The sequence below is a fragment of the Mesorhizobium sp. B1-1-7 genome (genome assembly GCF_006442705.1).
GTDB lineage: Bacteria > Pseudomonadota > Alphaproteobacteria > Rhizobiales > Rhizobiaceae > Mesorhizobium > Mesorhizobium opportunistum.
The window spans coordinates 1-226,437 of record NZ_VFWQ01000008.1 but is presented as its reverse complement, the minus strand read 5'-3'; the positions used below and the strand labels follow the sequence as shown (position 1 = coordinate 226,437).

The 226,437-nt window shown below is 64.1% G+C and carries 207 protein-coding genes, 1 pseudogene and 1 riboswitch (1 of these 209 only partly in view); of the genes and pseudogenes, 108 read left to right on the top strand and 100 right to left on the bottom strand.

Going from position 1 to position 226,437, the window contains the following annotated elements; translation table 11 throughout:
* Positions 1-225, bottom strand: the beginning of a protein-coding gene (locus FJ978_RS15810; RefSeq protein WP_140572847.1) for an NAD-dependent succinate-semialdehyde dehydrogenase. It extends 1,269 nt beyond the left edge of the window; only the first 225 of its 1,494 coding nucleotides appear in the window; it begins with the start codon at positions 223-225; the stop codon falls past the left edge of the window.
* 129 nt (positions 226-354) lie between these two features.
* Complete coding sequence (locus FJ978_RS15805; RefSeq protein WP_140572846.1) at positions 355-846, bottom strand: Lrp/AsnC family transcriptional regulator; 492 nt, start codon at positions 844-846, stop codon at positions 355-357.
* Between the two features lie 83 nt (positions 847-929).
* Here FJ978_RS15805 and FJ978_RS15800 point away from each other — a divergent pair, with 83 nt between their 5' ends.
* The 14 genes from FJ978_RS15800 to FJ978_RS15735 all read left to right on the top strand — a co-directional run bounded on the left by FJ978_RS15800 (position 930) and on the right by FJ978_RS15735 (position 16,556).
* On the top strand, positions 930-2,315 hold the full coding sequence (locus FJ978_RS15800; RefSeq protein ID WP_140572845.1) for a PLP-dependent aminotransferase family protein: 1,386 nt from the start codon (positions 930-932) through the stop codon (positions 2,313-2,315).
* Positions 2,316-2,496: 181 nt separating this feature from the next.
* On the top strand, positions 2,497-3,288 hold the full coding sequence (gene ehuA / locus FJ978_RS15795; protein ID WP_140572844.1) for an ectoine/hydroxyectoine ABC transporter ATP-binding protein EhuA: 792 nt from the start codon (positions 2,497-2,499) through the stop codon (positions 3,286-3,288).
* A 103-nt stretch (positions 3,289-3,391) separates the two neighbouring features.
* Positions 3,392-4,243, top strand: coding sequence for an ectoine/hydroxyectoine ABC transporter substrate-binding protein EhuB (ehuB, locus tag FJ978_RS15790; RefSeq protein ID WP_013896968.1), 852 nt, complete (start codon positions 3,392-3,394; stop codon positions 4,241-4,243).
* A gap of 226 nt (positions 4,244-4,469) precedes the next feature.
* Positions 4,470-5,129, top strand: coding sequence for an ectoine/hydroxyectoine ABC transporter permease subunit EhuC (gene ehuC / locus FJ978_RS15785; protein WP_140572843.1), 660 nt, complete (start codon positions 4,470-4,472; stop codon positions 5,127-5,129).
* A 16-nt stretch (positions 5,130-5,145) separates the two neighbouring features.
* Positions 5,146-5,805 carry an ectoine/hydroxyectoine ABC transporter permease subunit EhuD gene (gene ehuD, locus FJ978_RS15780; RefSeq protein ID WP_013896966.1) on the top strand — a complete coding sequence of 220 codons (660 nt, stop codon included), beginning with the start codon at positions 5,146-5,148 and terminating at the stop codon, positions 5,803-5,805.
* A gap of 4 nt (positions 5,806-5,809) precedes the next feature.
* Positions 5,810-6,589: an ectoine utilization protein EutA gene (gene eutA / locus FJ978_RS15775; RefSeq protein WP_140572842.1), complete on the top strand. Its 780-nt coding sequence runs from the start codon at positions 5,810-5,812 to the stop codon at positions 6,587-6,589.
* 5 nt (positions 6,590-6,594) lie between these two features.
* A complete protein-coding gene (eutB, locus tag FJ978_RS15770; RefSeq protein ID WP_140572841.1) occupies positions 6,595-7,581 on the top strand; it encodes a hydroxyectoine utilization dehydratase EutB in 987 nt (328 codons plus the stop codon).
* Positions 7,578-8,570: an ectoine utilization protein EutC gene (gene eutC, locus FJ978_RS15765; protein ID WP_140572840.1), complete on the top strand. Its 993-nt coding sequence runs from the start codon at positions 7,578-7,580 to the stop codon at positions 8,568-8,570. The genes eutB and eutC overlap by 4 nt, the downstream gene beginning before the upstream one ends.
* Positions 8,571-8,708: 138 nt before the next feature.
* Positions 8,709-9,887 carry an ectoine hydrolase DoeA gene (doeA, locus tag FJ978_RS15760; protein ID WP_140572839.1) on the top strand — a complete coding sequence of 393 codons (1,179 nt, stop codon included), beginning with the start codon at positions 8,709-8,711 and terminating at the stop codon, positions 9,885-9,887.
* Positions 9,888-9,892: 5 nt separating this feature from the next.
* Complete coding sequence (doeB, locus tag FJ978_RS15755) at positions 9,893-10,894, top strand: N(2)-acetyl-L-2,4-diaminobutanoate deacetylase DoeB (protein WP_140572838.1); 1,002 nt, start codon at positions 9,893-9,895, stop codon at positions 10,892-10,894.
* Between the two features lie 287 nt (positions 10,895-11,181).
* The gene (locus FJ978_RS15750) at positions 11,182-12,300 is read left to right on the top strand and encodes an acyltransferase (protein ID WP_140572837.1); all 1,119 of its coding nucleotides are present in this window, start codon (positions 11,182-11,184) and stop codon (positions 12,298-12,300) included.
* A 127-nt stretch (positions 12,301-12,427) separates the two neighbouring features.
* Positions 12,428-13,108, top strand: coding sequence for a GntR family transcriptional regulator (locus FJ978_RS15745; protein ID WP_246678144.1), 681 nt, complete (start codon positions 12,428-12,430; stop codon positions 13,106-13,108).
* A 98-nt stretch (positions 13,109-13,206) separates the two neighbouring features.
* Complete coding sequence (locus tag FJ978_RS15740) at positions 13,207-14,001, top strand: DeoR/GlpR family DNA-binding transcription regulator (protein WP_140572836.1); 795 nt, start codon at positions 13,207-13,209, stop codon at positions 13,999-14,001.
* Between the two features lie 77 nt (positions 14,002-14,078).
* Positions 14,079-16,556 carry an FAD-dependent oxidoreductase gene (locus tag FJ978_RS15735; RefSeq protein WP_140572835.1) on the top strand — a complete coding sequence of 826 codons (2,478 nt, stop codon included), beginning with the start codon at positions 14,079-14,081 and terminating at the stop codon, positions 16,554-16,556.
* Here FJ978_RS15735 and FJ978_RS15730 read toward each other — a convergent pair.
* Positions 16,553-17,422, bottom strand: coding sequence for a LysR substrate-binding domain-containing protein (locus tag FJ978_RS15730; RefSeq protein ID WP_013896956.1), 870 nt, complete (start codon positions 17,420-17,422; stop codon positions 16,553-16,555). The two genes, FJ978_RS15735 and FJ978_RS15730, sit on opposite strands and share 4 nt — an antisense overlap.
* Before the next feature lie 268 nt (positions 17,423-17,690).
* Here FJ978_RS15730 and FJ978_RS15725 point away from each other — a divergent pair, with 268 nt between their 5' ends.
* The 9 genes from FJ978_RS15725 (at position 17,691) to FJ978_RS15685 (ending at position 28,415) form a co-directional block, all read left to right on the top strand.
* Positions 17,691-18,890 (top strand): 2-aminoethylphosphonate--pyruvate transaminase, encoded by a 1,200-nt coding sequence (locus FJ978_RS15725; protein WP_140572834.1) that lies wholly within the window; start codon positions 17,691-17,693, stop codon positions 18,888-18,890.
* Positions 18,891-18,914: 24 nt separating this feature from the next.
* Entirely contained in the window at positions 18,915-20,171 is a 1,257-nt protein-coding gene (phnA, locus tag FJ978_RS15720; RefSeq protein ID WP_140572833.1) for a phosphonoacetate hydrolase, read from the top strand.
* A gap of 232 nt (positions 20,172-20,403) precedes the next feature.
* Positions 20,404-21,861, top strand: coding sequence for a phosphonoacetaldehyde dehydrogenase (gene phnY, locus FJ978_RS15715; protein ID WP_140572832.1), 1,458 nt, complete (start codon positions 20,404-20,406; stop codon positions 21,859-21,861).
* A gap of 73 nt (positions 21,862-21,934) precedes the next feature.
* Positions 21,935-23,290 carry an aspartate aminotransferase family protein gene (locus FJ978_RS15710; protein WP_140572831.1) on the top strand — a complete coding sequence of 452 codons (1,356 nt, stop codon included), beginning with the start codon at positions 21,935-21,937 and terminating at the stop codon, positions 23,288-23,290.
* 2 nt (positions 23,291-23,292) lie between these two features.
* On the top strand, positions 23,293-24,303 hold the full coding sequence (locus FJ978_RS15705; protein ID WP_140572830.1) for a C-terminal binding protein: 1,011 nt from the start codon (positions 23,293-23,295) through the stop codon (positions 24,301-24,303).
* A gap of 252 nt (positions 24,304-24,555) precedes the next feature.
* Positions 24,556-25,587: a 2-aminoethylphosphonate ABC transporter substrate-binding protein gene (locus FJ978_RS15700; protein ID WP_140572829.1), complete on the top strand. Its 1,032-nt coding sequence runs from the start codon at positions 24,556-24,558 to the stop codon at positions 25,585-25,587.
* Positions 25,588-25,619: 32 nt separating this feature from the next.
* Entirely contained in the window at positions 25,620-26,765 is a 1,146-nt protein-coding gene (locus tag FJ978_RS15695; protein ID WP_013896949.1) for an ATP-binding cassette domain-containing protein, read from the top strand.
* Positions 26,758-27,615, top strand: a complete 858-nt coding sequence (locus tag FJ978_RS15690; RefSeq protein WP_013896948.1) for a 2-aminoethylphosphonate ABC transporter permease subunit — start codon at positions 26,758-26,760, stop codon at positions 27,613-27,615. Before FJ978_RS15695 ends, FJ978_RS15690 begins: the two co-directional genes overlap by 8 nt.
* A gap of 2 nt (positions 27,616-27,617) precedes the next feature.
* Complete coding sequence (locus tag FJ978_RS15685; protein ID WP_140572828.1) at positions 27,618-28,415, top strand: ABC transporter permease subunit; 798 nt, start codon at positions 27,618-27,620, stop codon at positions 28,413-28,415.
* A 15-nt stretch (positions 28,416-28,430) separates the two neighbouring features.
* Here FJ978_RS15685 and FJ978_RS15680 read toward each other — a convergent pair whose 3' ends face one another.
* The 8 genes from FJ978_RS15680 to FJ978_RS15645 form a co-directional block, all read right to left on the bottom strand.
* Positions 28,431-28,886 (bottom strand): MaoC/PaaZ C-terminal domain-containing protein, encoded by a 456-nt coding sequence (locus FJ978_RS15680; RefSeq protein WP_181180417.1) that lies wholly within the window; start codon positions 28,884-28,886, stop codon positions 28,431-28,433.
* On the bottom strand, positions 28,883-29,959 hold the full coding sequence (locus tag FJ978_RS15675; RefSeq protein WP_140572826.1) for a Gfo/Idh/MocA family oxidoreductase: 1,077 nt from the start codon (positions 29,957-29,959) through the stop codon (positions 28,883-28,885). Before FJ978_RS15675 ends, FJ978_RS15680 begins: the two co-directional genes overlap by 4 nt.
* A complete protein-coding gene (locus FJ978_RS15670) occupies positions 29,952-30,281 on the bottom strand; it encodes an L-rhamnose mutarotase (RefSeq protein WP_140572825.1) in 330 nt (109 codons plus the stop codon). The genes FJ978_RS15675 and FJ978_RS15670 overlap by 8 nt, the downstream gene beginning before the upstream one ends.
* Positions 30,282-30,291: 10 nt before the next feature.
* Positions 30,292-31,404, bottom strand: coding sequence for a mandelate racemase/muconate lactonizing enzyme family protein (locus tag FJ978_RS15665; RefSeq protein ID WP_140572824.1), 1,113 nt, complete (start codon positions 31,402-31,404; stop codon positions 30,292-30,294).
* Positions 31,405-31,407: 3 nt separating this feature from the next.
* Positions 31,408-32,505, bottom strand: a complete 1,098-nt coding sequence (gene ugpC / locus FJ978_RS15660; protein WP_140572823.1) for a sn-glycerol-3-phosphate ABC transporter ATP-binding protein UgpC — start codon at positions 32,503-32,505, stop codon at positions 31,408-31,410.
* 4 nt (positions 32,506-32,509) lie between these two features.
* Positions 32,510-33,376, bottom strand: a complete 867-nt coding sequence (locus FJ978_RS15655; RefSeq protein WP_023764706.1) for a carbohydrate ABC transporter permease — start codon at positions 33,374-33,376, stop codon at positions 32,510-32,512.
* A gap of 2 nt (positions 33,377-33,378) precedes the next feature.
* The gene (locus tag FJ978_RS15650; RefSeq protein ID WP_023764707.1) at positions 33,379-34,275 is read right to left on the bottom strand and encodes a sugar ABC transporter permease; all 897 of its coding nucleotides are present in this window, start codon (positions 34,273-34,275) and stop codon (positions 33,379-33,381) included.
* A 148-nt stretch (positions 34,276-34,423) separates the two neighbouring features.
* Positions 34,424-35,743: a sugar ABC transporter substrate-binding protein gene (locus FJ978_RS15645; protein WP_140572822.1), complete on the bottom strand. Its 1,320-nt coding sequence runs from the start codon at positions 35,741-35,743 to the stop codon at positions 34,424-34,426.
* Positions 35,744-35,911: 168 nt separating this feature from the next.
* Between FJ978_RS15645 and FJ978_RS15640 the strand changes: the two genes are divergently transcribed.
* Both FJ978_RS15640 and FJ978_RS15635 read left to right on the top strand, forming a co-directional pair.
* Entirely contained in the window at positions 35,912-36,697 is a 786-nt protein-coding gene (locus FJ978_RS15640) for an IclR family transcriptional regulator (protein ID WP_140572821.1), read from the top strand.
* A gap of 66 nt (positions 36,698-36,763) precedes the next feature.
* Complete coding sequence (locus tag FJ978_RS15635) at positions 36,764-37,603, top strand: amidohydrolase (RefSeq protein WP_140572820.1); 840 nt, start codon at positions 36,764-36,766, stop codon at positions 37,601-37,603.
* 10 nt (positions 37,604-37,613) lie between these two features.
* On the opposite strand, the gene FJ978_RS15630 is transcribed toward FJ978_RS15635, so the two are convergent.
* The 8 genes from FJ978_RS15630 to FJ978_RS15595 form a co-directional block, all read right to left on the bottom strand.
* Positions 37,614-38,585, bottom strand: a complete 972-nt coding sequence (locus FJ978_RS15630) for an ABC transporter permease (RefSeq protein WP_140572819.1) — start codon at positions 38,583-38,585, stop codon at positions 37,614-37,616.
* 1 nt (position 38,586) lies between these two features.
* Complete coding sequence (locus tag FJ978_RS15625) at positions 38,587-39,537, bottom strand: ABC transporter permease (protein WP_140572818.1); 951 nt, start codon at positions 39,535-39,537, stop codon at positions 38,587-38,589.
* Positions 39,534-40,274 carry an ATP-binding cassette domain-containing protein gene (locus FJ978_RS15620; RefSeq protein WP_140572817.1) on the bottom strand — a complete coding sequence of 247 codons (741 nt, stop codon included), beginning with the start codon at positions 40,272-40,274 and terminating at the stop codon, positions 39,534-39,536. The genes FJ978_RS15625 and FJ978_RS15620 overlap by 4 nt, the downstream gene beginning before the upstream one ends.
* Complete coding sequence (locus FJ978_RS15615) at positions 40,267-41,004, bottom strand: ATP-binding cassette domain-containing protein (protein WP_140572816.1); 738 nt, start codon at positions 41,002-41,004, stop codon at positions 40,267-40,269. Before FJ978_RS15615 ends, FJ978_RS15620 begins: the two co-directional genes overlap by 8 nt.
* Positions 41,005-41,092: 88 nt before the next feature.
* Positions 41,093-42,280 carry an ABC transporter substrate-binding protein gene (locus FJ978_RS15610; protein WP_140572815.1) on the bottom strand — a complete coding sequence of 396 codons (1,188 nt, stop codon included), beginning with the start codon at positions 42,278-42,280 and terminating at the stop codon, positions 41,093-41,095.
* 24 nt (positions 42,281-42,304) lie between these two features.
* Positions 42,305-43,450 (bottom strand): ABC transporter substrate-binding protein, encoded by a 1,146-nt coding sequence (locus FJ978_RS15605; RefSeq protein ID WP_140572931.1) that lies wholly within the window; start codon positions 43,448-43,450, stop codon positions 42,305-42,307.
* Positions 43,451-43,482: 32 nt separating this feature from the next.
* Positions 43,483-44,643, bottom strand: a complete 1,161-nt coding sequence (locus FJ978_RS15600; RefSeq protein ID WP_140572814.1) for a CaiB/BaiF CoA-transferase family protein — start codon at positions 44,641-44,643, stop codon at positions 43,483-43,485.
* A gap of 2 nt (positions 44,644-44,645) precedes the next feature.
* Positions 44,646-45,197 carry a MaoC family dehydratase gene (locus FJ978_RS15595; RefSeq protein ID WP_140572813.1) on the bottom strand — a complete coding sequence of 184 codons (552 nt, stop codon included), beginning with the start codon at positions 45,195-45,197 and terminating at the stop codon, positions 44,646-44,648.
* Between the two features lie 200 nt (positions 45,198-45,397).
* On the opposite strand from FJ978_RS15595, the gene FJ978_RS15590 reads away from it, so the two are divergent.
* Positions 45,398-46,495: a lactonase family protein gene (locus FJ978_RS15590; RefSeq protein WP_140572812.1), complete on the top strand. Its 1,098-nt coding sequence runs from the start codon at positions 45,398-45,400 to the stop codon at positions 46,493-46,495.
* A 47-nt stretch (positions 46,496-46,542) separates the two neighbouring features.
* Here FJ978_RS15590 and FJ978_RS15585 read toward each other — a convergent pair whose 3' ends face one another.
* From FJ978_RS15585 to FJ978_RS15575, 3 genes are all read right to left on the bottom strand, one after another.
* A complete protein-coding gene (locus FJ978_RS15585; protein WP_140572811.1) occupies positions 46,543-47,523 on the bottom strand; it encodes a Tim44 domain-containing protein in 981 nt (326 codons plus the stop codon).
* A gap of 72 nt (positions 47,524-47,595) precedes the next feature.
* A complete protein-coding gene (locus FJ978_RS15580) occupies positions 47,596-47,889 on the bottom strand; it encodes a zf-TFIIB domain-containing protein (RefSeq protein WP_140572810.1) in 294 nt (97 codons plus the stop codon).
* Between the two features lie 197 nt (positions 47,890-48,086).
* Entirely contained in the window at positions 48,087-49,076 is a 990-nt protein-coding gene (locus FJ978_RS15575) for a zinc-dependent alcohol dehydrogenase family protein (protein ID WP_140572809.1), read from the bottom strand.
* Between the two features lie 102 nt (positions 49,077-49,178).
* Between FJ978_RS15575 and FJ978_RS15570 the strand changes: the two genes are divergently transcribed.
* Positions 49,179-50,081: a LysR family transcriptional regulator gene (locus tag FJ978_RS15570; RefSeq protein WP_140572808.1), complete on the top strand. Its 903-nt coding sequence runs from the start codon at positions 49,179-49,181 to the stop codon at positions 50,079-50,081.
* 115 nt (positions 50,082-50,196) lie between these two features.
* Positions 50,197-51,843 carry an acetolactate synthase large subunit gene (locus tag FJ978_RS15565; protein WP_140572807.1) on the top strand — a complete coding sequence of 549 codons (1,647 nt, stop codon included), beginning with the start codon at positions 50,197-50,199 and terminating at the stop codon, positions 51,841-51,843.
* 48 nt (positions 51,844-51,891) lie between these two features.
* On the opposite strand, the gene FJ978_RS15560 is transcribed toward FJ978_RS15565, so the two are convergent.
* The 8 genes from FJ978_RS15560 to FJ978_RS15525 all read right to left on the bottom strand — a co-directional run bounded on the left by FJ978_RS15560 (position 51,892) and on the right by FJ978_RS15525 (position 60,959).
* Positions 51,892-53,061 (bottom strand): substrate-binding protein, encoded by a 1,170-nt coding sequence (locus FJ978_RS15560; RefSeq protein ID WP_140572806.1) that lies wholly within the window; start codon positions 53,059-53,061, stop codon positions 51,892-51,894.
* Positions 53,062-53,143: 82 nt separating this feature from the next.
* Positions 53,144-53,845 carry an ABC transporter ATP-binding protein gene (locus FJ978_RS15555; protein ID WP_140572805.1) on the bottom strand — a complete coding sequence of 234 codons (702 nt, stop codon included), beginning with the start codon at positions 53,843-53,845 and terminating at the stop codon, positions 53,144-53,146.
* Positions 53,846-53,847: 2 nt separating this feature from the next.
* Positions 53,848-54,552, bottom strand: a complete 705-nt coding sequence (locus FJ978_RS15550; RefSeq protein WP_140572804.1) for an ATP-binding cassette domain-containing protein — start codon at positions 54,550-54,552, stop codon at positions 53,848-53,850.
* Positions 54,549-55,535, bottom strand: coding sequence for a branched-chain amino acid ABC transporter permease (locus tag FJ978_RS15545; protein WP_140572803.1), 987 nt, complete (start codon positions 55,533-55,535; stop codon positions 54,549-54,551). The genes FJ978_RS15550 and FJ978_RS15545 overlap by 4 nt, the downstream gene beginning before the upstream one ends.
* Positions 55,532-56,431, bottom strand: coding sequence for an urea ABC transporter permease subunit UrtB (urtB, locus tag FJ978_RS15540; protein ID WP_246678143.1), 900 nt, complete (start codon positions 56,429-56,431; stop codon positions 55,532-55,534). The genes FJ978_RS15545 and urtB overlap by 4 nt, the downstream gene beginning before the upstream one ends.
* Positions 56,394-57,515 (bottom strand): class II histone deacetylase, encoded by a 1,122-nt coding sequence (locus FJ978_RS15535; RefSeq protein WP_140572802.1) that lies wholly within the window; start codon positions 57,513-57,515, stop codon positions 56,394-56,396. Before FJ978_RS15535 ends, urtB begins: the two co-directional genes overlap by 38 nt.
* An 85-nt stretch (positions 57,516-57,600) precedes the next feature.
* Positions 57,601-60,315, bottom strand: a complete 2,715-nt coding sequence (locus FJ978_RS15530; protein ID WP_140572801.1) for a LuxR C-terminal-related transcriptional regulator — start codon at positions 60,313-60,315, stop codon at positions 57,601-57,603.
* A complete protein-coding gene (locus FJ978_RS15525) occupies positions 60,312-60,959 on the bottom strand; it encodes a GNAT family N-acetyltransferase (protein WP_181180408.1) in 648 nt (215 codons plus the stop codon). The genes FJ978_RS15530 and FJ978_RS15525 overlap by 4 nt, the downstream gene beginning before the upstream one ends.
* Before the next feature lie 176 nt (positions 60,960-61,135).
* On the opposite strand from FJ978_RS15525, the gene FJ978_RS15520 reads away from it, so the two are divergent.
* The 4 genes from FJ978_RS15520 to FJ978_RS15505 are packed head-to-tail and all read left to right on the top strand — an operon-like array spanning position 61,136 to position 65,476.
* On the top strand, positions 61,136-62,437 hold the full coding sequence (locus FJ978_RS15520) for an ArgE/DapE family deacylase (protein ID WP_181180407.1): 1,302 nt from the start codon (positions 61,136-61,138) through the stop codon (positions 62,435-62,437).
* Positions 62,434-63,492: a phosphotransferase gene (locus tag FJ978_RS15515; protein WP_140572799.1), complete on the top strand. Its 1,059-nt coding sequence runs from the start codon at positions 62,434-62,436 to the stop codon at positions 63,490-63,492. The genes FJ978_RS15520 and FJ978_RS15515 overlap by 4 nt, the downstream gene beginning before the upstream one ends.
* The gene (locus FJ978_RS15510; RefSeq protein ID WP_181180406.1) at positions 63,493-64,809 is read left to right on the top strand and encodes an aspartate aminotransferase family protein; all 1,317 of its coding nucleotides are present in this window, start codon (positions 63,493-63,495) and stop codon (positions 64,807-64,809) included.
* A 10-nt stretch (positions 64,810-64,819) separates the two neighbouring features.
* A complete protein-coding gene (locus FJ978_RS15505; protein WP_140572797.1) occupies positions 64,820-65,476 on the top strand; it encodes a GntR family transcriptional regulator in 657 nt (218 codons plus the stop codon).
* Positions 65,477-65,503: 27 nt separating this feature from the next.
* On the opposite strand, the gene FJ978_RS15500 is transcribed toward FJ978_RS15505, so the two are convergent.
* From FJ978_RS15500 to FJ978_RS15480, 5 genes are read right to left on the bottom strand one after another with little or no spacing between them, the layout of a single operon-like run.
* Positions 65,504-66,808 (bottom strand): FAD-dependent oxidoreductase, encoded by a 1,305-nt coding sequence (locus tag FJ978_RS15500; protein WP_140572796.1) that lies wholly within the window; start codon positions 66,806-66,808, stop codon positions 65,504-65,506.
* The gene (locus tag FJ978_RS15495; RefSeq protein WP_181180416.1) at positions 66,805-67,788 is read right to left on the bottom strand and encodes a branched-chain amino acid ABC transporter permease; all 984 of its coding nucleotides are present in this window, start codon (positions 67,786-67,788) and stop codon (positions 66,805-66,807) included. Before FJ978_RS15495 ends, FJ978_RS15500 begins: the two co-directional genes overlap by 4 nt.
* Positions 67,785-68,693, bottom strand: a complete 909-nt coding sequence (locus tag FJ978_RS15490) for a branched-chain amino acid ABC transporter permease (RefSeq protein ID WP_140572794.1) — start codon at positions 68,691-68,693, stop codon at positions 67,785-67,787. The genes FJ978_RS15495 and FJ978_RS15490 overlap by 4 nt, the downstream gene beginning before the upstream one ends.
* On the bottom strand, positions 68,690-69,436 hold the full coding sequence (locus FJ978_RS15485; RefSeq protein WP_140572793.1) for an ABC transporter ATP-binding protein: 747 nt from the start codon (positions 69,434-69,436) through the stop codon (positions 68,690-68,692). The genes FJ978_RS15490 and FJ978_RS15485 overlap by 4 nt, the downstream gene beginning before the upstream one ends.
* A complete protein-coding gene (locus tag FJ978_RS15480) occupies positions 69,433-70,227 on the bottom strand; it encodes an ABC transporter ATP-binding protein (protein ID WP_140572792.1) in 795 nt (264 codons plus the stop codon). Before FJ978_RS15480 ends, FJ978_RS15485 begins: the two co-directional genes overlap by 4 nt.
* 127 nt (positions 70,228-70,354) lie before the next feature.
* Here FJ978_RS15480 and FJ978_RS15475 point away from each other — a divergent pair, with 127 nt between their 5' ends.
* The 7 genes from FJ978_RS15475 to FJ978_RS15445 all read left to right on the top strand — a co-directional run bounded on the left by FJ978_RS15475 (position 70,355) and on the right by FJ978_RS15445 (position 76,334).
* The gene (locus FJ978_RS15475; protein ID WP_013896907.1) at positions 70,355-71,086 is read left to right on the top strand and encodes a GntR family transcriptional regulator; all 732 of its coding nucleotides are present in this window, start codon (positions 70,355-70,357) and stop codon (positions 71,084-71,086) included.
* Positions 71,083-71,565, top strand: a complete 483-nt coding sequence (locus FJ978_RS15470; RefSeq protein WP_140572791.1) for a DUF3830 family protein — start codon at positions 71,083-71,085, stop codon at positions 71,563-71,565. The genes FJ978_RS15475 and FJ978_RS15470 overlap by 4 nt, the downstream gene beginning before the upstream one ends.
* Position 71,566: 1 nt before the next feature.
* Positions 71,567-71,920: a TIGR04076 family protein gene (locus tag FJ978_RS15465; RefSeq protein WP_023777083.1), complete on the top strand. Its 354-nt coding sequence runs from the start codon at positions 71,567-71,569 to the stop codon at positions 71,918-71,920.
* Positions 71,917-72,972 (top strand): aldo/keto reductase, encoded by a 1,056-nt coding sequence (locus tag FJ978_RS15460; RefSeq protein ID WP_140572790.1) that lies wholly within the window; start codon positions 71,917-71,919, stop codon positions 72,970-72,972. Before FJ978_RS15465 ends, FJ978_RS15460 begins: the two co-directional genes overlap by 4 nt.
* Positions 72,969-73,400 (top strand): DUF4440 domain-containing protein, encoded by a 432-nt coding sequence (locus tag FJ978_RS15455; protein ID WP_140572789.1) that lies wholly within the window; start codon positions 72,969-72,971, stop codon positions 73,398-73,400. The genes FJ978_RS15460 and FJ978_RS15455 overlap by 4 nt, the downstream gene beginning before the upstream one ends.
* Before the next feature lie 60 nt (positions 73,401-73,460).
* Entirely contained in the window at positions 73,461-74,720 is a 1,260-nt protein-coding gene (locus FJ978_RS15450; RefSeq protein ID WP_140572788.1) for an ABC transporter substrate-binding protein, read from the top strand.
* 213 nt (positions 74,721-74,933) lie between these two features.
* Positions 74,934-76,334, top strand: a complete 1,401-nt coding sequence (locus tag FJ978_RS15445; protein WP_140572787.1) for an FAD-binding oxidoreductase — start codon at positions 74,934-74,936, stop codon at positions 76,332-76,334.
* Positions 76,335-76,413: 79 nt separating this feature from the next.
* On the opposite strand, the gene pcaQ is transcribed toward FJ978_RS15445, so the two are convergent.
* Positions 76,414-77,331 carry a pca operon transcription factor PcaQ gene (gene pcaQ, locus FJ978_RS15440; RefSeq protein WP_140572786.1) on the bottom strand — a complete coding sequence of 306 codons (918 nt, stop codon included), beginning with the start codon at positions 77,329-77,331 and terminating at the stop codon, positions 76,414-76,416.
* A 92-nt stretch (positions 77,332-77,423) separates the two neighbouring features.
* Between pcaQ and pcaD the strand changes: the two genes are divergently transcribed.
* Genes pcaD through pobA form a run of 6 tightly spaced genes read left to right on the top strand, consistent with a single transcriptional unit; the run spans position 77,424 to position 82,236 of the window.
* The gene (gene pcaD / locus FJ978_RS15435; RefSeq protein ID WP_140572785.1) at positions 77,424-78,233 is read left to right on the top strand and encodes a 3-oxoadipate enol-lactonase; all 810 of its coding nucleotides are present in this window, start codon (positions 77,424-77,426) and stop codon (positions 78,231-78,233) included.
* Entirely contained in the window at positions 78,226-78,633 is a 408-nt protein-coding gene (gene pcaC / locus FJ978_RS15430; protein ID WP_140572784.1) for a 4-carboxymuconolactone decarboxylase, read from the top strand. Before pcaD ends, pcaC begins: the two co-directional genes overlap by 8 nt.
* The gene (gene pcaH / locus FJ978_RS15425) at positions 78,623-79,378 is read left to right on the top strand and encodes a protocatechuate 3,4-dioxygenase subunit beta (protein ID WP_140572783.1); all 756 of its coding nucleotides are present in this window, start codon (positions 78,623-78,625) and stop codon (positions 79,376-79,378) included. Before pcaC ends, pcaH begins: the two co-directional genes overlap by 11 nt.
* Positions 79,378-79,992, top strand: coding sequence for a protocatechuate 3,4-dioxygenase subunit alpha (gene pcaG / locus FJ978_RS15420; protein WP_140572782.1), 615 nt, complete (start codon positions 79,378-79,380; stop codon positions 79,990-79,992). Before pcaH ends, pcaG begins: the two co-directional genes overlap by 1 nt.
* 19 nt (positions 79,993-80,011) lie before the next feature.
* Complete coding sequence (locus FJ978_RS15415) at positions 80,012-81,064, top strand: 3-carboxy-cis,cis-muconate cycloisomerase (protein ID WP_140572781.1); 1,053 nt, start codon at positions 80,012-80,014, stop codon at positions 81,062-81,064.
* Entirely contained in the window at positions 81,064-82,236 is a 1,173-nt protein-coding gene (pobA, locus tag FJ978_RS15410) for a 4-hydroxybenzoate 3-monooxygenase (protein ID WP_140572780.1), read from the top strand. The genes FJ978_RS15415 and pobA overlap by 1 nt, the downstream gene beginning before the upstream one ends.
* Positions 82,237-82,324: 88 nt before the next feature.
* Here pobA and FJ978_RS15405 read toward each other — a convergent pair whose 3' ends face one another.
* Positions 82,325-82,996 carry an FCD domain-containing protein gene (locus tag FJ978_RS15405; RefSeq protein ID WP_013896893.1) on the bottom strand — a complete coding sequence of 224 codons (672 nt, stop codon included), beginning with the start codon at positions 82,994-82,996 and terminating at the stop codon, positions 82,325-82,327.
* A gap of 223 nt (positions 82,997-83,219) precedes the next feature.
* On the opposite strand from FJ978_RS15405, the gene FJ978_RS15400 reads away from it, so the two are divergent.
* The 11 genes from FJ978_RS15400 (at position 83,220) to FJ978_RS15345 (ending at position 97,187) form a co-directional block, all read left to right on the top strand.
* A complete protein-coding gene (locus tag FJ978_RS15400) occupies positions 83,220-84,098 on the top strand; it encodes a fumarylacetoacetate hydrolase family protein (RefSeq protein ID WP_140572779.1) in 879 nt (292 codons plus the stop codon).
* Positions 84,095-84,874, top strand: coding sequence for an alpha/beta fold hydrolase (locus FJ978_RS15395; protein ID WP_140572778.1), 780 nt, complete (start codon positions 84,095-84,097; stop codon positions 84,872-84,874). Before FJ978_RS15400 ends, FJ978_RS15395 begins: the two co-directional genes overlap by 4 nt.
* Positions 84,875-84,926: 52 nt before the next feature.
* A complete protein-coding gene (locus tag FJ978_RS15390) occupies positions 84,927-86,255 on the top strand; it encodes an amidohydrolase family protein (protein ID WP_013896890.1) in 1,329 nt (442 codons plus the stop codon).
* 44 nt (positions 86,256-86,299) lie between these two features.
* Positions 86,300-87,301 (top strand): branched-chain amino acid ABC transporter permease, encoded by a 1,002-nt coding sequence (locus FJ978_RS15385; protein ID WP_181180415.1) that lies wholly within the window; start codon positions 86,300-86,302, stop codon positions 87,299-87,301.
* Positions 87,298-88,323: a branched-chain amino acid ABC transporter permease gene (locus FJ978_RS15380; RefSeq protein ID WP_140572776.1), complete on the top strand. Its 1,026-nt coding sequence runs from the start codon at positions 87,298-87,300 to the stop codon at positions 88,321-88,323. The genes FJ978_RS15385 and FJ978_RS15380 overlap by 4 nt, the downstream gene beginning before the upstream one ends.
* A 52-nt stretch (positions 88,324-88,375) precedes the next feature.
* Positions 88,376-89,623: an ABC transporter substrate-binding protein gene (locus FJ978_RS15375; RefSeq protein WP_013896887.1), complete on the top strand. Its 1,248-nt coding sequence runs from the start codon at positions 88,376-88,378 to the stop codon at positions 89,621-89,623.
* Between the two features lie 22 nt (positions 89,624-89,645).
* Positions 89,646-90,431, top strand: a complete 786-nt coding sequence (locus FJ978_RS15370; RefSeq protein WP_013896886.1) for an ABC transporter ATP-binding protein — start codon at positions 89,646-89,648, stop codon at positions 90,429-90,431.
* Positions 90,424-92,649 (top strand): ABC transporter permease, encoded by a 2,226-nt coding sequence (locus tag FJ978_RS15365; RefSeq protein ID WP_140572775.1) that lies wholly within the window; start codon positions 90,424-90,426, stop codon positions 92,647-92,649. The genes FJ978_RS15370 and FJ978_RS15365 overlap by 8 nt, the downstream gene beginning before the upstream one ends.
* An 83-nt stretch (positions 92,650-92,732) precedes the next feature.
* The gene (locus FJ978_RS15360; protein ID WP_140572774.1) at positions 92,733-94,919 is read left to right on the top strand and encodes a flotillin domain-containing protein; all 2,187 of its coding nucleotides are present in this window, start codon (positions 92,733-92,735) and stop codon (positions 94,917-94,919) included.
* A gap of 306 nt (positions 94,920-95,225) precedes the next feature.
* Positions 95,226-95,663 carry an SRPBCC family protein gene (locus FJ978_RS15350; protein WP_140572772.1) on the top strand — a complete coding sequence of 146 codons (438 nt, stop codon included), beginning with the start codon at positions 95,226-95,228 and terminating at the stop codon, positions 95,661-95,663.
* Positions 95,664-95,672: 9 nt separating this feature from the next.
* Positions 95,673-97,187, top strand: a complete 1,515-nt coding sequence (locus tag FJ978_RS15345; protein WP_140572771.1) for an SRPBCC family protein — start codon at positions 95,673-95,675, stop codon at positions 97,185-97,187.
* Positions 97,188-97,196: 9 nt separating this feature from the next.
* Here FJ978_RS15345 and FJ978_RS15340 read toward each other — a convergent pair whose 3' ends face one another.
* Complete coding sequence (locus FJ978_RS15340) at positions 97,197-98,477, bottom strand: D-tagatose-bisphosphate aldolase, class II, non-catalytic subunit (protein WP_140572770.1); 1,281 nt, start codon at positions 98,475-98,477, stop codon at positions 97,197-97,199.
* Positions 98,474-99,427 carry a sugar kinase gene (locus FJ978_RS15335; RefSeq protein WP_140572769.1) on the bottom strand — a complete coding sequence of 318 codons (954 nt, stop codon included), beginning with the start codon at positions 99,425-99,427 and terminating at the stop codon, positions 98,474-98,476. The genes FJ978_RS15340 and FJ978_RS15335 overlap by 4 nt, the downstream gene beginning before the upstream one ends.
* 253 nt (positions 99,428-99,680) lie before the next feature.
* Between FJ978_RS15335 and FJ978_RS15330 the strand changes: the two genes are divergently transcribed.
* Positions 99,681-100,715: a LacI family DNA-binding transcriptional regulator gene (locus FJ978_RS15330; protein ID WP_013896879.1), complete on the top strand. Its 1,035-nt coding sequence runs from the start codon at positions 99,681-99,683 to the stop codon at positions 100,713-100,715.
* On the opposite strand, the gene FJ978_RS15325 is transcribed toward FJ978_RS15330, so the two are convergent.
* From FJ978_RS15325 to FJ978_RS15315, 3 genes are all read right to left on the bottom strand, one after another.
* The gene (locus FJ978_RS15325; RefSeq protein WP_140572768.1) at positions 100,703-101,653 is read right to left on the bottom strand and encodes an alpha/beta hydrolase; all 951 of its coding nucleotides are present in this window, start codon (positions 101,651-101,653) and stop codon (positions 100,703-100,705) included. The genes FJ978_RS15330 and FJ978_RS15325 overlap by 13 nt on opposite strands.
* A gap of 103 nt (positions 101,654-101,756) precedes the next feature.
* A complete protein-coding gene (locus FJ978_RS15320; RefSeq protein ID WP_140572767.1) occupies positions 101,757-102,905 on the bottom strand; it encodes a Gfo/Idh/MocA family oxidoreductase in 1,149 nt (382 codons plus the stop codon).
* A 260-nt stretch (positions 102,906-103,165) separates the two neighbouring features.
* A complete protein-coding gene (locus FJ978_RS15315) occupies positions 103,166-103,927 on the bottom strand; it encodes a DeoR/GlpR family DNA-binding transcription regulator (protein ID WP_023764767.1) in 762 nt (253 codons plus the stop codon).
* A gap of 162 nt (positions 103,928-104,089) precedes the next feature.
* Here FJ978_RS15315 and FJ978_RS15310 point away from each other — a divergent pair, with 162 nt between their 5' ends.
* The 12 genes from FJ978_RS15310 to FJ978_RS15255 all read left to right on the top strand — a co-directional run bounded on the left by FJ978_RS15310 (position 104,090) and on the right by FJ978_RS15255 (position 115,716).
* Entirely contained in the window at positions 104,090-104,890 is an 801-nt protein-coding gene (locus tag FJ978_RS15310) for a class I fructose-bisphosphate aldolase (protein ID WP_140572927.1), read from the top strand.
* 3 nt (positions 104,891-104,893) lie between these two features.
* Positions 104,894-105,844: a PfkB family carbohydrate kinase gene (locus FJ978_RS15305; RefSeq protein WP_140572766.1), complete on the top strand. Its 951-nt coding sequence runs from the start codon at positions 104,894-104,896 to the stop codon at positions 105,842-105,844.
* Positions 105,845-105,932: 88 nt separating this feature from the next.
* Positions 105,933-107,078, top strand: a complete 1,146-nt coding sequence (locus FJ978_RS15300; protein ID WP_140572926.1) for an ABC transporter ATP-binding protein — start codon at positions 105,933-105,935, stop codon at positions 107,076-107,078.
* Between the two features lie 111 nt (positions 107,079-107,189).
* A complete protein-coding gene (locus tag FJ978_RS15295; protein WP_140572765.1) occupies positions 107,190-108,437 on the top strand; it encodes a sugar ABC transporter substrate-binding protein in 1,248 nt (415 codons plus the stop codon).
* A 138-nt stretch (positions 108,438-108,575) separates the two neighbouring features.
* A complete protein-coding gene (locus FJ978_RS15290; RefSeq protein WP_013896871.1) occupies positions 108,576-109,472 on the top strand; it encodes a sugar ABC transporter permease in 897 nt (298 codons plus the stop codon).
* Positions 109,473-109,477: 5 nt separating this feature from the next.
* Positions 109,478-110,320 carry a carbohydrate ABC transporter permease gene (locus FJ978_RS15285; RefSeq protein WP_023808790.1) on the top strand — a complete coding sequence of 281 codons (843 nt, stop codon included), beginning with the start codon at positions 109,478-109,480 and terminating at the stop codon, positions 110,318-110,320.
* Positions 110,321-110,420: 100 nt separating this feature from the next.
* Complete coding sequence (locus FJ978_RS15280; protein ID WP_140572764.1) at positions 110,421-111,242, top strand: sugar phosphate isomerase/epimerase; 822 nt, start codon at positions 110,421-110,423, stop codon at positions 111,240-111,242.
* Positions 111,243-111,253: 11 nt separating this feature from the next.
* Complete coding sequence (locus FJ978_RS15275) at positions 111,254-112,330, top strand: Gfo/Idh/MocA family oxidoreductase (RefSeq protein ID WP_140572763.1); 1,077 nt, start codon at positions 111,254-111,256, stop codon at positions 112,328-112,330.
* On the top strand, positions 112,330-113,148 hold the full coding sequence (locus FJ978_RS15270) for a sugar phosphate isomerase/epimerase (protein ID WP_140572762.1): 819 nt from the start codon (positions 112,330-112,332) through the stop codon (positions 113,146-113,148). The genes FJ978_RS15275 and FJ978_RS15270 overlap by 1 nt, the downstream gene beginning before the upstream one ends.
* Positions 113,148-113,981 (top strand): alpha/beta hydrolase, encoded by an 834-nt coding sequence (locus tag FJ978_RS15265; protein ID WP_140572761.1) that lies wholly within the window; start codon positions 113,148-113,150, stop codon positions 113,979-113,981. Before FJ978_RS15270 ends, FJ978_RS15265 begins: the two co-directional genes overlap by 1 nt.
* Positions 113,978-114,700, top strand: a complete 723-nt coding sequence (locus FJ978_RS15260) for a ribulose-phosphate 3-epimerase (protein ID WP_013896865.1) — start codon at positions 113,978-113,980, stop codon at positions 114,698-114,700. Before FJ978_RS15265 ends, FJ978_RS15260 begins: the two co-directional genes overlap by 4 nt.
* The gene (locus tag FJ978_RS15255) at positions 114,697-115,716 is read left to right on the top strand and encodes an ROK family protein (RefSeq protein ID WP_140572760.1); all 1,020 of its coding nucleotides are present in this window, start codon (positions 114,697-114,699) and stop codon (positions 115,714-115,716) included. The genes FJ978_RS15260 and FJ978_RS15255 overlap by 4 nt, the downstream gene beginning before the upstream one ends.
* A 116-nt stretch (positions 115,717-115,832) precedes the next feature.
* On the opposite strand, the gene FJ978_RS15250 is transcribed toward FJ978_RS15255, so the two are convergent.
* Entirely contained in the window at positions 115,833-117,161 is a 1,329-nt protein-coding gene (locus tag FJ978_RS15250; RefSeq protein WP_013896863.1) for a dicarboxylate/amino acid:cation symporter, read from the bottom strand.
* A 242-nt stretch (positions 117,162-117,403) separates the two neighbouring features.
* Between FJ978_RS15250 and FJ978_RS15245 the strand changes: the two genes are divergently transcribed.
* From FJ978_RS15245 to FJ978_RS15235, 3 genes are all read left to right on the top strand, one after another.
* Complete coding sequence (locus tag FJ978_RS15245) at positions 117,404-119,305, top strand: sensor histidine kinase (RefSeq protein WP_246678141.1); 1,902 nt, start codon at positions 117,404-117,406, stop codon at positions 119,303-119,305.
* A complete protein-coding gene (locus FJ978_RS15240; RefSeq protein WP_140572759.1) occupies positions 119,302-120,681 on the top strand; it encodes a sigma-54 dependent transcriptional regulator in 1,380 nt (459 codons plus the stop codon). The genes FJ978_RS15245 and FJ978_RS15240 overlap by 4 nt, the downstream gene beginning before the upstream one ends.
* Positions 120,682-120,754: 73 nt before the next feature.
* On the top strand, positions 120,755-121,177 hold the full coding sequence (locus tag FJ978_RS15235) for a GNAT family N-acetyltransferase (protein ID WP_140572758.1): 423 nt from the start codon (positions 120,755-120,757) through the stop codon (positions 121,175-121,177).
* Here FJ978_RS15235 and FJ978_RS15230 read toward each other — a convergent pair.
* The 9 genes from FJ978_RS15230 to murA form a co-directional block, all read right to left on the bottom strand.
* Positions 121,174-122,289 carry an anhydro-N-acetylmuramic acid kinase gene (locus FJ978_RS15230; RefSeq protein ID WP_140572757.1) on the bottom strand — a complete coding sequence of 372 codons (1,116 nt, stop codon included), beginning with the start codon at positions 122,287-122,289 and terminating at the stop codon, positions 121,174-121,176. The two genes, FJ978_RS15235 and FJ978_RS15230, sit on opposite strands and share 4 nt — an antisense overlap.
* 10 nt (positions 122,290-122,299) lie before the next feature.
* The gene (locus FJ978_RS15225) at positions 122,300-123,298 is read right to left on the bottom strand and encodes a serine hydrolase (protein WP_140572756.1); all 999 of its coding nucleotides are present in this window, start codon (positions 123,296-123,298) and stop codon (positions 122,300-122,302) included.
* 100 nt (positions 123,299-123,398) lie between these two features.
* Complete coding sequence (locus FJ978_RS15220) at positions 123,399-125,147, bottom strand: ABC transporter ATP-binding protein (RefSeq protein ID WP_140572755.1); 1,749 nt, start codon at positions 125,145-125,147, stop codon at positions 123,399-123,401.
* Positions 125,144-125,983 carry an ABC transporter permease gene (locus FJ978_RS15215; RefSeq protein WP_140572754.1) on the bottom strand — a complete coding sequence of 280 codons (840 nt, stop codon included), beginning with the start codon at positions 125,981-125,983 and terminating at the stop codon, positions 125,144-125,146. The genes FJ978_RS15220 and FJ978_RS15215 overlap by 4 nt, the downstream gene beginning before the upstream one ends.
* On the bottom strand, positions 125,983-126,942 hold the full coding sequence (locus tag FJ978_RS15210; RefSeq protein WP_140572753.1) for an ABC transporter permease: 960 nt from the start codon (positions 126,940-126,942) through the stop codon (positions 125,983-125,985). Before FJ978_RS15210 ends, FJ978_RS15215 begins: the two co-directional genes overlap by 1 nt.
* A 91-nt stretch (positions 126,943-127,033) precedes the next feature.
* Positions 127,034-128,551: an ABC transporter substrate-binding protein gene (locus tag FJ978_RS15205; protein ID WP_140572752.1), complete on the bottom strand. Its 1,518-nt coding sequence runs from the start codon at positions 128,549-128,551 to the stop codon at positions 127,034-127,036.
* A 122-nt stretch (positions 128,552-128,673) separates the two neighbouring features.
* Positions 128,674-129,597 (bottom strand): N-acetylmuramic acid 6-phosphate etherase, encoded by a 924-nt coding sequence (gene murQ / locus FJ978_RS15200; RefSeq protein ID WP_140572751.1) that lies wholly within the window; start codon positions 129,595-129,597, stop codon positions 128,674-128,676.
* Positions 129,598-129,768: 171 nt separating this feature from the next.
* Entirely contained in the window at positions 129,769-130,650 is an 882-nt protein-coding gene (locus FJ978_RS15195) for an N-acetylglucosamine kinase (RefSeq protein WP_140572750.1), read from the bottom strand.
* On the bottom strand, positions 130,647-131,903 hold the full coding sequence (murA, locus tag FJ978_RS15190; protein WP_140572749.1) for a UDP-N-acetylglucosamine 1-carboxyvinyltransferase: 1,257 nt from the start codon (positions 131,901-131,903) through the stop codon (positions 130,647-130,649). The genes FJ978_RS15195 and murA overlap by 4 nt, the downstream gene beginning before the upstream one ends.
* 203 nt (positions 131,904-132,106) lie before the next feature.
* On the opposite strand from murA, the gene FJ978_RS15185 reads away from it, so the two are divergent.
* On the top strand, positions 132,107-132,967 hold the full coding sequence (locus tag FJ978_RS15185) for a MurR/RpiR family transcriptional regulator (RefSeq protein WP_140572748.1): 861 nt from the start codon (positions 132,107-132,109) through the stop codon (positions 132,965-132,967).
* A gap of 8 nt (positions 132,968-132,975) precedes the next feature.
* On the opposite strand, the gene FJ978_RS33210 is transcribed toward FJ978_RS15185, so the two are convergent.
* Positions 132,976-133,290 (bottom strand): hypothetical protein, encoded by a 315-nt coding sequence (locus FJ978_RS33210; RefSeq protein WP_246678153.1) that lies wholly within the window; start codon positions 133,288-133,290, stop codon positions 132,976-132,978.
* A gap of 155 nt (positions 133,291-133,445) precedes the next feature.
* Here FJ978_RS33210 and FJ978_RS15175 point away from each other — a divergent pair, with 155 nt between their 5' ends.
* The 3 genes from FJ978_RS15175 to FJ978_RS15165 are packed head-to-tail and all read left to right on the top strand — an operon-like array spanning position 133,446 to position 136,445.
* Complete coding sequence (locus FJ978_RS15175) at positions 133,446-134,276, top strand: transporter substrate-binding domain-containing protein (RefSeq protein ID WP_181180404.1); 831 nt, start codon at positions 133,446-133,448, stop codon at positions 134,274-134,276.
* 1 nt (position 134,277) lies between these two features.
* Complete coding sequence (locus FJ978_RS15170) at positions 134,278-135,639, top strand: cation:dicarboxylase symporter family transporter (RefSeq protein WP_140572747.1); 1,362 nt, start codon at positions 134,278-134,280, stop codon at positions 135,637-135,639.
* Positions 135,636-136,445 (top strand): amino acid racemase, encoded by an 810-nt coding sequence (locus tag FJ978_RS15165; RefSeq protein ID WP_140572746.1) that lies wholly within the window; start codon positions 135,636-135,638, stop codon positions 136,443-136,445. Before FJ978_RS15170 ends, FJ978_RS15165 begins: the two co-directional genes overlap by 4 nt.
* Before the next feature lie 135 nt (positions 136,446-136,580).
* Here the strand turns inward: FJ978_RS15165 and FJ978_RS15160 are convergent, their stop codons facing one another.
* From FJ978_RS15160 to FJ978_RS15145, 4 genes are all read right to left on the bottom strand, one after another.
* Entirely contained in the window at positions 136,581-136,778 is a 198-nt protein-coding gene (locus tag FJ978_RS15160; protein WP_246678140.1) for a helix-turn-helix transcriptional regulator, read from the bottom strand.
* A 95-nt stretch (positions 136,779-136,873) separates the two neighbouring features.
* The gene (locus tag FJ978_RS15155) at positions 136,874-138,229 is read right to left on the bottom strand and encodes a glutamine synthetase family protein (RefSeq protein WP_140572745.1); all 1,356 of its coding nucleotides are present in this window, start codon (positions 138,227-138,229) and stop codon (positions 136,874-136,876) included.
* Between the two features lie 584 nt (positions 138,230-138,813).
* Positions 138,814-139,512: a GntR family transcriptional regulator gene (locus FJ978_RS15150; protein WP_013896844.1), complete on the bottom strand. Its 699-nt coding sequence runs from the start codon at positions 139,510-139,512 to the stop codon at positions 138,814-138,816.
* Between the two features lie 183 nt (positions 139,513-139,695).
* On the bottom strand, positions 139,696-141,759 hold the full coding sequence (locus FJ978_RS15145) for a N,N-dimethylformamidase beta subunit family domain-containing protein (RefSeq protein ID WP_140572744.1): 2,064 nt from the start codon (positions 141,757-141,759) through the stop codon (positions 139,696-139,698).
* 88 nt (positions 141,760-141,847) lie between these two features.
* On the opposite strand from FJ978_RS15145, the gene ftsZ reads away from it, so the two are divergent.
* Positions 141,848-143,209: a cell division protein FtsZ gene (gene ftsZ / locus FJ978_RS15140; protein WP_342447415.1), complete on the top strand. Its 1,362-nt coding sequence runs from the start codon at positions 141,848-141,850 to the stop codon at positions 143,207-143,209.
* A gap of 121 nt (positions 143,210-143,330) precedes the next feature.
* Here the strand turns inward: ftsZ and FJ978_RS15135 are convergent, their stop codons facing one another.
* Positions 143,331-144,056, bottom strand: a complete 726-nt coding sequence (locus FJ978_RS15135) for an MgtC/SapB family protein (RefSeq protein ID WP_140572743.1) — start codon at positions 144,054-144,056, stop codon at positions 143,331-143,333.
* A 57-nt stretch (positions 144,057-144,113) separates the two neighbouring features.
* The gene (locus FJ978_RS15130; RefSeq protein ID WP_013896840.1) at positions 144,114-144,272 is read right to left on the bottom strand and encodes a hypothetical protein; all 159 of its coding nucleotides are present in this window, start codon (positions 144,270-144,272) and stop codon (positions 144,114-144,116) included.
* 222 nt (positions 144,273-144,494) lie between these two features.
* On the opposite strand from FJ978_RS15130, the gene FJ978_RS15125 reads away from it, so the two are divergent.
* The 10 genes from FJ978_RS15125 (at position 144,495) to FJ978_RS15080 (ending at position 156,423) form a co-directional block, all read left to right on the top strand.
* The gene (locus tag FJ978_RS15125) at positions 144,495-145,469 is read left to right on the top strand and encodes a sugar-binding transcriptional regulator (protein ID WP_013896839.1); all 975 of its coding nucleotides are present in this window, start codon (positions 144,495-144,497) and stop codon (positions 145,467-145,469) included.
* Positions 145,470-145,514: 45 nt separating this feature from the next.
* Positions 145,515-146,960 carry an extracellular solute-binding protein gene (locus tag FJ978_RS15120; protein ID WP_013896838.1) on the top strand — a complete coding sequence of 482 codons (1,446 nt, stop codon included), beginning with the start codon at positions 145,515-145,517 and terminating at the stop codon, positions 146,958-146,960.
* 272 nt (positions 146,961-147,232) lie between these two features.
* Complete coding sequence (locus FJ978_RS15115) at positions 147,233-148,156, top strand: sugar ABC transporter permease (protein ID WP_013896837.1); 924 nt, start codon at positions 147,233-147,235, stop codon at positions 148,154-148,156.
* Positions 148,157-148,165: 9 nt separating this feature from the next.
* Positions 148,166-149,023, top strand: coding sequence for a carbohydrate ABC transporter permease (locus FJ978_RS15110; RefSeq protein WP_013896836.1), 858 nt, complete (start codon positions 148,166-148,168; stop codon positions 149,021-149,023).
* A gap of 2 nt (positions 149,024-149,025) precedes the next feature.
* Positions 149,026-150,144, top strand: coding sequence for an ABC transporter ATP-binding protein (locus FJ978_RS15105; protein WP_013896835.1), 1,119 nt, complete (start codon positions 149,026-149,028; stop codon positions 150,142-150,144).
* Positions 150,141-151,265 carry an ABC transporter ATP-binding protein gene (locus FJ978_RS15100; RefSeq protein WP_140572742.1) on the top strand — a complete coding sequence of 375 codons (1,125 nt, stop codon included), beginning with the start codon at positions 150,141-150,143 and terminating at the stop codon, positions 151,263-151,265. The genes FJ978_RS15105 and FJ978_RS15100 overlap by 4 nt, the downstream gene beginning before the upstream one ends.
* Positions 151,265-152,818, top strand: coding sequence for an FGGY-family carbohydrate kinase (locus FJ978_RS15095; protein ID WP_140572741.1), 1,554 nt, complete (start codon positions 151,265-151,267; stop codon positions 152,816-152,818). The genes FJ978_RS15100 and FJ978_RS15095 overlap by 1 nt, the downstream gene beginning before the upstream one ends.
* 10 nt (positions 152,819-152,828) lie before the next feature.
* Positions 152,829-153,869, top strand: coding sequence for a 2-hydroxyacid dehydrogenase (locus tag FJ978_RS15090; protein ID WP_140572740.1), 1,041 nt, complete (start codon positions 152,829-152,831; stop codon positions 153,867-153,869).
* Between the two features lie 46 nt (positions 153,870-153,915).
* Entirely contained in the window at positions 153,916-155,433 is a 1,518-nt protein-coding gene (locus FJ978_RS15085) for a glycerol-3-phosphate dehydrogenase (RefSeq protein ID WP_140572739.1), read from the top strand.
* A gap of 48 nt (positions 155,434-155,481) precedes the next feature.
* A complete protein-coding gene (locus tag FJ978_RS15080; protein WP_140572738.1) occupies positions 155,482-156,423 on the top strand; it encodes a TIM barrel protein in 942 nt (313 codons plus the stop codon).
* Positions 156,424-156,485: 62 nt separating this feature from the next.
* Here the strand turns inward: FJ978_RS15080 and fba are convergent, their stop codons facing one another.
* A complete protein-coding gene (gene fba / locus FJ978_RS15075; protein ID WP_010914722.1) occupies positions 156,486-157,550 on the bottom strand; it encodes a class II fructose-bisphosphate aldolase in 1,065 nt (354 codons plus the stop codon).
* Between the two features lie 264 nt (positions 157,551-157,814).
* Here fba and FJ978_RS15070 point away from each other — a divergent pair, with 264 nt between their 5' ends.
* From FJ978_RS15070 to FJ978_RS15060, 3 genes are all read left to right on the top strand, one after another.
* Positions 157,815-158,585: a DeoR/GlpR family DNA-binding transcription regulator gene (locus FJ978_RS15070; protein ID WP_013896829.1), complete on the top strand. Its 771-nt coding sequence runs from the start codon at positions 157,815-157,817 to the stop codon at positions 158,583-158,585.
* A gap of 61 nt (positions 158,586-158,646) precedes the next feature.
* A complete protein-coding gene (locus tag FJ978_RS15065) occupies positions 158,647-159,405 on the top strand; it encodes a triose-phosphate isomerase (protein WP_140572737.1) in 759 nt (252 codons plus the stop codon).
* Positions 159,406-159,439: 34 nt separating this feature from the next.
* On the top strand, positions 159,440-159,880 hold the full coding sequence (locus FJ978_RS15060; protein WP_140572736.1) for an RpiB/LacA/LacB family sugar-phosphate isomerase: 441 nt from the start codon (positions 159,440-159,442) through the stop codon (positions 159,878-159,880).
* Here FJ978_RS15060 and dhaL read toward each other — a convergent pair.
* The 4 genes from dhaL to FJ978_RS15040 all read right to left on the bottom strand — a co-directional run bounded on the left by dhaL (position 159,877) and on the right by FJ978_RS15040 (position 163,615).
* Positions 159,877-160,512, bottom strand: a complete 636-nt coding sequence (gene dhaL / locus FJ978_RS15055) for a dihydroxyacetone kinase subunit DhaL (RefSeq protein WP_140572735.1) — start codon at positions 160,510-160,512, stop codon at positions 159,877-159,879. The genes FJ978_RS15060 and dhaL overlap by 4 nt on opposite strands.
* A gap of 14 nt (positions 160,513-160,526) precedes the next feature.
* Positions 160,527-161,534 (bottom strand): dihydroxyacetone kinase subunit DhaK, encoded by a 1,008-nt coding sequence (locus tag FJ978_RS15050; RefSeq protein WP_140572734.1) that lies wholly within the window; start codon positions 161,532-161,534, stop codon positions 160,527-160,529.
* Positions 161,535-161,602: 68 nt separating this feature from the next.
* Positions 161,603-162,076 carry a 6,7-dimethyl-8-ribityllumazine synthase gene (locus FJ978_RS15045; RefSeq protein ID WP_140572733.1) on the bottom strand — a complete coding sequence of 158 codons (474 nt, stop codon included), beginning with the start codon at positions 162,074-162,076 and terminating at the stop codon, positions 161,603-161,605.
* A gap of 76 nt (positions 162,077-162,152) precedes the next feature.
* Positions 162,153-162,367: riboswitch (FMN riboswitch) on the bottom strand.
* Between the two features lie 57 nt (positions 162,368-162,424).
* Positions 162,425-163,615, bottom strand: coding sequence for an MFS transporter (locus FJ978_RS15040; protein ID WP_140572732.1), 1,191 nt, complete (start codon positions 163,613-163,615; stop codon positions 162,425-162,427).
* A gap of 48 nt (positions 163,616-163,663) precedes the next feature.
* On the opposite strand from FJ978_RS15040, the gene FJ978_RS15035 reads away from it, so the two are divergent.
* Positions 163,664-164,203 (top strand): Lrp/AsnC family transcriptional regulator, encoded by a 540-nt coding sequence (locus FJ978_RS15035; RefSeq protein ID WP_023764820.1) that lies wholly within the window; start codon positions 163,664-163,666, stop codon positions 164,201-164,203.
* A gap of 158 nt (positions 164,204-164,361) precedes the next feature.
* Positions 164,362-165,174 (top strand): class I SAM-dependent methyltransferase, encoded by an 813-nt coding sequence (locus FJ978_RS15030; protein WP_140572731.1) that lies wholly within the window; start codon positions 164,362-164,364, stop codon positions 165,172-165,174.
* Between the two features lie 18 nt (positions 165,175-165,192).
* Here the strand turns inward: FJ978_RS15030 and FJ978_RS15025 are convergent, their stop codons facing one another.
* Positions 165,193-166,515 (bottom strand): four-carbon acid sugar kinase family protein, encoded by a 1,323-nt coding sequence (locus FJ978_RS15025; RefSeq protein ID WP_013896820.1) that lies wholly within the window; start codon positions 166,513-166,515, stop codon positions 165,193-165,195.
* Between the two features lie 8 nt (positions 166,516-166,523).
* Positions 166,524-167,774 carry a 3-oxo-isoapionate-4-phosphate decarboxylase OiaX gene (gene oiaX, locus FJ978_RS15020; RefSeq protein WP_140572730.1) on the bottom strand — a complete coding sequence of 417 codons (1,251 nt, stop codon included), beginning with the start codon at positions 167,772-167,774 and terminating at the stop codon, positions 166,524-166,526.
* A 186-nt stretch (positions 167,775-167,960) separates the two neighbouring features.
* Here oiaX and FJ978_RS15015 point away from each other — a divergent pair, with 186 nt between their 5' ends.
* Positions 167,961-168,674: a transcriptional regulator NanR gene (locus FJ978_RS15015; protein WP_013896818.1), complete on the top strand. Its 714-nt coding sequence runs from the start codon at positions 167,961-167,963 to the stop codon at positions 168,672-168,674.
* Between the two features lie 9 nt (positions 168,675-168,683).
* Here FJ978_RS15015 and FJ978_RS15010 read toward each other — a convergent pair whose 3' ends face one another.
* The 10 genes from FJ978_RS15010 to FJ978_RS14965 all read right to left on the bottom strand — a co-directional run bounded on the left by FJ978_RS15010 (position 168,684) and on the right by FJ978_RS14965 (position 181,861).
* Positions 168,684-170,522: a hypothetical protein gene (locus FJ978_RS15010; protein WP_013896817.1), complete on the bottom strand. Its 1,839-nt coding sequence runs from the start codon at positions 170,520-170,522 to the stop codon at positions 168,684-168,686.
* Positions 170,519-171,553 carry a Gfo/Idh/MocA family oxidoreductase gene (locus tag FJ978_RS15005; RefSeq protein ID WP_013896816.1) on the bottom strand — a complete coding sequence of 345 codons (1,035 nt, stop codon included), beginning with the start codon at positions 171,551-171,553 and terminating at the stop codon, positions 170,519-170,521. The genes FJ978_RS15010 and FJ978_RS15005 overlap by 4 nt, the downstream gene beginning before the upstream one ends.
* Before the next feature lie 2 nt (positions 171,554-171,555).
* Positions 171,556-172,620: an ABC transporter permease gene (locus tag FJ978_RS15000; protein ID WP_013896815.1), complete on the bottom strand. Its 1,065-nt coding sequence runs from the start codon at positions 172,618-172,620 to the stop codon at positions 171,556-171,558.
* The gene (locus FJ978_RS14995) at positions 172,613-174,214 is read right to left on the bottom strand and encodes a sugar ABC transporter ATP-binding protein (RefSeq protein ID WP_140572729.1); all 1,602 of its coding nucleotides are present in this window, start codon (positions 174,212-174,214) and stop codon (positions 172,613-172,615) included. Before FJ978_RS14995 ends, FJ978_RS15000 begins: the two co-directional genes overlap by 8 nt.
* Positions 174,211-174,873 (bottom strand): DUF2291 family protein, encoded by a 663-nt coding sequence (locus tag FJ978_RS14990; RefSeq protein ID WP_140572728.1) that lies wholly within the window; start codon positions 174,871-174,873, stop codon positions 174,211-174,213. The genes FJ978_RS14995 and FJ978_RS14990 overlap by 4 nt, the downstream gene beginning before the upstream one ends.
* 77 nt (positions 174,874-174,950) lie before the next feature.
* Positions 174,951-175,892, bottom strand: coding sequence for a D-ribose ABC transporter substrate-binding protein (locus FJ978_RS14985; RefSeq protein ID WP_013896812.1), 942 nt, complete (start codon positions 175,890-175,892; stop codon positions 174,951-174,953).
* 437 nt (positions 175,893-176,329) lie between these two features.
* Entirely contained in the window at positions 176,330-177,157 is an 828-nt protein-coding gene (locus tag FJ978_RS14980; protein ID WP_140572727.1) for a phosphogluconate dehydrogenase C-terminal domain-containing protein, read from the bottom strand.
* Positions 177,158-177,267: 110 nt separating this feature from the next.
* Entirely contained in the window at positions 177,268-178,299 is a 1,032-nt protein-coding gene (locus FJ978_RS14975) for an ABC transporter permease (RefSeq protein WP_140572726.1), read from the bottom strand.
* Entirely contained in the window at positions 178,296-180,770 is a 2,475-nt protein-coding gene (locus tag FJ978_RS14970) for an ATP-binding cassette domain-containing protein (RefSeq protein ID WP_140572725.1), read from the bottom strand. Before FJ978_RS14970 ends, FJ978_RS14975 begins: the two co-directional genes overlap by 4 nt.
* A 68-nt stretch (positions 180,771-180,838) precedes the next feature.
* A complete protein-coding gene (locus FJ978_RS14965; protein ID WP_140572724.1) occupies positions 180,839-181,861 on the bottom strand; it encodes an ABC transporter substrate-binding protein in 1,023 nt (340 codons plus the stop codon).
* Positions 181,862-182,228: 367 nt separating this feature from the next.
* On the opposite strand from FJ978_RS14965, the gene nanR reads away from it, so the two are divergent.
* The 3 genes from nanR to FJ978_RS14950 all read left to right on the top strand — a co-directional run bounded on the left by nanR (position 182,229) and on the right by FJ978_RS14950 (position 184,890).
* Positions 182,229-182,942, top strand: a complete 714-nt coding sequence (nanR, locus tag FJ978_RS14960; RefSeq protein ID WP_140572723.1) for a transcriptional regulator NanR — start codon at positions 182,229-182,231, stop codon at positions 182,940-182,942.
* Positions 182,943-183,183: 241 nt separating this feature from the next.
* Entirely contained in the window at positions 183,184-184,029 is an 846-nt protein-coding gene (locus tag FJ978_RS14955) for a phosphogluconate dehydrogenase C-terminal domain-containing protein (RefSeq protein WP_013896806.1), read from the top strand.
* A 60-nt stretch (positions 184,030-184,089) separates the two neighbouring features.
* On the top strand, positions 184,090-184,890 hold the full coding sequence (locus tag FJ978_RS14950; protein ID WP_140572722.1) for a sugar phosphate isomerase/epimerase: 801 nt from the start codon (positions 184,090-184,092) through the stop codon (positions 184,888-184,890).
* A gap of 26 nt (positions 184,891-184,916) precedes the next feature.
* On the opposite strand, the gene mtnA is transcribed toward FJ978_RS14950, so the two are convergent.
* Entirely contained in the window at positions 184,917-186,011 is a 1,095-nt protein-coding gene (mtnA, locus tag FJ978_RS14945) for an S-methyl-5-thioribose-1-phosphate isomerase (RefSeq protein WP_140572721.1), read from the bottom strand.
* Positions 186,008-187,282: an S-methyl-5-thioribose kinase gene (mtnK, locus tag FJ978_RS14940; protein WP_140572720.1), complete on the bottom strand. Its 1,275-nt coding sequence runs from the start codon at positions 187,280-187,282 to the stop codon at positions 186,008-186,010. The genes mtnA and mtnK overlap by 4 nt, the downstream gene beginning before the upstream one ends.
* A gap of 137 nt (positions 187,283-187,419) precedes the next feature.
* Here mtnK and FJ978_RS14935 point away from each other — a divergent pair, with 137 nt between their 5' ends.
* The 3 genes from FJ978_RS14935 to FJ978_RS14925 all read left to right on the top strand — a co-directional run bounded on the left by FJ978_RS14935 (position 187,420) and on the right by FJ978_RS14925 (position 191,111).
* Entirely contained in the window at positions 187,420-188,931 is a 1,512-nt protein-coding gene (locus tag FJ978_RS14935) for a sugar ABC transporter ATP-binding protein (RefSeq protein ID WP_140572719.1), read from the top strand.
* An 82-nt stretch (positions 188,932-189,013) separates the two neighbouring features.
* Positions 189,014-190,009, top strand: coding sequence for an ABC transporter permease (locus FJ978_RS14930; protein WP_140572718.1), 996 nt, complete (start codon positions 189,014-189,016; stop codon positions 190,007-190,009).
* A gap of 49 nt (positions 190,010-190,058) precedes the next feature.
* A complete protein-coding gene (locus FJ978_RS14925) occupies positions 190,059-191,111 on the top strand; it encodes a substrate-binding domain-containing protein (protein ID WP_140572717.1) in 1,053 nt (350 codons plus the stop codon).
* 77 nt (positions 191,112-191,188) lie between these two features.
* Here the strand turns inward: FJ978_RS14925 and FJ978_RS14920 are convergent, their stop codons facing one another.
* The 4 genes from FJ978_RS14920 to FJ978_RS14905 all read right to left on the bottom strand — a co-directional run bounded on the left by FJ978_RS14920 (position 191,189) and on the right by FJ978_RS14905 (position 194,883).
* The gene (locus tag FJ978_RS14920; protein ID WP_348640315.1) at positions 191,189-191,383 is read right to left on the bottom strand and encodes a type II toxin-antitoxin system YafQ family toxin; all 195 of its coding nucleotides are present in this window, start codon (positions 191,381-191,383) and stop codon (positions 191,189-191,191) included.
* Positions 191,384-191,462: 79 nt separating this feature from the next.
* On the bottom strand, positions 191,463-191,720 hold the full coding sequence (locus FJ978_RS14915; protein ID WP_140572716.1) for a type II toxin-antitoxin system RelB/DinJ family antitoxin: 258 nt from the start codon (positions 191,718-191,720) through the stop codon (positions 191,463-191,465).
* A gap of 57 nt (positions 191,721-191,777) precedes the next feature.
* On the bottom strand, positions 191,778-193,829 hold the full coding sequence (locus tag FJ978_RS14910) for a bifunctional aldolase/short-chain dehydrogenase (RefSeq protein WP_140572715.1): 2,052 nt from the start codon (positions 193,827-193,829) through the stop codon (positions 191,778-191,780).
* A gap of 88 nt (positions 193,830-193,917) precedes the next feature.
* Positions 193,918-194,883, bottom strand: coding sequence for a sugar-binding transcriptional regulator (locus FJ978_RS14905; protein ID WP_013896796.1), 966 nt, complete (start codon positions 194,881-194,883; stop codon positions 193,918-193,920).
* 186 nt (positions 194,884-195,069) lie between these two features.
* On the opposite strand from FJ978_RS14905, the gene FJ978_RS14900 reads away from it, so the two are divergent.
* The 5 genes from FJ978_RS14900 to FJ978_RS14880 all read left to right on the top strand — a co-directional run bounded on the left by FJ978_RS14900 (position 195,070) and on the right by FJ978_RS14880 (position 203,636).
* Positions 195,070-196,710, top strand: a complete 1,641-nt coding sequence (locus FJ978_RS14900) for an acyl-CoA synthetase (protein ID WP_140572714.1) — start codon at positions 195,070-195,072, stop codon at positions 196,708-196,710.
* A gap of 189 nt (positions 196,711-196,899) precedes the next feature.
* The gene (locus FJ978_RS14895; protein ID WP_023764617.1) at positions 196,900-197,508 is read left to right on the top strand and encodes a TetR family transcriptional regulator; all 609 of its coding nucleotides are present in this window, start codon (positions 196,900-196,902) and stop codon (positions 197,506-197,508) included.
* Between the two features lie 54 nt (positions 197,509-197,562).
* Positions 197,563-198,705: an efflux RND transporter periplasmic adaptor subunit gene (locus FJ978_RS14890; protein ID WP_140572713.1), complete on the top strand. Its 1,143-nt coding sequence runs from the start codon at positions 197,563-197,565 to the stop codon at positions 198,703-198,705.
* Positions 198,706-198,943: 238 nt separating this feature from the next.
* The gene (locus FJ978_RS14885) at positions 198,944-202,084 is read left to right on the top strand and encodes an efflux RND transporter permease subunit (RefSeq protein WP_140572712.1); all 3,141 of its coding nucleotides are present in this window, start codon (positions 198,944-198,946) and stop codon (positions 202,082-202,084) included.
* A gap of 196 nt (positions 202,085-202,280) precedes the next feature.
* Entirely contained in the window at positions 202,281-203,636 is a 1,356-nt protein-coding gene (locus tag FJ978_RS14880; RefSeq protein WP_140572711.1) for an LLM class flavin-dependent oxidoreductase, read from the top strand.
* A 66-nt stretch (positions 203,637-203,702) separates the two neighbouring features.
* Here the strand turns inward: FJ978_RS14880 and FJ978_RS14875 are convergent, their stop codons facing one another.
* The 16 genes from FJ978_RS14875 to FJ978_RS14795 all read right to left on the bottom strand — a co-directional run bounded on the left by FJ978_RS14875 (position 203,703) and on the right by FJ978_RS14795 (position 221,543).
* Entirely contained in the window at positions 203,703-205,412 is a 1,710-nt protein-coding gene (locus FJ978_RS14875) for an APC family permease (protein ID WP_013896790.1), read from the bottom strand.
* Positions 205,413-205,655: 243 nt separating this feature from the next.
* Entirely contained in the window at positions 205,656-208,025 is a 2,370-nt protein-coding gene (locus tag FJ978_RS14870) for an aminomethyltransferase family protein (RefSeq protein WP_140572710.1), read from the bottom strand.
* A 270-nt stretch (positions 208,026-208,295) separates the two neighbouring features.
* On the bottom strand, positions 208,296-208,922 hold the full coding sequence (locus FJ978_RS14865; RefSeq protein WP_013896788.1) for a sarcosine oxidase subunit gamma family protein: 627 nt from the start codon (positions 208,920-208,922) through the stop codon (positions 208,296-208,298).
* The gene (locus tag FJ978_RS14860) at positions 208,915-211,896 is read right to left on the bottom strand and encodes a sarcosine oxidase subunit alpha (protein WP_140572709.1); all 2,982 of its coding nucleotides are present in this window, start codon (positions 211,894-211,896) and stop codon (positions 208,915-208,917) included. Before FJ978_RS14860 ends, FJ978_RS14865 begins: the two co-directional genes overlap by 8 nt.
* Before the next feature lie 238 nt (positions 211,897-212,134).
* On the bottom strand, positions 212,135-212,410 hold the full coding sequence (locus tag FJ978_RS14850; RefSeq protein WP_013896785.1) for a sarcosine oxidase subunit delta: 276 nt from the start codon (positions 212,408-212,410) through the stop codon (positions 212,135-212,137).
* 10 nt (positions 212,411-212,420) lie between these two features.
* Positions 212,421-213,674, bottom strand: a complete 1,254-nt coding sequence (locus FJ978_RS14845; RefSeq protein WP_013896784.1) for a sarcosine oxidase subunit beta family protein — start codon at positions 213,672-213,674, stop codon at positions 212,421-212,423.
* A gap of 93 nt (positions 213,675-213,767) precedes the next feature.
* Positions 213,768-215,075, bottom strand: a complete 1,308-nt coding sequence (gene glnT / locus FJ978_RS14840) for a type III glutamate--ammonia ligase (protein ID WP_013896783.1) — start codon at positions 215,073-215,075, stop codon at positions 213,768-213,770.
* A 61-nt stretch (positions 215,076-215,136) separates the two neighbouring features.
* The gene (locus tag FJ978_RS14835; protein ID WP_010914750.1) at positions 215,137-216,465 is read right to left on the bottom strand and encodes a glutamate synthase-related protein; all 1,329 of its coding nucleotides are present in this window, start codon (positions 216,463-216,465) and stop codon (positions 215,137-215,139) included.
* A gap of 6 nt (positions 216,466-216,471) precedes the next feature.
* A complete protein-coding gene (locus FJ978_RS14830; RefSeq protein WP_013896782.1) occupies positions 216,472-217,203 on the bottom strand; it encodes a GXGXG domain-containing protein in 732 nt (243 codons plus the stop codon).
* Between the two features lie 4 nt (positions 217,204-217,207).
* Positions 217,208-218,104, bottom strand: a complete 897-nt coding sequence (locus FJ978_RS14825; protein ID WP_013896781.1) for a glutamine amidotransferase family protein — start codon at positions 218,102-218,104, stop codon at positions 217,208-217,210.
* A gap of 85 nt (positions 218,105-218,189) precedes the next feature.
* Positions 218,190-218,519: a hypothetical protein gene (locus FJ978_RS14820; RefSeq protein ID WP_013896780.1), complete on the bottom strand. Its 330-nt coding sequence runs from the start codon at positions 218,517-218,519 to the stop codon at positions 218,190-218,192.
* Positions 218,516-219,205: a hypothetical protein gene (locus FJ978_RS14815; RefSeq protein ID WP_013896779.1), complete on the bottom strand. Its 690-nt coding sequence runs from the start codon at positions 219,203-219,205 to the stop codon at positions 218,516-218,518. The genes FJ978_RS14820 and FJ978_RS14815 overlap by 4 nt, the downstream gene beginning before the upstream one ends.
* Before the next feature lie 45 nt (positions 219,206-219,250).
* Positions 219,251-220,657, bottom strand: coding sequence for an APC family permease (locus tag FJ978_RS14810; protein WP_013896778.1), 1,407 nt, complete (start codon positions 220,655-220,657; stop codon positions 219,251-219,253).
* Positions 220,658-220,671: 14 nt separating this feature from the next.
* Positions 220,672-220,833: a hypothetical protein gene (locus FJ978_RS14805; RefSeq protein ID WP_013896777.1), complete on the bottom strand. Its 162-nt coding sequence runs from the start codon at positions 220,831-220,833 to the stop codon at positions 220,672-220,674.
* Between the two features lie 33 nt (positions 220,834-220,866).
* Entirely contained in the window at positions 220,867-221,244 is a 378-nt protein-coding gene (locus FJ978_RS14800) for a hypothetical protein (protein WP_013896776.1), read from the bottom strand.
* 11 nt (positions 221,245-221,255) lie between these two features.
* Positions 221,256-221,543 (bottom strand): hypothetical protein, encoded by a 288-nt coding sequence (locus FJ978_RS14795; RefSeq protein WP_023777959.1) that lies wholly within the window; start codon positions 221,541-221,543, stop codon positions 221,256-221,258.
* Positions 221,544-221,828: 285 nt separating this feature from the next.
* Between FJ978_RS14795 and FJ978_RS14790 the strand changes: the two genes are divergently transcribed.
* From FJ978_RS14790 to FJ978_RS14775, 4 genes are read left to right on the top strand one after another with little or no spacing between them, the layout of a single operon-like run.
* On the top strand, positions 221,829-222,962 hold the full coding sequence (locus tag FJ978_RS14790) for an aminomethyltransferase family protein (RefSeq protein WP_013896774.1): 1,134 nt from the start codon (positions 221,829-221,831) through the stop codon (positions 222,960-222,962).
* Between the two features lie 41 nt (positions 222,963-223,003).
* Complete coding sequence (locus FJ978_RS14785; protein ID WP_023777957.1) at positions 223,004-223,600, top strand: dimethylamine monooxygenase subunit DmmA family protein; 597 nt, start codon at positions 223,004-223,006, stop codon at positions 223,598-223,600.
* Positions 223,597-224,562 carry a PDR/VanB family oxidoreductase gene (locus FJ978_RS14780; protein WP_140572708.1) on the top strand — a complete coding sequence of 322 codons (966 nt, stop codon included), beginning with the start codon at positions 223,597-223,599 and terminating at the stop codon, positions 224,560-224,562. The genes FJ978_RS14785 and FJ978_RS14780 overlap by 4 nt, the downstream gene beginning before the upstream one ends.
* 9 nt (positions 224,563-224,571) lie before the next feature.
* On the top strand, positions 224,572-225,612 hold the full coding sequence (locus tag FJ978_RS14775; protein WP_140572707.1) for a DUF3445 domain-containing protein: 1,041 nt from the start codon (positions 224,572-224,574) through the stop codon (positions 225,610-225,612).
* A 122-nt stretch (positions 225,613-225,734) separates the two neighbouring features.
* Here the strand turns inward: FJ978_RS14775 and FJ978_RS14770 are convergent.
* Together FJ978_RS14770 and FJ978_RS32825 are read right to left on the bottom strand one after the other, a co-directional pair.
* A pseudogene (locus FJ978_RS14770) lies at positions 225,735-226,105 on the bottom strand (endonuclease domain-containing protein).
* Positions 226,106-226,144: 39 nt separating this feature from the next.
* Positions 226,145-226,369 carry a hypothetical protein gene (locus FJ978_RS32825; protein WP_181176726.1) on the bottom strand — a complete coding sequence of 75 codons (225 nt, stop codon included), beginning with the start codon at positions 226,367-226,369 and terminating at the stop codon, positions 226,145-226,147.
* Between the last annotated feature and the right edge of the window lie 68 nt (positions 226,370-226,437).

The window sequence follows — 226,437 nt, the reverse complement described above, 5'->3', positions numbered from 1 at the left end:
AAAAGCGCGCGCCGCGGCATCGATCGCTTTTGTCGTCTGGCGCGCGTCGAGCGCGGTCACGAAGGCGACGGTGGCGCCGGTGGCCGGATCGGTGACCTCGAAGCTTTCAGCGGCCTCGCTTGCCGTCCAGTGGCCGTCGACATAGGCGAGCTCGCGCAGCAGCCGGCGATCGGCAAGGCGGTCGAGCGCTTCATGGCGATGCGAGCGGGCAAAATGCGCGGACATGGTCGAAGCCTCCCGGTTCGGTCTGATGCGGGGAGATTATCCATCGCGGGCAGACAGAGAGGCTGTTTGGATGCACGCTGATAGAGAGAGTCTCTCTATTGCGGCGGTCGGGCAGACGATCTCTCCGCGCTACGACGATGCCGGCAAAAGGTCGGCTATCGGAAGCGCTATCTCGTCCTTCACCGTCTTGATGACGATGTAAGTGAAGTAGCGGTCGATGCCGATCTCGCGATCGAGCAGGCCATCGACCAGCCGCTGATAGGCGTCGATGTCGCGCGCCATCACCTTCAGCACGTAGTCGACACCGCCGCCCACCGACCAGCAGGCAACGATCTCGGGGATGTCACGGACGACGCGTTCGAAGCGGTCGAAATCGGCCTGGCGATGGCTGGCCAGCGTCACCTCCATCAGCACGGTCGCGACGGGCGCCACGACACGCATGGCGATCCGGGCATGGTAGCCCGAGACGATGCCCGCCTTCTCCAGCTTGCGCAGCCGCATCCAGCATGGCGTGGGCGACAGGCCGACCTGCTCGGCCAGCGCCAGCTTGGTGATACGGCCGTCGCGCTGGATGGCGTCGAGGATTTTGAGATCGATCGCGTCGAGTTTCGCAGCAGTCATCACGGCCCACTTTTTCGTCGCCAGTACCATGACGGCGCATTATTTCGATTGTCAATTGCACTGATTTCGATCTCTAATAAGTCATGACATTGTGGCAACCCGATCCCGCTCTCATCCGGCGGCCGGCCTATCAGTCGCTGGCCGACCAGTTCGCGCGCGCCATTCATGACGGGCGCCTGGCCAATGGCGCCCGGCTGCCGACTCATCGCCGGCTGGCCGACGATCTGAAACTCTCGGTGCAGACGGTCAGCCGCGCCTATGAGGAATTGATCCGGCGCGGCCTGATTTCGGGCGAGATCGGCCGCGGCAGTTTCGTCCAGACGCAACGCCGCGAGCCGGAGCCGCCCTATCTGCCCGAACGCCTCGGCGAGGTCATCGACCTCTCGATCCTGAAGCCGGTCTGCGAGCCGATGCATCTGGAGCGGCTGAAGCAGGCACTGGCCTGGCTGGCCGAGAACCTGCCGTCGAGTTCGGCACTGTCGTTCCGGCCCAACATGGTGTTTCCACGTCACCGTGCGGTGGCGGTCGAATGGCTGAAGCTGTGCGGCCTCGATGTCTCGCCGCAGAACATCAGCCTGACCAATGGCGCCACCGCCGGCATGACCGTGGCGCTGATGAGCGTTGCGCCGCCGGGGTCGACGGTTGCCACGGAGGCGATCGGCCACCACACGCTGGTGCCGCTGGCCCGGTATCTCGGCTTCAACCTCGAAGGCCTGCCCATCGACGGCAATGGCCTGATTCCCGAAGCGTTGGACGAAGCCTGTCGGCTCTCCGACATCCGCGCGGTGTTCGTGCAGCCCTCGGTGATCAACCCGACGGCGACCCTGATGGACGCGCGGCGGCGCGAAGAGATCGCGGCGGTCGCCCGCAAGCACGACATCGCCATCATCGAGAACGATGTGCTGGGTCCTCTGGTCGAGGATCGGCCGCCGCCGGTCGCCGCTTTCGCCCCGGAGCGCACGCTCTACGTCACGTCCTTCACCAAGATCGTGGTGCCCGGCCTGCGCATCGGCTATCTCGCCGCGCCCGACCGCTATGTCGCCGCCGTCGCCAACCGGCATCTGGTGTCGAACTGGATGGCGACGCCGCTGGTGGCCGAGATCGCCACCAAATGGGTGGCCGACGGCACGGCGATGGAGTTCGTCCGCTGGCAGCGTGCGGCGTTGCGGCGGCGGCTGGACATCGCGGCGGAAGTGTTGGCGGGGGTCGAATATCGTGCCCGGCATGACGGGCTGCACATATGGCTGGAGCTGCCGGCCGATCGGGCCGAGGAAAGCTTTGTCGCCCAGGCGCGGCTGCGAGGCGTGGCGATTGCGCCGGGTACATCCTTCCGCATTTCGGATGCGCCCTGGCATCCGGCCGTGCGTATCTCACTGGGTTCGACCACGGAAGGGGAACTGCGCGCCGGCCTCGGCGTTGTCACAAAGCTGCTGCTTGGCGATCCGGAACATCTGCTGCTTGCAATCTGAGCACGTCGCCCAAGAAGGGCGAGCCGTTTTGGGATGATGACGTGCACAAAAAATCAGCCGCGACTGATCGGAAAACATGCGCAATCGGAATAATTGTCATGATATTATTTTCCCGATTGACATGATTTGGCGCGTTCCGCATCGTTAAGGGCACAGGCTTCTCCAACACGGGGAAATTCATTTGTCCGCATCCATACCCATCATCAAGGTCGATGCCATTTCGAAGAGCTTCGGCACCTTCAAGGTGCTGGACGGCCTGTCGATGCAGGTCATGCCGCGCGAGAAGCTGGCGCTGATCGGGCCCTCCGGCTCCGGCAAGACGACGATCCTGCGCATCCTGATGACCCTGGAGCGCATCGACGGCGGCCACATCCAGATCGAGGGCGAACAACTCTACCACATGGAACGCAACGGTCAGCTGCTGCCCGCCGACGAACGGCATCTGACCCGGATGCGCCAGAAGATCGGCATGGTCTTCCAGCTCTTCAACCTGTTTCCGCACAAGAGCGTCATCGACAATGTGACGCTGGCGCCGATGCTGACCAAGGGCACGCCGCGCGCCGCCGCCGAGAAGCGGGCGATGGAACTGCTCGACATGGTCGGCATGGCCGACAAGGCCAAGGCCATGCCGGCGCAACTGTCCGGCGGCCAGAAGCAGCGTGTGGCGATCGCCCGCGCGCTCGCTTTGCAGCCGAAGATCATGCTGTTCGACGAAGTGACGTCGGCGCTTGATCCGGAACTGGTCGAGGAGGTGCTCAACGTCTTGTGGCGGCTCTGCGCCGAGACCGACATGACAATGCTTCTGGTTACGCACGAAATGGGTTTCGCCCACGATTTCGCCGACCGGGTGCTGTTCTTCGATCGCGGCAGAATAGTCGAGGAGGGCAAGCCCGACGATATTTTCCGCCATCCCAAACAGGAGCGCACGCAAGGCTTCCTGAAGAAGATCATCGCGGCCGGACATCGCGTCTGACCGTTATGCCCCGGGACGGTGAAGCCGTCCCGAAATCAACCAGAAACGGGCGGCGCTGCTGCCGCAACCAAACCAAGAAAACGAAACAAGGAGTTGGGAACAAATGAAGAAATTTGGCATTCTGGCCGGCGTCGCCGGTCTTGCGCTGACCGCGGTGCTGGCCGCCTCGACCGCGGGTTCGGCCGACGACAGCAAACTCGAACAGCTCAAGTCGCAGGGCTTCGCCCGCCTCGCCATCGCCAATGAGCCGCCCTATACGGCCGTCGCCGCCGACGGCAAGGTTTCGGGAGCGGCGCCCGACGTGGCGCGCGAGATCTTCAAGCGGCTCGGCGTCGCCGACGTCGTCGCCTCGATCTCGGAATATGGCGCCATGATCCCCGGCCTGCAGGCCGGCCGTTTCGATGTCGTCACCGCTGGTCTGTTCATGAAGCCGGAGCGCTGCGCCGCGGTCGCCTATTCCGAGCCGGTGCTGTGCGATGCCGAAGCGATGCTGGTGAAGAAGGGCAATCCGAAAGGCTTCAAGAGTTACGAAGACGTCGCCAAGGACACGTCCGCAACGATCGGCGCGCCCGGTGGCGGCACTGAAGAAAAGCTGGCGCTCAATGCCGGCGTGCCGCGGGATCGTGTCATCGTCGTGCCGGATGGCCAGAGCGGCCTGAAGATGGTGCAGGACGGCCGCATCGACGCCTACTCGCTGCCTGTCCTGTCGATCAACGATCTGATGAAGAAGGCCAATGACCCCAGCCTCGAAGTCATCGCGCCGGTGCAGGGCGCGCCGGTCTATTGCGACGGCGCCGCCTTCAAGAAGGGCGACGAGGCGTTGCGCGATGCCTTCGACGTCGAACTCGCCAAGATGAAGAAGTCGGGCGAATTCGCCAAGATCATCGAGCCCTATGGCTTCTCGGCCGCGGCCGCGATGTCGACGACACGCGACAAGCTCTGCGCGGCGAAGTAGCGCGCACTTTTTCCTTCTCCCCGTTTACGGGGAGAAGGTGTCACGAAGTGACGGATGAGGGGCGGCGCCGAGTTTGGAGAAGCCAGCGCTGGCCCTCATCTGCCTGCCGGCTTTCCTCACTCGAAAAGCCAAGCAATTGGCTTTTCGTCCGCTACGCGAACCGCTCCTCGACTCCCCGCGAACGGGGAGAAGGATCTTAAAACCAAACGTTGGAACCTCTAATCGAATGACCCAGTGGTCCGGCTATTTCGGCCTGATATTGCAGGGAGCGCTTGTCACCATCGAGCTGACGCTGATGGGGTCGGTGCTTGCCCTGGTCATGGCCTTTCTTGCCGGCCTGGGGCGGCTGTCGCGCTTCTTTGCGCTGCGCGCGCTGGCCACCGCCTATATCGAATTCTTTCGCGGCACCTCGATCTTCGTGCAGTTGTTCTTCGCTTATTTCGTGCTGCCGCTGGTGGGCTTCGAACTGACCCCGCTGCAGGCGGGCGTGCTCGCGCTCGGCCTGAATGTCGGCGCCTATGCCGCCGAAGTGGTGCGCGGCGCCGTACAGTCGATCGGCCGCGAACAGCATGAGGCCTGCATCGCGCTCAACCTCGGCCGCTGGCAAGGCTTGCGCCACGTCATCCTGCCCCAGGCGTTTCTGGTGATGCTGCCGACCTTCGGCAACAACGCCATCGAACTGCTGAAGGCCACATCGGTCGTCTCGCTGATCTCGCTTGCCGACCTGACCTTCCAGGCGCAGGTGGTGCGCGCCCAGACCGGCAACACAATGGTGCCCTTCACCACCATCCTGATCATCTATTTCATCCTGGCGCTGCTCATTTCGTGGGGCGTGCGCTCGCTGGAGCGCCGCATGGCGCGCGGCCTCGACGGAGTGCGCGTCTGATGGCCGGGGTTTTCTGATGGAATGGGATTGGGATTTTGTCCGGCAGATCCTGCCGACGCTGATCCAGGGGGTGAAGATCACCATCCTTGCGACGCTGCTCGGCTCGGTGCTGGCGGCGATCGTCGGGCTCGGCATCGCGCTGGCGCGCCGCTCGCCCAACAAGGCATTGTCCCGCACCGTCGGTTGGGCGGCCGAATTCATCCGCGGCACGCCGCTTCTCGTGCAACTCTACTTCATCTTCTACGTGCTGCCTGACATCGGCATCCTGCTGCCGCCGCTCGTCGCCGGAGTCATCGGGCTCGGGCTGCACTACGGCACCTATACGGCCGAGGTCTACCGCGCCGGCATCGACAATGTGCCGCGTGGCCAGTGGGAGGCCGCCAAGGCGTGCAATCTCAGCGGCAGGCAGACCTGGAGCCACATCATCATACCGCAGGCCATCCCGCCGATGATCCCGGCACTGGCCAACTATTTCATCGCCATGTTCAAGGAAACGCCGCTCCTGTCGGCGATCACCGTGCTGGAACTGATGAACCAGGCGAAAAGCGTCGCCAATACCTACTATCGCTATATCGAGCCGATCACGCTGGTTGGCGCTTTCTTCCTCGCCATCAGTCTTTGCTCGGTTATCCTGCTGCGCTGGCTGGAACGCCGCTACGGCAAGATCGAGAGATAATTTGATGAAACCCTTACCCGAAATCAAGGTCGCGCCCAACCGGCCGACGCTCGAAGACCGCCCGATGGCGCGCCGCGTCGGTCTCATCATCCTGGCCACGGATCACACCAGTGAGCCGGATTTTCGCCGCATGGTGGCGAGCGAGCGCATCGGCGTCTATGTCGCGCGCATTCCCTACGCCAATCCCACTACGCCGGAGAATCTGCGCAAGATGCAGCCGGCGCTGACGTCGGGCGCGGCATTGATCCTGCCCGACGAGCCGCTGGACGCCATCTGCTATTCCTGCACCTCGGCCTCGGTGGTGATCGGTGATGCCGAGATCGAGGTGGCGATTCAAGCCGCCAAGCCCGGCGTTCCCATCGTCACGCCGCCGATGGCTGGCGTGCGCGGGCTGCACGCGTTCGGCGCGCGCCGGATCAGTATTCTTACGCCCTACACGGCCGAAACCTCCAGGCCGATGGCGGCCTATTTCGCCTCCCGTGGCTTCGAGATCGCCAGCTTCACCTGTCTCGGCTTCGAGGACGACCGCGAGATGGCCCGTATTCCCCCGACAGAGCTTGTCGATCTCGCGCGCGAAGCGACGCACGCGCAGTCGGACGCACTGTTCGTCTCCTGCACGGCGCTGCGAGCTGCGCTCGCGGTCACCGGCATGGAACAGGCGATCGGCCGCCCAGTGGTGACCAGCAATCAGGCGAGCGCCTGGAACTGCCTGCGCCTTTGCGGTGATGAGACAGTCCATCCCGAATTCGGCCGTCTGATGACGCTGCCCTTGCCCCGCGATTGACGATCATGGCGACAGTCACTCTCAGCGATATCCGCGCCGCGCGCGAACGAATTGCCGGCAAGGTCGAGCGCACGGCGACTGTGCGTTCGCTGGGTCTCTCCGAACAACTGGGTGTGCCGGTTCACCTCAAGCTCGAGCACCGCCAGACCACAGGCAGCTTCAAGCTGCGCGGCGCTTCGAATGCCGTCGCTTCGCTGAGTGCCGCGGAGAAAGCGCGTGGCGTCGTCGCGGCCTCGACCGGCAATCATGGCCGCGCGCTGGCGCACGCCGCGAAGCTCGAAGGCATGCGCGCGGTGATCTGCATGTCACGGCTGGTGCCCGGCAACAAGCTCAACGAAATCCGCCGGCTTGGCGCGGAGGTCCGCATCATCGGCAACAGCCAGGACGATGCCCAACAGGAGGTCGAGCGGCTGGTGGCGCAAGAGGGCCTGGTCATGCTGCCGCCCTTCGACCATCCCGCGATCATAGCCGGGCAAGGCACGCTGGGGCTGGAGATGATCGACCAGGTTCCGGATGCCGCGCTCGTGCTCGTACAGCTCTCCGGTGGTGGCCTGGCCTCGGGCATCGCCGCGGCCGTCAAGGGAGTCAGCCCTGGTACGAAAGTGATCGGTGTTTCGATGGCACGCGGCGCGGCGATGAAAGCGAGCCTCGATGCCGGCCGGCCGGTGCCGGTGGAGGAATTGCTGACGCTGGCGGATTCGCTCGGCGGCGGCATCGGCCTCGACAACCGGCTGACCTTCGCCATGTGCCGCGACCTGCTCGACGATGTGATCTTGCTTGGCGAAGACGAAATCGCCGAGGGCATCCGCCATGCCTATGCGCAGGAGCGTGAGATCGTCGAAGGCGCCGGCGCGGTCGGTATCGCCGCTCTGCTCGCTGGCAAGGTCAAGGCGGACGGGCCGGTGCTTGTTCTGCTTTCGGGCCGCAACATCGACATGGACACGCACCGCAAGATCATCTGCGGTGACGCAACGATGGAGCGCGCCGCATGAGCCGCATGACGATCCTCACCGAGAAGGAACTGCGCCAGATCGTGACGCTGGATCTCGACGCCGTCGCCTGCGTCGAGAATGCTTTTCGCGCGCTCGCCACCTTGCCGGTGGCGATGCCTCCGATCCTGCGCCTCGACATCCCCGAGCATCGCGGCGAGGTCGACGTGAAGACCGCCTATGTGCCCGGCATCGACGGCTTCGCCATCAAGATCAGCCCCGGTTTCTTCGACAATCCGAAGCTCGGCCTGCCCTCGGTCAACGGCATGATGGTGCTGCTGTCGGCCAGGACCGGCCTGGTCGAAGCGCTACTGCTCGACAATGGCTATCTCACCGATGTCCGCACGGCTGCCGCCGGCGCGGTCGCGGCCAAGCATCTGTCGCGTCCCGATGCATCTGTCGCCGCGATCTTCGGCGCCGGCGTGCAAGCCGGACTGCAGCTCGAAGCGCTCAAGCTCGTGCGGCCGATCGCCGAGGCTCGCATCTGGGCGCGCGATGCCGCCAAGGCAGTGGCAACCGCGGCCGCCTTGAGTGAGAAACTCGGCATTGTCGTTCGTGCCGAACCCGACCCGGCTGAGGCCGCGGCCGGCGCCGACATCATCGTCACCACCACGCCCTCCACCGAGCCGCTGATCAAGGCCGGCTTCGTTTCCGCCGGCCAGCACATCACCGCCATGGGTTCGGACGCCGAGCACAAGAACGAGATCGCACCGGCGATCCTGCGCATGGCCGATCTCTATGTCGCCGACAGCGCGCGCCAGACACGACGGCTTGGCGAACTCCACCATGCCATCGCGGCGGGCGTGATGGCAGCTGATGCCGAGGTGACCGAGCTTGGCCAGATCATCGCCGGCGCAATGCACGGCCGTCGCTCAGCCAGCGACATCACCATTGCCGACCTGACCGGCACCGGCGTGCAGGACACGGCGATCGCCACGCTCGCCCGCGACCGGGCGCGGACGGCGAAATCCGGAACCATTTTCGAAAGCTGATGCTGGCCGCAGGAGCATGGATCCGGAAAAGCGGAAACCGGTTTTCCGAGAAGATCGTGCTCGAACAAAAAGTTACCTGGAGCCGGATTCAACCAGGTTGAAACAGGCTCCAGGCCCAACAAACGAGGACCAAGAACAATGCAACCAAACCTGAAATTCTCGCGCGGCGAATTTGCGGAACGCCTCGCCAAGACCCGGAAAGCCATGGAGGCAAAGGGCGTCGATCTCTTGATCGTCAGCGACCCGTCCAACATGGCCTGGCTGACCGGCTACGATGGCTGGTCGTTTTATGTGCATCAGGCTGTCATTGTGCCGCCGTCGGGCGAGCCGGTCTGGTATGGCCGCGGCCAGGATGCCAATGGCGCCAAGCGCAACGCCTATCTCGCCCATGACAACATCGTCGGCTATGCCGACCATTACGTGCAGTCGACCGAGCGGCACCCGATGGATTTCCTGTCCAGCGTGTTGGCCGATCGCGGCTGGGGCAAGCTCACCGTCGGCGTCGAGATGGACAATTACTGGTTCTCCGCCGCCGCCTTTGCCGCGCTGCAGAAGCATCTGCCCAATGCCCGCTTCGTCGACGCCACCGCCCTGGTCAACTGGCAGCGCGCGGTGAAGAGCCCGACCGAGATCGACTATATGCGCAAGGCCGCCCGCATCGTCGAGGCCATGCACCACCGCATCGTCGATAAGATAGAAGTCGGCATGCGCAAATGCGATCTCGTTGCCGAGATCTATGATGCCGGCACGCGCGGTGTCGACGGTATTGGCGGCGACTATCCGGCTATCGTACCTTTGCTGCCGTCGGGCGCCGACGCCTCGGCGCCGCATCTGACCTGGGACGACCAGCCGATGAAGCGCGGCGAGGGCACCTTCTTCGAGATCGCCGGCTGCTACAACCGCTATCACTGCCCGTTGTCGCGCACCGTCTTCCTCGGCAAGCCGACGCAGGAATTCCTCGATGCCGAGAAGGCGACGCTGGAAGGTATGGAAGCCGGCCTCGCAGCCGCCAGGCCCGGCAATGCCTGCGAGGACATTGCCAATGCCTTCTTCGCCGTCCTGAAGAAATACGGCATCGTCAAAGATAATCGCACCGGCTATTCGATCGGTCTTTCCTATCCGCCGGACTGGGGCGAACGCACCATGAGCCTGCGTCCCGGCGACCGCACCGAGCTCAAGCCCGGCATGACCTTCCATTTCATGACCGGCCTCTGGCTTGAAACGATGGGACTGGAGATCACCGAATCCATACTGATCACCGAAACCGGTGTAGAGTGCCTGGCCAATGTGCCGCGCAAGCTGGTGGTTAAGGATTGAAACCGATGTCCAGGCTTCGCCCTTCTCCGATCGCGCCGACTGTCGATTTCGATCGCGACGGCGTCCAGCATGGCTTTCTGCGCCTGCCCTACAGCCGCGACGATTCGGCCTGGGGTTCGGTGATGATCCCGATCTGCGTCATCCGCAACGGCAAAGGGCCGGCGGCCCTGCTGACCGGCGGCAACCATGGCGACGAATATGAGGGTCCGCTGGCGCTCTACGATCTCGCCAGGACCCTCGATCCGAAAACCGTCAGCGGTACCGTGATCATCGTGCCGGCGATGAATTATCCGGCCTTCCGCGCCGGCACGCGCACCTCGCCGATCGACAAGGGCAACATGAACCGCAGCTTTCCCGGTCGCCCGGACGGCACGGTGACCGAGAAGATCGCCGACTATTTTCAACGGGAGCTGCTTCCTCGCGCGGACATCGTCTTCGACTTTCATTCCGGCGGCAAGACGCTCGACTTCGTGCCGTTTTGCGCCGCGCACACTCTGCCCGACAAGGCGTTGGAGCAGAAAGCCTTCGACGCGGTGGCGGCGTTTTCCGCCCCCTTCTCGATGCGCATGATCGAGATCGATGCCGTCGGCATGTACGACACAGCGGCCGAGGAGATGGGCAAGGTCTTCGTCAGCACCGAGCTTGGCGGCGGCGGCACCTCTCGTGCACAAACCGTGCGCATCGCGCGACGCGGCGTCCTCAATGTGTTGCGTCACGCCGGCATTGTCGATGGTGCGGTCGAGAAGAGCCAGACACAGTGGTTGGACATGCCCTCGGGCGATTGCTTCTCCTTCGCCGAGGACGACGGCATGGTCGAAACCATGGTCGATCTCGGCGAGCCCGTGGAGAAGGGGGCCGTGCTGGCCCGCATCCATTCAGTTGGCCGCACCGGTATCGCCCCGCAGGAAATCAGGGCGGAGATGTCCGGCATGCTGGCCGCACGACATTTTCCCGGGCTGGTCAAGGCCGGCGACTGCGCCGCCGTTGTGGCCGTGCGCGTCGATTGAGCAAAGCGATTGTGCTCAGACAGCATGTAGACAGCGACGGTCCGCACATTGCGGGAAGCCCCGGCTGAAGAGCCGTCGTACTTCGACCAATTTCGGTCGGCGGCTGTTCGGTCGCCGATCCGTGCCGGGGAAAATTTCCCCAAAAAGTAAGAAGTCTAAATTAACGAGAGGCTGGCAAAATAGGAGTCGTGGGCGAGGTATACTTGCTGCGCTGCCGTTGCTGGCTCAGCCACAAGCGAGGCAGTGCGGCGACGATCGTCCAGGGCGCAGGGCGGCTGGTCTGAATCATGAAGTCTTCGACTGGAGAACATTATCCGGCGCTGGACCATATTCGCGGTCTGGCGGCTTTTCTGGTCTTCACCTGGCATTTTCTTCACCAGTCTCCTGATGGGCCGGTCCCCTATGGCTTTGTGCCGGCTCTGCCAATCTTCAGCCTTCTGGATGAAGGGATCACCGGCGTTTCGCTGTTCATGGCGCTCTCCGGCTACCTGTTCGCCAAGCTTCTTGATGGAAAACAGGTCAGCTACCTGCCCTTCTTTGCCAACCGGGCGCTAAGGCTGCTTCCGCTTCTGCTGGCCGTAATAGCCATCGAGGCTTGCCGCAGGGATCTCGCGGGTCAGCCTCTGGGCGAGTACTTCACCGATGTCGGCAAAGGGCTGATTTTCCCCACCCTTCCGAATGGCGGCTGGTCGATTACCGTGGAAGCTCACTTCTACATTTTGTTGCCGTTCTTGCTGATGGCGTCGAGGCGGTTCCCGTTCGCGCCCTTGCTGTTCATCGCGGCAGCGATTTTGCTGAGGTGGGCGCTCTATGTGCACATCGGCGAGGTGCAGTCGGCGGCAGCCTGGACCATCATAGGCCACGCGGACCAGTTTCTGGCCGGCATTCTTGCTTTTCACCTCCGTGCCTATGCGAAGGATCGGCACTGGCTGGCGCTGGCCGTTTTCATCGCATTCTCGGTTTTCTTCTGGTGGTTCGATGCCGCCGGCGGATTTTACCAGTTGGAGCATTATCCGTCGCCGCATCCGATATGGATCATCCTGCCGACCCTGGAGGCCGCGGCCTATGCTTTCGGCATCGCCTATTACGACACCAGCTTTTCGAGGAAGCGCACAAGCCTGGCGTTCAAGATCCTTGAGAAGGCCGGGGCCTACAGCTATTCGATCTATCTCCTGCATCTGTTTTTCGTCATGCAACTGGCGGCGTTCATAAACACGAACGTCATGAACATAAGCAATTTCTATGTTGCTTGCCTCTGGTCCGGCCTGTGCTTTATGGCGACGATTCCGATCGGCTATCTCAGCTACACCTGCATCGAAGCGCCGTTCCTGCGCATGCGTATGCGGTATGCGGAGCCGGCAAGCGCTGTGCCGACCCCGGCCAGGGGGCGACCCGCAGCGGCATAGGTGCGCGTCACGATGCCGCTTCCGAAGCGACGGTGAGGCCAGGCTGGCTATCCTGTACACAAGGATACTTATATCCGCAAAAGCGGTTTTCCATTAGGCTGGATATCGGATGAAGCGGGAGCATCGTTTGCGCGGATTTGTGGAAGGCCTGATCGAGAGACCGCAGACGGTGGCGGAGCAGGTAGCCAATGTCCTGCGCGAAGCTATAGCCAGCGGATCCTTGAAAGCAGGCACCGCGCTGCGCCAGGACAATCTGGCCGAACGGTTCGGCTTCAGCCGCATGCCGATCCGTGATGCGCTTCGCCAGTTGGAGGCCGAGGGCATCGTGTCCATTCACCCGACCAAGGGCGCGCATGTCGCCCGAATGGACAGTGCCGAAATCACAGAGATCTACGCGGTGCGCGAATTGCTCGAATGCGAGGCGCTCCAGCTCTCCGTTCCCGTTCTGTCGGGCGACAAGCTCGATGAGGCCGGACAAGCACTCGACCAGATCGATGCCGAGCGCAATGTCGGCAGATGGGGGGCGCTCAACCGGACCTTTCACCTGGCTCTCTATGATGCGTGCGGCAACCGACGTTTGCTCGGCCTGATCGAGGCGCACCACAATGCGGCCGATCGCTATGTCCGCATCCTGTTGTCGAACCTCGACTATCGCACCCGCTCGCAGGCCGAGCACCGCGACCTGCTGGCCGCCTGCCGGCAGCGCGACGGCAACAAGGCCGTGAGCATTCTGAGCCAGCATCTTCGCGAAGGCAGCGAGACACTCGTCAACGCCATAAAGGACGAAGGTCTGTCGCGAAAATCCTAGACAGGCAATATCAATGCCGCCGGTCACGCCGGCGTGGTTGCGTCCATGCGGGTTCACTGCCACATATTGCAACATCATCGCTCGACACGAGGATCGCCATGTCTCCCGTCAGCCGCCTGCCGGTGCGCGCACTTGCCCCAAGACGCCACGACGAGATCCTTAGGCGGTTGAGCGCCCAGGGTTCCGTCAGCGTCGCCGAGCTTGCCGGGTTCTTCGATGTCTCGCGCGAAACTATCCGCCGCGATTTGAAGCTGCTTTCGGACCAGGGGAGGCTCGGCATCGTGCATGGCGGCGCCTCCCGCTTCGAGCCGAGCGAGCCGGCGATGAGCCTGCGCAGCCAGGAAAATGCCCACGGCAAGGCGGCGATCGGCAAGGCTGCCGCCGGCCTGGTTAAGGACGGAATGGTGGTCTTTCTCGATTCCGGCACCACCACTTTGGCCGTCGCGCATGCCATGGCCGACCTGCGCGATCTTACCATCTGCACGGCCAGCCTGCCGATCGCGCTGCATCTGTGCCATGTCCCCGGCATGCGTGTGCATATGCTGGGCGGCGAAATCGATCCCGGCGAGGAGGCGGCTTCCGGCATCGACACGCTCGATGCGATGGCTCGCTTCCGTGTCGACATCGCCTTCCTCGGGGGCGGTGCCCTGTCCCCGGATGGCGAGGTGACCGACTTCACCCGCGCCGGCGCGGAGCAGCGTGGCCGCATGATCGCTTTTGCCGGCAAGGCCTATTTCGCCCTCGACAGCGGCAAGTTCGGCAAGCTGACGCCGCTCAGGATTCCGAATTTCGAGCGCGCCGCCGGCGTGATCGTCGACGCCAATCCGGACACCGCGCTTGCCGAGGCGCTTTCGCAAAAGGGACCCGAACTCATAGTGGCAAGTCTGATGTGATATTTTGTGACTTTTTGAGTTGATATTTGGCTTTTCCCTGCTAATGTCCAGCCATCCCTTCAAATGGCGGAACGCCCATGGCACATGAACTTCCCACTCAGGCACGATTTGTCATCATAGGCGGCGGCATCATCGGCTGCTCGGTCGCCTACCATCTGACCAAGCTCGGCTGGACCGATGTCGTCCTGCTCGAACAGGGACAGCTCAGCGGCGGCACCACTTGGCATGCAGCCGGCCTTGTCGGGCAGCTCCGCAGCCATTCCAACATGACCAGCCTGATCCGGTATTCCACGCAGCTCTACAGCGAATTGGAAGCCGAGACTGGTCTTGCCACAGGCTGGAAGAATTGCGGCTCGCTGTCGGTGGCGCGCACCGCCGACCGCATGACAGTGTTGAAACGCACGGCCGCATCGGCCCGCGCCCAAGGCGTCGAGATCGATGTCATCTCGGCAAAGGAAGCAGGCGAGCTGTGGCCGGTGATGGCGACGAACGATCTGGTCGGCGCCGTCTGGCTGCCCGGCGATGGCAAGGCCAATCCCACGGACCTCACGCAATCATTGGCCAAGGGCGCGCGCAACCGCGGCGCCCAAATATTCGAGCGGGTGAAGGTCACCGGCATCACGGTGAAAAACGGTGTCGCCTGCGGCGTCGAGACGGATCGCGGCGACATCGCCGCCGAGATCGTCGTCAACTGCGCCGGCCAATGGGCGCGCAAGGTCGGGCTGATGTGCGGCGTCTCGGTGCCGCTGCACTCGGCCGAGCACATGTACATCGTCACCGGCAGGATCGAGGGCGTGCATCCGGACCTGCCTGTGATGCGCGACCCTGACGGCTTCATCTACTTCAAGGAAGAGGTCGGCGGACTGGTCATGGGCGGCTTCGAGCCGCACGCCAAGCCTTGGGGCATGAACGGCATCCCGGAGAATTTCGAGTTCGCGCTGCTGCCCGACGATTGGGACCAGTTCGAGATCCTGATGGAAAACGCGCTTGTCCGCGTGCCGCAACTGGCTGAGGCCGAGGTCAAGAAATTCTACAACGGTCCCGAGAGCTTCACGCCGGACAACAATTTTCTCCTCGGCGAGGCGCCGGAGCTGAAGAATTTCTATGTCGGCGCCGGCTTCAATTCGATGGGCGTCGCCAGCGCCGGCGGCGCGGGGAGGGCGCTGGCCGAGTGGATCGTCCACAGTGCGCCGACCATGGATCTGTGGCCGGTCGACATCAGGCGCTTCGCGTCCTTCAACAACAATCCGCGCTGGCTGCATGACCGGGTCAAGGAAACGCTTGGCCTGCACTACGCCATGCCATGGCCAAACCGGGAACTGGACACCGCGCGACCGTTCCGCCGCTCGCCGCTCTACGATCGGCTGGCCGCCAAGGGTGCCTGCTTCGGTTCCAAGATGGGCTGGGAGCGCGCCAACTGGTTCGCAGCACCGGGAGGGAAGGCCGAGAACGACTATGCCTTCGGCCGCCAGAACTGGCATGAAGCGGTCGGCCAAGAGATGAAGGCGACGCGCGAGGCCGTCGCCCTGTTCGACCAGACCTCCTTCGCCAAGCTCCTCGTCCAAGGTCGCGATGCCAGCGTCGTGCTCAACCGAATTTGCGCCGGCAATGTCGATGTGGCGGTCGGCACCTCGGTCTATACCGGCATGCTCAACGCCCGTGGCGGCTACGAAAGCGACCTCACGGTGATGCGGCTCGGTGCCGAAAAATTCCTCATCGTCACGGGGTCCGCGCAGGCGGTCCACGATGCCGACTGGATCGTCAAGAACATCCCGGCCGATGCCCATGCGATCCTGACCGACGTCACCTCGTCCTATGCGGTGCTGGCGCTGATGGGGCCGCGCTCGCGCGATCTGCTCGGCAAACTGTCTTCGGCGGATCTTTCCAACGCGGGCTTCCCCTTCGGCACGATCCGCGAGATCGATATCGGCTACGCCACCGCCTATGCAAACCGCATGACCTATGTCGGCGAGCTCGGCTGGGAGCTGATCGTGCCGACCGAGTTCGCGGTCGGCGTCTATGAAGCGCTGCATGAGGCAGGCCGCGAGTTCGGCTTGGCTGACGCCGGCTACTACGCGCTCGACGCCTTGCGCATCGAAAAAGGTTTTCGCGCCTGGGGCAGGGAATTGACGCCTGATATCGACCCCTGGCAGGCGGGGCTTGGCTTTGCCGTCGCCATGGACAAGCCGGGCGGTTTCATCGGACGCGATGCGCTGATCAAGTCAAAGCCGTTGGCCGCGCCGGCCAGGCGTGTCGTGCTGTTCACGCTCGACGACGCCGAGCCGATGCTATGGGGCGGCGAGTTGATCCTGCGCGACGGCAAACCGGTTGGCGAAGTGCGCTCTGCCGCCTACGGTCACACGCTCGGCCGCTCGGTGGCGCTCGGACTGATCGAACACGAAGCCGGCGTCGATGCGGCGTTCCTCAGCGGCGAGCGGTTCGAGATCGACCTCGCCGGCGAGCGGCATGCCGCCACGGCGCATTTGCGCAGCCCCTACGATCCGAAGTCGGAGCGGGTGAAGGCGGATGCAGTGGAGATCAGGGCCGCCGCTTAATCCGCCGACATCGATCTTGCCATGTCGAGAAAGGCGCGCACCAGCTTGCCGCCGCTGCGCTCGCGCAGGCAGATCAGCGCTTCGTCCATCAAGGTCTCGGGCGCGTCGATGGTGATCGGCATCAGCCGTGAATCCTGACCGAATTCGGCGGCCGAGACGAAACCGATGCCGGCGCCCGAGGCGACGATCTCGCGGACCGCCTCGCGGCCCTCGGCTTCGATCGCCGGCCGCAGTTCAACCTTCGAAGCGGCAGCCAGGTCTTCGAGCTTCTGGCGCGTCTTCGAGCCACGCTCACGCATGACCAGCGATTCCTGCGCCAGCTGCGCGAGCGTCAGCGACTTTTTGCCCGCCAGCGGATGGTCGATGGAGGTGAAGGCGATGATCGGCGTCGAGTTGAGTTTCAAGACCTCGAAATCGCGTCCGGTCGGCACCTCGCCCAGCACGCCGATATCGGCATCGTAGCTGTAGAGGCTGCTGATTACCGTCTCGGTGTTGCCGGCGCGCACCGAAACCTGGACGCCTGGGTAACGGGCCCGGAAGCTGCCGAGGATATGCAGCAGGTGATGCGCGGCGTCGGCGACGATGCGCAGCGTGCCGGAACGCAACGCCCGCGACTCGGTCAGCAGCTCGAGCGCCTGCTGCTCCGTGTCGAACATGCGGTGGGTAATTTCGAGCAGCTTCTGGCCCGAATGGGTCAGCGTGACCTGCTTCTTGTTCCGGTTGAACAGCAGCACGTCGTACTCTTCCTCGAGCTTGCGCACCTGGTCGGATATCGCCGGCTGGGTCAGGAACAGCGCTTCGGCCGCCCGCGAAAAACCACCCGAAATCGCCACCTGATGAAAGGCCCGCAGCTGGACGTAGCGCATTTACCGTGCCTCCGGGATACCAAGGGTCGTCGGCAGCTTACCGCAAGTTCTGCTAACTGAAAGATTGAAATGAACGATTTTATTTATGATGAAGACGCGAAGTTACCCGGCTTCACAAGCATGTCATGACCGGCATGCAGCTTATGTCGCGGTGCTCGCACCTTGCATCGTAAAAATCGATACTTCGATACAAAATAACGATTTTACAAATATGTCATTCGGGCCGAGAGTAGGGCCGCAAAAAGCAGCGACCTGTCGGAGGACACTCATGCTCGCCGAGACGAAATTTGCCCCAAAGCCCCTGGAGGCACCGGCGCTGGGCGAGCCCTATCTGCTGACCCCGGGGCCGCTGACCACGGCCTATTCGGTCAAGCAGGCCATGCTGCGTGACTGGGGATCGTGGGACGGCGATTTTCGCGCCATGACCGCCGATTTGCGCCGCCGCCTGCTGGCGCTGACGGGCGATGCGAAAGATGAATTCGATTGCGTGCCGATGCAAGGCAGCGGCTCCTTCTGCGTCGAGGCGATGCTCGGCTCGTTCGTGCCGAAGGATGGCAAGGTCCTGGTGCTGGCCAACGGCGCCTACGGCCTGCGTGCCGCGCAGACCATGCAGTATCTCGGCCGCGCCTACACGCTGATCGACAAGGGCGACTACCTGCCGCCGCGCGGCGACGAGGTGGCAGCAGCGCTTGAGGCCGATCCTGCCATCACCCATGTCATCGCCATCCATTGCGAGACCAGTTCCGGCATTTTGAACCCGGTCGCCGAGATTGCCGAGGCCGTCCATGCCAAGGGCCGCAAGCTGCTCGTCGATTCCATGAGTGCCTTCGGCGCCGTCGCGCTCGACGTCAACGAGATCCGCTACGAGGCGATGGTCTCGTCCGCCAACAAATGCATCGAGGGCGTGCCGGGCTTTGGTTTCATCATCGCCCGCAAGAGCGAACTGGAGGCGGCCAAGGGCCGCAGCCACTCGCTGTCGCTCGACGTCCACGCCCAGTGGGCGCATATGAACAAGACCGGCCAGTGGCGCTACACGCCGCCGACGCACGTCGTTGCCGCTTTCCTTGAAGCGTTGCGCCAGCACGAGGCCGAGGGCGGTGTCGCCGGCCGTGGCGCCCGCTACACCAGGAACCGCGACGTCATGGTGGCCGGCATGCGCGACCTCGGCTTCGAGACCTTGCTCGGAGACCGCTGGCTGTCGCCGATCATCGTCACCTTCTTCAACCCGGCCCATGCCAGCTTCGCCTTCGACCGTTTCTACGATCTGATGAAGGAAAAGGGCTTCATCATCTATCCGGGCAAGCTGACCGCCGTCGATAGCTTCCGTGTCGGCTGCATCGGCCAGATGGACGAGCATGTCATGCGCCGCGTTGTCGAGGCGGCGGCCTTCTCGCTTCGTGAAATGGGCGTCGACACCGCCACCCCACCCGCCGCGGCACTCGCCGAACGCGCCAAACTCGCCGCCTGAAGCGGCCGATATCGAGGATTTTCGATGAACCAGATGTCTCCCATCAATGTCGCGGTCAACGGCCGCACCTATGCTTGGCCGCGCGTGCCGGCCATCGCCATCTGCCTTGATGGCTGCGAGCCCGCCTATCTCGACGAAGCGATAAAGGCCGGGCTGATGCCGGCTCTGGTCAGGATCAAGGAGAAGGGCACGGTGCGCTTTGCCCACTCGGTCATTCCGAGCTTCACCAACCCCAACAATCTGTCGATCGCCACCGGCCGTCCGCCGTCGGTGCATGGCATTTGCGGCAACTATCTCTACGAGCGTGAGACCGGCAAGGAAGTGATGATGAACGACCCGCGCTTCCTGCGCGCGCCGACCGTTTTTCAAGCCTTCTACGACGCCGGCGCCAAGGTTGCGGTGGTGACCGCCAAGGACAAGCTGCGTGCGTTGCTCGGCAAGGGCCTGGCCTTCGACGAAGGTCGCGCGCTGTGCTTCTCGGCGGAAAAGTCGGACACCACGACCGTGGTCGAGCACGGCATCGACAATGCCTCGAAGCACTTTGGGCTGCCGGTGCCGGAGGTCTATTCGGCCGAACTGTCGGAATTCGTCTTCGCCGCCGGCGTTCAGCTGCTCAGGGAGTTCCGCCCCGACATCATGTACCTGACGACCACCGATTATGTGCAGCACAAATACGCGCCGGGCGTGCCCCAGGCCAATGCCTTCTACGAGATGTTCGACAAGTACCTGACGGAGCTCGATGCACTGGGTGCGGCGATCGTGGTGACCGCCGACCATGGCATGAAGGCCAAGCACAAGGCGGACGGCTCGCCCGATGTCGTCTATGTCCAGGATTTGCTGGACGAATGGTTGGGCAAGGATGCCGCGCGCGTCATTCTGCCGATCACCGACCCCTATGTCGTGCATCACGGCGCCCTCGGCTCGTTTGCCACCGCCTATCTGCCTGATGGCGCCGACCAGGCCGGCATCATGGCCCGGCTCGCCAAGGTCGACGGCATCATGCTGGTCGTCGACAGCCCGACGGCCTGCGAGCGCTTCGAACTGCCGGCCGACCGCATCGGCGACATCGTGCTGGTCTCGACCGAGAACAAGACGATCGGCACCTCGGAACACCGCCACGACCTGGCGGCGCTGAACGAACCGCTGCGCTCGCATGGCGGACTGACCGAGCAGGAAGTGCCGTTCATCGTCAACCGCGTGCTGCCTGACTTGCCTGATGAGCCGACCTTGCGCAATTTCGACGCCTTCTATTACGCGACGATGGCGGCGGCACTGGCTTGATGTCGAACGTGGATGTCGACCCCCACTCCGCCGAGCTTCGCTCGGCACCTCTCCCCCGATCGACGGGGGAGAGGAAAGGCGCCAGGGTTAGCCGCGGCTCAGCCTGGAAACGTGGGGGCGCCGACTTCGCCTGATTTCCTCTCCCCCGTCGATCGGGGGAGAGGTGGCCCGGAGGGCCGGAGTGGGGGTCGATCCTCGGCCGCAACGCCTAACATCTGCTGGAGCAGAGTGCATGACCAAACTCGACCCCGCCATCAAAGTTCGCCACGAGCCGATGCGCATTGCTGGCAGGAAAGTCGATGCCGAGGGCGTCGTCGAGGTGCGCTACCCCTGGAACGATACCGTCATCGGCACCGTGCCGGCCGGGAGCGCTGAGCACGCGCGAAAAGCCTTCGAGATCGCCGCCGGCTACCGGTCGAAGCTGACCCGCTACGAGCGCCAGCAGATCCTGTTTCGCACCGCCGAAATCCTTGCATCACGCCGCGAAGAGATTTCCGATCTCATCACCCTGGAACTCGGCATCTCCAAAGCGGATTCGCTCTATGAGGTCGGCCGCGCCTATGACGTGTTCACGCTGTCGGCGCAGATGTGCATTCAGGATGACGGCCAGATTTTCTCCTGCGACCTCACCCCGCACGGCAAGGCGCGCAAGATCTTCACCACCCGCGAACCGCTGAAGGCGATCTCGGCGATCACGCCGTTCAATCATCCGCTCAACATGGTCTCGCACAAGGTGGCGCCGGCAATCGCCACCAACAATTGCGTGGTGGTCAAGCCGACCGAACTGACGCCGATGACGGCGCTGCTCCTGGCCGACATTCTCTATGAAGCCGGCCTGCCGCCGGAGATGCTGTCGGTGGTGACCGGCTGGCCGGCCGAGATCGGCAACGAGATGATCACCAACGAGAACATCGACCTGATCACTTTCACCGGCGGCGTGCCGGTCGGCAAGATGATCGCCCGCACCGCTGGCTACAAGCGCCAGGTGCTGGAACTCGGCGGCAACGACCCGCTGATCATCCTCAACGATCTATCGGACGACGATCTGGCAAAGGCGGCGGACCTCGCCGTCGCCGGCGCGACAAAAAACTCCGGCCAGCGCTGCACGGCGGTCAAGCGCATCCTGGTCCAGGAAAGCGTCGCCGACCGCTTCGTGCCACTGGTGCTGGAGCGGGCGAAGAAGATCCGCTTCGGCGATCCGATGGACCGCTCGACCGACCTTGGTACGGTCGTGCACGAGAAGGCAGCAGCGCTGTTCGAGGCGCGTGTCTACATGGCGGCCGAGCAAGGTGCTGAAGTCCTCTACAATCCGGGCCGTCAGGGCGCGCTGCTGCCGCCGATCGTCGTCGATCGCGTGCCACACACATCCGAATTGGTCATGGAAGAGACGTTTGGGCCCATCATCCCGATCGTGCGCGCGCCCGATGACGACGAGGCGCTGATCGCATTGTCCAACTCGACCGCCTTCGGGCTGTCGTCGGGCGTCTGCACCAACTCGTTTCCCCGCATGCAGAAATACATCGCCGGGCTGCAGGTCGGCACCGTCAACATCTGGGAAGTGCCGGGTTATCGCATCGAGATGTCTCCCTTCGGGGGCATCAAGGATTCGGGCAATGGCTACAAGGAAGGCGTTATCGAAGCGATGAAGAGCTACACCAACGTCAAGACATTCTCGCTGCCCTGGTCCTGACCGGACCGTAACAACTGGCAGACCAACCGAGGGGGCGTTTCGACGCTCCCTCCTTCGCGTTTCGGAGACCGTGATGGCCGCGACCAAAGAACTTGTGCATACCGAGGGCGATTCCAACACGACAGCGGCGCGCCGCCGATGGGACGCCGGCCAGGAGGATCCCCGCATCCGCGGCTTGCTCGATCGCGACGCGGCCGCCTTCATGCATCAGAGCCTCTCCAGCCCCTGTCTGTCGACCATCGCCAAGGCTGAAGGCATCTGGATCGAGGACACCACCGGCCGCCGCTTCATGGATTTCCATGGCAACAGCGTGCATCACCTCGGCTACGGCCATCCCAGGCTGGTGGCCGCGATCAAGCAGCAGCTCGACGATCTCTGCTTCGCGCCGCGCCGCTTCACCTGCGAGCCCGCCATCGAGCTGGCGGAGAAGCTGGCGGAACTCGCGCCTGGCGATCTCGGCAAGGTGCTGTTCACCACGGGTGGCTCGGATGCCATCGAGGTGGCACTGAAGATCGCGCGCGCGGCGACCGGCCGCTTCAAGACGGTGTCGTTCTGGGATGCTTTCCACGGCGCCGGCTTCGGCGCGGCAAGCGTCGGCGGCGAGGCGACCTTCCGCTCACATATCGCCGGCCCGATGATGACCGGCACCGAGCATGTCGCCCCCTGGGATGGCTATCGCTGCCCCTATGGCCACGATTCCCTTGAGACTTCGGGCATCGCCTGCGCCAACATGATCGCCTATGTGCTCGACCGCGAGCAGGACGTAGCCGCGGTCGTCGCGGAGCCGATGCGGGCGACGCCCAACCCGCCGCCGCCCGGTTTCTGGAAGCGGGTGCGCGAGGCCTGCGATCGCCATGGCACGCTGCTGATCTTCGACGAGATCCCGACCGGCCTCGGCAAGACCGGAAAGTTCTTTGCTCACGAGCATGATGGCGTGACGCCCGACATTGTCGTTCTCGGCAAGTCGCTCGGCGGCGGCATCCTGCCGATCGCCGCCGTCATTGCGCGCCGCGACCTCGACGTCACCGGCGGCTTTGCCATCGGTCACTACACCCACGAAAAGAACCCGGTGACGACGCGCGCGGCATTGACCACCATCGACATCATACTGGAGGAAGGGCTGGTCGAGCGCTCGGCCGAGCTTGGCCGGCATATGTTCGGGCGCATGCAGGATCTGATGGCGCGCTCGCCGCATGTCGGCGACGTCAGGGGTAGGGGTCTGATGGTGGGCGTCGAACTCGTCGAGGACCGCGCCACGCGCCAGCCCGCGCGCGAGCTTGCCGAACGGGTGTTCTACACTTGCCTGGAACAGGGCCTGAGCTTCAAGGTCACCCACGGCAACGTGCTGACCTTGTCGCCGCCATTGGTCATTTTGAAAACGGATCTCGACCGCGCTCTCGACATCGTCGAGGCAGCCGTGCTGGCCTGACCGTGAAGGCGGTGCGCACCGATCGGGAACTCGAATGTCCGGGAATCGACGCCGGCTTGCGGGCGAGGGGCGTCGAGCTGGTGACGTTACCCGACGGTATTCCCGAGGCGGACCTGATCGATGCTGTCGCCGACGCCGATCTCCTGCTGATGTGCTACACGCCGATCACCGCGCGGGTGATAGAGGCGGCGCCCAAATTGAAGGGCATCGTCAAATATGGCGTCGGCATTGATGCCATCGACATTCCTGCCGCGATGCAGCGCGGCATTCCCGTCGTCAATGTGCCTGAGTATGCCGAGGAAACCGTCGCCGAGGGTGCTTTCGCGCTGATGATCGCGCTGGCCAAGCGGCTGCCGGCGATCACGGCGGCGGTGTCACGCGATGGCTGGATCTGGCCCGAGCAGCGCTGGCTGGGGCGCGACATTTCCGGCGCCACGCTCGGCCTCGTCGGCTGCGGCAAGATCGGCCGCAGCATGGCGCGCATGGCAGGCCAAGGGTTTCGCGCCCGTGTGCTTGGCTTCGATCCCGGCGTCGATGCGGCGGCCATGCATGGCGCCGGCATCGAGAAGGCTCACGATCTCCACGCCATGCTGCGCGCCTCCGATTTCGTTTCCATCCATTGCGTGCTGAACGACAATACGCGCGGACTGATCGGTAAGGCCGAACTCGCCTGCCTGAGGCCCTCCGCCGTCATCGTCAACGTCTCGCGCGGCGCCCTGATCGACGAGACCGCCCTTGTCGAGGCGATCGTTGCCGGACGCATCGGCGGCGCCGGGCTCGACGTCTATTCGGTCGAGCCGCTGGCCCGGTCAGGTCATCCGATGAGCGCGCTGTTCGACCGCGACGACGTCATCCTGTTTCCGCATCTCACCTTCTTCACGCAAGAGGCGATGCGCCGGCTCGAGGACGACACGCTCGCCCGCTGCTTCGAAATCCTCGACGGCCGGCCCGTCACGGTTCGCTCGTTCGATCCGCGACTGCGGGCTCAGACGGCAGGCGTTTCCTTCGGCTGATCACCACTGGCTCCGCCGGTCGCCGACGTTCAAAGGGTCGAAACGCCTCCAAGACAGGCACGCGACAGTTCCATGACAAACATCAGAAGAAGTTTGCCTGTCATAAAATAAATAGATTTTACTTATCGATCGCCAATCCCCAAAGTTGACGCAACGACGACATCCACAAGCGCTACAAGGCCCGAAGGTCCCGACGGCGCGATCGTCATAGTGCATCGCAGAATGTGCCATCAATCACAGGGGAACTGATCCATGAAATCGCGCAAAACAAACATCGCCATGGCCTTCGCCGCGTCGCTGCTGGCGTCGTCGGCTCTTGTCGGACCGGCGCTCGCCGACGGCGTGGTCACCATCTATTCCGCCGACGGCCTGCATGACGGCAATGGCAGCTGGTTCGAAACCGAGTTTGCTGCCTTCACCAAGGCCACCGGCATCAAGGTACAGTATATCGAGGCAGGCTCGGGCGGTGTCGTCGAACGGGTCGCCAAGGAAAAATCGAACCCGCAGGCCGACGTGCTGGTGACCTTGCCGCCCTTCGTCCAGCGCGCCGCGGCTGATGGCCTGCTGCAGGACTACAAGCCCGAAGGCGCCGACCAGATCGACGGCGGCACCGACAAGTACCGGCCGCTGGTCAACAACTACATGAACTTCATCTATAACAGCGCGGTGCTCTCGGAAGCGCCGAAGAGCTACAACGACCTGCTCGATCCGAAGTTCAAGGGCAAGATCCAGTATTCGACCCCCGGCCAGGCCGGCGACGGAACCGCCGTCATGCTGCAGGTCATCCATGCCTTTGGCGGCGAGGATGCCGGCTTCGAGTTCATGAAGAAGCTGCAGGACAACAATGTCGGCCCGTCCGCCTCGACCGGCAAGCTGACCGCGCTGGTCAACAAGGGCGAGCTGCATGTCGCCAATGGCGACCTGCAGATGAACATGTCGCAGATGGCCGACAATCCGAACATCAAGGTGTTCTGGCCGGCGGGCCCTGACGGTGTGCGCTCCACCTTCGCGCTGCCCTATGAAATCGGCCTGGTCACCGGCGCGCCGAATGGCGACAACGGCAAGAAGCTGATCGACTTCCTGCTCTCCAAGGAAGCGCAGTCGACGGTAAGTTCCGTTGCGCTCGGCATGCCCGCCCGCAAGGACGTAACGCCATCCGATGCCAACTTCGCCAAGGCGCAGGAAGCGATGAAGGGCCTGACCATCTGGGCGCCGAACTGGGACGAGGCGCTGAGCAAGCTTCCCGACTACGTCAAGAAGTGGAACGAGGCGACCGGAAGCTGACACCCGAGGGCAGAAATCCGGAGGACCAAGCCATGTCGGCCGCCGCCTTTACTGGTACCAGTGTCATGGACATCGACGCCGCGAAAATTCGCGGCGCCGGCTCCAACGTCCACTTCGACAAAGTCAGCGTCGCCTATGGCGCGCATGTCGTCCTGCATCCGCTGACCCTGGATATAGCGCCTGGCGAAATCCTGGCGATGATCGGCCCATCCGGCTCCGGCAAGACGACGGCCTTGCGCGCCGTGGCCGGCTTCGTGCGGCCCGCAAGCGGCCGCATCCGTATCGGCGCCACCGATGTGACCGACCTGCCGCCCTACGAGCGCGGTCTCGGCATGGTGGTGCAGAACTACGCGCTGTTTCCGCACATGCGGGTCGAGGACAACGTCGCCTTCGGCCTCCGGGCACAAGGCGCCGACAAGGCGCTGATCGCCGAGCGGGTCAAGGATGCGCTCGGCACCGTCGGCATGGCGACTTTTGCCAGGCGTTATCCGCGCGAGCTTTCGGGCGGCCAGCAGCAGCGTGTCGCGATTGCCCGCGCCCTTGCCGTGCGGCCGCGCGTGCTCCTGCTCGACGAGCCGCTGTCGGCGCTCGACGCGCAGATCCGCCGCAACATGGTCGAGGAGATCGCCCGCCTGCACCGCAGCCTGCCGGGTCTGACCATCCTCTACGTCACCCACGACCAGACGGAAGCGCTGACGCTTGCCGACAAGATCGCCATCATGCGCGACGGCAGGGTCTGTTCGCACGGGCCGACGACAGAACTCTATCGCCGCCCGCCGAACCGCTTTACCGCCGAATTTCTCGGCCGCGCCAATCTCCTGCCGGTGACGGTTGCCGAGGCGGCCGGCGCGAAAGGCTTCGCCACGGCAAGGCATGGCGATGCGGTGCTGACAGGCGCCGGCCGTGCCGAGAAGGCCGGCGACAAGAGCCTGCTCTGCATCAGGCCGCAGCACCTCAGCCTGACGGCCGACAGCGAGCACACCAACCGGATCGTCGGCACCCTCAGGGAAGTACACTGGCAGGGCGAACTCACCCATCTCGTGCTCGATGTCGAAGGCACGCCGGTGCGCGTCTCGGCGACGCGGTTGCCGATCGCCTTGCCCGAACCCGGTGCCGAGGTGCCATTGTTCTTTGCGCCCGCCGACACCTCGCTTCTTCCGGAAGACGCCGGTGTCTGACGCGGTCGCAATTGGCGCGCCGGCGATCAGGAGAGAACCCGGCAAATTCTGGATCGTGCCGCCGGCTGCCCTGCTGGCGCTGCTGTTCTTCTATCCGCTGGCGCTCATCGCCCGTCAGGCCTTTTTCGACGACAGCGGTGTCGCCAATATTGCGGAAGTCGTCCGTGTCCTGCATTCCCGCTTTTTCCTCAACGCGCTGATCAACACGGTGACCATCTCGGTCACCGCGACGGCCGGGTGCCTGATCGTGGGCCTCGTGCTGGCGCTGATCCTCGCTTTCGTGCCGTTCCCCGGCAGCGGCTTCATCGCCCGCCTGATCGATACTTTCATCGCCCTGCCGACCTTCCTGGTGACGCTTGCCTTCACCTTTCTCTACGGCTCCGCCGGCATGCTCAATTCCGGGCTGATGGAAGCCTTCTCGCTGCCGCTGCCGCCCGTCGATTTCCTCTATTCGACCTGGGGGGTGGTGCTCGCCGAAGTCACCGTCTACACACCCTTCATCCTGCGGCCACTGCTCGCCGCTTTCTCGCTGGTCGACCGTGGCCAGATCGAAGCGGCAAGCGTGCTCGGGGCACGGCCGTTCCGCATCGTCCGCCAGGTCATCCTGCCGGCCGCAATTCCCGCGCTCATCGCCGGCGGCAGCCTGTGCCTGCTGTTGACCGTCAATGAATTCGGCATCGTGCTGTTCATCGGCGCCAAGGGCGTCATCACGCTGCCGCTGCTGATCTACGGCAAGGCGATCCAGGAATCGGCCTATCAGGTCGCCTGCATCATCGCCGTGGTCAACATCGCGCTGTCGCTCGGCCTGTTCGGCCTCTACCGTTTCGCCGCCGGCCGGTTGGGAGTCTAGCCATGCTGGTCTGGTCGCGTCCCGGTCGCATCGCTCTGTGGGTGCTCTTCGCGCTCGTCTTCGGCGTGTTGTTCCTGGCGCCGCTGGCGGTCATCCTCCTGTCCAGCCTTGCCGACCAATGGAACGGCGTGCTGCCAAGCGGGCTGACGACGGAGCATTACAGCGACGTGATGCGCGGCGCGGCTGGCGAAGCCGTGAAGGCGAGCCTGATCACCGGCTTCCTGGCCGGCGCCCTGGCGCTGGTCAGCGGCACTTGGGCGGCACTTGCGCTCCGCATCCAGGGTGCAACCCTGAGCAAGGTGCTCGGCCTGTTGTTCTTCGTCCCAAGTGCGGTGCCTTCGGTGTCGGTCGGCCTTGGCCTGCTGGTTGCGTTCAGCCATCCGCCGCTGCTGCTCAACGGCACGATCGCGATCGTCATGATCGCGCATTTCGTGCTGATCTCGGCCTTCACCTTCGGCAATGTCTCGGCCGGGCTGGCCCGGCTGTCGCCTGATTTCGAACAGGTGGCCTCGAGCCTTGGCGCGCGCCCGGCCTATCGGCTCTGGCATGTCACGCTGCCCTTGCTGGCACCCTATCTGGTTGCTGCTTTCGGCCTGAGCTTCGCGCTCTCGATGGGCGAGCTTGGCGCCACCGTGATGGTCTATCCGCCAGGCTGGGTGACGCTGCCGGTGTCGATCTTCAGCCTCACCGATCGCGGCGACATCTTCGCCGGTGCGGCGCTCACCATGATCCTGGTCGTGGCGACGCTGGTCCTGCTGCTCGGCCTGGAGCGCATCACCAAGCGTGCCACTGGCGCATAGGAAACGGCTTGGGTTTCAGCCCTGTGCCGGCTTGCGTTCGACGATGTAGATATGGTCGGCGACCAGCACCACTTCATCGCGCTGGTTGATGACTTCGCAGCGTTCGATCACGCGTCCGGAGCCCGGCCTCTTTGGATCGTCTTCTTTGGCCGCTATGGTGGTGCGCGTGCGGATCGTGTCGCCGATGAACACCGGCTTTATGAAGCGCAGGCGGTCATAGCCATAGGAAAAGGCGACCGGATTGATGACGGTTGCCGTCAGCCCGATGCCGACCGAGAACACCAGCGTGCCATGCGCGATGCGCTGGCCGAACGGCGTCGTCTTCATGAACTCGGCGTCCATGTGGTGCGGAAAGAAATCGCCTGTATGCCCGGCATGGACGATGAAGTCGGTCTCGGTGATGGTGCGGCCGCTGGTGATGCGCGAGGCGCCGATCTGGTAATCCTCGAAATACTGGATCCGTTCCATCAGGGTCTTTCCGCGATCGGCGTTGCCGGCGCTGCGCTCGAACGGTAGGCCGCTTCGACCAGCGCCATGGTGTTCCAGGCGTCCTCGACCGAGCTGACCAATTCGTCGTCTTCGCCTGCGGCAAAACGCTGGACATTGGCCATGCGCCCGACGAAGGCGTCGGGGAACCACTCGCCGGCGAGCGGCACCGCGACCCAGTCCGTTCCGCCCCTGGGATAAATCTCCAGAATGTCCGGTTCGCCCCGGGGATAGTCGAGATTGAGGCCGAGCTTGAGATAGGCCGCACCCTCGGTGCCGCAGATGCGGAATTCGCAGGCCTGGTGCCGGCGACCGAATTTGTGGTCGTGGTTGATCGACAGCGCACAGCGCACGGTATCGCCATAGTCGAGAATGGCGCTGGTGCGCGTCTGTGCCACTCTGTGGTTGGGGTGGCCGAGCGTCTTGGCATGCACGCTCTTGGGGTCGCCGAGCAACTGCCGGATCAGGTCGAGATAGTGGATCGAATGCATGGCGATCTCGACGCGCGGCGCCTTGAGCAGGAACTCCCAAAGCTGCCACGGTGTGGCCAGCGCCAGCCAGGCATCAAAGTCCACGACCTCGCCGAGCCAGCCCTTGGCGATGGCATCCTTGAGCGCCAGCATCATCGGCGCGAAGCGGAGCTGGAAATTCACCGCCGCCTTGAGCTTCTTGGCGCGGCAGATTTCGAGGATTTCGGTTGCCTCGCCGAGATAGTTGCCCATCGGCTTCTGGATCAATGCGACCGCGCCATCGGGCAGAGCCTTCAGGATCTCGGCGTGCCGACCCGGCGGCGTCGCCAGATCGAAAACCGCGTCCTTGACATCAGCGGCTGCTTCCACCGAGCGGAACGCGGTCACGCCCCATTTCTCGGCCAGTGCCCGCGCTTTGTCCTGGTCCGGATCGTAGAGGCCGGCGACTGGAAAGCCAGCCTTCCTGTAGGCTGGGAAATGTGCGTCGCCGACGATCGATCCTGCGCCGAAGGTGACGATCGGCCGAGGCTTCGACGGCTTTGGCCAGGACTGGACGAGTGAGGCAGGGTCGAGACCGCCTTCAGTCATGGTGGAAGACCTCGTCCATGGAAGCCCACCATTCGCCCTCCTTGCGGGTCGTGAGCGGCTCCTGGCATGGCATGCAGACGGCCCACCATTCCTGCGTCTTCGGATCGGCGGCCATCTTGGCCATGTCGGCCGCATAATCGGTGCCGTGGTATTCGAAATAGGAAAACAGCAGGTTCTCCGGCCGCTTCAGGTAGATCGAGTAATTCTTGATGTTGCAGGCCGAGATCATGGTCAGCACGTCGGGCCAGACGGCGGCATGGAGGCGGACATACTCCTCGACCTTTTCCGGCTTCAACCCCAGAACCATCCCCATCCGCTGCATATCAGTTCCCCTATTTGGTGATCGCCGTGGTGAATTCGGCGATGCTCATGGCCTTGACCGCGTCCCAGTCCCAATCGATGCCGATGCCGGGCTCGTCGGGCGCCAGCGCATGCCCATCCTCGATGCGCATGCGCTTGCCGGTCAACTCATCGAGCTGCGGAATGTACTCGACATATCGGCCGTTCTGAACAGCACAGGTCAGGCTGACATGCAATTCCATCAGGAAATGTGGACACACTGGAATGTCGAAGGCTTCCGCCGCATGGGCGATCTTGAGCCAGGGCGTGATGCCGCCGATGCGGCCGACATCGACCTGGACGATCGAGCAGGCGCCTTTCTGCATGTATTCGCGGAAATGCCGGATCGAATAGAGCGACTCGCCAACGGCGATCGGCGTCGGCGTCGAGTTCGACAGGCGCACGTGACCGTCGATGTCGTCGGCCGGCAGCGGCTCCTCGATCCAGGCGAGATCAAGCTCACGCAGCCTTGCCGCGCGCCGGATCGCCTCGTCGACCGAGAACCCCTGATTGGCGTCGGTCATGATCTCGTAGCCGTCGCCAACCGCCTTGCGCACCGCCGACAGGCGGGCAAGATCCTCCGACCCATGCGGCCTGCCGATCTTCACCTTCGAGCCGCGAAATCCCCTGGCCTTGGCGGCGAGTGCGTCGTCGACCAGCGCCTGCGTCTCGATGTGCAGCCAGCCGCCCTCGGTCGTGTAGAGCGGGCAACGGTCCTTGGCGCCGCCGGCGAGCTTCCACAGCGGCAGTCTCTGCTTCTTGGCCCTGAGATCCCAGAGTGCGGTGTCGACCGCCGCGATCGCGATGGCGGTGATCGCGCCAATTGTGGTGGCGTGCGTGGCGAATTCGAGATCGTGCCAGATCGCCTCGATCATGTCGGGGTCGCGGCCGATCAGGCGCGGCACCAGGTGGTCGGAGAGAAGCCGCATCACCGACGAGCCGCCGGTGCCGATCGTGTAGCTGTAGCCGGTGCCGACCGCGCCGTCGGAATCGGTGATGGTGACGATCGGCGTTTCCTGGCTGACGAAACTCTGGATCGCGTCGGTGCGCTTGACCTTGGGCACAAGGTCCACCATCCGCAGTTCTATCTTTTCGATTCTAGCCATCGGTCAGCTCCGCAATGTCTTTCCGGTCTCGGTGGCAAACAAATGCGCCTGCGACATGTCGAGGCTCATGGCCACTCGCTCGCCCGGCTTGAGCGGTCGCGGATTCAGCATGCGCGACACCCAGTCCGCGCCGTTGAACTCGACGAACACCAGCGTCTCATTGCCGAGCGGCTCGGTGACCGTGATTGGCAATTCGATCTGGTGCACGTCGGCCGCACTGCCGGAGCTGATACCATGTCCCGTCGGATAGATGTCATCGGGCCGCAGCCCGAACACGACCTTGTCGCCGGTCGCGACATTGGCCTTGAACTGACCAGGCAAAGGCAGCTTTTCGCCGCTGGAAAAAACCATCTGGCCGTTGTCGATCGCTGCTTCGTGCAGGTTCATCGGCGGCGAGCCGATGAAGCCGGCGACGAAGCGCGTCGCCGGCCGCCGGAAAACCTCGTCAGGCGTGCCGACCTGCTCGATATGGCCGTCGCGCATGATGACGATGCGGTCGGCAAGAGTCATCGCCTCGACCTGGTCGTGGGTGACGTAGATCACCGTCGACTGCACCTTGGCATGCAGCTTCTTGATCTCGGTGCGCATTTGCGTCCGGAGCTTGGCGTCGAGGTTGGAAAGCGGCTCGTCGAACAGGAAGACATCGGGGTCGCGCACGATGGCACGGCCCATGGCAACGCGCTGGCGCTGGCCGCCGGAGAGTTGCGACGGGCGGCGGTCGAGCAGTGTGTCGAGGCCGAGGATGCTGGAAGCCTCGGCGACGCGGCGGTCCATGTCTTCCTTGGCCGCTCCTGCGATTTTCAGCGAGAAGCCGAGGTTCTCGCGCACGGTCATATGCGGGTAGAGCGCGTAGGACTGGAACACCATCGAGATGTTGCGCGAGCGCGGCGGCAAATCGTTGACGATGCGCCCGCCGATCTCGATCGAGCCGGCGCTGATCTCTTCGAGCCCGGCGATCATGCGCAATGTCGTCGACTTGCCGCAGCCGGAGGGGCCGACTAGGGCGATGAACTCACGGTCGGCGATGTCGAGATCGATGCCATGCACGATCCCGACATTGCCGTAGCGCTTGGTCAACTTGCTGAGGGAAACTGTTGCCATGGGATCAGCCTTTCACCGCGCCGGAGGTCAGGCCGCCGACAAGGTGTTTCTGGACGATATAGGTGAGGGTGAGCGCCGGGATGATCATCACCACGGCGAGCGCGCACATGCCGCGCCAGTCGATGGTGAACTCGGCCGTGTAATCGAGCAGGCCGACCGGCAGCGTCTTGGCGCTGACCGAGCGGGTCAATTGCGAGGCCAGCGCGAATTCGTTCCAGCAGGTCAGGAAGGCGAAGATCGCGGCCGAAGCGATGCCTGGTCCGGCGAGCGGGAACTCGACCTGCCAGAACGCCTGCCAGCGCGTGCAGCCGTCGATCTGCGCGGCTTCCGCGAGATCTTTCGGCACCTGGCGGAAGAAGCCGTCGATCAGCCAGATCGTGAACGGCACGTTGAGCGCGACATAGGCAAGGATTAGCCCGAAATGCGTGTCGATGATGCCGAGCCGCACGTAGAGGAAGAACAGCGGCAGCGACAGCGCGATGCCGGGCACCGTGCGCGTCAGCATCAGGCCCAGGAAGACGCTCGATTTGCCGCGGAAGCGGTAGCGCGCGAAGGCGTAGCCGCCGGCCATGCCGATGGCCACCGCAATCACCGTCGAGGTTACAGAGATGATCAGCGAGTTGCGGAAATATTCGATGACCGGGATGCCGCCCTTGCCGATGCCTGAGAACATCGAGACATAGGCGTCGAACGAAATCTCCTGCGGGATCCACACCGGTGGCTTGGCCATGATCTCGACGGTCGGCCGCAGGGACGACAGCACGATCCACAGGCCCGGCAGGCAGATGGTCAGCATCGCCAGGAACAGGCCGATGCGATAGACGACGCCGGTGAGCCGGCGCTTCAGGCGGGCGGAAGAATTCTCGTCCATTCTCACCACTCCGCACCGATCTGCGTGCGCGCCGCGGCGAGCTTGTTGAAGAAATAGACGGTGAAGGCGATCGACAGCAGGATCGAGAAATAGGCCATGGCGTTGGCCATGCCCATGCGCCCGTCGCTGTAGGCGGTGCGCGCCACCAGCGTCCAGAGCAGCTCCGTGCGGCCCGCCGGTCCGCCATCGGTCATGATCTTGACGATGTCGTAGGCGCGCGCGACGTCGAGCGAGCGGATGGTCATGGCGATGTAGGCGAAGGGCATGACGAACGGCCACGTCACATAGCGGAATGTCTGCCACGGCGTGCAGCCGTCGACGCGCGCCGCCTCGATCGGCTCCTTGGGCATGGCGAGCAGGCCGGCCAGGATCAGGATGGCGAAGATCGCCGTCGACGACCAGATCTCGGCGACCGAAATGGCGATGAAGGCGAGATGGCCCTCGATCAGCCACGGTATGGCGTCCCGTGTGATGCCGAGCGACTGCAGAGCGTTGTTCACCAGGCCGATATTGTCGTTGAACATGAACTTGAACTGGAAGCCGACGAGGATCGGCGAAAACATCATCGGAAACATCATCAGCGTGCGCAGGATGCGTTGGCCACGTGTCGCCTTCTCGACCAGCATGGCGAGGCCGAGGCCGAGCAGCATTTCGAGATTGAGCGCGATGGTCAGCAAGAGCACCGTGCGCCCGAACGCCCACCAGAAATCGGTGTTGGACAGGATCGAAAGATAGTTCCTGAAGCCGACGAAGACGAAGAACGTCTCGGGCCGCGTCAGGCGGAAGGGCGTGAAGCTGGAGTAGAGCGAGAGCAGCAACGGCACCACGACGACCGCCGCCAGCACGATCATTGCCGGAAGCAGCAGCAGGAATGGCGCGGATGGCTTGAAGCCCTTCATCGGAATCCTGTGGTGTTTGCTTTGGACGCCCGTTGTTCAGGCGCGGGCCGGGTACGGAAAGTCTGTCGTTGATGGTTCAGCGCTCTCGCCGGCGAAGCGCGATCGCCTCCCCCATTCCTGATGGGAGAGGCAGCGTTGGGAGACGGTTCTAGAGCTTGCCGGCGTCCTGGAGGATTTGTGTCGCCTTGGCGGCGGCTTCGTCCAATGCCTGCTTGGAGGTCTTGTCGCCGAGGATCGCCGCCTGTAGCTCCGGATAGACGGCGTTCGAAATCTCGATCCACTCAGGCGTCTGCGGCACGGCAAAGGCGTGTTTGGCCTCTTCCTGGAAGGCGGAGAGAACCTCCTTCTTGTACGGATCGTTCTCGGCCTGCTTCAGGTCCCAATCCCAGACCGCGGTGCGGGTCGGCAGCGGGCCGGCGGCGGCCTCGAGCTTCTGGCTATCCTCGTTGGTCAGCCACCAGACGAGCGAAGCGGCGGCTTCCTTGTTCGGGCAGTTCTCGGTCACCGAGAAGCCATGGAAACCGGACCAGCCGGTGCGCTTGCCGGAAGACCCTTTCGGCGCGACTTTCACGCCGACATTGCCAGCGACTTTCGACGATTTCGGATCGTTGAAGAAGCCGGCCCAGCCCGGCCAGTCGAGGTTGATGGCGACGGTGCCCGAGGCAAAGCCCTGGCCGAGATCGTCCCACAGGTAGTTGGTGGTTCCGGCCGGCACGGCCTTGGCCTTGTAGAGGTTGACGAACCAGTCGAGCGCGCGGATGCCAGCCTCGGAGTCGAAGACGGGCTTGCCGTCCTTGTCGAGATATTCGCCGCCCTCGGCGACCACCATCTCGTAGAAGCGGCCGTTGATCGCCTCTTCCTTGCCGGCGAACTGCGTGCCGTAGAAATTGGGCGGGTTGGCGAAGAACTCGGCCTGGTCGCTGACTTCCTTCCAGGTGTCCGGCGGCACCAGGTCATAGCCGTATTTCGTCTTGAACTTGGCCTTGTTGTCGGCGTTCTCGTAGAGGCTCTTCTGGTAGTAGAGCGCCGAAACGTCGAACTGGGCACGCGGCAGCATTTCCAGCTTGCCGTCGATGGTTGCCGCTTTGATCGTCGACGGCACGAAGGCGTCGATCTCTTCCTTCGGCAGCAATTTGCTGAGATCGGTGTAGAGGCCGGTATATTGCGGCGCGAAGGAGGAATGGTTCCAGCCGACGCACCAGTTGGTGCTGCCCGAGGCGATGTCGGACTTGAGCTCCTTGTCGATGTCGAAGCCGTTCTTCTTGGTCAGGATGTTGACCTTGGCGCCGGTCGCCTTCTCCCATTCCGGGATCCGCTCGTAGAGCTTTTCATATTGCTGGCCGCCGATCAGCTTCACGTCGACGGTCACGCCTTCGAACTTGCCGGGCAGGTCGCCGGCAAGGGCGGTGCCTGCGCCGAACGCAAGCATCAATGCGCCGGCGCACACGCCGGAAAGCAGTCTGTTCATTGGTATCCTCCCTGGGTGCGCCTCAGCGGCGACCGCAACTCGTCTGATGACAAGAAGTGTTACATTCATATACAAACAAAACATTCACGGGCACGTCAAGACGAAATTTGTTTCCGTCGGCCGCATTCCTGCGTATATGAAGAATCGATTTTACTGGAGGGGTGAAGCATGGATGACAGCGAGGACGAGCGCTACCGCGCGCCAGCGCTCGACAAGGGGCTCGACATCCTCGAACTGCTGGCCGGCGTCGACGGCGGCCTGACGCAAGCCGAAATTGCCAAGAAACTCGAGCGCAGCCCCAACGAATTCTACCGCATGCTAGACCGGCTGGTGCGGCGCGGTTACGTCACGCGACTGGACGGCGACCGCTATTCGCTGACGCTCAAGCTGTTCGGCCTGGCGCAATTGCACGCTCCGGTCCGGCGGCTGGTTTCCTACGCCACGCCGCTGATGCGCGAGCTGGCCGAGACGTCGCAACAGGCCAACCAACTCGTTGTTTTTGATCGCGGTTCCGCCGTTGTGATCGCCCAGCAGGAGGCCCCGAACTACTGGGGCATCTCGATTCGGGTGGGGTCCCACATCAGCCTGTTCGACACCGGCTCGGGGCATGTGCTGCTGGCTTTCCGCTCGGAGGAAGAACGCCAGATGATGATCTCCGAACATGTCCGCAGCACCGACAAGATGGCGCAGCCGGCCGAATTCTTCACCCGCCTCGACCAGATTCGCGACCGCGGTTATGAGATGATGGCCTCGATGCAGACCGCCGGCGTCTTCAACCTCTCGGCGCCGGTGCGCAGTTCCGACGGCAGGGCGATCGCAGCGCTGTCGATCCCCTACATCACCGTCGTCAATGCGCCCTCGGCGCCCGACATAACCAGGACCATCGAACTGTTGCTGGCCATGGCCGAAAGGTTGTCACGCCTGGCCGGATCGGCAGTCGGCACATCGGCGTAATTCTTATTTGAATGAAGAATTCCTCCGTGAGATGATCTGAAAAAGCCTGAAGGGAGGAACCTCGCCATGATCGTCGACACCCATCTGCATCTCATCGATCGCTCGATGCTGCGCTATCCCTGGCTTGCCGGCGTACCGGCGCTCGACCGCGATTTCTCCTACGGGGAGTATGCCGAGGAAGCGCAGCGTGTCGGCGTCGGGCGCGTGCTGCATATGGAGGTCGATGTCGATCCGGCCGACATCGAGGCCGAGACCGCCCGCGTCGAAGTTCTGTCGCGGCAACCAGGCAGCATGCTCGCCGGAGCGATCGCCTCCTGCCGGCCGGAAGAAACCGGCTTTGCGGCCTATCTCGAACGCCAGCGGGCGAATCCTTTCGTCAAGGGCTTTCGCCGCGTCCTCCATGTCGTGCCGGATGAGCTGTCGGAAGGCGCGCTGTTCCGGGACAACATCAAGCGGCTTGGCGGCGCCGGCCAGACCTTCGACCTCGTGGTGCTGCCGCATCAGATCCCCAAGGCGATCGCGCTGGCCGACTTGGCACCGGATGTCCAATTCGTCCTCGACCATTGCGGCGTGCCCGACATCAAGGGCGGAGCCGAGCATCCATGGCGCGAACATATGAGCGAGATCGCGCGGCGTCCGAACGTCATGGCCAAGATTTCCGGTGTTGTCGCCTATGCCGATCCCGGCAGCTGGACGGTCGGGACGCTGCGCCCCTATGTCGAGCATACAATCGCTGCCTTTGGCTGGGATCGTGTCGTCTGGGGCAGCGACTGGCCGGTCTGCACGCTCGGCGGCGGCCTCTCGACCTGGGTGGCGGCGACCCATGCGCTGCTCTCAGGCTGCAGCATTTCGGAACGCGAGCGGCTGTTGTCCGCGAATGCCCGCAAGCTCTGGCGGCTCGCCTAGCAGCAACCCGTCAGATGGTCGTCGAGACGTGCCGCTCGCGGCCGTAGAGCGAGACCAGCAGCACGATGATGAAACCCAATGCTGCCTGCACCGCCGAGGGCCGGAAGCCGAGGCCGATCAGCAGCGTGTTGATCTCCGTCAGCACCAGCACGCCGGCGATCGTGCCGAGATAGCTGCCGCGCCCGCCGACCAATGCCGCGCCGCCGACGACGACCGCGGCGATGGTCTGGAACAGATAGGGCTGGCCGACATCGCCATAGGCCGAGCCGGTGAAGCCGAGCAGCAGCACGCCGGCCACCGCGGCGAAGAAGGCGCTCGCCGCATAGGTGATGACCCACATGCGGACCGGATCGATCAGCGCCAGCGGTGCGGCGCCCGGATTGCTGCCAAGCGCATAGAGCCGGCGCCCATAGGGGGTCCGTTCCAGCACCAGCACGACGAGTGCCGCCAGCACGACGAGGCTGGGCACCAGCCACGGCACCGGCAGCGGCCCGGCCGATCCGCCGATCGACACGAAGCTGGAAACCGCCTGCGGTGCCGAGCCCGAGGGGAAGCCGGCTGTCCACAACAGCACCAGCCCCTGCACGACCATGCCGATGCCGAGCGTGACGATGAGCGGCTGGATGTCGAGGCTGCGCGAGATCAGTCCGTTCAGCCCGCCGATGAGAAGCGCCAGCACGCCGACAAGGCCGCAGACGAGAAAGAAGTTCCAGCCGTCGCCGTAAAGCTGTGCGGCCACGACATTGGCAAAGCCGATGACGAAGGGAATGGACAGGTCGATGCCGCCCATGATGACAACCAGCGTCTGGCCGATCGAGGCGACTGCCAGCAGCGAAGCGAGCACCAGCATGGCGCGCACGGCGAACGGCGAAGAGTAACCGGGAATGAGGACTGCGCCGGCAAGATGCAGAAGGGCGGCGATGCAGAAGGCGCCGACGACGCGGGCATTGGTCGTCGCGAACAGGTTTCGCTTGGCGGCCATGTCAGCGCCCCCTCATGGCAAGACGTTCCTGCAGAGCGGTCAGCATCACCGCCAGCACCAGTATGGCGCCATAGGCGATCTGCAGCACGAAAGTCGAGACGTTGAACGTCGTCAGCACGCTCTGCAGCAGGAAGATGTCGATCGCGCCGATCGCGGCTCCTGCCACACCGCCACGGCCACCGGCCAGGCTGACGCCGCCAAGCGCGACGGCGGCGATTGCGATCAGCGTGTAGGTCGGTCCGATATTGGGGTCGGCCGAACCGATCAGCGCTGTTAGCATCAGCCCCGCGCATCCGCCGAAGATGCCGGTCATGACATAGGCGATGAAGCGCACGCGGGTGACATCCACACCGGCGGTGTAGGCGGCGCGGTCATCGCTGCCGACCGCCATCAACTGGTCATAGTAAGGCGTGCGCCGCACCAGCCACCAGGCGATGAACATCGCCGCCAGCGGCAGCATCGACAGCGGGCCGGACAGCGCCTTGAGCCAGGCCGGCGCGGGACCGATCGGCGCCGGCAGGATCGTCAGCGTGATGCCGGTGAGGATCAGATAGGTGCCGAGCGTGGCGACGATCGGCTGGATGCGCACGATCGTCGCCAGAAAACCGTTCGCCGCACCGATCAGCGCGCCGATGAGCAAAGCCGCTGGGACGAGCATCAGAGGCGAGGAGATGCCGGCTTTGAGGAAAAGCACCTGGATCACCATGGCGTTGACGAAGCCCATCAGCGGCCCGACCGAAATGTCGATGCCGCCACGGCCGGCGAGGATCACCGGTGTCGAGGCGATCGCCGCGCCGATCAACGGTGCCGCCAGTCCGACCAGCGCGCCCCACGATCCCGGCTGGAACCGCCCCGGGCTGAGGATGAGATTGACCGCAAGCAGGACCACCAGCAGCACGACCGCGAAGCCGACGTTTCGCCCAAGAGACAGGAGGCGCGTGAGAGGGCTCATGCTGCGCGTCCGAACATGGCAGAGATCACGCTGTCGGTGGTCATCGCTTCACCGGAGATTTCCGCCGCGACCTTGTTTTCCCTGAACACCAGCACGCGCTGGCACAGGAGAAGAATCTCCTCGATTTCGCTGGACAGGATGACGAGCCCCATGCCGTCCGCGGCCAGCCCGCGAAAAACATCGTAGAGTACATGCCTTGTCGCCACGTCGACTCCGCGCGTCGGATCGTTGAGAAGCAGGATCGCGGGTTCCAGCGCCAGCGCCCGTGCCAAAAGCACCTTCTGCTGGTTGCCGCCCGACAGGGTGGTGATCGGCGCATCGGGCCGGGGCGCGACGATCGACAGCTTCTCGCGGTAGACGTCGTAGCGTGCCTTGCGCGCCGCGGGACTGATCAGGCCAAGGCGCGTGTCGCGCGACAGTGTCGAGACGGCGAAATTGTCGAGCACCGACTGCGTCGGGAAAATCCCGTTCGCGCGGCGGTCGCGCGGCAGATAGGCAATGCCGCTGGCCACTGCCTTGCGGAAGCCTGTGATCTTGCGGAATGCGCCCATCTCGATCCAGCCGCCAAGTGGCGGCGCCAGGCCGGCGAGCATCTTGAGGAACAGCTCCTGGCCGTGCCCGTCGAGGCCAGCAAGGCCGACGATCTCGCCGGGAGCGATGGTTTGCGTGATCGCGCTGGCGCCCGGCGCGATGACAAGGTCGCGGACGGCTAGGCCTGGAGCGGCGCGATCAACCATGCGCCAGCTCCGCCGCCGTGCGTGGCGCCATCGCCTTCAGCAATTCCGACGGCGTCGAGGCACCGCGTTCTTCGGTGCGCACCACGCTGCCGCCGCGCAGGATTGAGATGCGATCCGAAAGCGACATCACTTCGTCCATGCGGTGCGTGATGAACAGGATGAGGCAGCCTTCGCCGGCCAGCGCGCGCATCAGCGAAAAGACGGATTCGCGATCGGCGAAGTCGAGCGCGGCGGTGACTTCGTCGAGGATCAGGATTTTTGGATTGCGCACGATCGCGCGGGCGAGAACGACCAGTTGCTGCGCGGCGAGCGGCAACAGGCCGGCGGGCCTGTCGAGGGGCACGTCGGTGACGGCGAAGCGCTTGAGCGCCGCTGCCGCCCTGTCGCGGCGTTCGTTGCGGGGCACGGCGCGCCGCAGCAGGCGGTCGAGGCCGAGCAGGATGTTGTCGGCCACGCTGCGATCGGGCGCGATCAGTACCTCCTGGAATACCGTGGCAAAACCTTGTGCCTGGAATGCCGAGGGGCTCGTGCCCGAGAACGGCTTGCCCTGCAGCAGGATTGCACCACTGTCCGGCTGGACGATACCGGACAGGAGCTTGACCATCGTGCTCTTGCCCGAACCGTTCTCGCCCAGGATGGTGTGGATGGTACCCGCCCGGAACGCGATCGAAGCATCCGCGAGCGCGACCGTCTCGCCGTAGCGTTTGGATATGTTCGTGATCTCAAGCATGCGGTGTTTCGAAGCTGGCAAGCCGGATCCCCGAAAGGAGCCGGCTCGCTGAGATTTTATCTGTCGCAGGCGTCAGTTTGCGCCGGCATCACTTTGCACAGGCATCTGGCACCTTCGAATAATCCCAGCCCTTGGTCGGTGCCGGGTTCGAGAAATAGGCGTCGAGCCATTCCTCCGGCATCGGGTCCGTCGGCGGTATCGGGAAGATCGAGACGGCATCGGTCGTCATGCAGTCCTTGTACCATTGGCCGAGATCGGCGTTGTGAACCGGCGGGATCGGGATCAGCAGCGTGTTCAGCTTCGGCTTCTGGCCGTCGAGCATGCGCTCGCCGACGCGAAACAGTGTCTCGGCGGTCCAGTGCGGCAGTACGGCATGGCCTTCGAAGCGGTATTTGTCGGGGTTGGCCTTCCAGTAGCCCAACGCGTCGCCCGTGATCGAGCCGGTGATCAGTGGCGCCGGGCGACCGGCTTCGGCGAAGGCCTCGGCAACGACGCGGCTTTCGCTGCCGGTCGTCCACACCGCGTCGATCGGCGCCGGGTTGGTGGCGATCGCCTGCAGCACCACGGTCTTGGTGACGTTGGCCGTCCAGTTGCCGTTGACGGTGCGCGAAATCTTCAGCTTCGGATTTTCGGCCAGCGCCTTGTCCGCGCCCTGGCGTTCCTGGACGACGATCGGGTGACCGGCAATGCCTTCGACGAGCAGGATGCTGGCGCCGTCCGGCTGTGCCTTGCCGATCGCCGTCATCATGTCATAGCCCCAGCGCGCATAGTTGGAATCGACATTGATCGCGTTCGGACTGGTCACTGAGCCAGCGGCGGTGACGAACGGAATGCCGGCCTTGGCGGCTGCGTCGATGGCATCGTCGAGTGCGGTGGCGGAGCCCGGAATCGAGGTGATAATCGAGCATTTCTTGTCGATGAAGGCGCGGATCTGGTTGATCTGCTGGCTGGCGTCGTTGTTGGAATCGGAAATCTCGAAGCTCGACACCGTGCCGTCGGCGATCAGCCCGTCGACGAGCCGCTTCAACTCCTTGGTGACAGTGACCCGCCAGGGATTGCCCTGGTAGGATTCCGAGTGGCACCACTTCCACGGCTTCGGCGGCGGGGTGAAATTGTCCCAGGCCGAAGGCAGCACCTTTTGCGGCGCGCCGTCATACTGCGCCTTGAGTTCGGTCGGCAGTCCGCCGATGACGCCCTGCACATCCTGCGCGTAGGAAGTGGTTGCCAGCGAGGCGAGGGCGGTAGCGGCCAGCAGGCCGCGGGTTTTGTTTTTCATTGTTCTCCTCCGTTCGATTTCGTTTCAGGCTCCTCCACCGGCAGCGCCGGACACCTGCACCAGGGAACTCTCCTGGAACAGGCGATTGAGATCGGCAACGACCTGGGCGGCCTTGTGCCCTGAACTCATGCCGGAAAGGATGCGTTCGGACGCTGACTGCTGGAACGCCATGTAGCCGTCATGGCGCGGCCGCACCCATGAGCCTTCCAGCGTCGCGCGCGTATCCCGATAGAAATTGCCGGTCACGGCGTTGACCGTCCGGTCCTCCCAGGCGGCGGCATGGCCGGGCTGTCCGCCGGCGGCGGCGTAGGGACCGCGCTGGACATCGCCGCTGGCGACCCAATAGGCGAAGTCCATCGCGGCATCCCTGGCTTTGGAAAAGGCCGACACCGCTATGCCGGTGCCGCCGAGCGCCGAACCGATCGGGCCGTTCGAGCCGATGACCGGAATGTCGGCGAAAGCCAGCCGGTGCGCGCGAAAGCCCGCGATCGCATAAGAGACGTAGCCGTAGATCAGCGGTGCGCAGACGATCCGCGAACCGGCCTCAGCCATCCGTTCCGAAACGGCGATCGGATCCATCTCGAAGCAGGCCGGCTCGACCAGAGCCGCGACCTCGCGCATCGTCTCGAAGACTTCGCTGCCGGTCTCGATATCGATGAGATCGCACGATGGATCGGTGGCGCAGGGACGTTTGAGATTGCCGGCCAGCGTGTAGAAAGCCATCAGCACATGGGGTGGCCGCAGCGGCAACAGCACACGGCCTTGCCGGGCGAGATCGAGCACATCGCTCCAGCGCGCTGGCGCTGCATCAAGTGCATCCGGCCGCCATGCCTGCACCTGGCTGGCGGCATCTATCGGGAATGCCCATTGCCGTCCTTGCCAGTTGTAGCTCGGATAGGACTGGCCAACGCTGCCCGAGGCAAGCGCGGCGCGCTCGGCCTCACGGCCGGCGACATCCAGTGGCGCGAGGCAACGCTCCGCCGTGATCTGGCCGACATGCGGGTGGTCGATGACGATCAAATCATACGTGCGCGCCAGTTCCTCGACCGGGAAGGACTCGAAATCTTGGAGCGAGCGCTTGTGCCATTCGACGGCGACACCGGTCTTCTGCTGCCAGAGAGCAGAGCAGGCGACCATCGGGTCGTAGCCGCGCGGATGGCTCCAGGTCATGCCCCTGAGGGTGGGCACCAGAGTGAGCGTGGTCACAGGCCGAACTCCCGGCGGATTGCGGCACTGTGCTCGCCGATGCGCGGTGCCGCCCGATCGACCTTGGCCCTGATGCCGTCGACCCTGAGCGGCGAACTGGTGGTGAGGATCGAGACATCGTCCTCGCGCGTCACCGTCTGCAGCATGTCGAGCGACTGGAACCCTTCGCTGGCCAGCATTTCCGGCCAGGTCAGCACCTTGGCGCACCAGATGTCGGCGGGCTCGAGGATATCAAGCCATTCGTCGATGGTCTTGGTGGCGATCCGCTGCGCGATGATCGCCTTGATGTCGTCACGCGCGGTGAACCACGATGCCGGCTTGTCGCGATAGGGCGCCAGCTCATTGAGCGACAAGAGATCAGCGAGTTTCGGGATCGGCGTCATGGCGATGGCGAGATAGCCGTCCTTGGCCGGATAGACGCCGTAAGGCGCCGACAGATAGGCATGCGCGCTGCGGAAGCTGGAGCGGCGCGGCAGGCGGCGCCCGTCATTGAGATGCGTGGTCAGCACCTCGAACTGGAAATCTACCAGCGCTTCCAAAAGGCTGGTTTCGATATGGCTGCCTTGACCGGTGATGCCGCGCCGCACAAGTGCCGCCAAAATGCCTTGCGCGCAGGCCGCACCCGCCAGCATGTCGCCGATGGCAAGCCCGAACGGCACAGGCCCCTGGTCCTCGTCGCCGTTCAGCCACATCACCCCGGAGCGCGACTGTGCCAAAAGGTCCTGGCCGGGCCGCTTGACCCATGGTCCTTCTTCGCCATAGCCGCTGATCGAGGCGTAGACGAGCCGGGGATTGATCTTGCGGACGGCTTCGTAGTCGAAGCCGAGCCGCTCGATGACGCCCGGCCGGAAATTCTGGATCAGCACGTCGGCCTGGGCCAGCAGCCCGCGCAGCGCCTTCAGGTCGGCCTCGTTCTTGAGGTCGATGGCGAGGCTTTCCTTGGCCCGGTTGATGGCATGGAAGATAGTGGAATCGCCGCCGATTTCGGTATCGCTGAGATAGAGCCGGCGCGACAGGTCGCCGCCATCCGGGCGCTCGATCTTGATGACGCGGGCGCCGAGATCGAGCAGCCTGAGCGAGCAGTAGGGCCCGGACAGGAACTGGCTCATGTCGACGACGACGAGACCGGCAAGCGGCAATTCGGCCAAAGCCGGCATTCTTATTTCTCCGTCTTGCCGACGAAATCGGCAGGGTCGCGGTACTTCACCGTCTGCAGGTGCTCGCAATACAAAACGAGTTCGCCTTCGCCCTTGAACACCTCATAGCTGGCGCGGATCAGCCCCATCTCCTTGTAGCGGGGCGTCTTGTCCAAATTGGAGCGGATCGAATAGATCGTGTCGCCGATGAAGACAGGCTTTATGAAGCGGAGCTTGTCGTAGCCATAGGAAAAGGCGTTGACGCAGTTGGTGGCGACCAGCCCGAGGCCAGCCGAAAAGACGAAGGCGCCGGCGATCAGCCGTTTGCCGAAAATGCCTTCGCTTTCGGCAAACATCTGGTCCTGTACGTAGGGGTGGATGTCGAGCACCAGCGTGTTGAAAAGGTGGCTGTCGCCTTCCGCCATCGTGCGCCGCAACGAGCGGATCTTCTGGCCGACCGGCCAATCCTCGTAGAACCAGTTCTCGGCATTCCACACCGGCAGCGCAGCGTGATCGGCCGGCATGTTTTTGGGGTGCGTCGAGGCGACGCCGACAGTGGGCGCGAAGTCGTTCATGGCTGGCTCCGGCGATCTCGCAGGAGGCTTCGCGCAACCGTTCGAACACGCATCGAGGCGCAGGAATGCACGACGTCTCCTCCCGTCAATCTTCTTTTGTAAATAGTATTTTCACATATGGGGTTGCGTTGCAAGCGTGAACAGGCGAAATTTTGGCCCGTCCCGCGGCACCCGAGCGCCCGCGGGGAAGGGAGGAAATCATGAGCAACGCCTGTCTGGTCTTCGTCGGCAGCCTGAACCGGGAAGCGCCGTATTTTCAGGGCGCGCGCGGCGTCGGCCTCAGCGTCTACAGCTTTGATGAGAAAACACTGGAAACCAAAAAGCTGGCCGAGACCGATGACGTCGACAATCCGACCTTCCTGTCGGTGACGCCGGATGGCACGCGGATCTACGCCAATTCGGAAGTCTTCACCTGGCGCGAGGGAACCGTTTCCGCCTACGGCTTCGATCGTGGCTCCGGTACGCTCACCTACCTGAACAAGCAGCCATCGCTGGGCAGCATCGCCGCCCACAACACCATCACCCGCGACGGGACGAAGCTGCTGGTCGCCAATTACGGCATGGGCGAGGGCGGTCCGGATCGCGCCGTGGCAGTCTATGGTTTCGACAAGGATGGCGCGTTGACGCCGCCGCTGGCCAGTGTCTCGCATAAGGGAACTGGCCCGAATGCGACCCGGCAGGAGCGTTCGCACGCCCACAGCGTCACCGAGACCATTGCCGGGGGCACGGCCATCGTCGCCGACCTCGGCATCGACCGGCTGGTGTCCTACCGGATCGAACGGGATGGAAGCCTGAGCAAGCTTGCCGAATCCGAGTTGCCGCCGGGCGCCGGTCCACGCCATCTCGCGCTCCATCCGAACGGTCGTTTCGTCTTCGTCATGAACGAGCTGGATTCGACCGTGGTGTCGATGAAGTTCGACGAGGCGAGCGGCAAACTCTCCATCGTCGACGCCAAACCGGCGGTGCCGGCCGAGGCGCGCGACAGCAACCATTGCGCCGATATCCAGATCGCGCCGGACGGCCGCTTTGTCTACGGCTCCAACCGTGGTCACGACAGCGTCGTCATCATGGCGGTCGACCAGCAGACCGGTGCACTGAGCCTCGTTGGCTATGTCCCCTGCGGCGGTGCGACGCCGCGCAACCTGGCGCTGACGCCGTCAGGCGGTCATCTTTTCTCGGCCAACCAGAATGGCGACCGCATCTCGATCTTCGCCCGCGATGCCGACAGCGGCATGCTGGCCGACACCGGACGTGCCATCGGCATCGGCACGCCGATGTGCGTCAAGATCGTGCGCTGAACCGCTCGCAACGACGCCTCGAAGCCTGGGATAAGACTGACCGGGGCTCAGGCCTGTTGGATGGCCGAGAGCTTCCAGTTCGAGCCGTTCTCGCGCATGAATGTCCACAATTCGGTCGTCTCCGTCGGATGGTCATCGTCACCCTCGACGGCCTTGCCGCTGGCTCGTTCGCGCATCACGTCACGAGACTCGTAGCGCAATGCGGCCGTGGCGTAGTCGCGGTCGTCCTCACGCCAGCTTTCCGCGATGTCGGCCTGCAGCAAGGTAATGTCCGATACCTCGTTCCTGAGACCTTTCTGGGCATTGTCGGCCAACTCTTCGGACAGATAGGACACCATCTCGGGAGTCGTCGCCCGGCGCAGGGCGGCGTGATCTTCGCGTCCGAATGCTTCCTGGACATCGGTCAACAGTTGCTGAAATGCATCGAGGTCGGTCTGGGCCAGCGTAATCTCCTCGGAGCCGCCGGTCGGAGAACTTCCACCCGAACCGCCGCCAAAGCCGGGGATTGTGAAAGAGCCTGCCGATTGCTGCGGTGACGTAGCGCGGTTCTCAAACCGCGAAGCCTGGGCATTGCCGGCACCGGCGAGCGCAGGACCACGCGCGGATTGCGACCGGAAGAACCTGATGGCCAGCATGATCGCGCCGCCGATAAGCACGGCCTGCAGCAGGAAGCCGAACATGCCGGCAAGGCCGCCGAAGCCTTGGCCCAGGAGCAGCCCGATCAGGCCGCCGATCAGCAGCCCGCGCATCATCGTTCCACCGAAGCCGCTCATGAAGCCGGGCCTCTGCAGGCCCGCCTGCGGCTGCCGGGCGGGGTTGTTCACACCGGTGTTGGGTGTCATCGACCGCTCGACCGGAGCGGTCGGCGCCGGTGCGGTCCTTGTCGGCGGCGCGGATTGGAAGGTACGCATGCCACGGCTGCCGAAACTGCCGCCGCGGCGGGCCTCGGCATGATCGATCGCGACCATGGAGAACGCCAGGAACAGTCCTGCAAAGAGGGCGGCAAATCGGTTTGTGCGCGAAATCATCGGGATGGACCTTATCGACGTGGTTTTTGAGATTTCAGCAAACGACGGCCCGGTACCGGGCGGCGCCATGCCTCAATCGAACAATTCTTCGAAGAATGATTTCTTCCGCTTCGGATAGCGGTGGCCCTGCGAGCGGGAATAATCGTCATCGCGGCCTTGGCTATGCTGCCGCTGGGAGAATGGCGCCGGCTGCGGCGCGGGCGACGCCTCCCTGCCCGAACGTTCGATGATCTTGTCGAGTTCGCCTCGATCAAGCCAAACGCCGCGGCACTGCGGACAGTAGTCGATCTCGATACCCTGGCGTTCGCTCATTGTGAGCGCGACGCGGCAGGAGGGACAAACCAAACCAAGAAGGGAAGATGTCATATGGGGCTCCAAACCAAAAGGAAATGAGCCCGCTTGACCGAAAGGTATGGAAACGGGCCCGTTATAGCGGTCCGACATCACAATCGCCAAGAACGATCGTCAGAGGGGCCCGGCCCGCAGGGGACAGTTAGGAATGCGGGACCGTGCCTTCAAGGGCGATATTGCCGCGAGAATGATTTGTTCGCCGTTGCGGCCCTTCAGAGCGTCACCACGATCTTGCCGAACTGTTCGTTCGACTCGAGATAGCGATGTGCCTCGACAATCTGGTCGAAGGCAAAGGTCCTATCGATAATTGGCCTCAGCGTGCCGGTCTCCAGGCCTCCAAGGATAAATGCCTTGGCGGCTTCCAGCTTGACCGGGTTGCCGGTGATCTCGTGGACCAGGTAGCCACGCAGCGTCAACGTCTTGCCCAACACCGCAGCCAAAGGGAACGGCGTCGGCTCACGGCTGAGGCCGCCATATTCGATGAGAATGCCGCCAGGTGACATGGCCGCTGTCAGTGGCTCGAAGATCGGGCCGCCGACCGCATCCAACACAACGCGGACGCCTGGCGGTCCGGCGATTTCCTTTAGTCGGGCCTCCAGGTCTGCCTCGGCCAGGATCACGACGGCAGCCGCTCCGGCGTCGAGCAGGGCTTGTTTCTTCGCCGATGTGCGCGTCACCGCGATCGCCGTCGCGCCGACACTGCTGGCGATCTGGATCGCGGCAAGTCCGACACTGCTCGACGCCGCCGTGATGACGACGACATCTCCACCGCGTAGCCTGGCGATGTCGATCAGCGCGCCGTAGGCGGTGAGATACTGCATCCAGAGCGCTGCTGCCGTTCGCCAGTCGAGCGATGGCGGGTGTTTGACGACGAGCGCGGCGGGATAGGTGACCAGTTCGCCATAGGCCGGCCAGCGAACCATCGATCGTGGTGGGATGATGCTGACGGCATCCCCGGTGGCGAAATCCGTCACGCCTTCGCCCACCGCCTCGACGACGCCGGCTGCTTCCAGGCCAAGCCCGGAGGGCAGGGCGGGCGTCTCGATATAGGTTCCCGCACGCAGCAATGCCTCGGCGCGGTTGAGGCCCAGCGCCTTGACGCGGATCTGCACCTCGCCCGGACCCGGAGCGGGGAGGTCGACATCCCCGATGCGCAATACCTCGGGACCGCCATGCTGGTGGAAGCGGACAACACGTGCCATTCAGGATACTCCAAATCATTTGAACCGAATGAGCTATGCAGAGAATGCTCTCGCGGATAAATGGCGGTAAGGATAAAGCAGTAGAAACCAGGAGTTCCGAATATGGATCGGCTCGAGAGCATGGCTGTCTTCGTTAGGGCGGTCGACCTCGGCTCGTTCGCGGCTGCTGCCGTCGCACTCGATCTGTCCGGACCGATGGTCGGCAAGCACGTCCGCTTTCTCGAGGAGCGCCTCGGCGTGCGCCTCATCAACCGCACCACGCGCCGCCAGAGCCTGACCGATTTCGGCCGCGCCTACTATGAACGCTGCCGGGTAGTGCTGGCGGAGGCTGAAGCCGCCGATGCGCTCGCCGCCGACCAGCTCTCGGAGCCACGCGGAAAACTGCGCGTCACCATGCCGGCGCATTTCGGCCGCCACTGCGTGACGCCCGTGCTGCTGCAACTGGCGCGGCAATATCCGATGCTGGAACTCGATCTGTCCTTAAGCGACCGCTTCGCCGATCTTGCCGAGGATGGCTACGACCTTGCCATCAGGACCGGCGAATTGGACGACAAGGCCGGCGTGATCGCGCGCCGCGTCGCACGCCAAGGCATGGTCGTCTGCGCGGCGCCCTCCTATCTCGGAATTCATGGCGAACCACGGCGGATCGAGGACCTCGCCGATCATCAGTCGATTGTCTATCGCCGGCTCGGCCAGGTCGTTCAGCCGTGGCTGTTTGCGCGTGAAGGGCAGCCCCTTCAGGAGATATTGCCAACCGGCCGATTGCGGCTCGACGACCTAGACGCCATCGCCGATGCCGCGGTCGTTGGCATGGGGATTGCCTGGCTGCCTTGGTGGCTGGTTCGCGAGCGCATTCGGGCAGGCGCGCTGGCGGTGCTGTTGCCGGACCAGCCGCGCCATCTCTACGACTGCCATGCCCTTTGGCTGCAGGCGCCGCATCTGCCGCTCAAAGTGCGACTGGCCGTCGACGCGCTGGCGACCGCCTTGCCGAAATTGATGGCGTGATCGCCCGTCGCGGTTAGCTCTTCCGTGAACCAATGCGCACTTCCGGCCTTTGCGGCGCCGCTTTCCCTGCCATATGAAGGTGGCTGGTGGAATTTGCGCATCGTGGGAGAGACAGTTGACCAAAGGTTCGGATCTGTTCGTGGCAGCCCTCGAAAATGAAGGGGTCGACCGGATCTTCGGCATTCCCGGCGAGGAAAATCTCGACATCGTCGAATCGATCCGCCGCTCGTCGATCCAGCTGATCCTGACCCGCCACGAGCAGGCGGCCGCCTTCATGGCCGCCACCTATGGCAGGCTCACCGGCAAGGCAGGCGTGTGCATCACCACGCTTGGTCCCGGCGCGCTCAACCTGACGACCGGCTCGGCCTATGCGCTGCTCGGCGCGATGCCGATGATCATGATCACAGGCCAGAAGGGCATTCTGTCATCGCGGCAGGCACGCTTCCAGATTGTCGACATCGTCGCGGCGATGAAACCGCTGACCAAGCTGTCGCGCCAGATCGTCTCGCCGAAGATGATCCCCTCGCTGGTGCGCGAAGCCTTCCGTGTCGCACAGGAGGAGCGTCCCGGCCCCGTGCATCTGGAACTGCCGGAAGACATTGCGGCGGCGGAGTGCGAGCCGATAGCACTCGTGCCGACGCACCCGGTCGAATTGCCTCTGGCCAGCGCCACCGCGCTCGATCGTGCCGCCCGCATGATCATGGAGGCCAAGCGTCCGCTGCTGATGTTCGGCGCGGCGGCGTCGCGGCCGCGCGTGACCCCCGATGTCGCCCAGTTCGTGCTGCGCACCCAAATTCCCTATTTCACCACGCAGATGGGCAAGGGCACCGTGCCCGGCGGCACCGAGCTCTATATGGGAACGGCAGCCCTATCGGAGCGAGACTATGTGCATGAGGCCATCGAGCAGGCCGATCTGATCATCACCATCGGCCACGACACGGTCGAGAAGCCGCCCTTCATCATGGGCGCCAAGGGACCGAAGGTCATCCATGTCGGCTATCAAACCGCCGATGTCGAACAGGTCTATTTCCCGCAAGCCGAGATCGTCGGCGACCTAGGCCCTTCGCTGGCGCTGCTGGCCGACCGCATCGAGGGCAAGATTCCCAACGCACAGGCGCTGCTGCCGTTGCGCGAAGGCATTTTGAGCCGGATCGCGGCGCGCGCCACCGAAGATCGCTTCACGCCGCAGCGCATCGTGCATGACGTGCGCGCCGTGATGCCGGCGGACGGGATCCTCGCCCTCGACAACGGCATGTACAAGATCTGGTTCGCGCGCAACTACCGCACGCGCATGGCAAACACGCTGCTGCTCGACAATGCGCTCGCCACCATGGGTGCCGGCCTGCCGTCGGCGATGATGGCGGCGCTGCTCTATCCCAGGCGCCGTGTCATGGCGATCTGCGGCGACGGCGGCTTCATGATGAACAGCCAGGAACTGGAGACCGCCGTCAGGCTCAAGCTCAACCTCGTCGTTCTGCTGCTTGAAGACCACGCCTATGGCATGATCCGCTGGAAGCAGGCGGTCGACGAATTTCCGGATTTCGGCATGACCTTCGGCAATCCCGATTTCGTCAAATACGCCGAGGCCTATGGCGCCAGGGGGACCAGGGTTGGCGAGATCGCCGACTTGCAGCCGGCGCTGGAACGGGCCTTTACCGGCGGCGGCGTGCATCTCGTCGTCGTGCCCATCGATTATTCCGAAAACACCAGGGTGCTTGTCGACGAATTGCGCGAGCGGCTGCCGGCGCCGCAGGCGAGTTGACGGCGGCAAAGCCGCCGTCAGGATTGCCTGGAGCCGTCGCCGAAGCCCCTACAGCTTGCAGTAAGGCGTGACCGGCGCGATCGTCCCGAAATCCTTGGCGATCTCGTAGCTGATGCCGTCGGCCGCCGCCTTGCCGACATAGGAATGGCAGAGCGTGTGGTTGTTGCTGGCATCGACGCGGATCTTGCCTTGCGGCGCGTCGAACTCGATCGTCGGCAACGCCTTGAGCACATCGTCGTCCTTCAGCGACCCGGCCTTCTCGGCGGCCAGCGCGTAGAGATGCAGGCCGTTGTAGCCGGCTTCGCCGATGCCGTTGACCATCTTCTCCTGGCCGAACTTTTCGCGGAAGCTCGCGATGAACTTCTTGTTGACCGGATTGTCGAGTGCCATCCAGTAAGGCTGCGGTGCATAGGTGCCGGCCGCCACGCCGGGCGGCAGCGCGTCCTTGTTGAAGACCTCGTCGAGTGGCGCGATCAGCGGCTGCTTGATGTCGAAAGAGCGATACTGCTTGAGCTGGGTGACCGCGTCGTTACCGACCACCATCGACCACACGACATCGGGTTTCAGCGACTTGATCTTCTGGAATGCAGGGCCGAAATCCGTTGTGCCGAACGGATAATAGTCGGCGCCGATGATCTTGCCGCCGGCCTTCTCATAGGCTGCCGTGATCGCCTCGGTCATCTTCTGTGGCCAGGCATAGTCGGAGGCCATGACGTAGATGGTCTTGCCGAGGTTCTCGGCCACCCACGGCATCATCGGGTCGACCTGCTGCATCGGGATCGGGCCGGTGGCGACGAAGTAGCGGTTGCATTCGCCGCCTTCGAAATTGGTCGGATAGAAGAACAGCTTCTTGGCCTTCGAGGTCACCGAAAGCGTAGCACTTCGCTCCGGCGAAATGATCGTGCCCATGACCACGTCGACCTTGTCTTCGTTGATGAGTTTGCGCGCCTTGTCGATCGAGCCCTTGGTCGTGGTCTGGTTGTCCTCGATGAACAGCTCGACCTGGCGGCCGCCAATGCCGTTGGCAGCGTTGAGCTCGGCCGCGGCGAGCTTGTAGCAATTGAGCAGCGTCTCGCCGAGGATCGCCTGCAGTCCGGTGATCGGGATCGACAGGCCGACCTTGACGGTGTCGGCGGCGCGCAGGATCGACGGCGCGCCGACCATGGCCAACGCGGCGGCAGCCCCGCCGGATTTCAGGATCGTTCTTCTGCTTATCATTGTTATGTTCCCTTCCAGTCCAGGCGCGCCCCATGCACGCCTTGCAAAGCCAACAAATCCCGGGCGCGCATCAGGCGCGCCTTTACAGGGCCAACAAATCCTTCAGCAGGGTCTCGTCGGCGAACGCTTGCGGCGTGCCCTCGTGCACGATCCTGCCCTTTTCCATCACCAGGCAGCGGTCCGCCGCCTTCAGAACGAGATCGAGATTCTGCTCGACCAGCACGATCGCGATGCCGCGTTCGCGCGCGATGCGCGGCACCAGCTCGGCGATGGCTTGTACGATGTTCGGCTGGATGCCTTCCGAAGGCTCGTCGAGCAGCAGAACCGAGGGCAGGCCGCACAAAGCGCGGCCGATCGCCAGCATCTGCTGCTGTCCGCCCGAGAGTGTGCCGGCGACTTGTGTTTCACGCTCACGCAGGATCGGGAAATAGCCGAAGATGTCGCCGGGAACGCCGCCGTCGCCGCGATCCCTGGCGGCGCGTGTGCCGACCTCCAGGTTTTGCCGCACGGTCAGCTGGTTGAAGATGCCGCGCCCCTGCGGCACATGGGCGATGCCTGCCCGCGCCCGGCGGAAGGCCGGCGCGCTGGTGAGATCCTGGTCGCCGAGCACCACGGCGCCGCCGCTCGCCTTCAGGCCGCCGGCGATGACGCGCAGCAGCGTCGTCTTGCCGGCACCGTTGCGGCCGAGCAGGCCGACAACTTCGCCAGGCGAGACGCTGATAGCGATGCCGTTCAGCACCGGAAGCAGGCCATAGCCGGCCGACACGGCAAGTGTCCGCAGCATGGTCAGCGCCTCCCCAGATAGACGTCGCGGACCATTTCGTCGGTCTCGATGTCGTGGAAAGGACCGCTGCGCAGCCGACGCCCTTGATGCAGCACCAGCGTCTCGCAGTTCAGCGCCCGAACGAAGCGGATGTCGTGTTCCACCGCGACGATCGAGAACTCGCCCTTGAGCCGCGCCAGCATCTCGGCTGTCGCCAAGGTTTCCTGCGGCGTCATGCCGGCGGTCGGTTCGTCGAGCAGCAGCAACCTTGGCTCGATCGCCAGCGCCATGCCGATCTCAAGCCATTGCTTCTGGCCATGCGCCAGTTCGCCGGCCAGCGTCGCGGCACGGTTGCCAAGCGCGACCAGCTCCAGCAACTCGCCCACAGGCCGAACCGGTGACGGCGCACCCCACCGTGCAACTTTCAGATTGTCCTCCACCGACAGGCTCGGAAAGACCGACGGGATCTGAAACTTGCGGGCGATGCCGAGCCGGGCGATGCGGTGCAGCGGCAGGCCGGCAATGTCGTGACCGAGGAATCGCACGCTCCCGCTGGTCGGGCGAAGCGTGCCGGTCAGCACATTGAGGAAGGTGCTCTTCCCGGCGCCGTTCGGCCCGATGATGCAGCAGAGCTCCTTGTCGCGCACGGTTAGGTTCAACCCTTCGAGCGCCTGCAGGCCGCCAAAGCGGATGCCGACATTTTCGGCCTGGAGCAGGACATCGCTCATTGTACGCGCCTCCGGCCCTCGAACAGGCTCTTCAGGCGCGCGTAAACCGACAGGATACCGTCCGGCAGGACGAAGACGATGATGACGAAGACGCAGCCGAGCAGCAGCGGCCACAGGCTCGGGTTGAAGCTGGAGATCGTCTGCTGCGCGCGCTGGATGAAGATGGCGCCCAGCACGGGACCCAGCAACGTGCCGCGCCCGCCGACGGCCACCCAGACGATGACTTCGGTCGACAGCAGCAAGCCGGAAAGATCGGGCGCCACCAGCCCGGCCATGCAGACATAGAGCGCACCGGCAAGCCCGGCGATTGCGGCGGACAGGACGAAGGTGACGAGCAGCCGCAGCGGTGCGTTGTGGCCGAGCGCTGCCGCCCGGACTTCATTGTCCTGGATAGCAGTCAGTACCGTGCCCCAGCGGCCGCGGCTGATCGACCACAACGCCAGCACCATCACCGCGACGATGGCCGAGACGAAGACATAGGAGGGCAAATCCTGGCTTAGATCGACATGCAGCCCGCCAACATCGAATTCGATCGGCGGGATGCCGATCAGGCCACTGTCGCCGCCGGTGACGGAACTCCATGACACGGCGGCTTGCTGGCAGATGACGCCCATCGCCAGCGTGACGATGGTGAAGTAGCTGCCGCGGATGCCGCCGAAGAACAGGAAGTAACCGATGATGGCGGCGACGAAGGCTGCCCCTGCCACCGCGCCTATGATGCCGAGCAGGCTGCCAAAGGCGATGGCGTCGTTGAGCGTGATAAGCGCCATGATGTAGCCGCCAATGCCGAAGAAGGCGGCGTGGCCAAAGCACAAGATGCCGGTACGGCCCCAGAAGAAGTCGAGGCTCGCCGCGAACAGACCGAAGATCAGCGCGTCGCGGATCACCGTCAGCTGATAGCCGTCGGCGAAGAGCGGATAGACAACCGCGAGCACCACACAGACGGCGAAGATCAGCAGCCAGTTGCGATCGCGGGCGATCATCGCGAGGCTCCGTTGAACAGGCCGTTGGGCCGCAGCCGCACGGCGACGATGGCCGCCAGCAGCACGATCGCCTGCGCCAGGGATGGCGAGATCTGGTAGTTGAGGATGCTGGTCAGCCCGCCGACGAAGACGCTGCCGGCGACGAGGCCGCCTATCGAGCCGACGCCGCCGACGATGACCACAAAGAACGCGTTGGCCAGATAGTTCACGCCCATCTGCGGCAGCACGATCGCCAGCGGTGCGACCAATCCGCCGGCGAGCCCGGCGATGGCCGCGCCGAAGGTAAAGGCGATGGCGTAGGTGCGCCGCGTGTTGATGCCGACGCCCTCGGCCATCTCCCGGTTCTGGATGACAGTGCGGATGTCGAGCCCGAAGGACGTCCGGCTGATCAGCAGGATGACACCGAGCAAGGTCAGCATGGCGATGGCCATGAGGATCAGCCGGTAGGCCGGATAGACGGTGAAGAACAGGTCGAGCGTGCCCTCGATCGGTGGCGTCACCGGCTTGGCGCCGAGACCGAAGGTCAGTTCCAGGCCTTGCTGCAGGATCAGGCTGACGCCCCAGGTGGCAAGCACGGTCGAGACCGGCCGCGAATAGAGATGGCGGATGATGGCGAATTCCAGGATGCAGCCGACCACCGCGCCGGCAACGGGCGCGGCAGCGAGCCCCAACCAGAAGGAACCACCGATGCTCTGGACGAAATAGACCGCGAAGGCTCCGACGGTGACGAACTCGCCATGCGCCAGATTGGTCACGTTCATCAGGCCGAAGCTGATCGCCAGTCCGAGCCCGACCAGCATCAGGATGCTGATCAGCGTCAACGCGTTGAGGAGGGTGGTGATCAGGAAATCCATCGCGTCAGGCAGCACTAGCGAGGCGTTGACGCAGGCCGGCAAGCAGGCTCTCGGCGGCGTCGATCACTGCAGCCTGGTGCGGCTGCAATTCCTGCCCGGCCCATTCGTCGATATGGTCCGACAGCGGATCGACCACTTCGGTCCGGTGATTGGCCAGCGTCTCGATGACGGCGTGACCACAGAACGGCACATAGCCCTCGGAGTAGCCGCCTTCATGGGTCATCATCAGGCGTCCGTCCGACGTCTCGGCGGCCAGGGCGACCATGCGCGCGGCAAGGCGCCGGAAGCATTCGCTGTTGAGCATCATGCGGCCGAGCGGATCGAATCCCGACGCATCGAAACCGGAAGCGACGATCACGAGGTCAGGCTTGAAGGCGCGTAGCGCCGGGGCGACGACGCGGTCGAAGCTCGCCTCATAGGCGCCCGTGCCGCTGCCGGCGGGCAGGGGGATGTTGATGTTATAGCCTTCGCCGGCGCCCTTGCCATTGTCGGCCAGCGCGCCGCGCCCGGTCGGGTAGAGATTGTCCTGGTGCAGGGAAATGGTGAGCACCGACGGATCGGAATAGAACACCGTCTCGGTGCCGTTGCCGTGATGAACGTCCCAGTCGACTATCGCCGCGCGACCGAGCAAGCCCTCATGCTGCAGCCGGCGCACCGACACGCCGATGTTGGAAAACAGGCAGTTGCCCATCGCTTGGTCGGGCTCGGCATGGTGCCCCGGCGGCCGCGCCAGCGCATAGGCATTGTCGACGCGGCCGGTCAGCACCGCGCGCATCGCCGCATAGGTGGTGCCGGCGGACAGGAGCGCGATGTCGAAACTGTTGAGGCCGATCGGCGCTTGCGGGCCGGCGAAACCGGAACCGCGCTCGCTGAGCATCCTGATGTCGTCGACATGGCGCTGCGTGTGCACGCGCAGCAGATCCTCGACTGTCACCGGCTCGGCGAGGATCGGCACCAGATGGCGTGCCAAGCCGCTGACCTGGATCAGGTTGTTCAGTCGGCGCTTCGATCCAGGCGATTCCAGGTGCCGGCCGGGCTCCACGAAACGGCCGGGTGGCATCATGTCGGCGCTGGAGCCGGTGTCATGCCACATCAGCTGTTCGTGAAAAACGTAACCTGTCGCCATAGGCAATCGTCCTCTAGGAGCAGGACGACGCTAGCAGGCTAACGATCCCACGGCCCGACCCCAAAGAGGGGGCTGCAGCAGATGTTCATGCCCCTCCTTTCGAAGGGGGACGGAGGTCCGCGGCCGCCTGCGCCGCGCGCACCGCCTGCACGCGGTTCGACACCGAGAGCTTGCCGAAAATGTTCTTCAGATGCCATTTCACCGTCGTCTCGCTCACCGATAGCGCACCCGCGATATCGCGGTTGGACATGCCTTCAGACAGGCAGCGCAGCAGTTCGGTCTCGCGCTGGGTGAGCTGTTCTTTGTCGGCCGTCGGTGCTGCCGGCTTGCGTGTCGCCACGGGCATCGTCTGTGCCGCGTCGATGATGCGCGCTGCATAGGCCGACAGGGCAGGGTCGGTCTTTGCTTGCGCCGCGCGCAGCCGCATCAACCCTTCCACAACAGGCCTGCCCTCGTCGACGAAGGAGCGGATGAAGCCGGAGGGCTGGGCAAGGCGCAGCGCTTCGAGGAGATGACGGTCGGTCTCGCGCTGGTCATGGACGGTGGTCTTGGCGCGCAGGATCAGCGCCAGGATGTGGCGGCGCATGCGTCCGCTGTTTTTCGTTCGCTCCAGCAACGCGTCGAAAATCGCCGCCGCCGCTGCGTGGGATTTCTCCGCGGTAAGCAGCCGGCCCTCGGCGAAGAATTCGAATTCGTTGGCGACAGTTGGCTCGGTTTCAGCGCTTTCGCGGCGATGTTCACTCAGCAGTGCGCGGGCCTCGACGATACGGTTCTGGTCGAGCAACAGCCGGATACGGTCATGCACCAATACCGAAGCGAGGCGGCGATAGACGGAGCCGCGCACACGCTGGTAGACGCGCTCCAGCATGTCGAGCGCTGCGTCTGCGCGACCGGTCAACTGCAGCACGCGGGCATAGGTCGGCACGCTGGCAAGGGGATAGACGATGACCGCGGCGCCTTCGATCAGCGGTCCGAGATTCTCGACCAGCGTCAGTGCCTCGCCGGACGCGTTGGTCTCGTAGGCGAGTTCGGCGAGCAGCGTTCCGGCAAGGGCCTCGGCATAGGAGTTGGCGCCGATCCGCGTCCTGGCCTCGATGATCGTGTTGCGCAGCAGCCGTTCGGCGGCGGGCAGGCGGCCGGCCGAGCGCTCGATCACTGCCATGTAGCAATTGGCGATGGTGACGCCGAGCAGGCTGCCGCTTCGCTCATGCGCCTTGCGCGCGGCGTCCGCCGCCGCACGCGCGCCCTCGAGATCGCCCAGTGCGTAGAGATTATAGCCGATGACATTGGCCGTCGCGCCTTCCATGAACCAGGCATCGGGCGCGATGACGCGCAGGGCGGCCAAGGCTGTGTCGCGTGCGTCCTCGAACCGTTCCAGCGTGCTGTGCACGGCGGCATCCAGGACGGCGATTTCGGCCTCGATCGTGGTGCCGGTCAGTGTGCCCGGATCCTTGCCGTCCGTCGGCCCGGTCTCGATCAGCTTGCGCGCATTGGCGAGTGTCTGCTGGGCAATCTCGGGCTGGCTTGAGTGCACCGCCAGCCACAACACGACGAGTTGCAGCCGGATGCGCTGGTCGACCAGTTTTCTCGGCAGCAACGCCAGCAATTGGCGCACATAAAGCAGCTGGCACTGCGCGATGAGCTCGAGCGCATTGTTCTCGATGAACACCGCCGCGCGGGCCTGGTCGCCAGCGGCAAGCGCATGCCCGATCGCCTCGGTCAGCATCTTGCGTTCGCCGAACCATTCGGCGGCGGCCAGGTGCAGCGGGGCGATCATCTCAGGCGCGCGCCGTTCCATTTCACGAATGAGAAAGTCGCGGAACAGGTGATGGTAGCGGAACCAGCGCCGTTCGTCGTCGAGCGGCACGAGAAAGAGATTGCGGGTCTCGATCTCGGCGATATCGGCCTCGGCGTCCGCCACGCGCAAGACTGCCCGGCAGGCCTCGGCGCTGAAGCGCTGGAAGATCGAACTGTGGAGCAGAAACTTCGCCAGGGCCGGCGGCAGCCCGAGGAAGACTTCGCCCATCAGGAAGTCGGCGACGTTGCGGTTGGCGCCGGTGAAATTGCCGATGACGGTTTCGGGCGCATGCGCGGCACTGAGCGACAGCGAGGCGAGTTGCAGGCCGGCGGCCCAACCTTCGGTCCGCGAGCACAAGGCCTCGACGGTACCGCTGCTGACGCTCAGGCCCAGCTTGTCGTTGAAGAAGGCTTCGGCTTCGGACGAGACGAAGCGCAAATCGTCCGGGCCGATTTCGAAAACGTCGCCAAGCACCCTGAGTTTGCCGAGCTGCAGGTCGGGCAGGTTGCGCGAACCGATGACGAACGCGACGTTGGCGGGCGCCTGCCGTGTCAGGCGTTCCATGAAACGCTTCACCGCCTCCGTTTCGATGACATGGTAGTCGTCGAAGAACAGCGTGATCTCGGCGTCGCGCGCCGCAAAACCCGCGACAAGTGCAGAGAGCACCACCTCGAGCTGCGGGATCGGGCTCGACTGGAAGGCGAGGTCGAGCTCGGCCGGGCTCTGGACGAGGTGGCGCAGCGCCCCCACCAGATGCGACAGGAAGGCGCCTTCGTCATTGTCAGTCGCCTCGCAGGACAGCCATGCGGTCAACCGACCGTGGCGTGCGAGTTCCGCGGCCCATTGCGCCATCGTTGTCGACTTGCCGAAACCGGCGGGCGCGGCGAACAGCACGATGCGCATGCCGACATGCCGCTCCAGCCTTGACAGGATGCTCTCGCGCCGCACCCACCGGCGATGATGCGGAGATGCCTGGCTGGCGGATTGCGGAGGCGGTCTCATCTTGCGCCAGGCACCCATTCCGTTTCGATCAACGGGATTTGCGGGGCCGCTTCGCGCGGCAGGGTTCCCTTGATCCGCGGATCGTCGGTGATTTCGAAACCGGCCGCATAGGGCTCGAACCCGCAAGCGCGATAGAAACCGATGACGCTGTGATGGTCGAAACTGCTGGTGTGCAGCCAGATGCGGCCGGGGGCGAGGCGCCATGCCTGATCGAGTGCGCCGGCCATCAGCCGCTTGCCGAAGCCTCGGCCGGTCAAGGAGGGGAACAGGCCGAAATAGGTGATCTCGATCTCGTCATCGTCGCCCACGCGGAATTCGACCATGCCGACATGGCCGCCGCGTTCATCATGGCCGTAATAGAGATGATGGCGTGGGTCAGCGAATTGCGCGGCGATTTCGGGATCCGACATTTCAGCTGCCCGATCCCAGAGCCAGGGAGCCCCGATCTCCAGGAAGATCGCGCGGTAGGAGGCGCAGTCGGGCTCGGTCATCCGGGTCATGGCCAGCGGTTGGGCAAGGTCCGGCACCGGGGCGCGCGCCTCCATCCACGTCACCGCATTGATAATCCTGCCGGCCGGCACGCGCCGGTAACCGGCCGACAGGTCGGTGACTTCATCGGGCAATGTGCCTTCGCTGACCAGCATCTGTCCTCGATCTTTCGCCGCGCGGCTTTGCCGGCATGCGCTAAGCTGATGCCAATTCTGCGCTCGCCTGCCAAGTGTTTCGGAATGTGGGTCATAAGTTTGCCCCATCTGTCTCTTGCATTTGCGAGTGGCGGCATATGAGATATGATACACCATTCGGATGAAAGCGGAATATGATGCCTGAGCGAATTGCGGACGAGGCCATTCTGGGCGCGGTCGACGATGGCTTCGCGCGGCAGGTCGCGTTTCTGCAGGATCTCGTGCGCTTTCCTTCGCAGCGAGGCGAGGAGCACGCCGCGCAATCGTTCATGGCGGCTGCTTATGAAGCGGATGGCTACGAGGTCGACATGTGGCGCGTCGATGTCGATGCTATTCGCGACCTGCCGGGTTTTTCGCCTGTGGCGGTGTCCTACGACGACGCCTTCAATGTCGTTGCCACCCACAGGCCGAAAAACGCGACCGGCCGCTCGTTGATCCTCAACGGCCATATCGACGTGGTGCCGACAGGACCGCTCGACCGCTGGGTGCGCGATCCCTACGATCCGGCGATCGAGGATGGCTGGATGCATGGCCGTGGCGCCGGCGACATGAAAGCCGGCCTGTCGGCCTGCCTCTACGCATTGGCCGCATTGCGCAGCCTCGGCTACCAGCCGGCCGCGAAATTATACCTGCAGTCGGTGGTCGAGGAGGAATGCACCGGCAATGGCGCGCTCGCCTGCCTGCAGCGCGGCTACCGCGCCGATGCCGCTTTCATACCCGAGCCGCTGGAACCTCGATTGATGCGGGCGCAGGTCGGGCCGATCTGGTTCAGGGTCGAGGTCGACGGCGATCCGCAGCATGCGTCGGGGGCCTTTTCCGCTGGCGCCAACGCAATCGAAAAGGCCTTCGTCATCATTCAGGCGCTGAAGCAGCTCGAAATCGTCTGGAATGCGCGCAAGGTCGATGATCCGCATTTCTGCGATCACCCGCATCCGATCCGCTTCAATCTCGGCAAGATCGAAGGCGGCGAGTGGACGTCGAGCGTCCCGGCGCGCTGCGTCTTCGAGATGCGGGTCGCGACCTATCCCGGCCAGAAGCTTGAGGACGCCAGGGCCGAACTCGAGGCCTGCATCGCCGATGCGGCCCGCGCCGATCCGTTCCTCGCCAATCGCCCACCCAGGATGACCTACAACGGCTTCATGGCCGAAGGCTATGTGTTGGAAGGCGCCGACGAGATGGAAGCCGTGCTGCGCCGCAGCCATAGCGCCGTGTGGGGCGAGCCGCTGACCGAGCATGTGACCTCGGCGACCACGGACGCTCGCTTCTTCGGCCTCTATGCCGACACGCCGGCGATCGTCTATGGTCCGATCTGCCGCATGCCGCATGGCTATGACGAGGCCGTCGATCTCGACTCGGTGCGCAAAGTTACCCAGACGATTGCCTTGTTCATCGCCGACTGGTGCGGTCTTGAGCCGATCGATCCGAAGGTGAGATCATGAATGCGGCTGCACCCGATACATTTGGCGAAACGCTCGCCGAGGATGCGCCGGACGTTTCCACCGCAGACGCGCTTGCCATCTTGCGCCGGCACTATGGTCTCACCGGCAGCGCGCGTCCGTTGCCCGGCGAACGCGATCACAATTTCCACATCCAGACCGACGGCGAGGGCGAGTTCGTTCTGAAAATCTCCCATCCGGCGGAAGAGGCCGGCTTCACTGATTTCCAGAACAAGGCGCTCGACCATATCATTGCGGTCGACCCGACCTTGCCGGTTCCCTCGGTGCGCAAAAGCCTCGAGGGCGAAGCGCAATTTGCGATCAGCGTCGGCGGATCGGCGCCGCGCATCGTCCGGCTGGTCACCTATCTACCCGGCCAATTGCTTTCGCGCTCACCGACCTCAGCGGCACAGGATCGCAATCTCGGCATCTTTCTCGCCCGTCTTGGCCGCGCACTGCGCGGTTTCTTCCATCCGGCCGCCGGCAGTGACCTGCTCTGGGATATCCGTAAGGTCGCCAAGACGCGACCGATGCTGGCGTATATCGCGGATGCGGACCACCTGGCCATGGTCGAACGCGTCATCGACGCCTTCGAGGAGCATGCGGCGCCGGTCATTCCGAGCCTGCGTGCGCAGATCGTCCACAACGACATGAATTCCTACAATGTGGTGATGGACGCTTCTCGGCCGGAGGTGGTGAGCGGCATCCTCGATTTCGGCGACATGATCCATTCACCGCTGATCTGCGATCTCGCCATCGGCGCCGTCTACCGCTGGCCGTCGGAAGGTCACCCGCTGGCGCCCGCGGCGCGCTTCATCGCCGGCTATCAATCGGTGCAGCCACTGGAGGGCGAAGAGATCGGCATTCTTTTCGATCTGATCCGTGCTCGCCTTGCGCTGATTGCCAACATCGCCAGCTGGCAGGCGGAACGATTCCCGGCCAAGCGCGACTATGTGCTGCGCCTCATCACCGAGGTCTGGGCGTCGCTCGAACGGCTGGACGGGCTGTCGTCCGCGGATGCCCGCCGCTATTTCCTCGACCATTCCAATCCGGAGTAGATGCTCGTGTCCCAGTCCTTGCCCGCCAATGCCTCTGCCGATGCCGGCGCTTCGGCGCAAGAGCGCGCGTTGCTCGAACGCCGCGCCAGATTGCTTGGCCCGACCTACCGCGCCTTCTACCGCAACCCGATCCATCTGGTGCGCGGCAGCGGCGTCTGGCTCTATGATGCGCAGGGCCGCAAATTCCTCGATGCCTACAACAATGTCGCTTCGATCGGACACTGCCATCCGCGCGTCGTCGAGGCGCTATCGGGGCAGGCCGCCACGCTCAACACCCACACGCGCTATCTCAGCGAGATCATCCTCGACTACGCTGAAAAACTGCTCGGCATGCTTCCGGCCCATCTTGGTCACGCCATGTTCACCTGCACCGGCAGCGAGGCCAACGATCTCGCCATCCGCATTGCCCAGCATTCCAGCGGCGGCACCGGCGTCATCATCACCGACTTCGCCTATCACGGCGCCACGATCGCCACCGCGCAGCTCTCGCCGGCGGCTGTCGGGGCGAAGGGCGTGCCCGCGCAGCATCGGACCGTGGCAGCGCCGGACACGTTTCGCGACCATGGCCGCGCCGCGCACGACTTCGCCAGAAATGTCGCCGCCGCCATCGAGGACATGCGTGCGCAAAACATCCGTCCGGCGGCGTTGCTTCTCGACTCGGCCTTCTCCAGCGACGGCATCTTCTTTCCCGACGCGGCGGCGATGCGCGAGGCGGCCGATCACGTCAGGAGGGCCGGCGGCATCGTCATTGCCGATGAGGTCCAGTCGGGCTTCGGCCGGCTCGGCCAGGGCATGTGGGGCTTCGCCAATTACGGCATCGAGCCCGATATCGTCACCATGGGCAAGCCGATCGGCGACGGGCATCCGATGGGCGCGGTGATCGTGCGGCCACAGCTTGTCGCCTCCTTCGGCTCGAACACCGGTTACTTCAACACGTTCGGCGGCAATCCGGTGGCGGCCGCCGTCGGTATCGCCGTGCTCGACGTGATCGAAGGCGAGGGGCTGATCGAGAACGCGCGCAATGTCGGCGCCTATACCGGGGAGCTGCTTCGCGCGCTGCAGAGCCGGCACGGCATGGTCGCAGACGTCAGGCACAACGGCCTTTATTTCGGCGTCGAACTGACGGCGGAGGGCGACGAGACGCTGGCCGCCACCAAGACAGCGGCGGTGGTCGAAGCCATGCGCGAGGACGGCGTGCTGATCTCGTCCTGCGGCCCGCGCGGCAATGTGCTGAAGATCAGGCCGCCTTTGCCATTTGCCAGGGACAATGCCGAGCAACTGGCAGAGACGCTCGATCGCGCCTTGTCGCAATGGTGAGCGGCCGCGCATGCTGAAGCTCGAACATCAAACCCTGAACGATCGCGCCTATGGCGCGCTCAAGCAGGAGTTGATTTCAGGCGGTTTCAGCCCGGGCCAGACGCTGGTCATCCGCAAGCTGGCCGAAACCTTCGGCATCTCGACGACGCCGATCCGTGAGGCGCTGCAAAGGCTGGTCGCCGAGCGGCTGCTCGAGATGCAGAACAACCGCTCGATCATCGTGCCCTTGCTGTCGGCACCCGCCTTCGAGGAGCTGACGCGCATCCGCATCGCCGTCGAAGGGCTGGCGGGTGAGATGGCCGCGTCGCGGATCAGCGAAAGCGGCTTGATCGACGTACAGGCTACGCTCGCTGGCATGCAGCGGGCCATCGATGCCGGAGATGCCAGGGTTTATCTCTCGTTGAACGAGGCCTTTCATTTCGCCGTTTACCAGCATGCCGGCGCGCCGATCCTGTTGAACATGATCCGGGACCTCTGGGGTCGGGTCGGGCCCTATCTGAAGCTGCTGATGCAGGCCGACCGTTACATTCCCCAATCGAACTACGCCCATCGCAGTATTGTTGGCGCGTTGGAGCAGCGCAATGGCCCTGCTGTCAGGGCCGCGCTTGAACAGGACATCGCGGCGGCGGCCGCGGTTCTCTCCGAAAATCTGCGCACGGCCGACTGATCCGCGCGGCCAGGCACGGTCGACGACCTATCCCATCTCGTCCATCCGGTCGCGCAGCATGCTCCAGCCCAGCAGCATGTTGGGCGCATGCCGCAGCACGGCATGGAACGGGATCGGTGCCGGCAGCGCAAACGGCAGCGGCAGGTCACGCGCATCGGCGCCGGCCGCCCAGTCGGCCAGCACCTTGCCCATCGCCGTCGTCATGGCAATGCCGCGCCCGTTGCAGGCGCGGCCGGCGATCAGGCCCGGCCCAAGGTCCAGGAGATGCGGCAGGAAATCCGGTTCGACGGCAGCCATTCCCGACCAGCCATAGGCAAGCGGCGGCAGGTCCGGCAGGTCGAGATGCCTGGCGAGCCGTCGCCAGATTGTCTGTGGCACGCGCGTGTCGGCGCCGGCGCTCAAGATGTGCATGCCGCCGCTGATCAGCCGGTTGTCGGCGTCGAAGCGGAAGGTGAAGAGATTGCGCCTGGTGTCGCCGACGCCCTGTCCTCCCGGCAGCAGAAATGTGCGGATTCCGTGCGGCAGGGGCTCGGTCGCGATCTGAAAAACCTTCAGCGGAAAATAGGTTCGCTGCAACAGCGGATTGAGCGCCGCGCCATAGGCATTGGTGGCAATCAGCACCTTGCCGGCGCGCACCGATCCCGACGGCGTTTTCAGTGCCCAGCCATCGATCACGCGATCGATCGTGGTGACCGGTGTTCGTTCGAAAATCCTCGCTCCGGACTTCTGCGCCGCATCGGCCAGGCCGCGCGCATAGGCGACAGGGTTGAGCACGCCACCCGAACGATCCATCCAGCCACCGAGATAGCCGCGCACGCCCGTCAGCGCCTCGACATCCTGACGGTCCAAGGTAACCGCGGGCCTGCCGCGCCGCGCCCATTGTTCGGCGCGGGACTTGACCCTTTCCAGCGCCGCAGTCGAATGCGCCGGCTGGATCCAGCCGCTCTGCACGGCGTCGCAGTCGATGCCATGTTGCCTGATCAGGCCGAACACCAGATCGGCACTGCCGGCGGCAAAATTGATCAGTCTCTTGCCTCGCTCGGGGCCGAGATGGGCAAGGATGTTTTCCGGATCCATCTTGGCGAAGTTCGGCACGACGAAGCCGGCATTCCTGCCGGTCGCGCCCCAGGCGATGAATTCGGCTTCGAGAATGGCGACAGAGAGTCCTTTCCCGGCGGCGTGCAGCGCGGTTGAAAGACCCGAAAAGCCGCCGCCGACAATGGCGAGGTCGACAACGAGCTCGCCTTGCAGCGCTGGCCGCTGGCGATGGTTTCGGCTGACGGCGTGCCAGAGCGAAACGCCTTGCGCCTCCTGCCGGGCCACCGCGTTCATGATCCTGAACTGCTCTTGGCCGCGGCCGCTTTCGCTCGCTTGCCGAAGCGCGGCCGCCGTGGCCTGTCGCCGAGCAGTCCGTTCGGCCGGATCAGCAAGATCACGCAGAGCATGACGCCGATGGCGGCGATCTGCAGCGAGGCCGCGCGTGCCTGCTGCTCGGGCGGGAACAGCATGCTGGTGAGTGTGCCGGATCCAGCCCATATCCCCCACACCAGGATGCTGCCGATGACCGCGCCGAGATTGCTGCCGGAGCCGCCGACGATCAGCATCACCCAGACCTGGAAGGTGAGGATCGGCAGATAGTTGTCCGGTGCGATGAAGCCGGTGAAATGCGCCTGCAGCGCGCCGGCCAGAGCCATGATGGCGCCGCCGACCGCAAAGGCCTGGACACGATAGAAGCGCGCACTCTTGCCGAGCGAAATCGCCGCTCGCTCGTCCTCGCGCAGCGCCTTCAGCACGCGTCCCCACGGGCTGCGCGACAGGTGCTCCAGGGCGAGATAGGCGATCAGTGTCACTGCCGCGACCACGGCAAGATTGGACAGGTTGAACAGCAGCGGTGTTTCGGCAAGGCTGCCGAAAGGGCGCGGGATGAAGCCGATGCCGAACGGACCACCGGTCAGCTTCTGTGCATTGAGCGCGACCAGCTGCACGACCACGGCGACGCCGAATGTGGTGATGGCGAGATAGTCCGATCGAAGGCGCAGTGTGGCCATGCCGGTCAGCGCCGCGGCAATGCCGCCGACGACCATGGCACCCGCCCAGCCAACCAGGATCGGCAGGCCGAAGCCACCAAGCCGCGCGGCATCGTCCGGCGTGGTCAGCAGCGCCGACGTATAGGCGCCGATCGCGACGAAGCCGGCGAGACCGACATTGAACAGGCCGGTCAGCCCCCATTGCAGGTTGAGCCCCAGCGTGACCAGCGAAAAGATCAGCGCGGTGGTCAGGAAGAAGGCGCCGTAGCCGACGAGGTCCATCAGCGTTCCCTCACACCGAAAAGGCCGATCGGCCGGACGAACAGCACCGCCATCAGGATGACGAAGGAGACCGCGGCGCGCCATTCCGCGCCGACCAGCTGCACCGCGCCGGCTTCGGCGAGACCGATGATCAGCCCGCCGAGCACCGCGCCCGGGATGCTGCCGATGCCGCCGAGAATTGCGGCTGCAAACATCGGCAGCAGCATGTCGAAGCCCATGAAGGGGCGGATCTGCACCAGAATGCCGATCATCACGCCGGCGACGCAGGCGAGCGCCCCGCCGATGATCCAGGTGACGCGCACGACGCTGGTGACGTCGATGCCGACTATGCGGGCAAGCGCTGCGTTCTGGCTCAGCGCCTGCATGGCGCGGCCGGTTTGCGTGCGCGTCATCAACAGATGCACGCCGAGTACGAGCACTGCCGTCAGCAAAAGTAGCGCGATCTGATCGGGCGTGATGCGAATGCCGAAGCCGACCGGCATGGCGATCTGGATCGCCCGGCTGAAATAGGTCGGCCGAGAAGTGAAGGTGAATTCGAGCAAGCTTCTAAGCGCCATCGAGGCGCCGAAGCTTGCCATCACCACGATGATCGCCTGGCCTTGCGAGCGCAGCCGTGCGAACAGCACCTTGTCGAGCAGCAGCGCCAGCAGCGCGGTGAACGCCATGCCGACAATCAGCGCGACGATCAGCGGCCAGCCGAAGGACAGCGGCGCGATCGGCGCCGCCTTGCCGAACATCACGCCGATGGCGCTGACCACGGCCAGCGTCGCATAGGTGCCCCAGGCCATGAAGTCGCCATGGGCGAAGTTCGAGAAGCGCAGGATCGAATAGGTTAGTGTCACGCCGATGGCGCCCAGGCCGATCATCGAACCGGTCAGCAATCCGTCGACGACAAATTGCAGGCTCATGCCGCGCCTCCTCCGGACTTGAGCGGGCGTTGGCCGAGATAGAGTTCGGCCACCACCGGATCGTTCCACAGCTCGGAGGCGACACCCTCGTGCCGGTCCTTGCCTTCGACCAGCACATAGGCGCGGTCGCCGATGGCAAGCGCTGCCTTGGCGTTCTGCTCGACAAGCAGGATGGTGACGCCGGATTTGCGAATGCCGGCCAGCATCTCGAACACCATCGAGACGAATTTCGGCGACAGGCCGGCCGACGGCTCGTCCAGCACCAGCACCTTGGGGTGGACGATCAGCGCCCGCGTGACGGCGAGCATCTGCCGCTGCCCGCCCGAGAGATTGCCGGCGGCGGTCCTGCGCTGGCGGACGAGGTCGGGAAAGGCTGCATACATTTCCTCGATGCGGGCAGGGATTTCGCGCCTTTCGAGGATGCCGCAGGCAACCTTGAGATTGTCCTCGACCGACATTAGCGGAAAGATGTTTTCGGTTTGCGGCACGAAGGCCAGGCCAAGCCGAACCATGGTGTGGGCGGGTGCCGCGGTGATATCCTTGCCGTCCAGGAAAACCGAGCCGCCGGTGATCGGCACGAGGCCGGCGATCGCCTTGATGAAGCTCGACTTGCCGGCGCCGTTGGGGCCGAGCACGACAACTATCTCGCCCTTGCCGACGGTGATCGAGGCGCCGCGCACGATCGGCACGCCTGGTTCATAACCGGCTTCGAGACTACGGACATCGAGAACCGCCTCGTTCATACGGTGCCTCCGAGATAGGCCTCGATGACGCGCGGGTCGCGGGCGACTTCTTCAGCCGTGCCTTCGCTGAGCAACTGGCCGCTCGCCATGACCAGGACGCGGTGGCAAAGCCGCGTCACCATGTCGATGTTGTGTTCGATCAAGAGGAAGGTGATGCCGCGCCTATTGATGTCGCGGATGCGGTCGATGATGACTTCGAGCAATGTCGCATTGACGCCGGCCGCCGGCTCGTCGAGGAGGATGATCGCCGGGTCGGCCATCATGACGCGGGCAAGTTCGAGCAGCTTGCGCTGACCGCCGGAAAGCACGCGCGCCGGCTCCCGCGCGAGGTGGGTGAGGGTGACGAGTTCCAGAAGTTCGAGCGCCTTGGTCCTGGCCGCTCGTTCCTGCGCCGCCACCCGCCATGGCGTGACGAAATTGGCGAGCAGCTTCTCGCCGGCCTGGCCCTGGGCCGCCAGCATGATGTTTTCGATCAGCGTCAGATTGGGCAGTGGGCGCGGGATCTGGAAGGTGCGGCCAAGGCCACGGCCGATACGCAGATGAGCGGCTTCGCCCGAGACGCTGGCGCCGTTGAGAAGGATCTCGCCGCTGGTCGGCAATAGGCTGCCGGCGAGCAGATCGAACATCGTCGTCTTGCCGGCGCCATTCGGTCCGATCAGGCCGAGGATTTCTCCCGATCTGACATCAAACGAGACATCGTTGACGGCAACGAGGCCGCCGAACCGCCTGACGACATTCCTTGCCATCAGAACCGGCGCACGGTGCCCGTGCCGTTCCGCTGCCTCGCTCATCGAACCCTCTGGCCGAAGACGATCTTTGCCGTCTCCTGATTATTGATTTGTGATCACACTTGCGTTGATCACGCTATTCGGCTTTAATTTCGTCCGCAAGCCGAAAACCGGCCAAGATCGGAATTCCATGCAAAAGGCTGCCATCGAAAAGAACAACGAGGCGATCGCTGCCCAGCTTGCGCCGGTCGGCCGCGAAACCGTCCAGGATCGCGTCTATTCGGAACTGCGTCGCGCCCTGATCGGTGGCCTGTTCGAGCCGAGCCAGGTGCTGACCATACGTGGGCTGGCCGATGCGCTGGTCACCTCGACCATGCCGGTGCGCGAGGCACTCGGCCGACTGATCACGGAAAAGGCGCTGGAGGCATTGCCCAACCGTTCGGTGCGCGTGCCGCCGATCACGCTGGAGCGCATCGATGATCTGTTGCGGGCCCGCATCCTGATCGAGGGCGAGGCGATCGCGCTCGCCGCCGCCCGCATGGGTCCGCGCCAGATCGCCGCCATCGAGACCATCCTGGCCGAATGGGACGAGATGCGGGCACTGAAACACAAGAAGGATGTCGATCGCGAGGTGACGCTCAACCAGAGTTTTCATTTCGAGATCTATCGCTGCTGCGGCTCGGCGGTGCTGATCCCGATGATCGAGAGCCTGTGGCTGCAATCGGGGCCATGCATCCGTGTCGCCATCTATGCCTTCTCGGAAGCCGGCGAGGTCGACACCGCCCAGTATCACCGCCGCATCGTCACGGCGCTGGCCACGCAGGACGCACAGGCCGCGCGCGAGTCGCTGGTCGCCGACATCAGCCGGCCCTTCACCTTCCTGCGCAGCAAGTTGCAAACCGCCGGGAAAGACCAGACATGACTTCCATCAGGATCACCGAGCCACGCTCGAAGCTTTCCGTGACGGCGCTGCTGGTGCCCGGAAGGGCGCCGGAGAATGCTGCCTTTCTCCAGGCGTATCTCGCCACGCCACGCGTCGTTCCCGGCATCCATGCCATGTGGACGGGACCCGAAATCTCCTGCCCCGTTCCATCGGCCGATCTCGAGGGGCAAGCCTATGCCAGGCCGTTGCCGGCGGAAAATGCGACGCTGACGCCTCAGCCAGGCGACATCGTGCTGTCCTACGTGCCGCCACGCATGTGGGGCGGCAATCCCAATGCAATCTTCGATATCGGTCTCTACTACGGGCCGGGCGCGCGCCTGCTGTTCCCGGTCGGCTGGCTCGCCGGCAGTGTGGTGGCGCAGGTGCGAGCCGAGGAGCGCGACCAGTTCGCCGCCGCCTGTGGCGTCATACGGCGCAATGGCGCCTGCGATATCACCTTCAGCCTGGTGGAGGCCTGACATGGCCGACGACAGTTTCGAGCTCTTCGATCTTCGCGTCGAAGCGGTCGTCCCCGAGGGCAAGCCGATCTATTGCGGCGCCAAGGCCGGCGACTATTTCGAGCTCAAGGGCGAGATGCTGTCGATGCCGGCCGGGCAGGGTTTTTCGATCTATTCACTCGCCGCCGTGCTGCCTCTGCTGGCGGCAAAGCAGCGCCCCACCCATGCCAACGACTGGATGACATCGGATGCCGAGATCGCCTGTCCCGATCCCAATTGCGCCAGCCGGCTGCGGATCGTCAGGCTGGCCAAGCGGCGGTTCAGTCATGCCGCAACCACGGCCGTGCCGCTGCCGAAGGAGAATGACCCGACATGACCGCCAAGACCTTCGAACTCGGGCCCGGCTACACGATCTCGCGCGTCATCCGCGGCGGCTGGCAGTTGGCCGGCGGGCACGGCGCCATCGACCGCAGCCAAGCAATTGCCGACCTGATCGCCACCTTCGATGCCGGCATCTGGACCTATGATTGCGCCGACATCTACACCGGCGTCGAGGAGTTGATCGGCGCCGCGCGCCTGCGGCTGGCCAGCGAGCGCGGCCTGGACGTTGCTGCGAGAATGAAGGTGCACACCAAGCTGGTGCCCGACCTCGAGCGGCTGGCCGGCATCAGCCGCGACTACATCAGGGGCATCGTCGACCAGTCGCTGCGGCGGCTGAAGACCGAACGGCTCGATCTCGTTCAGTTCCACTGGTGGGACTATGGCCAGCCTCGCTACGTCGAGGCGATGGGCTGGCTCGACGAGCTCCGGCGCGAAGGCAAGGTGCGCAATCTCGGCACCACCAATTTCGATACGCCGCGGCTGGCCGAAATCCTCGCCGCCGGCATCCCGCTGGTTAGCCAGCAACTCCAATATTCGGTCCTCGACCAGCGGCCCGCGAACAGCCTTGCTGGCCTCGCCGCGAAGAACGGCGTCAGCTTCCTCTGCTATGGTTCGGTGGCCGGTGGCTTCCTCAGCGATAAATGGCTTGGCGCCGCCGAGCCAGCGACCCCGCTCGAAAACCGATCCCTGGTCAAATACAAGCTGATCATCGACGACTTTGGCGGCTGGGACCTGTTTCAGCAGCTGCTTGCGGCACTGAAAGCCGTCGGCGACCGCCACGGCGTCGACATCGCCACCATCGCCAGCGCCTGGGTGCTGCAGCAGCCGCAAGTGGCGGCCGTCATCGTCGGAGCCCGCAACCAGGCGCATGCGCTGGCCAATGCCAAAATCATGGGTATCGCGCTTGACGCCGCAGATCGGGCGCGGATTGCTGCCATCATCGCGCAAAGCCCTGGCGTCGAGGGCGATGTCTACACGCTGGAGCGCGACCGCCACGGCCGCCACGGCTCGATCATGCACTACAATCTCAATGCAGGCCGGGCATGAGCGCAATCAACCAGACGTTGTTTTCCAGGGCCAGCGCCGAGGTGATCGATTTGCATCGCTTCTTCGTCGACTGGTTCGTCGCCGCCCGCGCCGACACGGTGGAGTTCGCCCGCTTCGAACGCGTCATGGGCGACGGCTTCAGCATGGTCACGCCGGATGGCAAGGTGCTCGATCGCGCCGCGGTGGTCGATCATGTCCGCTCCAGCCGCGCCATTTGCGACGACGGCTTTGCCATCTCGATCGAGGACATCCGGCCCGGCTGGCAGGACGCGGACACGATCGTCGTCTTCTACGTCGAGGCGCAGCTGCGCGCGGGCAAGCACAGCCGCCGCCAGTCGAGTGCCGTCTTCACCACCAGTTCATCGGCGCCCAACGGTGTCGAATGGCGACATCTGCATGAAACCTGGCTGCAGGTGCCGGAAAGCTGAACAGGCTCCAGAGATCAAATACAGCCAAGTAACTCAACAAGTAACTCAAGGGGAACAACAATGAGAAACACGATACTCCAACTCACCACGGCACTTGCCCTCGTCACGATGGCCGGTGCGGCGCAGGCCGCGGATTGCAAGATCACTGTCGGCCTCGTCATGGAACTGACCGGCCCGGCCGGCGAATACGGCCAGGCTGGGGCCAAGTCGGTCGAGATGGCCTTCCGCGACATCAACGCTGCCGGCGGCGTGCGCGGCTGCGATCTGGCGACCGACACGCGCGACAGCCAGAGCCAGGGCAATATCGCGGTCGATGCCGCCACACAGCTGGTTCAGGTCAAGAAGGTGCCGGTCATCATCGGTGGTATCATCTCTTCGGTGTCGATCCCGATCCTGACCTCGGTCACCGCGCCGGCCAAGATCGTCCAGGTCTCGCCGGCTTCGTCCTCGCCGACGCTGACGGCGCTTGGCCGCGACGGCAAGACCAACGGCATCTTCTTCCGCACCATCACTTCGGATGCGCTGCAAGGCGTCGCCGCCGCCAAATACGCCATCGACAAGGGCTTCAAGAAGCTGTCGATCATCCACGTCAACAACGACTTCGGCGTCAACATGGTGGCCGAATTCTCCCGTGCCTACAAAGCGCTCGGCGGCACCATCGTCTCCGACACACCCTACAACGAGAAGCAGTCGAGCTATGCCTCCGAAGTCACGGCGGCGATGGCCGGCGAGCCGGATGGCCTCTATCTCGTCAGCACGCCCGTCGATGGCGCGACGGTTGCCCGCACCTGGATTTCGCAGGGCGGCGTGCAGAAATTCCTGCTCAATGACGGCATGAACAGCCCGGACTTCATAGAATCCGTCGGCGCCGATTATCTGAAGGAGGCCTACGGCACCTCGTCGGGCACCAGCCCGACCGCCTCGACCGACTACTTCATGAAGAACTACAAGGAGTTCTCAGGCATCGAACCGTCGAACCCGGCGGCCGACCGTTCCTATGACGCGGGTGCCATCGTCGGTCTCGCCATCGCCATTGCCGGCTCCGAGGATCCGGCCAAGGTCAAGGACGCGATGTACAAGGCGGTCGACCCGGCCGGCACGCCCATCTTCGCCGGCAAGGACGAGTTCGCCAAGGCGCTCGGCCTGATCAAGGACGGCAAGCCGATCCGCTATGAAGGCGTCATCGGTCCGGTCGCCTTCGACAAATATGGCGACATCACCGGCCCGTTCCGGCTGTGGAAAATCGTCGACGGCAAGGTGACCACCGATGGCGAGATGACCACTGACGACGTCAACACCCTGCAGGCCAAGCTTCAGTAAGCTGACACAGTGCTCCGGCATCGATCGCGTCTTATTGTGATCGATGCCGGCACCGCCTGGGGCAGGCCGATATCGCTTGCACGGCACACGATCGCGAATAGGATCGGCGGACTGCAATGGAAGGATGGCGAGCGTGTTGGACAAGGATACTCATCGGGCCATCCGGTTGGTTCATGCAGACGACGCGCTTCGCCACGCAGGCAGCTAGGCCCGATGTCGCCTGAAACGGAACGACTTCTGTCCGCTCTTGGCGCTCGGCTGGGCGCGGGCGGCATCCTCGCCGGCTCCGATGTCGACCAGCGCTATCGCGACGATCCCGACGGCAAGCTCGGCGTGCTGCCCGAGCTGGTGCTGCGTCCGCGCGGCACCGAAGCCGTCGCGGCAGCACTTGCCGTGTGCAATGAGCTCTCCCAGCCGGTTGTGATCCAGGGTGGACGCAGCGGGCTGGCCGGCGGCACACGAGTCCAGCCGGGCGAGGTCGTGCTGTCACTGGAGCGCATGACCGGCCTTGCCGCTCCGGACCGGCAGGCCGCCAGCATCGTTGCCGAAGCGGGCGCGACGCTGCAGGCGGTGCAAGAGGCGGCCGACGGCGCTGGGCTGATGTTCGGCGTCGATATCGGCGCCCGCGGTTCGGCCACGATCGGCGGCAACATCGCCTCCAATGCCGGCGGCATCCGCGTGCTGCGCTATGGCATGTACCGGGCGCAGGTGCTGGGGCTGGAGGCCGTGCTTGCCGATGGCAGCGTGCTCACCTCGCTGAAAGGCCTGCCCAAGGACAATTCCGGCTACGACCTCGGCCAGCTCTTCATCGGCTCGGAAGGGACGCTCGGTGTCGTTACCCGCGCCGCGCTCCGGCTGCATCCGAAACCGGCATCTGAAGTGAACGCCTTCTGCGCGCTCGCTTCGCTCGATGCGGCCATCGCTCTGCTCGGGCTGCTGCGGCAAAAGCTCGGCCCGCTGCTGTCCGCCTATGAGGTGAATTTCGCGCCGCTCTACGACATCATGGTCGCCAGCATGGCGATGCCGGCGCCGCTGCCGGCGGGCTCTCCAGTCTATGTGCTGGCCGAGATCCAGGGCAGTGAGCCCGAGCGCGACGGCGAGCGCTTCGCCGCGGTGCTGATGCAGGCGGTCGAGGATGGCGTGATCGACGATGTGGTGGTGTCGCAGTCGCCGCGCGAATTCCGGGCGCTCTGGGACGTGCGGGAGGATGCCAACCGCGTCCTGTTCTCGATGAAGGGTCTGATCGGCGTCGACATCAGCATTCCGCTGGCGCACATGAGCGCGTTCCTGCAGGAAGCGGACACCGCCATCCATGCCGTCGACCCCGGTGCCGACATCTATGTCTTCGGCCATCTCGGCGACGGCAATCTGCATTATCAGGTCATGACCGCGGATCCGGCGGCGGCCTATGGCATTGTCTATCGTGGCGTGGCGGCGGCAGGCGGCGGCGTTTCGGCCGAGCACGGCATCGGCCTCGATAAGAAACAGTGGCTTCATCTGGTGCGCAGCGACGCCGAAATCGCCACGATGCGGCGGCTGAAGGCAGCGCTCGACCCGAAGAACATCCTAAATCGAGGACGAGTCTTCGATCTCGACCCGACAGGCTTGCCCTGAGCGCGACGCCGGCCTCGACTGGTCTCCGCCCGATCAGAACCCCAGCCGGCTGGCGGGCTTGCCTGAACGGTCCAGCACCTCAGTTGCCTTGCCTTGCCGCTTCGCGAATGGTCTGCAGCAGGATGATGAAGGCGGGCGAGGGGGGAGTATCCGTGCGCATCGTCAGGCCGACGGGCCCCCTGGTCTCCTCGGTGTTTACCGGCAAGGCGACGAAGGCGCCGCTGGCGATCTCATTGGCCACCACGCCGGCCGAAATGATCCACACCGCATTGCTCTGGCGCGTGAAGGAGCGGCCGAAGGAATCCGAGACGGTTTCGATCTCGGTGGCCGGAGCGGTCATGCCGTTGGTGATGAACAGGCGATCGACGAAGGGACGGATGACGGATTCCCGCGTCGGCATCAGCACCGGGAATTCGTCGAGCCTGGCGAAGATATCCGCCCCCGGCTCCAGCAGCGGATGTCCGGCCCGCACCACGAACAGCACCGGCTCGGAGTAGAGGTGCTCGAAGAAGAAGCCGGTCATGTTCTCGGGTGCGGCCAGCCGTCCGACGACGAGGTCGAGCGCGCCGGTGCGCAGTTGCTCCAGCAGCACAGCGTTCTCGCCGGTGACGATCTTGATCGCCGCCCCGGTATTTTCCCTAAGGAACAGGCTCATCGCCTGTGGCATGACCTTTGCCGACACCGTCGGTAGCGCGCCGATACGGATCGGATGGCGATTGATGGCACCGTCCTGGCGAACGGAATCGACACCGCGCTTCAAAGCCGTGATCGCTGTGCCAGCATGGCCAAGGAAAATCTCGCCAAGCCTTGTGACCCGGATGCCGCGCCCGTCACGCTCGACAACGGCGACACCGAGCGCCTCCTCCAATTCACGCAGGGTCTTGGTCACCGCCGGCGCGCTGACATGCAGGAAGTCGGCGGCACGGGCCACGCTTCCCTGTCGCGCGACCTCCAGGAACGCCTGCAGATGACGAAACCGGATGCGGTTTTCGGACATGGTTTGATAACCCCTGAGTTAATGAAACGGCGTAAAATATCATTTTACCGAACCAAATGCCTCGTGCAATGTAGGGATGGAGGATCGAAATCGTGCCATTCGTCACCATCGGCGGCATCACGCTGCACCATCGATATGTCGAGGCAAGCGGCAAGGCGCCTCCGATTGTGTTCATCAATTCGCTCGGCACCGACTTCCGGATCTGGGACGATGTCGTCTCGGCGCTTGATGGGGAAATGCCCTTGCTGGTCTATGACAAGCGCGGCCACGGGCTGTCCGACATCGGTGATATCGGCTCGATCGACGATCATGTTGATGACCTCTCGGCGCTCATCGATCACTTCGGGCTAGAGAAGGTCGTGCTGTGCGGCCTGTCGGTCGGCGGCATGGTCGCGCAAGGGCTCTATGCCAGGCGCCCCGAGATCGTCGAGGCCATGATCCTGTGCGACACGGCGCACAAGATCGGCATGGCGGAGAGCTGGAACACGCGCATCGCGACGGTCGAAAGCAAGGGCATCCAGGCCATTGCCGATGGCGTGCTGAAAGTCTGGTTCACCCCCACTCTCCACACGACGCGGGGGGCCGAGCTGGATGGCTATTGGAACATGATGACCCGGCAGACCCTGGCCGGTTACGTCGGGACCTGCAAGGCGGTTCGTGACGCGGATTTCACCGAAGCCGCGCGCCGCATCGAGGTCCCCACCCTTTGCATCGTCGGCGACCAGGATGGCTCGACGCCCCCCGATCTTGTCCGCTCGCTGGCCGCTCTGATCCCCGGCGCGCGCTTCGAGATCATCCGCGATGCCGGGCATATTCCTTGCGTCGAGCAGCCCGAGGCGCTCACCGCGCTGATCCGCGGTTTTGTCGCGTCGCTTGCCCCTGGAGCGGAAACTCATGGATGAAGCCCCCGGCAACACCGCCAGATATAGCACCGGTCTTGCGGTGCGCCGCTCCGTGCTCGGCGATCGGCATGTCGACCGCGCGGAGATCGCCGCCACCGATTTCGACCAGCCCTTCCAGGAGTTGATCACCGAAGCGGCCTGGGGAACGGTGTGGGCGCGGCCGGGCTTCAGCAAGCGCGAACGCTCGATCGTCACGCTGGCGCTGCTGGCCGCGCTCGGCCATGATGAGGAGGTCGCCATGCATGTGCGTGCCACCGCCAACACCGGTGCGACGCGCGAGGATATCTGCGAAGCATTCCTGCATGTCGCCATCTATGCCGGCGTGCCGGCCGCCAACCGTGCCTTCAAGATCGCCAAGGACGTGTTTTCGGAAATGGACGGAGCCGACAATGGCCGTTGAATCCGGATCGAACCGGAGGCCCGAGACCGGCGCCTTTTTCCAGCGCGACCGGACATGGCATCCGCCGCCGCTGACGCCCAACTACAAGACTTCGGTGTTGCGCTCGCCGCAGAAGGCGCTGCTTGCTTTTGACAACACGCTGTCGGAACTATCGGGCCCTGTATTCGGTCACGCCATGCTGGGCGAACTCGATGCCGACCTGATCCACAATTTCGCCAAGCCCGGCGAGAGCGCGATCGGCGAGCGCGTCATTGTCTATGGACGGGTGCTCGACGAGCGCGGCGTCGGCGTGCCCGGTGCGTTGCTGGAATTCTGGCAGGCCAATGCTGGCGGCCGCTATCGCCACAAGAAGGACGGCTATCTGGCCCCGCTCGACCCGAATTTCGGCGGTTGCGGCCGCACCATATCTGGCGATGATGGCGGCTACGCCTTTCGCACCGTCAAGCCCGGCCCCTATCCCTGGCCGAACGGGCCGAACGACTGGCGGCCCTCGCACATCCATTTCTCGATCTTCGGCCACGGCTTCGCGCAGCGGCTGATCACGCAAATGTATTTCGAGGGCGATCCGCTGATCTGGCGCTGCCCGATCGCGCGCGGCATTCCCGACAAGGCCGCCATCGAGACGCTGATCGCCGCGCTCGACATGCAGGCGACGGTCCCCTTCGACGCGCGCGCCTACAAGTTCGACATCGTGCTGCGTGGGCGGCGTTCCTCGCTGTTCGAAAACCGGCTGGAGGGCAATTGATGGCCCAGTCGCTCGACCGGCTTCGGGAAAGCCCTTCGCAGACCGCGGGACCTTACGTCCACATCGGACTGACGCCCAATTTCTGCGGCATCGGCGGCGTCTATCCGACCGACCTCGGTTCGACCATGGTCAACGACAAGACCCGGGGCGAGCGCATCGGTCTCAAGATCCGGGTGCTCGATGGTACCGGCACGCCGCTCAAGGACGCGCTGATCGAGATCTGGCAGGCGGACGCCGACGGGCTCTACAATTCGCCGGCCGAGATACGCGGCGCCGCCGATCCGAATTTCCAGGGCTGGGGCCGTTGTCCGACCGACATGGACACCGGTCTGTGCGCCTTCGAGACGATCAAGCCGGGACGCGTGCCGTTCGGCGATGGCCGCCTGATGGCGCCACACATCACGCTCTGGATCGTCGCGCGCGGCATCAATCTCGGCCTGCACACGAGGCTCTATTTTTCCGATGAGGAAAAGGCCAATGCGCAGGATCCGATCCTGGCGCGCATCGAGCACCGCATCCGCGTGCCGACGCTGATCGCCGAGCGCAAGGGTGACGCCTACATCTTCGACATCCATCTCCAAGGGGAGAAGGAAACGGTCTTCTTCGACAGCTGATGGTCAGGAGAATCGGGACATGACCGTATCGCCCTTCGACCATCCGTTGCTCTCCGCCCTTCTCGGGGACGAGGAGGCATCGAGGCATTTTTCCGTTGAAGCAGAAATCGAGGCGGCGCTGGCATTCGAGAGCGCGTTGGCCGAAGTGGAGGCGGAGAACGGGATCATCACCAGGGATGCGTCGGCCGCGATCATGGCGGCGCTGGCCTCGTTCCGGCCGGACACGTCCCTGTTGCGGGCCGGCGTCGCCAGGGACGGCGTCATGGTTCCGGAACTTGTGCGCCAGCTCAGAATGACGGTCGGCGAACCGCATGGCGACAAGGCGCATTTCGGCGCCACCAGCCAGGACGTCCTCGACACCGGCCTTGTGCTCCGGCTGAAATCCGTCGTCGAGCACCTCGGCCTGCTGCTGACCGAGACCGTCATACGGCTGACCTCACTGGAGGAGCGCTTCGGGGGCAGGCCGCTGACCGGAATGACGCGCATGCAGCCGGCGATCCCTATTCAGGTGGCGGATCGCGTGAGGGCGTGGCGGGCGCCACTGCAGCGGCATCAGGAGCGATTGTCGGAACAGTCCAGGCGCTTGCTGGTGGTGCAGTTCGGCGGCGCTGCCGGCACGCTGGAAAAGCTTGGCGACAAAGGGGCGGCGGTACGCGCGGCACTGGCCGCGAAACTCGGTCTTGCGGACGCGCCGCAATGGCACAGCCAGCGCGACGCGCTCGCCGACTTTGCCGGCTGGCTGTCGCTGGTGACCGGCAGCCTCGGCAAGTTCGGCCAGGATATTGCGCTGATGGCGCAAGGGGGGACCGATATCGCGCTTTCCGGCGGTGGCGGCTCATCGGCCATGCCGCACAAGCAGAACCCGGTGAAGGCCGAAGCGCTGGTGGCGCTCGCCCGCTTCAATGCCACGCAGCTTTCCGGCATGCATCAGGCGCTGGTGCATGAGCAGGAGCGGTCGGGCACGGCTTGGACGCTGGAATGGCTGCTGCTGCCGCAGATGGCCGTGGCAACCGCCGCATCGCTGCGCCTTGCCGCCGAACTGGCCGCACAGGTGGAAAGCCTCGGCCACTGATGCGCGCGCAGGTCGTGATCGTCGGCTCGGGACCCTCCGGCCTGCTGCTTGGCCAGCTTCTGGCCGGCATCGGCGTTGAGACGGTCATCCTTGAGCGATCCAGCCGTGAGCATGTGCTTGGCCGCGTGCGCGCCGGCGTGCTCGAACAGGGCACGGTCGAACTGCTGGAAGAGGCTGGTGCTGCTGCAAGACTGCATGCCGAAGGCCTGCCGCATTCCGGCATTTCGCTCGCTTTCGACGGACGCCTGCACCGCATCGACCTGTCGGCGCTGACTGGCGGCAAGCATGTCACGGTCTATGGCCAGACCGAAGTGACGCATGATCTGATGGACAAACGCGAGGCGGCCGGGCTCGTCACCGTCTATGAGGCCGCTGACGTCGCGTTGCACGATTTCGATGGCGCCGCACCTTTCGTCACTTATGACAGGGACGGCGTAAGCCGTCGCATCGATTGCGACTTCATTGCCGGCTGCGATGGCTATCACGGCGTCAGCCGCAAATCGGTGCCTGAAAGCGCGCTGAAAATCTTCGAGCGGCACTATCCGTTCGGCTGGCTCGGCGTGCTGGCCGAAGTGCCGCCAGCCGATCATGAGTTGGTCTACGCCAATCACGAGCGGGGTTTTGCACTGTGTTCGATGCGCTCGACGCACCGCAGCCGCTACTATGTGCAGTGCCCCGAGGGCGATCGCGTCGAGGCGTGGTCGGATGACCGCTTCTGGGACGAATTGCGCCGCCGTTTGCCGGCACGGACGGCGGCGAGCGTCGTCACCGGGCCATCCTTCGAGAAGTCGATCGCGCCGCTGCGTTCCTTCGTCGCCGAGCCGCTGCGTTTCGGCCGGCTGTTCCTGGTCGGCGACGCCGCCCACATCGTGCCGCCGACCGGCGCCAAGGGCCTCAACCTCGCCGCCAGCGACGTGCGCTATCTCTTTGCCGGCCTGCGCGATTTCTACGCCGAGAAATCAAGCGAAGGCATTGACGCCTATTCGCAAAAGGCGCTGGCGCGGGTCTGGAAGGCGGTGCGCTTTTCCTGGTGGATGACGACCATCCTGCATCGTTTTCCCGACACCGGCGACTTCGGCCAGCGCATCCAGGAGGCCGAACTCGACTATCTCGTCCACTCGCGGGCGGCGTCGACGGCGCTTGCCGAGAACTATGTCGGCCTTCCCTATTGAAGGCTCTTTCTTCGGCGCGATTCCGAGGAAGAAGCTGTGCGGTTTTAACGGGAAACCGCCCTGCTGCCCGCGCCTCCCATTCCGGTTGCTACCGTCCGAGCAGATTGCGCTCGACAGTCCGCAGATGCGCCAGCATGGCCTGGCTGGCGCTCTCGGGATCACGGCGCAGCAGCGCATCGAGAACGGTCTGGTGCTCGCTGCAATAGATGCTGCGGCGTTCCTCCGAAAAGGACCGCTTCTTCATTTCGAACCACGGCGCCTGATTGCGCAGGATGCGCATCAGATTGTGGATCTCCTTGAGGAAGTCGTTGCGCGAGCACGCGAAGATGCGGTGGTGAAACTCCGCGTCCCAGTGCTCGAAGGTCGGCATGTCCTGCGATTCCGAAGCGATCTTGTGCGCCTCGCGCACCGCGTTGAGTTCCATGGCGCTGGCATTGGTGGCGGCGAACGCCGCCGCCGCCGGTTCCAGCAATTGCCGGATCTCCATCATGTCGGCGGGGCTGGTGCCTTCCATCCGGCCGACAACCGCCGCCATCGACGCCGGGTTGGTGGTGGTCAGGAACGTACCGCGCCCGACATGCCGCACCACCGTGCCGTCATCCTCGAGGAAGGACACCGCGCGCCGCACCGTGTTGCGCGCGACGCCGAATTCGCTCGCCAGGTCGCGCTCCGGCGGCATGCGGCCATTCTCGATCCATTCGCCGGAAGAGATCCGTTTCTTCAGCGCCGTGGCGATATCGTTGGCGACGAGCTTTGGCATGTCTGGCCACCTTTATCTGATCCAATATTGAACCATCGTTAGCAGCTTCCGGTGCTGTCGTCCACCGTGCCGCGTCGCCGCTATCCCAGCGGAGCCGGCCGCAACAGCCTCATTCCTTTTTGGCGTGACCAGTCCAGATTCCACTTGCGGCCTAAACCAATCGGCGCTAGCGTGTAACAAAAGAGCGAAGAATTGGCTCAGTATTGGTTCAGGGAGGATGGGAATGCGGGTCGCGACTTTTTCGATCGCCGGCGAACGTCGCGTGGGTCTTGTCGACCTCGATGCTGAGACCATCGCGCCTTTCGATTTTTCGGTCGACCAGGCCAGATCCGGTATCCTGGCCTTGATCGAGCGCAATGGCGCCGGCATCCCTCGCACCCTGTCGCCGATCCCGTTGGCGCAGGTCGAGATCGAGGCGCCAATCCCGCAGCCGCGCCGCAACATCTTCTGCGTCGGCAAGAATTATCACGAGCATGCGCATGAGTTCGCCCGCAGCGGCTTCGATTCCAGCGCCGGTGCGGGCGCGATCCCGAAACACCCGATCATCTTTTCCAAAGTGCCTGAATCGGTCGTCGCCAACCATGCCAGCGTGCTGATCGATCCGTCGGTCTCGACGGCCATCGACTACGAGGCGGAGCTGGCCGTCATCATCGGCAAGGGCGGGCGCGGCATTTCCAGGGAAGAGGCGCTCGACCACGTCTGGGGCTATACCATCGTCAACGACGTCACCGCGCGCGACCTGCAAGGCAAGTACAGCCAGTGGCTGATCGGCAAATCGCAGGACACGTTCTGCCCGATGGGGCCATGGGCGGTGACCAGGGACGAGCTTGATCTGGCCACCGCCGGTATCCGCTGTTTCGTCAACGAGGACCTGCGCCAGGATTCCCGGATTTCGCTGCTGATCTTCGATATCCCGACCATCATCGCCACGCTGTCGCAAGGCATCACGCTGAGGCCCGGCGACATCATTGCCACCGGCACGCCGGTCGGTGTCGGCATTGGCTTCGATCCGCCGAAATACCTCAAGGCGGGCGACGTCGTGCGCATCGAGATCGACGGCATCGGCACGTTGGAAAACCGCTTCGCGGAGCATGCGCAATGACCACGGTGACAGTTGGCCAGGTCGTTGCGGAAGTCGTCGGCGAAGGTACAGCCGTGGTGATGATCCATGGTCTCGGCGGCACGTCCAACATGTTCCAGCCGCAGATGGCGGCACTTTCCGGCTATCGCGTCATCCGGCTCGACCTGCCGGGTTCCGGCCGTTCGCCGCGCCCGATCGAGCCGCTGACCGTTGAAGGGATGAGCGAGGCGGTGGTCCGCGCCATGGCGGGCATGGGGGTCACATCAGCGCATTTCGTCGGCCATTCGATGGGCACCATCGTTTGCCAGCAGATTGCAGCAGCGCAGCCTTCACTGGTCGCCTCTCTGGCGCTGTTCGGCGCCCTGGCGGAACCGACCGAGGCGACCAGGCAAGGGCTCGCCAACCGGGCCCGGTTGGCGCGCTCGGGCGGCATCGCCGACATCGCCGACCAGATCGTCGCCAATGCGATTTCGGCGCACACCAGGGAGACCTCGCCGGCCGCCGTCGCCTTCGTGCGGGAATCGATCACCCGCCAGGATCCGGAATCCTATGCCCGCACCTGCGAAGCGCTGGCAAAGGCGACCGCTGTCGATGCGAGAAGGATTTCGGCGCCAACGCTGCTCGTCACCGGCGACGCCGACACCGTCAATCCACCCGGCGTCGGGCAGGCGCTTGCCGACAAGATCAAGGGGGCCATATTCTCCTCGCTTGATCGGTGCGGGCACTGGGCCACGGTGGAAAGCCCGCGCGAAAGCAGCTCGAAGCTCGCCGATTTTTTGAGACGGGTTGATAGGTGAGGATTTCTGATCGGGCGTAGAACTACGCGCTCGGCAAGTTGGGAGGCTTGTTATGGCAGACGACAGCTGGAACGCAAACGGCTCGGGCAGCACGCTCTTCACCAATGTGCGCGTGCTCGACGCGACAGGTGAATATCCCTACACCGGCGAAGTGCTGGTGCAGGGTAACCGCATCAAGCAGATCACCAAGGGCTCATCGCGCTTCGGCGCGCCTTCGTCTTCATCCTATGGTGGTGGTGCTACGGTGATCGACGGCATGGGCGCCACCCTGATGCCGGGTATGATCGACGCCCATCTGCATCTGTCCTGGAACAACGCGCCTGGCATCGATCCCATCCAGATGATGGAGGTCGAGGAGCACATGCTGGTCACCATGGAGATGGCCAAGCTGGTGCTCGACGCCGGCTTTACCGCCGGCCGGGGTGCCGCCGCCGCCAAGCCGCGCCTCGATGTCGTCGCCAAGAAATTCATCAATCAGGGCCGCTTCCCCGGACCGCGCTATCTCGCGGCGGGGCCGGAGATCACCACGGTCGGCGGCCTCGGCGATTCCGCGCCGTCGCACATTCCGCATGAGGGGCTCAATCTCGGCCTCGTCGTCTCCGGTCCGGAGGAAATCCGCCGCACCGTGCGCCAGCTGATCAAATACGGCGTCGATTCGATAAAACTCAACCTGTCGGGCGAGAGCATCACTGGCATGGGCGCCGAGGAGACGCCGATGTCGGAGGAGGAGGTTGCCATGGCCGCTTCCGAGGCGCGCTGCCGCAACAAGGTGCTGTCGGCGCATGCGCGTTCCTCCGGCTCGGTCAAGCAATGCGTCCGCCACGGCATCCAGAACATCTACCACGCCTCCTTCGCCGACGAGGAAGCGCTCGACATGCTCGAGGCGGTCAAGGACAAGCACTTCGTCGCGCCGGGCATCGCCTGGCTGATCAACACCGCGCGCCATGCCGAGCAATGGGGCATCAAGCCGGGCTCGCCGCTGTCGCTCGAATATGAGCGCGAGCTCGAAATGTGCGTCGAGACGATGAAGAAGATGCACCGGCGCGGCATCCGCGTCTGCATCGGCGGCGACTACGGCTTTGCCTGGACGCCGCAGGGCACTAACGCAAAGGACATCCAGACCTTCGTCGAAATGCTCGGCTTCTCGCCGATGGAGGCGATCCAGGCCGGCACCAAATATGGCGGCCAGATCATGAACATGGGTGACGAGCTCGGCCTGATCAAGGAAGGCTATCTCGCCGACATCCTGCTGGTCGATGGCGACCCGATCTCGGATGTGCGCATCCTGCAGGACAAGAACCGCATCCTCGCCATCATGAAGGACGGCAAGTTCCACAAGGCGCCGCGCATGAACGAGCAGCGCCGGCGGCTGACTGCATGAGCCTGCTCGACCAGCCAACTTCGTCGTCGCTCTCAAGCGGCGGCATGATGCGCAGGCAGGCCTGGAGCCTCGTCGGCCTGCTTGCCGCGGCGATCGTCGCGTGGCTGGTCTTTGCCGTCTGGCCGGATTGGCTGAACGCGATCCTGATCTCCAAGAAGGCTTTCGTCAGCGCCATCCTCAACGGCATCACGCTGGCCGGCCTCTATTTCCTCGTCGCCAGCGGCTTCACGCTGATCTTCGGCCTGATGCGCAACGTCAATCTCGCGCATGGCTCGCTCTATCTGCTCGGCGCCTATATCGGCTACGAGGTCACCAACCGCACCGGCTATTGGCTGCTCGGCGTGGCAGCCGGTTTCGCCGTATTGGCCATTGTCGGCGTCGTCATGCAGGTCTTCGTCTTCCGTCGCCTCGAAGGCGACGATCTGCGCCAGACGCTGGTCTCGATCGGCATTTCGATCGTCGCCGCCGATTTGATGCTCGCTGTGTGGGCCGGCGGCACTTACCAGATCACCACGCCGGAATGGCTTGACGGTGCCTTGACCTTGCCGGTCATCACCGCGGTGCGCTCCAACGGCGCCTCGGTCTTCCTCACCTATCCGCTCTACCGCGTCGTCGTGCTGGCCGCGGCAATCGTTATCGGCGTCGGCCTCTGGCTGATGCTGCATAAGACACGCGTCGGCATGATGATCCGCGCCGGCGTCGACGACCGCGCCATGCTGCAGGCATCCGGGGTCAACGTGCACGCGGTGTTCGCCATCGTCTTTGCCGTCGGCGCTGGCCTCGCCGGCTTTGCCGGCGTCGTCGGCGGTTCGGCGCTTTCGGTCGCGCCCGGCGAGGACGTGCGTTATCTCCTGGCTTCGCTGGTCGTCGTCATCGTCGGCGGCATGGGCTCGATCACTGGGGCCGCCATCGGCGCGCTGCTCATCGGTCTCGCCGAGCAGATCGGCCTCGTCTACTTCCCGACCTACGGCATCGTGCTGACCTTCGTCATCATGGTGGTGACGCTGGCGGTCAGGCCACAGGGCATCATGGGGAAGGCGCGATGAGCCTGGCCATCGCCACCACCAGCGCCACGCAGCCGAACTGGCTGGAGAAGCTCGGCGCCGGCCACATCATCCTTGGCGTCGCACTGGTGCTTTATCCGCTGGTGGCATCCGATTTCTTCCTGACGCAGATCGGCGGCTATTCGCTGATCTTCGGCATGCTGGGCCTGTCGCTGATGCTGCTCGCCGGCTATGGCGGCATGGTCAGCCTGGCACAGATCACGGTCGCCGGCATCTCCGCCTACGCCATCGCCATCCTGGGCAACAACAATTCCAGCATCCTCGGCCTCGGCTGGCCGTGGTGGCTCGCGGTGCCGTTCGCGGTTCTGGCGGCGGCACTGGCATCGGCGCTGATCGGCTGGATCTCGGTGCGCACCGAGGGCATCTACACAATCATGATCACGCTGGCGATCGCCACCGCGACTTACTATTTCGCACAGCAGAACTACGCCATCTTCAACGGCCATTCCGGCTATGCCGGTATCCGCGCGCCAGTGTTCTGGGGCATCGGCTGGCGCGACGCGAAGCCGTTCTACTATCTCTGCCTTGGCCTCGCGGTGCTGTCCTATGCGGCGGTGCTCTACGGCTCGCGCTCGACCTTCGGCATGACCTTGCAGGCGATCCGCGACAACCCGCGTCGCATGCGTGCGCTTGGCTATCACGTCACCGCGCACAAGGTCGTCGCTTGGGCTTTGGCGGGCGTCATCGCCGGACTGGCGGGCGTGCTGCTGGTCTGGTTCAACGGCCGCGTCTCGCCCGGCACCATCGGCGTCGACGCGGCGATCGACGTGCTGATAATCGCCGTCATCGGCGGCCTGCGCCATCCGATCGGGCCGTTCCTTGGCGCGCTCGTCGTCGTCCTGATGCAGACCTTCGCCATCGACATCGTTGGTGCGGAGCGTTTCAACACGCTGATCGGCTTGGTGTTCCTGGTGATCGTCTTCGTCTCACCGGATGGAATTCTTGGGTTGTGGGGGAGGATCAAGCCACATCTTGCCCAGGAGTCCTTGCGTCCCGGGCCTTAGCAACCGGGATGGAATGAACCACTGCAAAATGAAATCAACGGGAGGAAAAATCATGAGGATGCATAGACGTACATTGCTCGCCTTGGCGGTGTTCACCGGGCTGACCGCGCCTTCGATGGCGCTGGCTGCCGACGACACCATCAAGATCGGCCTGCTCGCCACCTTCGAGGGACCGTTCACGGTGCTCGGCGAGGACGGCGAGCGCGGCGCCATGACGGCGGTTGCCGAGATGAACGGCACCGTCGCCGGCAAGAAGATCGAGATCGTCAAGGGCTCGTCCGACGCCTCGCCCGACAGCGCCGTGCGCGCCGCGCGCAAGCTGGTCGAGCAGGACGGCGTCAAGGTTCTGGTCGGCCCGCTCTCGGGCGACGAAGGTATTGCCGTCAAGGACTACGCCAAGACGCAGCCGAACGTGACCTTCATCAACGGTACCTCTGCCGCGCAGGACACGACATTGCGCGATCCGGCCGAAAATTTCTTCCGCTTCTCGACCGATGGCGCGCAGTGGATGGCCGGTCTCGGCACCTATGCCTTCAAGGACAAGGGCTACAAGAAGGTCGCCACCGTCGCCGAGGACTATTCCTTCCCCTACACGCAGGTGTTCGGCTTCATGGCCGAATTCTGCAAGGCCGGTGGCCACGTGCCGTCGAAATCCTGGGTGCCGATCGGCAACAAGGACTTCTCCTCGGTCATCGCCGCCATTCCGGAAGATGTCGATGCGATCTATGTCGCGCTCGGCGGCGCCGATGCGGTCAACTTCCTGACCCAGTACCAGCAGGGCGGCGGCACCGCGCCGCTGATCGGCGGCTCGATCACTGTCGACCAGACGGTGCTGACCTCGAAGGGCAAGTTGAAGGACGTGTTGAAGGGCACGCCGTCGGCCGGCCCGACCGCCGACACCAACGACGCACCGGCATGGAAGACGTTCGTCGAGGCCTACAAGAAGCAGCCGGGCGCGTTTCCCTCGCCCTCGCTCTTCGCCCATGGCTACTATGTCGATATGAAGGCGACGCTGCTTGGTCTCGACCAGGTCGGCGGCGACGTCTCCGACGGCGGCAAGAAGCTGCGCGAGGCGCTGTCGAAACTGTCCTTCGACACGCCGACCGGCAAGGTGTCGCTCGACAAGAACCGTAACGCGATCGCCGACATCTTCCTGACCGAGGTCACCGAAGGCGCCGACGGCAACCTCCTCAACAAGCTGGTCAAGGTCGTGCCGCAGGTCAACCAGACCCTCGGCATTCCCGAAGACGAGTTCATGAAGCTCGGCGCGGTCAACCGCGACAATCCGAGCTGCCCGTAACCGACGCCGAGTGCAGCCGCCAGTGACCGAAAGCTTCGCAGCAAACCGTCTTCAGAGCACCGGCGCCTATGCGCTGGAGCTCGATGGCGTGGCGCGGCATTTCGGGGCGCTGGTGGCGCTCTCGGGCATCACCATGAGGATCGCGGCCGGCGAGCGGCGCGCGGTCCTCGGCTCCAACGGCGCCGGCAAGACGACCCTGTTCAACGCCGTGACCGGCGATTTCCTGCCGACGGCGGGGCGCATCCGCTTCTTCGGCGAGGACATCACCGACCTGCCGCCGCATGAGCGCATCCGGCGCGGCTTGCGCCGCACCTATCAGATCTCGCAATTGTTCAAGGGCCTGTCGGTCCTCGATTCCATCTTCCTCGCCTGCCGCGGCGTCTCGCGCCGGCGGTTTTCGCTGCTGCGTCCGGCAACGACCGACGTCAACATGGTGCAGGCGGAATCGATCCTCAACGCCGTCCATCTCGAGGCCCTCCGCGACACGCTGGTGGCGACGCTGAGCCACGGCCAGCAGCGCCAGCTGGAGATCGCGCTGGCGCTCGCCGGCGCGCCACGCTTCATCCTGTTCGACGAACCGGCAGCCGGCCTTTCCCCGACCGAGCGCCGCGACCTCGTCGCCATCCTCAACGCACTGCCGAAGCATATCGGCTACATCATCATCGAGCATGATCTCGATGTCGCGCTGCGCGTCTCGGAATATGTCTCGATGATGCACAATGGCCGCCTGTTCAAGGAAGGCACGCCGCAGGAAATCGAAGCCGATCCCGAGGTGCAGGAGATCTATCTCGGGGGCAAGCATGGCTGAGCGCCCCGGCTCCTCCGGCAAGCCAACCAGGGCCATCCTCAGGATAGAAGACCTGCAGGTCTTCTACGGCGAGAGCCATGCGCTGCAGGGCGTCTCGCTGACGCTGGAAAGCGGCGTGCTGTCGGTCGTCGGCCGCAACGGCATGGGCAAGTCGACGCTTTGCAACACCATCGCCGGCCTGAAACGGGCCAAGTCCGGCTCGATCCGCGTCGATGGCCGCGAGATCACGTCACTCGAGCCGCACGAAATCCATCGCCTCGGTGTAGGCTATGTGCCGCAAGGCCGCCGCGTCTGGCCGAGCCTGACGGTCGACGAGCATCTGCGTCTCGCCGCTGGCAATCGGCGTGACGCCAGCTGGACCGTCGAGCGAGTCTACCAGACCTTTCCGCGCCTGGCCGAACGCCGCGGCAATGGCGGCTCGCAGCTGTCTGGCGGCGAACAGCAGATGCTGGCGATCTCGCGCGCGCTGCTCAGCGATCCGAAGCTGCTGGTCATGGACGAGCCGACCGAGGGCCTGGCGCCTGTCATCGTCGACCAGGTCGAACGCATGCTCGTCGATCTCGCCGCCGAAGGCGAGATGGCGGTACTGGTGATCGAGCAGAACATCGGCGTGGCGACCGCTGTGTCGAACCAGGTCGCCATCATGGTCAACGGCCGCATCAACAGGCTGATGGACGCCAAGGCGCTTGCCGCGGACCGCGAATTGCAGCAGCGCCTGCTCGGTGTCGGCCGCCATGCCGAGGAAGCACAGGTCACGCCGGCCGAAGCCGCGCAAGCCAAGGAGCAACTGGCGGAAGTCTATCGTGTCGACCGCACCGCCAACGGTTCGACCGAAGCGGTGTCACAGATTGGCGTCTATCGCCCTGTCACCGAACTGCCCAACCGCTGGAACGTGCCGGTCACCGAACTGCGGCAGGCGGCGGTCGACAAGGCAGCGCCGCAGGACGATCTGAAGAAGGTCTTCGCCATCCCCTTTGCCGAGCGCATCGGCAGGACCGCGCTGGTCGTTGGCACCTTTGACACCAAGGGCAAGGAATTGCGCTTCGTCGCCGACCGGCTGAAGTCGCTCGGCCTGCCGGTACGCACCGTCGATCTGTCGACCTCGGGAAAACCGACCAGCGCCGATGTGCCGGCCATGCAGGTCGCCGGCATGCATCCAAGAGGATCATCCGCCGTCTTCACCAATGATCGCGGCGGATCGGTCAGCTCCATGGCGGAAGCCTTCGCGCGCTGGATCGAACGCGAACCGGGCATCGGCGGCGTCATATCGGCCGGCGGCTCGGGCGGCACCACGCTGGCAACCTCCGGCATGCGCGTGCTTCCTGTCGGCATCCCCAAGCTGATGGTCTCGACGGTGGCGGCCGGCGATGTCGCCAAATATGTCGGTGGCGCCGACATCATGATGTTCCATTCGGTCGCCGATGTGCAGGGGCTGAACTCGATCACCGAACAGGTGCTCTCCAATGCCGCGCACGCCATGGCCGGCATGGTCGCGCAATTGCCCAACGCCGAGGCGTGGGAGACAAGACGCAAGCTGGCGCGGCCGGCCGTCGGCATCACCATGTTCGGCGTCACCACACCCCTGGTGCAAGCTGTCACGAAACGACTTGAAGCCGACTATGACTGCCTCGTCTTCCACGCCACCGGCATCGGCGGACGCGCCATGGAAAACCTCGGCGATTCCCGCCTGCTGTCGGCCTTTCTCGATCTCACCACCACGGAAGTGGCCGACATGATCGTCGGCGGCGTCTTCCCGGCGACCGAGGATCGTTTTGGTGCGGCGATCCGCACCGGACTGCCCTATGTCGGCTCGGCCGGCGCACTCGACATGGTCAATTTCGGTCCTCGCGACAGCGTGCCGGAGAAATTCAGCAGCCGCAAATTCGTCATCCATAATCCCAACGTCACGCTGATGCGCACCACGCGCGACGAGAACCGTGCCTTCGGCGAATGGATCGGCGCGCGGCTCAATGCCATGAACGGCCCGGTGCGCTTCCTGCTGCCGGAAGGCGGTGTCTCGATGCTCGACGCGCCCGGCCAGCCCTTTCACGACCCGGAAGCCGACAATGCTTTGTTCGAGGCGATCGAGAAGACCGTGCGCCAGACACCTTTGCGCCATGTCGGACGGGTGCGGGCCAACATCAACGACACGCCTTTCGTCGACGCGGCGGTCGCTGCCTTCCACGCGATCACGCCGAAGCTGCAGAGGCGGGCATGAAGAATTGGACTTCGCCACCGTGCCGGTGGATGTTTGAAATCGGCCGCCTCGCGCCGGCCGCATCGTCTTGGGGAGGATAGATCATGGACGCGCAGACCTTTGGCGCTTTCCTGTTGTGGCTGATCGTTGCGGCGGTCGTCGTGGTGATCGCCGTCTACATCTTGCGGTGGCTCTATCGCCGCTCGACCAAGGAGACGGCGTTCGTGCGCACCGGCTTCATGGGCGAGAAGGTGGTGGTGAATGGCGGCGCCTTCGTCATCCCGGTGCTGCACGACATCACTCCGGTCAACATGAACGTCCTGCGCATCGAGGTGCGGCGCGAGGATGCTCTTGCGCTGATCACCCGCAACCGCATGCGCGTCGACCTGATCGCCGAGTTCTTCGTGCGCGTCGGCGCCAGCCGCGAACTGGTCGCCGCCGCCGCGCAGACGCTTGGCCGCCGCACGCTGCAGCCAGACAGCCTGCGCGAGCTGCTGGAAGGCAAGTTCGCCGGCGCCCTGCGCACGGTCGCCGCCCAGATGACGCTGGAAGAGATGCATGAACTGCGTGGCGACTACGCCGCCAAGGTGCGCCGGCTGGCCGAGGAGTCGCTCGCCGCTAATGGGCTTGAACTGGAAAGCGTCGCCATCGTCGATCTCGACCAGACCAGCCTCGAATATTTCGATCCATCCAACGCCTTCGACGCCGAAGGCCTGACACAGCTGACGGAGTCCATCGAAACACGCCGCCGCATGCGCAACGAGATCGAGCAGCGCACGCTGGTCGATATCCGCAACCAGAATCTCGACACCCAGCGCAAGGTGCTGGAGATCGACCGCGACACCGAATATGCCCGCCTCGAACAGGAGCGCGAGGTCGAGATCCGCCGCGCCGCGCAGCGGTCTGAACTCGCCATCGAGCGTGCGTTGCGCGACCAGGAATCCGAGCAGGCGCAGCTTTCGTCGCGTGAAGCCGTCGAGAAATCGCGGCTCAACCAGGAGCGCAACATCACCGAGGAGCGCATCAAGAGCGAGGAGGACACGCAGCGCCGCGAGATTGCGCGCCGCCGTTCGCTCGACGAGACCGAGATGAAGATGCGCGAGCTGACCGAGCGCGAGCAGATCGCGCTCGAACTCTCGCTGGAAAAGGCCCGCATCGAGCGCGAGGGCGCGCAGAGCAAGCTCGAGATCGAGCGCAAGAAATTGCTCGAAGTCGCCGAACTGGAGCGCCAGATCGCGCTGGCCGAAAAAGCGCTGGAAGTGACCAAGGCCGAGGCCGAGAAGCGCCGCGCCGAGATCGTCGAGAACCAGGCGACCGAGACGGCGCGCATCGCGCAGGAACGCGTCGTCGACGAGGTCCGTATCGAACGCGAGCGTCATCTGGAAGCGCTGCAGATCGCCAAGCGCCAGGCTTTCGAGGAGGCCGAGATTTCGGCCAGCGAAGAGGTCGAGCGCGCCCGCATCACAACCGAACGCGGCATCGAGGAAGCGCGGCTGATCAAGGAGCGTGACATCAGGCAGCTCGGCGTCGACCGCGACCAGAAGATCGAGATCGCCGAGATCCAGAAGGCGATCGACATCGCCAAGAAGACGCAGGAACGCTCTTCCGCGATCGCGGCTTCCGAAGCGGTTCGCGCCAAGGCCGTCCAGGCAGAGGAACAGGCCTTTACGGCCCGCGAACGCGAGATCGCCGAGCGCCGCAAGCTGACCGACCTGATCGGCGCGCAACGCGAGGCCGAGCGCGAGGCGCTGCGCATCGTCTCCGCCGCGGATGCCGAGATGAAGGCGGCGAAGAGCCTGGCCGAGGCGCAGAAGATCGCCGCCGTCGCTTCGGCGGAGGCCGAGAAGATCCACGCCCTTGCCGCCGCCCAGCGCTACGAGGTCGATGCCGCTGGCCATCGCCAGCTCAACGAGGCCGAGAACATCCTTTCCGAGGCTGCGCGGGCAGGGCGTCTGCGCGGCAAACTGCTCGACCACATGGAAGGCATCATCCGCGAGAGCGTCAAGCCGATGGAGAAGATCGACGGCATCAAGATCCTGCATGTCGACGGCATCAACGGCGGCGCCGGCGGCAACCGCAACGTCACCGACGAGGTGATCGATTCCGCGCTGCGCTACCGCGTGCAGGCGCCGATGATCGACAATCTGATGAAGGAGATCGGCATCGAGGGCGGCTCGCTCGGCCGCATGACCGACGTGCTGCGCGACGCCAAGGATATTTCCAGCCTGACTCGCGACAAGAAGGGCAAGGGCAAGGCCGCCAAGGACGACGATGACGACCGCGATCACTGAGGTGAGGGCGGTGTTTCCTCGCGCTTCATTGGGCCGTGCGAGACGATGCCTTGCGCCTGATTGCCATGCTGCGTCGGGTCGCGATGATTGCCAAGTGGTTCCCCCACTCCGTCGCTGCTTTGCAGCGCCACCTCTCCCCCCTCCGGAGGGAGAGGAAGGGAGCCCGCCGTGGACGGTTCGCACCCTTCCTCTCCCCCGTCGATCGGGGGAGAGGTGTCGAGCAAAGCTCGACGGAGTGGGGGTCGATCTGGCGCGGCGCGAGACAATGCATACGCGGACTGCCATGCCCGTAGCCGGCCCGCAAGCATGACCAAGGTCTATGTCTCCTCTGTCATTCCCGCACCGGCAGCGGAAGTCTGGAAACTCGTCCGCAACTTCAACGCATTGCCAAGCTGGGTGCCGTTCGTTGCCGACAGCCGCATCGAACAGAACGCGCAGCCCGACCAGATCGGCTGCATCAGAAGTTTCACGTTGAAGGACGGCGGGCGCATCCGCGAAAGACTGTTGGCGCTGTCCGATTACGATCTGTCCTGCAGCTACGCGATCCTGGAAAGCCCGATGGCGGTGGAGAACTATGTCGCCACGCTGTCGCTGACGCCGATCACCGACGGCAATTTGACGCTCGCCGAATGGCAGGCGGAGTTCGACTGCGCGCCGGATCGCGAGGCAGCCTTGATGCAGCAGATCGGCAATGGCGTGTTCCAGGCCGGCTTGACCGCGCTGAAGCACCGGTTCGGGCGCTGACGCCGGCCGATGGTCCAGGTCCGCCAGAGCACGATCATCGATGCGCCGGTCGACGAGGTCTGGGCGATCCTGCGCGATTTCAACGGCCATGACCGCTGGCATCCGGCGATCGCCTTCAGCGAAATCGAGGGCGGCGAGCCGGTCGATGCGGTCGGCTCCGTGCGCCACTTCAGGCTGAACGACGGCGGCGAGTTGCGCGAGCAATTGCTGGCGCTGTCCGACAGGGACCGGCGGCTGAGCTATTGCCTGCTCGAAGCGCCGCTGCCGCTGATGGGTTACGTCGCCTCGCTGCGGTTGAAGCCGGTGACCGACGGCAACGCCACCTTCTGGGAATGGAATTCCGAATTCCACCCGCCGGCGCATCGCCGCGACGAACTGGTCAAGCTGGTCACCGAAGGCATCTATCAGGCTGGCTTTACGGCGGTGCGCAATCTTCTGCGAAGCAGAAGCACAGGCTCGCCGGTCGAGACAAGGACGCTTCGGGTCGCGTCGCCACCATCCGTGGAGATGCCGCGTGCCGCCCCAATGCTCGCGCCGGGCCAGACCGCAACGACCCGTGCGATCGTGGTCGAGCGCTATGGCGGCCCGGAAGAATTGCAACTGCGGGAAATCGGCCTGCCACAACCCGCGCCGAACGAGGTGCGGCTCCGCCACACGGTGATCGGCGTCAATTTCATCGATGTCTATTGCCGCACCGGCTTTTTCGACCTGCTGCAGCCGCCTGGCGTGCCGGGCATGGAGGCCGCAGGCATCGTCGAGGCGGTTGGGTCGGCGGTGTCGGGCTTCTCTGCCGGCGACCGCGTCGCCTATGCCTGTCCGCCGGTCGGCGCCTATGCGGAGCGGCGCAACATGGCGCCCGAACTGCTGGTTCATCTATCCGACGACGTACCGGACGAGATCGCCGCCGCCGGCCTGCTCAAGGGCGTCAGCGCCAGTTTTCTGCTGCATGATGTCCACGCCGTGCAGCCGGGCGACATCGTCCTCATCCATGCAGCGGCCGGTGGCATCGGCCAGCTGCTGGTGCAATGGGCGCGCCACCTCGGTGCGACTGTCATCGCCACCGTGTCGAGCGACGACAAGGCGCGGATCGTCGAGCGTCTCGGCGCGCACCATGTCGTCGTCTACTCCCGTGAGAATTTCACCGAGGCCGTCATGCGGCTGACCAATGGCGCGGGCGCCGATGTCGCCTATGACGCGGTCGGCAACGACACGTTCGGCGGCTCGCTCGCGGCCCTTGCCGTGCGCGGCCATCTCGTCAGCTTCGGCCAGGCTTCGGGGCCGGTCGGCAATTGGGATATCGGCCGCTTCGCCTCCAAATCGCTCACCCTCTCGCGGCCCAATTACGCGCATTACACCGACACGCCGGAAAAGCTCGCGCCGCACGTCGCCAGGTTCTTCCAGGCGCTTCGGCAGGGCGTGGTCAGGGTCGAGGCGCCGACCCGCTACACCCTTGCCGACGCCGCCGATGCGCATCGCGATCTGGAAGCCCGCCGCACCACGGGTGCGCTAGTCTTGCTGCCGTAATCCCGCAGGTCAGCCGGTCGCGCTGGCGTAGATGTCGAGAACTTCCGTTACGCCAGCGATCAGCAAGTCCCCTGCTTTTGGCGCGACGGATCCATTCGCCACGGCACCACCGAGACGGCCAAGATACTGGCTGATGAGGGGCGAGGGGATGTCGCGGTCGCCAAGCAACTGCATCAGCGCGCCCACGGCCTGTTGGGCGCCGGGCGCCGGCCAGTAGTAGCGGATACGATCGCTGTAGGAGAAATGCCGTTCGACCCGCTGCTCGGCCTCGGTGCCGTGATAGTAATTCTTCCAGTTGCCCGGCGCCGTCAGCATCACGCGCTCCATCGCCGCCGGCAGGCTTTCCCGCGAGGCGTCGGGAGCGAGAATGTCGGCGATGTGGCTCAGGCCATAGAGCGCCTCGCGCAGCGCGAAGGTCAGCCACGGCCCGACTTTGAGGATGGCGAAGCCGTCATCGACCAGCGCGCTCAGTGCCGCCACCGGCTGGTAGTCGGTCGAATGGGCCTCGAAGACGAATTGCGGCAGGTCTCGCAGCGTGCCGGCGAGTGCCCGTGCGCGCTCCGGTTGATAGGCGATCACGTCGGCATTGCCGAATTCGACACCCGGCTGCACGACGACGCCGATCGCCCGCGAAAAAGCCCGGTCGAGGCCGCGCTGGGCGAAAGCATCGCGGTGGATGCGCACCGTCTCGCGTGCCGCCTCCGGTGTCGTCACCGCCAGATGGTCCATTGCCTCAAGAGCGCCACCAGGCACCGGCACCTCCGTGCCGATGACATAGACCGGCTTGGCACCTTTTCGTTCCGTGGCGGCCTCCGCCACCGCGGCCAGGTCGGCCGCACGCGCGGCAATCGTCGCGTCTGGCGGTGCGGCGCCTTCGCCGGCGCAGCCCATGCTGGTGTCCAAATGGATCTTGGTGAAGCCGGCCTCCGCATAGGCGTCGACCATGCGCGACGCTTTCGCCATGGCGTCGGCTGCCGGCAGGTGTTTCCACGGATTGGGACCGAGATGGTCGCCGCCGAGCACCAGCCGGTCCAGCGGGAAGCCGGCCTTTCCGGCGATCGCCTCGACGAAGCGGCGGAAATCCCCGGGTGTCATGCCGGTATAGCCGCCCTCGTGGTTCACCTGGTTGCAGGTGGCCTCGATCAGCACGTCGGCGCCGCGCGCCTTGCCATGGCGCAGCGCCGCCTCGATGACCAGCGGGTGGGCCGAGCAGATCGAGGCAATGCCGCAGCGCTCACCGGCCGCGCGACGCGCCGCGATCGCCGCCAGCCTGTCCGTCGCCTGGCTCATGCCGGCGCTCCGGTCTTGGCGGTCTCGATGAAGGCTTCGACGGCGGCAAGTGAGGCGATGCCCTCCATCGGTCCCTTCTTCGTCACCGCCAGCGCGCCGCAGCCATTGGCTATGCTGAGCGCTTTTTCAGGTGTCGCTCCACGCAGCCAGAAGGAGACGAAGGCGGCGGCAAAACAGTCGCCGGCGCCGGTCGGATCGATTTCATCGACGGCGAAGCCGGGCGAAACGGTCCGCCCGGTCCGGTCGTAGTGAACGGCACCGTCAGCGCCTTTCTTGACCACCACGGTGGAAATGCCGCGTCCCAGCATCTCGCGCACCGCGCTTTCCTCGTCGGTCGCCTTGGCGAAGATGAACAGTTCCGGCCCGCTCGGCAGGAAAACGTCGGTCTTCGAGAGCACGAAGTGCAAGGCATCGCGCATGCCCGGCAGATCGAGCATCTCCTTGCGGATGTTGGGATCGAAGGAGACCGTGCCGCCGCGCGCCTTGACAGCCTCGATCCCGTTGCGCGCCACCTCGATCACCTCGGGCGAGAACAGCGAGGTGCCCATGACGTGAAAATGATCGGCGCCGGCCAGCAACGCGCGCGCCTCGGCGCCGATCTCGATCAGGCCGGCGGCACTTTGCTTGATGTTGTAGACGAAATGCCGGCTGCCATCCGCCTCGTAGGTAACGAAGGCGGTTCCGGTCGCTGCACCACGATGGACCTTGATGGCTGAGATGTCGGCGCCGTCGGCACGCAGGCGCTCGATGTTCAAATGGCCGAAATCGTCATCGCCGACCGCCGCGATCAGCCCTGCCGGCTGGCCGAGCCGCGCCGCCTGGTCGATGAAGATCGCCGGCGCGCCGGATGGAAACGGCCCGACCAGCGGCCCGGGGGCAAGGAGGCTCTGGCCGATCCGCTCGGCCATGATCTCGACCAGGATCTCGCCGGCGCAAACCAGTTTCTTCATTTCCTCACCATTCGCCGGCGGCGGGTCGCTGAATGCCATCCCTGTTGCCATGCGCGCAAAACCTAGGTTGCCGATTTAAGAGCGTCAATAAATAATTTGACGCGCGCAATGGTTCTGCGTTGTACTGCAAACGCGAAAATTTGACTGAACAAATTCGGTCAAGCAATGCTGCCTCACGGCAACGGCCGCAAGACTGATTCTGGCCAGACCGAAAAAGGGTTGGCGAGCAAGGACGAGGGGGCCTGGAATATCGATGGCGGAGAAGACCCACCGCACGATGGATGATTTCGCCAGGGCGTCCGGCGTATCACGGCCGACCCTGTCGAAGTATTTCGACGATCCGGCGAGCGTGAAGCCGGCGACGCGGGCGCGCATCGAGGCGGCACTGCGGTCGTCGGACTATCAGCCCAACGTTTTCGCCCGCAACCTCAATCGTAAACGCACCCGCAATGTCGGCATCATCGTGCCGGCGCTCACCGATCCATTCTATGCCGAAATGGTTAGCCGCATCGAACTGCGCTGCCGCGACGAAGGTTTCTGGCCGATCGTCATCTCCTCGCACGGTTCGCCGAAACTGGAGGCGGAATCGGTCAGGACGCTGATGTCGCTCAAGGTCGCCGGCGCCATCGTCGCTCCCCTCGGATCGGTCTCCGAACCCGGCGTCTTCGAGCGGATGAGCAAGGACATCCCGATCGTCTATTTCGACACCTATATCGAGGGCGACACGCCCTTCGTCGGCAACGACAACCACCAGAGCACGTCGACCATCGTCGACTATCTCTGCCGATCCGGCGAACCGCCTGTTTATGTCGACATCCCGCACGTCAATCACAATTCTCGCGAGCGCCTGCAGAGCTATATCGACACGATGCGAGCCACTCGTTTGGAGCCGATCGTGCTCAAGGCGGCGGCCGACTACAGCTGGGATTTCGAGCGCATTGGCCATGAATGGATGGACAAGACGCTCGAGAATGGCGGCCTGCCGGCCCGCACGCTGCTCTGCGCCAATGACCGTCTCGCCTTCGGCGTCATGGCGGCTGCCTTTTCGCGCGGGCTGAAGATCGGTCGCCGGCCCGATTGCGACTTCCGTGTCGCCGCCCATGACGACCATCCGCTGAGCCGCTACACCTGTCCGGCGCTGACCACGATGGCGCAGGATTTCGCCACCATGGCCGGCCGCAGCGTCGAGATCCTGCTTGCCCTGCTGGACGAGGCCGATCCGCCCGGACAAGGCCTGGCACGCAACGTCAAGCTCGGAGCGACCCTGGTGATGCGTCAATCGGCCTGATCGGGCATCTGCAACTGCAGCCATGCCGCCGCCTCGCTCACCGCTTGCCGCGCGGCTTTGATGTGGCGGCCCATCGAGACGAAGCCGTGGATCTGGCCCGGCCACTGCCGCAAGAGCAGCGGCACGCCGTGGGCCCGCAGGCGTTCGGCATAGGCCGTGGCTTCGTCGGCAAGGATGTCGTGGCCGGCGACGGCGACAAACGCCGGTGCCGCGCCGGCAAGGCTTGACGCGAGCAGTGGCGAAACCCGCCAGTCAACGATGTCATCGGGCGTTCGCACATAGTGGTCGCGGAACCAGGCCATGGTGGCGGCGGTGAGCCCGAAGCCGTCGCCGAAACGGCGGTAGCTGTCCGCCGTCTGGCGGGCATCGGTGTTGGGGTAGATCAGGATCTGGGCGGCGAGCGGTGGCGCCAGTCCGTCGCGGGCGAGCAGCGCCAGCACGGCCGCGAGGTTTCCGCCGGCGCTGTCGCCGGCCACAGTGATGCGGGCCGGGTCGATGCCAAGCTCCCCGGCATTCTGCTCCATGAAGCGAAGCGCTGCCGCGCAATCCTCGAGCGCTGCGGGAAACTTGTGTTCCGGCGCCAGCCGGTAATCGGGGCAGACCACGATGGCATTGCCCAGATTGGCGAGCCAGCGGCAGATCTCGTCGTGCGAATCCAGATTGCCGATGACCCAGCCGCCGCCATGCAGATAAAGCACGGCGCGCGCTGCGGTTAGTGGCGCGCCGATGCCGCGGTGGATGCGGATCGTGACCGGGCCGTTCGGCCCGTCGACCGTCAGCTGCACGGTTGATGCGACTGGCTCGTGCTCGCCCTGCTGCGCCGGGAACGAAGCGTTGTAGGCTACCCGCGCGGCAGTCACGCTGCCATGCTCGAATGGTTCGCTGCCGGCTGCACGGCCGATTTCGAGGGCGCGCGCGGCATCGGGGTCGAGCGTCATCGTTATCTCCGTGAAGCATTCCAGGAAAAGTGTGAAACGGTTTTCCGTCCGCAATTGCGCCAAAACAACAAGGATCATCGTTCGGTGAAACGGTGATCCGAGTCTAGGCGAGCAGGCTGCTTGCTTCGTCTTCGGTCAGCAGCGCCGGCTGGGCGACATCGCCGGCAATGGCAACCGAGCTTTTCATTTCGCCCGACTGCAGGATCGCCTCCATGATCTCCAGCACATGCAGCGCCAGATTGCCGGACGCGCGCGGCGTCGCACCAGTCGTGAGCGAGCGCACCAGATCGGCCACACCCAGCATGCGGTAATTGGCGCGGTCGGGCGCGGCGTAGGGCCAGTTGCGGGCGCCGTAGAGCTCGCCTTCGCTGGCGAAATCCTTCCACTCGGCGCCGCGTTCGGACAAGGAGACGGTGCCGCCGAACGTGTCAGGATCGGGCAGGCGCAGCGAGCCTTCCGTGCCGTGCAATTCGATCGGGTGGTTGGAGTGCTTGAAGACGTCCCACGAGGCACCGAAGGTGACGGTGGCGCCCGAGCGGAATTCGAGCAGCGACAGCACATTGGTCGGCGTGCCGACCTTGAACGTCGTGTTCTTGAACGGTCCTTCGGCTGATATCAGCCGTTCCTCCTGGCCCTTCGTCGCCATGGCCATGACGCGCGCGACCGGTCCGAGCAGGTTGACCAGCATGGTCAGGTAATAGGGGCCCATATCGAACACCGGGCCGCCGCCTGGCTGGTAGTAGAACTGCGGGTTGGGGTGCCAGTGCTCCATGCCGCGTCCCATCATGAAGGCGGTGCCGGTAACCGGGCGGCCAATGGCGCCTTCATTCATCAGTCGGCGCGCGCGGCGCCCGGCGGCTCCGAGGAACGTGTCCGGCGCCGAGCCGAGCAGCAGGCCGCGTTTGGCCGCCTCCGCCACCAGGCGGCGGCCGTCGCTGGCCGAAATCGCCAGCGGCTTTTCGGTGAAGACATGTTTCCCCGCTGAGAGCGCCGAAAACGAAATGTCGAAATGTGCGGCGGGAATGGTCAGGTTGAGGACGAGATCGATCTCGGGATCGGCCAGCAGCGCATCGACGCCGAGTGCTCGGATGCCATATTCCTTGGCCCGCAACGCCGCCATGTCGGCCGAAATATCGGCGCAGGCGCGCAGCTCGATGCCGCCGAAGAGGGCGGCATTGCGCAAATAGGTCATCGAGATGTTGCCGCATCCGATGACACCGATTCCGAGTTTTTCCCCCGATTTTGCCTGCATTTTCGGTCCTCCCTATTGGCCATGCTCTGCCGGATCCGCTGCGCCGGCAACGCGTCGTGCCGGGAAAGCGCTATACAACGTTTTAAATATTGACGCGCGTAAATTTTTTATAGAACATGCGAAAACGCTGGTGTGAAATCGGGAGGCTGCCAGCTCTGGGAGGAGAATATGACAGACCTGAAAAAACGGCCGACTGCCGATGCGGATCCCGTGGGCTTGCGCCCACAGATATTCCGTCGCGGCCAGGGACCGCGACAAGGTCAGGCATAGATCACCTTGGCTCCGGTCCTATCAAGCTGGCTGCGTATCGGGTCGGAAAGACCATCGTCGGTGATCACGACATCGACGCTCGACAGCGAAAATGCCTTGGAGGTTCCGCTGACGCCCCATTTGCTCGAATCCGCAAGCAGGACAACGCGCCGGGCCATGCGCACAAGGTTTCGCTTCGTTCGCGCCATGTCTTCGTTCACGTCGACCACATCCAGTGACGAGTCAATCGCATGCGCTCCAACAAGGACCTGATGCGCCACCAAGCCGCCGAGAGCGGTGTCGGCGTCGGTGATCAGCGTGCTCACCGTGTCCGGATAGACCCGGCCGCCGATCATGTGAACGTCGAGCCCGGGCCGATGCATCAGGTGCTGCACGATATTCATCGCCGTGGCCGCGACCACGACATTGCTGAGCGGCGGTAACAGCATGGCAACCTGCATCAATGTCGAGCCGCCGTCGAAGATGACTGACTGGTTGTCCTCGAACAGGTCCACCGCTGCCCGGGCGATGCGTTTCTTTGCATCGAGGTTCGTTTGCATCCGCCGGGCGAACGCGGCCGTGGTCGAATCCGTCGTACGGGTCACCGCCCCTCCACGGGTCTTGGTCAGCAGTCCCTTGCGGTCCAGTATCTCGAGGTCGGAGCGCACCGTGACTTCCGACACGCCAAATTCGTCCGACAGGTCCTTGATGCGAACCTGTCCGCTGCGTTGCACCTCACCCAGGATCGATTGGCGTCTCTGCTCCGACAACATTGCCTTGTCCTTGCCTCCATGCGCCAAGCGTTCGCCTTGGCCTCGATTCACTCTATCAAAAATACGCGAATTCGAAAGCTTTCGAAAGATTGCATTTATCTTTTCTTTCGCAAACACTGGGTCCAGGATTTTGAAACCAATCGATTGGAGAGTTTTAGACACATGAGCCTCGGAACCAAGGTGCGCCTGGCGCGCCTCTTCTCACATCCATCGGGCAATCTTTTTGGCGGCGCGGTCGACCACTTTGTCGGCTATGGCGACGTGCGCAAAGGAGGTCTTGCCGACCTGCCGGGCGCGCTTGCACGCGTCATGGTGGGCAAGCCCGACTACGTCAGCATCCAGCCTGGCACCGCGCGCCATCTGTGGCCGCAATATGCGGGCAAGGCTTGCCTGGTGATCCAGGCCGGCTGCTTCACCCCAGACGATCGCATCAGTGAACTGATTGCAACGCCCGAGGATGCGGTGCGCGCCGGCGCCGATGCGTTGGCCGTGGCCATTCCGGTGCGCGGCGCGACCGAGGGCAAATACATACGCTGGCTGACCGATTCGGTGAATGCTGCGGCCCGCTACGGCATGCCGGTGGTGGCGCATATCTATCCTCGCGATTTCACCGACGGGGCAAAAATCGTCTTCACCCCCGACGAAATCGCCTATGCGGCACGCATCGGCTACGAGTCCGGCGTCGACGTGATCAAGATCGGGTACACGGGCGATTTCGAGTCGTTTCAAGAGACCGTTCGGACCTGTCCGGTGCCGGTTGTGATCGCCGGTGGTCCGAAGACTGACACGCTGCTCGGCGCCCTTCAGCAGACGGCGGACGCCATCCGTGCCGGCGCGCGCGGTGCCGTGGTGGGCCGTAATCTCTGGGGGCATGGCGATCCGGAAAAGGCGGCGATCGCCTTTCGGGGCGTCATCCATGACGGCCTTTCGGCGCAAGACGCCCTGGCCAGGGCGGGTGCCTGAACCATGCCCGCCGTCCCTTCAATCCTCGGCTTCGGAGCTATTGCGATCGACGACATCGTCTATGTCGATCAGCCGTTGTCGGCGGGCAAGGGGAAGGTTCTGCAAAGTGCCCGGGCTTTCGGGGGAAATGTCGCGACGGCACTTGCCGCCGTCGCGCGGCTCGGCGGAACCGCCGGGTTCGTCGGCTGGCTGAGCAATGCCGCCGACGACGCCGTGTTGTGCGACCTCGTTGCAAGCGGCGTTGAAACCGCGTTCGCGCCGCGCCACCCGCACGCGCGCCCGGTGCGCTCGCGGATCACCGTCGGTTCGGACGGGGAGCGGTTCATCGCCTATGACGACGAAGCGATGCTGGGCACCGCGCCGGACTTTCCTGACGAGGTCCTCAGTCGCGCGAGCGTCCTGATCGTCGATAGCTACGGGATCGGGTCGCTGGATGTCGTGGCTCGGGCTCGCGATCTCGGCCTTGCGATCCTCGGCGATATCGAATGGAGCCACGGCTCACCCACCGAGAAACTGATCGGGCTCTGCGACCATCTCATTCTTCCGCTCGGCTTTGCGCGGACCGCCACGGGCCGCCGGTCGCCGGCCGAGATACTCGATGCATTGTGGTTGCCGTCGCGATCCGCCGTGGTTCTGACGGATGGCGGCAGGGGTGTCTTCTATCGCGGACGCGAAGACGCTGGGCTCTGGCACCTGCCGCCGCACCGGGTTGCCGTCGTCGACTCGACCGGCGCCGGCGACTGCTTTCATGGCGCCTATGCGCTTGCCTTGACGCGCGGGGCCGACACCGCGGGCCGGGTCGCATTCGCGGCCGCGGCGGCAGCCCTTTCGATAACGGGGCGGGGCGGGCGCGAGGCGCTTCCGACCGGCGACCAGGTCACGGAACTCCTGGCATCGACGAACGCGCCGTCGGCGGTCGAACTGAACTATGCGCGGCTCGATACCGGAACATAGCCGGAGCTATCCAAGGAAATATCTCGCAGGTGAACATAAGCCGAGGAAAATCATAAAAATCAGTGGCTTGGACTTGTGGAGGAGGAATATGGCAGAAGTCGTTCTTGAGAATATCTGCAAGACATACGGGAACAATTTTCACGCAATCGACCAATTGAATCTGTCGGTCGAGGACGGCGAGTTCTTGATTCTCGTCGGGCCGTCCGGCTGTGGCAAATCCACCGCGCTGCGGATGATCGCGGGGTTGGAGGACGTCACCAGCGGCAGCCTTCGGATCGGCGGAATAGACGTCGTCGACATGCCGCCCAAGGACCGCGACATCGCGATGGTCTTCCAGAGCTACGCCCTCTACCCGCATATGACGGTGTTCGAAAACATCGCCTTTTCGATGCGGCTGGCAGGCAAGCCGAAGGCCGAGCGCAAAAAGCGCGTGGACGAGATCGCCAAAACCCTTCAACTGACGTCTCTGCTGGATAGCAAACCCGCGAACCTTTCAGGCGGACAGCGTCAAAGGGTTGCCATGGGCCGCGCCATGGTGCGCGAGCCGGCAGCCTTTCTCATGGACGAACCCCTTTCCAATCTGGACGCGAAACTGCGTGTCCAGATGCGCGCCGAAATCACCAGTCTGCAAAAGCAGCTCGGCGTAACGACCATATATGTGACCCACGACCAGACCGAAGCCATGACGATGGGCGACAGGGTCGCGGTGTTGAAAGGCGGCGTGCTGCAGCAGGTCGACACACCCAAGAGGCTCTATGAATCGCCGGTGAACGCCTTCGTTGCCGGCTTCATCGGATCCCCTTCGATGAACCTTTTCGAGGCGACCCTGACGGGCGACGAACTGGCGTCGGGCGCCTTTGCCATCCGGCTGCAGGATGCGGCTTTCATACGCAGACCGGATTTGAGGTCGTATGCGGGGCGCAAAGTCGTGTTCGGGATACGACCGGAGGATCTCTACGACAGCAGCCTCGAATCCGGCCGCAAGTATCAAACGATACCGGCAAGGGTAACCTCGATCGAAGAACTCGGATCCGAACATATCGTCCATCTCAACATCGACGCGGTCCGGGTGGACTCCGGCGACCCTGACGCGGTGCAGGATTTCGGCCTGGCGTCGAATGCGGTGGCGAGATTCGAACCGGTCAGCACAGTCCGTTCCAGCTCGGAAATCAGGTTGGCCCTGGATGACGCCAAGCTCCATTTCTTCGATCCCGAGACGCATCTGGCGATCTGAATATTCGCGACGAGACCCGCGGGTGAGGGTGAGGCACCCCGCATAAGGAGACTTCTGAATAACCAGACGATCGGGCGCATTGTGCGGTCGATCCTAAAGAAGGAGGAGAAAATGATGTTTCGTATAAAACCCGCGATGCTGAAAATGGCCGCGGCCGCATGGTTGCTTGGCGCAACCGGCGCCATGGCGGACACGACGCTGGAATTCACCCAATGGTGGGAGCCCGAATTGCCGGCTGGCTCGCTCAGGTCAATCATGGATGAGTTCGAGGCGGCAAACCCCGGCATCAAGGTGACGCTGGTCAGCGGCCCCTACGCGACTACGCGAGACCAGATCTCGGTTGGTGCTGCAACCGGAACGCTCAGCGACGTCGTCGGTCTCGACGGTGCCTGGGTGAACAATCTGAATGCGCAGGGCGCGCTCGCCGACATGAATCCGATGATGGATGCGGGCAAGTTCGACAAAGCCCAAGTCGCGGACATCATCAAGGTGGACGGCAAGGCGGTTATGTTTCCCGTGGCTTCCTTCGTCTATCCGGTCTTCGTGAATTTGGACCTCGCCGCCAAGGCAGGCGTGACCAAGCTGCCGTCGACCCGTGCGGAGTTTCTCGAAGCCGCCAAGAAGATGACGCACGCCGACCAGAACCAGTATGGCTGGGTGCTGCCCCTGTCGCTGCAAACACCATCCGGCGTCCAGAACGACATGATGTCGTGGGTTTGGGCTTCGGGTCAGTCGATGATGGCGAACGGCAAGCCGGACCTTGAAGGCAAGCCGGTGGTGGATATGCTCACCTTTGTCAAATCGCTCAACGACGCCGGCACCATCTCGCCCGGCATCGCCACCAAGACCGAGCAGGAAAAGGTCGAGGAGTTCGTCAACGACCGCGTCGGAATGATGATCGACTCGCTCGCCCATGTGAACCTCATCCGCAAGCGCAATCCCAAGCTGAACTTCGACCTCATCCCCGTCCCTGTCGTGGAAAACTATACCGGCAAGCGCGGCCTTCCCTATGCCTCCTGGGGCGTCGGCATCTCGGCTGCGTCGAAACATCAGGAAGAGGCCTGGAAACTCGTCCAATATCTGATGAGCGAAAAGGTCAACGCCAAGCTCGTGTCGCTTGCAAACGCCTTCCCCGGCAACGTCAACGCCAAGCCCGATTTCGTGACCTCGGACAAGGCTTTCGGCAAGGCTTTTGAAATCTTCAAGACCGGTTATCTCGCCAATGAGTTCACGGGCCTGCCGGTGGCTGAAGACCTGATGACCCAGTTCGACGTGCAAGCCCAGAAGATGCTGGCCGGCGAACAGTCTCCCGAACAGGCCGCCGCCGCCGCTCAGAAAGGCTGGATGGCGAAATTCTGATCGGCCTGTTCCCGTTTGCTATCTTCGGCCGGGTGGCCTGACTTCGGGCAGGCCACCCGGCAACAACGGATCGGCAATTTGAGATGGACCTGTTTTTGAAGCTCACCTTCTCTTGAAGGCGTATCCCAAGGTTGGCACATGACCCGGCAAAAGCGCTCCCACCACAAGCTGAAACGAGCGGTTGCACCCTACCTCTATCTGTCGCCCTCGCTGCTCATAATCGGGCTTCTGATGCTGCTGCCGATGGTGACGGTGATTGCCTACTCGTTCCAGAACAGCGCGGTGCTGCGTCGTGATCCATCCTTTGCCGGACTGAAACACTACCAGGCGATCTTCGACGACCCGGTGTTCTGGGCCTCGCTGTGGCACACGCTCTACTTCACATGCATGAGTGTCATTTTCCACATGACCATCGGTATGGTCTTCGCGCTCATGCTGAACAGCGACCGCATCAATCCGACGCTGCGCAATATCCTGCGCGTGCTCTACATACTGCCCTGGCTGTTCACCGCGGTGATCATCGCCGTGATCTGGCGCCTCCTGCTTGAGCCGAACGGTGTCGTGAACAGCATTCTCATGCAACTCGGCATCATCGGCTCCAAGGTCGAATGGTTTTCCTCGCCCGAGACCGCGCTGCACGCCGTCACCTTCGCCAACATCTGGGCGGGCTATCCGCTCTTCATGGTCAGCCTGCTCGCGGGTTTGCAGGGCATTCCCAAGGATTTCTACGAGGCAGCCGATATCGACGGGGCGAAAGCCTACCAGAAGCTCATCTTCATCACCATCCCGCAGCTGATGCCGATCATCATCAGCATCTCGCTGCTCGACTTCATCTGGACCATGCAGGTCTTCCCATTGATCTGGATAACCACGGGCGGTGGCCCGATCTACTCGACCGAGGTCCTCAGCACCTACACGTACAAGCTGGCGTTTTCGAGCTACAACCTGTCGCAGGCTTCGGCGAGCGCTGTGGTCATCTTGTTGATCTCTCTCGGCCTGACGCTGTTCTACATTCGCTATCAAAAGGCTCGGTAGTCACCATGAGGAAAAGGCATACGCCGAAAGACAGGCTGATCACCGTCGCGCTCCATGTGGCGCTTGCAGCGGGACTCTTTTTCGCGGCATTTCCGATCTACTGGATGCTGAGCAGTTCGTTCAAATCGAATACCGAAATCTTTGCCCTGCCGCCAACCATCCTGCCAAAGGCCTTCACGCTGGAAGCCTATGCTGCCATCCTTGGCGACCCGGTAAAGCTGCGCTTCTTCTTCAACAGCTATTTCGTGGCGGGAGCGGTGACCGTGCTGACGGTGCTGATCGCCTTGCTGGCCGCCTACGGGTTCAGCCGCTTCAACTTCCGCGGCAAGGGCAGCCTGAACACAATCATCATCAGCACGCAGACGATTCCGCCGATCACACTTTTGATCCCCTTCTTCGGGCTTGTCGTCTCATACGGTATCTTTGATACCTACGTCGCGCTGATCCTGACTTACCTGGTGTTTACGCTGCCGTACGCGATCCTGCTGATGACGGGATATCTGAACACCTTGCCCCGCGATCTCGATGAAGCCGTGGCTGTCGATGGCGGCACCAGTTGGACAGCGCTTTGGCGGGTGATCGTCCCGATTTCACTGCCTGGCATCGTGGCGACGTCGGTCTACACCTTCCTGCTGTGCTGGAACGAATTTCTCTTTGCGCTGACGCTGACGAAGTCGACGTCCATGCGCACCGTCCCGATCGGCATCCAACTGTTGATGGGCCAGCACGCCTTCGAATGGAACCAGATGATGGCGATGAGCGTGCTCGGCTCGCTGCCGCTCTTGCTCATCTACCTCGTTGCCCAGAGGTACTTCCTCGCCGGGATGACCGCGGGCTCGGTCAAGTAGGATGCCCATCCCGAGGAGAAGGAGCGGGCCCTCGCTTATCAGCGCTACATCATCGAACGGCTGACGCAAGGCCCATCAAGGAATATCAAGGAATGAAAGGATGAACGTGAAAGACCTCAAAGTCGGCTGCCAGACCTTCACCTGGGAAATGCTGGGAGACCGGTTCACCGGCGGCCCCGACGATCTGCTGAAGGCGATCGCCGATGGCGGTTATGCCGGCATCGAGATCACCGATACCATGATCGGCCACTATGCCGGCAAGCCGTCGGAGTTCGCCGCCGCGCTGAGGTCGTCCGGGCTGACGCTGGTCTCCTTCGCCTTTGGCTCGGACAGTGGCTTTACACTGAAGGATGAGATCGGCTCCGATCTCGAAGCTGCCAAACGCTGGATCGACTTCGCCGCCGCCTTCCCCGGCGCGCTGGTCTCGATGGGGTCGGCGACCGTCGTGTCCGACGGTCCGCGTGGCGACAAGTTCGCCACCGCCGCCGAAGTCTACAACAAGGCCGGCGAACTGGGACGCAAGGCCGGCGTCCAGGTGGCGGTGCATCCGAGCTCGCACCACAACACGCTGCTGTTCGATCGCGCCGACTACGACACGATCTTCGCGCTTCTCGACCCCGATCTGGTCGGCTGGGTGCCCGATACCGGCCACATCCTGCGTGGCCACAAGGACATGGCCGACACGCTGCGCACCTATCGCGACCGCATCCGCTATATCCATTTGAAGGACGTCGATGCCAACGGCACCTGGGCAATGCTCGGCAAGGGCGTCTGCGACACCGCCCAAGTGATCGAGATTGCCGGCACCGCGCCGCGCTTCAACGGCTGGCTGGTGCTCGAAGAGGAATCCGACACCGCCGCCGCCGATCCCGCCGGCGCGGTCAAGACCAACCGACAGACAATGCGCGGCTACGGCGCCTGAAGAACGAGACGATGATCAAGAAACAAGACAGACGCCTCAGGGTCGGTGTGCTCGGCTGCGGCCCCATCGCGCAGTTCGCGCATCTGCAATCCTGCGTGAAGGCCGGGAATGCCGACCTTTACGCCATCTGCGACGCGGCCCCCGATCTGCTCGCCCGCATGGGCGCCACTTACGAGCCGCAAAAGATCTATGCCGACTATGACGCCATGCTCGCCGATCCCGAGCTGGAAGCGGTGATCGTCGCCACGTCGGATGCCTATCACGTGCCGATGTCGATCAAGGCGCTCGACGCCGGCAAGCATGTTCTCTGCGAAAAGCCGATCGGTACCTCGGTCGAGGAAGGCGAGGCGCTGGCGCAGGCGGTCAGGCGCTCGGGCAAGGTGCTGCAGGTCGGGCACATGAAGCGCTTCGACCCGGCGCTGGAGGCTGCGCACGACTTCGTGCGAGACGAGATGGGCGAGGTGCTGGCGCTGAAGGCCTGGTATTGCGATTCGACCCATCGCTACACCAACACCGACGCCATTCAGCCGCTGCCGGTCACCAGCAAACTGGCGAAGAAGCCGGCGGGCAATCCCAAGGCTGATCTCAGGCAATATTTCATGCTGGCGCACGGCTCGCATCTCGTCGATACGGCACGTTTCCTTTGCGGCGAGATCACTGCCGTCCGCGCGCGCCTCAACGAGCGCTTCGGCGCCTATTGCTGGTTCGTCGAAACCGAATTCGCCAGCGGCGCGCTCGGCCATCTCGACCTCACCGTCGCCGTGCGCATGGACTGGCACGAAGGGTTCCAGCTCTATGGCGAGAACGGCTCCGTCATCGCCAAGACATTCAACCCTTGGTACTTCCGGGCCAGCGAGGTCGATATCTTCCACGAAAAGGACGCGACCTCGCGAAAACCGCTCGGCGCCGACGGCCATTTCTTCCGCCGCCAGCTGGAGGGTCTTGCCGACACGGTGCTCAACGGCACGCCGATGCGCGGCGCCAATGTCGACGACGGCATCGCCTCGATCCGCGCCATGGTAGCGATTGCCCGATCGGTGGAAACGGGCGAGCGGGTCGAGCTCGCCTCGGTTTCGGGTGCGGTCTGATGCATCTCGGCATTTTCGCCAAGACGTTTGCCGGCACCGAGCCGGCCGCCGTGCTAACGGCGGTGCGGCAAGCGGGCTATGAGACGACGCAGTTCAATCTCGCCTGCGCCGGCCTGCCGTCGATGCCCGATGCCGTGCCGGCGGATGCTGTTGCGAACATCCGGGTCGGCGCGCAAACGTCAGGCGTTTCGCTCGCTGCACTCTCGGGCACCTACAACATGGCGCATCCCGACAAGGCCGTGCGCGACGACGGTCTTCGCCGTCTTGGTGTCGTCATCGAGACGGCGGCGGTCCTCGGCATTCCGCTGGTCACGCTCTGCACCGGCTCGCGCAACGCCGCCGATCAATGGGCCTATCACCCCGACAATGCGACACCGGCCGCCTGGTCCGACATGGCTGTCGAGATGGCGAAGGCGTTGGCGCTGGCCGAGACCGCCGGCGTCGATCTCGGCATCGAGCCCGAGCAGGCCAACATCGTCACCTCGGCCAACGATGCGACGCGGCTGATCGCCGAGATGGGCTCCAGGCGTCTCAAGATCGTGCTCGATCCGGCGAACCTGTTCGAGCACGCGAGCCCGGATGAGGCGCGTGCCATCGTCGCCGCCGCGATCGATGAGGCGGCGGGCCACATCGCCATGGCGCACGCCAAGGACCGGCATGGCGACGGCCGCTTTGCCACGGCAGGGCAAGGCATCGTCGATTTCCCGGATTTTGTCGCGCGGCTGAAGGCCGTGGACTTCGACGGGGCGCTCGTCACCCACGGGCTGTCCGCCGACGAAGCCCCCGGCGTCGCCGCCTTCCTGCGCGGGCTGCTTTGATGAGCGCCGCGCCGACAACCATGCTTCGCGACGATGCCGCACTTCGTGTCTTCGACACGGGGCAGGGCGGACTTCCCGTTACCTTCCAGCATGGTCTCGGCGGCGATGCCAATCAGGTGGCGCAGAATTTTCCTGACCAACCATCATACCGCCGGCTGACCGTCGAATGCCGTGCGCAGGGCGGCTCCGGCGCCGGCAGCAAGCGTCCATTCTCGATAGCGATGTTCGCCGGCGACGTGCTGGCCGCCTCCGATGCGGCTGGGCTCGACCGTTTCGTCGCCGGCGGCATCTCGATGGGCGCGGCGATCGCGCTGCAGCTGGCCTCTCGCCACCCCGACCGTGTCCTTGGTTTGGTGCTGGTGCGGCCTGCCTGGGCCTTCGACGCGGCGCCGCAAAACATGCGCGCCTACGCGGAGGTGGCGCAACTCATCCACGACCGTCCGCTCGATGAGGCGCGCGACGCCTTCGCAACCTCCGCGACTGCGGCTCGCTTTCGCAGCGAGGCGCCGGATAATCTCGCCTCGCTGCTCGGCTTCTTCGAGCGTGAAAACGCCACCGTCTTCGCCGAGGTGATGCAGGCGATCGCAGCCGATGGGCCCGGCGTCTCGCGGGCTGCCGCGGGCGCGCTTGCCGTCCCGACGCTCGTCATCGGCTGCGGCCTCGATCTCGTCCATCCCTTGGCGACCGCCCGCGAGCTCGCTGAGATCATCCCCAACGCGATCTTCGCCGAAGTGACACCAAAGGCGACCGACAAGGACCGCCATTTCGCTGAGATCCGTGCCGCCATCGGCGGCTTTCTCGACATGAATTTCAACAACCAGGACCCATCATGATCTCGAAACCACTCTCTGGCCCGGCCGCCATCGCCGCATTGCCGCGCGACCGCATGATCGCCGAATTCTCATCGTGGTCCGCCGACCTCGCCAATATCGAGAGCGATCTCAGGCGGATCGAGCCCTATGTCGACCTTCACCACGTCGATGTGGCGGATGGTCATTTCGCGCCATCTTTCCTGTTCTTTCCCGATCTCGTCGCCCGCATCGCCAAGCTGACGGCGAAACCCATCCATGTCCATCTGATGGTCGATGCCGGTATCGTCGAGGCGCAGACACGGCAGTTCATCGAGGCCGGCGCCGACATGATCAGCGTCCACGCCGAAAACGGCGAGGCGGGATTGCGCGCCGTGCGGTTGGCCCGTGAACTCGGTGCCGAAGCCGGCGTCGTGCTCAGGCTGGAGACACCGGTCGAGGCGGTGACGCCGTTCGTCTCCGAGATCGCCTTCGTCACGCTGCTCGGCACCGCGATCGGCGTCAAGGGCCAGAGCCTGTCTGAGAAAGCCTGCGACCGGCTGCGCGCTGCCCGTGCGATTCTGAGGAAGGCTGGTCGCGAGGCTGCCGTGGTGCTTGCCGCCGACGGTGGCATCCGCCACGAGACCGGGCCCTTGCTGCGTGCCGCCGGGGCCGAGACCGTGGTTCTGGGTTCGCTCGCTTTTGGCGACAAGGATCTGGCCGGCCGCATTGCCTGGCTGCATGGGCTGAAGGTCGCCGCATGAGCAGCGAAGCCGCTCTCGCGATCGATCTTGGTGGCACCGAGCTTCGTGCCGCGCTGGTCGACCGTGACGGCAAGATCCTGGCCTTTTCGGCCGTGCCGACGCAGGCGCAGGCCGGCCCCGATGTGGTGATCGGCCAGATCGAGGCGCTGGCCGCGACCGTTCATGCCGAGGCCCCTGGGCTCGCCATTGTCGGTGTCGGCGTCGGTGCGCCCGGGCCGCTCGATCCGCTGGCCGGCATCGCGGTCGGGCCGCCGACACTCGCCGGCTGGCAGGACGTGCCGCTGGCCGACATCCTCGAGCGCCGGCTCGGCCTGCCGGTGCGGCTGGAGAACGACGCTAACGCGGCAGCGCTCGGCGAATGGCGCTTCGGCGCCGGCCACGGCGCGCGTTCGCTGGTGTTCGTCACGGTGTCGACCGGCATCGGTGGCGGCGTCGTGGTCGACGGGCGCATCCTGCACGGCCGCCGCGGTCTTGCGGCCGAGATCGGCCACATGACCATCACCAATGAGGGCGAACGCTGCGTCTGCGGTGTTGTCGGCTGCTTCGAGGCTATCGCCTCGGGAACCGCGCTCGGCCGCCGCGCCGACGCCGCGACGGCTCCCTGGGACGGCTCGACGCTGCGCCGCCTCTCGGCCAACGCCGAGGTGACGGGCCGCCACGTGGTCGAGGCCGCGCGGCTGCAGGATGACCTCGCTGTGGCCTTGCTCGAGGAGGAGGCGCGCTGGCTCGGCGTCGGCTTCACCAATCTCCTGCATCTCTATTCGCCCGACGTGCTGGTTGTAGGCGGCGGCATCGCCAACGGCCTCGACCTGATGGCGCCCGTCATCGAAGCGACCATCCGGCAGCGCGCCATGCGCGCCTACCGTGACGTGCCGGTTGTCGAGGCCCAGCTCGGCCGCCACGCCGGGCTGGTTGGCGCGGCCAGCCTTATCCTGTTCGATGATGGCAGCCTGGCGGCGCGCATGCCTGTCGGTCCAAGCACCTATCCGGACATCAGGAGGGACTTCAAGGGCTGAGCTCAAGCTGCGCGGCGTGCTCGCGCCGCACGGCAAAACCGCCTGACATCGCCGCGCATGAAAATGGCCGGAGGCAGCGATGCCTCCGGCCATCGACATTTCTAAACGACTGCGGATTACTCTGCGGGAACGATATCTGCCGGCAGGCTGTCGTCGGCTGTTCCAGCCAATGCTCTTGCCAGCTTGGCCTCGTCGAGTTCGCCTTCCCAGCGGGCGACCACCAGCGTGGCGACGGCGTTGCCGACGAAATTGGTCAGCGCCCGGCACTCCGACATGAAACGGTCGACGCCGAGGATCAGCGCCATGCCGGCGACCGGCACCGAAGGCACCACCGAAAGCGTCGCGGCCAGCGTGATGAAGCCCGCCCCGGTGATGCCGGCGGCGCCCTTCGAGGAAAGCATTGCCACCAGCAGCAGCAAGATCTGGTCGCCGATCGACAAATGGATGTTCGTTGCCTGCGCGATGAACAGCGCCGCCAGCGTCATGTAGATGTTGGTGCCGTCGAGGTTGAAGGAATAGCCGGTCGGAATGACCAGCCCGACCACCGAGCGCTTGGCTCCGGCCTTTTCCATCTTTTCCATCAGCGAGGGGAGCGCGGCCTCCGACGAGGAGGTGCCGAGCACCAGAAGCAGCTCTTCCTTGATGTAGCGAAGCAGCGACAGGATGGAGAACCCATTGTAGCGGCAGACCGCGCCCAGCACGACGAACACGAACAGCAGCGACGTCGCATAGAAGGTGCCGACCAGCATGGCGAGGTTGATGACCGAGCCGATGCCATATTTGCCGATGGTGAAGGCCATGGCGCCGAACGCACCGATCGGGGCTGCCTTCATCAGCACGCTGACCAGCTTGAACATCGGCGCCATCAGCGCCTGCAGGAAGTTGAGCACCGGCGCGCCGCGGTCGCCGACCAGCGCCAATGCGATGCCGAACAGCACCGAGAAGAAAAGCACCTGCAATATGTCGCCGTCGGCGAAGGCGCCGACGATCGTGCCTGGAATGATGTTCATCAGGAAGCCGGTGACCGACTGGTCATGCGCCTTGGCGGCATAGGTGTTGACGGTCGAGGCATCGAGCGTCGCCGGATCGATGTTGAAGCCGGCCCCTGGCTGCACGACATTGGCCACGACAAGGCCGATGATCAGCGCCAGCGTCGAGAAGGTGAGGAAGTAGAGCATCGCCTTGCCGGCGACGCGCCCGACCTTCTGCAGGTCGCTCATGCCGGCGATGCCGGTCGCGACCGTCAGGAAGATGACCGGGGCGATGATCATCTTGACCAGCTTGATGAAGGCGTCGCCGAGCGGCTTCATACTCTCGCCGATCGACGGATAGTAGTGGCCGAGCAGGATGCCGACGGTGATCGCCACCAGAACCTGCACGTAGAGTTGGGCGTAAAGGGGCTTGCGCTGCGCGGCAGGCGCGCCCGATTGATCTGCGATGTGCATCGAACTCTCCCTGGCCGGATGGACGGAATCCGCCCTGCGTGACTTCTCCCATCGCGGCGCTCCGGTCGCACGCCGCTGGAGAGAATTTTGCAAGCGCCGTGCCAGATCGCGGAAAGGCCGGAATCCCCGGATTTCGGGCCTTGTTCGCGCCCATTCGGCAAATACCTGTGCGGGTTTCCGCACAGGTGGCGTTTGCCTGGGCGGAATTTCGCATTACACTGGCGGCGAAGACCTGAGGACAAATGGACAAGCCAACGCCGGAAGCAGGCACCGATAGCGGCAACGTTGGGCCCCTCGGCCGTGACTTGCTGCGCGAGGCGGTGGCCCGGCTACGCGATGGCCGCTGGCTTGTCGTCGTCATTGCCCTTGCGGTTCTGGCCGCCGCGATCGCCATTGCCGGGCGCATCGCCTCCGACCAGGCGGCCGACAATCTGCGCGATGGTGCACTTGCCGCCCTGCCGCTGGCGGCGGGCACGCTGACCGGGGAGATCGAGAAGCAGCGCCTGGTGCCGTTGGTGCTGGCACGTGACGATGCTGTGCGCGGAGCGCTGCGCCGGGCCGGAAAGATGCAGGAAGCGGCGCTCAACGACAAGCTCAAGGCGATTGCCCGCGACGCCGCGGCGTCCGCCATCTATGTCATCGATACGGCCGGCATCGCCATATCGGCCAGCAATGCCGGCGAGCCGGCGAGCTTTGTCGGCATCGACTACAATTTTCGGCACTATTTCCAGCAAGCGATGGCGAAGGGCGCCGCCAGCCAGTATGGCCTTGGCACGGTCAGCGGCAAGCCCGGTCTGTACCTGGCCAGCCGCGTCGACGATGGCGGCAAGCCGCTTGGCGTCGCGGTGCTGAAGGTCGAACTCGACGGCGTCGAAGCCAATTGGCGCTCCAGCGGCTTCCTCGTTTTCGTCACCGACGAACGCGGCGTCGTGCTGGCCACCAGCCAGCCCGAATGGCGCTTTCACGCGCTGGCGCCGCTCTCCGCTGGCGCTGCCGCCGCCGCGCATGAGCAGCTTCAGCTGGCCGATGCGGCCTTCGAACCACTGCCGATACGGCGTGGTGCCGGTGACGGCCTGGCGACGATCGACGGTTCTGGAAAATCGCGCCAGTTCGTCGAAGTGGTGCAAGATCTGCCCGGTGCGGTCTCCGGCTGGCGCCTCTGGCTGCTGACGCCGGCCGATGCCGCCCTCTCGTCCGCCGCCAACACGGCGCGCCTGACAACGCTGCTGGGGCTGTTGCTGACAGGCTTGCTTGCCTACGTGCTCACCCGGCGCCGCCGTACGCGCCGGTTGCGGCAGGAGGCCTTGGCGCGCATGAATGCAGAGCTCGAGAGCCGGGTCAGCACCCGGACGGCCGAGCTGACGCGCTCCAACACGGCACTCGCCGAGGAAATCTCCGAGCGTGAGAGCGCCGAAGCCAAGGTCCGCCGGCTGCGCGACGATCTCGCCCAGGCCAACCGCCTCTCCATCCTCGGCCAGATCGCGGCCGGCGTGGCGCATGAGATCAACCAGCCGGTCGCCGCGATCCGTACCTATGCCGAGAATGCCGGACGCTTTCTCGAAACCGGCAAAACCGAACCGGCGAGCGGCAATCTGACATTGATCGTCTCGATGACCGAACGCATCGGCGCCATCACCAACACACTGCGCACCTTCGCCCGCCGGCCCGGTGTCGCCGCCTCGCCCTTGCCGGTGCGCGAGGCGATCGACGGCGCGCTGTCGCTTCTGTCGGGCCGTATCCGCGATTCCGGCGTCACCATCGTCAAGCCGCTCGGCAACGCCTCGCCGATGGTCATGGCGAGTCGTATCCGGCTCGAGCAGATCCTGGTCAATTTGTTGCAGAATGCGCTGGACGCAATGAAGGATCGGCCCGATCCCCGCATCGAGATCGAACTCGCCGAGCGGGACGACCGGGTGTTGATTTCGGTGCGCGACAACGGTCCCGGCCTCGGTCCTGAAGCGGCCGGCAATCTGTTCATGCCGTTCCAGACCACCAAGGAGAAGGGGCTTGGGCTGGGGCTGGTGATCTCGCAGGAGATCGCCCAGGAGTTGGGCGGCACGCTGCGGCTCGATCGCGGCAGCGACAGCGGCCCCGGCAATGGCACCGGCGCATCCTTCACCATCGACTTGAGGCGGATCGAATGACGCAGAAACAAGGGTTGGTGGCGCTCGTCGACGACGATGCCGACCTGCTTCACGCCACCACGCAATTGCTCGATCTTGCCGGCTTCACGGTGGTCGCGCTCAAGACGGCCGAGGCAGCGCTTGCTGTCGTCGACCGGGACTTCGACGGCGTGGTCGTCAGCGACATCCGCATGCCCGGCATGAACGGGCTGCAACTGTTCGACCGCATCAAGGCGATCGATCCCGACATACCGGTGATCCTGGTCACCGGGCATGGCGACGTCGATCTTGCGGTGGCCGCGCTCAAGGACGGTGTCTACGATTTTATCCCGAAGCCCTATGCCGGCGATCGTCTGGTCGAGGCATTGAGACGGGCGAGCGAGAAGCGGCGGCTGGTGATCGAGAACCGGCGGCTGCGCGAAGCCGCGGCCCAGGCCGCCGACGGCCTGCCGCTGATCGGCGAAGCGCCAGCCATCAGCCGGCTGCGCGAAACCTTGCGCCAGATCGCCGACATGGATGTCGACGTGCTGGTGGAAGGGGAGACCGGGACCGGCAAGGAGGTGGTGGCGGACCTGTTGCACCGGTGGGGCCGGCGCCGGGCGAAACCCTTCGTGGCGCTGAACTGTGGCGCTCTGCCGGAGACCGTCATCGAAAGCGAGCTGTTCGGCCATGAGGCGGGCGCCTTCACCGGCGCGCAGCGGCGGCGCATCGGCCGTATCGAGCATTCCAGCGGCGGCACGCTGTTCCTCGACGAGATCGAATCCATGCCGCCGGCCCTGCAGGTCAAGCTGCTGCGGGTGCTCGAAACGCGCAGCCTCACCCCGCTCGGCTCGAATGATGTCCGGCGCATCGATCTGAGGGTCGTCGCGGCGACCAAGGTCGATCTCGGCCAGTCGGACCAGCGCGGCCATTTTCGCGAGGATCTCTATTTCCGCCTCAACGTGGTGACGCTGCGCATCCCGCCGCTGCGCGAGCGGCGCGGCGACATCCCGATGCTGTTCGGTCATTTCCTCGGCAAAGCCGCCGAACGCTTCGGCCGGCCGGTCGCCAGGGTGAATGCCGCGGTGAGCGATCATCTCCAGTCGCATGGCTGGCCCGGCAATGTCCGCGAACTCGCCCATTTCGCCGATCGCGTCGCGCTCGGCCTCGGTCCGGACGATGAGGCGAGGGCGGCTTCCCCGCGATCGCCGGAGCCGGCGGCCGCGCTGCCCGAACGGGTCGGCCACTTCGAGGCGCAGCTCATCCGCGAGGCCCTGCGCGATCATGGCGGTGACGTGCGCGGCGCCATCGACGCGCTCGGCGTGCCGCGCAAGACTTTCTACGACAAGCTCAAGCGCTATGGCATTGCCGCGTCGGACTTCCGCAACGGCGGCGACCCGCAAGCTGTTCGAGAGTAGACATAGAAATTGCGCCAGGGCCTTACGCCCCGTAACGCTTCAAGCCCACCCAGTCGAGCATTTCGGAAGAGCCATGAACACGACACTTGAAACGACGGCTAAGCCTTTGCCGGAAGACCTCGCCTTTCTCGGCGAACAGCTGACGGCGTTCAACGACGGCGATGTCGGGGCTTCCGAGAGAAAGGCCCTGGCGGTGTTCGTGCGCGACGAGAACGGAGCCGTCGTCGCCGGCATCTCGGGCTACACGGCCTGGGGCTGGCTTTACGTGCAGTGGCTGTGGGTCGACGAAAGGCTGCGCGGCCAGCACATGGCAGGCCAGATGCTGGACGCGGCCGAACAGGAAGCCGTTGCACGCGGCTGCAGGAACGCCTGGATCGACACCTTCAATCCGAACGCCGCCAAGGTCTACCAGCGCCAGGGCTACCAGCCCTTCGGAACGCTAGCCGATTTCCCTGTCGGCCGCAGCCGCATCTTCCTGCAGAAGAAACTGGCTTAACCGGCGAGCTTTCCGCCGCGCATCGGTCGCGGCGCGCCGGTGGTGCTCGGAAAGCTGATCGGCAGGCCGCGCAGCACGCGCACCGCCAGGAAGGCGAAACACTCGGCCTCGACGGCGTCGCCGCTCCATCCCAGGCTTTCCGCTTGCACCACCTCGACGCCTGCGCGGCTGGCCAGCATCGCCATCATCGTCGGGTTGTGACGGCCGCCGCCGCTGACCACCAGCCTTTTCGGACGGCTCGGCAAAAGGTCGAGCGCCTTGCCGACGGCGGCAGCGGTGAAGGCGGTGAGCAGGGCCGCGCCATCCTCGGCGTCCAGCCCGTCCGCCATCGCGGCGCCGAAGTCGAAACGGTCCAGCGATTTTGGATAGGACTTGCTGAGATAAGGGTGCTGCAGCAGCGTGGCGAGCCTTGCCTCGTCGACCTTGCCAGCACGGCCGAGCGCGCCGTCGCGGTCCATTTCGCCGAGCCCCTTCGACTTGATGAAATCGTTGAGCGGCGCGTTGGCGGGGCCGGTGTCAAAGGCGACGACATTGTCGGCGCCGTCCCACCAGGTGATGTTGGCGACGCCGCCGAGGTTAAGCACGGCCACCTCGCCGCTGGCGCCGGCGCTGCGCATCAGCGCGGTGTGATAGGCGGCGGCAAGGGGCGCGCCTTGCCCGCCGGCGCGCATGTCGGCCGAGCGGAAATCATAGGCAACCTTGGTGCCAAGCAAGGCGTGCATGAGTTCGCCGTCGCCCAGCTGCCGGGTCTGGCCGAGCCTTCCGGCCTGGGGCGCGCGATGCAGCACCGTCTGGCCGTGGAAGCCGACGACGCCGATATCGGCTATCGTCATGCCATAGCCTTCGACCAATTCCTTGACAGCCGCCGACTGGGCGCGCGTCAGCGCTTCCTCGGCCTCGCGGAAGATCGCCGGTTCCGGTCCGACAAAATTCCAGGCCCGCGCCGCCGTCAGCGTCTCTTCCAGCAGGGCGCGGATCGAGGCGGGATAGGGCATCAGCCGGTAGGTGCCGAAATCGTCGATGCGCTCGCCATCGGTCTTGATCAGCGCGACGTCGATGTTGCCGTCAAGCACCGTGCCGGTCATCAGGCCGACGGCCCAGATTGGTTCCATGGTCGCTTCCTTAGTCGCTGTTGATGAGATCGCCGACCGCTTGCCGAAGCGCAACGATTCCACTGTCGAAATGACGTGTCGGATGGATCCGGTTGGTGAGCAAGGTCCAGGCCTTGCCCTCGTCGAAATCGATCCACAGTCCCGTGCCGGTGAAGCCGGTATGGCCGATGGTACCCGGGCTGCATAAGGCGCCGCCGGACCAGCCCTCATAGGGGCGTTCCCAGCCATGCGTGCGGGTGGCTGACAAGGGCGTGCGCATCAACGTGGTCGAAGGTTCGGAAGCGCCGGTCAGCAGCCCTTGCGCGAAATCGAGTATCGACGCCGCCGTTCCGAACAGGCCGGCATGTCCCGCGCCCTGCAGCGCCGAGCAATTGTCGTCGTGCACCTCGCCGGAGAGCACCCGATGACGCCAGGTGCAGTCCTCCGTCGCGGCTGACGCATCGGGTTCCGCGGACCAGGCAAATCCCGGGCCGGGATCCATGTCACGGATGGTCTTGCCCGACAGCCGCTCGAGCGCGAAGCCGAGCAGGATGAAATTGATGTCGGAATAAACAGGATCGCGAGCCCGCCATTCGCGCTGCAGGATGAAGGCACGCAGCAGCTCCGGATCGCGTCCGTAAGTGTAGATCGGCTCGACCGCCGGAAACGGCGTCTGGTGCCCGAGGCACTGGCGAAACGTCACCTTCCGCTCCCAGGCCGTCGCGTCATACTGGCGAAGATCCGGCAGCACCGAGATCAGCGGCGCGTCAAGGTCGATCAAACCGGCTTCCGCCAGCGCCAGGATGCGCGGCGTGGTGAAGATGATTTTGGTGAGTGATGCCAGGTCGAACCATGTGTCGACCTGCATGGGGCGCTGCTTCGGCACGAGTTGTGCTGAGCCGATTGCCCTGGTGATGTGGTGGCCATTTTTGTCGACGATGCCGAGCACGCCGCCGGGGATGCGCCTGGCGGCCACTGCGGCTGCGAGCGGTGCGAACGCGCGATCGAAGAGTTGGGGGAGGGCGGTCAAGGCCGTCCTCCACTCGAAAGTTGGCGCTCTACGGCGCCCCCCTCTGCCCTGCCGGGCAGAGGGGGGTGCTGTCCCGCCAACCTGAGATATCCGAGGGTCATCACCCTTCCATCCTCGCTCGATGATCCCCACCAAACTCCTCCCATCGCGCCGGCGCCGGCTCGAACCCTTGCGGCCGCACGAGCGAGGGAACCTGGCGCGTATCGAGCTCGAAATGCTCACGCCGCCGCGCGATGGTCGGAACCGCGGCGATGAGCTTTTTCGTATAGGAATGCTTCGGCCTTGCCAGCACCGACGCCGCATCGCCGATCTCGACGATCTGGCCGGCATAGATGACGGCGATGCGGTGGGCGATCCGCTCGACGACCGCCATGTCGTGCGAGATGAACAGATAGGCCAGCCCGAACTCGCGCTGCAGGTCGACCAGCAGCTCCAGCACCTTGGCCTGCACCGAAACGTCCAGCGCCGACACCGCTTCATCCAGCACGACGACGGAAGGGTTGAGCATCAGCGCCCGTGCTATGCACAGCCTTTGCCGCTGGCCGCCGGAGAATTCATGCGGATAACGCTCCAGGCTGTTCTTGGGCAGGCCGACGCGTTCCAGCAGGTTCGCCATTCTGGTCCGGGCTTCGGCATTCACGCGGCCGCTGGTGGCGATCACCGGCTCGGCCAGGATGCTCTCGATGGTCAGCCTTGGGTTGAGCGAAGCGTAGGGGTTCTGGAACACCATCTGCACGGGCTTGGCGCCGTGCTCCGCCGAGGGCATTTGGGCGCGAACTGAGAAGCTGCCACGCGTGGAACGTACCAGCCCAAGGACCGCCTTTGCCGTGGTCGACTTGCCCGAGCCGCTCTCGCCGACAATCGCCAGCGTTTCGCCCGGCATCAGGTCGAAGTCGACGCCGTCGACGGCATGCACCGCGCCGGTGGCGCGGCTGAAGAAATTGCTCTTGAGCGGAAACCGCACGACGAGACCGTCGACCCTCAAGGCCGGTTCTGCGCTTGCATCCTCCTTGCGCTGTCCGTCGGCACGTGTCGCCCTGCCGTTGGTGAAATGCGGCACGTCCTGCAGCAGATGCTGCGTGTAGGGATGCTGTGGGTTGTCGAGGATCTGGTTCAGCTCACCCTGTTCGACGGCCTGTCCGTTCTGCATCACCATCACCTTGTCGGCAATGCCGGCAACCAGGCCGATGTCGTGGGTGATGAAGATCATCGACATGCCGGTCTCGCGCTTCAGCTCGGCCAGCAGCGCCATGATCTGCGCCTGCACGGTGACATCGAGTGCGGTCGTCGGCTCGTCGGCGATCAGCAGGCGCGGATTGCAGGCCAGCGCAATGGCGATCATCACCCGCTGCAGCATGCCGCCCGACAGCTGGTTGGGCGTGTATTTCAGCCGCCGTGCCCCATCGGGAATGCGCACGCGGTCGAGCGCATCTCTGGCCGCGGCCGTGGCTTGCCGACCGGTCAAGCCGCGATGCAGGCGAAACGATTCCTCGATCTGCGAACCGATGGTCAGCACCGGATTGAGCGAGGTCATCGGCTCCTGGAAGATCATGCCGATCTCGGCGCCGCGAATGCGGGTCAGTTGCGGCTCGGTGGCGCTCATCAGGTCGAAGAGGCTGCCGCCGGCGCGCTTCAGCGTCATGCTGCCGCCAGTGATACAACCGCCGCCGAAATCGATAAGCCGATTGATCGATAATGCGGTGACGGATTTGCCCGAGCCGCTTTCGCCGACAATGGCCAGCGTCTCGCCATCGGCGATGTCGAAGCTGACGCCGCGCACCACCTCATTGGCTTGCGGATCGCGGCCGAAGCCGACGCGCAGGTCCGATACCGACAGCAAGGGGCTCATGCCGGGGCCCTCCGCATCTTCGGATCGAGGATGTCGCGCAGCGCGTCGCCAAGCAGGTTGAAGCCGAGGATGCTGATCATGATGGTCAGGCCGGGGAAGATCATCAGCCAGGGCGCGGTTTCCATCAGGTTGCGGCTGTCGCTCAGCATCAGGCCGAGCGAGGCGGCGGGCGGCTGCGTGCCGAGGCCGAGAAAGCTCAAGCCGGCTTCCGTCAGCAATGCCCAGGCCAGCGCCAGCGTCACCTGAACGGTCAACGGCGCCACCAGGTTGAGCAGCAGGTGCCGCGTGACGACATAGAACGAACTGCTGCCGAAGGTGCGCGCGGCATCGACGAATTCGCGTGCCTTGAGCGACAAGGCAGGGCCGCGCACCACGCGGGTGAAGATCGGCGTGTAGACGATGCCGATGGCAACGACACTGGTCCAGGTGCCAGGCCCGGCAACGGTGACGATGAGCAGCGCCAGCAGGATCGCCGGGAAGGCCAGCAGCACATCCATGATCCGCATCACCACGCCGTCCCAACGACGGCCGAGCCAGGCGGCGGCCAGTCCGAGCACCGTGCCGGCAAGTGTGGCGAAGGCGACCGAGAAGAAGGCGACGGTGAACGATTGGCCGATGCCCGCCATCAGCCGGCTCGCCACGTCGCGGCCGAACAGGTCGGTTCCCATCCAGTAGGCGCCGTTGGGTGCATGCAGCCGGTCGACGCGGTACTGCGTGATCGGATTGTGCGGCGTGAGCCCGAGCAGGCCAAGGATAGCGAGCACGAGATAGATGCCGACGATGACACCGCCGATGCGGCCACTGCCGTGCCCTAAAATGGCGCGCACAATGCGCATCACTGTTCTCCCAGCCGGATGCGCGGATCGAGCCCGACATAGGCGAGATCGACCAGGAGATTGACGATCATGAAGTTGAAGGCGATGAACAGCACGGCTCCCTGCACCAGCGCGTAGTCGCGCTGCAGGATCGCGTCGAGCACCATGCGTCCGAGGCCCGGCAGGGCGTAGATCTGCTCGACAATGACGGCGCCGCCTAGCAGGTAGCCGAATTCGATGCCACTTAGCGTCACCACCGGGATCAGCGCGTTGGGCAGCGCATGCCGCCAGATGACGCTGCGCGCCGATGCGCCCTTGCTGCGGGCGGTGCGCACATAATCGTCGCTCAAAACGTCGAGCATCGCCGAACGCGCGATGCGGGTGACCGACGCCGCGAAGGCGAAGCCGAGCGTGATGGCGGGCAGGACCAGTTGGCTGAGATTGCGCAGCGGGTCCCGCCAGAGCGGCGCGAATTCGCCCATCGCCGGCAGCACGCCGAAGCCCGCCGACAGCGTGTAGATGATCAGCAGGCCAAGCACGAAGCTCGGCGTCGACTGGCCGATCATGGCGACGATGCGCACCCCGAGGTCGGACGGTTTTTCGCTATGCGTGGCGGCGTAGATCCCTGCCGGCAGGCCGGCCGCCAAGGCAATGACCATCGACAGCACGGCCAGCTCGAGCGTCAGCGGAAAGCGCTCGAGGATGACGTCGAGCACCGACCTGCCATAGGTGACGGAGATGCCGAGATTGCCGTGCAGGATGCCGCCTATCCAGCGCCAGTACTGGACGAACCAGGGCTGGTCGATGCCGAAATAGGCGGCGAGCGAATCCCGTTGCGCCGGCGTCAGCAGGCCGGCTTCGGTCCCCAGCATCGCCGTGATCGAATCGCCCGGCACCATCCGGATCGCCACGAAGACCAGGATGGACACACCAAGCAGGACGAGAGGAAACGTCGCCAGTCGCCGCATCAGATAGTTCACGCGAAGGATACCTCTCGTCTAGAGCATGATGCCGAAAAGTGTGAAGCGGTTTTCGGACGACATCATGCTCTATCTACTGATCTGGAGGCGGCTACTGCTGGATGGTAACCTTGCTCAGGCTGAACAGCGTGCCCGTCGGGGTCGGCACGAAGCCGCTGACGGTCTTCTGCTGGGCCGTGTAGTTGTAGGACGTGTAGAGCCAGATCCACGGCGACATCTCGGCAAGGTGCTTCTCGAACGCGGCGAAGATCGCCTTGCGTTTGGCTGGATCGGTCTCGGCGCGGCCCTGCTGCATCTGGCTGTCCAGCGTGTCGTCGATGTAGTTCGCCACCTTCTGCAGATTGCCTGCCTTGGTCCAGTAGCGGTTGTACATCGTATAGGGGTCGGCGCGGCCGCCATTGAGCGCGATCGCCATGTCGAAATCGCCCTTCAGCCAGGCGTCGACATAGACATTGAGCTCCATCATCTTGATGTCGAGCTTGACGCCGATTTCAGCCAGCTGCGACTGGATGACCTGGGCTTCCGCCGCCGCCGTCGGCGGCTCGCCGGTGGCGCCGATCACGGTCGCCGAAAAGCCGTCGGCAAAGCCGGCCTCTTCCATCAGCTTCTTGGCCTTCTCGACGTCGCGCTTGTAGCAGAACAACTGGCTTGGATCGGTCGCGAGCGCGGGAATGGTCAGCGGGCCGGTGACCTTGCCTTCGCCGAGCGCGGCGGTGTCCAGCACCTCCTGCCGGTCGATGGCACAGGAGATCGCCTGGCGCACCTTGAGCTCGGTCATCGGCTTGCGCGACGGATTGAGCTGCAGCACGTTATAGGCGAGCACCGGCGCGCGGTTGAGCTGCAGGCTGGCCTCCTTCGGCACCAGCGTGGCGACCAGCGGGTCGTTGAGCAGCGCGAAATCGATCTGCTTGCTGCGCATGGCGGCCAGGATCGCTGCTTCGTCGGGCAGCACACTGATCTCGATGCCGTCGACGCCGGTCGAACCGCCCGCCCAGTCCTTGTTGGCGCTCAAGACTTCCTTGGCGTTGGGGTCCCATTTGTCGAGCTTGAACGGACCGGAGCCGAGCGCCTTGGTGCCGACAGAGCCGGCCTTGATCTCGCTGGCCGGGACGATGGCCGCGTTGACGTCGCTCATCGCCGTCAGGATCGGCGCGTCGGGTTGCGACAGATGGAACACGACGGTCGCCGCGTCGGGCGTGTCGATGCTGGCGATCGACAGGAAATTGGCGCGGGCGGCCGCCCCCGTCTTCTCGTCGAGGATGCGCTCGAACGATGCCTTGACGTCGGCCGAGGTGACGGCCGTGCCGTCCTGGAATTTCGCCTTGGGGTCGAGTTTGAACGTCAGTTCCTTGCCGTCTTGCGAAAACTGCCAGGACGTAGCGATGGCGGGGATGATCTGCAGGCTGGCATCGACCCGCACTAGCGGCTCATAGATCAGCTCCAGCAGCCGCAGCGACGAAAAGGCGGTCTGCTTGTGCGGGTCAAGACCGGTGGCGTCCTGCGACCAGGCCATATGCAGCGTTGCGGCCTGGGCCGAGGCCGCTGCCACGCCGAGTACCGCCGCAACCGTGATTCCCGCCAGCAATGTTCTTGTGAAATGCCCTGTCATTTTCGTCTCCCATTATGATTTGACTTAATGCCTTGCAGTTTTCTGCCGACCGCTTCCAGACACACATGCTTCGGAGTATCGGCCCAGTCTATGCGGCCTTACGCCGTCTGTCCCATACCGCTTCATGCCTTCCCGTCGCTGATTACCTTGCGCAGGAATCCTCCAGCCTTGCCGAGCGCTGTCCGCGCCTCCTCGACGCCCATGCCGGTGATCGTCACCAGGATCGCCAGCTTCACGTCATTGCCGGTCTGGGTGAGCGCCTGCCTGGCCTGCTGCGCCGGGCAGCCGGTCGTCTGCATGACGATCCTGATGGCCCTCGCCACCAGCTTCCTGTTGGACGGGTTGAGGTCGACCATCAGATTCTCATAGCTCTTGCCGATGCGGATCATCGAGGCCGTGGTCAGCATGTTGAGCACCAGCTTCTGCGCGGTCCCCGACTTCAGCCGGGTCGAGCCGGTGAGCACCTCCGGGCCGACGACCGGTGAGATGGCGATGTCGGCGATGCCGGCAATGGTGGACGCCGGATTGCAGGACAGCGCGACAGTGGTGGCGCCCACCTGCCTGGCATAGGTCAGCCCGCCGACGACATAGGGCGTGCGCCCGCTGACCGCGATCCCGACCACCACATCGTGCGGGGTGAGTCCGATCTCCCGCAAGGCCTTGGCGCCCATTTTCGGGTCATCCTCGGCGCCTTCCGTCGACCGTACCAGGGCGTCGAGGCCGCCGGCGATCAGGCCGATCACCATGCCTTCGGGCACGCCGAAGGTGGGTGGGCATTCGGAGGCGTCGAGAACGCCAAGCCGGCCGCTGGTGCCGGCGCCCATGTAGATCAGGCGTGCGCCTTTCTGGAAGGCGATCACGATCCGATCGACCGCGGCAGCGATGTCCGACAAGACGCTTTCGATGGCCGCCGGGACGGCCTTGTCCTCGTCGTTGATCTTGCGCAGCACGTCGATGGTCGGCAGCAGGTCGATATCGACAGTCCGAGGGTTTCGGCCTTCGGAAACCAGCCGGTCCAGCTCAGACATCAACCCTTGCTCGGTCATTCCAGTGCTTTCAAACCATACGGCGGAGCTAGCGGCGAGGCAGTGCTCTCCGCCTGAAACGCCGCGTACCGCCTATAAGGTCCGTGCTTGCCGCCGTGTTCGCCTTGTTAACTTTTTAGAATTGAGTATTCGTACCGTCAACACATATCTGGAATAGATTATTCCTACAGGTCAGACGCTAAGCGCCCTTTTGGCAAGGATGATCGCGCCGGACACGGCATCGCCGTCGGCGGGCTTCAGCCGGCGCCGGACATCGGGAGCCAGCCATGGCTCGAGCGGGCTGGCGAGGCCGCCCAGCAAGGTCACGCGCGGCGCGCCTTTCTCGAACAGCACCCGCACCAGCGTATCGATCTGCTCGGCGGCAACCTGCACGATGCGCCGCCCGGCCGGATCGCCCTGGTCGGCATGGCGCATCACCATCGGCGCCAGCACGGCGTAGTCCGTGGCGCTGGCGCGGTCCATCCAGGCGACCGCTTCCATCGGGTCGTTTTCGAAACGTTGCATCACCTCCGCCAGCAGCGGCGTCCGCTCGTGCCGGTCGTCATGGGCGCGCAGCGCCAACTGCACGGCCTTCAGGCCAAGATCGGCGCCGCTGCCTTCGTCGGAGATCGGAAAGCCGTAACCGCCGACGCGCAGGTCGCGGCCCTCGACGAAGCCGAGACCGATCGAGCCCGTGCCGGCAATGACGATGGCGCCGTCCTGGCCGGAATGCGCGCCAAGGCAGGCGCCGACGCCGTCACTGACGAAATCGATGCTGGCAAAGGGATGCGCGATCGCCCGCAACGCCTCCAGCGCACCCTTGCGGCCAATACCGGCGAGCCCGATGCCGGCATGGATGCGAGCTGTCTCTGACGTACCGAAACCGGCCTCCTCGACCGCCGCGTCAAATGCCCTGGCAATGGAGGCCCAGGCAGCATCGATGCCAAGCCGCGTCGTCGCAGGGCCGGACAGGCCCTGTCCCAGCACGGTTCCGTCAGCGTCTTCGATGCGGGCCCGGCATCCGGTGCCGCCGCCGTCGACGCCGAGAAAATAATCGGGGCGGCCGCCGCTCATGCGCTCAGCCGCTCGATGTCGGCCCCGCAAAGGCGCAGCTTGCGGTCCAGTTGCTCGTAGCCACGGTCGAGGTGATAGACGCGGTTGATGATGGTCTCGCCTTGGGAGACCAGCGCCGCCAGCACCAGCGACACCGAAGCGCGCAGGTCGGTGGCCATCACCTGCGCGCCGTGCAGTGTCTCGCCGCCGCGCACCAGCGCCATGGTTCCCTGCAACTTGATGTTGGCGCCGAGGCGCATCAGCTCGGGCACATGCATGAAGCGGTTTTCGAAGATGGTCTCGCGCAGCAGCGATGCGCCCTGCGCACAGCACATCAGCGCCATGAACTGCGCCTGCAGGTCGGTCGGAAATCCCGGATAGGGTTCCGTCGTGAGGTCGACCGCCCTAAGCGGCCGGTCGCGCGATACGATCAGCCCGCGATCGCCGGGCCAGACGCTGACGCCGGTGGCCTCCAGCAATTGCACCACCGAAGCCATGTGTTCGAGCCGGGCATGGGTGAGCTCGAGCTGGCCGCCGGTGATCGCCGCGGCAATGGCATAGGTGCCGGCCTCGATCCGGTCCGGGATGATGTCGTGCCTGGCCGCCTGCCAGGAAGTGTCGCCGGCGATCAGGATGCGGTGCGTGCCGGCGCCCTCGACGCGCGCGCCCATGGCGGTGAGGCAAGCGGCGAGATCGGCCACCTCGGGCTCGCGCGCCGCGTTGAGGATCTCGGTTTCGCCCTTGGCCGTGGTTGCCGCCATCATGGCGGTTTCCGTTGCCCCGACCGACGGCGAACTGAGCACGATGCGCGTGCCGGTCAGCCCGTTCGGCGCCGAGGCGACGATCGAGCCGTTCTCGATCGCGATCCTGGCGCCCAGTGCCGCGAGTGCTGCGACATGCATATCGACCGGCCGCGCGCCGATGGCGCAGCCGCCCGGCAGCGAAACCCGGGCGTGGCCGAAGCGCGCAAGCAGCGGCGCCAGCACCAGCACCGTCGCCCGCATCTTCCGCACCGTGTCGTAGGATGTCTCCTTCGAAACGGCGGCACTGGTATCGATCGTCGCGGCATGCGCCGATCGTGCGACTTCGGCGCCGTGAAGCCGCACGACGCCGAGCATGTTCTCGACGTCGGTCACATCCGGCAGGTTGGTCAGTTCGAGCGGGTAGGGGCTGAGCAGGGCGGCCGCTACCTGCGGCAGAGCGGCGTTCTTGGCGCCGGATATGGTGACCGCGCCCTGCAGCCTGTGCCCGCCGACGATCCGCAATCTGTCCATGGCTGAAACCTTGTGCGACGAAAGCCGGGCGTTCAGGTCCGTTCAGAATCCGGATTTCGACCCGATCCAGTTCGAGAATTAATTCTGCGTTCTTGGCTGTCAATCGAAATTGGAATAATTTATTCCTTGGTTCCATAGGCTGCCAGCCACGAGCGATGACAACTGGCTGTCGGTGTGCGGGACCGAAAAGCGCGAGGGAATCCGTGTCCGTTCTGAACAGGATCAATGCGAAGCTCGACGGCATGGCGACTGGCGACCGCGAGATCGGCCGCTACATCGTCGACAATCCCGACCAGATGCTGCGCCTGTCGACGGCGGCCCTTGCGGCCCAGATCGGGCGCAGCCAGTCCAGCGTCGTCAAGTTCAGCCAGAAGCTCGGCTATGCCAGCTACCAGGAGCTCAAACTCGCCGTCAGCGAGGCCAAGGCGCAGGAATGGCAGGTGCCGGCCGGTTTCATCCACGGGCCGATCGAGGTCGGCGACGGCTACCAGGTCATCCTGAAGAAGCTGGTCGGCAGCAAGCTTCTGTCGATGCAGCAGACCGTCGCCGCCAATACGGAACGCATCATCACCAGGACGCTGGAATTGCTGGATGGCGCACGCCGCATCCATCTGGCCGGCGTCGGTGCCTCCTCGCTGGTGGCGCGCGATTTCTCCTACAAGCTGATGAAGCTCGGCCGCAATGTGCTGCATGACAGCGACAGCCACATCCAGATGGCCAATGCCGCGACGCTCGGGCCCGGCGACGTGCTGTTCGCGCTCTCCTATTCCGGCGCCAGCATCGAAACCCTGCGCATCGCCGAGCTTGCCTGCAAGCGCGGCACGATGGTGATCGCCGTCACCGGCCTGCACGACAATCCGCTGAGCCGCGTCGCCGACATCCGCCTCTACACCATCGCCGACGAGGAGCGTGCGCGCTCCTCGTCCATCACCGCGCGCGACGCGCAGCTGGCGCTGACGGACCTGTTGTTCATCCTTTTGGTGCAGAGGCAGCCCGACGCCAATGACTATGTCCACAACAGCGAGGCGGCGGTCTCGGTGCTGAAAGCCGAGCGATCCTCCTAGCAATCAACTCACCCTTGGTGCCGCACGCCCTTGGCCAGCAAGTAGACGAGGTACGGCCCGCCGAGCTTGATGGTGGTTGCCGTCTTCGAGCTGGTCGTGGTCTTCTTGGCGACGACACCGTCGACCGGCCCGGTGGCACCGCCTCCAGCCTCACCCTCGACCACGACAGGCTCAAGTTGAGTGCTGGTTTGCACGGCCTGCGCGAAGACGGCCATCGGCGGGATCGTCGCGGCGGTGGCGAAACTGGCCGCCAGAAGCGCCTTCATCCGGTAAAGTCTGCTCATCAGGAAATTCCCGCTTGCGTCGTTGAGATACTTGATCATTTACCCCAACTCCAACCGCCGGCGTGATGTCGTGCTGCTTTGCCCGTTATGTAGAAAGAGCACAATGTAAAATATACGCTTACTTAACCTCCGCATGCATACTGCGAACTGGGCAGACTTGCTTTCTTGCTCTCCCGCATGAATTGAGAATGCGCATGTCGGTTACGCGTCGTACGCTGCTTATGGCCGGAAGCGGTGGGTTGCTGATCTCGCAGGCTCAGGCGGCCGGCACTCAGGCGCAGAACGCCCCAAAGCCCGTCGCGGGCGGCGATGCGCTGCGTATCGCTATGCCGTCCTTCGCCTCCAATCCGTTCTTCCCGGCCGACGGGCAGGGCGACAATGGCATAGACATGGAACTGGCCCACGGCATCGCCGCGCAGCTTGGCGTGGAGCCGGTGTTCGACCGGTCGGCCGCAACGTTCGACGGCATGGTGAACCTGGTGAGTTCCGGCCAGGCGGACCTGGCGATCGGCAAGCTCAGCCGGACCCTTCTGCGCGGCCGGTCGATCATCTATTCCCGGCCCTACGCCATGCTGCGCCAGGGGCTGATCGCCAACCGCCTTAATCTGGCGCGTATTGCGCAAGGCAAGCCGCCCGAGCAGATCGTCCGCGATTTCTCGGGTGATCTCGGCGTTATCGAAGGCTCTTCATTCGCCACCTATGCGCCGACAACCTTCCCGCACGCACAAGTCCGACGCTTCGCGGGCTGGGATTTGATCATCGATGCGATCCGCAACGGGACGCTCGACATGGCCTATCGCGACGATTTCGAGATCAAGAAGCTGATGGTCGACGACCCGTCGATGACGGTCGTCGCACGCTCGATCACGCTGACGGACAAGGTCGACACCATTGCCGTCGGTGTGCGGCCGGACAATCCGCATCTCGCGGCCTTTGTCGACCTCTATCTCGATCTCGCCCGGGGCCAGCAGGTGCTCAACACCGACGAGATCATCGCCCGCTATCGCCAGGGGAGCAAAGCCTGACATGGCCATCTCCGACGTAGCCGGCTCCGTGCCCTTCGATTGGCGCCTCGCGGCAAGGCGCATATTGCGCTCGCCCATGACGACGCTCGCGATGATCGGGGCAGGGATACTCTGCGGTCTCTATTATCCGGACTTTGCCCATGCGATCAGCCCGATCGCGCAGCTCTACCTGAATTTCCTCAAGATGGTCGTCCTGCCTTACCTGGTTTCGTCGGTCATCTTCTCCATCACGTCGATGGTCCAGGACCCCAAATCGGTCCGTTACCTGGGCAAGGTGGGTATGGCAGTGCTGGTCGTGTCGTTCCTGGGCGTGCTGGTAAGCGGCACCTTGTCGCTGATCCTCCAGCCGGGTCAGATCGAGAACCCGCAGTCGCGCATCGAACTTGGCGAGTTCATCAATTCGCAGGGCAGCGTCTCCACCGATCTCGCCTTCCCGTTCCAGCCGCCATCCAATGAGGGCGCTGACGGCGGGCATTCGATCCTGCTCGATCTGGTGCCGAACAATGTCTTCAACGCGCTGGCCTCGGGCCAGACCATCCAGGTCCTGCTGTTCTGCCTGCTGTTCGGGCTCGCCATGGGAAAGATTCCCCAGCCCACGTCCATGAGCCTTTCTCAGGCGCTCAACGCGGTCTACCGGGCTTGTACGGTCCTCACCAACTGGTTCATCTGGGGATTGCCCTTCGCAACCTTCATCCTGATCGCGGACCAGACCGCGTCGACCGGAACCAAGCCGCTCATGCTGATGGGCGGTTACCTGCTGGTCATGGGGCTTTCCTGCCTCATATTCGTCGCCGGCGCCTTTGCCATTATCGCCATCCGGTCGCGACGAAGCTACTGGACGACGATCAAGACCTGCCAGCCCCTGCTCATGGTGGCCATCACCACGCGTTCCACCGTCGCTTCGCTTCCCTGGGTCATCAACCTGTTGAGCGAGCGCCTGCGGTTCAGCCTGGTGGTCGTCGAACTGCTGGTGCCGCTGCAGGCGGCATTGCTGCGCACCGGCCCGGCGCTGCTCTACACCTCGGGCACCCTGTTCATCGCTCAGCTCTACGGCCATCCGCTCGGCGTGCCAGACCTCGTGCTCGTCGGCATCGCCTCCGCGCTTCTCGCGCTCACGACCGGCGGCATGGGCAGCCTGCTCATCCTGTCCCAGATGTCCATCGTCTGCGGCTACCTGAAGCTTCCCTTTGAAGCGGCGTTCGCCCTGTTCGTCGCTGTGGATGCGGCCGTGGACACGTTCATGACGCTGGCCAGCGTCTGCACCGTCGCGGCGAGCACGGCAATGATTGCTCCCAGCCACAGGGAGACGACGCAGCCGGTCGAAGCCGTCTCGGGAGAGCTCGAAGCCGAGCCCGCCCGATGATCGACGACAGCATCCGTCCCCAGCTCGGCATCATCGGCGGCCTCGGGCCGCTTGCATCGGCTGACTTCTACTTCAAGCTGACCCGAATGACCCAGGCGGTCAGGGACAACGACCATGTGCCTGCCGTTATCCTCAGCGTGCCACAGCTGCCCGACAGGACCGAAGCGATCCTCGGCAACCACGACGGACCGCTGGCGGCTCTGAACGCCGCGGTCTCGACGCTCAATGCGCTCGGCGTTAGCTGTATCGCGGTACCATGCAACACTGCCCATCATTGGTACGACCAACTGGCGGCGAATTCGCAAGCGCGGATCATCCATATCGGCGACGCGGTGGTGGCGGAAACACGTCGTAGCTTGGACCGAGGCCGGGTTGCGATTCTCGCAACGCGGGGCACGCTGGTTTCCGGCTTCTACCAGGACAGGATGTCGGCGGCAGGGTTTGGGCTCTGCCTTCCCGCGAACACCGAGTTTCAGCAGTGCGTCGACAGCGCGATCAGCCTCGTCAAGGCCGGTTCGATCGCGGACGCGGCGATCGAGACCGAGCGCGCGCTTGATATCGCGCAAGCGGCCGGCGCCGATGCTGCCCTTCTCGGCTGCACCGAACTGTCGGTGGTGGCCGCCAGCCTCAACGATGTCGTCGGATTGGTCGTCATCGACAGCAATGCGGCCCTGGCGCGAGCCTGTCTGACACGGTTGGGCTTCGGTGCGCAGGACGCCCGGGGCCTGCCGACCGTATCGCGGCTGCAGGGACATGACCGATCCCTGCACGCCAGTCTAGTCAGGCTGGCTCAGCCCTATGGATAGATGCCAGCCGATCGATATCGGCCACGGTGAAATGGGTGCTGGAACGCTGTCCGCTCCTTGTCGAAGGGGTTCGAATTCAGCCGATCGAGCCTGTTCGCGCAAAGATCGATGCCCGGTTCCGTGAAGGCGGAAATGTCACGGCTTGCCGGCGCTATTCACCCACGCGCCGGGCGTCACGCCGACCACCGCCTTGAAGACGCGCGTCAGATGCGCCTGGTCGAAGAAGCCGGTCGCCTCGGCGATGTCGCCGAGCGAGGCGGCCTCATGCGCCATCATCGCCTTGGCCCTGTCGATCCGCGCCTGCATCTGCCAGCGGCGCGGCGGCACGCCCATTGCCGCCCCGGTTGACCACTGTATCGCAAGTCGCTGCTTGGCAGTCTGCCGGAAGGTCGCCCGGAACGGGTGCCGTAGCGGCCGGTCAGCGGGGCCTAGACGCTTTCGAGATAAGTCTCGATCTCGAAGTCGCTGACATTGAGGGCGAACGTGTTCAGCTCCTGGCGTTTGCAGGCGATGAAGGAGTCGCGCAGGATCGCCGGGAAGATCTCCGCCACATGCGTTCCGCTTTCGAACGTCGCGATCGCCGACGCCCAGTCCGGCGGCAGCTTGGCTGGGACAACGCCTTGTCCATCGCTGCCTGTCGGCTCGCCCGGCGACATCTGCCTTTCGATGCCGATCAGTGCCGCGCCCAGTATGGCAGCCAGCACGAGATAGGGATTGGCGTCCGCTCCCGACACGCGATGCTCGATGCGGCGCGCGGCGGTCGGGCCGCCGGGAATGCGGATCGCGACCATGCGGTTCTCGTAACCCCAGGCGACAGCGGTCGGCGCATAGGAGCGCGGGCGAAGCCTGCGGTAGGAATTGAAGTGCGGTGCGAACACCAGCGTGCTCTCGGCCATTGCCGCGAGCAGCCCGCCGACCGCGTGGCGCATGGTTTCCGAACCCTGATCGGTGCCGTCGTCGAACACGTTGCGCCCTTCGGCGTCGACCACGCTGAAATGGACGTGAAAGCCGTTGCCGGCCCGGTCGCCATAGGGTTTTGCCATGAAGCAGGCGGCAAAGCCGTGCTTGCGGGCAATGCCCTTCACCGTGCGTTTGAACAGCACGGCGTCGTCGGCCGCCCGCAGCGCGTCCGCGACATGGTTCAGATTGATCTCGAACTGGCCGACGCCATTTTCGGCAATCGCCGTATCGACGGGAATGCCTTGCGCCCGGCAGGCCTCATAGACGTCGTGGATGAAGGCCTCGAAGTCGTCGATCTCGTCGATCGACAGCGCCGCGTCGGAATCGAGGCGCCGCCCGGTGACCGGCGAGACAGGCCCGACCGGCCGCTGCGATTGCGGATCGACCAGGTAGAACTCAAGTTCCGTTGCCGCGACCGGGGTCAGGCCGAGCGCCTTGTAGCGGTCGAGGATGCGGGCCAGCGCCCGCCGGGGATCGCCGAGATAGGGTGAACCGTTTTCGTCGGCGAGCCAGAGCGGGACGAGCGCCGTCGGATGCGCCGTCCATTCCACCGGCAGAATGCCGCGTCCCGTCCACTGGCAAAGTCCGTCCGCGTCGCCGGTCGAAAAAACCAGCGTGTTGCCCTCGATGTCCTCGCCCCAGATATCCAGCCCGATCAGCGAATAGGGCATGCGCAGCTTGCCCTCCAGCGCCTTGCGCGCCTGCTCGACGGGGATGCGTTTTCCGCGCATGACGCCGTTGAGGTCGCACACCGCCGCCCTCAGGCTCTGTATGTCGTTTCTGCTTTCAAGCCAGCTCAACACGTCCGCAATTGCATCGCTCAATTTCAAACCTCTGGTTTTCGAAGGTGCCCAAGCCCGGCTGGCTGCGCTAATCCCTGGTAAAAATGCTTATGAGTTTTTGGGAAGCATATCCGGCAGATGCCGGATAGTTTTCCTTATTTTATCAACTCATTAGCTGGGATGTCGGGAGGCATTTCAAAACCAATTGCGCGATCTGCGATCGCAACATAGAGGCAAGAAGGTGGAAAGCCAAGGGGCATTCGAGCTGTGGTGTCGGCCCGCAGTTCTTGGGCGGATGCTGGTCCTCCGGCAGGAAGTCTTGACGGATCCCCTTGCGTTGATGGACCGCATGCCTTCCGACTAGCGGAAACATCAATGATTTTGTCATCCACGGGCGGAGCAAGGAGCGAAACGACGCGGCGCAGACCCGAGGATCCATGCCGGGACTCACAAGCGTCACTGCGGTCGAGAATTCTGCTCCGCTGCACCTGTCAGCAAGGTCACGGAATGGATCCTATGGTCTGCGCCGCGTCGCTCCTTGCTCCGCCATAGAATGACGAAGTTGGGAGGCTTCAGCCAATCTCCAAGGTGAAAAGAACCATAGCCGCCTGTCGGAAGTCCCAATCCTAGCTCCTGGATTCCGGAAATCTGGCTTGCCGCAGGATGTGCGCGGCGCCTTCGTCGATGTCGCGAACGATGGCCGCGCGGGCGCGCGTCGCGTCCTGGGCCTCGATCGCCGCGACCACCTCCTCGTGATAGTCGATGTCGAGGATGGAGGAGAGATCGTCTTCGAAGCCCATGGCGAGGTTCCTCAGGAAGGGACCAACCTGCATCCAGACGGTCTCGATCAGGAAGATCATCTGCTCGTTGCCGCAATGGCGATAGATCGAGAATTTGAAGTCGTGGTTCTTCCTGAGATAGTCGTCGATATCGCCTTCGCGCGCCGCGAGAGTGAGTTCATTGCAATGGCGTCGGATCGCGCGCAGATTGTTGCCGTTGATGCGTTTGGTCGCAAGTTCGGTCGCCGAGCCTTCGAGGATCGTGCGCACGGCGGTCAATTGCGAGAACCGTTCGGCCGAAATGACGGGCACCTCGACGCTGCCGTTCGGCATCGGGCTCAACGCCCGCAGTGCCTGCAGCCGCATGAAGGCGCTGCGGACCGGCATGTCGCTGGTGCCGAGCTCCTTGGCGAGCTTGCGCGAGGTCAGCCGCTGGCCGGGCGCGAACTGGCCGGACATCAGGGCTCGCACGAGCTCTAGATAGACCTTCTCATGCAAGGGGACGGTGTCGACGGCGGTCAACCCGAATTGTGTTCTGTCGGTCATTGGCGGGGGCGCTACTTCGCTCGTTCTGAAATCTGGCCTGACGACAACAGCCGCGGACGGGGCATGATAGACGCCTCGATCATCGACCGGCAAGCCAACGCGCGATGCTGCGGGCGGGTGAGGTCGCGGTTCTCGGCCGGCAGTGACGCGGTTCCGTGATGCCGCTCGCCGGCGCGAGAACGCTCATCGATCAGGGTTCGCCCGACCCTTTGTCGCCGCCAGATGCGTCAGCAAATTCTTCGTGATCCTGCCGACGTCGTTCATTGCGTCGCCGGCAGGCAAGGCGCCGCACCAGGCGACCGAACTCGCGCAGAAAATCAGACCGCCCGAAGGCAGATGGCGCAGCGTCATCTCCGCGCAGCGCCGCGATGCGCGCTCATCCTCGCCACCTGCGTACCAGCGCGTCGCGTCGTGGACGAAGCTGTCGGGGAAGCCGGTCGCGCGGGCAATGACTATCGTATCGGGAGAGGTGCCAAGATGCGGGTCGGTGGCGTCGACCTCGTAACCGGCAGCACCGCCAAGCACGATGCCCTCGTCGCCGAAGGTCTCGCTGGCGACGCCATCGAACAGCCATGCCGCGGAAGCGTCATGGCTTTCCGACGTGCGTGTAAAGGGCCGCGCGCCATCGAAGCCCATCAGCGAAATGGCGACGCCGGTCAGCGAGAATTCGCCGCGCCCGCTGGCGCGCAGATAGCCACCCGGCTGGTTGGTGATCGACAGCGATTGTTCGGCGAGCGGCCCGTCCCAGGTCCGGGCCGCCTCGAGTGGCGAGCGGCGTAGTTCCATCAGATCGTCCTGGAACGCGACCTTGCCGGCAAAGCCATTGCCGCCGAGATAGGCGATGCTGCCGCCAGCCGCTGCGAACTGGCGCAGCGCATGCTCCATCTCGACTGACATGTACTCGGGATGGCTGCCGGTGATGACCGCCCGGTAGCCCTCGAGGCCAGCAACGCCCCGCTCATGCAGGTCGCGGTCGGTGATGAGATCGAAAGCGATGCCGTTGTTGTGGCAGAAGCGCAGAAAATGCAGGTCGACCGGCAGATTGTGCGGACAGCCGCACAGCGGATAATTGTAATCGTCGCGCAGCGTCGCCTTCGGCTTTTTGTAGGACGAGATCGACACGCCGCTGAGGTCGCTGTGGTAGTCGTAGAGCGACTTCAGATTGTTGTCGATCGCGAAGCGATGGCCGCGATCTTCGCACATCCATTCGTAGAGATGCGCCGGCAGGATTTCATCGGCATAGGCGAGATAGGTGGCGGTCGGCACCAGGAACAGCAGCGGCGCCCGTTGTGCCGATGAGGGTGCCGACGAGGTGATGAAGAAGACGATGCGCTCCGATCCACCGCCATGCCCGACCTCGAAAGCATAAACGCCGGCAGACGCTTCCGCCGGAATCTGCAAATGGTATGAGGCGGGCCACTGCAGTGCGCCCATGTCGTCGTCATGGCAATGCACCGCGTCGTAATGCGACGGCACCAGCCTTGGATCGAAGCTCGACCCGTCCCAGCGGCGCGAGGTCATGCAGAACGCCGGCTGGTTGACCGTTTCCAGCAAGAGGGCGCTATCGCCGCCTGTCGAGGCGATCGGGCCGCTCGGCAGCAGGGTGGGGAAGGTCCAGACAATGCGCCTGGTTTCGCTTTGCAGCGCGATCGACGAGAATTTGGCGTTGAGCGACCTGACGTCGTTTGCCGCGCTGGCGCCGAAGACCATGTCACCGGACGCGGACCAGGGCCGATCGAATCGATGATGCAGGCGAAACGGCGACAGCAGGTCGTCCGAGCTTATCTGTAGCGCCGTCCCGCTGCCATCGAGCGAAATCTCGACCGTCAGCCAGGTGTTTGCCGGCAAGCTCTGCCCGGTTTCGAGCGGCTTGCCGTCAACGCCTGACGTCAGCCGCCCGTCCTGCAACCCTAGGCGCAAGTTTCCGCTTTCGAAGAGCACGCGGACACCGTCATTGCGGGTCAAATACACCTCGAAGGCGACACCGGTGATTTCCGCAGCCTTGGCCAGTTCCGACGCCGCGATCTTCAGGAAGGACCCATGATCGAAGTCGCGATGCGAGGGGGCATTGCCGGTCGGTTCGACATGCCAGTCCATGAACTCGGCTGTGTCGAGCCGCACGATCCGCACATCGCGCACCTGCCGTGACGACGAGACATGGAGAGCGATAGGCGTCCCGGCCCCCGTGTGCCAGGGTACCGTGTAGCCTGAAACGGCCATGGCGCCATGATCGACGGGACGTTTCATTTCCGCGATCCCGGCCTATGTACTTCCTCGGAGGGCATATTGGACAAATCGCTCGCATCCCTGCTTTTCGCAAGCAGCTTTTACGACAATGCGGCTTTCATCGCAGGTGGAATTGTTCGCGCTCGTGCCGATCATGGAGCGGGCGACCCAGCCACGTTTCCGAGCGCAAGGCGTCCTGAAAAGCCACCGGACCGCGCCCGATCGCCGGGGCCGGACAGGTCGGTCGCGCGAGGTCGGCCCCTTCATCATAAATCTTGAGCTTGCGCGGTCTTGCACCTCTGGCCGCTCTCTGGCTTTTTGGGGTACCCACTTGGGCGGACTGATTCGCGTCGTGCCGCCCGGTTGCATTGCCCCCAAAGGACATGTGCGGGTGGGCCGTGAAGCGCGCGCAATTGGCGAAGGAGAAAGCGGCATGGCAGAGTTCACAAAGCCCGAGATCTCCGAGATGAGACCGAAGATCACCGTCATCGGCGTCGGCGGCGGCGGCGGCAACGCCATCAACAACATGATCGCGGAGCAGCTTCAGGGGACCGAGTTCATTGCCGCCAACACCGATGCGCAGGCGTTGACCATGTCGAAGGCGACGCGGCTAATCCAGCTTGGCGCTCACGTCACCGAGGGGCTGGGCGCCGGATCGCTCCCCGAGATCGGCCGTGCCGCGGCCGAGGAATCGCTCGACGAGATCATGGATCATCTGGCCGGCACGCATATGTGTTTCGTCACCGCCGGAATGGGCGGCGGCACCGGAACCGGCGCTGCGCCGATCATTGCGCAAGCGGCGCGCAAGGCCGGCATCCTGACCGTGGGCGTCGTCACCAAGCCCTTCACCTTCGAGGGCAGGCGCCGCATGCAGATGGCCGAAGAGGGCATCGAGCGGCTGCGCGAAGCCGCCGACACGGTGATCGTGATCCCCAACCAGAACCTGTTCCGGATCGCCGATGCCAAGACCACCTTCGCCGACGCCTTCGTCATTGCCGACCGGGTGCTCTATTCCGGCGTCAGCTGCATCACCGATCTCATCGTCAAGGAAGGCCTGATCAATCTCGACTTCGCCGACGTCAAATCGGTGATGCGCGGCATGGGCCGCGCCATGATGGGAACCGGCGAGGCGTCCGGCGAAAGCCGTGCCATGAAGGCGGCGGAAGCCGCGATCGCCAATCCGCTCCTCGACGAGGTGTCGATGAAGGGCGCGAAGGGCGTCCTGGTCTCGATATCGGGCGGCAGGGACATGACCCTGTTCGAGGTCGACGAGGCCGCCACCCGCATCCGCGAGGAGGTCTATGAGGACGCCGATATCATCGTCGGCGCCATCTTCGACAAGAGCATGGAAGGCCGCTTCCGGGTTTCGGTGGTGGCGACCGGTCTCGACCGCGCACTCGGTGTGGGCGATGCCGATGCCGGCATCGCGCATGACCATTCCATGCCGCCCGCCGCGCGGATCTTGCAGTAAGGCTCTGTTCAATTTCGATGGACCGGACGGCGGCTGCCCGCGGAGTAGAGCGGGCGCCAGTTTGCGTGCAGGGCGTGGCTTCCCCGGCGCGTAGGCGCGTCGGCCAGCAACGCTCGGCCGCTCAGGAAGCCTTCTCGCCGATCAGTTCAAACCGCTCGACCTCGCATTGCCGGGCGACCAGCGCCAGGATTTCCGTCGACGGTTCGATCGCATCGGGCTGTTTCCACTCGATATTGAACGAGTACACGAAGCGGTCCCGGCCGGGATCGTGCTCCATCATGGCGAGGCGCGCGCCGTAGCCAAGCGGTCGCACCATCTCCTGAAGGTCGGGCGGGGATCCATGCGCCCAGGAGACCGACAGGATCGCACGGTGGTCGCGCGCAATCCTGAGGTCGACCCATTTCAGCGCCTGAAGCGTAAAAAGGGTCAGCAGGGTCGCAACTCCCGCAAGGCCGAACTGGCCGCCGCCAAACGCCAGTCCGATCATTGTCATGATCCACATCGTGGCGGCGGTGGTGACGCCGGTCACAAGATCGCCGCGGCGAAGGATGGCGCCGCCGCCGATGAAGCCGACGCCCGTCAGGACGCCGAGCGGAAACCGCAGCACATCCATGCGGGCGAAGAAGTCCGCTCCCTTGCCCGTCGTGTCGAGCAGCAGGTTGGCCTGGATCATGGCGATCGCGGCCGCAAGGCCGACAAGGATGGTCGTCCGAAGCCCGGCGGTGTGGCCGCGCGCTTCCCTGTTCAGGCCGATCAGGAAACCGGCGAGCATGGTGAGCAGCAGGCGTGCGGCGAGATCGGGCCAGGTCGGGTGAAGCGGCATATTGCAGCAAAACGGCTCGAACATCGTTGGTTCCTTGTGGGCGGGATGCTTCCCGCCCTCAGTCAACACCTCGCGCAGCGGTCACCGGATGGCGAACGTCAGCACCAATGCCAACACGACGATACCGACCAGGCCGGCGATGAAGATGATGCGCTGCGTGCGCGTGCGCAGGATGATTTCGCCTTGCCGTGCATTTTTTCCGGAAAAAACCGGTCCTTCCCTGTCACGATCCTTGCTCATGACATGCTCCTTCCTGGCCCCGCGCCTTCTGGCCCGTGCCTTCCTGGCATGCCGCGACACCGGGATGTCGATCTAAACCTTTTCTCGCTCCCGAAGTTCCGGCGGGACGCCCGGGCAGCTCCGCAAAACCACGCCGCCACGCGATTTGAACGGCGACGCTTGACTCTGGCGAAGCCTTGTGAAAAATTTTGCAGCAACTGATAAAAATATCATAGGGTGGAAATGGTAGGGTTCGGCAACGGTCTCCTGCGCGACGATGAAAGCAGCATGGCGGCGCGCGCCGCGTGGCTTCATTACGCCGGCGGCATGACCCAGTCCGAGGTTGCCAAGCGACTGGGGCTGACCAGCCTCAAGGCTCACCGCCTCATCACCAAGGCCAACCAGGAAGGGCTGGTGAAGGTCTATATCGACGGCGAAGTTTCGGAATGCGTCGAGCTCGAGGACGAACTGTCCCGCCGCTACGGCCTCGACTACTGCGAAGTCGTTCCTGATTTTGACGCCGAGGATCTGCCGCTCAAGGCGCTCGGCATCGCCGGCGCGCAGTTCCTCAAGCGCGAGATCGAACGCGGCGAGCAGGCGCTGATCGGTGTCGGCCATGGCCGCACGTTGGCCGCCTGCGTCGAATATCTGCCGCGCACCTCGACCGACCGGATCCGTTTTGTTTCGTTGCTTGGCGGCCTGACGCGGAAATTCTCGGCCAATCCGCATGATGTCATCCACCGCCTCGCCGAGCGCACCGGCGCCGAAGCCTATGTGATGCCGGTGCCGATGTTCGCCAACACGGCCGAAGACCGGACTGTCCTGCTCGGCCAGAAGGGCATCAACGAGGTCTTCGACCTCGCCAGATCCGCCGACCTGTTGTTCGCCGGCATAGGCACCGCCGAACGCGAGGCGTCCCTGGTCGCCACCGGCATGATCGAGAAAGGCGAGATGGAGGAGATCCGCCGCAATGGCGGCGTCGGCGAATTGCTTGGCCATTTCTTCGACGGCGCCGGCAATGCGGTGGCGACGACCGTTTCCAACCGGGCGCTGGCTTTGGCGCGTGAGGACATTGCCAGCCGCCGGATCGTCGCCGTCGCCGGCGGCAAGATCAAGGTTCGTGCCATCAAGGCGGTGCTGGAAGGCCGCTATCTCAAGGGCCTGATAACCGACGAGCGGACGGCACGATCGCTCGTGGAAGAGACGCCGGTCGGGTAGCCGGCAACCGTTCAGTTGAAACTACCCTGTGGAGGAGAAGACGAAATGCATGAGAAAGAGAAAGACCTCATTGACGCCTTCCTGCGCGGACAAGTCGACCGTCGCGGACTGATCAAGGGCCTGGGTGCGATGGGCCTTGCCGCCGGCACCGCCGGCACGCTGCTCAATCTGGGGCAGACCCGAGCGCTCGCCGCCGACTTCGACTGGCAGGCGCACAAGGGCAAGACCATCAAGCTCCTGCTCAACAAGCATCCCTATGCCGATGCCATGATCGCCGATCTGGAGAACTTCAAGCAGCTGACCGGCATGAACGTCGTCTATGACGTGTTCCCCGAAGACGTCTATTTCGACAAGGTCACGGCGGCACTGTCGGCAAGCTCGCCCGAATACGACGCCTTCATGACCGGCGCCTACATGACCTGGACCTATGGTCCCGCCGGCTGGATCACCGATCTCAACGAATGGATCAAGGACCCGGCCAAGACCAACCCGAACTATGCCTGGGACGATTTCCTGCCCGGCGTCAGGAATTCCTGTGCCTGGAACGGCAAGCCGGGCGGCGCGCTGGGTTCGGAGGACGCCAAGCAGTGGTGCATTCCGTGGGGCTTCGAGCAGAACAACATCACCTATAACAAGGGAATGTTCGACAAGGCGGGCGTCAAGGTCCCCGGCAACATGGACGAGATGGTGGCCGCCGCGGCCAAGCTCACCAAGGATGTCGGCGGCGGCGTCTACGGCATCGGCGTGCGCGGCTCGCGCTCCTGGGCGACGATCCATCCGGGCTTCCTGTCGGCCTACGCCAACTTCGACCAGAAGGACTTGAATGTGTCGGCCGACGGCAAATTGTCGGCCGCCATGAACACCGCGCAATCCAAGGCTTTCCACAAGCAGTGGGTTCAGATGATCCAGGAGAGCGGCCCCAAGGACTGGTCGACCTACACCTGGTATCAGGTCGGAACCGATCTCGGCGCCGGCGCCTCGGCCATGATCTTCGACGCCGACATCCTCGGCTACTTCATGAATGGCGGCGACAACAAGATGGCCGGCAAGCTTGCCTTCGCCTCCTTCAAGGCCAACCCGGACGCCAAGGCGCCGACGCCGAACATCTGGATCTGGTCGCTGTCGATGTCCAATTTCTCGAAGGACAAGGACGCTACCTGGTACTTCATGCAATGGGCCTCGGGGCCGGAGCATGGGCTGTTCGGCGCCACCAAGATGGACTTCGTCAATCCGGTCCGCCAGTCGGTCTGGAAGGACGAGATGTTCCGCGAGAAGCTGAACAAGAGCTATCCGGGCTACGTCGAGATGTTCGACGCCTCGGCGCCGGGCGCCAGCATCAAGTTCACCGCACAGCCGCTGTTCTTCGACCTCACCACCGAATGGGCGGCAACGCTGCAGAAGATGGTGTCCAAGGAGGTGCCGGTCGACGAGGGCCTCGACAAGCTGGCCGAAAGCATCAACGGCCAGCTCAAGGAAGCCGGTCTCGGTTAAGTCGCAACGAGGACCGGCCTGCTTGACGGGCCGGCCCTCGTCACACTTTTTCTTGTTTGCGATGCGGTGCCTTGAGCATCGGACCCAAAAGTGGAATCCGGTTTTGGGAAAATCCGATGCTCGAGAAAAAGCGAGCATCGGACCCAAAAGTGGAATCCGGTTTTGGGAAAATCCGATGCTCGAGAAAAAGCGCCGCCATTTCGCCCGACCGGTCGCCTTGCTCCCTTAGGCGGCCGGCAAGGGCGAAGCGACAGTAACAACGGAGCAGCTCGATGACTGCGGTGGTATCGCAAAGGCCCAAGCCATCCGGCTTCAGGATCAGCAAGAGGGTGCTGCCCTATGTGCTCAGCCTGCCGGCCTTGCTGGTCTGCATCGGCATCCTGATCCCGTTCCTGACCTCGGTGGTCTATTCGTTCCAGCGTTACCGGCTGAGCCAGCCCTGGGCGCGCCAGTTCAACTGGGGCGACAACTACATCTCCTTCTTCACCGATCCGAAGTTCTGGAACACGCTCAAGATCTCGCTGCTCTATGCCGGCACCACCGTCGTGCTGGAACTGCTTCTGGGCCTCGCCATCGCCCTGCTGCTGCAGAAGCGCTCGACGCTGAACAATTTCATCTCGATCATGCTCTTGATGCCGCTGATGACGGCGCCCGCGCTTGCAGCACTCATGTGGAAGCTGATGACCAATCCCGGCTTCGGCGTGCTGAGCTATCTCGCCAGCCTGATCGGCCTGCAGGATTTCCGCTGGGCCTCCTCGCCGTCGACGGCGCTGTTCACGGTCGTGCTCGTCGACATCTGGGTCTACACGCCCTTCATCATGATCCTGCTGCTTGCCGGCCTGCGCAGCTTGCCGACGCAGCCTTTCGAGGCCGCCGCGCTTGATGGCGTGCCGCGGAGCTTCGTCTTCTTCCGCATCACGCTGCCGATGCTGACGCCCTATATCCTGACCGCGACATTGTTCCGGCTGCTCGATTCCATCCAGCAGTTCGACATCATCTATGCCATGACGCAGGGCGGACCAGGCGACACGCTGACCGTCTTCCAGGTCGAGGCCTATCTCAATTTCTTCCAGTCGACCAATGTCGGCCGTTCGGCGGCGCTGATGATCATCCTATGGGCGATCACCTATTTCCTCTCCAACATCTTCATCAAGAACTGGCTGCGGCTGCGCGAACGCGCCCGTGGACAGGCATAGGAGGCGGCGATGGAACACACCTCGCTTCTCGAACGCATTCTGCGCGGCGTGGCGCTGACGCTGGTGGTGATCTTCTTCATGTTCCCGATCGTCTGGATCTTCATGATGTCGTTCCAGACCAACGAGACCATCCTGCGCATTCCCCCGCAGCTGATCTTCGAGCCGACGCTCGCCAACTATACCGCCCTGATCACCGGCAAGCTGATGACCGCCGCAGGCACGCTCGACATCGCCTTCATGCGCAATTTGTGGAATTCGGTATTCCTGTCGGTGACATCCGTCGCGGTCTCGCTGCTGCTCGGCGTGCCGGCCGCCTACGCCTTCGCGCGGCACAAATTTCGTGGCTCGGAGGACATCGCCTTCACGCTGCTGTCGTTCAAGTTCGCGCCGGCGCTGCTGGTGCTCCTGCCGCTCACCCTCTATTTTCAGAAGCTGGGGCTCGCCAACACCTATATCGGACTGATCTGGGTCTACCAGCTGATCTGCCTGCCGCTGATCCTGTGGATCGTGCGCGGCTATTTTGAGGATATTCCGGCCGACATCGAATATGCCTACCGCATCGGTGGCCATTCCTGGTTCGCCACCTTCCGCAAGATCGCGCTGCCGCTCGCCGGTCCCGGCATCGCCGCCGCCGGCCTGCTTGCCTTCATCTTCGCCTGGAATAATTTCGTCTTCGCGCTGGTGCTGGCCTCGGCCGACAAGCAGCCGGTGACAGTCGGCGCGCTTGCCTTCATCACTTCCTCGGGCATCCAGTACGGCCAGATTTCGGCGGCCATCGTGCTCTCGATCACGCCGACCCTGGCGCTCGCGCTTTATGCGCAGCGCTATCTCGTCGAAGGCCTGTCGCTTGGCGCGGTGAAAGGATAGATATGGCCAGCCTCGAACTTAAAAATGTCGTCAAGCGCTACAAGAGCCAGACCGTCCTCGACAATCTGTCGCTGACGGTTGCCGACGGCGAAACCCTCGTCCTATTCGGACCCTCTGGCGCCGGCAAGACGGTGCTGCTGCGGCTAGTTGCCGGCGTCATCGACCCGGATGAAGGCAAGATATTCATCGGCGGCGACGACATGACCGATGTCGATGCGGAGTTCCGCGGCGTCGGCATGGCGTTCCAGAATTTCGCCCTGTTTCCGCATATGACCGCCTTCGACAACATCGCCACGCCGCTGGCCGCCAAGCGTTCGTCGCAAGGCGCGATCAAGGCCGGCGTCGAGAGCGTCGCCAAGCTGTTGAAGATCGCCCATGTGCTTTCCCATAAGCCGCGTGCGCTCTCCAACGGCCAGAAGCAGCGTACAGCGCTTGCCCGCGCTTTGGTCGGCTCGCCGCCGCTTCTGCTGCTTGACGATCCCTTGCGCAATGTCGACGCCAAGCTTCGCTTCGAGATGCGGCTCGAACTTCCGAGGCTGCTCGCCGATCGCGGTGCTACCGTCGTCTACGTCACCCAGGACTACAAGGAAGCCATGGCGCTCGGCGACCGCATCGCGGTGATGTCGCAAGGCGTCATCAGGCAGCTCGGCACGCCCGAGCAGATCTATCGCGAGCCGGCCAATATCGAGATTGCGCGGCTGTTCGGCGATCCCACCATCAACCTGCTCGACGTCAAGCCCGCGCGCGACGCCAAGGGCATCTATGTCGGCCTGTCCAACGTTCAGGTGCATCTGGCCGGCGCCTACGAAACCGCAGTCGGCCGTGACTGCGTGATCGGCCTGCGGCCCGAAGCGCTCGGCTTCGTCGAGGAAGGCGTGCCCGGCGCCATTCCGGTGACGGTCGAGGCCGAGACGCCGCTCAACGAAAAGATCGTCACGCTGGTGCGCACCGTGCGCGGCCGCGAGATCCTGGTCTCGCGGCCGGCCGGAACGCCGGGCCGCAGCGAAGGCAAGGCCCATATCGCCGTCGACGGCAAGAGCGCCTTGCTGTTCGATCAGGCCAGCGGCGACCGCATCGGCTCCAAGAACGTCCTCAATCTGCGCAGCGGAGAAGCGGCATGAGCCCGACCGCACTCACCATTTCCGGTGTCGACAAGTTCTATGGTCCGATCGACCGGGGCGTTCATGCCGTCAAGAACCTGACGATGGAAATCGGCAAGGGCGAGATCGTCGCCCTGCTTGGCTCGTCGGGCTGCGGCAAGACCTCGACGCTGCGCATGATCGCCGGCTTCGAAGAGGTGTCGCGCGGTGCGATTTCGGTCGGCGGCCGGCAGGTGCACACCTTGCCGCCGGTCAAGCGCAACGTGGCGATGGCCTTCGAGGGTTATTCGCTTTATCCGCCGCTGACCGTGCGCGAGAACATGGCCTTCGCGCTCAAGGCGGCGAGGCTGCCGAAAAGCGAGGTCGACGCGAAGGTCGCCAGCATCGCCAAGCTGCTCGAGATCGAGGACATACTGGAGCGCTATCCGAGCTCCATCTCCGGCGGCCAGCAGCAGCGCGCCAGTCTCGGCCGGGCGCTGATCCGCGAGGCCGACCTGCATCTTCTGGACGAGCCGATGGGTCAGCTCGAACCGCAGCTTCGCGCCGTGCTGCGCGGCCGCATCAAGCACTTCATCAAGGAGCGCGGCCTGACCGCGATCCTGGTCACCCACGACCAGACCGAGGCCAATGCGCTTGCCGACCGCATCGCGGTGATGGAGGGCGGGGTGCTTCAGCAGTTCGACACGCCGGACCAGATCAAGGAGCGTCCCGCGAACCTGTTCACCGGCACCTTCGTCGGCGAACCGCCGATGAACGTCTTCGAGGCCTATGTCGGCGCCACTGCCGGCCGCATCAGCCTGCGGCTGCCCGACGGCCTGTCGCTCGACTACGACAAGGACGCCTTCAGCGCTCCGGTCCGCGATCAACTGCTGAGCCGCGAGCGGGTCGTTATCGGCATCAGGCCCTACGCCGTGCGGCGCTCGAAGGAGGGCGTTCCGGCCAGGGTCTCGGCCAACCAATGGCTCGGCGACCAGACCCATATCGCCGCCGACTTTGCTGGCGGTTCGCTGGTCCTCGTCGAACATGACCGCACGCGCTTGGATCTGGGTGCGCCGATCAACGTCAGCATCGATCCCGGGAACCTGCACGTCTTCGATCAGGCGAGCGGCGAGGCCATTTCGCACGGCAGGGAGCTTGCGTGATGGGTGATGTCCTGATCGGCATCGATGCCGGCACGTCGATCATCAAATCCATCGCCTTCGACACGGCGGGCCGGCAGATCGCCGCCGCCGCGCTGCCGAACCACTATGAGACATTGCCGGGCGGCGGCGCCGAACAGGATTTGGCGCGAACATGGAGCGATGCCGCCACAACCTTGCGCCAGCTCGCCGACAAGGTGCCCGATCTCGCCAGCCGGACCGTGGCAATCGCGGTGACCGGGCAGGGCGACGGCACCTGGCTGATCGACGGCAAGGGCGAGCCGGTGGCGAAGGGCTGGCTCTGGCTCGACGCGCGCGCGGCGGCAATCGTCGAGGAAATCCGCGCGCGGCCGCAGGATCGGCTGCGCTTCGAAAAGACCGGCAGCGGGCTCGCCGCTTGCCAGCAGGGCTCGCAGTTCGTGTTCATGAAGCGCAACATGCCCGAAATGCTCGGCAAGGCGGCAACCGCGTTCCATTGCAAGGACTGGCTCTATTTTAAGCTGACCGGCGAGCGCGCCACCGACCCGTCCGAGGGAACCTTCACCTTCGGCGACTTCCACACCCGCGACTACAGCGACGAGGTGCTCGACGTGCTCGGCGTTACCGATCTCAGGCATCTGCTGCCGCCGATCGTCGACGGCACAAGGCACAGCACCGGCCTGTCGCAGGCGGCGGCGGACGCCACCGGGATGCTGGCCGGCACGCCTGTGGTGCTCGGCTATGTCGACGTCGTCTGCACCGCGCTCGGCGCCGGCCTGCTCGACCGCGAGCGCAAGCCCGGCTGCTCGATCATCGGCTCCACCGGCATGCACATGCGGCTGGCCGAGACCCCCGACGACGTGCAGCTCAATGAAGCGGCGACCGGCTACACGATGGCGATGCCAGCGCCCGGCGTGTTTGCGCAGATGCAGTCGAACATGGCGGCGACGCTCAACATCGATTGGGTCCTCGGGCTTGCCTCGGGCATTCTCGCCTCGCAAGGCATTTCGCGCAGCAATGGCGAGATGATCGCGCTGGTCGATGCCTGGATCGCCGCCTCGCAGCCCGCCTCGCTGCTCTATCAGCCCTATGTGTCGGAAGCCGGCGAGCGCGGACCGTTCGTCGATGCCAATGCGCGGGCAGGCTTCGTCGGCATTTCCTCGCGGCATGGCTATGCCGACCTCGTCCGCGCCGTCTTCGAGGGGTTGGCGTTCGCTGCGCGCGACTGCTACGCCGCCATGGGGCCGCTGCCGCGCGAAGTCCGCCTCACCGGCGGCGCCGCCAGAAGCCCGGCGTTGCGCAAGATCCTTGGTGCCGCGCTGGGCGCCGACATCCGCACCAGCGCGCGCGAGGAGGCGGGTGCCGCTGGTGCCGCGATGATCGCCGCTGTCGGCGTCGGTCTCTACCCGTCGATGGACGCGTGCGTCGGCGAATGGGTGACGCCGCTGCTCGGCGATGCCGAGCCGAGCGACCGCAGCCTCGCCGCGATCTACGACAAGATGACCCCATCCTACATGTTGGCGCACCAGGCGTTGCGGCCGGTCTGGCGCGCGATGGCTTCAGTGCAGGCAAATTGAGAAGTCGAGTATGCCCAGGAAAATTGCGATCATTGGCGACAACTTCATGCTTCCGGAGGTGTTTCGCGCCAAAATCGAGAAGGTCGCGAGTGGCGATCTCGATATCCGCACATTGCAGACGGCCTGGCCCGACGAGCCGATGGAGTTCGGCAATCCGGCGCTCGGCCTCGACAAGGTCAAGGAATATTTCGGCCATCCCGACGAGGTCGTCGATTTCATCGGCGATGCCGAGATCCTCGTCACCCAGCTCGCGCCCCTGTCGGAGGGGATGATGGGCCGCCTGCCGGCGCTCAAACTGGTCGCGGTATCGCGCGGCGGCCCGATCAACATCGACATGGCCGCGGCCAGGGATCACGGCATCACCGTGGTCAACGTGCCCGGCCGCAACGCCACTGCCGTCGCCGAGTTCACCATCGGCGCCATCCTGGTCGAAACGCGGCTGATCCGGGTCGGCCATGAGGCCTTGCGCAAGGGAGAATGGCGCGGCGATCTCTACCGCGCCGACCGCACCGGCCGAGAACTCGGCGAAATGACCGTCGGCGTCGTCGGCTATGGCAATATCGGCACCAAGGTGGTCCGGCTGCTGCGTGCCTTCGGCTGCCACGTCCTGGTCAGCGACCCCTATGTGCAATTGAGCGCGGAGGATCGCAATGCCGGCGTCGAATTGGTTGGGCTGGACGATCTCCTGTCCCGCTCCGACGTGGTCACGCTGCATTCCAGGGTGACCGAGGAGACGCGCGGCCTGATCGGCAAGGACACCATCGCGCGGATGAAGCCCGGCGTGATCTTCGTCAACACCGCGCGCGGGCCGCTGGTCGATTATGACGCACTCTACGAGGCGCTGGTTTCGGGGCAGATCGCCAGCGCCATGCTTGAGACGTTCGCGGTCGAACCGGTGCCGTCGGATTGGCCTTTGCTGCAGCTCCCCAACGTGACGCTGACGCCGCATATCGCTGGTGCCTCGGTGCGAACCGTGACCTATGCCGCGGAGCAGGCCGCCGAAGAGGTGCGCCGCTACATCGCCGGCCTTCCTCCCGTCAATCCGTGCTGAGGGTGGCGGTCATGGCATACCAATCCGGCATCGAGGCCAGAGCGGGATGAGCGGCGGCACCGAAATCGTCGACCTCTTCGTCGTCGGCGGCGGCGTCAACGGCGCCGGCATCGCGCGCGATGCTGCGGGCCGCGGCCTTTCCGTCATCCTGTGCGAAAAGGACGATCTTGCCGAAGGCACCAGCTCGCGCTCGGGCAAGCTCGTCCATGGCGGCCTGCGCTACCTCGAATACTACGAATTCCGCCTGGTGCGCGAGGCGCTGATCGAGCGCGAGGTGCTGCTGGAATCGGCGCCGCACATTATCTGGCCAATGCGCTTCGTGCTGCCGCACAGCCCGGACGACCGGCCGGCCTGGCTGGTGCGGCTCGGCCTGTTCCTCTACGACCATCTCGGTGGCCGCAAACGGCTGCCGGCGACCCGCACGCTCGACCTGCGCACGGCGCCCGAGGGTGCGCCGATCAACGACAGCTTCAAGCGCGGCTTCGAATATTCCGACTGCTGGGTCGACGATGCCCGCCTCGTCGTCATCAACGCGCTCGACGCCGCCGAGCGCGGCGCCAAGGTTTTCACCCGCACCGCCTGCACCGCCGCGCGCCGCGAGAACGGCCTATGGGTCGTCGAGATGCGGGACGGCGGGACGGGCGCCAGGACGACGGTTCGGGCACGCGCCCTGATCAACGCCGCCGGCCCCTGGGTCAACGACATCGTCAACCGCGTGGCCGGCCAGAACTCCAAGCGCAATGTGCGCCTGGTCAAAGGTAGCCACATCGTCGTGCCCAAATTCTGGGAGGGACGGCACGCCTATCTCGTCCAGAACAGCGACAAGCGCGTGATCTTCATCAATCCCTATCAGAACGATCTCGCCTTGATCGGCACCACCGACATTCCCTACGAGGGACGGCCCGAGGACGTGACGGCGGATGAGAGCGAGATCGATTACCTGATCAGGGTGATCAACCGCTATTTCAAGCGCGGCCTTGCGCGCAGCGATGTCGTCTATTCGTTCTCCGGCGTCAGGCCGCTCTACGACGACAATGCCGACAACCCGAGCGCGGTCACCCGCGACTATATTTTCGAGCTCGACGCGCCCGATGCGCAGGCGCCGCTGCTTTCGGTCTTCGGTGGCAAGATCACCACCTTCCGCAAGCTTGCCGAGCACGCGCTGGACAGGATAGCCCCGTTCTTTCCCCGGATGGGCAAGCCCTGGACGGCGAAAGAACATTTGCCCGGCGGCGACATCGCCAACGCCGATTTCGAACAGTTCCTCGGCGACCTTGGCCGTGAGTATCCGTGGATGCCGGCATCGCTGATCAAGCATTATGGGCGGCTCTACGGCACCAGGACCCGCCTTCTGGTCGGTGCCACGGGGTCGCTCGCTGGATTGGGGCGATGTTTCGGCAAGGATTTCTTCGAGCGCGAGGCCAATTATCTCTTCGAACAGGAGTGGGCGGCGACTTCAGCCGACATCCTGGAACGGCGCACCAAGCATGGGCTGCATCTGTCGGCCGAGGAAAGGGCGGCCTTCGAGCATTGGTGTGCGAACCGGCTGGCGAGGGCAGGCTGATGTCCGTCATCGCCAATGTCACGCGACAGCGCTGAGAGGATCGCGGCTGTGGCCTTCACGCTCTCTCTCAACACCAATCCGCTGGTCAACCGCTTCGCCGAACCGGACGACCTGATCGACACGATAGCCTATGACATCGGCATTAGGGACATTCAGCTCACGCATGAATTCGTCAATCCGGGCTGGCCGGCGGCGACGATCGTCAAATTCGTCCGGCTGTTTCGCAACGCGCTCTCCCGCACCGGCGTGCGCGTCACTTCGGGCATGACCGGCCCTTACGGCCGGCTCAACCATTTCGGCCATCCCGACGCGGATGTGCGCCGCTACTATGTCGACTGGTTCAAGACCTTCGCCGACATCTCCGCCGAGCTTGGCGCCAGCGGCATGGGCACGCAGTTCGCCATCTTCACCCATCGCGACTTCGACGACCCGGAGCGTCGCGCGCGGCTGTTCGACATCGCACTGGAGTGCTGGCGCGAGGTCGCCGAACACGCCCGCGCGGCCGGGCTGAGCTATTTGTTCTGGGAGCCGATGTCGGTCGGCCGCGAATTCGGCCACACCATCGAGAACTGCCGGCAGCTGCAAAGCGCGATCGACGCCGCCGGCATGGCCGTTCCGCTGCAGATGATGGTCGACATCGACCATGGCGACGTCACCTCCAGCAATCCGGCCGACATCGATCCCTATGCCTGGGCCGAAGCCTTTCCCAGGAAGTCGCCGATCATCCACATCAAGCAGTCGTCGATGAACAAGGGCGGCCACTGGCCGTTCACAGCGGCTTACAACAAGGACGGCCGCATCACGCCGGAAAAGCTGCTGGAGACGGTGCGGCGCGGCGGCGGCACGGACAATGAGATTTGCCTGGAACTGTCGTTCCGTGAACGCGAGCCGGTCGATCATCAGGTTGTCGCCATGATCCGGGAATCGGTCGACTACTGGGCGCCCTTCATCGAGACGGGCAGGTCTGGCCTCGTGCCGAAGGCCGGATAGAAAACGGGCGGGAGCCGATAGGCGCCCGCCCGTTGAACCGGATCGTCCCGGTCGGATAGTCGTCAGCCGAATTTCGGATCGAGGCTGCCCGACTTGTAGCGCTTGGCCATTTCCGAGACCGGCAGCGGCTTGATTTTCGGTGCGTTGCCGGCGGTGCCGAACTGCTCGAACCGCTCCTTGCAAAGCTTGCGCATGGCAGCCATCGCCGGCGTCAAATATTTGCGCGGATCGAACTCGCTCGGGTTCTCGGTCAGCACCTTGCGGATGGCGCCGGTCAGCGCCATGCGGTTGTCGGTGTCGATGTTGATCTTGCGCACGCCGTGCTTGATGCCGCGCTGGATCTCTTCCACCGGCACGCCCCAGGTCGGCTTCATCTGGCCGCCATACTTGTTGATGATCTCCTGCAGGTCCTCCGGCACCGAGGACGAGCCGTGCATGACCAGATGCATGTTCGGCAGGCGGCGGTGGATCTCCTCGATGACGTTCATCGCCAGCACCGCGCCATCGGGCTTGCGCGAGAATTTATAGGCCCCGTGGCTGGTGCCCATGGCCACAGCCAGAGCGTCAACATGGGTGTCCTTGACGAATTCCACTGCCTGTTCCGGATCGGTCAACAACTGGTCGTGGCTGATGGCGCCTTCGACGCCGTGGCCGTCTTCCTGCTCGCCGCCGCCGCTCTCGAGCGAGCCGAGCACGCCGATCTCGCCTTCGACGGAAACGCCGCCCCAATGGGCCATGTCGACGACGCGCTTGGTGATGCCGGAATTATATGCGTAGTCGGCCGGCGACTTGCCGTCTTCCTTCAGCGAACCGTCCATCATCACCGAGGTGAAGCCGTACTGGATCGCGGTGACGCAGGTGGCTTCGTTGTTGCCATGGTCGAGATGCATGCAGACCGGGATGTCGGGATGGATTTCGACCAGCGCATCGATCAGCTTGGCCAGCACCACGTCATTGGCATAGGCGCGTGCACCGCGGCTTGCCTGAAGGATGACAGGCGATTTGGTCTCTTCCGCCGCCTCCATGATGGCGAGGCCCTGTTCCATGTTGTTCATGTTGAAGGCCGGCACGCCATAGCCATATTCGGCGGCGTGATCGAGCAATTGTCTCAGTGTGATGCGAGCCAACGATTAGTCTCCCGTATCTGTTTCGAACCTGTGGTTGCGGACTGTCCGCGCATCGTTCAGCCCATCGATGCTTCTGGCCGGATTTCGGCGCGACCGCAACCGCCAGAGATGGTCCCCGCTGCAATTCTTGTTACAGCACGGTGTTGAAAGCCATGGGTATATCCCAAGAAAATATCTCATTATAACAAAAATCATGATACTTTTGCGACGATACCTGTTATCTCTTGGGCTCGATCAAGGAGCGCCGTTCGGCGGTCGGCTGCGATGAAGAGCGATACCAGACGGCAAGGCATCATGGATTTCCTGATGGACGCCGGCGCGGCGAGCGTCGATGATCTCGCCTTGCGCTTTGGCATCTCGAAGATGACCGTGCATCGCGACCTCGACGAACTTGAGGAAAGCGGGTTCCTGCGCAAGGTGCGCGGCGGTGCCTCGATCCAGCCGAGCAGCCTCTTCGAAAGCGATTTCCGCTACCGGCAGAAGCAGGCGACCGAGGAAAAGCAGCGCCTGGCGGCAGCCGCGGTCGCCATGATCGAACCCGGCCAGACAGTGATCATCGACGACGGTTCGACCGCGGGCGGCATTGCGCGGCATCTTGCCGATTTGCGGCCGCTGACGGTGATCTCCAACAATCTGGCCGTCATCCAGGAACTGGCCGGTGCTGGCGGCATCAATCTCATCGCGCTCGGCGGCCAGTACAGCAAGAAATTCCACGGCTTTTTCGGCCTGCTTGCCGAAGCCTCGCTCAAATCGCTGCGCGCCGATGTCGCCTTCCTGTCGTCATCGGCCATCCATGGCGCTTCCGCCTTCCATCAGGACCAGGAGGTGGTGCAGTCCAAGCGGCTGATGATGGCGGCCGCCACCCGCAACTATCTGCTGGTCGATCACGGCAAGTTCGGCCGCACGGCGCTGCATTTCCTGACGGATATCAGCGCGTTCGACGCTGTCTTCACCGGGCGCGAGCCGGAGCCTGGAGTGCGCGAGGCACTGGAGGCCGCCGGCGTTTCGCTGACGGTGATCGACAAGGGACCATGATCCGAAAGCGGAGCTCTCTTCGGGAGCTCACGGTTCAAATCTAGGGTAAGGAGCGGCAAGCGTGGTTTACTGGGTCGGTACAAGCTGGAAGATGAACAAGACGCTCGCCGAGGCGATGGATTTCGCCGCGATCCTGGCCGGGTTCGTCCCTGGTTTCGACGATCGCATCCAACCCTTCGTCATCCCGCCCTTCACGGCGGTGCGTCAGGTCAAGCAGGCGCTGTCCTCGACGCGGGTCAAGGTCGGCGCCCAGAACATGCATTGGGCCGATGCCGGCGCCTGGACCGGCGAGATTTCACCCGTGATGTTGACCGATTGCGGGCTCGATCTGGTCGAACTCGGCCACAGCGAACGGCGCGAGCATTTCGGCGAGACCGATCGCACCGTCGGCCTGAAGACGGCGGCGGCCGTGAAGCACGGATTGATACCGCTGATCTGCGTCGGCGAGACGCTGGCCGAGCGCGAAAGCGGCGAGGCCGATGCCGTGCTGGCCAAGCAGGTCGAGGGTGCGCTGCAATTCCTCGAAGAGGAAGTGAAGGGCGCAACAATCCTGTTCGCCTACGAGCCGGTCTGGGCGATCGGCGACAAGGGCATTCCGGCCAGTTCCGACTATGCCGACAAGCAGCAGGGACTGATCAAGGCCGTGGCCGGTAGCCTGCTGCCGTCCGTCCCGTCGGTGCTCTATGGCGGCAGCGTCAACCCCGGCAATGCCGCCGAACTGATCGGTCAGCCCAATGTCGACGGTCTCTTCATCGGCCGCTCCGCCTGGCAGGCGCAAGGCTACATCGACATCCTCGGCCGCGCCTCGGCCGCGATCTGAAATCAAACGCATCCAGTCAAGAAAGGACACGATCATGAAAATAGCCATTGGGGCCGACAGCGCCGGCAAGCCGCTGCTCGATGTCATCGCCGCACATCTGGCGACCAAGCCCGGTCTCACCGTCAGCGATCTCAGCCAGGCCGGCTACTACGCCGACCTGTCGCAAAAGCTCGCCCAGACGATCGTCGACGGCGACAACGATCGCGGCATCCTGTTCTGCGGCACAGGCATCGGCGTTTCGATTTCGGCCAACAAGGTGCCGGGCATCCGCGCCGCGCTCACCCACGACACCTATTCGGCCGAACGCGCCGCCAAATCCAACAACGCGCAGATCATCACCATGGGCGCCCGCGTCATCGGCCCGGAACTGGCCAAGGCTATCGTCGATACGTGGCTGGCTTCCGAGTTCGACGAGAAGGGACCGTCGGCCGGCAATGTCCAGGCCATAAACAGGCTCGACGCCACGAAGGCTTAAGCCAAAGCCTTCGTCATCGCGCCGATGACGGTGACCGCCGAGGCCGCACCCGGGTCCATGTGCCCGAGCGAGCGTTCGCCGAGCCGGGCCGAGCGACCCTTGGCCGCGACCATGTCCTTGGTCGCTTCAGCACCAGACTCGGCGGCGGCAAGCGCGGCGGCCAGGCTTTCGGACAGCATCTTGCCGGCGGCATGCGCGGCCGCGGCCGCTTCGGCCGCCGGCTGCCAGGCATCGATCATCGTCTTTTCGCCAGGTTCGGCCTTGCCGCGATCCTTGATGCCCTGGGCCATGGCCTGGAACAGGGCGATGAATTCGGCGTCCGTCAGCGTCGCCTTGCCCTTGACGGCGGCAGCCGCACGCATGAAGGCCGTCGCATAGAGCGGGCCTGAGGAAGCGCCGACCGCATTGAGGAACGACTTCGCCGCGCCGTTGAGCAGCGCGGTCGGCTCGACAGCCGCGAGGTCGAGCGATGCCAGCGCATCGCGCACGGCGCCGAAACCAAGCGCCATGGCGATGCCGTGATCGGCGTCGCCGATGACACCGTCGAGCTGGCAGAGCCGGTCCTTGTCGGTCTCGATCGCCACGGCGATTTCATCGAACATTCTTTTCAGGTCTGCGGCATCGATGGTCACGGATCGCTCCTTCGTCAGCCGGCGCGGAACATGGCGCAGTCACAAGTGTGGTCGAGCATCGTCTGCAGTTCGCCGTCGAGATGCATCAAGGTCACAGATGCGCCGGCCATCTCCAGCGACGTGCAGTAATTGCCGACCCAGGTCGCGTGGATGGAAACACCGATGTCGTCGAGCCTTTGCTTGACCCGGCGGTTCATGATGTAGAGTTCCATCAGCGGCGTCGAGCCGAGCGAATTGACCAGCACCGCGACCTTGTCGCCACGCGAAGGCGACATCTCGGCGAGGATCCTGTCCAGCATCTCGTCGGTGATCTCATCGGCGGTCCCGAGCTTGCCGCGCGCGATGCCGGGTTCGCCATGGATGCCCATGCCGATCTCCATTTCGTCGGCGCCGATCTCGAAATTCGGCCGCCTTGTCTGCGGCAGCGAGCAGGGCGACAGCGCCACGCCCATGGTGAAGGTGTGGTCATTGGCCTTGCGCGCGATGCGCTCGCACTCGTCGAAGGAGAGCATCCGGTCGCAGGCCGCACCAGCTGCCTTGAAGATGAAGAAATTGCCGGCGACGCCGCGGCGCTTGTCCCGCTGGTCGCGCGGCGCCGAAGCGACGTCGTCGGTGGTCAGCACGGTGCGCACCTCGATGTCGTCCATGCCGGCCATCTCGGCCGCCATGTCGAAATTCATCACGTCGCCGGCATAGTTGCCGTACATGAACAGGACGCCGGCGCCGCCGCTCACCGCCTTGGCGCATTCGAGGATCGGATCGGGTGGTGGCGAGGCAAAGACATTGCCGATGGCCGCCGCGTCCGCCAGTCCCTTGCCGACAAAGCCGAGAAAGGTCGGCTCATGGCCCGAGCCGCCGCCGATCACCAGCCCGACCTTGCCGGGTCGCGGCCCGTCGCGGGCGATGATCGAGCGCGGGCTGCCTTCCGCGCTCCTGAGGTGGCGAGGATGCGCGGCGAGGATCCCTTCGAGCATCTCCTCGACGGCGCGGTTGCCGTCATTGATGATTTTCTTGGTCTGCACCGGCATCCTCCCGACTTTTCGCAAATACTACCGGGTGTTATCGCGATTTCCACCCGGCTGCGAACATTTCATGCCGCGATCTTTTCCCGAGCCGCCAGGATCTGAACACAGGCATTGGCCGCTTCCTTGCCCTTGACGGTGAAGTGCTCGAAGAAGAAGCGGTGATGCTCGGCGCTGTCGTGATAATTGTGCGGCGTGAGCACCGCCGAAAGCACCGGCACGCCGGTCGACAGCTGCACATTCATCATGCCGTCGATGACGGCGCCGGCGACGAACTCATGCCGGTAGATGCCGCCATTGACGACGAACGCCACCCCCAGGATCGCGGCATAGCGGCCGGTCTGGGCCAAGGTCTTGGCGTGCAGCGGGATCTCGTAGGCGCCGGGCACGTCGAAGACATCGACCGCAAAGCGTCCGTTGCCAAGCGCGGAAAGCTCTGCCTCGAAGGCCGCGACGCACTGGTCGACGATATCGGCATGCCAGCGCGCGCGAATGACGGCGATGCGAACAGTGTCATAGTCTTTGTGGGAATGCTGATTCATGGGTCCATCCTTCCGTTTCGAACCAGAATCAGGACGCACGATACAAAATCCGGCCCGCCGGGGCGGTCCGTCTTTCGTTCGTTCTCTTTCATCCGGACTATACCGTCGGCTCCGGAATCACACCGGATCTGCTGACCTTTCCACTAGAGCGCCACGCGTCCTCTTGGACGCGTAAAGGACGCTCTAGCACTTAAGAATCCACGCATTGGCGCGTGGACTGGAAAGCGCTCGCGGGCTTTGGTCGAAACCTTTACCGCCGGTGGGGACTTTCACCCCGCCCTGAGAACATTGACGGCTTTGTATGAAAGGGCAGGGCGCGGCTGTCAACCGCGCCAACGCGCTGGCCCATCAGGTGCTGCTCGAGTGGCGTGTGCGCCATGCCGCCGCCGAGGCGGCGACCAGCATGAGCAACGCCGCGATCATCGCGCAGGTGGCAAAACCGAAGCTGGCATAGAGCGGGCCGAAGCCGGTGGTGCCGACAAAGACCGCCAGATAGGTCACCGCGCTGTTCAGGCCCATGATCGTGCCGCGCCGCGAGGGATCGAGCGCGGAGAGGCGCATCACCAGGACATTCAGGCCGAAATGATTGGCAAGTCCCCACACCGCGACCATGGCTATGGTTAGCCCGAAACTGTCGCTCGTCGCGGCAATGGCGACGTAGACGATGGCGACAAGCAGATAGGCGAACGGCATGACGCGACGGGCGCCGAGGCGATCGATCACGCCGTCGAGGAGAGCAGCCATGCCGAAACCGATGCCGTAGGCGAGGGCGGCCCAACCGTTGGCGCTCACCGGCTTGCCCAGTCCGCTGTGAAGGTGGTCGCCGAGGTAGCCATAGACACCGTAGAAGGCGGTCATGAAGGCCGCGCAGGCGACGAGAAGCGGCACAATGCCGGGAATGCCGAGTGCGGCCAGCGGTGCTGGCGCCGGGCCGCTCTTCCTGATGTCGCTCAGCGACGTCATAGTGAGTCCGGCCAGTGCGAGCATCGCGAGGAGCGCCACGGCTGCGAAGACGGCGCGCCAATGCACGAGATCGGCAAGCACGGCCGACAGCGAAACGCCGGCCACCATGCTGAGCGTCCATCCGGTGAGCACGACGCCGATCGTCCCGCTTTCGCGGCCGGGCGGCGCGATCGCCGCGGAGCTGGCATAAATCGCCGGCATGGCGACGCCGGCGGCGATGCCGGCAACCAGCTGTGCCGCGACCAGCATGATCACCGTCGGCGCCGCCGCGCTCGCGACAAGTGCCAGCGCCAGCAGCAGCAACGCCCCCTGCAGCATCCGGCGTGCGCCGAGGCGGTCGATGTAGCGTGCCAGGAACAGGGCGCTTGCCGAGGTGCCCAGGCCAAACGCGGCCGCAGCAGCCATGACGGCCGGTACGCTGGTTGCGAACGACGCGGCCACCGCCGGCGCAATCGGGCCCAGCACCAGCGAGTTCGAGCCGATCACGGCGATGCACCCGGTCAAAAGATAGGCCAGCGCCGGGATCGGCGGCCTGGCCTCGGCTGCGAAGGTCGTGGCTTGATCACTGTTCGACATATCAACATAATGGCCGTATTAAATTCTGTAGCAATCGGGATTATCGATATGGATGAAGAAACAGATGGCATTCGGCAGAACAGGCCAGCACCCCGTGATGTCGACGCGATCGACCGAAAGATATTAGGCGTTCTCGTCGAGGACGCCACGGTCAGCTACGCCGAACTGGGTGACCGTGTCGGCCTTTCGCCGCCCGCCGCCCATGAGCGGGTCAAGCGCCTGCGGCGCAGCGGCGCCATACGCGGCACGGCTGTCATCATCGACCCCAATGCGGTGCGAAAGCCGCTGCTCGCCTTCGTGCATATCGACACCAAGGGCTGGGGCAAGACGCCGGAACTGATGGCGATCTCGCAATATCCGGAAGTCGAGGAGATCCACACCGTCGCCGGCGACACCTGCGTGCTGCTCAAGGTGCGTACCGAGGATCCGAGGGCGCTCGAAGGATTGCTGTCGCGTCTCTATGAAACGCCTGGCGTCACCTCGACACGCAGCTATGTGGTGCTGTCGACCTATCTCGAGCGGCCGGTGCAGCCCGGCGTGACCACGCAATGGCCAACGCCCCAACATATGAGCCGGCCGCTATACTAGGTCTGGGCTCGTTGACGCCCAGCGCAAGCCTGTCGCGACCAGGTCACGGGCGTGGTAGAGATAGGGGCTGAAGCAGGTCGGCTCCTTGCGATTGCGCCGCAGAGGGACAATCGCATGCCGGTCTCGCGAGGTTTCAAACCGACTGCGGGGGGATAGCAATGTTGGAAACGGATAAGGCCTTTACCGGTTCGATCCCGGAAAACTACGACCGCTATATGGTGCCGTTGATTTTCGAACCTTTCGCCGCCGATCTGGCACGGCGGGCTGCGTCCCTGTCGCCCGGTGCCGTCTTGGAAATCGCCGCGGGCACCGGGGTGGTCACCCGCGTATTGGCGCCAAAACTGTCCCCTGGCGCAAGCTATGTCGTGAGCGACCTCAACCAGCCCATGCTCGACTACGCCGCTTCGCGACAAGCTCCCGACAGCCGCATCACATGGCGCCAGGCGGATGCCATGGCGCTGCCGTTCGAGGATGCGGCCTTCGATGTCGTCTGTTGCCAATTCGGCGCGATGTTCTTTCCCAACCGCTCAGCCGCCTACCGCGAAGCGAAGCGGGTGCTGAAGCCCGGCGGACACTTCCTGTTCAACGTCTGGGATCGCATCGAGGAGAACGTGTTTGCCGATGATGTGACGAATGCTCTCGCAAGGATGTTTCCGGACGATCCGCCGCGCTTTCTGGCGCGCACACCCCATGGCTATCACGATACGGCCCTGATCCGCGGCGATCTGGAAGACGCGGGTTTCACCCATGTGGTGATCGAGACCAGAGCCGAACAGAGCCGCGCATCCTCGCCGCGCCTGCCGGCCGTTGCCTATTGCAAGGGGACGGTTCTTCGCAGCGAGATCGAGGCTAGGGACGCCGGAAAACTGGAAGCCGCAACCGACTATGCCGCGGCCGCGATCGCGGAAAGGCATGGCAGCGGCGAGGTCGCAGCCAAAATCCAGGCTCACGTGGTCGTGGCGCTGGCTTAGTCTGCCATCGAGCGTGTCCTAGCTTCCCAGCCGGATCGTCTCGAAATAGGCGTCGGTGCCGACCTGGCCGCCCTTCAGCGCGATTTCGAGCCCGTCGATCTCGCCGCCGCCATGGGCGAGACAAAGCGGCGAGCCGGGCGATTGCGGCAACGGCATGCGCACGGTCAGCGCATCGATGGACAACTGTCCCAGCGCGTGGCTCGACGTGTCGCCGCCGGCGATCACCGCGCGCTTGAGTTTCTCTGTCGCCACCAGCCGGCGCAGGATGGTTCCCAGCGCCCGTCCCAGCCTGTTGCGTGCGCCTTCGATATGGTCGATCTCGGCACTGCGATCGGCCTGGGGACCGAGCGCGGTGTAGAGGATCACGCTGCGCCCCGCCGCCAGGCTCGACAATCCGCTGGCGACGGCACGCTCGATCGCCTCGCCGGCGCCCTCCGAGACCAACTGCATGGCGTCCATCTGAATGCCGTCAAATCCGTGCGCAAGCGCAAAGCGGATCTGCTTCTCGGTGGTCGGCGACACACTGCCCGAGACCACGGCGAGCCTGTCGACCGGACCGGGTGGCGTAAAGGGCGCATGCCCTGTGGCGATGCCTTTGTCTGCCCATTCGGCAAGCAGGGCATATTCGACGCCCGAGGATCCGACGACGAAACCATGGCCTTGTTCGCACATGCGCCAGACCTGTTCGCCGACGCGCTTCTGCGTCTGGCGGCTCTCGACGTCGAACAGGACGATTGCCCTGTTTTGTAAGGCCTGGTCGACCCGTTGTGGAAGATCGTCGGCCTGCAATGCCGCCAGGTCGACAAGGCCGGAAGCGAGACCGGTCTGGCGAGACAGATGGAGGAGCAGATCGGCCTCGTTCATCGGCGTCACCGGATGCCGGCTCATGACGGGGTGCCGGTCGATGCGGAAATAGTCGCCGCGGAATGCAGCGAAGAGGTTCCCGAACGCTGTATAGCGCTTGAGCTGAGGCGCCCCGACAACCACCGGCACGGCCTTCTGGCCGAAGACACCCCTGCCGATTTCTATGGCGCGGCCGATGCTGCCGATCGTCGGGCTGGAATCGAAGGTCGAGCAGATCTTGTAGTGGCAAACCGCCGCCTTGAGCCCCCTTAGCCACTCGAAGGCCGGCACCAGGTTTTCGTCCATCCATTGCGGCGTTTCGCTGCGGCTCGTGCCCGCCAGTCCCATGGCGCGGCAATGCGAAAATCGCTCCAGCAAGGGCTGGTCGGGCTGGCGCATGAACAGCACCGTCGGCACGCCGCCGAGTTCGAGTGCCTCCATGACGTCGGTCGAGCCGGTGAGATCGTCGCCATAGTAACTGAGCAGCAGCTTCTGCATGGCCTCGCTCACGCGGCCTTGCCGTCGCCGAACTTCTCGATCGAGCGCGCCAGTTCGACATGGCTGCTTGCGTAGTCCGCCAAGGAAATACCCTCGACGGCGGCCTGCCAGGCCTGCTGGACGGCGCGCACGCCGGCACCCGGGCCGTCCGGATGGCTGACGATGCCGCCGCCGCAGAGATAGAGCAGATCGACCGTGCGCCCGGTGCGCTCGTAGGTCTCGGGCGCCTGTCCGCCCCATTGGCCCGAACCGGCGACCGGCAGAGCGCAATCATCAGGTGAGAACAGCGGCGTCGTCACCGCCTCGAAGGAGGCAATGAAAGATGCGTCCGGCTCCCAGTATTTCGAGGCGATGCCGTTGATCTGGAACTGGTCGACGCCGAGCAGCCGCCAGAACTGCTGCCAGACCTTGAAGTCCATGCCGAGGCCGGGATGGCGGGTCAGGATGTCCCAGCCGTTGCGGTGGGCATGCAGCACCAGGCCGGAACGCTTTCTGAGGTAAGCCATGCCGCCGAAGCCGATTGAGTTGATGTTGATGACCGCGCAATTGCCGCCGGCCTTGAGCACCATATCGTGGTTGCGCATCACCTCGTCCGGGTCGGCATGCGAGATGCCGAAGGCATACATCACCTTCTTGCCGGTCTTCTGCTCGTGATCGAGGATCAGCGGCATGATCGCCTTCACCCGCTCCGCCAGTGGCGAGTAGGCCGGGCTCATCAGCTTCTCATCGTCCTTGATGAAATCGACGCCGGCCGCGATCAGTTCGCCGACCATGGCGGCCGTCTCGTGCGGTCGCAGGCCCAGCGCCGGCTTGACGATGGTGCCGATGATCGGACGGCCCTCGACACCGGTCAGCCTGCGGCTGCCGGCAACGCCGAATTGCGGCCCCGGATGGGCGCCCCTGAATTCTTGCGGCAGCTTCATGTCAACGACGCGGATGCCCGACAGGCCCTTGATCGAATAGGTGCCACCGATCGCGATGGTCATCAGCGCCGAGAGGTCGGTGCCGATGGCATCGAACGGAAAGGCGATATCGACATCGGCGCGCCTGAAAGGCCCGGTTCCGGCCTCGGGAATGGACGGCTGCTCCGCATCGGGCAGGTGCCGGATCGCCAGCACCCGTGCCGCCACGCGCGCCTTCAGCTCTTCGGTCTCGCCGGGCAGCGCAACGAAGGTGCCGGTCGACTGGTCGCTGGCGATCTTGGCCGCCAGGGCTTCTATGCTGCCTGAGGTTTCGATGCGATAGGTGAGGATGATCATGATGGACTGGCCGGTCGAAAGGGTTCGAAAAAAGTTTCGTTGCGAATGAAATCTGGTATAATGAGTACATAAGTATTGCAAGCAAATATCCCGGCTGCCGCGACGGGCGTCGGTTAAGGGCAGGCATTCCGATAGTCCTGCCCGGAATGCTACACAGGAATCGGGGCAAGGGAGTGATTCGCGGCGATGAACCGTTCGGAACCGATCGTCCGGCGCAAGCTTTCCGACGAAGTCTTTGCGAGGCTGAAGCGGCTGATCACCAGCGGCGAATTGCAGCCGGGCGATGACATGCCGTCGGAGCGCGAATTGATGGAGCGCTTCGAGGTCGGCCGGCCTGCGATCCGCGAGGCCATGCAGGCGTTGAGCAATATGGGCCTTGTCGCCATCTCGCATGGCGAGCGGGCCAAGGTGCTGCAGCTGACCGCCAAGTCGATCATCAGACAGGTCGACGGTGCGGCCAAGATCATCCTGTCTTCATCGAAGGACACGCTCGAGCATCTGAAGAGCGCGCGCATCTTCTTCGAGCGCGGCATGGTCAAGGAGGCCGCCGAAAGGGCCACCGCCGAGGATGTGCAGCAGCTCAAGGAAACCGTTGCCGAGCAGCGCGGCGCACGCGGCAATTCGGAAGCCTTCATTTCCGCCGACATGAAATTTCACAGCCGGATCGCGGCGATTTCGGGCAACCCGATCTATGTCGCCGTCAGCGAGGCGATGCTCGGCTGGCTGAAGGAATACCACACCGAGATGCTGATCTGGACCGGCAAGGAAAAGTACACGCTGACCGAGCACGAGGAGATCATCGACCGCATCGAGCACAAAGATGCCGACGGCGCCGAGAAGGCAATGATCAAGCATCTCGAACGCTCGCGCGCGCTCTATGTGATGAATTCCGAGAAGTAGGCTCTGCGTCTAGCCAAATCGGGCGATGGCGTAGGGCGACATGACGAGACGGCCCCCGCCAAGCGCGGAAGCGTCGACCGCGACATCGTCCGCCGTCAGGTTGGCCAGCCATGCGATGGTCTCGCCCGAAGCGGAGCGCCCGGCCAGCGCCAGCACCCGCGTCTCGTCGCTTGTTTTCGCGGCAACGTGCGCGAGCCCAGCCAATCCGCAAAGCGCGGAGATGGCCTGGAAGATCGGCCGCGGCGATCCCTCGGCGGCAGGTTCCCCGGATGCCGCCAGCACGCCGAACGGCCCCGTGAAGCCGGACAGCGTCAGCACCTCCAATCCGGCCGGCGCGACGCGCGCGGCATAGCCGATCGTCCATGCGGCGGCGAACTGGGCGGCATGACGCGGATCGCGATTGGCCATGGCGATGCGCTGGCCGTCAAAATTGTCCTTGGTCGCGCCGCCATAGGGGTTCTGCCGCATGGCGATGGTGGACGGCCCGATCCGGTAGGGCTTGTCGCCGAAGATCGCCCCCACCGACCGGGTGATGAACGGCAATGCCTCCAGCGACTGCATCACGCTGAGATCGTCGGCGGCATGCACGATCGGGCAGGTGCAGTGGGTGACGAAATCGAGCAGCCCGGCCGGAACGCGCTTGCGGTTGAGCTCGGTGAAATAGCTGAACATGCCGCCGCCGAGACGGATATCGGGAAAGGCGCGGCGGGCGGCGGCGTAGACATCCTCGAGCGGCGGGCATGCCGGCCAGGCACTGCCCGGCGGCGTCGACTGCCGGTCGACCGAAGGCGATACCGCGACGGCGTCGAGCCGCAGGCCCGCCTGGCGCACCATGTCGGCGACCGCTGCGAGTTCGGCATCGAGATCGCCGGTGCAGGCGACAACGCATTCGAGCGTTGTTGCAGCGGGGCAAGCGGCGGCAAGCCGGGCATGGGCGCGCAAGGCTTCGACCCCGTGGCCGCGCGTCGGGTCGAAGTGGAGCAAAAGCTGCTGTGGGCCGAGCTTCGACAGCGTCGGCAGGTTCGCCAGCGCTGCCTCCACATCCTCGGGATAAATGACCACGCCGATATCGGGCAGTCTTGGTCCGGCTTCGCCAAGCTCGATGCGGACCGGCTCATTGCCCGAAGCCGTGGCCGAAGGCCCGGCGTCGCCCGCAATGCGCAGGCTGATTGTCTGGCGCACCGGTTCGCCCGCCGGCAGCACATAGGGCCAGGGCAGCGCCAGCGGCCGCACATAGGTCTTGTAGGAGGCATCGGACCAGTTGCGCTGGTCCTCCATCTCGAATGTGTCGCCTTCCATCCGGCACTCGACAGTGACGCCGGGCCGCACCGCATGCGTGATGGCGCGCAAATCCTTGAAAGGCTGCCAGGGGTCGATCAGGTCGGGCAGTATCGTGTCCACCACGCTGCCGTCTGTATGCTCGATGGTCACCGGGCTGCCGGCAAGCCCCGCGATCGGATGCAGGATGCAGAAGCCGCAGCGGTTGGTCTCGAAATCGCTTTCGGGCAGCGCGCTGACGTCGAACACCAGCCGGCCGTCGGCCGCTCCCTTGATGGTGGCGCGGAAGGCGAGCCGGCTTTCGCCCGGTCCGGTGCAGCTTGCGGTGTAGCCGACGCAGAAAGCATCGGCGCCCTGGTCGATGGTCAAGTCCGCCAGCACGGGTTCGTAGGTGCCCCAGTCGCGGTCCCGCACGATATAGGCGATGGCGCGCAGCACCTCGGTGCCGCCATGGCGGATGCTGCGCAAATTGCCGTTGACCAAATCGGCGCTGAGCGGGCCGGCGCTGAGCCGGACCGGTCTGGCTTCCGCCGCGCGTGTGCCGCAGAGGAGGAAGCCATCCACGCTCATTTCAACAGCTCGTCCATCCGCACCGGTTCGCGGCTCGCGGCGCCGGCATAGGCAGCCTCGATCAGCGCTAACGTCTTGAGATTGTCGGCGCCCGAGGTCGCCGGCTCCTTGCCGCCGACAAGGCAGTCGACCCAGTGCCGCTGGATCGCCAGCACGCTTTCCTGGATGTTGTGCCATGGCCGCGATGCCCAGGGCAGTAGCGGCGGCGAAATGTCCCTGACCGTCGTGCCGCTCTTGCCGGTGACGGTGAGTTGGTACGCCTGCGCCAGCCGGATCGTGCCGTCGCTGCCATCGATCTCGATCAGTGTTTCGGGAAACGGCTCGACGGCGAGCTTTGTCGCGTAGCTGCAATCCACAACCGAGGTGGCACCGCTTTCGTGGTCCATCAGCATCGTGGCGACATCCTCGCCGGCAATGGCGGGATTGATGCGCGCGGTGCGGGCAGTGAGGCTCGATACGTCGCCCAACAGAAAACGGGCGATGTCGAGAATGTGGATACCGAGATCCTCGATGATGAAGCGTTTTCCGGTTGCCAGGTAAGGCTGGCCGGAAAACACGTCATAGGCGGAGCGGAAGGAGATGCGTCCGAAGAAGGGTGTGCCGATCTCGCCGCTGTCGAGCACTGCGCGCACCGCCTGGATCGGCGATTGCCAGCGAAAGTTCTCGTGCACCATCAGCGGCACGCCGGCCGCGGCGCAGGCCGCGACCATCGCCTTGGCGTCGGCGAGGCTCGGCGCGAACGGTTTCTGGCAGATCACCGGAACGCGGTGGCTGGCTGCCAACTCGACCAGCGGCCGGTGGCTGCCGACGGTCGTGGCGATGTCGACGAAGTCGAGTGTCTCGCCTGCAAACATCGCCGCCGCATCGGTGTAGCGCCTGGAGATGCCGAACTGGTCGCCGACGATCTGGAGCCGTTCCGGATCGCGGTCGCAGATGGCGATGATCGAGGCGCCCTCGATGTCGCGCCAGGCATGCATCTGGTTGACGGCGAAGAAGCCGCAGCCGATCAGCGCTCCACGCAATTCCGCCATGATCAGCCCGCCTTTGCCATCTGCATCAGCGTGACGCGCTGCTGAAGCCGGCGCTGCGCCTGATCGACGACCACCGCGACGATGATGACGAGGCCCTTGATCACCATCTGCCAGAAGGAACTCACCCCCATCATCACCAGCCCGTCCGACAGGATACCGATGACGAAGGCGCCGACGATGGTGCCGCCGATGGTACCGCGGCCGCCCGACATCGAGGTGCCGCCAAGCACCGCCGCGGCGATGGCATTCAATTCGAAGCTTTCGCCGGTCGCCGGATGCGAGGCCATCAGCTCCGACGAGATGATCAGGCCGACGATCGCCGCGCAGAAACCGGAGAACATGTAGACGAACATCTTGACCATGTTGACGCGCACGCCCGAGATCCGCGCCGCGCGCTCGTTGCCGCCGACGGCGAAGATGTGGCGGCCGAGCGGGGTGTATCTGGCGAGATAGGCGGCACCCAGCGCCACCACGATCAGGATCCAGATCGACACTGGCAGGCCGACGAGCCGGCCGGCGCCTAGGAAGCCGAAGCCGGTGGTGCCGAGTTCCGGCTTGCCGACCAGATTGGGGAAGGTGCGCCCGTCCGAGGACAGCAGCGCCAGGCCGCGCGCCACGTAGAGCACGCCGAGCGTGGCGATGAAGGGCGCCACGTTCAATCTGGTGATCAGCAATCCGTTGACGGCGCCGATCAGGATGCCGACCGCCAGCGTGATCAAGGCGATCTCGAAAACGTTGAAATAGATTGTGTAGCCGATCTGCAGGTCGATGCCGTTGAGCACGAGATAGCCGGCCACCATGCCGCACAGGCCGACGATCGAGCCGACCGAAAGATCGATGCCGCCGGTGATGATGACGAAGGTCATGCCCATGGCCAGGAAGGCGTTGAGCGCCACGTGCTTGGCCATCAGGATCAAATTGGCCGCCGACAGGAAGTTCGGCGCCGCGATCGAGAAGAACACCAGCACGGCAATCAGCGCGATGAAGGTCCTGAGTTTCATCAGCGTCAGCAGTGCGGAACCGCTGGCGGCCGACGAATGAGCCGCCCTGGCCGGAATATCAGTCATCGGCGTTGCTCTCCATGTGCGGGGCAAGATGTATGGGGGCAAGATCTGCGGGGGCAGGATGTGCGGGGACAGGTCCATGGCCGAGCGCTGACGCGGCGACGATCGCGGCTTCGGTCGCCTCGGCGCGCTCGAACATGCCGGTCAGTTTGCCATTGCTCATCACCGCGATACGGTCGGACAGCGCCATCACCTCATCGAGATCGGACGTGGCGAAAAGGATGCCGAGCCCATCGCGCGACAGTTTGCGCATGGTGCGAAAGACATCGGCCTTGGCGCCGACATCGATGCCGCGGCTGGGCTCATCCATCAGAAGCACCTTGGGTCCGGTGAGCAGCGCCTTGCCGATCACCACCTTCTGCTGGTTGCCGCCGGACAGCGACGAAACCTCCTGCGCCGGATCGGCGACCTTGATCGCGAGCTCCCGCACCATCTGCGCCACGGCCTGCCGTTCGGCGGCGCCGCGGATGTGGAACAGGCTGACGAAGCGCGACAGGCTTGCCAGCGTCAGATTGCTGGCGACGGAGAGGATCGACACCAGGCCCTCGCGCTGCCGGTCCTCCGGGATCAGCGCCAGACCCCGCCGGATGCGGCGCGTCGTGTCGCGTTCCCGGACCTGTTTTCCGTCGATGAAGATGTTGCCGCTGGCATGCCCATGGCGGCCCATGATGCAGTCGAACAACTCGCTGCGCCCGGCGCCCATCAGCCCGTAGATGCCGAGGATCTCGCCGGTGCGTAGCGACAGCGAGACGTGGTCGACCGCCAGTCCGCCGGTGGCGCGCGGCAGGCAGATGTCCTCGGCGCGGAAGATTTCCTCGCCCGGCGCATGGTCGTCGGCCTTGGCGAAATCCTTGGCGTCCGAGCCGATCATCTGCCGCACGATCCACTGGGTGTCGACGTTTCTCATCTCCTCCTGGCCGGTGATGCGGCCGTCGCGCAGCACGGTGATGTAGTCGCCGATGCGGATCAGCTCCTCCAGCCGGTGCGAGATATAGACGATCGCCACGCCGCGCGACTTGAGGTCGGCGATCACCTTGAACAGGATCTCGACTTCGGCGGCGCTCAGCGCCGAGGTCGGCTCGTCCATGATCAGGATGCGCGCGTCGAGCGAAACTGCCTTGGCGATCTCGACAAGCTGCTGCTGGCCGATGCGCAGATCCTCGATCAGCATATCCGGCCGTATCCCGGCCTCGAGCCGCTCGAGGAATGTGCCCGCGCGCCTTTCCTGCTCCTTGCGGTCGATCTTGCGGAACCGGTTGGTGATCTCTCGGGTGGCGAAAATGTTCTCGGCGACGGTCATGTTGCCGAACAGATTCAGTTCCTGGAACACCATGCCGATGCCGCGGTTCACCGCGTCACCGGAGGACGAGAACGAGACTTCGTTGCCGTCGAGCAGGATGCGTCCGGCCGTCGGCTGCTCGACGCCGGCGATGATCTTCATCAGCGTCGATTTGCCGGCGCCGTTTTCGCCGACCAGGACATTGACCGCGCCCTTGCGCACCTCGAAATTAGCCTGCTTGACGGCGACGGTTCCGGCATAGACCTTCGAGACGTCTTCCAGCTTCAAAATGACGTCGTGACCGGCCGCCGTGCTCATGGCTTGGGTCCGATCTCGGCCTCCGCCGGAGTCACCAAGGGCAGGTCCTGGCTGCTTTCGATCGTATAGGCGCCGAGCACCTTGGCGGTACGGCCTTCCAGCGCCTCGCGCGGCAGCTTGGACAGCACCGTCTTGTCGGCATGGGCGTTGAACGCCTTGCCGAACTGGGCGAAGTCGATCTGGTTGGTGAAATCGTTGAACTGGACGAAATCGAGGCTGTCGCGCAACGCCGTTCCGCGCATTGCCGGCCCGATCTGGACGCGTGCATCCGCCTTGCCGTCGCCGTCGATGTCGATATCCATCGTGCCCGCGCGGGACTGCGTGTTGGCCGCGACGATCTTGCCTTCGACGCGGACCGCGAAGGTCCATGGCGAATTCGCCTGCTTCTTGGGGTTGCCGTATTTGGCGCCGGCCGCCGCCTGATCCGTCTTCGCCAGCGCATGGACTTCGGCGAACGGCCCGGCCTTCTGACTGAGATAAGGGATGACCTTCGAAGCCCAGATGTCTTCGACCATCTTGTCCGGGTTGAAGGCCGACGCGTTGGCGTCGCCTTTCGCCGACGGCGTCGGCAGGATTTTGCAGGCGCCGAGGCCAATGCTGGCGGTCAGGGCAAGGATCGGCCAGATCGCCTTGACTGGCCAGGTCGGCTTGTTCAGCATCGCGGTCAAGCATCCCAGTGAAATGAAGGCGAGGGACGAACCTCAGGCTCGCCCCTCGCTGTTTGCGTTGCGCCGGCTCAGTTCTTCAGCGCGAAGGTCTCAAGCTTGGCGGCATTGTCGCCATTGACGAGAACGCAGTCCATCAGCTGCTTTTCCTTCTCGGGCGACTTCTTGTTCTTGATGAGGTCGTTGGCCTGCTCGACCGCCATCTGCGCCTGGGCGTAGGCCGGCTGCAGCACCGTGGCCTTGATGCCGCCGGAGGTGATGGAGTCGCGCACGTCGTTGGAGCCGTCGAAGCCGACCACGATGACATCCTTGCGGTTCGCCGCGGCAAGCGCCGCATAGGCACCCATCGCCATCGTGTCGTTGCCGGAGATGACGCCCTTGATGTCCGGATTGGCCTGCAGGATCGATTCCATCTTCGAATAGGCTTCCGTCTGGCTCCAGTTGGCCGACTGCTGAGCGACCATCTTCAAGTCCGGATAGTCGTCGATGACGTCATGATAGCCCTTGGAGCGGATGCCGGCATTGGTGTCGGATTCCTTGCCGACCAGCTCGACGAAATTGCCCTTCTCGCCCATCAGCTTGACGAATTCCTGCGCGCCGAGCTGGGCACCCTGGTAGTTGTTGGAGACGATCTGCGCCACGGCGACGCCGGTGGCATTGATCTCGCGGTCGATCAGGAAGGAAGGAATGCCGGCGTCCTTCGCTTTCTGCACGGCGGCGACGGTGGCATCGGCGCCGGCATTGTCGAGGATGATCGCCTTGGCGCCACGGCCGATCGCGGTGTCGATCAGCTCGGACTGCTTGTTGGCGTCGTCATCATGGACCAGCACCAATGTGTCGTAGCCAAGCTCCTTGGCCTTTGCCTCGGCGCCGACGGCCTCCGCCTTGAAGAACGGATTGTCGTGCGAGGGGGTGATGATGGCGATCAGGTCGGCCGCGAAGGCCGGTGCCGCGGTGCCGAGTGCCAATACGCCGGCGAAAGCCGCAAGCGTCATTCTGCGTGTAAGTTTCATGAAGTCCTCCCGTTGAAAAACCGTGCCTCGATCGATCGAGGCCATCGTCTGCATTTGAATTCGTCTTGGCGATGCAGGCTGCGCGCCGCCCGGGTTCAAAGCCGTTTGCCGGCTGTCATCCGAACTGCTCTCGCTCCCCGCCGTCCTCCACTCGCACCGGCTTCGAATTTTCAGCGAAGCATGATCGATCCGAGCCCACGAACAGCTAAAGCCAACTGGTATGATGAGTCAACCACTAATTCAGGTGATCTGTATCTAAGCGGTCGCCCTTTTTTCCTTCTCCCCCTGTGGGAGAAGGTGGATCGCCGCGTAGCGGCGAGACGGTTGAGGGGTGTTCCAGCGGAATGAGACGTAGCGTTCCTTGGAGCACCCCTCATCCGACCTCGCTTCGCGAGGCCACCTTCTCCCGCAAGGGGAGAAGGGAAGACAGCGCCCTCTCAAGTAATGCGCTGGATGCTGGCGGCGATCTCCTGCGGTTCGAAGACCCGCTTCCAGTCGTCGCGCATCAGCACCGGCTTGCCGAACTCGATCGCCTTGTTGCAGGCATCGGAGAACACGCCCTTGGTCTCGCCGAAGATGACGGCGCCGAGCACATTCATATGGCCGAGCAGGAAATCGAGCGCCGCCTGCCGGTCGACGCCGCGCGCCACGACCTCGTCGAGGGCTTCCTTCATGACGACGAGCAGCGAGGCGCACACCGTCTCCGAAAGGCCGGGCTCCAGCAGCGCCATCTGTTCGACCGTCACGCGGTGCGAACGCATCACCGGTGCCCAGATGATCTGGGCGATCTTCTCGCCCTTGGCGTAGTCTTCCTCCGGCCCTTGCATCAGGGCGCTGACGAAATGCTGCTTGGCCTTGACGCCGCCGAAAAAGTCCTTCTTGGCGGCCATGTCGGTCTCGTCGTTGAAGATCGGCGGATGGCAGGGATGGGTGACGAAATAGGTAAGATCGGCACGATCAGGCAGATGCCCGGCGAAGGGGGCTGCAGCATCGAGTACGATCACCATCGTGCCTGGGGCAAGCTTGCTTTCGATGCCGGTGGCGACCTTGCCGATATGCGTGTCCGGCACCGCCAGAATCACGACCTCGGCACCCTTGAGCGCCTCGTCGACGCTGACCGTGTCGATGCCCAGCCCGGTCTTCAGGCGCTCCTTGCCGGCCTCGCTGATCTCGACATGGCGGATCTTGTAGTCTGAACCGCGAAAATTGGTCGCCAGGCGGTAGCCCATTTTCCCGCCCGCACCGAACAGTGCAATCGTTGTCATCTGGCCCTTGCTCCTTGATCAAACAGGCGACCGTCGCGCGATCGTCATCTCACATACTGGTATGATCACTCTACCACAATTTGGCAAGTGGAATCGTTGGTTGCTGTTGGTCACTTCGGCTGAGGTGTGGCCGCGCCTGGTGCTGTCTTTGCAGCCGCCCCGTCCGTGACATCGACGGAAGCGCGCCGCGCCAGGGCCTGTCGGCCAGCCAGCGCCAGCACGAAGATGACGACGACGCCCTGGACGATGTCCTGGGCGCCGGGAGGCAGCCCGATGATCTGCATGGTGGTGACGATAAGGATCAGCAGGATGCTGGCGAACAGGGTGCCGAGCGCGGTCGCCGAACCGCCGAAGATCAGCGTGCCGCCAAGCACGACAGCGGCGATCGACTGCAGCAGATAGGGTTGGCCCATTTCAAGGAAAGCGCCGCCGATATAGGCGCCGAGCAGCAGTCCATCGAGCGAGGCCAGCACCGACGAGATGATGAAGGCCGCCGCGATCACCCGGCCGTTCTTGATGGCAGCGAGCCGGGCAGCGGTCCTGTTCTGGCCGACCGCCGACAGGACCTGTCCGAACACTGTGTAGCGCAGCACGAAGGAGGCGGCCATCACGCCCAGGATGGCGATGACGGCCATGATCGGAACACCCGAAATGCGGCCCGTCGCCAGGCCCTTCAGCGCCGGGCTGACGGCAAAGCCGGGGATTGCCTTGTTCGACAAGAGCGTCGCGGTTGCCAGCACATAGCCTGTCGCCAGCGTGGCGATGATGGCCGGAATGCCGAGGCCGACAACGAGCAGCGAATTGAGCAGCCCGACCGCGAGGCCGAGCAGGACCGCGGCGATAATACCAACGGCAAGGTTGGCATCCTGACCCTTGATGGTCAGCAGCGCGACGAAGGCGCTGAGCGTGATCACCGAGGCGACGGAAAGGTCGATGTTGCCGCGCCCGGTGGTGACGACGAACATCTGGCCGATGCCGACGACCGTCAGGAACGATGCCGACAGAATGATGCCCGACAGGCTGGAGAGGCTGAACCGGTTGGTGACCACCGAGAGCACCAGCCACAGCAGCAGCACCCCGATCGCCGCCCAGATCCAGCGGTTCCTCTGCGCCCAGAAGGTGAAGGCGGACAGCGCGTTCATTGTTCGCTCCGGCGGTCCGCGGTCAGGCCACGCAGCGTCAACAGGGCGATCAGGATCAGCCCTTGCGTCGCCGCGTTGTAATCGCTGCTCACATTGAGCGTGCCGAGCAGCGCGCCGATCAGCGACAGCGTCACCGCGCCGGCGATGGCGCCGACCGGAGAGACGATGCCGCCGAGCAGCGAGCAGCCGCCCATTACCACGGCGGCGACGCTGAGCAGCGTGAAGGAATTGCCGGAATTGATGTCGCTCGCCGTGTTGATCGCCGTCAGCGACAGCCCTGCGGCGGCCGCGAACAACCCGGCGATGAGATAGCGCACCAGCGCGTAGCGCGTCGGCGACCAGCCAGAGCGGATCATTGCCGTGGGATTGTTGCCGAAGCCGCGCAGCACCACGCCGAGCGGCAGCCGGTCGATCACCAAGACCACCAGGGCGACCGCGGCGATGAGGATGATGGACGTTGGCAAGAAGTCGAGAGACCAGCCGAACAGCGCCGTCAGCCATTCAGGACTGGCGCCGCCCGGCGTCGGCTGCAGCGCATAGCCCAGCCCCACCCAGATGAAGGAGGCGCCGAGCGTGACGACGATGGCCGGGATCTTGCGCGCCTGGATCAGTCCGCCGAGACCGGCATAGGCGGCGACCGCCGCCAAAAGCGCCAGCGCGCCGAGCCATGGCTGATCGTAGAGCAGCGTGGCGCTGAGCACGCTGACCAGGCCGGCGAAAGCGCCGACGCCGAGATCGATTTCGCTGCCGCCGACGATGAACATCTGTGCTGCCGTCACCAGCACCAGAGACAGCGCCGGCATCAGCAGCAGGTCGAGCCCGAATATCGAGGCAACCGCCGGGTTGGCCGAGATCATCACCGCTAGCACGGCGGCAAGACCGATAAAGGGGGCTGCGTTCACCAGCCTGCGGGCAAGCCCGGCCGCACCGGCACTGCTCTGCGCGGCGTCGGTGCGCTTGTCGGCTTGCTGGACGAAGGATGCCCCGACGATCGCGGCCTCCGTGATCGCCGCGCCGGTCAGTTCCTTGACGATCCGCCCGCCGGCAAAGACCAGCACGCGGTCGCAGGCCAACAGCTCGGCGTCCTCGGTCGTGTGCCAGACGAGGGTCCGTCCACTGCGCGCGATGTCGTTGCAGAGCCGGTAGAAATCCTGCTTGGTGGCGATGTCGACGCCGCGCGTAGGATCGTCGAGCAGGATGATCGGCGTGTCGGCGACGAGAGCGCGGGCCACCAGCGCCTTCTGCTGATTGCCGCCGCTCAGCTCCAGTATGTTGGACCCGAAGCGGCTTTCGTCGAGCCGCAGCCGGCCGGCGGCGTCGGCTGCGGTTTCGCGGTTGACCCGATCCGAGACCAGGCCCAGCGACGACCGGCGAGCGAGGCTTCCGATGGAAATGTTGCCCAGCACGCTCCAAAGCGGGAATACGCCTTCCTTCTGGCGGTCGCCGGCAATGAAGCCTGCTTCACCGGTCCTGGTGACGGCGCCATCCTTTCCGGGTTTGAAGATGGCATGCAGCAGCTCTTTCTGGCCGCTGCCCTCGAGCCCCGCCAGTCCGACGATTTCACCGCGCGCGATCTCGATGTCGCGGCCAAGCTCGGATGTCAGGTCTCCGGACAGCCGCACCAGCGCGCCCCCGCTGCCGACGGCGGCAGCGCCGTGCTGGTGGACCGGATTGGCGTCGCCGCCCATGAGTTGCACCAGGCGGTCGATCGAAGTGTCCACCACGTCGCCGCGCCAGGCGGTGCGCCCATTGCGCAGCACCACCACCTGTGTGGCGATGTCGATGATTTCCTTCAGCTTGTGGCTGATGAAGATGAAGGCCAGCCCCGCCTTGGCCCGCTCGCGGATGAAAGCCCGCAACTGCTTGGAGCGATCGAGATCGAGCGAGGAGGTCGGTTCATCGAGAACGATGAGCCTGACGCCGGGAGTGGCGGCGGCGCGGGCGATCTCGACCATCTGCCGCTCGGCGATGGAGAGCTGGCCGATTTCGGCATCCACATCGATGCCGTTGCCGGGAAACACCGCATCCAGCGCCGAGCGCGCGCGGGCCCTGTAAAGCGTCCGCCAGCCTGGCCGGCTCGCCGCGTCCGCGGGTGTTTCCAGGAAGAAGTTCTCGGCCACGGAGAGGTTGGCGCACAGCGACAGTTCCTGGTGCACCATGCGGATGCCGCGCCGCTGCGCTTCCGCGGTGTCGTAGCCGGCGAAGCTCAGCGCCTGGCCGGCGAACGAGATCGAGCCCAGCGTCGGCCACATCGTGCCGCAAAGAATGCGCATCAGCGTCGACTTGCCGGCGCCGTTGCCGCCGACGAGGCCGATGATCTCGCCGGCCGAAATGGCGAGGTCGATCTCGGCATTCGCCAGCGTCGGCCCGAAACTCTTGGTGATCTGTGAAAGCGAGACGATTTCCTGCCGGATCGAGGCGGCGGGCGCCATGGCGGCACCCTTCTGATCGGCAACGGCAAGATGGGACATTCGTCCTCCGTTTCTTCACGGCCATGGACCGGGCGACCTTCGGCGCCCGATCCATTGTGCTGGTCGCGTTACTTGCTCAAGAGGTTCTGCTTGACCCAGTCGAGCGAATAGCTGGGGCTGATGATCTGGCCGCCCGGCAGCTTGGCATACTCCTTGAGATTGCTGGCGTCGACCGTCGCCACCGGCATGATCATCATCTTGGGTGCCTTGGCGCCTTTGAGCAGCGACAGTCCGAGCCAGAACGCGGCGCCGCCAATGCCGGGCGTGGTGTTCATCGAGACCGTCTGGTAGCCGTTCTTGGCATTCTCGTCGGCCCACCATTTGACGAAATCGGTGCCGCCGCCGCCTTCGATGATCGGCATCTTGCCGGCATAGTCGCCACCATATTGGACGAAGGCCTGGGCGATGCCGACATCGTCGCTGCCGCCTTGGCCGAGCACTGCATCAACATGCGGCAGCGAGGGCAGCACATTGGCGATGGCCGCCTGCGCGACCGAGGCGGTTGCCTGACCATAGACAGTGGCGACGACCTTGATGTCGGGATATTTCGCCAGCACCGACTGCTGGGCGTTGAACATGTCGTTGTCGGGAGCCGAGCCCTTGACGCCGCGCACCTGGATGACGTTGCCCTTGCCGCCGAGCATCTTGAAGACGGCCTCGGCCTGGGTTGCCTTGTAGCCCTTGAAATCGAAGTTGAGCTGGTAGTTGCAGGGCGCGGAAGCGACGGAATCGAAGGACACGACGATGATGCCGGCCTTGCAGGCTTTCTCGATGATGCCGTTGACCGCGGTTTCCGAGGCGGCATCGACCGCAAGCACGTCGACCTTCTTCAGGATCAGTTCGGCGATCTGGCTGTTCTGCTGCGCCACTGAGCCGTCGCCATTCATGACGATGTAGTCGGAAATCTGTCCAGCGGCCTTTGCTTCCTTGGCCGAGGCCTCGAAAGCCTCCACCATCTGGTGCCGCCAGGTATTGCCGTAATAGGCGTTGGTCAGTGCGATCACCGGGGCGTCCGGAGACGCCATTGCCGGCAGTGCGAACACGCTCCCCAGCGCGGTGCTGGCAAGCGCCGCTACGATTGCAAACTTCATGATACTTCCTCCCAAAAACACCGGCCAGCATGGCCGGCTTGCATGCCATTCCGTAACGGCGTCCCACCCTCGGAGAGACACCATACCATCTACATGTTATACCAGCATACCAAATAGGCAAGCCGGTAGCGGGACTCATTTGATTGCGCTGACGAGAGCGAGAGCGGCCTGCCCGGTTCGTCTTTTTCTTGCCTTGGCCAATCAGGCCGGCTCGCTCCGGCAACTCTTTTGGCCGGTCGCTTGGCATATCGGCGCCGGTCAGGGTGGACGTTAGGTCATCATATATGTAATGTCAATCGATCGCTGGGCCTTGCCTCCCGGTGCGACTCGGGATCGATATGCCGGAGGAATGATCGCGGAGGGATGCATGGAACCGGTCCAGAAGAAGAAGTTGTATGTAGAGGTGCTTGACCGGCTGATGGCGGCGATCTCGACATCCGAATTTCCGCCAGGCTCTCAATTGCCGTCGGAAAAGGAATTGATGACGATGATCGGCGTCGGGCGCCCGTCGATCCGCGAAGCCATGCTGACGCTGCAGCAGATGGGCCTTATCAAGATTTCCCACGGCGAACGTGCCCGCGTCATCAATCCGACGCCCGAGGTGATCGTCGATCAGGTTTCCGCGGCGATGGTCATGATGCTGGCGACGAACTCTCGTGGTCTCGAAGAACTCAAGGAAGTCAGGCTCTTGTTGGAAACCGGCCTGGTGCGGATAGCCACGCGGCGCGCCACGGCCAAGAACCTGGAGCGACTTGCCGAGACCCTGCGCCACCTGCGCGATGCGAAGGGCGACCAGGCGCGATTTGTCGCCGCCGACATGGAATTCCACGCCGTGATTGCCGAGATGAGCGGCAATTCCATGATAGCCGCGGTGGCGAAGGGAATGCTCGAATGGCTGTCGCGGTTCAAGCGCGACCTGGTGGCGGTGAAAGGTGCCGAACGCCTGACGGTCGAGGAGCACGAACGCATCTACAAGGCGATCGCCAGCGGGGATCCGGAAGGCGCGAGCGTCGCCATGGCCGAGCATATCGGCCGCGCCAATGAGCTGTATTTGAAGCTGACCGGCGGCGAGGCTGGCTGAGCATCCGGATCGGTCAAAAATTTTTGAGCGCTAAAACTCATGTGATGACATGATATCTTTTTGGTGCTAACGCTCGCCATCATGGATGTCCGCCCAGCGCGGACGCGGCATGGAGCGGTCGTATCTCCACAGCCTACAAGATGGCTGCGGCACACGCCGTACATCCGGAGATGAGGGCCGCAAGGGTTCGGGTGAACGGCGCGTCAGAGGCGCACCGTCAAGGCAATTGGGAGAGAAGCGAATGACGATATCCGTGGCGTTGCTTGGAGCGGGAGGCAAGATGGGCTTCCGTGTCGCGCGCAAGCTGATCGAAGCGGGCTACGATGTCCGTGCCGTGGAAGTCGGCGAAGCCGGCCGCAAGCGGCTGTCGGAGGCCGGCATCAGCGCCGTCTCGATGGAAGAGGGCGTCCCCGGTGCCAAGGTCGTGGTCATGGCCCTGCCGGACAATATCATCGGCCAGGTCGCACGGCAGATATCGCCGATGCTCGCCAGCGGCGCGATGCTTCTCATTCTCGATGCCGCCGCGCCTTACGCCGGCGACCTGCCAAAGGATCGGCCCGATCTGACCTATTTTGTCGGCCATCCCTGCCATCCGCCCCTGTTCAACGAGGAGACGGAATGGGCCGCCCGCCGCGACTATCACGGCGGCATTGCCAGGCAGTCGATCGTCTGCGCCCTGATGCAAGGTCCCGAGGAGCACTATGCGCTTGGCGAAGAGGTGTGCAAGGCGATGTGGTCGCCGATCATCGACAGCCACCGCGTCACCGTCGAGCAACTGGCAATCCTCGAGCCAGGCCTTTCCGAAATGATCGCCATGCCCTTCGTCGACACCATGGTCGAGGCCGTCGAGGAATGCGAACGCAAATATGGCATTCCCAGAAAGGCCGCGCTCGACTTTCTGATTGGCCATCTGAATGTCGAGATCGCCATGTGGTTCGGCTTCTCTCCAAAGGTGCCGTCCGATGCGGCGCTGCGCCTGATGCGTTTCGCCAAGGGTGTCGTGGTTCGCGATGATTGGCGCGAGGCCTTGTCGCCGGCCAAGGTGAAGGAAGCGTCCGAGCTGATCGTCTACGGCAAGGGAGCCTGAGCGCTGCCTCCGACGCCACGGATCACCTCGGTATCGACCGCACTCTTCGATGGCTATTCCATGGAATTGGCCATCGAGGAGATCGCGGCTGCTGGCGCCAGCCATATCGAACCGGCCTTCATTCGCGGCTATGTCGATTTCGATGAAGGCATGTTTACCGACACCAAGGGCTCGAAGCTGCGCCAGACGGCCGACAGTGCCGGGCTGGGCATCAACGCCGTCTCGGCTCATCTCGACTTGTCGGGACCTGATGCGGTGGATGCGCTGTTGCGGCGCGTCGCCTTTGCCGCCGGTCTCGGCGTATCGTTCCTGATCACCAATGCCGGCCCGATGTCGAACCGGGCGAGCATCCGCCGGACGATCGATGCTGTTCTGCCGGTACTGGAGCAGGCCGGTATCGTCCTGGCGCTCGAGAACCCCGGGCACGGCAAGGACGATTTGCTTGGCAACGCCCGATCCGGGGCGAGCTTCGTCCGCGAAATCGGATCGCGGCATGTCCGCCTGAACCACGACGCCGGAAACGTCTTCACCTACAGCAATGAGGCCACGCAGCCGGCGGAAGATATCGCGACGGCTCTCGAAGCCGTTGGCCATGCCCATTTGAAGGATATCGTCAGCATCGGTTCGGGGTGGGCATTCTGTGCCGTCGGGGACGGCTCGGTCGATTACGAGCCATACTGGGCAATGCTTCCCCCGACGCTGCCGGTCAGCATCGAACTGCCCTTGCGCCTGGAGCGCCCGCAACGCCGCGATCCCCAGCGACGAAATGAACCTGTCGACATGGCAATCATTCGTCGCGCCCTGCAGCGCTCGCTGCATTTCGTGAAGGCGCTGGAGATCGCGGGGAACAGCGCTTCCTGAACCGGAACGTTGGGTCCGCGCTTGCGCTATCCCCGTTCGGGGAACATCGCCTTCAGGCCGTCGCGCGATGCCTTGGCGACACCGCGTTCGGTGATCAGCCCGGTCACCAGTCGTGCCGGCGTCACGTCGAAGGCCGGGTTGGCCGCCGGCGTCGCCTCGGGCGAGATGCGCACCTGCGCGATCTCGCCGGCGGCGTTCTTGCCCCATACCAGGGAGACTTCGTCGGCCGAGCGCTGCTCGATCGGGATCTCGGCCAGCCCGTCATGCACCGTCCAATCGATGGTCGGCGAGGGCAGGGCGACATAGAACGGCACGTCATTGTCGGCTGCGGCGAGTGCCTTGAGATAGGTGCCGATCTTGTTGCAGACATCGCCATCGGCCGTGGTGCGGTCGGTGCCGACGATGACCATGTCGATTGCGCCGCGCTGCATCAGATGGCCGCCGGCATTGTCGACGATCAGCGTATGCGGCACGCCATGGCCGGCCATCTCCCACGCGGTCAACTGGGCGCCCTGGTTGCGCGGCCGCGTCTCATCGACATAGACGTGGACCGGAATCCCGGCCTCGACAGCCAGGTAGATCGGAGCGGTGGCGGTGCCGTAATCGACGGTGGCCAGCCAGCCGGCATTGCAGTGAGTGAGAATGTTGACCGGCTCGCCAGGCTGTTTGCGCGCGGCGATCGCTTTGATGATGGCAAGTCCGTTCTCGCCGATGGCGCGGTTCAGCCCAACATCCTCGTCGGCGATTTCACCGGCGCGCCGATAGGCGGCAGCGGCACGTTGTTCTGTTGGCAGCGGTTTGAGGAAGCGCCGCATCTCATCGAGTGCCCACCGCAAATTGATCGCCGTCGGGCGCGTCTCGTGCAAGGTTTCCCAGACGGCATCGAGCGCTTGGTCGGACGCATCGTCAGCCATCTGCATGGCGACGCCATAGGCAGCGGTGACGCCGATCAGCGGCGCGCCGCGCACCCACATGTCGCGGATGGCGGTGGCGATGCCGGCGACGGTGTCGACTGTCTCGATGCGGAAATCATGCGGCAGCCAGCGCTGGTCAATGATTTCGACCGAACGCCCGTCGTCGCTCAGCCAGATAGTCCGATAGTGGCGACCGCCGACGTTCAAATTCCGTTCTCCTGTTCGATCAGCACGGCCAGCTTGTTGACCTCGTCGATGCTGTGGATCTGCCGCCGATTGACGGCGATGTGGCGGCCGAATTTCAGTGCCTTCGCCTCACAACTGGCGCGCAAATCTTCATCGGCAATGGTCTCGAAATCGGCATTGTGGGCGAGGCCGAGGATGCGCCGGTGCACCTCGATGCCGGCAAAGCCGAGCAGATCGGTCCAGATCTGGTGCAGCACATGGTCGAGCGCCTGCTCGGCGGCGAGTATGTCGCCCTGATCCTCGAACAGGCTCTTTTGATAGAGCATGCCGGTGCGCTCGGTGCGCCACAGATGCGAGAATTCGGCGCGGAACACGGCCCAGGTCTCCGTCGTGACCTCGAGCAGATAGGTGCGCATGGCATCGCGCTTGCCGTTCTGCTCCTGTCCGCGCTGCGAGAAGAACGACATCCAGAAATTGGCGAGCAGCATGCCGACATCGAACGCCATCGGACCATAGAAGGCGAATTCCGGATCGATCATCCGTGTTTCCTGGTCGGTGACCATGATCGAGCCGGAATGCAGGTCGCCATGCAGCAGCGTCTCGGCATTGGCGGCGAAAATGTGCTTCAGCCGTTGCGCCTCGACCTTGAGGTCGCGGTCGGCGCGCAGTTCGGCGACGAGGGCGTCGAGCTGCGGCGAGGTATGCCGGTTCATCTTGGCGTCGAAATAGGGGTCGGAGAACACCAGGTTCTCGGTGATGTCGCAAAGCTCGACATTGTCGGCGAACAGCGCCAGGTCGGCCTTGCGGTCCTTGGTCGCCATCGACAGGTCGGAGCCGCGAAACAAAGTGCGAGCCATGAACAGGCCGATGTCCCTGGCGATGTTCGGCAATTGCCGGCCGTCGATCAGGGCGCGGCGCAGGATGATGTGCGGCGGTGCCAGATACTCCATGATGATCAGCGCCTGGCCTTCATCGAAATAGTAGATCGCCGGCACAGAGCCAGGCGCGCGCGCCTCTTGTCTCGTCAGCGCGTGGTATTCGAAGAAGGAACGCTTCAAGGGCAGCGGCCAGCTGTCGCCGACCAGGCGGACATAGGGCAGGGCCTGCTTGACGACGGCAGCGCCCGAGGCACCCTCGACGATGAACACCAGGTTGAGATTGCCGTCGCCGACCTCGCGGACCTTCCAGGCGCTGGTCTCGTTGCCGATCCTCGCGCACAGCGCCTCGTTCGTGCCGAGGCGCGTCGCAAGCGTCTCCACCGACAGTGCTTCGAACGGCAATTTCCCGGTCATTCTTCTCCCTCCAGCCTATGTGCTCCGATCATAGGGGAGCCTTAGCGGCTGGGCCAAGCTAGGAAGCCGTCTGGCAATTGTCAATCGTGTTGACAATTGCCGATGTAGACCATAGCGTCACGGTCAGGGAGGAACGCATGGTCGGCAGTGCCGTGTTCCGCGTAGAGGGACTGAGGAAATCCTTTGGCCGCAACGAGGTGCTTGGTGGCGTCTCGCTGGACCTGCATGCCGGTGAAGTGACCGTGCTGATGGGCGCCAACGGCGCCGGCAAATCCACCCTCGTCAAGATCGTCAGCGGCGTCTATGAAAATGGCGGCGGCACCATGACGCTGGCCGGCCAGGATTTCGCGCCGAACACGCCGGCCGAAGCGATCCGCGCCGGCGTCGTCACTGTGCACCAGAACATCAACGACGGCGTCGTCGCCGACCTCGATGTCGCCACCAACCTGACGCTCGACAGGCTGAGCGGCCGGGGCGTACCGACCCTGTTCAATCCGGTCCGTGTTCGCCGGGAGGCCAAGGCCGTTGCCGACCGCATGGGATTGGCCATCGATCTGAAGGCGCGGGTCAACGATCTTTCGCTGGCCGATCGCCAGATGGTGGCGATTGCGCGCGCCCTGGCGCACCAGCCGAAAGTGCTGATCCTCGACGAGCCAACCTCGTCGCTCTCCAGCGCCGAGGCCGACCGGCTGTTCGCGCTCGTCGACAGGCTGCGTGAGCAAGGCGTGGCGATCCTCTATATCTCGCACCGCATGTCGGACATCCGGCGGCTTGCCGACCGCATCGTCTCGATGCGCGATGGGGTCGTCTCGGGCGCCTTCGACATCAAGCCGCTCGACTATGAAGGCGCCGTCAACGCCATGCTCGGCCGCAAGATCCGCCTCGACCAGATCGTTGCCAGGAGTTCGGCGAAGCCGGTCCTGACCGTCGAAAACCTTCGCATCGCGCAAGGCGCCAGGCCGATCTCGCTGACGCTTGGCGATGGCGAGGTCGTTGCCATCACCGGTCTCGTCGGTGTCGGCAAGACGGCACTTGCCGAAACGCTGTTCGGTGTGCGCAAGCCGCTCGCCGGTACCATGACGATGAACGGCAAGCCCTATATGCCGCGCTCGGCCGGCGACGCGATTGCCGCCGGCGTGTTCCTCGTCGCCAAGGACCGCGCCACCAGCGGCATCGTCGGCGACTTCAACATCGAGCGCAATGTCAGCCTGCCGTTCCTGAAGCGGATGTCGACCTTCAGCGTGCTCAAGCGCCGCCGCGAACGCGCCATCGCGCGCCGGCAGATCGAGGAACTGGGCATCGTCTGCCGCTCCGAGAAGGACGAGATGTCGGCACTCTCCGGCGGCAACCAGCAAAAGGTGATGGTGGCCCGCTGGATGGCGCAGGATGCGGCGCTGTTCATTCTCGATGAGCCATTCCAAGGGGTCGACATTTCGGCCAGGCGCGATATCGCCGCCAAGCTGAGAGCCAGCGCCAGTGGCCGCGCGACGCTTTTGTTCGTCACCGAAATCGACGAGGCGCTGGAGACGGCCGATCGCATCCTGGTGATGTCGGAGCACGCAATTGTCGGCGAACACCGCAACGCCGATGTCGACCTCGATCGCCTGCTGGCCGAGGTCGCCGGCGGACCGCTGCACAGCGCGGCCTGAATGTGGCGGCGAATGGGAATTGGAATGGAGAGACCATGAGTTCGAGTTGGGTGAAGATGGCAACCGCGCGGGGAAGCGCTGAATGACGCTTCGCGACTCCGCCATCCGTTACGGATTCATCGTCCTCCTGTTCGGGCTGGTCGCCTATTTCGCGATCGCGGCCGACGGGTTCGTCTCACCGCAAAGTGCCGTCTTCATCTTCCAGTCGGTCGCTATCACTGGCGTGCTGGCGCTCGGCGTCACCGCCACGCTGGTCGTCGGCGGCTTTGATCTCTCGATCGGTTCGGTCGCCACGTCGGCCATGATGGCTGCCGCCTATGTCATGGTGGTGCTGGAGCAGAACGCGGTCGTCGCGGTCGTCGTCTGCCTGCTCATCGGCGCCATTGTCGGCCTGATCAATGGCTGGCTGATCGTCTATATGCGCGTGCCCGATCTGTTGGCGACGCTGGGCATGATGTTCCTGCTCGTCGGCCTGCAGCGCATCCCGACGGAGGGCCGCTCGATCGCCACCGGCATGACCATGCCCGATGGCTCGGTCGCCAACGGCAAATTCTCCGACGCCTTCCTGGCGCTCGGCCGCCACCGCTTCGATTTCTTCATCCCGAACCTCATTCCGGTGTCGGTGGTCGTGCTGCTGGTGCTCGCTGTGCTGATCTGGTTCTTCCTCGAATACACCCGTTTCGGCCGCATGATGTATGCGGTCGGCTCCAACGAGCGCGCCGCCGAACTCGCCGGCGCGCCTGTCAAGGCATACAAGATCTGGGCCTACGTTATTTCAGGAGTTTTTGCCTCGATCGGCGGCATTTTGCTCGCCGCCCGGCTTGGACGCGGCGACATCGCCTCGGGTAATAATCTGCTGCTCGATGCGGTTGCCGCGGCGCTGATCGGCTACGCGGTGCTCGGCGCCGCCAAGCCGAACGCCTTCGGCACTGCCGTGGGCGCGCTGTTCGTCGGCATCTTGCTGCAAGGCCTGACGATGATGAACGCGCCTTATTACACGCAGGATTTCGTCAAGGGCGTGGTTCTGGTCGTCGCCCTTGTCTTCACCTTTGCCCTGTCGGGCAGGGGCAGGGGGTAATTTTCGACCGGGCAGGATTTTGGGTTCAACAAGAGTGGAGGAAAACAAGGTGAACATCACAAGAAGACTTCTGGGGAAAATGGCGCTCGGGCTCGCCGGCGCAACCATGCTGATGCAGGTCCCGGCGCTGGCCGCGGACAAGCCGGCACCGTTCGACAAGCCCGGCGTCAAGATCGCGCTGGTGCGCTACCTCTCGACCGGCGACTTCTTCCAGGCCTATCTTTCGGGGGTCGAGGCACAGTCGAAGGCGCTCGGCATCGACCTGCGCGTCCTCGACAGCCGCCAGGATGCAGCGCTTCAATCGGATATGGTCGACCAGGCCATCGCGCTTGGCGTTCAGGGCATCATCATCCAGCACGGCCTGACGGAATCGATGAAGGACGCCGCGCAGCGTGCGGTTGACGCCGGCATCAAGGTGGTGGCCTTCGACGTCAATGTCGAAAACCCCAAGATCCCGCAGATCGAGCAGTCCGACAAGGATCTGGCGCGCCTGGCACTTGAACAGGCGGTCAAGGACAATGGCGAGAGCTGGAGTGCCGGTTACGTCTATGTCGCCGGCATCGCGCCGCTAGACCGCCGCAACGAGACCTGGGTCGACGTCAAGAAGAAATATGCCGGCATCAAGGAAGTCGCGATGTTCGGCACGCTCGACAACCCGATCGCCAACTCCGTCGCCAACCAGGCGCGCTCGGTGCTGTCGGCTCACCCCGACATCAAGGTGATGTTCGCCCCCTATGACGAATTCGCCAAGGGCGTGAAGATCGCCGTCGACGAAGCCGGCCTGAACAAGGGCATCAAGATCTATTCGGCCGACATCTCGACCTCCGACATCGCAGCGATGCGCGAGCCCGACAGCGCCTGGGCGGCGACCGCCGCCACCAACCCGGCCGTCGTCGGCCAGGTTTCGGTGCGCGCCCTGGCGCAGCTGCTCGCCGGTGAGGATCCCGGCCACAACGTCATCGTGCCGCCGACGCTGATCACGCAGAAGGAGCTGGTCGACAAGGACATCAAGAATATGGAAGACCTGTCGGCCAAGCTGCCGCAGTTCGCCCATGCCGATGTCGCCATGCCGGCATGGATGCCTAACCCCAACGCGAAGTAAGGTTCGTCACTTTACGGCTTGTAGGATGGTACGAGAGTCGCCCGCAGCAGATCGCTGTGGGCGGCATCCCGCAGAATTCACTCGTTGAATAGGTCGGAGTGCGAGCCGGTACGGGCAAGCTGCAATTCGTCGCCGACAACGCGGTAGATCAGGAGCCAGTCCGGTTCGATATGCGCGTCTCGAAAGCCTTTCCAGTCGCCTTTCAGAGGATGATCCTTATACGTCGCCGGCAGTTCATGCCCGGCGATCAGCAGGCCTAGCAGATCGCGCAATTCCCAAGGTTCTTGCCACGCTTTTCCATACGCTTCACATCCCGGCGAAATTGCCCGGAGTGAATGGCCGCTGGCATGGTTAGATCCCCAGATCCTTGAACAATTCATCAGCCGAGGCGAAGCGCTTGCCTTTGCCTTTTTCCAACTCAGCCATAGCCTTTCGCGTGGTTGCGTTGGGCACTTTCACCGGGAAGGGAAATTCCTTGTCTGCGGCCACGCGGACCAGCAGCAGGCGGATAGCGTCGGAAACCGACAGGCCCATGGCCGCCAAGGCTTCCGTCGCCCGATCCTTGGTCGCGGCGTCGATCCGAGCGCGGACCACTGCATCTGTAGCCATATCGTGTCTCCGTTACCTTGAGCCACAATGTAGCTACAATATGCAGTTGTTACAAGCCTACCGCAGCGCCGCTGCAATATTGCCGCCGTCGACAGTCGTCACGTCGGCGGTGGTGCGTTCGGCCAGCGCGTGGTGCAGGAAGGCTTGCGCCACGTCCTGCGCCGTCACTTCCTGGCCGAGCAAATTGCCGGACATGTATTCCTTCTCCGACACGCCGCGCGCGCCCGAGCGGCTGGCGATCATGGCATCGGTCAAAAGGCCCGAGCGGATGCGGTCGGCGTTGACGGCGTTCGAGCGGATGCCGTGGGCGCCATAGTCGAGCGCGTACTGCCTGGACAGGAACAGCGTCGCCGCCTTCGGCACGCCATAGGCGCCGAACTTCGGGCCCGGATTGACCGCCTGCTTGGAAGTATTGAACAGAAGCACGCCGCCGGTGCCCTGTTCGAGCATGATGCGCACGGCGTTCTGCGCAACCGACTGGTGGGCGAAGAAGTTCAGCTCGAAGCTTTTGCGCAACAGCGCGTCGTCAAGCTCGCCGATGCGGCCTTCCCAGGCGGCGCCTGCATTGGAGACCAGGATGTCGACGCCGCCGAACACGGCAACCGCTTTGTCGAAGGCGGCACGAACCTGGGCCGAATCGGTGATATCTGCTGCGACACCGATCGAATTGTTACCGGCCTTCTTCGCCGCATCGGCGGCCTTGTCGCCATCGAGATCGACGACGACGGCATGGGCGCCATTGTCGGCGAACAGTTTTGCCGTCGCCGCGCCGATCGCGCCGGCGCCGCCGGTGATCAGCACCACCTGGCCGGTCAGCGGCTTCGGCTTGTTGGAGGCAAGCTTGGCTTGTTCGAGCGACCAGTATTCGAGCGGGAACAGGTCGGCCTTGGACAGCGGATGGAAACGGCCGACAGCTTCGGCGCCGCGCACTGCCTCGATCCACATCTCGCCGACATCGGAGGCGATCCTGGCATCCTTTAGCGTGCGGCCATGGCCGAACATGCCGAGCCCCGGCACCAGCGTCAGCCGCGGCATCGGGTCGAGCATGGTGCGCTTGACGTCGTCGAGCGCGTCATTGGTCTCGAAATAGGCGCGATAATCCTTGGCGAAGGCGTCGACATGGCTCTTGATGACGGCCTTGTAGTCGTCGGCCTTGTCGGCATCGGGCGCCGGCACCGCCATCGGCCCGGTCTTGATGCGGATCGACAGATCGGGCGTCGACACGCCGCGTCCCGCATAGTCGGCGATCTCGGCCGAATTGATGAAATCGACGATCGCGTCCGATGTGCGGAAGTCGGAGATCATGCGGTCGAAGCGGCCTTCGCCGCGCGCAAACGCAACAGCGCCGCGCAGCATCGGCGCGATGGAAGCCGGCGTCGCGAGCCTTGCCGGCAGTGCGGCCTTTGCCGCCGGCTTGGCGTGCTTGGCCACATAATCCTCGGCGACGTTCACATAGTGGATCATCCGGTCGTAGGCCTGCTTGGCATCGTCGCCGAAGGTGAAGATGCCATGCTTGTCGAGGATCAGGCCCTCGACCGCGGGGTCGGCGTCGAAAACGTCGGCTGCCGCCTTGGCGAGATCGAAGCCGGGCATGATGTAGGACACGTAGCCCATCTTGCTCCCGAACACCGTCTTCACCAGCGGCTTCGAGTCTTCCTGGTCGACGATGGCCAGGATGGCGGTCGAATGGGTGTGGTCGACGAATTTGTGCGGCAGGAAGGCATGCAGCAGCGTCTCGACCGATGGGTTGGGCGAGGCGGGGTCGATCAGGTTCGCCCGCTGCAGCGCGACCATGTCCTCGTCGGAGAGCTTTTCCAGTGCGCGGGCCTTGAGCAGGGCACCCATCTTGACCGCCGGCAGGCCCTGGGGCTCGATGACCGCCATGTCCCAGCCGCTGCCCTTGACGCACAGCACGTCCCATTCATCGCCGACGAGGTCCGTAGCCGTGGTCTTGCAGGAGGTGTTGCCGCCGCCATGCAGGACCAACTGCGGCACACCGCCCAAAAGCCGCGTCGTGTAGACGCGCAGTGCGAGGTCGCGGCCGACGCCCTTCTTGGCATAGTCGGCAACGAGTTTCTCGGCCGTGTCGTCGTTCCACAAATTCTTCATGTTCGGTTCGTCCAGTTGCTGTCTTTGGATGGTGAAACAGGAATGCCGCGACGCCCTGATGACAATGCGCCGGCGAAGGGTTGCTTTCTCAGGATGCTTTTTGTAGCGCCGCTCCGGCATGATCGAGAAGCCGCTGCGCCATATGAGCGCCGACCACCAGATGCGTGCAAAGCCCCCCGGTGATCGCCGCGAGCAGCGGTTCGAACTTGCTGTCCTCCTGCACCACCATCAGCCGCCTGGCGATGGCGCGCAGCGAGGCAAGTTCGGCCGAGATCACCCGGCGGTTATAGCTGCAATCGAGCACCTTGCCTCCGGCGTCGATGATCTGTCCGGCAATGACCCCGGCTGCACCTTGGCCGCGCAGCTCCGCCATCTCGCCCGATGTCAGCGCGCCGCATTTGACCAGATGGCTGTCGGCATCGACCGCGCCGACCGAGTAGAGCGCCAGGTCGCAATCCCTGATTCCCGACAGTTGCTCACGGATCACCGGTTCGGCCCGCAGCGCGCGCGCCAGCTCTTCCGTCGACAGCACCAGCGGCGCGTAGAAATTGAGGCCCTTGGCGTTGAGCCGCCGCGCGATTTCCATCGTGCACTGGTCGGGCCGGTAGGAATAGGGGGCGCCGAGATTGCCGCAGAGCTGCACCACGGTGACGTCCTGCAGGTCGGCATAGGACATGATGTCGGCGATCGTGTAGACGGTGCGGCCCCAGGCGACACCGATGCGGTCGCCCTTCTTGACCAGTTCGAGAAAGACGCTCGCCGCCAGCACGGCGATGTCGGTCGAGGGGTCCGGGATATGGCCGTTCTCCGGCGCGATCCAGACCGCGTCGAGCCCCAGCGCATCCTCGAGCTTGCGCGCCATCACGTCGTCGGTGAACAACTGCGTCGAGGTCGAGATGTTGACGATGCCGGTCTCGCGCGCCTTGCGCAGGTACATGGCCACCGAGGCACGGGAAATGTTAAGCTGGCTCGCAACCTGGTCCTGTCGCAGGCCATGCGCATAGTAGAGCCAGGCGGCCTTGTGAATGAGCTGTTCTGCCGGTCGGATTGCCATGCCGTCTCCTCGGCTGACATTATTCACGGCTCTCGACAAAAGTCAAACCAGAGCGAAGGTACAGGATACCTGCTCGGCCCCTGAATCTGGATGATCATTGTGCCAAATGGGCTCTAACGTGGCATCCTTGGTGGTGACGCGGGCCTAGCCTGTGGTTAGAAGTCTTCGATAAAAGGGGAGAACGGGATGGGCAATCCTTACGAACAGGATCTCGATAAGAACGCGGCCAACCATCAGCCGCTGACGCCGCTCACCTATCTGGAGCGCGCGGCGAAAACCTATCCCGACCACATCGCCATCATCCATGGCCGCCAGCGCATCAGCTATCGCGATTTCTGGCGCCGCTCGCTGAAGCTCGCCTCGGCGCTGCAGAAGCGCGGCATCGGCAAGGGCGATACTGTCACCGTCATGCTGTCGAACACGCCGCCGATGCTGGAGGCGCATTTCGGCGTGCCGATGACCAAGGCGGTGCTGCATTCGCTGAACACGCGCCTTGATGCCGCTGTGATCGCCTTCCAGCTCGACCATGCCGAGACGAAGGTGCTCATCGTCGACCGCGAATTCTCTGGCGTCGTCAGGCAGGCCTTGGAACTGGCCAAGGTCAAGCCGCTGGTCATCGACTACGACGATCCCGATTATGCCGCCGACGCACCCTATCCGAAGGGCGAACGCATCGGCGCGCTCGACTACGAGGATCTTGTCGCTGGCGGTGATGGGGATTTCGCCTGGTCGATGCCCGATGATGAATGGGATGCCATCTCACTCAACTACACCTCGGGCACGACGGGCAATCCCAAGGGTGTCGTCTATCATCATCGCGGTGCCGCCCTGATGGCCTACACCAACACCATCCATGCCGGCATGGCCAAGCACGCCGTCTATCTCTGGACGCTGCCGATGTTCCACTGCAACGGCTGGTGCTTCCCCTGGACGCTGGCCGTGCAGGCCGGCACCCATGTCTGCCTCCGCTGGGTGCGGCCGAAGCCGATCTACGACGCCATCGCCGATCATGGCGTCACCCATCTCTGCGGCGCGCCGGTGGTCATGTCGGTACTGATCAATGCCCGCGACGAGGACAAGCGCACCTTCGCGCAGACCGTCACCTTCAACACCGCGGCCGCGCCGCCACCCGAAGCCGTGCTGTCGGGCATGGCCGATGCCGGCTTTGCCGTCACCCATCTCTACGGCCTGACCGAGACCTACGGCCCGGCGGTCGTCAATGAATGGCATGGCGAATGGGACGGTCTGGCAAAGGGCGAGCGCAGCGCCAAGAAGGCACGGCAGGGCGTGCGCTATGCAGCACTTGAGGGCCTGACCGTCATGGATCCCGAGACGATGCGGATGACGCCGGCCGACGGCGAAACCATCGGCGAGGTCATGTTCCGCGGCAACATCGTCATGAAGGGCTATTTGAAGAACCGCAAGGCGAGCGACGAAGCCTTCGCCGGCGGCTGGTTCCACTCCGGCGATCTCGGCGTCATGCATCCCGACGGCTATATCCAGCTCAAGGATCGCTCCAAGGACATCATCATCTCGGGCGGCGAGAACATTTCCTCGATCGAGGTCGAGGATGCGCTCTACAAGCATTCATCCGTTGCCTCGTGCGGCGTGGTGGCCAGGGCAGACGACAAATGGGGCGAGGTGCCCATCGCCTATGTCGAACTGAAACCGGGCAAGTCGGCGACAGAGGCCGAGATCATCGAGCATTGCCGAGGGCTGCTTGCCCGCTTCAAGGTGCCGAAGGCGGTGATCTTCGCGGAAATCCCCAAGACCTCGACCGGCAAGATCCAGAAATTCCGACTGCGGGAAATGGCTAAGATCGCCTGACGTCCAGAAGGACCTCCTCCAAAAATTATTTCGGGTGCCCGCATCCTTTGGCCGCCTCATCGCGTCTGTTGGATGTCACCATCTGTCACTATTTTGTACGTGTACGTCGATTTCGTGTTGACACCTCCTTCTTTTCAATTTACGAGTGACGAAAATTGAAATTCATCACTCGTAAATCGACAGAGAGCCATGTCCGAAGCTGCCAACATCACGGCCGATGCCGCCAGACAGGAGAATGTGACGCGCATTCTCGACTGCGCCGAACGCCTGTTCCGGCACTATGGCTATGGCAAGACCAACGTCGCCGACATTGCTCGCGAACTCGGTATGTCGCCGGCCAACATCTATCGTTTCTTCGCCTCCAAGGTTGAAATCCACCAGGCCGTCTGCGGCCGCATGCTCGGCGCCAGCTACAAGATGGCTTACGAGATATGCCATTTGCCGATCAGCGCCGAGGAACGGCTGCGGCGTTATGTGCACGCACAGTACAAGATGACGATGGAAGTCATGCTCGACGACCAGAAGGTGCACGAGATGGTCATCGTCGCCCTCGAGCGCGACTGGGGTGTCATCGACAAGCATGTCGACAGCATCCACGACCTGTTCGCGGAGGTGATCCGCGAGGGCATCGAAGCCGGCGAGTTCGCTAAGCAGGATCCGGTGATCGCGTCGCGCTGCTTCGGCGCCGCCACGGTCATCCTGTGCCATCCGCAGATGGTGGCGCAGTGCCTTGCCAAGACCAACCGCGCGATGCCCGACGACCTTATCGACTACGCGATCAAAGCCTTGAAAAAATAGCCGCCGCCCGCCGGGCGCCGGTGTCGACCACTCATCTCCAGTCGGAGTTCCAAGATGTCGTTGTCCAGTTCCATCCTTCGCAAGCTGCCAGTTGCCGGCCTGGTCGCCGCCACTCTCGGGCTCGCCGGCTGCTCGCAGGAGAAAGCCGAAGTCAAGGATATCATCCGCCCGGTCAAGGTCGTCGAGATCGCACAGGCGCATGACACCCGCATGCTCTCCTATTCCGGCTCGGTGCGGGCCCGCACCGAGAGCGCCCTGGCTTTCCGGATCAACGGCAAGATCACCGAGCGTCTCGTCGACATCGGCCAGCATGTGGCGCCGGGCGATGTGCTCGCCCGCATCGATCCTTCCGACTACGACCTTTCGGTCAAGAGCGCGCAGGCCGCGCTCGATGCCGCCGAGCGGCAGGTCGAGACCGTCGACCTCGCCCGCAAGCGTGCCCAACAGCTTTTTACCAAGAACTTCGCGCCGAAGTCGCAGCTCGAACAGGCGACACTGACCTACGATCAAGCGGTCGCCACGCGTGACTCCGCCCGCTCGACGCTTGAGCAGGCCAAGAACCAGGTCGGCTATACCGACCTCAAGGCCGACAGGGAGGGCATCGTCACATCGGTCAACGCCGATGTCGGCCAGGTGGTCGGTTCCGGCACGCCTGTCGTCACCGTCGCCGTCGACGGCGAGAAGGAAGTGCTGATTGCGGTGCCGGAAATGGAAATCGCCGAATTCAAGCCGGGCAAACCAGTCAAGGCCGGTTTCTGGTCCGACAATACGCTGGCGCTCGAGGGCAAGGTCCGCGAGGTCGCCGGCAGCGCCGATCCGCAGTCGCGTACCTTTGCCGTCCGCGTCAGCCTGCCCAACGACCCGCGCGTGCTTCTCGGCATGACCGCCAACATCGAGGCGTCGGCGGCCAACGAAAAGCAGCTCGTCTCTGTCCCATTGAGCGCGCTGGCGCAGAAGGACAGCCAGTCGATCGTCTGGACCGTCGATCGTGGCGCCGACACCGTGCATGCCCGCTCGATCAAGGTCGCCGAGTTCGCCGCCGATGGCGTGCGTGTGGCGGAGGGATTGAAGCCCGGCGACGTCGTCGTTGCCGCCGGCACGCAGTTCATGACCGAGAACCTGAAGGTGAAACTTGCCGGCGGGGTGGCGCAGCAGTCCGCCTCCGCCGACGGTGATGACGCCAGCCGGCTGCGCTGACGACAAACAGATCGGCCGCGCGTTCCGCGGCCACGGGTTTCCGGGCGGCGTGCGCCCGAAGGTCGAGACGTCTAGGCCGATGTACCCCCGCATCGACCTTCGCGTCCCACCGCGATGAGTGTCTCTCCGCTCGGAAAGCCTCGCCGCCCGGAAGCCATTATCGAACGCAGATGATTTTGTTTTGTGTGCCGCGCTTTCGCGGCACCAGGCGCCAACCAAGCAAAGTGGACCAGCACCGATGACGACCTCCACTGAAGAAAAGCGGCCCTTCAACCTTTCGCGCTGGGCCATCGGCCATCCCTCGATCGCGCGGTTCCTGTTCGGCCTGATCATCATCGCCGGCGGGCTCGGCCTGATGCGCATGGGACAGAAGGAAGATCCCGACTTCACCTTCCGCGTCATGGTCGTCCAGGCGATCTGGCCGGGCTCCTCGATCCAGGAGATGGAAGACCAGGTCGTCAACAAGATCGAGCGTAAGCTGCAGGAAACGCCGCATCTCGATTTCGTCCGCTCCTTCACCCGCGCCGGAAGCGCCATCATCACGGTGCAGATCAAGGGCGACACCAATACCGCCGAGGTGACGGACGCCTTCTATCAGGTGCGCAAGAAGGTCGGCGACATATCGGGCGACCTTCCGCAGGGACTGCTCGGCCCCTATTTCAACGACGAGTTCGGCGACACCTTCATCACGCTGCATTCGATCAGCGGCGACGGCTTCTCCTATCCCGAGCTGAAGAAATTCGCCATCCAGGCCCGTGACATGCTTTTGACGACGCCCGGCGTCGAGAAGGCCGTCATCATCGGCGATCAGCCCGAAAAGCTCTACATCGACGTCTCGTCCAAGGCGCTGGCCGAACGCGGCCTGACGCTGACGGACCTGCAGAACGCCATCAAGGGCCAGAACAATGTCGATCCGGCCGGCTCCATCGACACCGGCGTCAATTCGGTGCGCATCTCGGTCGAAGGCGACGTCACCAAGGCCGCCGACATTCGCGAATTGCGTCTGCGCGCCGGTGGCCAGGTCACCCGGCTCGGCGACATCGCCAGCGTCACCTCGGGCCTGCAGGATCCGTACCAGCGCAAGTACCGCTTCAACGGTCACGACAGCGTGCAGCTTGGCGTCGTCATGGCCAAGGGCTTTAAAGTCACCGATGTCGGCAAGGACGTTGAAGCAACCTACAAACGCTTCGAGGAAGCGCTGCCTTATGGCGTCTCGGTCGACCAGATTTCCGACCAGCCGGGCGTCGTCACGGATGCCGTCAGCGAGTTCATGCATGCGCTTGGCGAAGCGCTGCTGATCGTGCTTGTCGTCTCGTTCCTGTCGATCGGCTGGCGCTCGGGGCTTGTCATCGCGATTGCCATTCCGCTGGTTCTGGCCGCCACCTTCGCCATCATGTACGAGCTCGGCATCGACCTGCAGCGCATCTCGCTCGGCGCCCTGATCATTGCACTCGGCCTGCTCGTCGACGACGCCATGATCGTCGTCGAGATGATGGAGCGCAAGCTGGAGGAGGGGCTGGTCAAGATCGAGGCGGCGAGCTTCGCCTATTCATCGACCGCATTCCCGATGCTGACCGGCACGCTGATCACCACCGCCGGCTTCATCCCGGTCGGGTTCGCCGCCTCCACTGCCGGCGAATATGTGCGCACCCTGTTCTATGTCGTCGGCATCGCACTGGTCGTGTCGTGGTTTGTCGCGGTCTATTTCACGCCGTGGCTCGGCTATATGATCCTCAAGCAGCGCCAGCATGCCGGCAGCCATCACGATGCCTTCGACACGCGCTTCTACCGCCGGCTTCGCTCGACCGTCGGCTGGGCGGTGCGCCATCGCATCATCGTGCTTGTCATGACGCTGGTGACTTTCGGCACCAGCCTGTGGGCATTCCAGTTCATTCCGCAGAATTTCTTCCCGCAATCGTCGCGGCCGGAAATCCTCGTCGACCTGTGGCTGCCGGAAGGCACCAGCATCAAGGAGGTCGAGACGCAGGCCAAGGCGCTCGAGGCCAAGATGATGGACGACAAGGACAAGCGCTTCATCGCCACCTATATCGGCGAGGGCGCCCCGCGCTTCTTCCTGCCGCTCGACCAGCAGCTCAGCAATCCGAACTTCGCCCAGATGCTGGTGATGGCCAATGACGAGCCGGCGCGCGAGCGGCTGATCGTCAAGCTCCGCACCGTCCTGGCCCAGGACTTCCCCTCGATCCGCGCCAAGGTCGACCGCCTGTTCCTCGGCCCGCCGACCGGCTGGCCGGTGCAGATGCGCGTCATGGGTCCGGATCGACAGGAGGTGCGCCGCATCGCCGACCAGGTGAAGGCGAAATTCCAGGAGAACCCGCTGCTCGGCGCCGTTCATGACGATTGGCTCGAACCCGTGCCGGCCATGAAGCTGGTCATCGACCAGGATCGCGCCCGCGCGCTCGGTGTCACCTCGCAGCGCATCCGCCAGATGCTGCAGGCATCGATGTCCGGCGCGCCGCTCGACGACTTCCGTGACGGCGAGGAGACGGTGTCCATCGTGGCCCGCGAACCGGACGCGAGCCGCAGCCTGCTGTCCTCGGTCGATTCGATCTACATCCCGACCGACTTCGGTGGCTTCGTGCCGCTGTCGCAGGTGGCCAAGGTGGTGCCGGTGCTGGAGCAAGGCATCGAATGGCGCCGCGACCGCTTGCCGACCATCAGCGTGCGCGCCACGTTGCCCGATGGCGTGCAGTCCAACGACGTCGTCACCAAGATGTACAATGACATGAAGGATCTGCGTGCGGGTCTGGCGCCCGGTTACAAGATCGAAATCCAGGGCGGTGCGGAGGATTCGGCGGAAAGCCAGGCTTCCATCGCCGCCAAGGCGCCGATCATGCTGGCCGTTATCGTCGTGCTGTTGATGATCCAGCTGCAGAACTTCGGCAAGGCGATGCTGGTGCTGGCCACAGGTCCGCTCGGCATCATCGGCGCTGCCGCGGCATTGCTGATCAGTGGCGCGCCGTTCGGCTTCGTCGCCATCCTGGGCGTCATCGCGCTGCTCGGCATCATCATGCGCAACTCGATCATCCTGGTCGACCAGATCGATCAGGACATCGCGAGGGGCATGGAACGCTCGGAGGCGATCATCGGCTCGGCCGTGCGCCGCTTCCGGCCGATCGTGCTGACGGCGATGACTGCGGTGCTGGCGCTGATCCCGATCTCGCGTGGCGTGTTCTGGGGCCCGCTCGCCTACGCCATGATGGGCGGCATCCTTGTTGCCACCGTGCTGACCATCCTGGTGCTGCCCGCGGGCTACGCCCTGTTCTTCGGCCGCGAGCCCAAGAAGCGTGATGTGGATGCCGCCGAAGCAGCCATGACGGAACAGCCGGAGAGGCCGCAACTCGCGCTGGCAGCCGAATAGAGCGGTCACATCGCATCATCCGTCATCGCATTGGCCGATGGCGGATGATCCGGCGTGACGGCTGGTCCGCCGCGCCGATCAAAAATGCTCTCCGGCAAGGGTTTCGCAAAACAGAATTCCTTCCCAGGGCCGTGAAGCGGTCCCATCCTGAGCGACACCGGAGCGGCAGCGCTCCTCATCATCAGGATGTCTTCCCATGGCGGAAAAACGGCAATTGCGGCTCGGCGCCTTCATGCGCCCTGTCAGTCTGCACACCGGCGCCTGGCGCTATCCGGGAGCCTATCCCGACGCCAATTTCAACTTCGCGCATCTGAAGCGCTTCGCGCAGACGCTGGAGGCGGCGAAGTTCGACGCCTTCTTCATGGCCGACCATCTGGCCGTGCTCAACATGCCGATAGAAGCGCTGCGGCGCAGCCACACGGTGACCTCATTCGAACCGTTCACGCTGCTGTCGGCGCTGGCCGCCGTCACCGACCATATCGGTCTGGTGGCCACGGCGTCGACCACCTTCGACGCGCCCTATCACATCGCCCGCCGCTTCGCCTCGCTGGACCACATCAGCGGCGGGCGCGCCGGCTGGAACATCGTCACCACGTCCAACCCCGATGCGGCGCTGAATTTCGGGCTGGACGACCACGTCGAGCATGACGAGCGCTATCACCGGGCACGGGAATTCTACGATGTCGTGACCGGCCTGTGGGACAGTTTTGCCGACGACGCTTTCATCCGCGACGCCGACAGCGGGCTCTATTTCGATCCGGCGCGGCTGCATGTGCTGGATCACAAGGGCGAACATCTTTCGGTGCGGGGGCCGCTCAACATAGCCCGCCCGGTGCAAGGCTGGCCGGTCATCGTGCAGGCCGGCGCGTCGGAAGCGGGGCGGCAGCTGGCCGCCGAGACGGCCGAGGTGATTTTCGCCGCGCATAGTGATCTCCCCACGGGGCAGCGCTTCTTTGCCGATGTCAAAAGCCGGGCGGAAAAACTCGGCCGCTCGCGCGACGACATCAAGATCCTGCCCGGCGCCTTCGTCATCGTTGGCGACAGCGTCGAGGAAGCGCGGGACAAGCGCGCCAAACTTGACAGTCTGGTCTATTACGAGAGCGGCATCGCCTCGCTGTCGATCGCTCTCGGGCATGATGCATCCGGCTTCGATCCCGACGCAGCCCTGCCCGAAATTCCCGAGACCAACGCGAGCAGAAGCGGTCGCGAACGCGTCATCGAGCTGGCACGCACGGAAAACCTGACCGTGCGCCAGCTTGCCCAAAGACTGGGTGGTTATTCCGGCCTTGCCTTCGTCGGCACGCCGCAAACCATTGCCGACGAGATGGAGGAATGGCTGGTCGCCGAGGGGTCGGACGGCTTCAACATCATGTTTCCCTATCTGCCCGCCGGGCTCGACGATTTCGTCGAGAAGGTGGTGCCCGAGTTGCAGCGGCGCGGCATTTTCAGGCGCGAGTATGAGGGATCGACGCTGCGCGAGAATCTCGGCCTGAAGCGGCCGTCCAACCAGTTCTTCGAGGGCACGAAAGCCGCGGCCCGCAAGGCCGGCTGACGTCAGCTGGGGGTCGAAATGAAACGGGCGCGCCAGAGCGCGCCCGTTTCACGTCAAGTCAACGCGTCAGATGATAAACCACCAGTTGGCGAGAAGCATAACCACCACGCCTGCGACCAGCGTCAAATAGGGCAGCATGCCCGCTTTCCTGACCTTGAGATCGGCCGAACTCATGCCGAGATCGGCCAGCATGTGGTCGGGGAACTTGCCGCCGTCCTGGATGTAGTGGCGGAAGCAGAACACCGGGATGATCAAGGCCGCGGTGATCAGACCGGCCCACAGCGCCATCGGGTTCCACACCTTGGCGCCGGCGCCCATGAAGATCGCGTTGACGTAGGCGAAGATTGCCCCGATCCCCAGCAGCCAACTCGGCGCCTTCCAGGGGCGCGCGATATGGCCGTTGTCGATGCGGTGGATCCAGCCGGCATTGAGGTTGAGGAAGTTGAAGATGATGTAGCCGCAGTTCGACACGGCGAGGATGAAGAAGAAGCTCGTCGCGTCGGCCGAGGCGATCGCCAGTACGATCAGGTTGAAGACGAGATCGGTCCACATGGCTCGCGTCGGCGCGCCGTGCTCGTTGACGTGGCTGAGATAGCGCGGCAACCAGCCATCGACCGAGCCCTGGTAGAGCGTGCGCGAGGAGCCAGCCATCGCCGTCATGATGCACAGCACCAGCGCCAGGATCATCAGCATCACCAACAGGCTGTGGATCAGCGCGCCACCACCGACCATGCCGGCCAGCGCGTCGGCCACGCCGGAGCCGTCGACGATCGGCGTTGCCAGCATGCCGTTCAGGCCCAGCACGCCCTGGAAGGTGAACGGCACGAGGATGAACAGAAGCATGCAGAGCAGGCCGGAATAGAAGATCGCCTTGAACGTGTCGGTGCCCGGGTTCTTGAACTCGGATGTGTAGCAGACGGCGGTCTCGAAGCCGTAGGTCGACCAGGCGGCGATGAACATGCCGCCCAGCACCAGTGTCCAGCCGGCGATATTCCACGCGCCGGGCTCGGGCGCGTAGGCGGCCGCCAGCGGCACCAGCGGCGAGAAGTTCGCCCAGTTGATCTGCCCGGTGAAGATCGGCACGACGCCGACGATGAGCATCGGGACGATGACCAGCAGGCCGATATACTTCTGCACATTGGCGGTACCCAGGATGCCGCGATGCTGGATCGAGAAGATGATCAGCATCAGCACCGCGCCGATGAAGAAGGTGGCATTGAAGGTGAAGGAGACCGGGCCGAGCGTGTGGCTGTACAGCGTCCAGTTGCGAATTGCGGGCGTCGCGGCGGCCGTCACCGCGGTGACGGCGTCAGCGGGTGCCGTTCCGGCATGCGCTGCGATATAGGCGACGACTTCCGCCGAGGTCTCGGTGAACAGCGGCACCGGCGCCAGCGCGTTGAGGATATAGGCGGCGGCGATCGAGCAGCCGAGCGACAGCACCGGCGACCAGGCGAACCAGTTGCACCACACCGACAGCGGCGCGATGAACTTGGAATAGCGCAGCCAGGCCGTGGCGCCGTAGATCGAGGCGCCGCCCGACTTGTTCGGGAACAGGCCGGCAATCTCGGCATAGGTGAAGGATTGCAGGAAGCCCATGATCATGGACACCGTCCAGATCAGGAAGGCCAGCGTCCCGGTCGTGCCGGCGATGCCGCCGATCGAAAACAGGACCAGCGCCGGAACGCCGCTCGCCACCCAGAAGGCGCCGCGCCAGTCGATATGCCTGAGCAGCTTGCTTTCGGCAGGCTGGTCCAGGACCGTACTTATGGTGCTCATGTCAGTGACTTCCCCTTTTTGTAAGTGTTCCCCGCCGGCGATGCCTCGGCTCTGCGAAGCTTGCTCCCCGGCACAATGATCGCACGACTGCGGTGTTTCCACTCAGTCGTATTTTTTTCTTAAGAGTGAAGATTGATCCGGCACGCTTTCACGTCAAGCGTTTTGTGAAACCGTGCACATCACGCTTGCGAAACAGGCTCCTGCCTTCTCCCACAAAGGGGGAGAAGGCAAGGGTCGCAATGCTCAGGAGCGCGGTCTGGTCTTCTGCGGATCGTAATGGGCGAAGGCAACGACACGCGCCGGCAGCCGCTTGGCGTGGCCGTCGAGCTTGCCGATCTCGACCTCAGTGCCAACCGCGGCATGGGTGACGTCGAGCCGCGCCAGCGCGATGTTCTTGTTCAGCACCGGCGAGCGCATGCCCGATGTGACGACACCGATCTGGGCGCGGCCGACATGGACGCAGTCGCCATGACCGACCGCGACATTGCTGTCGATGTCGAGCCCGACCAGTTTGTTCTGCGGGTTTTCCTTGCGCCGGATCAGCGCCTCGCGGCCGATGAAGTCGTCGGTCTTGGTCTTCAGCGGCACGGTAAAGCCGATGCCCGCCTCGAAGGGGTCTGTCTGGTCCGAGAATTCGTAACCGGCGAAGATCAGCCCGGCCTCGATGCGCACCATGTCAAGCGCCTGCAGCCCCATCGGTTTCAACCCATGCGGCTGGCCGGCTTCCCAGATGGCGTCGAACACTTTCTCGGCGTCGCGCGGATGGCACCAGATCTCGTAGCCGAGTTCGCCGGTGTAGCCGGTGCGCGAGACGACGACCGGAATGCCGTTGCCGCCGCCGATGCGGGCGACAGCGAAGCGGAACCATTCCAGTTCGTCGATCGACGGCTGCAGCGGCGAGGTCCAGATCACCTCACGAAGGATGTCGCGGCTCTTCGGCCCTTGCACGGCGACATTGTGCATCTGGTCTGTCGACGAGCGCACCAGCACGTTGAGGCCGAGTTTTTTCGCCGTCTCGCGCAGCCATTCGCCGGACAGATCATCGCCCCCGACCCAGCGGAAATTGTCCTTGCCGAGCCTGAGCAGCGTGCCGTCGTCGATCATGCCGCCATGCTCGTAGCACATCGCCGAATAGACGACCTGGCCGACGCCGAGTTTCTTGACGTCGCGGGTCAGCGTGTATTGCAGCAGCGCTTCGGAGTCCGGGCCGGTGACCTCGAACTTGCGCAACGGCGACAGGTCCATGATCACCGCGTCCTGGCGACAGGCCCAGTATTCGGCGATCGGCCCTTCCTTGGCGAAGGAATTGGCCAGCCAGTAGCCCCTGTATTCTGAGAAGTCGCGGGTGTGCTTGGCGAAGCTCGAATGAAAGGCGGTCTCGCGGGTCATTTTGGGTTCCGAATCGGGCGTCATGCGTCTGGCGATCGCTCGCGAGAATTTGTGCTGGCCGGAATAGGTCCGCACGTGGATGTCGGTCGGGTCCCAGCCATTGGCCGGCGTCGTATCGTCAGGGCAGGCGGAGGAGACGCAGACGATGTCGGTCAACGCCCTGAGCAGGACATAATCGCCGGGCCGCGACCATGGCTCGTCGGACACCATGACGCCGTGCGTGTCGATCGCCGTGTTGAAGAAGAAGTTGATCGCCATCCAGCCCGCGCGGGGATTGACGCCCTTGTCGGCCAGCGCGCGGTTGAAATTCTCGGAGCAATTGGTGTGCCCGGGGTAGCCGATATCGTCGTAGTATTTCGCGGCGCAGGCGAGCGCGAAGGCGTCGTGCCGACCGCATGTGTCCTGGACCACCTCGACAAGCGGTTCCATGTCCTGGTCGTAATATTTCGAATGCAGACCGGGGATCGGATAGCTCGTGCCCATCAGCGTGCGCGTGGTCGTCACGTCGAGTGGTTGGTCGACGCCCTTGTCCAGCTTGCGCGCCGAAAAGCACTGGAAGTCGGTGCACTGGCGCCCGTCGACATCGATGATCTGCAGATAGTCACCAGCCCTAACGAAATAGGATTCCGCCGTCGCCGAATGGACGCGAAGGTCAAGCACCGGATCGGCGAGCGGATCGTCAAGTTGTGATCGCGCCGCGGGGCGGATGGTGGCGCGACGCACGATGACGGTGAGAGGTGTTGCCGTGTCGTGGCCATCGACCAGCATCGGCCCCCCGGGCGCGGCAATCAGCAACGCACCATCGCGGGCGACGGCAAAATCCTGCTCTGTGCCTGCGGGTGTCGCGCCGCCGAACACGCGAACCGCCTTGGGCTGATCAAGCTGCACCTGGCGGCGCTCGAGCCCGCGACGCAGGGAGGCGAGGCTGTCATCGCCCCCGGCCAGCAGTGCCTTGATGCCGGCGGCATTGCTGTTGGATTTTTCACCGAGGATACCAGCATCGGTCGCGCCGGTGCTGTCCCAGGCTAGCAGCTCGCAAGCCTGCCCGCCTTCGACATTGCGCACGCTGATCGTGTCGCCGGCCTCGATGTCGATGAGCACCGCGCCATTGCCCTGGATCGTATAGCGCTCCATGCCCGGCGGCAGAGCGATCTGGCCCGGCCTCAGGATCAGGCTGGGCCTGGGCGGTCCGGCGGCGATGGCGGGGTAGGGCGACTGGCTCATCTCAGCCTTGCGGTTCGAGAAACAAGTTTGCCTGTGTGTGAAATTATTTTAGCGGTAAGAATAGCAGGGGCGTCACGTTTGGCAAGGCGGAGCTGACGTAAAGCTCCCCCTTCTCCCCCTGCGGGAGAAGGTGTCGCCGAAGGCGACGGATGAGGGGTGTTCCAGCGGAGTGAGGCGTTGGCGTTCCCTGCAGCACCCTCATCCGTCTCGGCGCTATCGCGCCGATCCACCTTCTCCCACAGGGGGAGAAGGAAGAGCCGCTCACAAACGCTACACCAGTTCCTCTGAATGTTTGATCGCCACGCCATATTCCGCAGCCGAATCCAGCATGGTGTGCCACAAGCTCTCGGCAAACGTCGCGAACACCAGAACGTTGAACACCGCCAGCCCGTCCGCCCGGTCTGCGCCGCGCCAAAGCGTGACGCTGGTGTGGTCCATCAAGGTCGCGGCTGCCGCGCTAACTGGGAACGCGGTTGGGTATAAATCGATCGACGAAAGTTTCGCCAGCATCATCCGCGCCTTGTCCCCAGAAATGCTGATCAACACCCGCGCATGCGATTGCTCCGACAACGAGGCGGAGCCGGAGAATGCCGGTGCCAGCATCTGCGTCGTGTGCTTGCCGCCCTTTGACAGAACGAAGAACTGGTCCGGTCCCGACCAGATTAGCGTGGCGTCCGAGGCCTGGACAACCGTTGGCGCAGTCGGGGCCGCGACGCCAAAATGGGCCTTCGCATCCTTCGCCAGCTCCGCCGCCTTGCCGCGCCGCGCCATCACCTGGACCAAGTCGAAATTGCGGATCTCGGTCAGCGACACGCCGGCTTCGCCCTTCACGCCATACGGCCCGGCAACAAGCGCATGCTCCAGCGGGCTGCGGACCTCCCAGGAAAACTCAACCACGCTGGCGCCCTCCATCCGGATCGTAGAAGACGGGATTGCAGAGTTCGACATCATAGTCCTCGCCGCGCAGCGGGTCATGTGCATGGACGATCTCGCCGATGCGTTCGCGGCCGCGTTCGACCAGGCCGAGCCCGATCCACTGGTCCAGTGTTGGCGAGAAGCAGACCGAAGTAACATAGCCCTGGTCGTTGCCGGGGCCCGGTGTCTGCCCATTCGGGATGATATGCGCGCCGGAGCGCAGCCGGCGTGCCTTGTCGGTCGGCTTGATGCCGACCACGACCTGCCGGTCCGGCGCCACCAGCGCCTCGCGGCCGGCCATCACCCGGCCGATGAAATCCTTCTTGGTCGACATCATCTTGCCCAAGCCAAGATCGGCCGCGGTCGTCGTGCCGCTCAGCTCCGGTCCGGCGACATGGCCCTTTTCGACACGCATCACGCCAAGCGCTTCGGTGCCGTAAGGCGTGACGCCGAACGGCGCGCCGGCCAGCATCAGATTGCGCGCCATGGCCTCGCCAAAGCGCGCCGGCACGGAGATCTCGAATGCCATCTCGCCCGAGAAGGAGATGCGGAACAGCCGCGCCTTGATGCCGCCGCGCAAGCGGACTTCGCGCGCGCCCATGAACGGAAAACCATCGTTGGAAAGGTCTTCGGCGGGGTCGACGATTTCCCTGAGCAGGTCTCGCGTCTTCGGTCCGGCAATCGAGAACTGCGCCCATTGGTCGGACACCGACGTCAACTGGACGTCGAGTTCGGGAAACAGCACCTGTCGGCAGAATTCGAGATGCTGCATCACCAGCCCGGCCTTGGCCGTGGTTGTCGTCAGGAAATAGTGGTCCTCAGCCAGCCGCGACGTGGTACCGTCGTCATAGACGATGCCGTCCTCGCGCAGCATCAGCCCGTAGCGCGCCTTGCCGACTGCGAGGTTGGAGAAGGTGTTGATGTAGACGCGGTCGAGGAAGGCGCCGGCATCCGGGCCATGCACGTCGATCTTGCCGAGCGTCGAGACATCGCAGAAGCCGACGCCCGAGCGCACGGCCTTGACCTCGCGGGTCACCGATTCCAGCCAGTCCTTCTCGCCGGCGCGGGGATACCATTGCGCGCGCTTCCAGAGGCCGGTGTCGACGAAGATGGCGCCCTGTTCGGCGGCCCAGTGATGCGACGGCGTCAGCCGCGTCGCGTGGAAAGTCTCGTCACGGTGATGGCCAGCGAAGGCGCCGATGGCGACGGGCACGTAAGGCGGCCTGTAGATCGTCGTGCCGGTCTCGGGAATGGATCGGCCGCTCACCGCTGCCATAATGGCAAGGCCGGCGACGTTGGAGGTCTTGCCCTGGTCGGTCGCCATGCCGAGCGTGGTGTAGCGCTTCAGGTGCTCGACAGATTCGAACCCTTCGCGCTGGGCGAGTTCGATGTCTGAGGCCGTGACATCGTGCTGCTGGTCGACAAACGCCTTGCCCTTGCCGTTAACGTGCCAGAGCGGTGTCAGCGAGAAAGCCTCGTCGTCGCCGATCGGCGCGTAGCCTGGCTTGCCGCTGCGCCCGGCGTCGAGCGCGGCTGTTGCACCAGCGGCGAACCCTTCTGCCAGGCAGGCCCCGAGCCCGAAGGCGCCGGCAGCGGCGCCAGCGGCGACCATGCCGGGAGGCGCGCCATCGGGTACGAAGGCAGCAATGTCATCGCGCCATTTCGGCCGGCCGCGATGATAGGAGGTCAGCCCGACCGCCGGGTTCCAGCCGCCGGAAACAGCGAGCCCGTCCGCCTCGACCTCGGCGCGCGCGCCGCCGGTCAGCGACACCGCGATTTTCCGCACGCCATCCTTGCCGCCGTCGATGCCGCTGACGGCGCCATGCAGCACCGGGAAGCCGCCCTTGGATGCCAACGAACGGTGGGCCGGAGATACATCGGCCCGCGCGTCGATCACCGCCGCGATCTGCAGTCCGGCGCCGAGAGCCGCCTCGACCGTGCGCCAGCCATCCTCATTGTTGGTGAACAGCGCGATGCGCTTTGCCGGTGCTGCCGCGTAGCGCGTGACATAGGTCCGCATCGCGGAGGCCATCATCACGCCCGGCGTGTCATTGCCGGCAAAGACGATCGGCCGTTCGATGGCGCCTGCGGCGACGACACAGCGCTTGGCCACGATCCGCCACAAGCGCTGGCGCACCTCATGCTGCGGCGGCGAGGGCAGATGATCGTTGACCCGCTCGATCGCGCCATAGGTGCCGCCGTCATAGACGCCGAACGGTGTCGTGCGGGTCATGATGCGGACGTCGGGCATGTCGGCCAATTCCGCCAGCGTCTTCGACAGCCACTCGGCCGCCGGCATGCCATCGATCGTGCCGCCATCCGACAGCAGGCGGCCGCCAGGGACGAAATCCTCTTCGCACAGGATGACGCGGGCACCAGCGCGGCCGGCAGCCAGTGCCGCCGCCAGGCCGGTCGGGCCGGAACCGGCGATCAGCACGTCGCAATGCGCCCAGGCCTTGTCGTAGTGGTCGGGATCGGCAATGCCGGCGGCGCGTCCAAGGCCGGCGGCGCGGCGGATCGCTGGCTCGTAGATCGCTTCCCAGAACTTGGCCGGCCACATGAAGGTCTTGTAGTAGAAGCCGGCGACGAAGATCGGCGCGAACAATTGGTTCACCGACATCACATCATGGCGCAGCGACGGCCAGCGGTTCTGGCTGGCGGCCTCGAGCCCTTCATAGAGCTCGGCCGTCGTTGCCTTGGTGTTCGGTTCGCGGCGTGCGCCGGTGCGCAGTTCGACCAGTGCGTTGGGCTCTTCCGAACCTGCAGTCAGGATGCCGCGCGGGCGGTGATATTTGAACGAGCGGCCGACCAGCTTGACGCCATTGGCGACCAGCGCCGAGGCCAGCGTGTCGCCCTGGAAGCCGGAAAAGCTCTTCCCGTCGAAGCGAAAATGCAGCGACGCCGAGCGGTCGATGAGGCCGCCGGATGCGAGGCGATGGGCTTGAGAGGTCACGATGTTCAGCCTCTCATCGATTTGATGTCATGGCGAAGGCCAGCGCTGCCCCTCATCACCCTGCCGGGCACTTCTCCCCGTATAGGGACGGGGAGAAGGGGGCTGGCCGCTATGCCGGCTCCCTTCTTGTAACGCCGGTGATTGGCGAAAGCATTGGCGAGAGCGCCCCTCTCCCCGTCCCTATACGGGGAGAGGATGCCGGCAGGCAGGTGAGGGGCAGCACTGAAGTGGCGAGAATAGCTCATTTCCCAACCTGCCTCGCACCAACACCCGCCGTCGGCTCCACGGCCGAAATCTCGTGCGTCAGCGTGTTGCGGGTGATCTTCAGCCAGGCCCGGCAGCCACCGCCGTGGTACCAGTGTTCGCTGGTATCACCGGCGATGTTGTCACGCAGATAGACGTAGTCGAAGACCTCGTCTTCCGAAGCGCCGGCCGCTGGGCGCACCGGCTTGGCATCGCCGAGATAAGTGAACTCGCCGAGTTCGCGTTCACCGCAGAAGGGACAGACAATACGCATGTGACCGTTCTCAGTGAAGGTTCGGTTGGGCGCCCTGGCCCTTTTCGTCTATCACGGCACCGGTCCGGAACCGGTCGAGGCGGAACCGTGCCGCCTCCTTGTGGGATTCTTCGCGAGCCAGGAGGTGCGCAAAGACGAAGCCCGAGCCGGGCGTCGCCTTGAAGCCGCCATAGCACCAGCCTGCATTGAGATAGAGCCCGTCCACCGGCGTCTTGTCGATGATCGGCGAACCGTCCATCGACATGTCCATGATGCCGCCCCACTGGCGCAGCAGGCGCACGCGGCCGATCATCGGCATCAGCGCCATGCCGCCCTCGCAGACATCCTCCATGACCGGCAGGTTGCCGCGCTGGGCGTAGGAATTATAGCCATCGATGTCGCCGCCGAAGACCAGCCCGCCCTTGTCCGACTGGCTGACATAGAAATGGCCGGCGCCGAAGGTCATGACACCCGGGATGAGCGGCTTGATCGCCTCGGAGACGAAGGCCTGCAGCACATGGCTTTCGATCGGCAGGCGCAAGCCGGCCATCGCCGCGACGCGCGAGGAGGAACCAGCCACCGCCATGCCGACCTTGCCGGCGCCAATCTTGCCGCGCGAGGTCTCGACGCCGGTCACCTTGCCGTTGGCGTCACGGACGAAGCCTGTCACCTCGCAGTTCTGGATGATATCGACGCCGAGCGCGCTTGCCGCATGGGCATAGCCCCAGACCACGGCGTCGTGCCGTGCCGTGCCGCCGCGCCGCTGCAGCAATCCGCCCTGCACGGGAAAACGCGCATTGTCGTAATTCAGGAACGGGATCATCTTCTTGACCGCGGCGAGGTCGAGCAGTTCGGCATCGATACCGTTGATGCGCATGGTGTTGCCGCGCCGCGCATAGGCGTCGCGCTGTGCGTCGGAATGGTAGAGGTTGATGACGCCGCGCTGGCTGACCATCGTGTTGTAGTTGAGGTCCTGCTCCATCCGCTCCCACAGCTTCATCGACAATTCGTAGAAGCCGGTATTCCCGGGCAGGCCGTAATTGGAGCGGATGATGGTGGTGTTGCGGCCGGCATTGCCGGAGCCGATCCACCCCTTTTCGAGCACGGCGACATTCCTGATGCCGTATTCGCTGGCAAGGAACCATGCGGTCGCAAGGCCATGGCCGCCGCCGCCGATGATCACCACGTCGTAGCGATCCTTCGGCGTGGCATCGCGCCATGTGCGCTGCCAGTTCTTGTGGCCGGAGAGGGCGGCGCGGGCGAGCGAGAAGATCGAGTATTTCATTGCGTCATTCCAAGGCCGCTCGCCCTACGCCGGATTCTTTTTGACGCATCGGATTTACCCGAAAACCGCTTCACACTTTTCGGTCCGATGCTTCTAGATATCCAGCGTGTGGTCGCGCTCCCATTGCGTGAAGTGCGAAGCATAGGAATTCCATTCCTGATGCTTCAGCTTTAGGTATGCCGACGAAAATTCCTCACCCAGCGCCGCCTTGAGCGATTTGTCGTTGTCGAACTCGCGCAGCGCGTCGAGCAGGTTGAGCGGCAGCTTCGGTGCGTCCGTGACGGTATGGCCGAGCTGGTACATGTCGATGTCGTAGCGTTTGCCCGGATCGGCCTTGGAGCGGATGCCGTCGAGACCGGCGGCGATGATGACGGCTTGCAGCAAATAGGGGTTGGCCGCGCCGTCGGGCAGGCGCAGTTCGAAGCGGCCGGGTCCCGGCACGCGCACCATGTGGGTGCGGTTGTTGCCGGTCCAGGTCACCGTGTTCGGCGCCCAGGTCGCGCCCGAGATGGTGCGCGGCGCGTTGATGCGCTTGTAGGAATTGACCGTCGGATTGGTGATCGCGGCAAGCGCCGAGGCGTGCTTCATGATGCCGCCGAGGAAGTTTTTGCCCTTGGCCGACAGGCCGAGTTCCATCGAATTGTCGGCGAACACATTGGTCTTGCCGGTCTCGTCCCACACCGAGATATGTGCATGGCAGCCATTGCCGGTCAGCCCCTGGAAGGGCTTTGGCATGAAGGTCGCGCGCAGGCCGTGCTTTTCCGCGATCGACTTGACCATGAACTTGAAGAAGGAGTGCTTGTCGGCGGTCGCCAGCGCATCGTCGAAGGCCCAATTCATCTCGAACTGGCCGTTGGCATCCTCGTGATCGTTCTGGTAGGCGCCCCAGCCGAGCGCCAGCATGTGATCGCAGATCTCGGCAATGACATCATAGCGCCGCATCACCGCTTGCTGGTCGTAGCAGGGTTTTGACGCGGTATCGTATTCGTCGGAAATCGTTTTACCGTCGGGCGAGATCAGGAAGAACTCGGCCTCGACGCCGGTCTTCACATGCATGCCGTCGCTGGCGGCCTCGGCGATCAATCGCTTCAGTGTGTTGCGCGGCGCCTGGTCGACCTGCTTGTCGTCCATGATGCAGTTGGCGGCGACCCAGGCGACTTCGGGCTTCCACGGCAGCTGGATCACCGAGGCGGGATCGGGAACCGCCAGCATGTCGGGATGCGCCGGCGTCAGGTCGAGCCATGTGGCGAACCCGGCAAAGCCGGCGCCATCCTTCTGCATGTCGGCGATTGCCTGCGCCGGCACCAGCTTGGCGCGCTGCCCACTGAACAGGTCAGTGTAGGAAATCATGAAATATTTGACGTTTTTCGCCCTTGCGAATTCTGCAAGATCAGCTGTCACGGAAGTTCCCCATTTTGTCGATTGTTGGCCCTAGAGCATAGGGCCTTCGGCCCTTCGTTGATTAGAAGCCGTTCTTCCCCGGTATCCAGTTGGTGCCGGCCAGCGGCACGCCGGCCATGGCGGCTGCCTCGATCGTCAGTGCAACGAGGTCCTCGGGTTCGAGATTGTGCAGGCTGTTCTTGCCGCAGGCGCGGGCGATGGTCTGGGCCTCGAGCGTCATCACCTTGAGGTAGTTCGCCAGCCGACGGCCGGCGGCCACCGGATCGACCCGCTTCATCAGTTCCGGGTCCTGCGTGGTGATGCCGGCCGGGTCGCGACCCTCATGCCAGTCGTCATAGGCGCCGGCCGTCGTGCCGAGTTCGTTGTACTCCGCCTCCCAGCGCGGATCATTGTCGCCGAGCGCGACAAGCGCTGCCGTGCCGATCGAGACCGCATCGACGCCCAATGCGAGCGCCTTGGCGACATCGGCGCCGTTGCGGATGCCGCCCGAGACGATCAGCTGCACCTTGCGGTGCATGCCGAGATCCTGCAGCGCCTGTACCGCCGGCCTGATGCAGGCAAGCGTCGGCTGGCCGACATTTTCGATGAACACTTCCTGGGTTGCCGCGGTGCCGCCCTGCATGCCGTCGACCACGACGACATCGGCGCCGGCCTTCACCGCAAGCGCTGTATCGTAATAGGGCCGGGCGCCGCCGACCTTGACGTAGATCGGTTTTTCCCAGTCGGTGATTTCGCGCAATTCCAGGATCTTGATCTCGAGATCGTCCGGGCCCGTCCAGTCGGGGTGGCGCGAGGCCGAACGCTGGTCGATGCCTTTGGGCAGCGTGCGCATCTCGGCGACGCGATCGGAAATCTTCTGGCCAAGCAGCATGCCGCCGCCGCCCGGCTTGGCGCCTTGGCCGACCACGACTTCGATCGCGTCGGCGCGACGCAGGTCGCGCAGGTTCATGCCGTAACGCGACGGCAGATATTGATAGACCAGCTGCTTGGAATGGCCGCGCTCCTCCTCGGTCATGCCGCCGTCGCCGGTCGTGGTCGAGGTGCCGGACAGTGTTGCGCCGCGCCCGAGCGCCTCCTTGGCTGGACCCGACAGCGAGCCGAAGCTCATGCCGGCGATGGTGATCGGGATTTTCAGTTCGATCGGCTTCTTGGCATGACGCGAACCCAGCACCACGCTGGTGTCGCAGCGTTCGCGATAGCCTTCGAGCGGATAGCGCGAGATCGAGGCGCCAAGGAACAGGAGATCGTCGAAATGCGGCAGCTTGCGCTTGGCGCCGGCGCCACGGATGTCATAGATGCCGGTCGCCGCGGCGCGGCGGATTTCGGAAAGCGTGTAGTCGTCGAAGGTCGCGGATTTGCGCGGCGTCGTCGGCGGGTTGCGATAGGTCATGCTGCCTCAATACGCGTCGGCGTTGTCGATATTGAAATTGTAGAGGGTGCGCGCCGAGCCATAGCGCTTGAACTCAGACGGCTTGACGCCGGTGATGCCGGCGCGGTCGAGCAGCCCCTGCAGCAATTGCAGATGTTCGGGCCGCATCTCCTTGGCGATGCAGTCGGCGCCCAGGCTGCCGACGTTGCCGCGCACGAACAGGCGCGCCTCGTAGATGGAATCGCCCAGCGCGTCGCCGGCATCGCCCAGCACCACCAGATTGCCTGATTGTGCCATGAAGGCCGACATGTGGCCGATATTGCCATGCACGACGATGTCGATGCCCTTCATCGAGATGCCGCAGCGCGACGAGGCGTTGCCCTCGATGACCAGCAGGCCACCCTTGCCGGTGGCGCCGGCATACTGGCTGGCATCGCCCTTGATGGTGATCGAGCCCGACATCATGTTCTCGCCGACGCCGGGGCCGGCCGAGCCATGCACGGTGATGGCGCTGCCGGAGTTCATACCGCCGCAATAGTAGCCGACGCTGCCGCGCACATCGATGGTGACAGGCTGATCGACGCCGACGGCGACGGAATGGCTGCCTTTCGGGTTCAACACTTCCCAGGCGGTCTCGTTCGAGCCGGGAGCCAGATTGTGCAGCGCCTGGTTGAGCTCGCGCAGCGACATCTGGTCGAGGTCGAACACCCGAGAGGCGTGGTCGCTCGCCGCCGTCTTTGAAAGGTTAATTGCCGGCATGAATTCAATGCTCCCAGAAATAGACGGTTGCGGGTTCCGGTTCCCAGACCCTCGCATTGTCTATGCCGGGCAGTTTGGTCAGCGCGCGATATTCCGAACCGAAGGCGACATACTGGTCGGTCTCGGCCATCACGGCGGGCTTGCAGGCGATCGGATCGCGTACCACGCCAAAGCCGTTCTTGGTGCCGACGACGAAGGTGAAGAAGCCGTCGAGGTCGGAGAGCGTGCCCTCCAGCGCCTCGCCCAGGTTCTTGCCATGCGCCATCTGCGATGAGAGATAGGCGGCCGCCACCTCGGTATCGTTCTCGGTCTCGAATTTCATGCCTTCGCGGATCAGCTCGCGGCGGACATTGTTGTGGTTGGACAGCGAGCCATTGTGCACCAGGCACTGGTCGGCGCCGGTCGAGAATGGGTGCGCGCCCATCGTCGTCACCGCCGATTCCGTCGCCATGCGGGTGTGGCCGATGCCATGCGTGCCGGTCATCTTGCGGACGTCGAAGCGGTCGACGACCGCTTCCGGCAGGCCGACTTCCTTGTAGATCTCGACGACGTCGCCGGCGCCCATGATGCGAATATCGGGACGCAGGGCCTGGATGGCCTCGCGTGCTTGGTCGATCTTGGCGGGCTCGGTCCTGACGACGGCGTGAGTCGATTTCACGGCGATTTTCACCGGCGCGCCGATAGCCTTGGCAAGGTCGGCTTCAAGGCCGCGGAAATCGTGTTCCGGCTTGGCTGACTGGATGGTGATCTTGGCCTCGTTGCCTGACGGCGCGCCATAGATTGCAATGCCTGCGCTGTCGGGGCCGCGATCACTGAGCGAGACCAGCATTTCCGACAGCATGGCGCCGAGCTTCGGCTCCAGCGCCTTGTCCTTCAAGAAAAGTCCGACGATTCCGCACATGTCAGCCTCCCGACGTTTGTGGCTCCGAAATGATGTATCGAATGAATGTCCTAAATTCAATCGTATGAAAAAAATTTTCCTCTAGTTACATATGCGGCGCAATGCCGCCTTGTGGGTCATCGCCTCTGTCGCGGGTCTTGTGAACCCAAAGCGCATGGCGGACCCGGGCGAGCTTGTAGGCGTCGAGGATGGACAGCGCGTAGATCAGGACACCGCCGGCATGGCGGCCGATGAAGCTGGCGTCGGGCGGCGCGATCTTGGCGGTCACCCACGCCAGGATCACCATGAAGAAGAGAAACTGCAGGCCACGCACCGGCACGCCGAGAATGACATGTCCACTTGCCGGCAACAGGATTGCGGCGCCGAGAACAAGGTAGGGATTGGTCGGGGCGGAAATGGTGGTGGAGTCGGTCATGCGGCCTGCCGTTCATGTCTGTTGATGGCATCGCGAAGCGCCGACATCGACACCAGCAGCCTTTCGATCAGCGCCGGATCGAGTGCCGTGCCGCCAAATTCGGCTTGCCGGAAAACACCGTAACGGGCCCGCTCGGCCTCGGCCAGCAGCCAGACGATGCGCACCCCGTTCGGCGTGATCAGCAATTCCTTGGCGCGTCCTTCGGTGAAGATCTCGATATGGCTGGCGATGAGGCTCTGCGGAAAACGCGCGCCTCTCTTGTCGGTGCGCAGGATTGCCTCGGCTGGAAATCCAGGAGCCTTGGGCAGCGTATGCTCGAGGTGATCGAAATTGGAGAACGTCGTCGGCGAGCCCGGCCGCATCATCATGTCGAAAATGGCTGGAACCGCGACCATTTCTGTGAGCGAGACGCTGAGCCAGCGCGCCGGCAGCTTTCTTGTCGCCAGCGTATCGACAATGGTGCGCAGCTGAACGCGCTGGCCGTTCCACGAGCCTTCCCAGGTGATGACGCCGACGGTGCCGTCCGAGACATTGGCCGCGTCGGCAATGACGGCGCGAACGCGGGCCTCTTCGCCGGCGAGCGTCGCTAAATCTCTCTTGCGGCTGCGGCGCGCCAGCCACGCAAGGTGAAGGACGAGAGCCAGGACAATTACCCCGGCGAGCAGTGCTGACGTCACCTCGGACATGTTGTCATGCCAGGTCCGCCCGGGATCCGGACGGACCTTCTCCCATCAATAGCCCTGCGGTTTTGGCCACGGCATGGTGAACTGTTCGCCGCGCCGCACGAATTTGTAGCGGTAGAAATGGAACCACAGCGAGATCAGGAAGTAGAAGGCGACCATGGCGATCAGCTGCGAGCCGAAGCCGAGGAAGATGGCGAAGAAGGTCACCACGCACAGGCAGAACAGCACGATCGCCGGCAGCGGATGGAAGGGGTGGGTGTAGCCGCGGCGGATCGAGCCAAGCGGCCACTTCTTGCGGAACATCATGATGTTGATGCTCATGAAAGTGTATTGCAGCACGCCCGACAGGATCGAGAAGGTGATCGCCTGGTTGAGGTCGGCGATGAAGGCGAAGGCCAGCGCGATCGGCAGCAGGAACAGGATCGAACGGTAGGGTGTACGGTATTTCGGATGCACGGCCGAGAACCAGCTCGGCAGATAGCGGTCGCGGCCAAGCGAGAACCACGCGCGCGCTGCGTCATTGATGCAGCCATTAGCCGATGCCAGCGCGGCAAGCAGCGTGGCGACGAACAACAGATTTTCCAGCAGCGGGCTGCCGGTCAGCTTGCCCGCGTCCCATAGCGGGTAATAGGTGATGCCGAGATATTCCCAAGGCATCAGCGAGGCGCAGACATACCAGGTCATGGCGGCCGCGATCAGAAGCGTGATCATGCCGGCCATCGTTCCGTAGGGCAGCGAGCGGGCTGGCGAGCGCACTTCCTCGGCGGCCTGCGTCGTGCCTTCGATGCCGAGATAATACCAGATGCCGAACTGGAAGGCGGCGATGACGCCGATCCAGCCATAGGGCAGCGCATTGCCGGGCGTGACCAGCTCGTTGAGCTTCAGCACCGCCCCTTGAGTCCACGGGCTGACCGAGAAGAAAAGGATGACGATCGAGATATAGGCGATCGCGGTGATGACGAAATTGACGTTGAGCGTCATCAGCACGCCGCGGTAGTTCAGCCATGCCAGCACCACGATGGTGGCGGCGATGAAGGAATTGTGGGTGAGCCCTTCGACGCCGGCCTTGGCGACGATGGTGTCGCCAAGCAGGATGGCATCGGACACTTCCAGCATCGTATAGGCAAAGACCAGGAACAGCGCGACGTTGAAGGCCATCAGCGGTCCGACGATGTGCTTGGCCTGCGCATACTGGCCGCCGGCGGCGGCGACCGTCGACGTCACCTCGGAATCGATCATGGCGACCGAGGTGTAGAGCAGCCCGACCACCCAGCAGACGATCAAGGCTGCCAGCGCGCCGCCCTTGTCGGCGGAGAAGTTCCAGCCGGTGAATTCGCCGACCAGGACGATGCCGACGCCGAGCGCCCAGACATGGGCCGGGCCGAGTACCCTCAGCAGCGATACCCGGTCGCCGTGAATGGTGGTGGTGATGGTATTCTCAACCGCGGCGGTCATCGATCAATCCCCACTCAGATACGGTGTTTTTCGGAGACGGCTTCAAGCTCGCCTTCGCGCGACGAGGTCAGAACGTCCTCGGAGTAGGTCGTATCGACCTTGAACCAGTCGTAAAGCATCCACAGCGCGAGCACGATCGAGATGCCCCAGCATGCGTAAGAGAGTGCCACCCACATGATCGTGCCCCCGATTGCTCGTCGTCGAAACTTTTATTTGTCGTCGAACTTCTCGTTGATGACATCGCGATATTCGCGGTCGGATGCCCGGAACAAGAACACGAAATAGCCGATCAGGACCGCTGCCATGACGATCAGCGTCGGCCAGTCGATGATGTAGTGAAAGCGGTTCTGGATGATGTCGTGCGCGGTCTCCGGCGTATAGCCGAGCTTTTCCCAGATTGAAGCCATGGTCGGATTCTGGCCGAGCGCTTCCCATGTCTTGGCGTCGAGCGCGTCGATGGATTTCGCGGCACCGGCAAGGCCGAGCTTCAGCGGCAGCCACAAGGCCACGAAGATAGCGACCACAACGACAGCGATATCGAAGACTTGCCCGGCCTTGCTCTGCTCCGGCGGCGTGTAGCGCGGCATGTTCTTGATCCTCAGGAGTTGCTGTTGCGGGCCGCGTCGGCGTTCTTGATGTCGAGCCCGTAGATGAATTCCTTGTCTTCCTTGTAGTGTTTGACCATCGCCAGGATGGCGGCGGTGTTGAAGATCAGCACGGCGGCGGCGGCAATCGCGACGACGGCCTTGATGCCGCCATGCGGAATGTATGGCCAGGTCATGAAGAGGACGAAGAGGATCGTCGCCCATAGGCAGATGATCAGCAGCGCGGATCCGCGCAAGTCGGAACGATACAGCGCCTCGATGCGCTGTTGCAGGTCTGACATCGGTTTTCCCCTTTTTCCGGCGAACGGTCTCGAACCCTCCGCGCACCGCTCTCTTTCAAGAGAGTGAAATTTTTTTCATAAATTCAGGCCGATTTCGGCAATTGTCAAGACCAATTTACGCAGAGTTAACCGTTTGGTTGAGGCGATCGATTTTGCCTGACAATGAAATTATTTGCATTCAGGGGATTGCGGCTCTCCCGCGTTTGCGGTCAATATTCAACCCAAAGCTCCGGCCTCCGCGCTAAGGAGCAGGGAACAATGGATTTTTGAACGGAGGACGAGCGGATGACGGCATCCTGGAGATTTTCGACCCTGGCGGATCGCCATCGCGCGCTGGGTTCGAAGCTCGAAGACTGGAGCGGCATGGGGACCGCCTGGACCTACGACAAGGACGCCGACGAGGAATACATCGCCATCCGCACCAAGGCTGGGCTGATGGATGTGTCGGGCCTCAAGAAGGTCCACATCACCGGGCCGCACGCCTCGCATCTTATCGATCTTGCCACCACGCGCGATGTCGAAAAGATCTATCCCGGCAAATCGGCCTATGCCTGCATGCTGAACGAGGCGGGAAAGTTTACCGACGACTGCATCCTCTACCGTACCGGTCCGAACGCCTGGATGGTGGTGCACGGCTCGGGCACCGGCCATGAGGAATTGCAGCGCGCCGCGATGGGCAGGGACGTGTCGCTGCGCTTCGACGACAATCTGCATGATCTGTCGCTGCAGGGGCCGGCCGCGGTCGACTATCTCGCCAAGCATGTTCCGGGCATCCGCGATCTCAACTACTTCCATCACATGCAGACGCAGCTGTTCGGTTTTCCGGTGATGATTTCCCGCACCGGCTACACCGGCGAGCGCGGCTACGAGATCTTCTGCCGTGGCCAGGATGCCGGCACGATCTGGGACAGGATCCTCGAGGAGGGCAAGAGCGCCGGCATCATTCCCTGCCGCTTCACCACGCTCGACATGCTGCGGGTCGAAAGTTATCTGCTCTTCTACCCCTACGACAATTCGCAAAAATATCCGTTCGAGAACGAGGGCCCCGGCGATACGCTGTGGGAACTCGGCCTCGACTTTACCGTCAGCCCCGGCAAAACCGGTTTTCGCGGCGCCGAGGAGCACTATCGCCTGAAGGGCAGGGAGCGCTTCAAGATCTATGGCGTGCTGCTCGACGGCAAGGAGCCGGCGGACGAGGGCGCGCCGGTCTATCGCGACGGCAAAAAGGTCGGTGTGGTGACATGCGCCATGTATTCGCCGCTGGTCGAGAAATCGATGGGCATCGCCCGGCTCGACGTCGACTGCGCCGTCAAGGACACCAGGCTCGAGATCCGCAACAAGAGCGGATCGATCAAGGCGACGGCGCAGCCATTGCCGTTCGATGATCCCAAGAAGACCAAGCGCACGGCGAAAGGCTGAGGCACAATCAACAGCGAGGGGTTCGAGGCACGAAGACGTAAATGGCAGCCAAAAGCATCATCAGCCGGCCGGTCTACGGAACGCTTTCTCCGCAGCCCGGCAAACACCATCTTTTCATCGCTGATGCCGAAGGTGCGCTCGCTATTTCAGACATGGCCGCAAGAGCCCCGGCCGGGTTTTTCGACGATGCCGAGATCGTCTTCATCCCCGGTCCCGATGGCAAGCATGTCGCCGCCCTCGAGGCGCTGAAGCCGGCGCAGTTTCACCAGGCGCCGTCCTTCGCCAGCCTGCTGCCGAGGCTCAGGCATACCTTGGCCAACGCCCATATGGGCCTGCGCCTCTACCTCGCCGGCACCGAAGGCCTGATCGGCCAAGCCATGCAGGTGGCGCTGGAAGCCGGCATCGACCACACCTCGATGCAAACAGAACATCGCGGCTCGCTGGCACGGCGCATGCAGTGCGTCCATTGCAAGGGCATCACCGAGAATGTGACGACGCAGCCCGCCACCTGCGCGCATTGCGGCCTGCTGCTTCTGGTGCGCGATCACTATTCCCGGCGCCTCGCCGCCTTCCAGGGCGTCTGCATCAATGCCGAGGACCGCAGTGAAATTCCTCCGATAGAGGAGGCCTTCCCATGAGCACCGGCACCACCAAGCTCGATGTCGTCGTCAGCGATGTCGTCCCGGTCAACGACCTCGTCACCCGTTTTCATTTCCGCCGGCGCGACGGTGAATTGCTGCCGACCTTCTCCGGCGGCGCCCATGTCGTGGTCGAGATGCGCGATGGCGAGCGCACAAGGCTCAATCCCTATTCGCTGATGGGCTCGCCGCTCGACACACGCGAGTACACGATCTCGGTGCGCCGCGACGATGTCGGGCGTGGCGGCTCGCTGTTCATGCATCGCAATGTCAGGCCGGGCCTGGAGATGGTGATCAGCTATCCCGTCAACCTGTTCTCGCTCGACCTTCGGGCGAAGAAACATCTGATGCTGGCCGGCGGCATCGGCATCACGCCGTTCATGGCGCAGACCGCGCAGCTGGCGGGGCAGGGCGGCAATTTCGAACTGCACTACACCTGCCGCACCGCCTCGCTCGGCACCTATGCCGATGTCCTGCGGCAGCGCTACGGTCGCAGGGTCCAGCTCTATCACGACGACCGCGAGGAGCGCATCGATCTCGACCGGCTCTTGTCTTCGCAGCCGCTTGGCACGCATCTCTACGTCTGTGGCCCGGCCGGCATGATAAACTGGGTGCGCGACCGCGCGGCAAGCCTGGGCTGGCCCTCGGAGACCGTGCATTTCGAGCATTTCGCGGCACCCCAGCCCGGCTTGCCCTTCGATGTGACTCTGGCCGTCAGCGGCAAGGCGATCCGGGTCGGCGAGCAGCAGAGCCTCTTGGAAGCAATCGAGGCGGCCGGTGTCGATCCGCCCTATCTCTGCCGCGGCGGCGTCTGCGGCCAGTGCGAAACCAATGTCATCTCGTACGACGGCAAGTTCATCCACAACGACCACTGGCTGAGCGAGGAAGACCACCGTTCCGGCTGCAAGATCATGCCGTGCGTGTCGCGCTTCGAGGGCAAATCGCTGGTCCTGGAAAGATAGGAGGCGAAGATGGGCATCACCTTTCGCAAGGAAACGTTCCGCGACGACTTCACCTTCAAGAACAGCCCCGAGCACATCAGGCGGTTCCCATTTCCGTTCCACGAAGACAGCTACATGTACGCAGTCAACATCGAGCCGCATGTCGTGGGTCCGAAGGGCAGCGTGCTGGAGAACCTGATCGACGTCGACGAGCACTATGTCGCCGAGATGCAGGACCGCGCCTTGGTGCTGGCCGAGGATCCGCTGCGCTGCCAATCGCTGCCGCACATGACGCTGGCCGGCTGGGACCTGCTGGAACTCCTGATGGAGCAGCAGGCGCTGGGCTATCCCGAACATTTCACGCTGACCCGCGACGGCGACCGCTGGCGCTGGATCAACCGGCCGCTCGGCATCGACGACACCTTCACCTTCGGCGACACCTCGACGCTGCCTTACGGGCCGATGGAATACATCACCCGCCAGAGCCAGGGCGATTTCTGCATCCTCGACCAGCGCGATGGCAACCTTTGGATGGATGCCGGCATGGTCACCACCCAGGCCGATTGGTCGCTCGACTTCGACATCGGCATGAACTTCTTCGAGTGGCACGCGCCGGTGCCGCTGGCACACGAGAAAGGGATTTTCGTCAGGGCGCTGAAGTTCCTCACCAACATCCAGCAGGGCAAGCCGGCAAGGCGGCTGAACTGGACGATGACCATCAATCCGCGCCTCGACACCAGCCCTGAAAATTATCACAAATGGGGTCCGGACCGGGCGACGGTGACGCCGGAGAATGTAGGCGACAAGGTGCATCTGCGCGTGGAATTGCAGAGCTTCTGGCGCCTGCCACGCTCGAACGGCATCGTCTTCCCGATCCGCTGCTATTTGATCAAGATGGACGAGTTGGCGACGCAGCCGAAATGGGCACGCCGCCTGCACCGCGTCATCCGCGACCTGCCCGATGAGCTGGCCAACTACAAGGGCCTGACGCGGTATAGGCCGACGCTGGTGGAGTGGCTGTCGAAGCTTGATGATGGCAGCCCGACGAGCCCGGGGTTTGGGCCGGATTGAATAACTGATGTCGGCGCTGCCCCAAAGCAGCCAATCTCCCCCCAAGAGGGGGAGATGCCCGGCAGGGCAGAGGGGGGCGCCGTAGAGCGCCGGCCCTGCCCAATGTCCCGCTTCCGCGATGCTCACGGCGCGTCGCTTAGCCCAGCCACAATCACGACGTGCTGGCAGACATTGTCGATATCGCGAATGACATCGTCGTTCCAGAAGCGCAGGACCGTCCAGCCAAGCGCTTCAAACTTGGCGGTTCTTGCAGCGTCCGATTCCGACGTTTCCGCCTGGCCATGCTGGGACCCATCAAGCTCGATGATCAGCTTTTTATCCGGGCATGCAAAATCGCGATATGGCCAGCGATAGGCATCTGGCGCCGAAACCCCAGTCCCATCAGCCTGTGTGCCCTGATCGCATTCCAAAGCTTGAGTTCGGCATCGGTCATCACCTTGCGCATCCTGCGTGCATTGCGGCGATTGTTGGCGGACACCAGATCATGCGTCATCGCGGTTCGCCCCCCTCTGTCCTGCCGGACATCTCCCCCTCAAGGGGGGAGATCGAATGTCACTTCGGCCTTCGCCAACCGCCAATGCTGCAAAAGAGACCGTCGCGAGCCGCCGATCCTCCCGGGACCATGGGAAGATCGAGCTTCGCTCAACCCGCGCTGTTCTGTGGATAACAAATAATCGACAGATACCGCATCGGTCATCACCTTGCGCATCCTGCGTGCATTGCGGCGATTGTTGGCGGACACCAGATTATGCGTCATCGCGGTTCGCCCCCCTCTGTCCTGCCGGACATCTCCCCCTCAAGGGGGGAGATCGAATGTCACTTCGG

What these genes read in the sequence shown, in the direction of transcription:
- FJ978_RS15805 (WP_140572846.1), bottom strand. Translation starts at nt 846, where the DNA reads ATGACTGCTGCGAAACTCGACGCGATCGATCTCAAAATCCTCGACGCC.
- FJ978_RS15800 (WP_140572845.1), top strand. Translation starts at nt 930, where the DNA reads ATGACATTGTGGCAACCCGATCCCGCTCTCATCCGGCGGCCGGCCTAT.
- ehuB (WP_013896968.1), top strand. Translation starts at nt 3,392, where the DNA reads ATGAAGAAATTTGGCATTCTGGCCGGCGTCGCCGGTCTTGCGCTGACC.
- ehuC (WP_140572843.1), top strand. Translation starts at nt 4,470, where the DNA reads ATGACCCAGTGGTCCGGCTATTTCGGCCTGATATTGCAGGGAGCGCTT.
- ehuD (WP_013896966.1), top strand. Translation starts at nt 5,146, where the DNA reads ATGGAATGGGATTGGGATTTTGTCCGGCAGATCCTGCCGACGCTGATC.
- eutA (WP_140572842.1), top strand. Translation starts at nt 5,810, where the DNA reads ATGAAACCCTTACCCGAAATCAAGGTCGCGCCCAACCGGCCGACGCTC.
- eutB (WP_140572841.1), top strand. Translation starts at nt 6,595, where the DNA reads ATGGCGACAGTCACTCTCAGCGATATCCGCGCCGCGCGCGAACGAATT.
- eutC (WP_140572840.1), top strand. Translation starts at nt 7,578, where the DNA reads ATGAGCCGCATGACGATCCTCACCGAGAAGGAACTGCGCCAGATCGTG.
- doeA (WP_140572839.1), top strand. Translation starts at nt 8,709, where the DNA reads ATGCAACCAAACCTGAAATTCTCGCGCGGCGAATTTGCGGAACGCCTC.
- doeB (WP_140572838.1), top strand. Translation starts at nt 9,893, where the DNA reads ATGTCCAGGCTTCGCCCTTCTCCGATCGCGCCGACTGTCGATTTCGAT.
- FJ978_RS15750 (WP_140572837.1), top strand. Translation starts at nt 11,182, where the DNA reads ATGAAGTCTTCGACTGGAGAACATTATCCGGCGCTGGACCATATTCGC.
- FJ978_RS15740 (WP_140572836.1), top strand. Translation starts at nt 13,207, where the DNA reads ATGTCTCCCGTCAGCCGCCTGCCGGTGCGCGCACTTGCCCCAAGACGC.
- FJ978_RS15735 (WP_140572835.1), top strand. Translation starts at nt 14,079, where the DNA reads ATGGCACATGAACTTCCCACTCAGGCACGATTTGTCATCATAGGCGGC.
- FJ978_RS15730 (WP_013896956.1), bottom strand. Translation starts at nt 17,422, where the DNA reads ATGCGCTACGTCCAGCTGCGGGCCTTTCATCAGGTGGCGATTTCGGGT.
- FJ978_RS15725 (WP_140572834.1), top strand. Translation starts at nt 17,691, where the DNA reads ATGCTCGCCGAGACGAAATTTGCCCCAAAGCCCCTGGAGGCACCGGCG.
- phnA (WP_140572833.1), top strand. Translation starts at nt 18,915, where the DNA reads ATGAACCAGATGTCTCCCATCAATGTCGCGGTCAACGGCCGCACCTAT.
- phnY (WP_140572832.1), top strand. Translation starts at nt 20,404, where the DNA reads ATGACCAAACTCGACCCCGCCATCAAAGTTCGCCACGAGCCGATGCGC.
- FJ978_RS15710 (WP_140572831.1), top strand. Translation starts at nt 21,935, where the DNA reads ATGGCCGCGACCAAAGAACTTGTGCATACCGAGGGCGATTCCAACACG.
- FJ978_RS15700 (WP_140572829.1), top strand. Translation starts at nt 24,556, where the DNA reads ATGAAATCGCGCAAAACAAACATCGCCATGGCCTTCGCCGCGTCGCTG.
- FJ978_RS15695 (WP_013896949.1), top strand. Translation starts at nt 25,620, where the DNA reads ATGTCGGCCGCCGCCTTTACTGGTACCAGTGTCATGGACATCGACGCC.
- FJ978_RS15685 (WP_140572828.1), top strand. Translation starts at nt 27,618, where the DNA reads ATGCTGGTCTGGTCGCGTCCCGGTCGCATCGCTCTGTGGGTGCTCTTC.
- FJ978_RS15675 (WP_140572826.1), bottom strand. Translation starts at nt 29,959, where the DNA reads ATGACTGAAGGCGGTCTCGACCCTGCCTCACTCGTCCAGTCCTGGCCA.
- FJ978_RS15670 (WP_140572825.1), bottom strand. Translation starts at nt 30,281, where the DNA reads ATGCAGCGGATGGGGATGGTTCTGGGGTTGAAGCCGGAAAAGGTCGAG.
- FJ978_RS15665 (WP_140572824.1), bottom strand. Translation starts at nt 31,404, where the DNA reads ATGGCTAGAATCGAAAAGATAGAACTGCGGATGGTGGACCTTGTGCCC.
- ugpC (WP_140572823.1), bottom strand. Translation starts at nt 32,505, where the DNA reads ATGGCAACAGTTTCCCTCAGCAAGTTGACCAAGCGCTACGGCAATGTC.
- FJ978_RS15655 (WP_023764706.1), bottom strand. Translation starts at nt 33,376, where the DNA reads ATGGACGAGAATTCTTCCGCCCGCCTGAAGCGCCGGCTCACCGGCGTC.
- FJ978_RS15650 (WP_023764707.1), bottom strand. Translation starts at nt 34,275, where the DNA reads ATGAAGGGCTTCAAGCCATCCGCGCCATTCCTGCTGCTGCTTCCGGCA.
- FJ978_RS15645 (WP_140572822.1), bottom strand. Translation starts at nt 35,743, where the DNA reads ATGAACAGACTGCTTTCCGGCGTGTGCGCCGGCGCATTGATGCTTGCG.
- FJ978_RS15640 (WP_140572821.1), top strand. Translation starts at nt 35,912, where the DNA reads ATGGATGACAGCGAGGACGAGCGCTACCGCGCGCCAGCGCTCGACAAG.
- FJ978_RS15635 (WP_140572820.1), top strand. Translation starts at nt 36,764, where the DNA reads ATGATCGTCGACACCCATCTGCATCTCATCGATCGCTCGATGCTGCGC.
- FJ978_RS15630 (WP_140572819.1), bottom strand. Translation starts at nt 38,585, where the DNA reads ATGGCCGCCAAGCGAAACCTGTTCGCGACGACCAATGCCCGCGTCGTC.
- FJ978_RS15625 (WP_140572818.1), bottom strand. Translation starts at nt 39,537, where the DNA reads ATGAGCCCTCTCACGCGCCTCCTGTCTCTTGGGCGAAACGTCGGCTTC.
- FJ978_RS15620 (WP_140572817.1), bottom strand. Translation starts at nt 40,274, where the DNA reads ATGGTTGATCGCGCCGCTCCAGGCCTAGCCGTCCGCGACCTTGTCATC.
- FJ978_RS15615 (WP_140572816.1), bottom strand. Translation starts at nt 41,004, where the DNA reads ATGCTTGAGATCACGAACATATCCAAACGCTACGGCGAGACGGTCGCG.
- FJ978_RS15610 (WP_140572815.1), bottom strand. Translation starts at nt 42,280, where the DNA reads ATGAAAAACAAAACCCGCGGCCTGCTGGCCGCTACCGCCCTCGCCTCG.
- FJ978_RS15605 (WP_140572931.1), bottom strand. Translation starts at nt 43,450, where the DNA reads ATGACCTGGAGCCATCCGCGCGGCTACGACCCGATGGTCGCCTGCTCT.
- FJ978_RS15600 (WP_140572814.1), bottom strand. Translation starts at nt 44,643, where the DNA reads ATGCCGGCTTTGGCCGAATTGCCGCTTGCCGGTCTCGTCGTCGTCGAC.
- FJ978_RS15595 (WP_140572813.1), bottom strand. Translation starts at nt 45,197, where the DNA reads ATGAACGACTTCGCGCCCACTGTCGGCGTCGCCTCGACGCACCCCAAA.
- FJ978_RS15590 (WP_140572812.1), top strand. Translation starts at nt 45,398, where the DNA reads ATGAGCAACGCCTGTCTGGTCTTCGTCGGCAGCCTGAACCGGGAAGCG.
- FJ978_RS15585 (WP_140572811.1), bottom strand. Translation starts at nt 47,523, where the DNA reads ATGATTTCGCGCACAAACCGATTTGCCGCCCTCTTTGCAGGACTGTTC.
- FJ978_RS15580 (WP_140572810.1), bottom strand. Translation starts at nt 47,889, where the DNA reads ATGACATCTTCCCTTCTTGGTTTGGTTTGTCCCTCCTGCCGCGTCGCG.
- FJ978_RS15575 (WP_140572809.1), bottom strand. Translation starts at nt 49,076, where the DNA reads ATGGCACGTGTTGTCCGCTTCCACCAGCATGGCGGTCCCGAGGTATTG.
- FJ978_RS15570 (WP_140572808.1), top strand. Translation starts at nt 49,179, where the DNA reads ATGGATCGGCTCGAGAGCATGGCTGTCTTCGTTAGGGCGGTCGACCTC.
- FJ978_RS15560 (WP_140572806.1), bottom strand. Translation starts at nt 53,061, where the DNA reads ATGATAAGCAGAAGAACGATCCTGAAATCCGGCGGGGCTGCCGCCGCG.
- FJ978_RS15555 (WP_140572805.1), bottom strand. Translation starts at nt 53,845, where the DNA reads ATGCTGCGGACACTTGCCGTGTCGGCCGGCTATGGCCTGCTTCCGGTG.
- FJ978_RS15550 (WP_140572804.1), bottom strand. Translation starts at nt 54,552, where the DNA reads ATGAGCGATGTCCTGCTCCAGGCCGAAAATGTCGGCATCCGCTTTGGC.
- FJ978_RS15545 (WP_140572803.1), bottom strand. Translation starts at nt 55,535, where the DNA reads ATGATCGCCCGCGATCGCAACTGGCTGCTGATCTTCGCCGTCTGTGTG.
- FJ978_RS15535 (WP_140572802.1), bottom strand. Translation starts at nt 57,515, where the DNA reads ATGGCGACAGGTTACGTTTTTCACGAACAGCTGATGTGGCATGACACC.
- FJ978_RS15530 (WP_140572801.1), bottom strand. Translation starts at nt 60,315, where the DNA reads ATGAGACCGCCTCCGCAATCCGCCAGCCAGGCATCTCCGCATCATCGC.
- FJ978_RS15525 (WP_181180408.1), bottom strand. Translation starts at nt 60,959, where the DNA reads ATGCTGGTCAGCGAAGGCACATTGCCCGATGAAGTCACCGACCTGTCG.
- FJ978_RS15520 (WP_181180407.1), top strand. Translation starts at nt 61,136, where the DNA reads ATGCCTGAGCGAATTGCGGACGAGGCCATTCTGGGCGCGGTCGACGAT.
- FJ978_RS15515 (WP_140572799.1), top strand. Translation starts at nt 62,434, where the DNA reads ATGAATGCGGCTGCACCCGATACATTTGGCGAAACGCTCGCCGAGGAT.
- FJ978_RS15510 (WP_181180406.1), top strand. Translation starts at nt 63,493, where the DNA reads ATGCTCGTGTCCCAGTCCTTGCCCGCCAATGCCTCTGCCGATGCCGGC.
- FJ978_RS15505 (WP_140572797.1), top strand. Translation starts at nt 64,820, where the DNA reads ATGCTGAAGCTCGAACATCAAACCCTGAACGATCGCGCCTATGGCGCG.
- FJ978_RS15500 (WP_140572796.1), bottom strand. Translation starts at nt 66,808, where the DNA reads ATGAACGCGGTGGCCCGGCAGGAGGCGCAAGGCGTTTCGCTCTGGCAC.
- FJ978_RS15490 (WP_140572794.1), bottom strand. Translation starts at nt 68,693, where the DNA reads ATGAGCCTGCAATTTGTCGTCGACGGATTGCTGACCGGTTCGATGATC.
- FJ978_RS15485 (WP_140572793.1), bottom strand. Translation starts at nt 69,436, where the DNA reads ATGAACGAGGCGGTTCTCGATGTCCGTAGTCTCGAAGCCGGTTATGAA.
- FJ978_RS15480 (WP_140572792.1), bottom strand. Translation starts at nt 70,227, where the DNA reads ATGAGCGAGGCAGCGGAACGGCACGGGCACCGTGCGCCGGTTCTGATG.
- FJ978_RS15475 (WP_013896907.1), top strand. Translation starts at nt 70,355, where the DNA reads ATGCAAAAGGCTGCCATCGAAAAGAACAACGAGGCGATCGCTGCCCAG.
- FJ978_RS15470 (WP_140572791.1), top strand. Translation starts at nt 71,083, where the DNA reads ATGACTTCCATCAGGATCACCGAGCCACGCTCGAAGCTTTCCGTGACG.
- FJ978_RS15465 (WP_023777083.1), top strand. Translation starts at nt 71,567, where the DNA reads ATGGCCGACGACAGTTTCGAGCTCTTCGATCTTCGCGTCGAAGCGGTC.
- FJ978_RS15460 (WP_140572790.1), top strand. Translation starts at nt 71,917, where the DNA reads ATGACCGCCAAGACCTTCGAACTCGGGCCCGGCTACACGATCTCGCGC.
- FJ978_RS15455 (WP_140572789.1), top strand. Translation starts at nt 72,969, where the DNA reads ATGAGCGCAATCAACCAGACGTTGTTTTCCAGGGCCAGCGCCGAGGTG.
- FJ978_RS15450 (WP_140572788.1), top strand. Translation starts at nt 73,461, where the DNA reads ATGAGAAACACGATACTCCAACTCACCACGGCACTTGCCCTCGTCACG.
- FJ978_RS15445 (WP_140572787.1), top strand. Translation starts at nt 74,934, where the DNA reads ATGTCGCCTGAAACGGAACGACTTCTGTCCGCTCTTGGCGCTCGGCTG.
- pcaQ (WP_140572786.1), bottom strand. Translation starts at nt 77,331, where the DNA reads ATGTCCGAAAACCGCATCCGGTTTCGTCATCTGCAGGCGTTCCTGGAG.
- pcaC (WP_140572784.1), top strand. Translation starts at nt 78,226, where the DNA reads ATGGATGAAGCCCCCGGCAACACCGCCAGATATAGCACCGGTCTTGCG.
- pcaH (WP_140572783.1), top strand. Translation starts at nt 78,623, where the DNA reads ATGGCCGTTGAATCCGGATCGAACCGGAGGCCCGAGACCGGCGCCTTT.
- pcaG (WP_140572782.1), top strand. Translation starts at nt 79,378, where the DNA reads ATGGCCCAGTCGCTCGACCGGCTTCGGGAAAGCCCTTCGCAGACCGCG.
- FJ978_RS15415 (WP_140572781.1), top strand. Translation starts at nt 80,012, where the DNA reads ATGACCGTATCGCCCTTCGACCATCCGTTGCTCTCCGCCCTTCTCGGG.
- pobA (WP_140572780.1), top strand. Translation starts at nt 81,064, where the DNA reads ATGCGCGCGCAGGTCGTGATCGTCGGCTCGGGACCCTCCGGCCTGCTG.
- FJ978_RS15405 (WP_013896893.1), bottom strand. Translation starts at nt 82,996, where the DNA reads ATGCCAAAGCTCGTCGCCAACGATATCGCCACGGCGCTGAAGAAACGG.
- FJ978_RS15400 (WP_140572779.1), top strand. Translation starts at nt 83,220, where the DNA reads ATGCGGGTCGCGACTTTTTCGATCGCCGGCGAACGTCGCGTGGGTCTT.
- FJ978_RS15395 (WP_140572778.1), top strand. Translation starts at nt 84,095, where the DNA reads ATGACCACGGTGACAGTTGGCCAGGTCGTTGCGGAAGTCGTCGGCGAA.
- FJ978_RS15390 (WP_013896890.1), top strand. Translation starts at nt 84,927, where the DNA reads ATGGCAGACGACAGCTGGAACGCAAACGGCTCGGGCAGCACGCTCTTC.
- FJ978_RS15385 (WP_181180415.1), top strand. Translation starts at nt 86,300, where the DNA reads ATGATGCGCAGGCAGGCCTGGAGCCTCGTCGGCCTGCTTGCCGCGGCG.
- FJ978_RS15380 (WP_140572776.1), top strand. Translation starts at nt 87,298, where the DNA reads ATGAGCCTGGCCATCGCCACCACCAGCGCCACGCAGCCGAACTGGCTG.
- FJ978_RS15375 (WP_013896887.1), top strand. Translation starts at nt 88,376, where the DNA reads ATGAGGATGCATAGACGTACATTGCTCGCCTTGGCGGTGTTCACCGGG.
- FJ978_RS15365 (WP_140572775.1), top strand. Translation starts at nt 90,424, where the DNA reads ATGGCTGAGCGCCCCGGCTCCTCCGGCAAGCCAACCAGGGCCATCCTC.
- FJ978_RS15360 (WP_140572774.1), top strand. Translation starts at nt 92,733, where the DNA reads ATGGACGCGCAGACCTTTGGCGCTTTCCTGTTGTGGCTGATCGTTGCG.
- FJ978_RS15350 (WP_140572772.1), top strand. Translation starts at nt 95,226, where the DNA reads ATGACCAAGGTCTATGTCTCCTCTGTCATTCCCGCACCGGCAGCGGAA.
- FJ978_RS15345 (WP_140572771.1), top strand. Translation starts at nt 95,673, where the DNA reads ATGGTCCAGGTCCGCCAGAGCACGATCATCGATGCGCCGGTCGACGAG.
- FJ978_RS15340 (WP_140572770.1), bottom strand. Translation starts at nt 98,477, where the DNA reads ATGAGCCAGGCGACGGACAGGCTGGCGGCGATCGCGGCGCGTCGCGCG.
- FJ978_RS15335 (WP_140572769.1), bottom strand. Translation starts at nt 99,427, where the DNA reads ATGAAGAAACTGGTTTGCGCCGGCGAGATCCTGGTCGAGATCATGGCC.
- FJ978_RS15330 (WP_013896879.1), top strand. Translation starts at nt 99,681, where the DNA reads ATGGCGGAGAAGACCCACCGCACGATGGATGATTTCGCCAGGGCGTCC.
- FJ978_RS15325 (WP_140572768.1), bottom strand. Translation starts at nt 101,653, where the DNA reads ATGACGCTCGACCCCGATGCCGCGCGCGCCCTCGAAATCGGCCGTGCA.
- FJ978_RS15320 (WP_140572767.1), bottom strand. Translation starts at nt 102,905, where the DNA reads ATGCAGGCAAAATCGGGGGAAAAACTCGGAATCGGTGTCATCGGATGC.
- FJ978_RS15315 (WP_023764767.1), bottom strand. Translation starts at nt 103,927, where the DNA reads ATGTTGTCGGAGCAGAGACGCCAATCGATCCTGGGTGAGGTGCAACGC.
- FJ978_RS15310 (WP_140572927.1), top strand. Translation starts at nt 104,090, where the DNA reads ATGAGCCTCGGAACCAAGGTGCGCCTGGCGCGCCTCTTCTCACATCCA.
- FJ978_RS15305 (WP_140572766.1), top strand. Translation starts at nt 104,894, where the DNA reads ATGCCCGCCGTCCCTTCAATCCTCGGCTTCGGAGCTATTGCGATCGAC.
- FJ978_RS15300 (WP_140572926.1), top strand. Translation starts at nt 105,933, where the DNA reads ATGGCAGAAGTCGTTCTTGAGAATATCTGCAAGACATACGGGAACAAT.
- FJ978_RS15295 (WP_140572765.1), top strand. Translation starts at nt 107,190, where the DNA reads ATGATGTTTCGTATAAAACCCGCGATGCTGAAAATGGCCGCGGCCGCA.
- FJ978_RS15290 (WP_013896871.1), top strand. Translation starts at nt 108,576, where the DNA reads ATGACCCGGCAAAAGCGCTCCCACCACAAGCTGAAACGAGCGGTTGCA.
- FJ978_RS15285 (WP_023808790.1), top strand. Translation starts at nt 109,478, where the DNA reads ATGAGGAAAAGGCATACGCCGAAAGACAGGCTGATCACCGTCGCGCTC.
- FJ978_RS15280 (WP_140572764.1), top strand. Translation starts at nt 110,421, where the DNA reads ATGAACGTGAAAGACCTCAAAGTCGGCTGCCAGACCTTCACCTGGGAA.
- FJ978_RS15275 (WP_140572763.1), top strand. Translation starts at nt 111,254, where the DNA reads ATGATCAAGAAACAAGACAGACGCCTCAGGGTCGGTGTGCTCGGCTGC.
- FJ978_RS15270 (WP_140572762.1), top strand. Translation starts at nt 112,330, where the DNA reads ATGCATCTCGGCATTTTCGCCAAGACGTTTGCCGGCACCGAGCCGGCC.
- FJ978_RS15265 (WP_140572761.1), top strand. Translation starts at nt 113,148, where the DNA reads ATGAGCGCCGCGCCGACAACCATGCTTCGCGACGATGCCGCACTTCGT.
- FJ978_RS15260 (WP_013896865.1), top strand. Translation starts at nt 113,978, where the DNA reads ATGATCTCGAAACCACTCTCTGGCCCGGCCGCCATCGCCGCATTGCCG.
- FJ978_RS15255 (WP_140572760.1), top strand. Translation starts at nt 114,697, where the DNA reads ATGAGCAGCGAAGCCGCTCTCGCGATCGATCTTGGTGGCACCGAGCTT.
- FJ978_RS15250 (WP_013896863.1), bottom strand. Translation starts at nt 117,161, where the DNA reads ATGCACATCGCAGATCAATCGGGCGCGCCTGCCGCGCAGCGCAAGCCC.
- FJ978_RS15245 (WP_246678141.1), top strand. Translation starts at nt 117,404, where the DNA reads ATGGACAAGCCAACGCCGGAAGCAGGCACCGATAGCGGCAACGTTGGG.
- FJ978_RS15240 (WP_140572759.1), top strand. Translation starts at nt 119,302, where the DNA reads ATGACGCAGAAACAAGGGTTGGTGGCGCTCGTCGACGACGATGCCGAC.
- FJ978_RS15235 (WP_140572758.1), top strand. Translation starts at nt 120,755, where the DNA reads ATGAACACGACACTTGAAACGACGGCTAAGCCTTTGCCGGAAGACCTC.
- FJ978_RS15230 (WP_140572757.1), bottom strand. Translation starts at nt 122,289, where the DNA reads ATGGAACCAATCTGGGCCGTCGGCCTGATGACCGGCACGGTGCTTGAC.
- FJ978_RS15220 (WP_140572755.1), bottom strand. Translation starts at nt 125,147, where the DNA reads ATGAGCCCCTTGCTGTCGGTATCGGACCTGCGCGTCGGCTTCGGCCGC.
- FJ978_RS15215 (WP_140572754.1), bottom strand. Translation starts at nt 125,983, where the DNA reads ATGCGCATTGTGCGCGCCATTTTAGGGCACGGCAGTGGCCGCATCGGC.
- FJ978_RS15205 (WP_140572752.1), bottom strand. Translation starts at nt 128,551, where the DNA reads ATGACAGGGCATTTCACAAGAACATTGCTGGCGGGAATCACGGTTGCG.
- murQ (WP_140572751.1), bottom strand. Translation starts at nt 129,597, where the DNA reads ATGACCGAGCAAGGGTTGATGTCTGAGCTGGACCGGCTGGTTTCCGAA.
- FJ978_RS15195 (WP_140572750.1), bottom strand. Translation starts at nt 130,650, where the DNA reads ATGAGCGGCGGCCGCCCCGATTATTTTCTCGGCGTCGACGGCGGCGGC.
- murA (WP_140572749.1), bottom strand. Translation starts at nt 131,903, where the DNA reads ATGGACAGATTGCGGATCGTCGGCGGGCACAGGCTGCAGGGCGCGGTC.
- FJ978_RS33210 (WP_246678153.1), bottom strand. Translation starts at nt 133,290, where the DNA reads ATGATCAAGTATCTCAACGACGCAAGCGGGAATTTCCTGATGAGCAGA.
- FJ978_RS15175 (WP_181180404.1), top strand. Translation starts at nt 133,446, where the DNA reads ATGTCGGTTACGCGTCGTACGCTGCTTATGGCCGGAAGCGGTGGGTTG.
- FJ978_RS15170 (WP_140572747.1), top strand. Translation starts at nt 134,278, where the DNA reads ATGGCCATCTCCGACGTAGCCGGCTCCGTGCCCTTCGATTGGCGCCTC.
- FJ978_RS15165 (WP_140572746.1), top strand. Translation starts at nt 135,636, where the DNA reads ATGATCGACGACAGCATCCGTCCCCAGCTCGGCATCATCGGCGGCCTC.
- FJ978_RS15160 (WP_246678140.1), bottom strand. Translation starts at nt 136,778, where the DNA reads ATGGGCGTGCCGCCGCGCCGCTGGCAGATGCAGGCGCGGATCGACAGG.
- FJ978_RS15150 (WP_013896844.1), bottom strand. Translation starts at nt 139,512, where the DNA reads ATGACCGACAGAACACAATTCGGGTTGACCGCCGTCGACACCGTCCCC.
- FJ978_RS15145 (WP_140572744.1), bottom strand. Translation starts at nt 141,759, where the DNA reads ATGAAACGTCCCGTCGATCATGGCGCCATGGCCGTTTCAGGCTACACG.
- ftsZ (WP_342447415.1), top strand. Translation starts at nt 141,848, where the DNA reads ATGCGGCTTTCATCGCAGGTGGAATTGTTCGCGCTCGTGCCGATCATG.
- FJ978_RS15135 (WP_140572743.1), bottom strand. Translation starts at nt 144,056, where the DNA reads ATGTTCGAGCCGTTTTGCTGCAATATGCCGCTTCACCCGACCTGGCCC.
- FJ978_RS15130 (WP_013896840.1), bottom strand. Translation starts at nt 144,272, where the DNA reads ATGAGCAAGGATCGTGACAGGGAAGGACCGGTTTTTTCCGGAAAAAAT.
- FJ978_RS15125 (WP_013896839.1), top strand. Translation starts at nt 144,495, where the DNA reads ATGGTAGGGTTCGGCAACGGTCTCCTGCGCGACGATGAAAGCAGCATG.
- FJ978_RS15120 (WP_013896838.1), top strand. Translation starts at nt 145,515, where the DNA reads ATGCATGAGAAAGAGAAAGACCTCATTGACGCCTTCCTGCGCGGACAA.
- FJ978_RS15115 (WP_013896837.1), top strand. Translation starts at nt 147,233, where the DNA reads ATGACTGCGGTGGTATCGCAAAGGCCCAAGCCATCCGGCTTCAGGATC.
- FJ978_RS15110 (WP_013896836.1), top strand. Translation starts at nt 148,166, where the DNA reads ATGGAACACACCTCGCTTCTCGAACGCATTCTGCGCGGCGTGGCGCTG.
- FJ978_RS15105 (WP_013896835.1), top strand. Translation starts at nt 149,026, where the DNA reads ATGGCCAGCCTCGAACTTAAAAATGTCGTCAAGCGCTACAAGAGCCAG.
- FJ978_RS15100 (WP_140572742.1), top strand. Translation starts at nt 150,141, where the DNA reads ATGAGCCCGACCGCACTCACCATTTCCGGTGTCGACAAGTTCTATGGT.
- FJ978_RS15095 (WP_140572741.1), top strand. Translation starts at nt 151,265, where the DNA reads ATGGGTGATGTCCTGATCGGCATCGATGCCGGCACGTCGATCATCAAA.
- FJ978_RS15090 (WP_140572740.1), top strand. Translation starts at nt 152,829, where the DNA reads ATGCCCAGGAAAATTGCGATCATTGGCGACAACTTCATGCTTCCGGAG.
- FJ978_RS15085 (WP_140572739.1), top strand. Translation starts at nt 153,916, where the DNA reads ATGAGCGGCGGCACCGAAATCGTCGACCTCTTCGTCGTCGGCGGCGGC.
- FJ978_RS15070 (WP_013896829.1), top strand. Translation starts at nt 157,815, where the DNA reads ATGAAGAGCGATACCAGACGGCAAGGCATCATGGATTTCCTGATGGAC.
- FJ978_RS15060 (WP_140572736.1), top strand. Translation starts at nt 159,440, where the DNA reads ATGAAAATAGCCATTGGGGCCGACAGCGCCGGCAAGCCGCTGCTCGAT.
- FJ978_RS15045 (WP_140572733.1), bottom strand. Translation starts at nt 162,076, where the DNA reads ATGAATCAGCATTCCCACAAAGACTATGACACTGTTCGCATCGCCGTC.
- FJ978_RS15040 (WP_140572732.1), bottom strand. Translation starts at nt 163,615, where the DNA reads ATGTCGAACAGTGATCAAGCCACGACCTTCGCAGCCGAGGCCAGGCCG.
- FJ978_RS15035 (WP_023764820.1), top strand. Translation starts at nt 163,664, where the DNA reads ATGGATGAAGAAACAGATGGCATTCGGCAGAACAGGCCAGCACCCCGT.
- FJ978_RS15030 (WP_140572731.1), top strand. Translation starts at nt 164,362, where the DNA reads ATGTTGGAAACGGATAAGGCCTTTACCGGTTCGATCCCGGAAAACTAC.
- FJ978_RS15025 (WP_013896820.1), bottom strand. Translation starts at nt 166,515, where the DNA reads ATGCAGAAGCTGCTGCTCAGTTACTATGGCGACGATCTCACCGGCTCG.
- oiaX (WP_140572730.1), bottom strand. Translation starts at nt 167,774, where the DNA reads ATGATCATCCTCACCTATCGCATCGAAACCTCAGGCAGCATAGAAGCC.
- FJ978_RS15015 (WP_013896818.1), top strand. Translation starts at nt 167,961, where the DNA reads ATGAACCGTTCGGAACCGATCGTCCGGCGCAAGCTTTCCGACGAAGTC.
- FJ978_RS15010 (WP_013896817.1), bottom strand. Translation starts at nt 170,522, where the DNA reads ATGAGCGTGGATGGCTTCCTCCTCTGCGGCACACGCGCGGCGGAAGCC.
- FJ978_RS15005 (WP_013896816.1), bottom strand. Translation starts at nt 171,553, where the DNA reads ATGGCGGAATTGCGTGGAGCGCTGATCGGCTGCGGCTTCTTCGCCGTC.
- FJ978_RS15000 (WP_013896815.1), bottom strand. Translation starts at nt 172,620, where the DNA reads ATGACTGATATTCCGGCCAGGGCGGCTCATTCGTCGGCCGCCAGCGGT.
- FJ978_RS14995 (WP_140572729.1), bottom strand. Translation starts at nt 174,214, where the DNA reads ATGAGCACGGCGGCCGGTCACGACGTCATTTTGAAGCTGGAAGACGTC.
- FJ978_RS14990 (WP_140572728.1), bottom strand. Translation starts at nt 174,873, where the DNA reads ATGCTGAACAAGCCGACCTGGCCAGTCAAGGCGATCTGGCCGATCCTT.
- FJ978_RS14985 (WP_013896812.1), bottom strand. Translation starts at nt 175,892, where the DNA reads ATGAAACTTACACGCAGAATGACGCTTGCGGCTTTCGCCGGCGTATTG.
- FJ978_RS14980 (WP_140572727.1), bottom strand. Translation starts at nt 177,157, where the DNA reads ATGACAACGATTGCACTGTTCGGTGCGGGCGGGAAAATGGGCTACCGC.
- FJ978_RS14975 (WP_140572726.1), bottom strand. Translation starts at nt 178,299, where the DNA reads ATGAACGCGCTGTCCGCCTTCACCTTCTGGGCGCAGAGGAACCGCTGG.
- FJ978_RS14970 (WP_140572725.1), bottom strand. Translation starts at nt 180,770, where the DNA reads ATGTCCCATCTTGCCGTTGCCGATCAGAAGGGTGCCGCCATGGCGCCC.
- FJ978_RS14965 (WP_140572724.1), bottom strand. Translation starts at nt 181,861, where the DNA reads ATGAAGTTTGCAATCGTAGCGGCGCTTGCCAGCACCGCGCTGGGGAGC.
- nanR (WP_140572723.1), top strand. Translation starts at nt 182,229, where the DNA reads ATGGAACCGGTCCAGAAGAAGAAGTTGTATGTAGAGGTGCTTGACCGG.
- FJ978_RS14955 (WP_013896806.1), top strand. Translation starts at nt 183,184, where the DNA reads ATGACGATATCCGTGGCGTTGCTTGGAGCGGGAGGCAAGATGGGCTTC.
- FJ978_RS14950 (WP_140572722.1), top strand. Translation starts at nt 184,090, where the DNA reads ATGGAATTGGCCATCGAGGAGATCGCGGCTGCTGGCGCCAGCCATATC.
- mtnK (WP_140572720.1), bottom strand. Translation starts at nt 187,282, where the DNA reads ATGACCGGGAAATTGCCGTTCGAAGCACTGTCGGTGGAGACGCTTGCG.
- FJ978_RS14935 (WP_140572719.1), top strand. Translation starts at nt 187,420, where the DNA reads ATGGTCGGCAGTGCCGTGTTCCGCGTAGAGGGACTGAGGAAATCCTTT.
- FJ978_RS14930 (WP_140572718.1), top strand. Translation starts at nt 189,014, where the DNA reads ATGACGCTTCGCGACTCCGCCATCCGTTACGGATTCATCGTCCTCCTG.
- FJ978_RS14915 (WP_140572716.1), bottom strand. Translation starts at nt 191,720, where the DNA reads ATGGCTACAGATGCAGTGGTCCGCGCTCGGATCGACGCCGCGACCAAG.
- FJ978_RS14910 (WP_140572715.1), bottom strand. Translation starts at nt 193,829, where the DNA reads ATGAAGAATTTGTGGAACGACGACACGGCCGAGAAACTCGTTGCCGAC.
- FJ978_RS14905 (WP_013896796.1), bottom strand. Translation starts at nt 194,883, where the DNA reads ATGGCAATCCGACCGGCAGAACAGCTCATTCACAAGGCCGCCTGGCTC.
- FJ978_RS14900 (WP_140572714.1), top strand. Translation starts at nt 195,070, where the DNA reads ATGGGCAATCCTTACGAACAGGATCTCGATAAGAACGCGGCCAACCAT.
- FJ978_RS14895 (WP_023764617.1), top strand. Translation starts at nt 196,900, where the DNA reads ATGTCCGAAGCTGCCAACATCACGGCCGATGCCGCCAGACAGGAGAAT.
- FJ978_RS14890 (WP_140572713.1), top strand. Translation starts at nt 197,563, where the DNA reads ATGTCGTTGTCCAGTTCCATCCTTCGCAAGCTGCCAGTTGCCGGCCTG.
- FJ978_RS14885 (WP_140572712.1), top strand. Translation starts at nt 198,944, where the DNA reads ATGACGACCTCCACTGAAGAAAAGCGGCCCTTCAACCTTTCGCGCTGG.
- FJ978_RS14880 (WP_140572711.1), top strand. Translation starts at nt 202,281, where the DNA reads ATGGCGGAAAAACGGCAATTGCGGCTCGGCGCCTTCATGCGCCCTGTC.
- FJ978_RS14875 (WP_013896790.1), bottom strand. Translation starts at nt 205,412, where the DNA reads ATGAGCACCATAAGTACGGTCCTGGACCAGCCTGCCGAAAGCAAGCTG.
- FJ978_RS14870 (WP_140572710.1), bottom strand. Translation starts at nt 208,025, where the DNA reads ATGAGCCAGTCGCCCTACCCCGCCATCGCCGCCGGACCGCCCAGGCCC.
- FJ978_RS14850 (WP_013896785.1), bottom strand. Translation starts at nt 212,410, where the DNA reads ATGCGTATTGTCTGTCCCTTCTGCGGTGAACGCGAACTCGGCGAGTTC.
- FJ978_RS14845 (WP_013896784.1), bottom strand. Translation starts at nt 213,674, where the DNA reads ATGAAATACTCGATCTTCTCGCTCGCCCGCGCCGCCCTCTCCGGCCAC.
- FJ978_RS14835 (WP_010914750.1), bottom strand. Translation starts at nt 216,465, where the DNA reads ATGACCTATCGCAACCCGCCGACGACGCCGCGCAAATCCGCGACCTTC.
- FJ978_RS14830 (WP_013896782.1), bottom strand. Translation starts at nt 217,203, where the DNA reads ATGCCGGCAATTAACCTTTCAAAGACGGCGGCGAGCGACCACGCCTCT.
- FJ978_RS14825 (WP_013896781.1), bottom strand. Translation starts at nt 218,104, where the DNA reads ATGTGCGGAATCGTCGGACTTTTCTTGAAGGACAAGGCGCTGGAGCCG.
- FJ978_RS14820 (WP_013896780.1), bottom strand. Translation starts at nt 218,519, where the DNA reads ATGACCGACTCCACCACCATTTCCGCCCCGACCAATCCCTACCTTGTT.
- FJ978_RS14815 (WP_013896779.1), bottom strand. Translation starts at nt 219,205, where the DNA reads ATGTCCGAGGTGACGTCAGCACTGCTCGCCGGGGTAATTGTCCTGGCT.
- FJ978_RS14810 (WP_013896778.1), bottom strand. Translation starts at nt 220,657, where the DNA reads ATGACCGCCGCGGTTGAGAATACCATCACCACCACCATTCACGGCGAC.
- FJ978_RS14805 (WP_013896777.1), bottom strand. Translation starts at nt 220,833, where the DNA reads ATGTGGGTGGCACTCTCTTACGCATGCTGGGGCATCTCGATCGTGCTC.
- FJ978_RS14800 (WP_013896776.1), bottom strand. Translation starts at nt 221,244, where the DNA reads ATGCCGCGCTACACGCCGCCGGAGCAGAGCAAGGCCGGGCAAGTCTTC.
- FJ978_RS14795 (WP_023777959.1), bottom strand. Translation starts at nt 221,543, where the DNA reads ATGTCAGACCTGCAACAGCGCATCGAGGCGCTGTATCGTTCCGACTTG.
- FJ978_RS14790 (WP_013896774.1), top strand. Translation starts at nt 221,829, where the DNA reads ATGACGGCATCCTGGAGATTTTCGACCCTGGCGGATCGCCATCGCGCG.
- FJ978_RS14785 (WP_023777957.1), top strand. Translation starts at nt 223,004, where the DNA reads ATGGCAGCCAAAAGCATCATCAGCCGGCCGGTCTACGGAACGCTTTCT.
- FJ978_RS14780 (WP_140572708.1), top strand. Translation starts at nt 223,597, where the DNA reads ATGAGCACCGGCACCACCAAGCTCGATGTCGTCGTCAGCGATGTCGTC.
- FJ978_RS14775 (WP_140572707.1), top strand. Translation starts at nt 224,572, where the DNA reads ATGGGCATCACCTTTCGCAAGGAAACGTTCCGCGACGACTTCACCTTC.
- FJ978_RS32825 (WP_181176726.1), bottom strand. Translation starts at nt 226,369, where the DNA reads ATGACGCATAATCTGGTGTCCGCCAACAATCGCCGCAATGCACGCAGG.